The 229,481-nt window shown below is 62.3% G+C and carries 200 protein-coding genes, 22 pseudogenes and 3 riboswitches (1 of these 225 running past the window's edge); of the genes and pseudogenes, 105 read left to right on the top strand and 117 right to left on the bottom strand.

Annotation, left to right across the window (positions count from 1 at the left end; genetic code table 11):
• Positions 1-2,223 carry the 3' portion of a 2-oxoglutarate dehydrogenase E1 component gene (locus B0G77_RS22930; RefSeq protein ID WP_133666824.1) on the top strand. The gene continues 603 nt to the left of window position 1, outside the view, so only the last 2,223 of its 2,826 coding nucleotides appear in the window; its start codon lies beyond the left edge, outside the window; it ends in the stop codon at positions 2,221-2,223.
• Positions 2,224-2,529: 306 nt separating this feature from the next.
• On the opposite strand, the gene B0G77_RS22925 is transcribed toward B0G77_RS22930, so the two are convergent.
• From B0G77_RS22925 to pdhA, 4 genes are all read right to left on the bottom strand, one after another.
• Positions 2,530-2,985, bottom strand: a complete 456-nt coding sequence (locus tag B0G77_RS22925; protein ID WP_133664409.1) for a thioesterase family protein — start codon at positions 2,983-2,985, stop codon at positions 2,530-2,532.
• Positions 2,986-3,191: 206 nt separating this feature from the next.
• Positions 3,192-4,307, bottom strand: coding sequence for a dihydrolipoamide acetyltransferase family protein (locus B0G77_RS22920; protein WP_133664408.1), 1,116 nt, complete (start codon positions 4,305-4,307; stop codon positions 3,192-3,194).
• A 4-nt stretch (positions 4,308-4,311) separates the two neighbouring features.
• The gene (locus B0G77_RS22915) at positions 4,312-5,292 is read right to left on the bottom strand and encodes an alpha-ketoacid dehydrogenase subunit beta (protein WP_133664407.1); all 981 of its coding nucleotides are present in this window, start codon (positions 5,290-5,292) and stop codon (positions 4,312-4,314) included.
• A complete protein-coding gene (pdhA, locus tag B0G77_RS22910; protein ID WP_133664406.1) occupies positions 5,285-6,373 on the bottom strand; it encodes a pyruvate dehydrogenase (acetyl-transferring) E1 component subunit alpha in 1,089 nt (362 codons plus the stop codon). Before pdhA ends, B0G77_RS22915 begins: the two co-directional genes overlap by 8 nt.
• A gap of 609 nt (positions 6,374-6,982) precedes the next feature.
• Here pdhA and B0G77_RS22905 point away from each other — a divergent pair.
• Positions 6,983-7,456, top strand: a complete 474-nt coding sequence (locus B0G77_RS22905) for a YbhB/YbcL family Raf kinase inhibitor-like protein (RefSeq protein ID WP_133666823.1) — start codon at positions 6,983-6,985, stop codon at positions 7,454-7,456.
• Between the two features lie 21 nt (positions 7,457-7,477).
• Here the strand turns inward: B0G77_RS22905 and B0G77_RS22900 are convergent, their stop codons facing one another.
• The gene (locus tag B0G77_RS22900; RefSeq protein WP_133664405.1) at positions 7,478-8,662 is read right to left on the bottom strand and encodes an FIST N-terminal domain-containing protein; all 1,185 of its coding nucleotides are present in this window, start codon (positions 8,660-8,662) and stop codon (positions 7,478-7,480) included.
• A 303-nt stretch (positions 8,663-8,965) separates the two neighbouring features.
• On the opposite strand from B0G77_RS22900, the gene B0G77_RS22895 reads away from it, so the two are divergent.
• Entirely contained in the window at positions 8,966-9,658 is a 693-nt protein-coding gene (locus tag B0G77_RS22895) for a cytochrome b/b6 domain-containing protein (protein WP_133664404.1), read from the top strand.
• A gap of 44 nt (positions 9,659-9,702) precedes the next feature.
• Here the strand turns inward: B0G77_RS22895 and B0G77_RS22890 are convergent, their stop codons facing one another.
• On the bottom strand, positions 9,703-10,164 hold the full coding sequence (locus B0G77_RS22890) for a CHRD domain-containing protein (protein WP_133666822.1): 462 nt from the start codon (positions 10,162-10,164) through the stop codon (positions 9,703-9,705).
• 337 nt (positions 10,165-10,501) lie between these two features.
• On the bottom strand, positions 10,502-11,029 hold the full coding sequence (locus tag B0G77_RS22885; RefSeq protein ID WP_133664403.1) for a hypothetical protein: 528 nt from the start codon (positions 11,027-11,029) through the stop codon (positions 10,502-10,504).
• A 339-nt stretch (positions 11,030-11,368) separates the two neighbouring features.
• On the opposite strand from B0G77_RS22885, the gene B0G77_RS22880 reads away from it, so the two are divergent.
• Complete coding sequence (locus tag B0G77_RS22880) at positions 11,369-11,620, top strand: hypothetical protein (protein ID WP_133664402.1); 252 nt, start codon at positions 11,369-11,371, stop codon at positions 11,618-11,620.
• 125 nt (positions 11,621-11,745) lie between these two features.
• Here B0G77_RS22880 and B0G77_RS22875 read toward each other — a convergent pair whose 3' ends face one another.
• Complete coding sequence (locus B0G77_RS22875; protein WP_166656254.1) at positions 11,746-14,883, bottom strand: adenylate/guanylate cyclase domain-containing protein; 3,138 nt, start codon at positions 14,881-14,883, stop codon at positions 11,746-11,748.
• Between the two features lie 599 nt (positions 14,884-15,482).
• Here B0G77_RS22875 and B0G77_RS22870 point away from each other — a divergent pair.
• From B0G77_RS22870 to B0G77_RS22840, 7 genes are all read left to right on the top strand, one after another.
• Positions 15,483-16,508 carry a glycogen-binding domain-containing protein gene (locus B0G77_RS22870; RefSeq protein ID WP_133664400.1) on the top strand — a complete coding sequence of 342 codons (1,026 nt, stop codon included), beginning with the start codon at positions 15,483-15,485 and terminating at the stop codon, positions 16,506-16,508.
• Positions 16,509-16,526: 18 nt separating this feature from the next.
• Entirely contained in the window at positions 16,527-18,350 is a 1,824-nt protein-coding gene (locus B0G77_RS22865) for a GMC family oxidoreductase (protein ID WP_133664399.1), read from the top strand.
• 4 nt (positions 18,351-18,354) lie between these two features.
• The gene (locus B0G77_RS22860) at positions 18,355-19,548 is read left to right on the top strand and encodes a cupin domain-containing protein (RefSeq protein WP_133664398.1); all 1,194 of its coding nucleotides are present in this window, start codon (positions 18,355-18,357) and stop codon (positions 19,546-19,548) included.
• A 15-nt stretch (positions 19,549-19,563) separates the two neighbouring features.
• On the top strand, positions 19,564-20,823 hold the full coding sequence (locus B0G77_RS22855) for a cupin domain-containing protein (protein ID WP_133664397.1): 1,260 nt from the start codon (positions 19,564-19,566) through the stop codon (positions 20,821-20,823).
• Between the two features lie 12 nt (positions 20,824-20,835).
• Positions 20,836-22,785 carry an alpha amylase C-terminal domain-containing protein gene (locus B0G77_RS22850; RefSeq protein ID WP_208116482.1) on the top strand — a complete coding sequence of 650 codons (1,950 nt, stop codon included), beginning with the start codon at positions 20,836-20,838 and terminating at the stop codon, positions 22,783-22,785.
• A 557-nt stretch (positions 22,786-23,342) separates the two neighbouring features.
• Positions 23,343-23,828 (top strand): hypothetical protein, encoded by a 486-nt coding sequence (locus B0G77_RS22845; protein WP_133664396.1) that lies wholly within the window; start codon positions 23,343-23,345, stop codon positions 23,826-23,828.
• Positions 23,829-23,854: 26 nt separating this feature from the next.
• Positions 23,855-24,262 (top strand): hypothetical protein, encoded by a 408-nt coding sequence (locus B0G77_RS22840; RefSeq protein ID WP_133664395.1) that lies wholly within the window; start codon positions 23,855-23,857, stop codon positions 24,260-24,262.
• A 100-nt stretch (positions 24,263-24,362) separates the two neighbouring features.
• Here B0G77_RS22840 and B0G77_RS22835 read toward each other — a convergent pair whose 3' ends face one another.
• Positions 24,363-25,301 (bottom strand): LysR family transcriptional regulator, encoded by a 939-nt coding sequence (locus B0G77_RS22835; RefSeq protein ID WP_133664394.1) that lies wholly within the window; start codon positions 25,299-25,301, stop codon positions 24,363-24,365.
• A gap of 131 nt (positions 25,302-25,432) precedes the next feature.
• On the opposite strand from B0G77_RS22835, the gene B0G77_RS22830 reads away from it, so the two are divergent.
• The 3 genes from B0G77_RS22830 to B0G77_RS22820 are packed head-to-tail and all read left to right on the top strand — an operon-like array spanning position 25,433 to position 27,673.
• The gene (locus tag B0G77_RS22830) at positions 25,433-26,287 is read left to right on the top strand and encodes a class I SAM-dependent methyltransferase (protein WP_133664393.1); all 855 of its coding nucleotides are present in this window, start codon (positions 25,433-25,435) and stop codon (positions 26,285-26,287) included.
• Positions 26,284-27,120: an MFS transporter gene (locus B0G77_RS22825; protein ID WP_133664392.1), complete on the top strand. Its 837-nt coding sequence runs from the start codon at positions 26,284-26,286 to the stop codon at positions 27,118-27,120. The genes B0G77_RS22830 and B0G77_RS22825 overlap by 4 nt, the downstream gene beginning before the upstream one ends.
• A 49-nt stretch (positions 27,121-27,169) precedes the next feature.
• Complete coding sequence (locus B0G77_RS22820; protein WP_133664391.1) at positions 27,170-27,673, top strand: hypothetical protein; 504 nt, start codon at positions 27,170-27,172, stop codon at positions 27,671-27,673.
• Between the two features lie 205 nt (positions 27,674-27,878).
• On the opposite strand, the gene B0G77_RS22815 is transcribed toward B0G77_RS22820, so the two are convergent.
• The 4 genes from B0G77_RS22815 to B0G77_RS44455 all read right to left on the bottom strand — a co-directional run bounded on the left by B0G77_RS22815 (position 27,879) and on the right by B0G77_RS44455 (position 31,105).
• On the bottom strand, positions 27,879-28,388 hold the full coding sequence (locus tag B0G77_RS22815; protein ID WP_133664390.1) for an OmpA family protein: 510 nt from the start codon (positions 28,386-28,388) through the stop codon (positions 27,879-27,881).
• A gap of 87 nt (positions 28,389-28,475) precedes the next feature.
• The gene (locus tag B0G77_RS22810; protein WP_133664389.1) at positions 28,476-29,735 is read right to left on the bottom strand and encodes a diguanylate cyclase; all 1,260 of its coding nucleotides are present in this window, start codon (positions 29,733-29,735) and stop codon (positions 28,476-28,478) included.
• Entirely contained in the window at positions 29,732-30,427 is a 696-nt protein-coding gene (locus B0G77_RS22805; RefSeq protein ID WP_133664388.1) for a YfiR family protein, read from the bottom strand. Before B0G77_RS22805 ends, B0G77_RS22810 begins: the two co-directional genes overlap by 4 nt.
• 354 nt (positions 30,428-30,781) lie before the next feature.
• A complete protein-coding gene (locus tag B0G77_RS44455) occupies positions 30,782-31,105 on the bottom strand; it encodes a four-helix bundle copper-binding protein (RefSeq protein ID WP_133664387.1) in 324 nt (107 codons plus the stop codon).
• An 837-nt stretch (positions 31,106-31,942) separates the two neighbouring features.
• Here B0G77_RS44455 and B0G77_RS22795 point away from each other — a divergent pair.
• Both B0G77_RS22795 and B0G77_RS22790 read left to right on the top strand, forming a co-directional pair.
• On the top strand, positions 31,943-33,589 hold the full coding sequence (locus B0G77_RS22795; protein ID WP_133664386.1) for a S53 family peptidase: 1,647 nt from the start codon (positions 31,943-31,945) through the stop codon (positions 33,587-33,589).
• 197 nt (positions 33,590-33,786) lie between these two features.
• Positions 33,787-35,361 (top strand): annotated as a pseudogene (locus B0G77_RS22790) (peptidase S1); the annotation flags it as partial.
• 178 nt (positions 35,362-35,539) lie between these two features.
• Here the strand turns inward: B0G77_RS22790 and B0G77_RS22785 are convergent.
• Positions 35,540-36,436, bottom strand: a complete 897-nt coding sequence (locus B0G77_RS22785) for an NAD(P)H-binding protein (RefSeq protein WP_133664384.1) — start codon at positions 36,434-36,436, stop codon at positions 35,540-35,542.
• Positions 36,437-36,630: 194 nt separating this feature from the next.
• Between B0G77_RS22785 and B0G77_RS22780 the strand changes: the two genes are divergently transcribed.
• Positions 36,631-37,551, top strand: a complete 921-nt coding sequence (locus tag B0G77_RS22780; RefSeq protein WP_133664383.1) for an AraC family transcriptional regulator — start codon at positions 36,631-36,633, stop codon at positions 37,549-37,551.
• 58 nt (positions 37,552-37,609) lie between these two features.
• Here B0G77_RS22780 and B0G77_RS22775 read toward each other — a convergent pair whose 3' ends face one another.
• On the bottom strand, positions 37,610-40,105 hold the full coding sequence (locus B0G77_RS22775; protein ID WP_133664382.1) for an FAD-dependent oxidoreductase: 2,496 nt from the start codon (positions 40,103-40,105) through the stop codon (positions 37,610-37,612).
• Between the two features lie 352 nt (positions 40,106-40,457).
• On the opposite strand from B0G77_RS22775, the gene B0G77_RS22770 reads away from it, so the two are divergent.
• The 5 genes from B0G77_RS22770 (at position 40,458) to B0G77_RS22750 (ending at position 47,514) form a co-directional block, all read left to right on the top strand.
• Positions 40,458-41,261: a DeoR/GlpR family DNA-binding transcription regulator gene (locus tag B0G77_RS22770; protein ID WP_133664381.1), complete on the top strand. Its 804-nt coding sequence runs from the start codon at positions 40,458-40,460 to the stop codon at positions 41,259-41,261.
• Positions 41,262-42,270: 1,009 nt separating this feature from the next.
• Entirely contained in the window at positions 42,271-42,987 is a 717-nt protein-coding gene (locus B0G77_RS22765) for a response regulator transcription factor (RefSeq protein ID WP_133664380.1), read from the top strand.
• A 44-nt stretch (positions 42,988-43,031) separates the two neighbouring features.
• A complete protein-coding gene (locus tag B0G77_RS22760) occupies positions 43,032-44,420 on the top strand; it encodes a FecR domain-containing protein (RefSeq protein WP_133664379.1) in 1,389 nt (462 codons plus the stop codon).
• Positions 44,421-44,443: 23 nt separating this feature from the next.
• Complete coding sequence (locus B0G77_RS22755) at positions 44,444-46,864, top strand: CHASE2 domain-containing protein (RefSeq protein WP_133664378.1); 2,421 nt, start codon at positions 44,444-44,446, stop codon at positions 46,862-46,864.
• A 47-nt stretch (positions 46,865-46,911) separates the two neighbouring features.
• On the top strand, positions 46,912-47,514 hold the full coding sequence (locus tag B0G77_RS22750) for a DUF4136 domain-containing protein (RefSeq protein WP_133664377.1): 603 nt from the start codon (positions 46,912-46,914) through the stop codon (positions 47,512-47,514).
• 30 nt (positions 47,515-47,544) lie between these two features.
• Here B0G77_RS22750 and bluB read toward each other — a convergent pair whose 3' ends face one another.
• The 5 genes from bluB to cobA are packed head-to-tail and all read right to left on the bottom strand — an operon-like array spanning position 47,545 to position 51,239.
• Entirely contained in the window at positions 47,545-48,207 is a 663-nt protein-coding gene (bluB, locus tag B0G77_RS22745) for a 5,6-dimethylbenzimidazole synthase (protein ID WP_133664376.1), read from the bottom strand.
• Positions 48,191-49,489, bottom strand: coding sequence for a cobyrinate a,c-diamide synthase (locus B0G77_RS22740; RefSeq protein WP_133664375.1), 1,299 nt, complete (start codon positions 49,487-49,489; stop codon positions 48,191-48,193). Before B0G77_RS22740 ends, bluB begins: the two co-directional genes overlap by 17 nt.
• Positions 49,490-49,492: 3 nt before the next feature.
• Entirely contained in the window at positions 49,493-50,095 is a 603-nt protein-coding gene (cobO, locus tag B0G77_RS22735; protein ID WP_133664374.1) for a cob(I)yrinic acid a,c-diamide adenosyltransferase, read from the bottom strand.
• A complete protein-coding gene (locus B0G77_RS22730; RefSeq protein WP_133664373.1) occupies positions 50,092-50,508 on the bottom strand; it encodes a cobalamin biosynthesis protein in 417 nt (138 codons plus the stop codon). The genes cobO and B0G77_RS22730 overlap by 4 nt, the downstream gene beginning before the upstream one ends.
• On the bottom strand, positions 50,505-51,239 hold the full coding sequence (gene cobA / locus B0G77_RS22725; protein ID WP_133664372.1) for a uroporphyrinogen-III C-methyltransferase: 735 nt from the start codon (positions 51,237-51,239) through the stop codon (positions 50,505-50,507). The genes B0G77_RS22730 and cobA overlap by 4 nt, the downstream gene beginning before the upstream one ends.
• A gap of 197 nt (positions 51,240-51,436) precedes the next feature.
• Positions 51,437-51,663: riboswitch (cobalamin riboswitch) on the bottom strand.
• A 113-nt stretch (positions 51,664-51,776) separates the two neighbouring features.
• Positions 51,777-52,049, top strand: a riboswitch (cobalamin riboswitch).
• A gap of 216 nt (positions 52,050-52,265) precedes the next feature.
• On the opposite strand from cobA, the gene cobW reads away from it, so the two are divergent.
• From cobW to B0G77_RS22705, 4 genes are all read left to right on the top strand, one after another.
• Complete coding sequence (gene cobW, locus B0G77_RS22720; RefSeq protein WP_133664371.1) at positions 52,266-53,339, top strand: cobalamin biosynthesis protein CobW; 1,074 nt, start codon at positions 52,266-52,268, stop codon at positions 53,337-53,339.
• A gap of 6 nt (positions 53,340-53,345) precedes the next feature.
• The gene (cobN, locus tag B0G77_RS22715; protein WP_133664370.1) at positions 53,346-57,146 is read left to right on the top strand and encodes a cobaltochelatase subunit CobN; all 3,801 of its coding nucleotides are present in this window, start codon (positions 53,346-53,348) and stop codon (positions 57,144-57,146) included.
• A complete protein-coding gene (locus B0G77_RS22710) occupies positions 57,143-58,234 on the top strand; it encodes an ATP-binding protein (protein WP_133664369.1) in 1,092 nt (363 codons plus the stop codon). Before cobN ends, B0G77_RS22710 begins: the two co-directional genes overlap by 4 nt.
• A gap of 80 nt (positions 58,235-58,314) precedes the next feature.
• Positions 58,315-58,905, top strand: a complete 591-nt coding sequence (locus B0G77_RS22705; RefSeq protein WP_133664368.1) for a VWA domain-containing protein — start codon at positions 58,315-58,317, stop codon at positions 58,903-58,905.
• A 50-nt stretch (positions 58,906-58,955) separates the two neighbouring features.
• On the opposite strand, the gene B0G77_RS22700 is transcribed toward B0G77_RS22705, so the two are convergent.
• From B0G77_RS22700 to cobG, 5 genes are all read right to left on the bottom strand, one after another.
• On the bottom strand, positions 58,956-59,855 hold the full coding sequence (locus B0G77_RS22700) for a flagellar brake protein (protein ID WP_243751169.1): 900 nt from the start codon (positions 59,853-59,855) through the stop codon (positions 58,956-58,958).
• A gap of 207 nt (positions 59,856-60,062) precedes the next feature.
• Positions 60,063-61,769: a precorrin-3B C(17)-methyltransferase gene (cobJ, locus tag B0G77_RS22695; protein ID WP_133664366.1), complete on the bottom strand. Its 1,707-nt coding sequence runs from the start codon at positions 61,767-61,769 to the stop codon at positions 60,063-60,065.
• The gene (locus B0G77_RS22690; RefSeq protein ID WP_133664365.1) at positions 61,757-62,488 is read right to left on the bottom strand and encodes a precorrin-2 C(20)-methyltransferase; all 732 of its coding nucleotides are present in this window, start codon (positions 62,486-62,488) and stop codon (positions 61,757-61,759) included. The genes cobJ and B0G77_RS22690 overlap by 13 nt, the downstream gene beginning before the upstream one ends.
• On the bottom strand, positions 62,489-63,115 hold the full coding sequence (locus B0G77_RS22685; protein ID WP_133664364.1) for a precorrin-8X methylmutase: 627 nt from the start codon (positions 63,113-63,115) through the stop codon (positions 62,489-62,491). It abuts the gene before it with no gap.
• The gene (gene cobG / locus B0G77_RS22680; protein WP_243751168.1) at positions 63,108-64,502 is read right to left on the bottom strand and encodes a precorrin-3B synthase; all 1,395 of its coding nucleotides are present in this window, start codon (positions 64,500-64,502) and stop codon (positions 63,108-63,110) included. Before cobG ends, B0G77_RS22685 begins: the two co-directional genes overlap by 8 nt.
• A gap of 90 nt (positions 64,503-64,592) precedes the next feature.
• A riboswitch (cobalamin riboswitch) is annotated at positions 64,593-64,772 on the bottom strand.
• Positions 64,773-64,857: 85 nt separating this feature from the next.
• Between cobG and cbiE the strand changes: the two genes are divergently transcribed.
• The 4 genes from cbiE (at position 64,858) to cobM (ending at position 68,687) form a co-directional block, all read left to right on the top strand.
• Positions 64,858-66,066: a precorrin-6y C5,15-methyltransferase (decarboxylating) subunit CbiE gene (cbiE, locus tag B0G77_RS22675; protein ID WP_133664363.1), complete on the top strand. Its 1,209-nt coding sequence runs from the start codon at positions 64,858-64,860 to the stop codon at positions 66,064-66,066.
• On the top strand, positions 66,066-67,154 hold the full coding sequence (locus B0G77_RS22670) for a cobalt-precorrin-5B (C(1))-methyltransferase (protein WP_133664362.1): 1,089 nt from the start codon (positions 66,066-66,068) through the stop codon (positions 67,152-67,154). Before cbiE ends, B0G77_RS22670 begins: the two co-directional genes overlap by 1 nt.
• The gene (locus B0G77_RS22665; RefSeq protein ID WP_133664361.1) at positions 67,151-67,876 is read left to right on the top strand and encodes a cobalt-precorrin-6A reductase; all 726 of its coding nucleotides are present in this window, start codon (positions 67,151-67,153) and stop codon (positions 67,874-67,876) included. The genes B0G77_RS22670 and B0G77_RS22665 overlap by 4 nt, the downstream gene beginning before the upstream one ends.
• Positions 67,877-67,946: 70 nt before the next feature.
• Positions 67,947-68,687 carry a precorrin-4 C(11)-methyltransferase gene (gene cobM / locus B0G77_RS22660; protein WP_133664360.1) on the top strand — a complete coding sequence of 247 codons (741 nt, stop codon included), beginning with the start codon at positions 67,947-67,949 and terminating at the stop codon, positions 68,685-68,687.
• A 108-nt stretch (positions 68,688-68,795) separates the two neighbouring features.
• Here cobM and B0G77_RS22655 read toward each other — a convergent pair whose 3' ends face one another.
• The 3 genes from B0G77_RS22655 to B0G77_RS22645 all read right to left on the bottom strand — a co-directional run bounded on the left by B0G77_RS22655 (position 68,796) and on the right by B0G77_RS22645 (position 70,904).
• Positions 68,796-70,274, bottom strand: a complete 1,479-nt coding sequence (locus B0G77_RS22655; RefSeq protein ID WP_133664359.1) for a sodium:solute symporter — start codon at positions 70,272-70,274, stop codon at positions 68,796-68,798.
• Positions 70,271-70,483, bottom strand: a complete 213-nt coding sequence (locus B0G77_RS22650; protein WP_133664358.1) for a DUF3311 domain-containing protein — start codon at positions 70,481-70,483, stop codon at positions 70,271-70,273. Before B0G77_RS22650 ends, B0G77_RS22655 begins: the two co-directional genes overlap by 4 nt.
• Positions 70,484-70,601: 118 nt before the next feature.
• Positions 70,602-70,904 (bottom strand): hypothetical protein, encoded by a 303-nt coding sequence (locus B0G77_RS22645; protein ID WP_133664357.1) that lies wholly within the window; start codon positions 70,902-70,904, stop codon positions 70,602-70,604.
• 38 nt (positions 70,905-70,942) lie between these two features.
• Here B0G77_RS22645 and B0G77_RS22640 point away from each other — a divergent pair, with 38 nt between their 5' ends.
• Together B0G77_RS22640 and B0G77_RS22635 are read left to right on the top strand one after the other, a co-directional pair.
• Positions 70,943-71,605 (top strand): MarC family protein, encoded by a 663-nt coding sequence (locus B0G77_RS22640; protein ID WP_133664356.1) that lies wholly within the window; start codon positions 70,943-70,945, stop codon positions 71,603-71,605.
• A 41-nt stretch (positions 71,606-71,646) separates the two neighbouring features.
• The gene (locus tag B0G77_RS22635; RefSeq protein ID WP_133664355.1) at positions 71,647-72,480 is read left to right on the top strand and encodes a class II glutamine amidotransferase; all 834 of its coding nucleotides are present in this window, start codon (positions 71,647-71,649) and stop codon (positions 72,478-72,480) included.
• Between the two features lie 55 nt (positions 72,481-72,535).
• Here B0G77_RS22635 and B0G77_RS22630 read toward each other — a convergent pair whose 3' ends face one another.
• Both B0G77_RS22630 and B0G77_RS22625 read right to left on the bottom strand, forming a co-directional pair.
• Complete coding sequence (locus B0G77_RS22630; RefSeq protein ID WP_133664354.1) at positions 72,536-73,156, bottom strand: LysE family transporter; 621 nt, start codon at positions 73,154-73,156, stop codon at positions 72,536-72,538.
• Between the two features lie 151 nt (positions 73,157-73,307).
• Positions 73,308-73,679 carry a VOC family protein gene (locus tag B0G77_RS22625; protein WP_133664353.1) on the bottom strand — a complete coding sequence of 124 codons (372 nt, stop codon included), beginning with the start codon at positions 73,677-73,679 and terminating at the stop codon, positions 73,308-73,310.
• A 115-nt stretch (positions 73,680-73,794) separates the two neighbouring features.
• Between B0G77_RS22625 and B0G77_RS22620 the strand changes: the two genes are divergently transcribed.
• Both B0G77_RS22620 and pip read left to right on the top strand, forming a co-directional pair.
• The gene (locus tag B0G77_RS22620) at positions 73,795-74,424 is read left to right on the top strand and encodes an ABATE domain-containing protein (RefSeq protein WP_133664352.1); all 630 of its coding nucleotides are present in this window, start codon (positions 73,795-73,797) and stop codon (positions 74,422-74,424) included.
• Positions 74,425-74,480: 56 nt separating this feature from the next.
• Entirely contained in the window at positions 74,481-75,452 is a 972-nt protein-coding gene (gene pip / locus B0G77_RS22615) for a prolyl aminopeptidase (RefSeq protein ID WP_133664351.1), read from the top strand.
• Between the two features lie 20 nt (positions 75,453-75,472).
• Here pip and B0G77_RS22610 read toward each other — a convergent pair whose 3' ends face one another.
• Both B0G77_RS22610 and B0G77_RS22605 read right to left on the bottom strand, forming a co-directional pair.
• Positions 75,473-76,495, bottom strand: coding sequence for a class I fructose-bisphosphate aldolase (locus B0G77_RS22610; RefSeq protein ID WP_133664350.1), 1,023 nt, complete (start codon positions 76,493-76,495; stop codon positions 75,473-75,475).
• 149 nt (positions 76,496-76,644) lie between these two features.
• On the bottom strand, positions 76,645-77,064 hold the full coding sequence (locus B0G77_RS22605) for a secondary thiamine-phosphate synthase enzyme YjbQ (protein ID WP_133664349.1): 420 nt from the start codon (positions 77,062-77,064) through the stop codon (positions 76,645-76,647).
• Between the two features lie 368 nt (positions 77,065-77,432).
• Here B0G77_RS22605 and B0G77_RS22600 point away from each other — a divergent pair, with 368 nt between their 5' ends.
• Positions 77,433-78,605 carry a 4-hydroxybenzoate 3-monooxygenase gene (locus B0G77_RS22600; protein ID WP_133664348.1) on the top strand — a complete coding sequence of 391 codons (1,173 nt, stop codon included), beginning with the start codon at positions 77,433-77,435 and terminating at the stop codon, positions 78,603-78,605.
• Between the two features lie 36 nt (positions 78,606-78,641).
• On the opposite strand, the gene B0G77_RS22595 is transcribed toward B0G77_RS22600, so the two are convergent.
• The gene (locus tag B0G77_RS22595) at positions 78,642-80,018 is read right to left on the bottom strand and encodes a TAXI family TRAP transporter solute-binding subunit (protein WP_133664347.1); all 1,377 of its coding nucleotides are present in this window, start codon (positions 80,016-80,018) and stop codon (positions 78,642-78,644) included.
• Positions 80,019-80,436: 418 nt separating this feature from the next.
• Between B0G77_RS22595 and B0G77_RS22590 the strand changes: the two genes are divergently transcribed.
• From B0G77_RS22590 to B0G77_RS43380, 3 genes are all read left to right on the top strand, one after another.
• Positions 80,437-80,661, top strand: a complete 225-nt coding sequence (locus B0G77_RS22590) for a hypothetical protein (RefSeq protein WP_133664346.1) — start codon at positions 80,437-80,439, stop codon at positions 80,659-80,661.
• Positions 80,662-81,307: 646 nt separating this feature from the next.
• On the top strand, positions 81,308-83,071 hold the full coding sequence (locus tag B0G77_RS22585; RefSeq protein ID WP_243751167.1) for a GGDEF domain-containing protein: 1,764 nt from the start codon (positions 81,308-81,310) through the stop codon (positions 83,069-83,071).
• A gap of 15 nt (positions 83,072-83,086) precedes the next feature.
• On the top strand, positions 83,087-83,245 hold the full coding sequence (locus tag B0G77_RS43380; RefSeq protein ID WP_166656252.1) for a hypothetical protein: 159 nt from the start codon (positions 83,087-83,089) through the stop codon (positions 83,243-83,245).
• Positions 83,246-83,256: 11 nt separating this feature from the next.
• On the opposite strand, the gene B0G77_RS22580 is transcribed toward B0G77_RS43380, so the two are convergent.
• The gene (locus B0G77_RS22580) at positions 83,257-84,321 is read right to left on the bottom strand and encodes a GGDEF domain-containing protein (RefSeq protein WP_133666818.1); all 1,065 of its coding nucleotides are present in this window, start codon (positions 84,319-84,321) and stop codon (positions 83,257-83,259) included.
• A 1,205-nt stretch (positions 84,322-85,526) separates the two neighbouring features.
• On the bottom strand, positions 85,527-85,799 hold the full coding sequence (locus B0G77_RS22575; RefSeq protein ID WP_133664345.1) for a hypothetical protein: 273 nt from the start codon (positions 85,797-85,799) through the stop codon (positions 85,527-85,529).
• Between the two features lie 582 nt (positions 85,800-86,381).
• Between B0G77_RS22575 and B0G77_RS22570 the strand changes: the two genes are divergently transcribed.
• The 4 genes and pseudogenes from B0G77_RS22570 to B0G77_RS22560 form a co-directional block, all read left to right on the top strand.
• Positions 86,382-86,777, top strand: a complete 396-nt coding sequence (locus B0G77_RS22570) for a DUF3597 domain-containing protein (protein ID WP_133664344.1) — start codon at positions 86,382-86,384, stop codon at positions 86,775-86,777.
• 394 nt (positions 86,778-87,171) lie between these two features.
• Positions 87,172-87,471, top strand: a complete 300-nt coding sequence (locus tag B0G77_RS22565) for a DUF4148 domain-containing protein (protein WP_133664343.1) — start codon at positions 87,172-87,174, stop codon at positions 87,469-87,471.
• 302 nt (positions 87,472-87,773) lie between these two features.
• A pseudogene (locus tag B0G77_RS44450) lies at positions 87,774-87,955 on the top strand (MFS transporter); the annotation flags it as partial.
• A gap of 304 nt (positions 87,956-88,259) precedes the next feature.
• Positions 88,260-88,679, top strand: a pseudogene (locus tag B0G77_RS22560) (LysR family transcriptional regulator); the annotation flags it as partial.
• A 43-nt stretch (positions 88,680-88,722) separates the two neighbouring features.
• Here the strand turns inward: B0G77_RS22560 and B0G77_RS22555 are convergent.
• Positions 88,723-90,237 carry a winged helix-turn-helix domain-containing protein gene (locus tag B0G77_RS22555; protein ID WP_133664341.1) on the bottom strand — a complete coding sequence of 505 codons (1,515 nt, stop codon included), beginning with the start codon at positions 90,235-90,237 and terminating at the stop codon, positions 88,723-88,725.
• Here B0G77_RS22555 and B0G77_RS22550 point away from each other — a divergent pair.
• The 9 genes and pseudogenes from B0G77_RS22550 to B0G77_RS22510 form a co-directional block, all read left to right on the top strand.
• Positions 90,236-90,817, top strand: a complete 582-nt coding sequence (locus B0G77_RS22550) for a LysR substrate-binding domain-containing protein (RefSeq protein WP_133664340.1) — start codon at positions 90,236-90,238, stop codon at positions 90,815-90,817. The two genes, B0G77_RS22555 and B0G77_RS22550, sit on opposite strands and share 2 nt — an antisense overlap.
• 140 nt (positions 90,818-90,957) lie before the next feature.
• Positions 90,958-91,420 (top strand): annotated as a pseudogene (locus B0G77_RS22545) (MarR family transcriptional regulator).
• Positions 91,421-91,492: 72 nt separating this feature from the next.
• Entirely contained in the window at positions 91,493-92,605 is a 1,113-nt protein-coding gene (locus B0G77_RS22540) for an HlyD family secretion protein (RefSeq protein ID WP_133664339.1), read from the top strand.
• A 20-nt stretch (positions 92,606-92,625) separates the two neighbouring features.
• Positions 92,626-94,200, top strand: a pseudogene (locus tag B0G77_RS22535) (DHA2 family efflux MFS transporter permease subunit).
• Positions 94,201-94,208: 8 nt separating this feature from the next.
• On the top strand, positions 94,209-95,642 hold the full coding sequence (locus B0G77_RS22530) for an efflux transporter outer membrane subunit (RefSeq protein WP_133664338.1): 1,434 nt from the start codon (positions 94,209-94,211) through the stop codon (positions 95,640-95,642).
• Between the two features lie 481 nt (positions 95,643-96,123).
• Positions 96,124-97,479, top strand: a complete 1,356-nt coding sequence (locus B0G77_RS22525; RefSeq protein WP_133664337.1) for an epoxide hydrolase family protein — start codon at positions 96,124-96,126, stop codon at positions 97,477-97,479.
• 435 nt (positions 97,480-97,914) lie between these two features.
• On the top strand, positions 97,915-98,625 hold the full coding sequence (locus tag B0G77_RS22520; RefSeq protein ID WP_133664336.1) for an SDR family oxidoreductase: 711 nt from the start codon (positions 97,915-97,917) through the stop codon (positions 98,623-98,625).
• A 59-nt stretch (positions 98,626-98,684) separates the two neighbouring features.
• Complete coding sequence (locus B0G77_RS22515) at positions 98,685-98,915, top strand: 4-oxalocrotonate tautomerase family protein (protein ID WP_133664335.1); 231 nt, start codon at positions 98,685-98,687, stop codon at positions 98,913-98,915.
• A 179-nt stretch (positions 98,916-99,094) separates the two neighbouring features.
• Positions 99,095-99,190 (top strand): annotated as a pseudogene (locus B0G77_RS22510) (organic hydroperoxide resistance protein); the annotation flags it as partial.
• On the opposite strand, the pseudogene B0G77_RS22505 reads toward B0G77_RS22510, so the two are convergent.
• From B0G77_RS22505 to B0G77_RS22490, 4 genes and pseudogenes are all read right to left on the bottom strand, one after another.
• Positions 99,189-99,526, bottom strand: a pseudogene (locus tag B0G77_RS22505) (transposase); the annotation flags it as partial. The pseudogenes B0G77_RS22510 and B0G77_RS22505 sit on opposite strands and share 2 nt — an antisense overlap.
• A 320-nt stretch (positions 99,527-99,846) precedes the next feature.
• A complete protein-coding gene (locus B0G77_RS22500) occupies positions 99,847-100,479 on the bottom strand; it encodes a type VI secretion system amidase effector protein Tae4 (protein ID WP_133664334.1) in 633 nt (210 codons plus the stop codon).
• Positions 100,479-101,039, bottom strand: coding sequence for a PAAR domain-containing protein (locus B0G77_RS22495; RefSeq protein WP_133664333.1), 561 nt, complete (start codon positions 101,037-101,039; stop codon positions 100,479-100,481). Before B0G77_RS22495 ends, B0G77_RS22500 begins: the two co-directional genes overlap by 1 nt.
• Entirely contained in the window at positions 101,032-101,412 is a 381-nt protein-coding gene (locus B0G77_RS22490) for a PAAR domain-containing protein (protein WP_133664332.1), read from the bottom strand. Before B0G77_RS22490 ends, B0G77_RS22495 begins: the two co-directional genes overlap by 8 nt.
• Before the next feature lie 356 nt (positions 101,413-101,768).
• Here B0G77_RS22490 and B0G77_RS22485 point away from each other — a divergent pair, with 356 nt between their 5' ends.
• From B0G77_RS22485 to B0G77_RS22475, 3 genes and pseudogenes are all read left to right on the top strand, one after another.
• Complete coding sequence (locus B0G77_RS22485; protein ID WP_133664331.1) at positions 101,769-102,383, top strand: hypothetical protein; 615 nt, start codon at positions 101,769-101,771, stop codon at positions 102,381-102,383.
• Positions 102,347-102,482 (top strand): annotated as a pseudogene (locus B0G77_RS44445) (phosphohydrolase); the annotation flags it as partial. The gene B0G77_RS22485 and the pseudogene B0G77_RS44445, both read left to right, overlap by 37 nt.
• Before the next feature lie 189 nt (positions 102,483-102,671).
• Positions 102,672-102,971 (top strand): annotated as a pseudogene (locus B0G77_RS22475) (Ohr family peroxiredoxin); the annotation flags it as partial.
• Between the two features lie 113 nt (positions 102,972-103,084).
• Here the strand turns inward: B0G77_RS22475 and B0G77_RS22470 are convergent.
• The 3 genes from B0G77_RS22470 to B0G77_RS22460 are packed head-to-tail and all read right to left on the bottom strand — an operon-like array spanning position 103,085 to position 107,402.
• A complete protein-coding gene (locus B0G77_RS22470; RefSeq protein WP_133664329.1) occupies positions 103,085-104,092 on the bottom strand; it encodes a hypothetical protein in 1,008 nt (335 codons plus the stop codon).
• A 2-nt stretch (positions 104,093-104,094) separates the two neighbouring features.
• Positions 104,095-104,616, bottom strand: coding sequence for a (2Fe-2S)-binding protein (locus B0G77_RS22465; protein ID WP_243751166.1), 522 nt, complete (start codon positions 104,614-104,616; stop codon positions 104,095-104,097).
• The gene (locus B0G77_RS22460) at positions 104,613-107,402 is read right to left on the bottom strand and encodes a molybdopterin cofactor-binding domain-containing protein (protein WP_133664328.1); all 2,790 of its coding nucleotides are present in this window, start codon (positions 107,400-107,402) and stop codon (positions 104,613-104,615) included. Before B0G77_RS22460 ends, B0G77_RS22465 begins: the two co-directional genes overlap by 4 nt.
• 1,326 nt (positions 107,403-108,728) lie before the next feature.
• Here B0G77_RS22460 and B0G77_RS22455 point away from each other — a divergent pair.
• The gene (locus tag B0G77_RS22455; protein WP_133666816.1) at positions 108,729-110,240 is read left to right on the top strand and encodes a transglycosylase SLT domain-containing protein; all 1,512 of its coding nucleotides are present in this window, start codon (positions 108,729-108,731) and stop codon (positions 110,238-110,240) included.
• Positions 110,241-110,663: 423 nt separating this feature from the next.
• Here B0G77_RS22455 and B0G77_RS22450 read toward each other — a convergent pair whose 3' ends face one another.
• Positions 110,664-110,987, bottom strand: a complete 324-nt coding sequence (locus B0G77_RS22450; protein ID WP_133664327.1) for a hypothetical protein — start codon at positions 110,985-110,987, stop codon at positions 110,664-110,666.
• Positions 110,988-111,742: 755 nt separating this feature from the next.
• Positions 111,743-111,931, bottom strand: a pseudogene (locus B0G77_RS22445) (transposase domain-containing protein); the annotation flags it as partial.
• 40 nt (positions 111,932-111,971) lie between these two features.
• Between B0G77_RS22445 and B0G77_RS22440 the strand changes: the two are divergent.
• A complete protein-coding gene (locus tag B0G77_RS22440) occupies positions 111,972-112,460 on the top strand; it encodes a hypothetical protein (protein ID WP_166656234.1) in 489 nt (162 codons plus the stop codon).
• Between the two features lie 185 nt (positions 112,461-112,645).
• On the opposite strand, the gene B0G77_RS44440 is transcribed toward B0G77_RS22440, so the two are convergent.
• Positions 112,646-113,203 carry a hypothetical protein gene (locus B0G77_RS44440; RefSeq protein ID WP_243751439.1) on the bottom strand — a complete coding sequence of 186 codons (558 nt, stop codon included), beginning with the start codon at positions 113,201-113,203 and terminating at the stop codon, positions 112,646-112,648.
• Between B0G77_RS44440 and B0G77_RS43370 the strand changes: the two genes are divergently transcribed.
• Positions 113,094-113,462 (top strand): N-acetylmuramidase domain-containing protein, encoded by a 369-nt coding sequence (locus tag B0G77_RS43370; protein ID WP_243751380.1) that lies wholly within the window; start codon positions 113,094-113,096, stop codon positions 113,460-113,462. The two genes, B0G77_RS44440 and B0G77_RS43370, sit on opposite strands and share 110 nt — an antisense overlap.
• Before the next feature lie 60 nt (positions 113,463-113,522).
• Here B0G77_RS43370 and B0G77_RS22430 read toward each other — a convergent pair whose 3' ends face one another.
• Positions 113,523-114,917 (bottom strand): amidohydrolase family protein, encoded by a 1,395-nt coding sequence (locus tag B0G77_RS22430; RefSeq protein WP_243751165.1) that lies wholly within the window; start codon positions 114,915-114,917, stop codon positions 113,523-113,525.
• 442 nt (positions 114,918-115,359) lie between these two features.
• Here B0G77_RS22430 and B0G77_RS44435 point away from each other — a divergent pair.
• Positions 115,360-115,725 (top strand): annotated as a pseudogene (locus B0G77_RS44435) (transposase); the annotation flags it as partial.
• A gap of 296 nt (positions 115,726-116,021) precedes the next feature.
• Here B0G77_RS44435 and blaOXA read toward each other — a convergent pair.
• The 5 genes and pseudogenes from blaOXA to B0G77_RS22400 form a co-directional block, all read right to left on the bottom strand.
• Positions 116,022-116,825: a class D beta-lactamase gene (gene blaOXA, locus B0G77_RS22420; protein ID WP_133664324.1), complete on the bottom strand. Its 804-nt coding sequence runs from the start codon at positions 116,823-116,825 to the stop codon at positions 116,022-116,024.
• A gap of 218 nt (positions 116,826-117,043) precedes the next feature.
• Positions 117,044-118,066, bottom strand: coding sequence for a hypothetical protein (locus B0G77_RS22415; RefSeq protein ID WP_133664323.1), 1,023 nt, complete (start codon positions 118,064-118,066; stop codon positions 117,044-117,046).
• 2 nt (positions 118,067-118,068) lie between these two features.
• Positions 118,069-118,344 carry an RNA-binding protein gene (locus B0G77_RS22410; protein ID WP_133664322.1) on the bottom strand — a complete coding sequence of 92 codons (276 nt, stop codon included), beginning with the start codon at positions 118,342-118,344 and terminating at the stop codon, positions 118,069-118,071.
• Positions 118,345-118,377: 33 nt separating this feature from the next.
• A pseudogene (locus tag B0G77_RS22405) lies at positions 118,378-118,808 on the bottom strand (SDR family oxidoreductase); the annotation flags it as partial.
• Between the two features lie 23 nt (positions 118,809-118,831).
• Positions 118,832-119,656: a Sir2 family NAD-dependent protein deacetylase gene (locus tag B0G77_RS22400; protein ID WP_133664321.1), complete on the bottom strand. Its 825-nt coding sequence runs from the start codon at positions 119,654-119,656 to the stop codon at positions 118,832-118,834.
• A 262-nt stretch (positions 119,657-119,918) separates the two neighbouring features.
• On the opposite strand from B0G77_RS22400, the gene B0G77_RS22395 reads away from it, so the two are divergent.
• Positions 119,919-120,203 (top strand): cupin domain-containing protein, encoded by a 285-nt coding sequence (locus B0G77_RS22395; RefSeq protein WP_133664320.1) that lies wholly within the window; start codon positions 119,919-119,921, stop codon positions 120,201-120,203.
• 20 nt (positions 120,204-120,223) lie between these two features.
• Here the strand turns inward: B0G77_RS22395 and B0G77_RS22390 are convergent.
• Positions 120,224-120,397, bottom strand: a pseudogene (locus B0G77_RS22390) (substrate-binding domain-containing protein); the annotation flags it as partial.
• A gap of 19 nt (positions 120,398-120,416) precedes the next feature.
• Here B0G77_RS22390 and B0G77_RS22385 point away from each other — a divergent pair.
• Genes B0G77_RS22385 through B0G77_RS22375 form a run of 3 tightly spaced genes read left to right on the top strand, consistent with a single transcriptional unit; the run spans position 120,417 to position 122,604 of the window.
• Entirely contained in the window at positions 120,417-120,947 is a 531-nt protein-coding gene (locus B0G77_RS22385) for an SDR family NAD(P)-dependent oxidoreductase (RefSeq protein ID WP_347814204.1), read from the top strand.
• Between the two features lie 11 nt (positions 120,948-120,958).
• Complete coding sequence (locus B0G77_RS22380) at positions 120,959-121,894, top strand: SDR family oxidoreductase (RefSeq protein WP_133664317.1); 936 nt, start codon at positions 120,959-120,961, stop codon at positions 121,892-121,894.
• On the top strand, positions 121,891-122,604 hold the full coding sequence (locus B0G77_RS22375; RefSeq protein WP_133664316.1) for an NAD-dependent epimerase/dehydratase family protein: 714 nt from the start codon (positions 121,891-121,893) through the stop codon (positions 122,602-122,604). Before B0G77_RS22380 ends, B0G77_RS22375 begins: the two co-directional genes overlap by 4 nt.
• Positions 122,605-122,810: 206 nt before the next feature.
• Here the strand turns inward: B0G77_RS22375 and B0G77_RS44430 are convergent, their stop codons facing one another.
• Positions 122,811-123,203 (bottom strand): hypothetical protein, encoded by a 393-nt coding sequence (locus tag B0G77_RS44430; RefSeq protein ID WP_243751164.1) that lies wholly within the window; start codon positions 123,201-123,203, stop codon positions 122,811-122,813.
• 106 nt (positions 123,204-123,309) lie between these two features.
• Here B0G77_RS44430 and phaP point away from each other — a divergent pair, with 106 nt between their 5' ends.
• Positions 123,310-123,804, top strand: a complete 495-nt coding sequence (gene phaP, locus B0G77_RS22365; protein WP_166656250.1) for a TIGR01841 family phasin — start codon at positions 123,310-123,312, stop codon at positions 123,802-123,804.
• 103 nt (positions 123,805-123,907) lie between these two features.
• On the opposite strand, the gene B0G77_RS22360 is transcribed toward phaP, so the two are convergent.
• From B0G77_RS22360 to B0G77_RS22340, 5 genes and pseudogenes are all read right to left on the bottom strand, one after another.
• Positions 123,908-124,249 (bottom strand): hypothetical protein, encoded by a 342-nt coding sequence (locus B0G77_RS22360; protein ID WP_133664314.1) that lies wholly within the window; start codon positions 124,247-124,249, stop codon positions 123,908-123,910.
• Between the two features lie 51 nt (positions 124,250-124,300).
• Positions 124,301-124,882 carry a hypothetical protein gene (locus B0G77_RS22355; RefSeq protein ID WP_133664313.1) on the bottom strand — a complete coding sequence of 194 codons (582 nt, stop codon included), beginning with the start codon at positions 124,880-124,882 and terminating at the stop codon, positions 124,301-124,303.
• Positions 124,883-125,097: 215 nt separating this feature from the next.
• A pseudogene (locus tag B0G77_RS44425) lies at positions 125,098-125,244 on the bottom strand (alcohol dehydrogenase); the annotation flags it as partial.
• A gap of 50 nt (positions 125,245-125,294) precedes the next feature.
• Positions 125,295-126,038 (bottom strand): beta-ketoacyl-ACP reductase, encoded by a 744-nt coding sequence (locus B0G77_RS22345; protein WP_133664312.1) that lies wholly within the window; start codon positions 126,036-126,038, stop codon positions 125,295-125,297.
• Positions 126,028-126,555 (bottom strand): hypothetical protein, encoded by a 528-nt coding sequence (locus B0G77_RS22340; protein WP_133664311.1) that lies wholly within the window; start codon positions 126,553-126,555, stop codon positions 126,028-126,030. Before B0G77_RS22340 ends, B0G77_RS22345 begins: the two co-directional genes overlap by 11 nt.
• Positions 126,556-126,767: 212 nt before the next feature.
• On the opposite strand from B0G77_RS22340, the pseudogene B0G77_RS22335 reads away from it, so the two are divergent.
• A pseudogene (locus tag B0G77_RS22335) lies at positions 126,768-127,607 on the top strand (universal stress protein).
• Between the two features lie 155 nt (positions 127,608-127,762).
• On the opposite strand, the gene B0G77_RS22330 reads toward B0G77_RS22335, so the two are convergent.
• From B0G77_RS22330 to B0G77_RS22320, 3 genes and pseudogenes are all read right to left on the bottom strand, one after another.
• Positions 127,763-128,236 (bottom strand): universal stress protein, encoded by a 474-nt coding sequence (locus B0G77_RS22330; RefSeq protein WP_133664310.1) that lies wholly within the window; start codon positions 128,234-128,236, stop codon positions 127,763-127,765.
• A gap of 267 nt (positions 128,237-128,503) precedes the next feature.
• Positions 128,504-128,686: pseudogene (locus tag B0G77_RS22325) on the bottom strand (alcohol dehydrogenase); the annotation flags it as partial.
• A 112-nt stretch (positions 128,687-128,798) separates the two neighbouring features.
• The gene (locus tag B0G77_RS22320; RefSeq protein WP_133664309.1) at positions 128,799-129,074 is read right to left on the bottom strand and encodes a DUF1488 domain-containing protein; all 276 of its coding nucleotides are present in this window, start codon (positions 129,072-129,074) and stop codon (positions 128,799-128,801) included.
• A gap of 390 nt (positions 129,075-129,464) precedes the next feature.
• Here B0G77_RS22320 and B0G77_RS22315 point away from each other — a divergent pair, with 390 nt between their 5' ends.
• Both B0G77_RS22315 and B0G77_RS22310 read left to right on the top strand, forming a co-directional pair.
• Positions 129,465-129,770 (top strand): cytochrome C, encoded by a 306-nt coding sequence (locus B0G77_RS22315; protein ID WP_133666814.1) that lies wholly within the window; start codon positions 129,465-129,467, stop codon positions 129,768-129,770.
• Between the two features lie 94 nt (positions 129,771-129,864).
• Complete coding sequence (locus tag B0G77_RS22310) at positions 129,865-130,167, top strand: DUF3564 family protein (protein ID WP_347814183.1); 303 nt, start codon at positions 129,865-129,867, stop codon at positions 130,165-130,167.
• A gap of 95 nt (positions 130,168-130,262) precedes the next feature.
• Here B0G77_RS22310 and B0G77_RS45570 read toward each other — a convergent pair whose 3' ends face one another.
• The 3 genes from B0G77_RS45570 to B0G77_RS22295 all read right to left on the bottom strand — a co-directional run bounded on the left by B0G77_RS45570 (position 130,263) and on the right by B0G77_RS22295 (position 132,683).
• On the bottom strand, positions 130,263-131,108 hold the full coding sequence (locus tag B0G77_RS45570; protein WP_347814182.1) for a universal stress protein: 846 nt from the start codon (positions 131,106-131,108) through the stop codon (positions 130,263-130,265).
• Positions 131,109-131,464: 356 nt separating this feature from the next.
• Positions 131,465-132,373 (bottom strand): LysR family transcriptional regulator, encoded by a 909-nt coding sequence (locus B0G77_RS22300; RefSeq protein ID WP_133664307.1) that lies wholly within the window; start codon positions 132,371-132,373, stop codon positions 131,465-131,467.
• A gap of 64 nt (positions 132,374-132,437) precedes the next feature.
• Positions 132,438-132,683: a hypothetical protein gene (locus B0G77_RS22295; RefSeq protein ID WP_133664306.1), complete on the bottom strand. Its 246-nt coding sequence runs from the start codon at positions 132,681-132,683 to the stop codon at positions 132,438-132,440.
• 378 nt (positions 132,684-133,061) lie between these two features.
• Between B0G77_RS22295 and B0G77_RS22290 the strand changes: the two genes are divergently transcribed.
• Both B0G77_RS22290 and B0G77_RS22285 read left to right on the top strand, forming a co-directional pair.
• The gene (locus B0G77_RS22290; protein ID WP_133664305.1) at positions 133,062-135,926 is read left to right on the top strand and encodes an EAL domain-containing protein; all 2,865 of its coding nucleotides are present in this window, start codon (positions 133,062-133,064) and stop codon (positions 135,924-135,926) included.
• An 80-nt stretch (positions 135,927-136,006) separates the two neighbouring features.
• Positions 136,007-136,954, top strand: coding sequence for a zinc-binding alcohol dehydrogenase family protein (locus tag B0G77_RS22285; RefSeq protein WP_133664304.1), 948 nt, complete (start codon positions 136,007-136,009; stop codon positions 136,952-136,954).
• A 183-nt stretch (positions 136,955-137,137) separates the two neighbouring features.
• On the opposite strand, the gene B0G77_RS22280 is transcribed toward B0G77_RS22285, so the two are convergent.
• Together B0G77_RS22280 and B0G77_RS22275 are read right to left on the bottom strand one after the other, a co-directional pair.
• Positions 137,138-137,575, bottom strand: coding sequence for a MarR family transcriptional regulator (locus B0G77_RS22280; RefSeq protein WP_133664303.1), 438 nt, complete (start codon positions 137,573-137,575; stop codon positions 137,138-137,140).
• Between the two features lie 195 nt (positions 137,576-137,770).
• Positions 137,771-138,829 carry an NAD(P)/FAD-dependent oxidoreductase gene (locus tag B0G77_RS22275; RefSeq protein ID WP_133664302.1) on the bottom strand — a complete coding sequence of 353 codons (1,059 nt, stop codon included), beginning with the start codon at positions 138,827-138,829 and terminating at the stop codon, positions 137,771-137,773.
• Between the two features lie 315 nt (positions 138,830-139,144).
• On the opposite strand from B0G77_RS22275, the gene B0G77_RS22270 reads away from it, so the two are divergent.
• The 3 genes from B0G77_RS22270 to B0G77_RS22265 all read left to right on the top strand — a co-directional run bounded on the left by B0G77_RS22270 (position 139,145) and on the right by B0G77_RS22265 (position 140,464).
• The gene (locus tag B0G77_RS22270) at positions 139,145-139,591 is read left to right on the top strand and encodes an NnrS family protein (RefSeq protein ID WP_243751163.1); all 447 of its coding nucleotides are present in this window, start codon (positions 139,145-139,147) and stop codon (positions 139,589-139,591) included.
• A gap of 243 nt (positions 139,592-139,834) precedes the next feature.
• Positions 139,835-139,966 carry a hypothetical protein gene (locus B0G77_RS45300; protein ID WP_279571350.1) on the top strand — a complete coding sequence of 44 codons (132 nt, stop codon included), beginning with the start codon at positions 139,835-139,837 and terminating at the stop codon, positions 139,964-139,966.
• 78 nt (positions 139,967-140,044) lie between these two features.
• A complete protein-coding gene (locus tag B0G77_RS22265) occupies positions 140,045-140,464 on the top strand; it encodes a rubredoxin (RefSeq protein ID WP_133664301.1) in 420 nt (139 codons plus the stop codon).
• 32 nt (positions 140,465-140,496) lie between these two features.
• On the opposite strand, the gene B0G77_RS22260 is transcribed toward B0G77_RS22265, so the two are convergent.
• On the bottom strand, positions 140,497-141,237 hold the full coding sequence (locus B0G77_RS22260; protein WP_133664300.1) for a TerC family protein: 741 nt from the start codon (positions 141,235-141,237) through the stop codon (positions 140,497-140,499).
• A 35-nt stretch (positions 141,238-141,272) separates the two neighbouring features.
• Positions 141,273-142,028, bottom strand: a complete 756-nt coding sequence (locus tag B0G77_RS22255) for a DUF4410 domain-containing protein (RefSeq protein WP_133664299.1) — start codon at positions 142,026-142,028, stop codon at positions 141,273-141,275.
• Between the two features lie 441 nt (positions 142,029-142,469).
• Between B0G77_RS22255 and B0G77_RS44420 the strand changes: the two genes are divergently transcribed.
• Both B0G77_RS44420 and B0G77_RS22250 read left to right on the top strand, forming a co-directional pair.
• On the top strand, positions 142,470-142,691 hold the full coding sequence (locus B0G77_RS44420; RefSeq protein WP_243751162.1) for a hypothetical protein: 222 nt from the start codon (positions 142,470-142,472) through the stop codon (positions 142,689-142,691).
• 25 nt (positions 142,692-142,716) lie between these two features.
• Positions 142,717-143,322, top strand: a pseudogene (locus B0G77_RS22250) (LysR family substrate-binding domain-containing protein); the annotation flags it as partial.
• On the opposite strand, the gene B0G77_RS22245 reads toward B0G77_RS22250, so the two are convergent.
• From B0G77_RS22245 to B0G77_RS22230, 4 genes are all read right to left on the bottom strand, one after another.
• Complete coding sequence (locus B0G77_RS22245; protein ID WP_133664298.1) at positions 143,264-144,259, bottom strand: aldo/keto reductase; 996 nt, start codon at positions 144,257-144,259, stop codon at positions 143,264-143,266. The pseudogene B0G77_RS22250 and the gene B0G77_RS22245 overlap by 59 nt on opposite strands.
• A 396-nt stretch (positions 144,260-144,655) precedes the next feature.
• Positions 144,656-145,123 (bottom strand): DUF4440 domain-containing protein, encoded by a 468-nt coding sequence (locus B0G77_RS22240; protein WP_133664297.1) that lies wholly within the window; start codon positions 145,121-145,123, stop codon positions 144,656-144,658.
• Between the two features lie 47 nt (positions 145,124-145,170).
• Complete coding sequence (locus B0G77_RS22235; RefSeq protein ID WP_133664296.1) at positions 145,171-146,100, bottom strand: DUF2950 domain-containing protein; 930 nt, start codon at positions 146,098-146,100, stop codon at positions 145,171-145,173.
• A 10-nt stretch (positions 146,101-146,110) separates the two neighbouring features.
• The gene (locus B0G77_RS22230) at positions 146,111-147,415 is read right to left on the bottom strand and encodes a DUF3300 domain-containing protein (RefSeq protein WP_133664295.1); all 1,305 of its coding nucleotides are present in this window, start codon (positions 147,413-147,415) and stop codon (positions 146,111-146,113) included.
• Positions 147,416-147,872: 457 nt separating this feature from the next.
• Between B0G77_RS22230 and B0G77_RS22225 the strand changes: the two genes are divergently transcribed.
• Positions 147,873-152,396: a PQQ-binding-like beta-propeller repeat protein gene (locus tag B0G77_RS22225; RefSeq protein WP_133664294.1), complete on the top strand. Its 4,524-nt coding sequence runs from the start codon at positions 147,873-147,875 to the stop codon at positions 152,394-152,396.
• A 442-nt stretch (positions 152,397-152,838) separates the two neighbouring features.
• Here B0G77_RS22225 and acs read toward each other — a convergent pair whose 3' ends face one another.
• Positions 152,839-154,899 (bottom strand): acetate--CoA ligase, encoded by a 2,061-nt coding sequence (gene acs / locus B0G77_RS22215; protein ID WP_133664293.1) that lies wholly within the window; start codon positions 154,897-154,899, stop codon positions 152,839-152,841.
• Positions 154,900-155,186: 287 nt separating this feature from the next.
• Here acs and B0G77_RS22210 point away from each other — a divergent pair, with 287 nt between their 5' ends.
• Positions 155,187-155,609 (top strand): ACT domain-containing protein, encoded by a 423-nt coding sequence (locus B0G77_RS22210; RefSeq protein ID WP_133664292.1) that lies wholly within the window; start codon positions 155,187-155,189, stop codon positions 155,607-155,609.
• 93 nt (positions 155,610-155,702) lie between these two features.
• Here the strand turns inward: B0G77_RS22210 and B0G77_RS45565 are convergent.
• Positions 155,703-155,867 (bottom strand): annotated as a pseudogene (locus B0G77_RS45565) (universal stress protein); the annotation flags it as partial.
• Between the two features lie 249 nt (positions 155,868-156,116).
• On the opposite strand from B0G77_RS45565, the gene B0G77_RS22200 reads away from it, so the two are divergent.
• The gene (locus B0G77_RS22200; protein ID WP_243751161.1) at positions 156,117-156,692 is read left to right on the top strand and encodes a YbhB/YbcL family Raf kinase inhibitor-like protein; all 576 of its coding nucleotides are present in this window, start codon (positions 156,117-156,119) and stop codon (positions 156,690-156,692) included.
• 166 nt (positions 156,693-156,858) lie between these two features.
• Entirely contained in the window at positions 156,859-157,614 is a 756-nt protein-coding gene (locus tag B0G77_RS22195; RefSeq protein ID WP_133664291.1) for a Pr6Pr family membrane protein, read from the top strand.
• Positions 157,615-157,664: 50 nt separating this feature from the next.
• On the opposite strand, the gene B0G77_RS22190 is transcribed toward B0G77_RS22195, so the two are convergent.
• From B0G77_RS22190 to B0G77_RS22180, 3 genes are all read right to left on the bottom strand, one after another.
• Positions 157,665-160,688 carry an FAD-binding and (Fe-S)-binding domain-containing protein gene (locus tag B0G77_RS22190; RefSeq protein WP_133664290.1) on the bottom strand — a complete coding sequence of 1,008 codons (3,024 nt, stop codon included), beginning with the start codon at positions 160,686-160,688 and terminating at the stop codon, positions 157,665-157,667.
• Between the two features lie 10 nt (positions 160,689-160,698).
• Positions 160,699-161,991 (bottom strand): MFS transporter, encoded by a 1,293-nt coding sequence (locus tag B0G77_RS22185; protein WP_133664289.1) that lies wholly within the window; start codon positions 161,989-161,991, stop codon positions 160,699-160,701.
• A 208-nt stretch (positions 161,992-162,199) separates the two neighbouring features.
• On the bottom strand, positions 162,200-163,420 hold the full coding sequence (locus B0G77_RS22180) for an aminotransferase class V-fold PLP-dependent enzyme (protein ID WP_133664288.1): 1,221 nt from the start codon (positions 163,418-163,420) through the stop codon (positions 162,200-162,202).
• 158 nt (positions 163,421-163,578) lie between these two features.
• Here B0G77_RS22180 and B0G77_RS22175 point away from each other — a divergent pair, with 158 nt between their 5' ends.
• Both B0G77_RS22175 and B0G77_RS22170 read left to right on the top strand, forming a co-directional pair.
• Positions 163,579-164,304, top strand: coding sequence for a GntR family transcriptional regulator (locus B0G77_RS22175; protein ID WP_133664287.1), 726 nt, complete (start codon positions 163,579-163,581; stop codon positions 164,302-164,304).
• A 30-nt stretch (positions 164,305-164,334) separates the two neighbouring features.
• On the top strand, positions 164,335-164,538 hold the full coding sequence (locus B0G77_RS22170) for a hypothetical protein (RefSeq protein WP_133664286.1): 204 nt from the start codon (positions 164,335-164,337) through the stop codon (positions 164,536-164,538).
• 54 nt (positions 164,539-164,592) lie between these two features.
• Here B0G77_RS22170 and B0G77_RS22165 read toward each other — a convergent pair whose 3' ends face one another.
• From B0G77_RS22165 to B0G77_RS22125, 9 genes are all read right to left on the bottom strand, one after another.
• Entirely contained in the window at positions 164,593-165,717 is a 1,125-nt protein-coding gene (locus B0G77_RS22165; protein ID WP_133664285.1) for an asparaginase, read from the bottom strand.
• 92 nt (positions 165,718-165,809) lie between these two features.
• Positions 165,810-168,257, bottom strand: a complete 2,448-nt coding sequence (locus B0G77_RS22160; protein WP_243751378.1) for a transglycosylase domain-containing protein — start codon at positions 168,255-168,257, stop codon at positions 165,810-165,812.
• A gap of 202 nt (positions 168,258-168,459) precedes the next feature.
• A complete protein-coding gene (gene otsA / locus B0G77_RS22155; RefSeq protein ID WP_133664284.1) occupies positions 168,460-169,857 on the bottom strand; it encodes an alpha,alpha-trehalose-phosphate synthase (UDP-forming) in 1,398 nt (465 codons plus the stop codon).
• A 111-nt stretch (positions 169,858-169,968) separates the two neighbouring features.
• On the bottom strand, positions 169,969-170,112 hold the full coding sequence (locus B0G77_RS22150; protein ID WP_208116480.1) for a hypothetical protein: 144 nt from the start codon (positions 170,110-170,112) through the stop codon (positions 169,969-169,971).
• 707 nt (positions 170,113-170,819) lie between these two features.
• Complete coding sequence (locus tag B0G77_RS22145; protein ID WP_133664283.1) at positions 170,820-172,967, bottom strand: molybdopterin-dependent oxidoreductase; 2,148 nt, start codon at positions 172,965-172,967, stop codon at positions 170,820-170,822.
• 709 nt (positions 172,968-173,676) lie between these two features.
• The gene (locus B0G77_RS22140; RefSeq protein ID WP_133664282.1) at positions 173,677-173,901 is read right to left on the bottom strand and encodes a hypothetical protein; all 225 of its coding nucleotides are present in this window, start codon (positions 173,899-173,901) and stop codon (positions 173,677-173,679) included.
• Between the two features lie 279 nt (positions 173,902-174,180).
• Positions 174,181-174,384 (bottom strand): cold-shock protein, encoded by a 204-nt coding sequence (locus tag B0G77_RS22135; RefSeq protein ID WP_008919208.1) that lies wholly within the window; start codon positions 174,382-174,384, stop codon positions 174,181-174,183.
• A gap of 468 nt (positions 174,385-174,852) precedes the next feature.
• Positions 174,853-175,167, bottom strand: a complete 315-nt coding sequence (locus tag B0G77_RS22130; protein ID WP_133664281.1) for a YdhR family protein — start codon at positions 175,165-175,167, stop codon at positions 174,853-174,855.
• A 702-nt stretch (positions 175,168-175,869) separates the two neighbouring features.
• Positions 175,870-176,331 carry an Lrp/AsnC family transcriptional regulator gene (locus tag B0G77_RS22125; RefSeq protein WP_133664280.1) on the bottom strand — a complete coding sequence of 154 codons (462 nt, stop codon included), beginning with the start codon at positions 176,329-176,331 and terminating at the stop codon, positions 175,870-175,872.
• A 126-nt stretch (positions 176,332-176,457) separates the two neighbouring features.
• Between B0G77_RS22125 and B0G77_RS22120 the strand changes: the two genes are divergently transcribed.
• Both B0G77_RS22120 and B0G77_RS22115 read left to right on the top strand, forming a co-directional pair.
• Complete coding sequence (locus tag B0G77_RS22120; protein ID WP_133664279.1) at positions 176,458-177,087, top strand: LysE family translocator; 630 nt, start codon at positions 176,458-176,460, stop codon at positions 177,085-177,087.
• 358 nt (positions 177,088-177,445) lie between these two features.
• Positions 177,446-178,424, top strand: a pseudogene (locus B0G77_RS22115) (IS110 family transposase).
• A gap of 116 nt (positions 178,425-178,540) precedes the next feature.
• On the opposite strand, the gene B0G77_RS22110 reads toward B0G77_RS22115, so the two are convergent.
• From B0G77_RS22110 to B0G77_RS22100, 3 genes are all read right to left on the bottom strand, one after another.
• Positions 178,541-178,894 (bottom strand): cupin domain-containing protein, encoded by a 354-nt coding sequence (locus B0G77_RS22110; protein ID WP_243751377.1) that lies wholly within the window; start codon positions 178,892-178,894, stop codon positions 178,541-178,543.
• A 607-nt stretch (positions 178,895-179,501) separates the two neighbouring features.
• Positions 179,502-180,509 (bottom strand): hypothetical protein, encoded by a 1,008-nt coding sequence (locus B0G77_RS22105; protein WP_133664277.1) that lies wholly within the window; start codon positions 180,507-180,509, stop codon positions 179,502-179,504.
• Entirely contained in the window at positions 180,479-180,916 is a 438-nt protein-coding gene (locus tag B0G77_RS22100; RefSeq protein WP_133664276.1) for a hypothetical protein, read from the bottom strand. Before B0G77_RS22100 ends, B0G77_RS22105 begins: the two co-directional genes overlap by 31 nt.
• Positions 180,917-181,421: 505 nt before the next feature.
• Here B0G77_RS22100 and B0G77_RS22095 point away from each other — a divergent pair.
• Both B0G77_RS22095 and B0G77_RS22090 read left to right on the top strand, forming a co-directional pair.
• Entirely contained in the window at positions 181,422-181,739 is a 318-nt protein-coding gene (locus B0G77_RS22095) for a hypothetical protein (protein ID WP_133666809.1), read from the top strand.
• Between the two features lie 167 nt (positions 181,740-181,906).
• Positions 181,907-182,167 carry a transcriptional regulator gene (locus B0G77_RS22090; protein ID WP_133664275.1) on the top strand — a complete coding sequence of 87 codons (261 nt, stop codon included), beginning with the start codon at positions 181,907-181,909 and terminating at the stop codon, positions 182,165-182,167.
• Positions 182,168-182,603: 436 nt separating this feature from the next.
• On the opposite strand, the gene B0G77_RS22085 is transcribed toward B0G77_RS22090, so the two are convergent.
• Both B0G77_RS22085 and B0G77_RS22080 read right to left on the bottom strand, forming a co-directional pair.
• A complete protein-coding gene (locus B0G77_RS22085) occupies positions 182,604-183,851 on the bottom strand; it encodes a pyridoxal phosphate-dependent aminotransferase family protein (RefSeq protein ID WP_243751160.1) in 1,248 nt (415 codons plus the stop codon).
• A gap of 788 nt (positions 183,852-184,639) precedes the next feature.
• Positions 184,640-185,107 carry a VOC family protein gene (locus B0G77_RS22080; protein WP_133664274.1) on the bottom strand — a complete coding sequence of 156 codons (468 nt, stop codon included), beginning with the start codon at positions 185,105-185,107 and terminating at the stop codon, positions 184,640-184,642.
• A gap of 240 nt (positions 185,108-185,347) precedes the next feature.
• Between B0G77_RS22080 and B0G77_RS22075 the strand changes: the two genes are divergently transcribed.
• The 4 genes from B0G77_RS22075 to B0G77_RS22060 all read left to right on the top strand — a co-directional run bounded on the left by B0G77_RS22075 (position 185,348) and on the right by B0G77_RS22060 (position 188,926).
• Positions 185,348-186,097: an SDR family oxidoreductase gene (locus B0G77_RS22075; RefSeq protein ID WP_133664273.1), complete on the top strand. Its 750-nt coding sequence runs from the start codon at positions 185,348-185,350 to the stop codon at positions 186,095-186,097.
• Positions 186,098-186,404: 307 nt separating this feature from the next.
• Positions 186,405-186,776, top strand: coding sequence for a BrnT family toxin (locus tag B0G77_RS22070; RefSeq protein ID WP_347814203.1), 372 nt, complete (start codon positions 186,405-186,407; stop codon positions 186,774-186,776).
• Complete coding sequence (locus B0G77_RS22065) at positions 186,673-187,008, top strand: BrnA antitoxin family protein (protein WP_133664272.1); 336 nt, start codon at positions 186,673-186,675, stop codon at positions 187,006-187,008. The genes B0G77_RS22070 and B0G77_RS22065 overlap by 104 nt, the downstream gene beginning before the upstream one ends.
• Before the next feature lie 280 nt (positions 187,009-187,288).
• Entirely contained in the window at positions 187,289-188,926 is a 1,638-nt protein-coding gene (locus tag B0G77_RS22060) for a methyl-accepting chemotaxis protein (protein WP_133664271.1), read from the top strand.
• A gap of 123 nt (positions 188,927-189,049) precedes the next feature.
• Here B0G77_RS22060 and B0G77_RS22055 read toward each other — a convergent pair.
• From B0G77_RS22055 to B0G77_RS22040, 4 genes and pseudogenes are all read right to left on the bottom strand, one after another.
• A pseudogene (locus B0G77_RS22055) lies at positions 189,050-190,120 on the bottom strand (MFS transporter); the annotation flags it as partial.
• Positions 190,116-190,778: pseudogene (locus B0G77_RS22050) on the bottom strand (hydroxymethylglutaryl-CoA lyase); the annotation flags it as partial. The pseudogenes B0G77_RS22055 and B0G77_RS22050, both read right to left, overlap by 5 nt.
• A complete protein-coding gene (locus tag B0G77_RS22045; RefSeq protein WP_133664270.1) occupies positions 190,775-191,968 on the bottom strand; it encodes a CaiB/BaiF CoA-transferase family protein in 1,194 nt (397 codons plus the stop codon). The gene B0G77_RS22045 and the pseudogene B0G77_RS22050, both read right to left, overlap by 4 nt.
• A 108-nt stretch (positions 191,969-192,076) precedes the next feature.
• Entirely contained in the window at positions 192,077-193,012 is a 936-nt protein-coding gene (locus tag B0G77_RS22040) for a LysR family transcriptional regulator (RefSeq protein WP_133664269.1), read from the bottom strand.
• Positions 193,013-193,229: 217 nt separating this feature from the next.
• Here B0G77_RS22040 and B0G77_RS22035 point away from each other — a divergent pair, with 217 nt between their 5' ends.
• From B0G77_RS22035 to B0G77_RS22015, 5 genes are all read left to right on the top strand, one after another.
• Positions 193,230-194,849: an MFS transporter gene (locus B0G77_RS22035; protein ID WP_133664268.1), complete on the top strand. Its 1,620-nt coding sequence runs from the start codon at positions 193,230-193,232 to the stop codon at positions 194,847-194,849.
• Between the two features lie 229 nt (positions 194,850-195,078).
• Positions 195,079-195,786, top strand: coding sequence for a TetR/AcrR family transcriptional regulator (locus B0G77_RS22030; RefSeq protein WP_133664267.1), 708 nt, complete (start codon positions 195,079-195,081; stop codon positions 195,784-195,786).
• 120 nt (positions 195,787-195,906) lie between these two features.
• A complete protein-coding gene (locus B0G77_RS22025; RefSeq protein ID WP_133664266.1) occupies positions 195,907-196,248 on the top strand; it encodes an NIPSNAP family protein in 342 nt (113 codons plus the stop codon).
• A gap of 120 nt (positions 196,249-196,368) precedes the next feature.
• Entirely contained in the window at positions 196,369-197,727 is a 1,359-nt protein-coding gene (locus B0G77_RS22020; protein WP_243751158.1) for an MFS transporter, read from the top strand.
• Between the two features lie 315 nt (positions 197,728-198,042).
• Positions 198,043-198,258: a hypothetical protein gene (locus B0G77_RS22015; RefSeq protein WP_133664265.1), complete on the top strand. Its 216-nt coding sequence runs from the start codon at positions 198,043-198,045 to the stop codon at positions 198,256-198,258.
• A gap of 21 nt (positions 198,259-198,279) precedes the next feature.
• Here the strand turns inward: B0G77_RS22015 and B0G77_RS43355 are convergent, their stop codons facing one another.
• The 5 genes from B0G77_RS43355 to B0G77_RS21995 form a co-directional block, all read right to left on the bottom strand.
• Complete coding sequence (locus B0G77_RS43355; RefSeq protein ID WP_166656248.1) at positions 198,280-198,417, bottom strand: hypothetical protein; 138 nt, start codon at positions 198,415-198,417, stop codon at positions 198,280-198,282.
• A gap of 5 nt (positions 198,418-198,422) precedes the next feature.
• On the bottom strand, positions 198,423-198,704 hold the full coding sequence (locus tag B0G77_RS22010) for a hypothetical protein (RefSeq protein WP_133664264.1): 282 nt from the start codon (positions 198,702-198,704) through the stop codon (positions 198,423-198,425).
• Complete coding sequence (locus B0G77_RS22005) at positions 198,685-199,203, bottom strand: DUF2778 domain-containing protein (RefSeq protein ID WP_133664263.1); 519 nt, start codon at positions 199,201-199,203, stop codon at positions 198,685-198,687. Before B0G77_RS22005 ends, B0G77_RS22010 begins: the two co-directional genes overlap by 20 nt.
• A 12-nt stretch (positions 199,204-199,215) precedes the next feature.
• Entirely contained in the window at positions 199,216-199,701 is a 486-nt protein-coding gene (gene tssD, locus B0G77_RS22000) for a type VI secretion system tube protein TssD (protein ID WP_133664262.1), read from the bottom strand.
• Positions 199,702-200,127: 426 nt separating this feature from the next.
• Positions 200,128-200,730: a LysE family translocator gene (locus B0G77_RS21995; RefSeq protein WP_133664261.1), complete on the bottom strand. Its 603-nt coding sequence runs from the start codon at positions 200,728-200,730 to the stop codon at positions 200,128-200,130.
• 104 nt (positions 200,731-200,834) lie between these two features.
• Between B0G77_RS21995 and B0G77_RS21990 the strand changes: the two genes are divergently transcribed.
• Positions 200,835-201,704 (top strand): LysR substrate-binding domain-containing protein, encoded by an 870-nt coding sequence (locus B0G77_RS21990; RefSeq protein WP_133664260.1) that lies wholly within the window; start codon positions 200,835-200,837, stop codon positions 201,702-201,704.
• 175 nt (positions 201,705-201,879) lie between these two features.
• Positions 201,880-204,375, top strand: coding sequence for a mechanosensitive ion channel domain-containing protein (locus tag B0G77_RS21985; protein ID WP_133664259.1), 2,496 nt, complete (start codon positions 201,880-201,882; stop codon positions 204,373-204,375).
• Between the two features lie 143 nt (positions 204,376-204,518).
• On the opposite strand, the gene B0G77_RS21980 is transcribed toward B0G77_RS21985, so the two are convergent.
• From B0G77_RS21980 to B0G77_RS21960, 6 genes are all read right to left on the bottom strand, one after another.
• Positions 204,519-205,322 (bottom strand): c-type cytochrome, encoded by an 804-nt coding sequence (locus B0G77_RS21980; protein WP_133664258.1) that lies wholly within the window; start codon positions 205,320-205,322, stop codon positions 204,519-204,521.
• Positions 205,319-206,944, bottom strand: coding sequence for a b(o/a)3-type cytochrome-c oxidase subunit 1 (locus tag B0G77_RS21975; protein ID WP_133664257.1), 1,626 nt, complete (start codon positions 206,942-206,944; stop codon positions 205,319-205,321). The genes B0G77_RS21980 and B0G77_RS21975 overlap by 4 nt, the downstream gene beginning before the upstream one ends.
• Complete coding sequence (locus B0G77_RS21970) at positions 206,934-207,503, bottom strand: cytochrome C oxidase subunit II (RefSeq protein ID WP_133664256.1); 570 nt, start codon at positions 207,501-207,503, stop codon at positions 206,934-206,936. The genes B0G77_RS21975 and B0G77_RS21970 overlap by 11 nt, the downstream gene beginning before the upstream one ends.
• A 10-nt stretch (positions 207,504-207,513) precedes the next feature.
• Positions 207,514-207,690: a hypothetical protein gene (locus tag B0G77_RS43350; protein ID WP_166656247.1), complete on the bottom strand. Its 177-nt coding sequence runs from the start codon at positions 207,688-207,690 to the stop codon at positions 207,514-207,516.
• A 29-nt stretch (positions 207,691-207,719) separates the two neighbouring features.
• On the bottom strand, positions 207,720-208,964 hold the full coding sequence (locus tag B0G77_RS21965) for a cytochrome c (RefSeq protein WP_133666805.1): 1,245 nt from the start codon (positions 208,962-208,964) through the stop codon (positions 207,720-207,722).
• 67 nt (positions 208,965-209,031) lie between these two features.
• A complete protein-coding gene (locus tag B0G77_RS21960) occupies positions 209,032-209,643 on the bottom strand; it encodes a c-type cytochrome (RefSeq protein WP_243751376.1) in 612 nt (203 codons plus the stop codon).
• Positions 209,644-210,182: 539 nt separating this feature from the next.
• Here B0G77_RS21960 and B0G77_RS21955 point away from each other — a divergent pair.
• Positions 210,183-210,620 (top strand): carboxymuconolactone decarboxylase family protein, encoded by a 438-nt coding sequence (locus B0G77_RS21955; protein ID WP_133664254.1) that lies wholly within the window; start codon positions 210,183-210,185, stop codon positions 210,618-210,620.
• Between the two features lie 145 nt (positions 210,621-210,765).
• Here the strand turns inward: B0G77_RS21955 and norR are convergent, their stop codons facing one another.
• Entirely contained in the window at positions 210,766-212,355 is a 1,590-nt protein-coding gene (gene norR, locus B0G77_RS21950) for a nitric oxide reductase transcriptional regulator NorR (RefSeq protein ID WP_133664253.1), read from the bottom strand.
• 139 nt (positions 212,356-212,494) lie between these two features.
• Here norR and hmpA point away from each other — a divergent pair, with 139 nt between their 5' ends.
• Positions 212,495-213,676, top strand: a complete 1,182-nt coding sequence (hmpA, locus tag B0G77_RS21945; RefSeq protein ID WP_133664252.1) for an NO-inducible flavohemoprotein — start codon at positions 212,495-212,497, stop codon at positions 213,674-213,676.
• Between the two features lie 120 nt (positions 213,677-213,796).
• The gene (locus B0G77_RS21940; RefSeq protein WP_133664251.1) at positions 213,797-214,750 is read left to right on the top strand and encodes a LysR family transcriptional regulator; all 954 of its coding nucleotides are present in this window, start codon (positions 213,797-213,799) and stop codon (positions 214,748-214,750) included.
• Between the two features lie 151 nt (positions 214,751-214,901).
• On the opposite strand, the gene B0G77_RS21935 is transcribed toward B0G77_RS21940, so the two are convergent.
• The 5 genes from B0G77_RS21935 to B0G77_RS21915 form a co-directional block, all read right to left on the bottom strand.
• On the bottom strand, positions 214,902-216,383 hold the full coding sequence (locus B0G77_RS21935; protein WP_133664250.1) for an MFS transporter: 1,482 nt from the start codon (positions 216,381-216,383) through the stop codon (positions 214,902-214,904).
• 149 nt (positions 216,384-216,532) lie between these two features.
• The gene (locus B0G77_RS21930; RefSeq protein ID WP_133664249.1) at positions 216,533-217,765 is read right to left on the bottom strand and encodes a CaiB/BaiF CoA-transferase family protein; all 1,233 of its coding nucleotides are present in this window, start codon (positions 217,763-217,765) and stop codon (positions 216,533-216,535) included.
• On the bottom strand, positions 217,762-218,724 hold the full coding sequence (locus B0G77_RS21925) for a hydroxymethylglutaryl-CoA lyase (protein ID WP_133664248.1): 963 nt from the start codon (positions 218,722-218,724) through the stop codon (positions 217,762-217,764). Before B0G77_RS21925 ends, B0G77_RS21930 begins: the two co-directional genes overlap by 4 nt.
• Positions 218,725-218,881: 157 nt before the next feature.
• Positions 218,882-219,814: a LysR family transcriptional regulator gene (locus tag B0G77_RS21920; RefSeq protein ID WP_133664247.1), complete on the bottom strand. Its 933-nt coding sequence runs from the start codon at positions 219,812-219,814 to the stop codon at positions 218,882-218,884.
• Positions 219,815-219,953: 139 nt separating this feature from the next.
• Positions 219,954-220,310, bottom strand: a complete 357-nt coding sequence (locus tag B0G77_RS21915; protein ID WP_243751157.1) for a hypothetical protein — start codon at positions 220,308-220,310, stop codon at positions 219,954-219,956.
• A gap of 263 nt (positions 220,311-220,573) precedes the next feature.
• Here B0G77_RS21915 and B0G77_RS21910 point away from each other — a divergent pair, with 263 nt between their 5' ends.
• Together B0G77_RS21910 and B0G77_RS21905 are read left to right on the top strand one after the other, a co-directional pair.
• On the top strand, positions 220,574-221,365 hold the full coding sequence (locus B0G77_RS21910) for an SDR family oxidoreductase (protein ID WP_133664246.1): 792 nt from the start codon (positions 220,574-220,576) through the stop codon (positions 221,363-221,365).
• Between the two features lie 62 nt (positions 221,366-221,427).
• Complete coding sequence (locus B0G77_RS21905) at positions 221,428-221,727, top strand: hypothetical protein (RefSeq protein ID WP_133664245.1); 300 nt, start codon at positions 221,428-221,430, stop codon at positions 221,725-221,727.
• 24 nt (positions 221,728-221,751) lie between these two features.
• Here B0G77_RS21905 and B0G77_RS21900 read toward each other — a convergent pair whose 3' ends face one another.
• The 3 genes from B0G77_RS21900 to B0G77_RS21890 all read right to left on the bottom strand — a co-directional run bounded on the left by B0G77_RS21900 (position 221,752) and on the right by B0G77_RS21890 (position 224,222).
• A complete protein-coding gene (locus B0G77_RS21900; protein WP_133664244.1) occupies positions 221,752-222,711 on the bottom strand; it encodes a GlxA family transcriptional regulator in 960 nt (319 codons plus the stop codon).
• Positions 222,712-222,988: 277 nt separating this feature from the next.
• Entirely contained in the window at positions 222,989-223,729 is a 741-nt protein-coding gene (locus B0G77_RS21895) for a hypothetical protein (RefSeq protein WP_208116479.1), read from the bottom strand.
• A gap of 127 nt (positions 223,730-223,856) precedes the next feature.
• Positions 223,857-224,222: a hypothetical protein gene (locus B0G77_RS21890; protein WP_133664243.1), complete on the bottom strand. Its 366-nt coding sequence runs from the start codon at positions 224,220-224,222 to the stop codon at positions 223,857-223,859.
• 127 nt (positions 224,223-224,349) lie between these two features.
• Here B0G77_RS21890 and B0G77_RS21885 point away from each other — a divergent pair, with 127 nt between their 5' ends.
• Together B0G77_RS21885 and B0G77_RS21880 are read left to right on the top strand one after the other, a co-directional pair.
• Positions 224,350-225,024 carry an HAD family hydrolase gene (locus B0G77_RS21885; RefSeq protein WP_133664242.1) on the top strand — a complete coding sequence of 225 codons (675 nt, stop codon included), beginning with the start codon at positions 224,350-224,352 and terminating at the stop codon, positions 225,022-225,024.
• A gap of 267 nt (positions 225,025-225,291) precedes the next feature.
• Positions 225,292-225,669, top strand: a complete 378-nt coding sequence (locus tag B0G77_RS21880) for a DUF2917 domain-containing protein (protein ID WP_166656246.1) — start codon at positions 225,292-225,294, stop codon at positions 225,667-225,669.
• A gap of 30 nt (positions 225,670-225,699) precedes the next feature.
• On the opposite strand, the gene B0G77_RS21875 is transcribed toward B0G77_RS21880, so the two are convergent.
• Positions 225,700-226,434 carry an amino acid racemase gene (locus B0G77_RS21875; RefSeq protein ID WP_133664240.1) on the bottom strand — a complete coding sequence of 245 codons (735 nt, stop codon included), beginning with the start codon at positions 226,432-226,434 and terminating at the stop codon, positions 225,700-225,702.
• A gap of 195 nt (positions 226,435-226,629) precedes the next feature.
• Here B0G77_RS21875 and B0G77_RS21870 point away from each other — a divergent pair, with 195 nt between their 5' ends.
• From B0G77_RS21870 to B0G77_RS21855, 4 genes and pseudogenes are all read left to right on the top strand, one after another.
• Positions 226,630-227,301 carry a TetR/AcrR family transcriptional regulator gene (locus tag B0G77_RS21870; RefSeq protein WP_133666803.1) on the top strand — a complete coding sequence of 224 codons (672 nt, stop codon included), beginning with the start codon at positions 226,630-226,632 and terminating at the stop codon, positions 227,299-227,301.
• Complete coding sequence (locus B0G77_RS21865) at positions 227,298-228,263, top strand: HlyD family efflux transporter periplasmic adaptor subunit (RefSeq protein WP_133664239.1); 966 nt, start codon at positions 227,298-227,300, stop codon at positions 228,261-228,263. Before B0G77_RS21870 ends, B0G77_RS21865 begins: the two co-directional genes overlap by 4 nt.
• On the top strand, positions 228,260-229,249 hold the full coding sequence (locus B0G77_RS21860; protein WP_133664238.1) for an ABC transporter ATP-binding protein: 990 nt from the start codon (positions 228,260-228,262) through the stop codon (positions 229,247-229,249). The genes B0G77_RS21865 and B0G77_RS21860 overlap by 4 nt, the downstream gene beginning before the upstream one ends.
• Positions 229,246-229,481: pseudogene (locus tag B0G77_RS21855) on the top strand (ABC transporter permease); the annotation flags it as partial. The gene B0G77_RS21860 and the pseudogene B0G77_RS21855, both read left to right, overlap by 4 nt.

Raw genomic sequence — 229,481 nt, 5'->3', positions numbered from 1 at the left:
GGTGACAAGTTGCACATCCTCGAACGGCTGACAGCTGCCGAGGGTCTTGAAAAATACCTGCATGCCCGCTACGTCGGTCAGAAGCGCTTTTCGCTCGAGGGTGGTGAGTCGCTCATCGTCCTGCTGGATGAGCTGGTTGCATATGGCGCCACGAGGGGAGTCAAGAGTTCAATCCTTGGCATGGCACACCGTGGACGTCTGAACGTTCTCGTCAATATTGTCGGGAAGCCGCCGGCAACGTTGTTCGACGAGTTCGATGGGAAGACCGCGAATCTTCTTCCCGCGGGCGACGTCAAATATCACAAGGGCTTTACCGGCTTGCTTCCGACGGCAACCGGGCCGGCAGAAGTGACGCTTGCGTTTAACCCGTCGCACCTGGAAATCGTCAACCCTGTTGTTCAAGGTATCGCTCGCGCGCGTGCCGAAGTATTGGGGCAAGGTGCGAGCGCAGTCCTGCCAGTGGAGATCCACGGGGACGCCGCGATTTCGGGGCAAGGTATCGTCATGGAGACGATGAACCTTTCGAATACAAGGGGCTTCGGCACAGGCGGCACGATCCATGTGGTGGTGAACAATCAGGTCGGTTTCACCACTTCCCACCCGGAAGATGTCCGGTCGTCGTTCTATTGCACCGACATTGCCAAGATGATCGAGGCGCCGATCCTGCACGTGAACGGCGACGACCCTGAGGCGGTGATTGCCGCAACGCGCCTGGCAATCGATTTCCGTGCGACCTTCAAGAAGAGCGTTGTTATCGAGCTGGTTTGCTTCCGCCGCCATGGTCACCAGGAACAGGACACGCCGAACATCACGCAACCGTTGATGTATCGTTCCATTGCGAGCCACCCTGGTGTCCGTACCCTCTATGCAAAGAAGCTCGTGGACGAACGGGTCGTGACGGCGGAAGACGTGGAGAACTATGTCCATCACTACCGTGAACGTCTTGACGCTGCGCAAACCGCCGAAGAGAAGAAGCCGGTCGATAAAAAAAACGAAGAGGTGAGCTGGCCGCAGTTGCTCGATGGAAACGTTGGCCGTATCTACTACGCGGCACCCTTGCCAGACCTCGTTCAGAAACTCGCACGCAAGATCACAAGCATTCCCGAGCAGTACTCGCTGCATCCGCTCGTTGGAAAAGTCACTACGGCCCGTCGCGAGATGGCGGAAGGCAAGCGTCCGCTGGATTGGGGTATGGGCGAGCATCTGGCCTTCGCCTCTCTTCTCTCCGCGGGTATCGACGTGCGCTTGAGCGGGCAAGACAGTGAACGCGGTACATTCAGCCATCGTCACGCGGTGCTCCACGATCAGAAGCGGTCGGTTCGTGGAGAGGGCACGTACGTCCCGCTGGACCATGTGTCGGACAACCAGGGAAAATTTTCGGTTACCAACTCGATTCTGTCGGAGGCAGCGGTTCTAGGCTTCGAGTACGGGTACTCGATTGTTCGGCAAAACTCATTCGTATTGTGGGAAGCGCAGTTCGGCGACTTCGCGAACGGGGCGCAGGTTGTTATCGACAACTTTCTGTCTGCAGGCGCCGCAAAGTGGGGGCAGCATAGTGGTTTAACGATGCTGCTTCCGCACGGTCAGGAAGGGCAAGGTCCGGAGCATGCGTCCGCCCGCCTTGAACGCTACCTGCAACTTTGTGCGGAGGAAAATATGCGGGTTTGTCAGCCCACGACACCGGCGCAGATTTTCCACCTGTTGCGGATGCAGGCAGTGCTCCCCGATCGCGTTCCGCTGATTGTGATGACGCCAAAGTCACTTCTGCGCCACCCGGAGGCTGTCAGCAGCCTCGAGGATCTCGCCAAGGGCCGATTCAGCGAGATTCTTGCCGAATCGTCTACGGAGGAAGCAGCGTCCAGGGTCGACCGGGTCATCCTGTGTTCGGGTAAGGTCTACTTCGAACTGCTTGAGCGTCGGCGTAAGGCCAGGAAGGACAATATCGCGTTGATTCGCGTTGAACAGTTGTATCCATTCCCTGCGAAGCAGATCAGTTCGGAGTTCGAGCGCTATCCGAATCTGAAGAGTGTCGTCTGGTGTCAGGAAGAGTCGAAAAACCAGGGTTCGTGGAATTTCGTAATGGAACAGCTGCTGGAAATTGTGAAGGCACCCGCAGTGCTTCGCTATATCGGACCTGAGGCAACTGCGTCGACTGCACCGGGTTACCCGTCGATGCACGTCGCGCGTCAGGAAAAGTACCTGCACGCAGCTATCGACGAGTAGGGAGGCAGCAAGGGCGAGTCGGAGACGATGTCACTGATTCGCCTTCGTTGGCAGGTTCAAAGGGGCACGGGTTCAAGTTTGCGTGTCCCTGACTTTGGATCGTTGTGTTTCTTTGCCGAGATCGTAAGATAGCTGACGAGGCGGGCGGTGTTTGAACGGCTCCTCAGACCGGACGTTTGCGCGCCGACATTGTGGCTGTGTCATTTCGAGGCTGGTTAGACGCCTGCCTGTGAATTCGGCTCGCCACAGCACACGGAGACGCTCGTGCCAGCACGACTTCACTCCGACGGAATCGCAGCCGGGGGCTCAATCCGATTGGGCTCGGCTTACACTGCTCGGCAATTCGACAAAATCCTCGGTCTTGCCCAATGCATTCATCGCATCGATCAGGGCAGGGGGCGGGCAGATCAGCTTGCGTTTTTCCAGATCGAGCCAACCGCCCGCTGATGTTACGCGGGCCACCAGCTTGCCGTCGCGCAGAAATTCATTGCGCAACAGCATACGGCTTCCATCGACTGACAGGCCAGCGAGCGCAAAGCCCACCATTACCCGATCAAGCAGATGGATCTCGCGAAAATATTCGATCTCGTCCTTCATCACGACCGGTCCGATGCGCAGCTTCATGAACTCCGACATCGAAAAACCCTGTTTCGCGAAGTACAACATTCGCGCATCGACTGATTTGTCGAGATAGGCGGTGTTGCGCATATGGGAATTGAAATCCATATCGCCCCAACCGGCGAAGAGTTCGGTCTCAAACATGGTGTGGCCTTACGATAGGTGTTGCGTGATACCTTCCTGCCGGTTTTGCCGGCCCGGTTCAACGCAGAATATCAGGGATGGGCCGCAAGGAGGGACGCTCGTGTGGCCGATCCTGTAGATTGGCAGGAGCGTGGACGGCACTGAGGCAGGGGATCGTCAGCCATCTGATGCCGCCGATGCGGGAGCGTCCGAACACGCGAGCACGGCTAATGCGCCTTCTGCAGATCCGCAATCGTCGCGGCGAGAAAACGCGCCGCCTCACCGCCCGTGACGACCCGATGGTCGAATGTCAGACTCAGTGGCAAGATCCGATGCACGGCGGGAACGCCGGCTGCCGCCACGACCTGCTCGTGAATTCGCCCGGCGCCGAGAATCGCGACAGTGGGCGGCACAACCACGGGAGCCGCATATTTGCCGGCGATCATCCCGAAATTCGACAGCGTGATCGTATTGCCACGCAGTTCTTCCGGCGGAATCCTGCGTGCCCGGATATCGGCACGCATCCGGTCGAGCCCGCCGCGCAGATCAGCTGGGTCGCGGAGCGCGACGTTGCGTAATACCGGCACGAAGAGACCATCCGGCAGATCGACTGCGATGCCAAGATCGATCTTCTCCAGCACGTGGCGCCGCCCCGCATGTCCGTCGAACCATGTGTTGAGCCCCGGTTCGGCACGGCATCCTGCCACCAGCGCGCGGATCAGCCGGATCGTGACATCGGTATGCGGCGGCCACGCATCAATGTCGGCGTCGTCGATGACGGTCGCCGCTGCCACTTCGCTCTGCGCGCGCGCCATGTTCTGCGCCATCGCGCGCCGCACGCCGCGCAGCACTTCGGGCGGCCCGAGCTCGGCGAGGACCTTCGCTACGCGCTGCACGTCAGCTGCCGTGATGACACCCTCCGGCCCCGATGGCGTCACCATCGCCAGATCGACATCCAGCTTGCGCGCGAGCGCCCGCGCCGCCGGGATCGCCTTGATCACGCCGACACCCGCACCCATGCCGCCGCCAGGCGCCGCCGGCGCTTCCTGCACCACATGCTGGCCGACCTCCATGTGGCCGACCACGGTACCGGCATCGGCTTCGTCTCCCTCTCCTTCGAAGGCGGCGAGCGGCGCGCCCAGATGCACGACGTCGCCCGGCTGGCCGAACAGCTTCGCGATACGGCCGGATTGAGGCGACGGAATCTCGACGATCGCTTTCGCCGTTTCGACCGACAACAGCGGTTGATCCGCGCGAACCTCTTCGCCGCTCCTGACGTGCCACTCGACGATCTCCGCTTCTTGCAAGCCTTCTCCGAGATCGGGCAGTTTGAAGACTTTCATGGCTTTACGACGCCTCCAGGGTCTGCCTGGCCGCGGCAACGATGCGCTCCGTGCCTGGCATATATTGATTCTCAAGCCTGTACAGCGGCACCACCACGTCATATCCGGTGACGCGTTGCACCGGCGCGAGCAGCGAGTACAGTCCGCGCTCGGCGATATTGGCCGCAATCTCCGCGCCAACCCCTCCGGTGCGCGAGCCTTCGTGCACGATCACACAGCGTCCGGTTTTCGCCACCGAAGCGAGAATGGTGTTCATGTCGAGTGGTTTGAGCGTCACCACGTCGATCACCTCGGCCATCACGCCTTCCTGTGCGAGCAGATCGGCTGCGGCCTGCACGTCCTGCAGTGCTCCCCCCCAACTCACCAGGGTGACGTCCGTCCCATCGCGCAACGTCAAGCAGCTGTCGAGCGGCAGCGCTTCGCCGTTATCCTCTACCGGCTGCCTGAAGAGCCGGTAGAGTCGCGTCGGCTCGAAGAAGATCACCGGGTCCGGGTCGCGGATTGACGCGAGCAGCAAACCGTATGCGCGTGCAGGAGACGACGGTGTCACGACACGCAATCCGGGGATGTGGGTGAACAATGCTTCAGGGCTTTCGGAATGATGCTCCGGCGCGTGAATCCCTGCGCCGCACGGCGCACGGATCACTAGCGGGCACGTCAGCCGTCCGCGTGTTCGATGCCGCAGACGCGACGCGTGATTCAGAACGTGATCGATGGCCGGATAGATGAACCCGCTGAACTGGATCTCCACGACCGGCTTCAGGCCCATCGCCGCCATGCCGATCGCGGTGCCGGCGATCGCGGTTTCAGCCAAAGGCGTATCGATCACCCGCTGCGCGCCGAATCGTGCCTGTAACCCGACCGTCGTGCGGAACACGCCACCGTTCACGCCGATATCCTCGCCGAGCAGCACGACGGCTGGGTCGTGCGCCAGTTCGTAGGCGAGCGCCTGATTGAGCGCTTCGACCATATTGAGGTCAGCCATGGCGGTTCTCCGCAGGAGGCGCGAATCCCTGCGCCATCGCCAGTTGCTCACGCATCGCCAACGGCAAGGTCTCGTACAGATGATCGAACATGGCGGACGTGTGCGACGGCGGCACCGCAAGATACGCTTCGACGGCCTGCTCGACCTGCGCAAGACACGTGCGGCCGAGTTGCTCGTCCTGCGCCTTGTCCCAGACGTTCATGCGCATGAGGTAAGTGCGCAGGCGCAGCAACGGTTCGTATGCCCATTGCCTGCTGAGGACCTCGGCGTCGCGATAGCGCGTCGCGTCATCGGCTGTGGTGTGATCGCCAAGGCGATAGCTGAGCGCTTCGATCAGCGTCGGGCCATCGCCGCGGCGAGCTTTGGCGAGCGCCGCGTGGACCACCTGGTGCACTGCGATCACATCGTTACCGTCGACCTGCAACCCATCGATTCCCGCAGCGACCGCTTTTTGCGCGAGCGTTTGTGCAGCGCTCTGGCGGCCGCGTGGCACCGAGATCGCCCACTGGTTGTTATTGATCACGAGGACAAGCGGCGCCTGCCAGACGCCGGCCATGTTCATTGCCTCGTAGAAATCGCCTTTGGACGTGCCGCCGTCGCCGAATATCGCCACCGCGACGCGCGGCTCGTGACGCAGCAGGAACGCATAGGCCGCGCCGGCGGCATGACACACCTGTGTGCCGATCGGCACACAGTTCGGAAAGTCGTGGCGGGGCACACTGAAGTCGCTGCCGCGTTCGTCGCCGCCCCAATACAGCAGACTTTCCGTCATCGTGACGCCGCGCAGCAATTGCGCGGCGTGATCGCGATACGAAGGAAACAGTACGTCGTCGGGCTCCATCGCGCTGGCGACGCCGACGCCAATCGCCTCCTGGCCGACCGACGACGCGAAGGTGCCAAGCTTGCCAGTACGCTGCAGCGCGACCGCCTTCGTGTCGAACGCCCGCGTCAGCACCATCGCGCGATAGAGCGGAATCAGCGCCATCGGGTCCTGCGCAAAGGCAGGTAACGGCTGGGCAGGCTCGCCTTCGGAGCCAAGATATTGCGTGTAGCCGATATGAAAACTGGCAGCCGTGCTCATGACCGCTCTCCATGTTTATTCAGATATCGTATCCGCGCCGGAGTTCACGTGCACGAGCGCTACCGCACGAACGTTGCTGAGCTTGCGCACTCAAACCGCTGCGCGTCCAGACCCGATTCCGGACGATGCAGGCGCGCAAAAGAGGCCTGCGCCTCGCCTCGTTGATCACACGCAGCAAACTAGCCGGGAATACGAGCCGAACGCTCGATTGTCGCGATGCACCATCGGATGGGCGGCCACGCGGCATCGGCCGGGTTTCCCGGACGCGTGCTTTCCGGCTCCGCGTATCCCTGCTGCGATCGATGCCGGGACCCGTGCGCGACGATCATCAACCACAGCCACTTTTGCTCGGGAGGAACTTATGTCACGATAAGTGCCTCGCTTCAATTTCCATCGCGACTCGCGCGGAGCGCGCACTAACTAGCGGCTGCGGTCACGGACAGGGTACGAAGCGTGGCGATGAGCGACTTCAACGTGCCGGACACCACCTCAAGAGCGTTGAAAAAGGCGGCTTGGGCATCGACCCCGCGTCGCCTGTTGGCACTCTTGCTCATCGCATTGATCTTCCCACTGGGACCGGCATCCACCGTTGCCGCCGAGGAGCGCGCCATGACTCTCACGCTAACGTCGCAAGCCTTCCGACAGAACGGGGAGATTCCCTCACAACATACTTGCGAGGGCGCCGATGTTTCCCCGCCGCTCGCGTGGTCCGGCGTGCCCTCGAACGCAAAAAGCCTGGCGCTGATCGTCGACGACCCTGACGCGCCAGACCCTGCCGCGCCGAAGATGACCTGGGTACATTGGGTGCTGTACAACATCCCGCCGACGGCAATCGGGCTGCCCGAGGGCGCTGCTGCGGGGGGATTGCCGAGCGGCACGCTCGAAGGCACCAATGACTTCAGACGTGCCGCTTACGGCGGCCCGTGCCCGCCCGTGGGACGCCACCGCTATTTCCATAAGCTGTATGCACTCGACACCGTACTGCCCGATTTGAAACGCCCCAGCAAGGCGGCGCTCGAAAAGGCCATGCAGGGGCACGTGCTGGCGCACGCCGAACTGATCGGCACTTATCGCAAGCGGTGAGCGAAAGCGTTGTTCGTGACCTCAGTCCCGGTTCGTAAAGACCGTCAATACGCCGGTGTAGCCGTAAAGGTGACTCCTTGCAATCTCGCCGCCGGCGAAGAATCCCACCAACGGTACCTCACCTAGCGCATTTCGCACCGTCTGCAACTCCGCATGCCGCGCTCCGAAGTGCGGACCGCCCCGTCCCGAGCAACTGACGTACAGCGCGCCCGACATGTGCCTCGCCGTGTCGCATTCCAGTTCCGCGCGGATTTCCGTTGCAATGCGCACCAGGTCGGCCCGGGCCGCCTCGCGATTGCGCGTGCAAAAGGCCAGATGCATGCCGGGCTCGACCCGATCCGCAATCGCCAGGACCCGGTGCTCGGGATCCACGCCCACCACGTGCCGCACGAGTGTATCCGCGCCGAACTTTCCAGGCCATGTCGGCACGTCCTCGACGCCGGTGCTCAAGCCCGCCAGGGTGGTAGACAGCGCCTGCGACAACGCATCGACTGGCAGATCCCGGTCGAGTCCAAGATCTTGTAGCACGCAATCGAGTGCGGGCTTGCCGTCCAGCGTGAACACCAGATTGCGTTCGGCCTGGGTGATGGTGCGCACCGGCCCGACAGGCTGGCAGCCTTGCGTCACGCGCGAAATCAGACCAACCTCGGGGCCGAAGAGCACGCCGGACAACCCCCCGGTGAACACGCCTTCCGCCATATGTAGCGGACGGTTTCGCGCCGAGGATAGCCCGCCGAAGAGATAACCAGTGGTCGTGCGGGCGCTCAGTTCGTGCAGCAATTCCTGCACATCCGGCGTGCTGCCTTCGGCATGGACCAAAGCGGTATAGGCCACGAACCCGGAGGATGTCGCAGGCAGTGGTTGCTGGCCGGAGAATAGCCGGAACGATTCCCGTGGCAGCGGAGCGACCATCAGCACGAGGGCCGGTTCGTCGATGTATTCGATGCCGCTAGCCGCTACCCCAACACCGGCCGTCCCGACCCAGGCGATGCCGGGCAGGCTCCGGTGCAGTTCATCGAGGATTGCCTCGGACGCGGGTGCGTAATAGTCGCTGAGGTAACACCAACCGAGCGTGAAGGGTGCGGATTCATCTCGCTGTGCCGCACGGGCTTCAATCTGAGCTTGAACTTGCCCCTGGCACTCGGCGAGAGCCGCTCGCCAGTCAGCGTGGGCAGCGTGAGCGTGGACAAACGAAGCGGGAAACATGGCGGAGACCTGTCGAAGACACCAATAGATTGGACCTCCGCTGGCATGGCGTGTTCAGCGGGACGAAAGCCGGAGCAGTCATTGAGGTAATAAAATGTATTAGCCTGGACCGGACCCGACAGGTAGTCGGGGAAGCAACGTAAGGAAGTGGATTCTGTAGGGAATCAGTTTCTCCCTGGCAAGCTCGAGTGAATCGAGTATGGGACATCATGGGCTACTGCGTCACCGCGTTGCAATGCTCCGGCGTGGTGTTCATCCCGGGACTGTACCTCTCCCAGCCGCTTGCGAACGGAGGCGCAACACATGGATGCTCACGAACCTGTCACGCGGCCGACACAGCCTGTCCGCCGCCCGGTGCTGGTCTGGGACGCGCCGGTGCGACTGTTTCACTGGCTGGTGGTCGTGCTGGTCACGGCGGCCTATGTCACCTTGAAACTGAACTGGATTGACTGGCACGTCCGGGTCGGCGAGACGCTGCTCGCGCTGGTTATTTCCCGGCTGCTGTGGGGCTGCTTTGGCAGTGAAACCGCGCGCTTTCGCAGTTTCGTGGCGTCGCCCGCCGCTGCACTTCGTCATTTGCGTCACCTGTTTCGCCGCGAGCCGGATGTGCAGGTGGGCCACAATGCGGCCGGCGGCTGGATGGTCCTGCTGCTGCTCGCGTTGCTGCTGGCCGAGACGCTGAGCGGGCTCTACGTCAACAATGACATCGCCGACGAAGGGCCGTTGAGCGAAGTGGTGCCCGTGTGGCTCGCCAACGCTATCTCGACGTTGCACGGGCTTGTTTGGGACGTGCTGCTCGCCGCGGTGGCGCTGCACGTGCTCGTGATCGCTCTCTACGCAGTAGCGAAGGGGCACAACCTGCTGCGTCCGATGCTAACCGGCTACAAGCTGTTGCCCTCGTCCATCGACGCGCCGCGGCAGACGCCAGCGCTGCTGGCGCTGCTGCCGCTCGGCGTCGGCGCTGCCGTGGTGATGCTGCTCGCGGCCTGGCTCTGAGTTTGCCGCGAACCTGATCTCAGGGTGCCGCTTCAGTGGTTGCGTCAGTTGCTCTTCGGCGGCACCACCTGGCCGCGGATCTCGCCATCCGGATTGTTCTTGCTGTGAACGTTGATGTACATGTCACCGGCTTCGAACATCCTGGCGTCGTCCGGGGATAGCGTGGCCTGACCGCTGATCGGGCTCGTCACCTCCATTTTGCCTTTCTGGGAGAGCCAGACCTTCACGCCGGCGTTTTTGCCGGCCGGAGCGGGCCCGTGGAAATGCGCCATCGTGGTCTGACTCGACAATCCGCTGAAGCTGATGTTCCAGGTTACGACCCGCGTGCTGGGGTCGTACGTGAGCTTGGCGCTGCCGCTGCCTGAAGTCTGCACCGGCGGGACCTGTTGGGCGCCCGTCAACGGCACTTCAAAAGAGACCGGCGCCGCTTGCGCCAAGGTCAGCGTACCCGCTAAGGCCAGACCACCGAACACCATGAAAGCGCGCTGCGAGATGGATCGTGACATTTGGTTTTCTCCTTCTGGGTTTGCCCTTGCTGGGCGGTAGCCATTGTCGAAAGGTGCGGAAGGCCCCGTCGGCGCGGCCGGCAGCCAAAGAGGTGAGACAAGGATAGACGCAAGCCGCCGGTAACTCCAGGTGGGGTCCCGGAAGCCTTTGGCCTCGAAGTGCTTGATCCTGGCCATTTTTGTCCACCCCTCCGAAAACTGGAAATACGCCTTCGGAAAGCACAAGGAGCCGGCACATTCCTCCACCCAGGTCAAGAAATGGGATTTTTCAGCAACGTTCTTGCGTGATGGACTTGTGGGGTTTCGAGTGGGGTTTGCCACAAAGAGGGGAGACGGTCTAACGCCGTCGCATTCCGCCGGACTCTCCACCGGACCCGCGCATGCCACCGATGTTGCGCTGCATCCCACCGACTCCGTGCATGCCTCCGGGCTGGAAGCCTCCGGGTTGGAACGGTGCGCGGCGGAAGCCCGTCACGATGTGAACACTGAAATGGTTGTGATCCAGCTGACGGAATTTATTAAAGCGGTGAAAACGGTGGGAATTGTCGACAAAAATGAAGCTCACGCCCCAACTGATAAACAGGGGTGGTCCCCACCACCACGGATCGGAGTACGGGTAAGTCGCTACCGGATACCACATCACGTTGCCGTCGGGACTTTGCACGAACTGCCATGTCCCGTCAGGCTGCAGGCACGCACGTCCGACGACCTGCTGTCCCGTGCCGTCGATTTCCGCCTGCCCCACCACCGCGCGGCAATTGCCATAGTTGCCCGACACATCTGAATCGTCATATGTTTGCGAGAAGGCAGGCGCAGAAACGCCTAGACAGAAGAGCAACGTCCCGAGCCGAAGTAACCTGTTCATGATGGGGTTCCGCGTGGATCCCCGACGTTTCGACGCGCGGCGTCACCGGCGTCACCCAGCACATCGGTGTGCTTGCGCAACTTCGCGCCGCGGCGCGATAAGGCTTCCCGCCGGGGACATGGTTGCCTGCTCGTTAAACGACCGGATGCACCGGTTTATTCCAGGGCCACATGGGGTGAAAACCGCGTCAGCGGAGCGTTAGCAAGCCCCGTCGTCGCGCGAACCGACCAGCGGTCAATCGCCGAAACGGCACTGTGCATCATCAGCCTGTCATTTTGCCGACCTATGATGTTTTACTTTTGCCCCTGGTCGCGGCCTCATTGTTACTGGGAGACGAACATGCTAAGCCCACACGAATTTGCCACCCTCATGCTGGTCCGCAGTGCACCGGACCAGATCGACATGAATCGCAGCGAAGTCGACACGCTGCTGGAACGCCAGCTCCTTCTGCTGGAGCAGATCGCTGGAGGACATCAACGGCCTTTGCTGACACCAGGCGGCCACTCGTTACTGGAAGCTGCCAGCCGTCTCCCACGGGCGCATTCGCAATCGCTCGCGGATTGTGAGTGGGGCGGCGACGAACCGATCTAATTGCAGGACGTACGCCACGGGGCGGGTCCGCGTCTGCCTGCCAATGGCGACAGAGAAGCATTTAAATGCGTCGCCCAGTTGGGAAGCGCTGGCGCACCCCGTGAACACCTCAATCGTGTGAGAGATTAACGGGACTGATCCCGTACGTTCGAAATTGAACACCCGGGACCCGTCTGGCGTCGCTCGTGCGCGTTCAGCGCTTCTCCGGGCCGTGCGTCCGGATGCCCGGAAGCGGCCAGCGCGGCATCGATCGCGGTGAGCGCCGACCCCAGTCCGGCTTTAAGAATGTCTTTCCGGACGCATTCCAGCTGATGCGTCGCCGCACTTCTGTCTGCGCTGGTCGCGAGTCGGCTCAGCGCGCGCGCTCGTTCGATGACAAGCATCGCCCACGGCAACGGCTCCGCTCGCATGAATGTTTCCAGCGAGCTGGCGTATCGCAGTGCGTCGTCCCACTCCGCGGCTTCGATGCAGGCTTCGATCGCATTGACATGAAAGCGCAGGACGGAGTGGGCGAGGCAGGGCTGCGCCAGAAGTGCTTCACCCTCGCGCAACGCCTGGGCACGCTTCTCTGAGCTCGACGCGGCGCGAGCTATCATCCCGAAGGTGGCGGCGCCGGCGAAACCCAGGCCGGTGTCGTATGCGAGTGCGAGCGCAGTTTCGATCTCCTGCATCGCTTCATCGCGTCTGCCTTGCCGCAGCCGAATGTCGGCCAGCGACAGCAGCAGCGACGATTCGAAGCGCCGCGCTCCGGCACGCCGCGCGAGCGGGATGCCCTTCAGGCATACGGCTTCGGTTTCGGCCACCCGTCCAGCGTCGACGAGCACCGTCGCAAGCGTCATGAGCGCAAAGACCTGCGCGGGAACCAGCCCGAGCCTTTGGGCATCGGCGGTCGCACGTTCGACTTCTGCTATGGCCTCGTCCAGTAAGGCTGCATATCGCAGGCAATGTCCCAGCATGCAGCGGTTAGGGATTTCTATCGCGATCCATCCTTGTCTCGCGCACAGCGCGACGCACTGTCTAAACGACCGGAGGGCCTGTTGCATGCGCCCTTGATCCAGCTGAGCATCGCCGAGGCCGCTCAATGCCCGCACCTCATACTCGGAGTTCATGCTCCGTTGCGCATGGCGCAAGGCCTGAACGTGCTCGGCCTCACACGCCACCGCATCGCCGCGGGCGTAATAGAGATTGCCGCGCATGTTGTGGATCTGCGAGCGTTCGCCATCGAGCTGCAAGCGGTTGGCCAGGTCCTGCGCGTGAGACAGCGCGTCAATAGCCTGCGCGAAGTCCCCGGTAACCCGACAGCCCGCGGCAACGCCCATCCACGCCTTGCATCGGTGCACATCATCTGCCGCGAGATCGAGCGCGGCCCGATTCGCGTCGATCGAATCTGCCGAGCTTCCCAACTCGCGCAGCAGCTCGCCGGACAACAGCGACAGCTCGCACTTCAGCACCGGCTCCCCGGCGAGGGCGATGCCGCGCTGCGCCAGCGAGAGTGCCGAGTCGTAGCGAAACCGCTTCGTCTCATCCCGGGCTGCCAGAAGATAGGCGTGCGCGGCCTCGGGATCGTCCGCCCTGTCCAGATGCTGCGCGCGCAACACCGGTTCCCGTTCTCCAGCCAGGTGCGCCAGCTGACGATGTAGAAGGCGCTTGCGGCTCTGGAGAATCGACACGTAGACCGCTTCCTGGATGAGCGCATGAGTGAACTGGTAGTCCTCTCCATCGCAACGAATCATATCCGCCGCCACCAGCGCCTCGCAGTGATCTATCGCGTCGCCGGAGATGGCTTTCAGGCCGTGCGCCGAAAACCGCTTGCCGATCACCGAAGCGGCCTGTAACGCTATGCGCACGGCAGGGGACAGTCGGTCCACGCGCTCCAGCACCAGGCTCTGAATGGTGGGAGGGACGCCCGCAGGATCGCTCTCTTGCGGCGCGCGTAGTAGTTGCTCGAGAAACAGCGGGTTTCCTTCAGCGCGATCGATACATCGTTGCGCAAAGCCACTCGAGACGTCGACCCACTCGCTGGCGAGCCTGCTCGCTTCGTGCGGAAGCATCGGCGCAAGATCGAGGGTCAACAGCGGACTCCCATGCAGGGTGGCGCGCCATGTCTGGTCCAGCGGATCGCCTTCAATGCGCGATGTCATGACGAGGATCAGCGGAGCGTGCACAGCGGCCTGCGCTATCGAGAGCAGATGCCGCAGTGTTTCCCCGGACGCCCAATGAATGTCCTCTACCGTCACCAGCAGCGGCCGGTTGCGGGCGACCCGCTGCAGAATCATGGTCAGGTCTTCTTCGGTCCGCTTCGCCCGGGTATCGTTATCGACTGCGTGATAGGCCGCCTCTTCTGCGGCGGACAGGTCCAGTTCGAGCAAGGCCGTGATCAATAGCGCTTCATCCTCGAGTACGAGGCCTGTGTCGATTGCCTGCTGGAGCACTGCGCGCAGGTCGGGCCCGCTGCCGGGCACCGCCGCTGCCAGAATGGCTTTGAGCAATGCGGGGACGGCAGCCTTGCCTTTGGCGACTCCGAAATCCAGGACCTGCTCCAGAGGGACGTCGAAACCTTGCAGACTGGCGCGCGCCCGAACTTCGTTGACGAGCCGCGACTTGCCGATACCGGCATTGCCGCGGATGAAGATGGTCATCCCCTTGCCCGTCACACACGCGCCGTCGAGCGCCGCGGCTAGCTGCATCATTTCGGACTCGCGCCCGACGAAGGCGGACAACGGCGTAGATGCGGCACACAGGCTCTGCACTCCCCACACCGTCACAGGGAGTGCGAACCCTTTCAAGGTGTGTGCGCCAAGACTTTCAGCAGCGATGAGCGTTGGAACGGCCCGGTACACGGCTTCGGAGATCAATGTGTCACCCGGCGCGGCCAGCGCCACCAGGCGGGCGGCGAGATTGACCGTGGCGCCCGTGATCGAGTAGGTGACAGCGGACCCGCTGCGATTCACGGCTGTTACCACCTCCCCGCGTGCCGCGCCGATGTGCAGCACCATAGGCAGTCCGTCGCAATCGACGAGATCCGCTGCCGCGGCATGCATATCCAGCGCGGCGCGCAGCGCGCGCTCGGGGTCGTTGCCGTGAGCCACAGGAGCGCCGAAAGCGGCCATCACGGCGTCGCCTATGCGATCGAGTATCTGTCCGCCATATCGCGCGACCACCTCTTCCATTGCAGCATAGAAACGCACGAGCATTGCCCGGACCTGCTCCGGATCGCTGCGCGCGCATTGTGCCGTGTACCCTGAGATATCGGCGAACAGCACGACCGCCTGGCGGCGATCCTCAATTGCGTGGCTATGAGTGGAGGCCGGCGTACCGTGCCCGCCGTCATACTCCGTTGCCGCAGCGAAAATGCTGGAGACGGCGCCGCTAGCAGCAAGAGGCGCTCCGCATTCCTGGCAAAATTTCGCCGATGCCGGACAATCACACTGACAGCGAACACATTTCATGTTCCAGGCCAGAACGACGATCATTGAAAACGGCGTGCCGCCCGGAAGGTGCTCGCGATCAAAAAGCACCGGCTTTCGATCCTGCAGGCAGAACGCGCGCGGTTGGTGCATGCGATCTATTTATTGTAGGACAGAACCCTGGCCAGGATTTCGAGCGTGACAGACACGATGCAGTGCCAACCCTTCGCCAGGTCGCGAGAGATCCTCACGTCTGGTCGGAGCGGCGCCGCAGGCGCGATACAGGCGGCCTCTTAAGAAGCGCGTCGGCATGCGCACTAACCCGGGGCGTGGCGCGATCTGCGATGGCGCTGCCCGGATGAGCCGGTTCTCCCTGATCTTCCAATGCCCTTTGACTATTTGTCGGCATCGCCTACATTTGTTAGGCGCATAAATCGCTGCGTGGAGGCGCCAGTATGCGAGCCGAGCAGCTTGACCACACGTACGTACTTAACTTCGTAGCGAAATACCTGTCGCGTGGCGCGTCATCCGACGCCTACGCCGAGCCGTGGCGCTTCCCGCTGATAGACAGTTGCAAGCCAGCCGATGATGCGGCTTCGACCCAGGCATTCAATCTCGTGACCTTCGTATGGCGGGCTGCTCAAGCGGAAGATCATCGCCCGGTTTCGGTAGTCGGCAGCTTCGACAAGCTGTGGGACTCGACGCCCCTCGAACGTGTGCAATTTGGCGGACAGGCGACGGTCTATCTGGCCGTGACGGTGCGTGTACCCATAGGTGAAGTCCATACGTACAAGTTCATTGTCGGCGGTGAGGCGGTACTCGACCCGATCAATCCACAACGTCAGCGCCTTGGTAACGGCTTTGAATGGTCGCGCTTTTTTACGCAGTACTGCACGGCGCCGATCAGTCTGGAGGAGTGGGAAATAGCGATCCTCGCGCGTTTGACCAACGAGATCCTGCCATTTACGACGGGCGACGCGAAGCAGTTTATGGATCGCTATTACTTCAACTCCGACCGGGCCGCACAGGACACGACCTTCCGGCAGGCCTTCAGGCTGGAACAACCTGTCGGCGCAGTCAACTTTATCGACAACCTGCTTTCACGCGATGAAGGCCACCGGCTGATTGACTACAGGATCTGTCTGAAGCAGATTGATGCCGTTTTGCGCAACCGCTTCCCGAACGTTGAGCCGGCGCAGCTACCCACTGGGGCATATGGCGACCTGTACAAGGAGATGGCTAACGGTCGTGTAGAAGGTTGGGATACGGACAAATATCGGAGCCCGTGGTTCTTTCTCACACTTTTACGCCGGCATACCTGGCTTGGCGCATTCTCGCACCCGAAGTACGGCGGGAATGCGGGTGGGGCTGGCTGGGCATACCTGCAGGACCAGTTCGAAGACCAGAACGGACAGCCCTGTTTCGACTGGCAAAGGGCGATCGAGCGACCGCTCGGCAAGAGCGTCGATTACTTCGGCTAGCGCGCCACGGACGGACCCATGAGAGACGCATATGACATCGTCATCATCGGCAGCGGTGCTGGCGGCGCACCGATCGCTCATCAGTTTGCACTGGGCGGCAAGACTGTTCTCATGCTGGAAAAGGGTCCTCTGATCCTGCCGCAGTACCAGGCGCCCGGCGGCGCGAGCGGGTTCAAGCGCGACGAGTTGTTCTCCGACGGTGCGGAGAAGATCGTGCGTCTCGAGGTCGTCAACCAGGGCGCATCGTACTACTCCAGTCATGTGGAACCGGATCTGAATGATGAGCCGCACGTCTACCGCCGGCAGGACGGCAACAACAATGATATTGACTGCGCCACGATTGAGGGCTACACAGCTCAGGTCGTAGGCGGTGGCACCCAGCTCTATGGCGGCGTATCGCTGCGCTACACGCCCCGGGATCTGACGCTTGGGCAGTGGAACAACCGTGCGGGAGCGTCGCTCGTCGACGATCCGGCCGGCGACGTGGCCCGCGAGGCGCGCGACTGGCCGATCACCTACGAAACACTGGAGCCGTACTACGCAAAGGCCGAAGAACTCGTGGGCATCAACGGCGAAACGAATAACCAGTTGAAGCCGTTCACGAGCGGCAACAGGTACCAGCAACCGCTGGATATCAACCCGATCAGCGAGCATGTGAAGACGGGCATGAGCGCACTCGGCATGGCGTACTACCGGACACCGCTTGCCGTTATCACGTCGGACCATCCGCCGAGCGGGCGCAAGGGACCCCAGCCGGGCGACATCGCCAAAACGGCGTACGTGAACCGTTACGGCGACCCGATGGGGTTCAAGTCGAGCACATGGGTTTCGCTGCTCGCGCCGATCCGCTATCTGGAGAACTTCACGCTGCTGCCGAACTGCACGGTGACGCATCTGTCATCGAGCGACGCGCAGGTCCGCTATGTGAATTTTCTTGGCCCGGATGGCCTGGAGCATCGGGTTTCAGGACGGGTTGTCATCGTGGCCTGTTCAGCCATCGAAAGTGTCCGCCTGCTTAAATTATCCGCGCAACTCGACAGCCAGGGCTTCGGCGCCCGAATCAATCAGGATGGCAACGGCATGCTCGGGTCTTACTTCCTGACCCATTGCTTCGGCGGAGCGTCGGCGCTCGTCACGCCTCCCGAACGCTACGACAAGTCGGAGTCGCTGGACAGCGACTTCGCGACAGACTTCTGCCACAAGGACGAATTTCTCGAATCCGAGCGTCTGTGGGCGGGTGCCGTGATCTATAACAACACCTCGGACCGTGCCTTGCCGCTTGCCCTTGCGCGCAACTACGGCAGCCGGGATCTCGACACGCTCTGGGACGGCTTTAACGGCGCGACAGACATGGTGGGCGCCGCAATGACGCAGTTTCTCGATAACAGTTTCGGCTGTGGCCTGTCGATCACGTTCATGGCCAACCAGGTGCCGGTCAAGTCCAATCGCATCGAATTGCACCCGACGGTCCGGGACAAATGGGGGCGGCCGGTCGCCTATATCATCAAGAACTGGCATCCGCATGACCAGGCCGTGATGGCCCGGCTTGCCGACCTGTGCAACCAGGTGCTTGTGAAGGGCGGCGTGAACAGGGATGGTTCGTCGGGTTATGTGTTCGGCAGGGACGAGACGGCTCGCTGCGCCAATCACATTCTCGGAGGCGCGCGCTTCGGCCTTGACCATGCCGATTCCGTGCTGGATCCCGATTGCAGGGCGTGGGGTTTCGACAATCTCTATGTCACCGACGGTTCCTTCATGCCGACCTCGGGCGGCGCCAACCCGACACTGACGATCGAAGCCAATGCCTTTCGCGTTGCCGATATCCTGTTGAAAAGGATCTAGCGCCATGGACCCCAGGCTCGGCTTGCTGTCTACAGATCCGTCGAACGAGATTTTTTCGGTCGTCTTCTTCCCGGACCGCATCTACCACTCGGCGTATCTGAATGCGACGCGCAGTCCGCGCTACCGGTACGACGTCGAGGAGGTACGCGGCTATCTCGAGGTGCTGTGTCTCAAGGGAAGTGTGTTTCTTGACGGCGCGCTCTACGCGAATTTCCTGCGCATCGAATACCGCGGATCGCGTCTGACCGAAGCGATCCGGACGCGAAACCGGCTGTTGTGCAATAGCTGCGTGGCCTGGGTGCGCCTCACCAATGACCACGGCGACCAGGTTGAAACGACGGGGAGCCGGCCGCTGACGTTGCACTACGACGACTGGGTCAATGCCTACCAGGCGGAGGTCTGGGACACCCTCGAGCAACCGCGCACGACCCGGCACGATGCGTCGGTATTGACGATGATGGGGCGGGATAACGAGATCACGCTGATTCCGCAGTTCTCGGCGATGCTTGCGGATGTCAGCTCGATTGCGAAGGTCGAACTGGCGTTCCGCGAGCCGGCCAGACAATACCCATCAGGAAGCCTGGCTGTTCCGGTCAACGACCTGGCGTGGGACAACAACTACACGCGCACCCACCAGGCGCCGCTCGTCAACACCCCCAGTGCGCCGCAAAACACGGTGCAGGATCTGAACTACCTGCTCGACTTCCAGCGCGGCTGGTTCAAGCATGCGAGCGATGTCATACCCGTGCTCTACCGCAATGCGATGATGCTGGCGAAGCCCGACGGCACGTACACGAATCCGGATGCTTCTCCGGACAACATCATCCAGATGCGCTGGCTCTTCCAGCGCGAACTGGGCGGTTCGATGATCTTCTTTCACGAGGTCACGATCCCGCCGGGGAAAGTCGAGGGCAATCATCAACACGTCGGCTCCGAAGAGCTTTACTACATTATCCAGGGCGAGGGCATCGCCTATTTGCGCGTCGGGGACGACCCCAGTCTCGGAGACGAGTCGGATCCGCGCTACAGGAACGCGAGGCGCGAAGTCTTTGGACTGGGAGAGCAGGTGTTCAAGGAATTGCCTGTCAAGCCTGGCAGCATGATCTTCACCAAGAGCGGCGGCATGCACGGCATCCGCAATCCCGACACCAGCACCGAACCGCTCAAGTTCGTCGCATTTCTCTATCACAGCGCCTGATCCGGGAGATCGCGGATGCAGCTCCTGCACGATGAAGTAGTGCCCGTTCGTCCGGGTGTGACACCCGATTACCAGGAAGCGAACCCGATCGTCAGGTTGCTGGCCCTGATCGAGGGCGCCGTGCTGGCTGAAGGAAGGGAGTGCTATACCTTCGACAAGCTGCAATACCTTTTTCCGATCCGGACACTGCAACTGTACGGCCCGAGCGCGCCCAACAGCAGCAACATGCTGGATCCTTGCTCGCAGGACGACAAACAGGACTTTCAGAAGCAGAACGTCAGGTCGTTCACGACGGGCGACACCGAGCTCATACGAGGCCTTGTTTCGGTGGGGGACTGGACCGGCCCGTTCATCCGGATCTCCTATCGGGCCGGACCTGATTCGGTTCTGGCCTTGCGCACGCAAGGCGGCCTGGGGCCGGCTATCAGGCTGTGGATCAAGGTCGGCGCGGTTGCTTCGACGGTATTAAGGCGCGTGCCATACGACGACGAGTCCGGTCGCTATGCGATCGAGTTATGGGGATGGACGGGAACGCCAGCCGACCTGCGTGCCGCACTCGGCCCGCGTGGCCAGGTAGCGTTCGACCTCGGCGCGCTGGTTGCGGATCCTGTGCTTGTTCCTGGGGGCGACGACTTTACCCGCGAGGCACTGGATGGCAAAAAAGTCAACGACGTAGCGCCCGATCACGCCCTGCATCCAACCTTGCCGCTGCATATCGAGCTGGCCTGGGCCGACGAGGCGGGGCAGGTATGGGATTCGCTCGACGGCGCTAATTACCAGTTCGAATTCAACATGATTCTTCGCGGCTGGGAGCATTTTCTGAAGGTCGGAACCAGTCAGTTTCCGCACGGGGGACTGGGCTTTCTCGAATATCGCAACCTGCTGTCGAACTATTGGGGCTATGCCGGTTTGCAGGAGCTTGGCCGCACGATTCCACCATGGAGCTTTGATGCGTTCGGACACAAGGCGCCGGCACCCGATCGCCATGAATCGTTCATGACCGTCGACTACATGGACCTGCACATCATTCGTGCAAATGCTGCGATCGGCCTGCATCGACACCGTGACAATCAGGAAGTGTTCATGGCGATCGGCGATCGTGCCGGCTTGATGGTGATGGGCGACTGGGCGAAACTGCCGAACCGCGAACGCTGTTTCGAGGTACGCACACTGAACCCTGGCCATCTCACGTTGCTCAAGGGTGGCAATCTGCACGCACTGATCAATCCCACGGATCAGGACATGTTCGTGTTCATGTTTGGCGGTTACGACTAGCGAGGCGAGGGGATGTCAACCACCCGGACTCAAGGCGACGTCAAGATGGGCGCGAACCTGGTACCCGGAGGCGTGACGTTCCGGCTCTGGGCACCTTCAGCCCAGAACGTCTACGTGTTGACCGGCGCGCAATTGCAGGCCGCTGAACAGAGTGGATTTCAGCCCGGCCCGGATAGCGCGATGTTCAGTCTTGGCGACGGATCGTGGAGCGCCTACGTCGCGGGTCTGGGAGAGGGAACGCCATACAGGTTCTGGGTGAAGGGTACAGGCAGCACCGGGCTCAAGCGTGACCCGCGCGCCCGCGAGTTGGGCACCGCACCGGCTTACCCCGTGTGCGACTGCATTATCCGCGACGTGGCGCGTTTCCCATGGCATGACGAAGACTTTCGTGCGCCCGCGTTCAACGACCTCATCCTGTACCAGCTGCATATCGGAACGTACTACGCGGTAGACCCTCAAGGGCAGGACAAGCGGCGCACCATCGGCAAGTTTCTCGATCTGCTCGATCGCATTGAATACCTGAGCGATCTCGGGATCAACGGCGTGCAGTTCATGCCGGTACAGGAATATCCGAGCGAAACCAGCCGCGGATACAACGGCCTCGACCTTTACTCGCCGGAAATCGACTACCAGGTCGAGGATCGGCAGGAACTTCTCCGCTATCTGAACAAGGCGAATGGGTTGCTGGCGGCGTGCGGCAAGCCTCCTTTGACGCCCGATCAGTTGAGCGCCGGACAGGATCAACTGAAATGCGTCGTCGACCTGTTCCATCTCAAAGGTATTGCGGTGTTGTTCGACCTGGTATTCAACCACGCCGGCCCGGGTTTCAATGACCAGTGCTTCAAGTTTCTCGATCGCCAGCAATATGGCGACGACAATCGCAGCCTGTACTTCACCGATCAAACCTGGGTGGGCGGAAACATATTCGCTTATTGGAACCAGGATGTCCGCCAGTTCCTGATCGACAACGTCAAGCAGTGCGTCGAGGAGTATCACATCGATGGTGTGCGCTATGACGAGGTCACGGTGATCGACGCAAATGGCGGCGGCCGTTTTTGCCAGGATGTCAGCAGCACGGCCCGTGCGGAAAAACCGCAGGCCATCCAGATTGCGGAATATTGGGGCGGTGACCGTGCCGCTGCGATCCGGTCCGCACCCGGCGGACTCGGATTCGATGCGGCATGGTCCGACAAGGTGCGGCTCGGCATTCGCACCGCCGTGCAGCAGGCTGGCGGTGGATACGACGCGTCTGTCGACATGCGGGCGCTGCTCGGGTGTCTCTATCGACCAGACGGCTTTGACGCGGCGTGGCGCGCAGTCAATATGCTGGAAGATCACGACGTCGTGTTCGCTGGAAGGGATTTGCGCATGGCAAGGCTGGCCGACACGACCGACGCGCGTTCATGGTTTGCGCGAAGCAGGGCAAGACTGGCAATGGGCTTGTTGATGGCGGCGCCCGGCATACCGCAGATCTTCATGGGGCAGGAGATTCTTGAAGACAAACAATGGAGCGACGACATCAATTTCCACGCGGATCTGCTCATCTGGTGGGACGGACTTGGCGTTGATGCCGTAATGAAGGACTACCACTCCTTTTGTCGGGATGTCATTCATCTGCGCGCCACGCTGCGCGGATTGCGGGGCGATTCGATGAATGCGTGGGTGACAAACGAACAGGACCGCGTGATCGCCATTCACCGCTGGATCAATCTGGTCGGAGAGGATGTCCTGTTCGTTGCCAATCTCCAGGAAACGAATCGATATGGCTACCGCGTTGGCTTTCCCTCCGGTGGGCGTTGGCGCGAGATTTTCAACAGCGACTTCTACGACGGTTTTCCGAATCCCCAGGTCGTCGGAAACGATGGGAGCATCGTCGTCGAGGGTGGCGAAGGCTGGAATGGAATGCCCGCGTCCGCTGCCATTACGCTACCGGCCAATGGTTTCGTCGTGTTTTGTCGTTGACCCAGTCGCGTCTGCGGTTCGTGGCGGCACGAGCGGTCGCGAGTCGAACGTGAGCAACCGGTGGGGTGGTGATACCCGGCGCTCGAAAACAGGATCGGTTGGCCAGACTCGTCACAAGCCTCCTGCAAGCGACGCAGAAACTCGATAGGTGGTCTCTATTGGGATCTTGTGGCTTAGGCGTTTCCAACATAAGGAAGCCTGCACAGTGGGTAAGAAGCCGCTGCTGCGGCCAATCCCGGACCAAACGAGCCATCGATTCATGTGTGCCGTGGTGGCACGCATAACGCCGAAAATGAATGGCAAAGGTTTCAAAGTGGACGGGGTTCGTTCGTTCCCTATAGATGGGGGCACCACGCGGTTTTCTGATGGTGGCGGCTGGCATTGCATACGACCCTTTGCAGGGCCAACGTGCTTGAGGGGCCGGGATAGCGTTCGACGCATGCCAGGCGCCGTTCACGTACGTTGGCCCGGCGTGGGCCAGGCAAGCAGTGGCCGGGCTCGATTGACCTGGCGGTCCGGTCGAACAGTGCGGCCTGCACGTTCATAAGGAACCCGATATGTTGATCCACATCCATATCCGCTTCGCTGTGAACCAGAAGGACGACAACGCTGCGATCCTCGCGGAGTTGAAGTCAGCCCTGGAGCTGGTCAAGAACGGCCCCGTCTTCATCATCGGAAGCTGGCAGACCGGCGACTTTGGCCACGTCTATGCCGCCGCGGTGCGCCATTTCTCCGACAATGCGGTGACGCCGTTCTCCATTCTGGTCCTGCAAGCGGAAGGTTTCGGTGTCAGCGGGCTGCTCAAAGACATCGAGTTCAGCGTCCGCTCCGTCAGCGAGCGGCAGAACGGCGCTTTCACAGTGCTGCACACTGACGCAATCAGCAAAATCCGCGCGATCGCCGCGATGACAGAGCTGATGAAGACGGTCAAAAACGCGCACGAACCTCAAGTACAAGATTCCATCAATCAAGGCCATTCTTATCGTTGGCGACGGATTCAATCACGACACCATGCAATTGAAACATGTGTTCAATCTCGGTGAATTCTGGGAGCGTCAGAAAAAGTATCATGGGGCGATTCCAGGAGAACGGCTTTTTCGACTATATGACGGCATTCTATGACTGTGATGTCGTCCACCTCGGCATGAAGAGCGGAGGTATGGATGTATTGGGGATCTGGGGCCAGAAAGTCGTTTTCATCGATTCCCTTAGATCGCGGAAGGTCACCAAGGCACGTGTCGGAGCCTGGACGACCAAGAGCCCGCTGCCCGTTCCAATTAGCGAGATGCCGACATCAATGGGCAAGGCCATTGAAATAGCCCGAGCCAAAAATCCAAAATCATTCAAGACCACGTTTTCAAGAGAAAAAGACGTTCAAGCCATGGAAACATTAGCCCGCGAGCAGAATCTGGATGATTTGTTCAACAATGAGGATCTAGGCAGAATCGCATCAGCGGTAAGTCAAATGTTCGGTTGACTCGTGCAGGTTTTTTCCCGGACAGGAGGGGCCTTGGCCGCAATGACGTCCATCCAGAGGAAAACATCACCCTCGTTTCCGCAACCCGGCACGCCCATAGTCATCGTGTACGCGGGACTTTGCCCTGGCCTGCCGGGCGGCTCTTCACGTGATCGATGAACGCACGCAGCTTCGGCATGATCTGCCGACGGCTTGGATAGCAAAGAAACACACCCGGCATCACCGGCGCGAACGGCTCCAGCACGTGCACCAATTTTCCCGCTCTCAGACCTTCAGCGGCCATCGGCTCAGGTAGCTGGGCAAGGCCTATACCTTCGACTGCCGCACCCAGCATGGTGGGAAAATCATGGGCGATCAGAGGGCCCGATACGGCGATCTCGATCGCGCGGCCGTCGTCGTTGAATGACCACGGCGCGAGCGCACCGTCGGATCGCCGCCATCGCAAGCATGCATGCTGGCGCAGATCGTCCATGCGTTTGGGAGGGGGGCGGCCTGCGAAGTAGGCCGGGCTGCCGACGATGACGAGACGAAACGGGGGCGTCATCGGCACCGCGACCATGTCGGCGGCGACGAACTGACCCAGCCGGATGCCGGCGTCGAACCCTTCCGCTGCAAGATCGACCAACTCCTTGCTTGCGACGATCTCCACTTCGATCTCGGGATAAGCCTGGCAGAAGGATGCAATCAGGGGTTCCAGCAGCAATGGCACCACCGCGCGCGGCACGGAAAGTCGCAACAATCCGGCGGGCCGCTGGCCGAGTCCGCGCGCAACCTGACTGGCGGCGACCAGCTCCTCGAAGGCAGGCTTTGCGCGCGAAAGAAACCGTTCGCCCGCTTCGGTCAGGCCGACGCTGCGCGTGGTACGGATGAAGAGCGCCGATCCAATGCGCGCTTCAAGTACACGCACCGTCTGGCTGACGGCCGACGGCGTCACCCCGAGTTCTGCGGCTGCCCGGCGAAAACTGCGATGCTGGGCAACGCTCAGGAACACCTCCACGCCATCGAGCGCGCCCTGCCTGACTGTGAAGTTCTGCTTCATGGCACGTCAACATTGTGATGAATAGTCGCTCGCGAGAGGCCATGGTACACCTACGCCTGCAGATGAGGAGTCGCGACAATGTCGACTCGCAAGCCCTGAACAATCCGCCAGGACCGTGGAGGAACCTTGCAATGACCGATGCATTTGATGGCGTGCGCGATCACTATCGCGCGACCGGCCTGACCGGGCGGCTGAAGATCGCGCTCACGGTCCTTGGGCCGGAGGATCAGCGGCTCACGCCGCAGCAACTGGGCGCCCTCGACCAGTTTCACACCCGTGGACTTGCTGCCACCGCCGAGCTTGCCAGACTGGCCGGGATCACCGCCGACATGTCGGTGCTGGACGTCGGTTCGGGCGTTGGCGGGCCGGCCCGGTTTCTGGCTGCAACCTATGGTTGCCGGATGACGGGTATTGACCTCAGCGAACCGTTCGTGGATGCCGCACGCTATCTCACCCAGCGCACGGGGCAGAGCGAACAGGTGTCGTTTCATGCCGCCAGCGCGCTCGAACTACCCTTCGACGATAGCTGTTTCGACGTCGTATTGCTGCAGCACGTGGCGATGAACATCGCCGATCGCGCACGACTTTACCGGGAGATCGAACGCGTGCTGAAGCCAGGCGGCAGGTTTGCGACGTTCGACGTCGTCGCAAACGGCAGCGAACCGTACTACCCCGTTCCCTGGGCGCGAACGCCGGCAACAAGTTTTCTCCTGACGGCCGATGCAACGCTCGAGGCGATCGAACAAGCAGGTTTCCGCACGCTGGCATGGCAAGACGACACCGAGGCCGCCAAGGCCTGGATCACCCAACTGCGTGCGTCGGGGCCGCCACCTTCACTAAATCTTGGCGTGGTGATGGGGCCGGACTTCGCACAGCTTTCCACCAACCTGGGGCGAAATCTCATGGAAGGCCGACTCGGTATTTTCACTGCGGTGTTCGAGGCCGCGCCCACGAAGATGCGGATTAACACGGAGAACGGCTCATGACCGCCGCCCCGATTCCCGCTGTTATCGTCCCGCCGCGTCCCGCGTGGCGCAGCCTGCTTTGGCTCATCCCGCTGACGGTCCTGTGGATTGCGTTGATCTACTGGCAGCCGGTTATCCCGGCTAGCGGCGTTCCGACCACGGCCCACCAGCTTACGGCCCACGCGTTTATCGCGCTCGGTTTGTGGCTCGGCCTCGAAAGCGCGGACCTGACGCCGGGCCAATGCCGCACAACCTGGCTGGCGGTCATGATCCCCTACACGCTTTGGTTCGCGCTCGCCTGGAGCGCGGCGATCAATGGCGTCTTTCGCATCGACGCTTCACCCCCACCTGTGCCGTTGCTGCCGTTGGCAATCTTCCTGCCGGTGATCATCGGCGCGCCGCTGCTACTGTTGTCGAAGCGGGTGGGGCAGGTGCTCGATGCGATGCCGGCGACGTGGCTCGTCGCTCTTCAGCTTTACCGCGTATTCGGCAGCTGGGCTCTCGCTGCCTGGCTGAATGGGGTGCTGCCCGGCGTGTTCGCGTTACCGGCTGGAATTGGCGATGTGCTGACCGGCCTGTTCGCCGTGCCGGCGGCAATCGCCGTGGCGAGCGGTACGGCTCAAGGGCGGAAGGCGGCGATCGCCTGGAACATTCTCGGCCTCGCCGACTTCGCCGTCGCGATTACCTTGGGGATAGTTACCACGCCCGGGCGGTTCCAGTTGATCGTTCCTGGCGTGCAGAGCATCGGCGCCGGCGCTTATCCGTATGTGCTGACCCCTGTTTTTGTAGTGCCAAGCTCGATCCTGCTGCACGCGCTGTCGCTGCGCCAGTTGATCCGGCGACGCGCCGGCTGATCTCCTTCCTATCCTTCATTGCGCCAGACGACACCTGACAGGAGGCAACATGTCACCGCAACTTCTCTTCCAATTGCATCTCGTTCTGGGGTATGTCGCCTGGCTGCTTTGCTTCCGCGTATACGTCTGGCCCAGGCTCAAATCGATGGACCCGTTTGAAGCGCAACGCGCCATCGCTACCTTGCACAGCTTCCGTTTCTTCGGGCTGGTCTTCATTCTGCCGGGCGTCGTCAGCCCCGATCTTCCTGGCAGCTTTGCCGTGTTCGCCGCATACGGTGACTTCGCAACGGGAGTTCTGGCGATGCTGGCGCTACTCACAGCACGTATACGCCCACTGTTCTGGTTGTTCGTCGTAGCCTTCAATGTTGTGGGAGCAACCGACCTCATTCTCGACTACTACCACGCCACCCTGTCCGATCTTCCGGCGCGCGCGGGAGAGCTGGGCGCTACGTACGCGATTCCGATCCTCTACGTGCCTGTGCTGATGATTACGCATGTTGCCGCCTTCTATCTGCTGCTGCGTCCTCAGCCCAAGGCGGCTCGGATCTACTGATCTTTCCGTATGTCATGACATTGGCAAAGCGTAGCCTGCTTCCGCCAGCCGGCGATGACCGAAGGATTCGACGAACATCGGTGTACCTTGGGTTGATGCTGTGCGAACTGCTCTGTCCGTCGCACGTCATTGCGGCGCTGATCGAAAAAGCGGTGTGCCCGAAGGCCGTCTCCGGGGGGCGAAGACAACTTGCCGCCGCGCCGGCTCAACGCGGCGAGATGACGATCGCCGCGCGGCGGTTCTGGGCCCGGCCGGCGGCCGTGCGATTGTCGCCCACCGGGTCGAGCTTGCCTCTCCCGATGGTGTCCACGCTGCCGGCAGGAAGTCCGGTGTCGATCAGTTCGTTCGCCACGGTCTCGGCACGGCGCTTCGATAACCGGACGTTGTAGGCATCCGTGCCCACCCGGTCGGTGTACCCATAGACGCGCACGCTGGTCAGCCCCACCGACACGAGCGTGTGGCCGATATGCTCGACGGTCCGGCGGACGTCAGGCTTGAGATCGTAGCGGTCGAAGTCGAACAGGATCGGTTCGCTGGAGCCGAACTCGAAGCCCTGCTCGGTCTCGTCGAATCCTTCCGACTTGAGCGCCTGGACCTGCGTCTGGGTCAGGCCGCGGTAGAGCGGCGGCGTCTTGCAGCCCCCGAGCAGCATACAGAAGAGCAGTGCGCTCCCAATGCCCACCCGCGAAATGCCTGCTGGAAACAACTGTCTCATCATCGCATCCCCCTTGAGCGCGCCCGCCCTGCGCGCGCGCTGTTTCGCACCCTTGCGACGGCCCGGATGCTACGTCAGATCATGGCGTCAAGCCTGTCCGGCGACGCTTTCGGCAAACTGCCACGAGCCCGGCCGCGCGCGCTTGGCCCGGTACATCGCGGCATCGGCGGCGCGCATCAAGCCGATTGCGTCGGTCGCATGATCGGGATACACCGCAACGCCGATGCTCATCGTGATGGCCACCGTGCGACCATCGGGCAAGACGATCGTTGGCGCCATGGTGGCCAGTACGCCCTCGGCGATACGGCCGGCGCTGGCCACCTCGCGCATTGGCGCCAGCATCGCGGCGAACTCGTCGCCGCCCAGGCGCGCGACCAGATCGGCCTCGGGCATCTGCGCGCGCACCCGCGCCGCGATGCCGATCAGTACTGCGTCGCCGGCTTCATGGCCGAGACAGTCGTTGACCTCCTTGAAACGGTCACAGTCGAGATATAACAGGGCAACCCGCTGGCCCGTCTCTGCGGCCCGGCTGAGGGCGCGCTCGAGGCGCGACTCGAACTGCACACGGTTGGGCAGGCCCGTCAGGGCGTCGTGGTTGGCCTGGTATTCGAGCGAAGCGTTTTCTTCGCGCAGGGTGTTTTGCCATTCTTCGAGTTCATCGAGCAAGGCGTTGAAGTCGTCGCCGAGCTGGTTCAGTTCCGCGATCGCTACGGGCTCGACCCGCTGCTCGAACGCGCGCTCGCGCCGCACCGCGTGGGCGACCCCGGCCAGCGCGCGTAGTGGCGCGATGATGTTGCGCAGCAGGCGCTGCGAGCTCACATAGGCGCCGAGCACGCTGATGGCGAGGCCGGCCAGGATCCCGCCGATGCCGCCAAGCAGGAAGCCGAAGAACTGGCTCCCCTGGCCGCGCACTTCGACCTGACCGACGACGATGCCGTCATGCAGCACCATCGTGGTGACGGGTCCCGGCAGCGCAATGCCGGCGACCTCCCGCTCGAATCTGGCGATCGCGCTGTGGACGGGCAACTGCCACGCCGCGAACGGCAGGCCCTTGCCATCAGTGACGATGACCTCGGCCACATCCTCTTTGTTGGCGATCAGCCCGATCGCCTCGGCCGCAGCGATGCGGTCGCCGAACACCAGCGCCGCCTCGACCGTATAGCCGAGCGAGCGGGCCAGCAGGTTCAGATTATTGCCGGCATAGGCACGTAGCGCGATCACCGCGACCACGATCAGTGACACGGCGGCCATCGCGACAGCGACGAACGCCAGGCGCAAGTGCGCGCGGCGCAACACGCTTTGCAGCGTCGGGCGCGGAGGGGAGCCGGGAGGCGCAGGCTGTCTCATGGCGTCAGTGGTCGCCGGGCGAGCTTGAGCACACTCGGCTGAACCCGTACGCCGCTGCGCGCCACGGCGTCGAGATTGATGTCGAACGTGATGGGTTCGTCATCGACATTGAGGCAGAACATGCTGCCGGTCGTGCAGGACGGGTTGTGTTCCGCGATGGTCAGGACTGGATGGCCGGCCAGGGCGGCTCTGGCTTGCTGCCTTTCATCGTCGCTCAGGTCGCCGAAATAGACGACGTCGCAGGCTGCGCCGATGGCAGGATCATCAAAGCCGATGAACTGCGCGTCGACCGGCGTCGAGCCAGCCTGCAGCGTGTCGACGAGGCCGTGCGCGTAGTCAGGCCGGCCCGTCACGCACAGGCGCAGGCGGGTGGCCGGCGTCGGCCAGTGCGTGAAACTGATGATCCCTAGCACGACCTGACGCACGGCAGCGTCGCGCGGCGAAATGGTGGGATCGGCGCGGCTCGTGGTGCTGGCGGGCGTGTCGCTGGCTGGACCGGCTGCAATGGCGGGTGTCCCGAGGTGCGCGGCCGCTGCCGCGGCCAGCGCACAAGCCACTGCGAGCAAGGCGTGACGAAGCGGCGCGGCCCAGCCATGCCGACCGGACGCCGTCTGCGCCGCGAACGCCGCCGCGCCGCCTGGTGTCAATGCGACCGCACGACGGGCAGCCGCCCAGCACACTCTCGCATGCATGATGAAAACACTCGTTGGCGCCGATCGCGGCGCTGCCTCCTGCCTGCCGCCATTCGCGGGCCTGCACCATATCGGCGCACGGAACGGTTATCTTACGCACAAAGTCGTGCGATCAACCAGTGGGAAACACCCGCCAGCACTTTGGGGAGAAGGTTGACAGCCTTCCCGATCACACAGGAATCACGCCGCAACGAATCGAGGTCCACGCCAGGTGATCAGCCGAAGTTCGGCATATCGGTCAACCTGGCATGGCGACAACAGTGGCGACGGTTTGAGGTCCGGCACGCTGCCTGTCGCTACCCAGCTTGAGAGCAAGCTGTCGGGTCGGGTCAGCGATGGCAGCGTGCGGGGTCATCAGATTGTTCGGCACGCCTCTGCGCACATCCGGCACGCGTCGCTACATGTACCGCAGTGCTCGGGTGCATGACCTGCGCATTCGTCTGCACACTCGTCGCAGATCCGCGCGCAAAGCGCACAGAACTCAGGGGCGAAACGGCTCTGTCGCGCCAGCGCGGCCGACGTAAGCCGGCATAGCGACGCGCAATCGATGTCGAGCCGAATGCACTTTGCCAGGACCGCAATGCCGGGTTCTTCAAGGCATGCGGATGCGCAGCGCGCGCAAGCGGCGGCACATGCATCGCATGCATCGATACAGGGTTGATAGGCTTCGGGGTTCATCGTATCGAGCTCCAAATACGAGAAAGGTGGGCAGGCTTCGCACGAGCAGGCGCCCGCTTTTCGCCGGCGTACACGATCGCCCCACACGGCGGCGGCAGGTCATTACGCGCATACGTGTAGACGAGTGTAGTCCACCGCAAGTAACGTCGGCGACGTCATCATGTTTGCTTGCCCACCCCCCGCGTTGTCCCGCCTTCAGCCAGTTTGTCGAGCCAATCTGTGCGCGCGCATCCGATCTGCGTCCCGCGGGTAGTCGTACTTTTCATGCGAAAACTGACGATGACCGTCAGTCAGCGTCCGCTTCGCAAGCGACGACTAAAGCCATTCCAGCAAGGATTTCCAGGGCAAACCCTGGATAACAAAGTCCGCAGTTACGCCCGGTGTTTCTGACGGAGTTCCTGGAGCGTCGAGCGCATGGACGAATCGCCCGGGCGAGCCGCTTGCGCTCAAACTTCGCGCGTTCTTTTTTCTCCTCGCCGACAGGCCGGCGCGATTTCCCAGCCGTTAACCCCGGTGCTGAAAACGCGCATATCCACCACGTTATTAAAACGGGCAGAGCGTCTCCGCGGCGCGGCAGACGGGTTGAAAACACATCGGCTCGGGATCGTCTTAGGTAAGAAGCGCACTCGCAATTCAGCGCGGAGTTTGAAGAACTGCGTGGCTTGTTGACAGACTACGCACACCGAGAAGGATCCTGATTCCCTTAATAGCACAATTAACTCAGTATAACGAATTATATGAGTTGACCTTTCATTGGTTCACTTTCCGTGGATCAGGACGATACTTATATGTGCGGGGGTAATCCAGGCGCGGTGCATTGGAACTGGAGGTGCCGAAATGACTGAAACCCATGTCGAGTTACCCGGCAGTCGTCGCCCGTCGAAGAGCGACGCGCGGCGATTGCGCGATGTCGATCCGCACGCGCATATCGAAGTCACGATCACTTTGAAGGCTCCCGCATTGCCGGATGTTACGGCGGCATCGGAACCGGCATTGACTCCGGAGGAATTCGCACAACGTTATGGTGCAGCATCCGGGGATGTTCACACGGTTGAGGCCGTGCTGCGAGGATACGGCCTGACGACCGAGGAACTGGCCCCGGACCGGCGCAGCCTCAGGATGAGCGGAACAGCCGCCGCAATGGAGTCAGCATTCCATCCGGGTCTCGGGATTTATCACAACGCCGAGCAGGGCGAATTTCGCGGCCGCGAGGGGACGCTGAAGGTACCCGCGGAGCTAGCCGGGATCGTGACCGGTGTGTTTGGCCTGGACCAGCGCCGGGTGGCGCATCGTCGATCTGCGCAACCGGCGGAATCCATGGGAAGGCCACTCACGCCGGCGCAGCTGGAGGTCCTCTACAACTTTCCGTCGGGCGATTGCGCTGGCCAGAGCGTTGCCATCGCGGAATTCGGTGCTCCGCTTCAGTCGGGCTCCTTTCTCGCACCGGCCTATCTTGCTGACGACGTCAGGGCATTCTGCGCTGCGCAGGGCAGGGCGCTACCGAACATCGAGATCGTATCCGTCGACCTTTCGCCGCTTACTGCCGCGCAACTTCACAGCCTGCCAGCGAACGTGGGCAACGTAGTGTTGGACGAGACGGGCGAAGTGATGATGGACGTGGAAATTGTCGCGGCATTGTGTGCAAATGCAACCGTCTACGTCTACTTTGCCAGCTTCGATCAGAAGGGCTGGGTTGATCTGCTAACCCAGGTGGCGTCGGGTCAGCCTGCCACCCCGGTGTGCCTCTCGATCAGCTATGGCCTGGCCGAAGACTCGCCGGACTGGTCCGCAGCGGCCCTGCAGGCAATCAACAATGGACTGCAGGCGGCCGCTCTGCAGGGCATTACGGTGTGCGTCTCGGCCGGAGACGATGGCTCGGGAGCAAACATGAGCGGGGCTCAGGCCCACGTGGAATTCCCGGCATCGAGTCCCAATGTGCTCGCTATTGGGGGAACGATGCTGACAGGCAGCGCCGCTTCAGAAGTTGTGTGGTGGGAGTCACCGGGAAGGCGAACCACGAAAGGGGGAGGCGCGACTGGTGGCGGCGTCAGCACCTTGTTTGCGCGGCCTGGATGGCAGAGCGTGAGCGTTCCTTCGCTCAACCGGGGCGGTATCGACGGCCGGGTCGTGCCAGATGTCGCAGCACTCGCCGGCCCTCCGCTCTACAATCTGATCCTCGACGGACAACCGTCGCCAAATGGCGGGACGAGCGCCTCGGCGCCCCTGTGGGCTTCGTTGATTGCCCGGATCAATGCAGCATTGCCCGCTGACAAACGACAGCGTTTCATCGCCCCTCTGCTGTACGCGCAAGACGCCGATGGCAAGCCACAGGGGCAGTCGGCGTGCCGGGACATTACCAGCGGCCAGAACGCGTCTCATCCAAAACCTGGCAAGGGATATTCAGCCGGCCCAGGCTATGACGCAGTGACGGGTTGGGGCGTACCGGACGGCAAAGCCTTGCTCGCTGCATTGACAAGGGCTTAGATGCAGGGTGGTTTTCGCGCACGCTCTAACGGTTTTTCACGCGGCGGCGTGATCTTGTGCGCCTCGGTCCTGCCGTCTCCACGTCGGACCAAATGAGGACGATGTGAACCCATGACGCGATCTGGTTCGACGCTTCATCGGTTCAGAATTCTGCGAGGTAACGACAAATGTCAACAGCTGCAACTGCCATTCAACCCGACCAGCCCTATGCCGATCCCATTGCCTACGGCAACGGCCCCAACGATTCGATCACCGATTCCACGGAGCAGGCGGCGATCACACACCATCAGATCGTCCTGAGCGGGAAGGCGATCGACTATACAGCGACGGCCGGCCATCTTGTCACGCGCGATCCGAGTAGTGCGCAACCCGCGGCCAAGATCTTCTACGTGGCGTTCACGGCCGACGGCGCGGACCATAGCACCCGGCCGGTCACGTTCTTCTATAACGGCGGACCCGGTTCGTCATCGGTTTTTCTCCTGCTGGGCTCGTTCGCGCCGCAACGCATCAAGACAGAGATGCCGAAATTCACGCCGGCTGCGCCCTACACGATGGAGCCTAACCCGGACAGTCTGCTGGACAGAAGCGACCTCGTGTTCATTAACCCGGTCGGCACCGGTTATTCCGCCGCGATCGCGCCGAACAGGAACAAGGATTTCTGGGGCGTTGACGAAGACGCAGGCTCGTTGCGGCAATTCATCGAGCGTTTCCTGACCGTCTACGATCGCTGGAATTCGCCCAAATTCCTGTTCGGGGAATCCTACGGCACCGCCCGCTCGTGCGTGCTCATGTGGTTGCTGCATGAAGCCGGCATCGACCTGAATGGCGTCACGCTGCAGTCGTCGATTCTCGACTATTCACAGGCCGGCAACCCGATTGGGCTGTTGCCAACCTGTGCCGCCGACGCGTGGTATCACCAGAAGATCAACGTCACGCCGGCCCCTGCCAACCTGCCGGCGTATACGCAGACCGTGATTCCGTTTGCGCTGACACCGTACGCGGCCGCCCTGGCGGCGTTTCCGAATCCCGATGCTGCGACCGTGCAGAAACTCAGCGATTTCATCGGTATCCCTCCGGTGGTGCTCGATAGCTGGAGCCTGAATGTGGCGGCACCCAATGCGATCGGCAATACGGCGTTCCTGACGACCCTGTTGCAGGCGCAAGGTCTCGAGCTTGGAGCTTACGACGGCCGGGTCACCGGAGTAGGGACGGGCATCGCTGCCGTGATCAATCCGAATTCGGGCGGCAACGACCCAACGATGACCGCGGTCAGTGGCGTGTACACCGCGATGTGGAACACCTATCTTAACGACACGCTCAAGTTCACGTCGGTGTCGCCCTTCACGGACCTGAACGATCAGGCGTTTGCAAACTGGGACTTTGGTCACATCGACCCGACGGGTGCCCAGAAGGGGAAGGACGTGAACGGCAACATCGTGCTGTACACGGCTGGCGACCTGGCGGCGACGATGGCGCTGAACGTCGATCTGAAGGTTCTGTCGGCGAATGGTTATTACGATGCCGTCACGCCTTTCTATCAGACCACGATGGACTTGCAGAACATGCCGTTGCAGGACGCAACGGTGCGCAAGAATCTGACGGTCAAATACTACCCGTCGGGTCATATGATCTACCTCGACGGCAATTCACGCACCGCACTGAAATCCGACCTTGCGTCGCTTTACGACAGCACGACATCCGACCAGGCAGCCATGGCTCGGGTGCGCGTCCTGCAGGCGAAGAAAAGGCCGGCCACGGGGTCCAGGACGTAGCGGATACTGCTTGTGGCGAAGCCGGAGGGACGCGCCGGCTTCGCCACGGGCGGCACCGCCTGGCAGAACACAGATCGCAGCGGACGTTCTGCGGCAAACGGGGCCAACCAGATAGCGAAAGCCCGATCTACCTGTCCGAGCCACGAGCCACGCGAAGCGCACCCGTCCGGCGACAGTGTTATCGCGCCGCTGCAGGTGCGTTTTGCGCGAGGATGGTGGCGAATACTTCCGCCAGTGACGTCGATCCGAAACGTCGTTTGGTGGCGTTCGTTTCGACGTCGATATAACCCGCGTTGTGTGAGTCGTAGAGGTCGGTAATCAGTCGCGCATGATGCTCGCTCAGGCCTGCGCGTAGCAGCGTCGATGTCCACTGATCGCGCGGCAGTTCATGCGCGACGATCTCCCGGCCTGCCGCTTCGCCAAGCGAGCGTGCCACATCGAGGGCGCAAGGCCGCGCGGGTCCTTCAATGCTCACGACGCGCACTTGCGGATCCGGCGCGCCTTCGAGCAGCAGCGCCGCGCCCGCCTCGCCGACGTCATGCGCCGACACCGTCGGGAATCGTTTGGTCAGCGGGTGGTGAAAACTCGGCAGCACGCCTGTCGAGAGCGCAACCGGGGACACGCGTGCCCAGTTCTGCATATGCTCGGCCGAGCGGAGCAGCGTCAGATGCGGCACGGCGCGTTTCAGCCGTTCCTCGAGGTAATGGAAGAGCAGCGTGATGCCGCTACCGGCGTCGAGTTCAGCCCCGTAATCCGATATCGCAAGCACGTGTCGGGGCGGATTTGCACTCAATGCGTCGGCAGCAACGTCGATCATGTCACGCATCGCGCGTTCGGGATCCGGATGAGCCGACGGTACGGGGCACAGCATCTGCACCGAGTGCGCGCCCTGGATGGCGCTCGCGACGGAGTCGCGATTCAGCAGGTCCGCAACCACCACTTCACATCCCAACGCAGCGAACATTCGGCCCTGATCCACAGTCCGCACGACCGCGCGCACGGACTGGCCCGCATCGCGAAGACGTTTTACGGCGACTTGTCCTGCCTTGCCGGATGCTCCGAATATGACGTACATCAAGCGCTCCTTGTCTGTTTGCTTGAGGGCATCATAGGAGCGTGTTGCAGGCGGGACGCGCGCGTGCGGATCAATTTGAGCAGATTCGGATGATTTTCGGGTCGGCGATGTAACGTGACATCGGGGACAAGCGGACCGGGCTGAAACGCATCACAATGCACGCACAAACCGTGGACTTCCGGAAAGGAGATGTCATGCAACTCGCGACGCCGCATCTCACGTCGAATCTCACACCGCAAGTCGGTCGCAGAGTCAGCCTGCGTTCCAGCGCGGCACTCGGCTGGCAGGGGTTCGGCGTCGAAATGCTGGGCATCCCGGCTGGCGAGCACCGGATTCCTGCGACCACGCATCACAGGATAGGCGTACACGTCGGTACGCCCGTCAAGGCACGATGCCTGTGCGACGGTCGCCGCGTCGCCCGCATTCAGGCGCATGGCGACGCCGACGTCATCCCCGCTGGCCTCGACGGCGTGTGGACCGACGAGTCGGACTGCACGATTCTGCGCATCTGGATCAGCGATGAATTCGCACGCACGACGGCCGGGCAACTGCACCTGAATCCGGCGCGTGCGCACATCAGGCCACAGTTCCAGCTACGTGACAGGCGTCTGCACTATCTCGTCTGGGCGTTGCGCGCCGAACTCGAAGCTGAGGAAGCATCGGATGCGCTCTATGCGGAGAGTCTGTGCACGGCGGTGGTCGTGAGGCTGCTGGAAGGGGCGCCCGAACCCGACAACCGCCGGCGCTCGCTCGCCCCCAACGCGGCGGCGCGTGTCATCGACTTCATCGAAAGCAATATCGACAAACATCTGACGCTCGCCGAACTGGCTGCGCTGGTCGACTTCAGCGTGCCGCACTTCAAGGTGTTGTTTCGCGAGACGCTCGGCATGCCGGTCCATCAGTACGTGATCCATCGAAGGGTCGAGCGCGCGAAAACCCTGTTATTGCAGGGCCGTTTGAGCGTGACGCAGATCGCGCTTGAAGCGGGCTTTGCGCATCAGAGTCACATGGCGCACTGGGTCCAGCGGCTGCTCGGCGCGACCCCGCGCGAGATAGTGAAGAGCGGACGCGATGGTCTCGATGACCATCGGATCCTCCCGGCAGGCAAGGCTTAGTCAACGGGGCAGGCAGGCGTTTGCCTTAAAGCGCTATGCGCGCACGCTTCCTCTCCGGTCAGCCTTTGACGCGCCCGGAGCGAGGATCATAGGGCGCCTTCAGATGAACCGTCGCCGGCAGCAGCTCACCGGCGACGTCGATTGCGTATCTGCCGCCTGTCAGATAGTCCACATCGGCGGCGCCGTCCGGATTGTTGATGTAGCCCATCGCAACAGGACGGCCCAACGTATGGCCGAACGCCGCCGAACTGACGAAGCCCACGGGCACGCCATTGCGCAGGATCGCTTCGCCGCCCCAGAGCATCCGGTCGCTGGCGCCGTCAGCCGTCAGGATCGCCAATCGGCGGCGAACCGGCTGGTCGCGCAGCGTCAGCAACGCGTCCCGGCCGCGGAACGGCACGTCCGTCTTCAGCTTGCAGGCGAATTCGAGCCCTGCTTCGAAGGGGTTGACGTCCGGCGTGAGCTCGCGGCCCCACGCGCGATAACCCTTTTCGATGCGCAGGGAGTCGATCGCGTAGTAGCCGGCGTTGACAAGGCCGAAGGGTTCGCCGGCAGCGTGCAGCGTTTCATACACACCGACCGCGAATTCGACGGGCACGTACAGTTCCCAGCCGAGCTCGCCAACGTATGTCAAACGCGTCGCGCGTACCGTCGCATAGCCGATGTCGACTTCGCGGCTTTGACCGAAGGCGAACGCCTCGTTGCTCCAGTCGGCTTTCGACACACTCTGCAGCAAGGCCCTTGAACGCGGACCCATGACAGCCAGCACCGCATGCCGACCGGTGATGTCGACGAGCGTGCAGTGCCTGTTGGCGGGGATCAGCTTTTCGATGGCGTCGAAATCGCGCGTGGTTTGTGCCGAGCCGGTGACGATCAGATATTGATCGTCGGAGAGTCGGCATAGCGTGAAGTCGGATTCATAGCCGCCCCGCTCGTTGAGCAAGCCGGTGTAGACAGTCGTACCCGGTGGCACCGCCACGTCGTTGGCGACGATGCCTTGCAGGACCGCCTCCGCGTCGCGTCCTTTCACGAGGAATACGGAGAACGACGTCATGTCGAAGAGCGCCACGCCTTCGCGACACGCGCGATGCTCGGCACCGCTCCAGGGCAGCCAGTTCTGCTGGCCGAATGCGTAGTCGACGCGCGCCTCGGCAGGCGAGGGCGCGAAGAAATTTGCGCGCTCCCAGCCCATCTTGCTGCCGAAGCATGCCCCGTCGTCCTTCAGTTGCGAATAGAGGGGCGAGCGCCGGAACGGCCGGGCAGTGTCCAGCTCGCGATTAGGCCATGGCATGGCGTAGTGCAAGCCGAGCGTTTCCTTGACGCGATCGTGCAGCCACGTGTCGTTGCCATTGAAGCGCGCGAAGCGGCGGATATCGACCGGCCACAGGTCCATCGTCGGCTCACCGGCGACGATCCATTCGGCAAGCGCCATCCCTGCGCCGCCGGCCGACGCGATACCCATCGAATTGAACCCGGCGCCGACAAAGAAGTGACGCAGTTCGGGGGCTTCGCCGAGCATGAAGTTGTTGTCGGGCGTGAACGACTCCGGCCCATTGTAGAACTGCCTGACCTGCGCGGTCTCGAGCGCGGGCACCCGATGCAGCGCGTTTTCCATCAGGATCTGGAATTGATCCCAGTCGTCGGGTAGCAGCTGGAATTCAAAGTTTTCCGGAATGCCGGCCATTCCCCACGGCTTCGCATTCGGCTCGAAACCGCCCATCACGAGCCCGCCCACCTCTTCCTTGAAGTAAATGTATCCATCCGGGTCGCGCATCACCGGCAGGTCGGGATGTACACCTGCAAGCGGCTCAGTCACGATGTAGTAGTGCTCGGCAGAATGCAGCGGCACCGTGACGCCGCACAGGCGGCCGATCGCTTTCGCCCACTGGCCCGCGCAGTTGACGACGATTTCCGCATCTATCGTGCCCTCGTCGCCGTCCTTGTTGCGCCATGCGAGGCCGCTCACTTCGCGGCCACCGGTGGCAGCCTGCCTGGTATGGACAGCGGTCACGCGCGTGTTCTCGACGATGCGTGCACCGCGCGTTCTTGCTCCGCGTGCTAGCGACTGAGTCAGGTCGGTCGGGTTGGCCTTGCCGTCGCCGGGGAGCCATACGGCGCCGAGCAGGTCGTCCGTGCGCATGACCGGCCACAGCTCGCCAGCTGCGTTCGGGCCGATCACGTCGCACGCGACGCCGTATGCGCGCGCAACTGCCGCGGTGCGTTTCAATTGCGTCATGCGCTCGGCCGTGCGCGCAACCGACAGTGATCCGCACTGTTTCCAGCCGGTGGCGAGGCCGGTGTCGGCTTCGAGTTCGGCATAGAGCGCGGTCGAGTAGCGGATCAGCTTTGTCATGCTCTCCTGCGCGCGCAGCTGGCCGACGAGACCGGCGGCGTGCCAGGTCGTGCCGCACGACAGTTGCCCTTGCTCGAGCAGCACGACATCGGTCCAGCCCATACGGGTCAGGTGATACGCCACCGAACAGCCGACGATGCCGCCACCGACGATCACCACGCGCGCATGTCGAGGAATGTTCGTGGATTTATGTTGATCCATGTTTGATGTATGTTGCAATATGTGGAAACGTGTGTAGATTGCAACCAACCGACACAAAATGCAACATCGGCGCGAGAAATAGAAGGCGCTGTGGCCACGATTGCGCCAGCCGCGAGCAGGCGCAGCAAGGGGGAACAAGCTGTTCCTATCGCGATGGAAGGCCAGCCATATGCCGGTAGAAATCTGGAGAGTCGCGCCCGAGAGCACGGCAGAATCATCTCAATCGCCTGTCGATCAACACGGTGGCAGACTATGAACGTTGATTTGGTTGGATTTACGTTGAATTGTGTTTCCAGAGGCCTTTCACCTTTGCTAGACTGCCCCAAACCCCATAAATCCGGTCTTTGCCACCATGTTCTCCACGCAACGGCAGGCTGAAATCATGCGCATCGTGCGTGCAAAACAGACCTGCACGATCAATGAGCTCGCCGACACCTTCGCGGTATCCGATGAAACCATTCGTCGCACCATCAAGCCGCTAATCGGCGACGGTCTGCTGGTGAAGGTCCACGGCGGCATCATGCTGCCGGATCATCTCGACGAGCCGCCATTTCGGCGCCGGATGAAGGAAAGCAGGGAGGGCAAGCAGGTGATCGCGGCGCGCGTCGGCGCGATGGTGCAGGACGGAGACTCCCTGATCCTCGACGGCGGCACGACTTGCGTTCATATCGCGCAGGCGCTGTGTGCGCGCTCCCGCCTGACGGTCGTGACGAACTCCGCCGAGATCGCCCGCACGCTCGCGCCGCGCAACGAGAACCGCGTGTTCATGACAGGCGGCGAACTGCGTCCCGACGACTCGTCGGCCTTTGGGGAAAACGTGCTGACGTTCATCCGGCAGTTTCACGTTCGCTACGCGATCGTCTCCGTAACTGCGGTCGACAACCAGGGGCATTTCATGGATTCGCTGCCGTGGGACGCTGCTTTTGCGCAGGCTGCTTTCGCACAGGCCGAAGAGCGCGTGATAGCCGCCGATCACAGCAAGTTCGGCCACAGCGCGCTAATCCGCGCCTTCAATGTCGACGAGATCGACCAGTTGATCACGGACGAGCCGCCGCCCCCGGTGCCTGCTCAGGTGTTTGCGGCGGCAGGCCTGAAAGTGAGCGTCGGTGCGCTGGCGCAAGCCGGATCGCGTGAGCCGGAGGGCGTGACAGCCTGAAACCCGTCCAACACCGCCGCCCGAGCCGCACTGTACATTCCCGGGTGCGCAAATCACCATTGCACGCTGTGCGAGGCCTTCCGCCTGGATTGGTTTTCACATTGATTAACGATTTTGACGTTCTCGCTTTACGATTTCTGACGGGACTTTCTGATAGATCACCAGAAAATAACCACTGAGGCTTTGATAACCAGCGCGGTCCTCCCGGCCTGAGCCAGCGGCGTAATCGCCCGTCTGGCGGGGCCGGAGAACTGAGCAAAAACCCGTCACCCGGTTAGCTTGTGCAAATCGCGATTTGACAATTCTTAAACGATTTAATCTCGCGCCCTCCCTATACTCTGGCGCACGATTGTCAAATTTCGTGGGAAAGTCGGACATCGATGGCGTCGAAACCGGCGGGCGCTGGAGCAGCGCGTATCGACTACCCGCACCGCCACGGTTGGCGCGTTTGGGAAACTGAATGCTTTTCAGACCTGGACTCGCGCGTATTCCGTTTCGCGAGAAAGGCGAGCCGCGCAAGGCTCGGCGTCGTCTGCATCGGATCGAACTGGTGACGTAGCCCGACTACGCTCCGGCGGCGTGGGACCACGCGCAAATCCATCTGGACGCGGCACTCTTTTGTCGACAAGCCGCGCAGGATAGCGAAGAAGGACAGGAAGGGCGTGGCGATCATGCCGCAGGAACGGGCGGCGATCGCTTTGATGGCCAGCCGGGAAATGGACGGGGTCAAAAGGCGGCGGAAAACAGCGGCCGTGTGATCGAATCCAGGCTATCGGCCATGACTGAGGGGAACCGATGACCGATTGACGTCATTTCCGGTCGGGCAGCGCTTTTCGATTATGATCAAAAGCCCGTCGGGAAGTGTGCGTATCCGCCCTTAGAGCGGACTGTTCGCTGCGATATATCCATGGGAACTGCGTGCTGTATGCCGTTGCCAATCGGGTACTGGATGATCGAATAGATAACGTGGCCAGCCAGTTACGAGAATGAATTTGCGTTGCGGGGTTTTATGAGAATTGCTGTGCTGGACGACGATCAGGCCCAAACCGATTTTATCTGCCAGACATTATCGGCGGCAGGGCATATCTGTCACGCGTTTTCCTCAGGCCGCGAACTGGTGCGGCAGTTGAGGCGGCAGACATTCGATCTGCTCGTGCTCGACTGGAACGTGCCGGACATATCGGGCGAGGAAGTCTTGCGCTGGGTCCGGCAGAGCCTTTCCGAGCGACTTCCGATCCTGTTCATGACGAGCCGCAGCCGCGAAACGGATATCACGTCGATACTCAACCTCGGCGCCGACGACTACGTCGTCAAGCCGGTTGCCGGCAGCGTCCTGCTCGCGCGCATCGGTTCGCTGCTGCGCCGCGCCTATCAGTTCAGTGCTTCGTCCACGCGCGAAGTCTATGGAGACTACGACTTCGATCTGAGTGCGAAGCAGGTGATCCTGAAGGGCAACGCCGTTGCGCTGACACAAAAGGAATTCGAACTTGCGCTGCTGCTGTTCCAGCATCTGAGCCGGCCGCTGTCGCGCGCTCACATTCTCGAAGTGATCTGGAAGCAGGTCACCGAAATCCCGTCGCGTACCATGGACACGCACGTGTCGATGCTACGCGCCAAGCTCAATCTGCGTCCGGAACATGGCTATCGGCTGACACCGATATACGGCTATGGCTATCGCCTTGAACGGGTGGAAAGCGCCGGGACGCCAGAGCGGGGTGACGCATGACGGGTGCCGGTGTGCGGATAACGCGCACGCCGGCGCCAGCGTCCATGCGAAGAGCATGCCGCACGGTGTCGTTGCTGGCGCCGTATCTTGCCGCGGCGTTCGGCGCTTTGTGGACCTCAGCGTCGTTCGCGCAGACGCACCCGGCGCCTGGCTCCAACGCCATGGCGCCGTACATCGCAAAGCGCGGCGACACGCTCTACGACATCGCAGGGCGCTATCTGCGCGATCCCTCGGACTGGGTGACGGTGAGCCGGCTGAACCATGTGCCCACGCCGCGCCGTTTGCAGCCTGGTGTGAAATTGCTGCTGCCGGTTGAACTGCTGAGGCGGGATCATCTGACGGCGCGCGTCGTCGCGACCAGCGGTCCCGTCGAACACGCGTTCCGCAGTGGCCCATTCACGCCAGTCAGCGTCGACATGATGCTGACAGAAGGCGACCGCGTACGCACTGGGCATAACGGATTTGTCACGCTGGAACTGGCAGACGGCTCGCACATCGGCGTGCCACAGGACAGCACGCTCGGCATTGACACGCTGCGCCAGACCGCACTCACCGGCGCAACCGACCGGGTGTTCGATCTGCAGGAGGGCGAACTCCGCACCGAAGTGACACACGCCACGAAGAAGGACGACCGCTTTCAGATCCGTTCGCCGTCAGTAGTGGCGGGCGTGCGTGGTACGAGCTTTCGCGTGCGGTACGATCGCGACGGGGCGTCGACGACAACCGTCGAAGTGCTCGACGGTGCGGTCGGCGTCGACGCTGCAAGCCGGGCTCCACGCGCGCCAGGGGTGCCGCTTCAGGCTTCGGCGCAACTCGTGACGGCACACTATGGCAACCTGACCCGGGACTCGGGCGCAATCGGTGCTCCCGTCCCGCTGCTGCCCACGCCGGCGCTCCTCGATCCGGCGAAGCTTCAGGCCGCCAAAGAAGTCGCATTCGACATCGTCCCGCAGCCGGAGGCGCAAGCCTGGCGCGTGCAGATTGCGCGCGATGCGGGCCTGCTTGCGTTGATTCGCGAAACACGCGTGACGGAGCCGCAGGCGTCGTTTGGCGATCTGCCCGACGGCAGCTATTTTGTCAGCCTGTCTGCAATCGACAGTCAGGGGCTCGAAGGCCTGCCGCAGGTGTACGCTTTCGAGCGGCGCCAGTTCGGACTGGCCGCTTCGGCCGCGCCGCGTACTGGCACCCGCGACTACGAATTCCGCTGGTTCGTGAGCCGGCAGGCCGACTCGACGCGCTTTCGCTTCGTGCTGGCGGACACCGCCGATCTGAGCCATCCGCTCATCGACCGGACCGATCTCGAGGGCGGCGAACTGCTCGTGAAGGATCTGCCGCGCGGCGTCTATTACTGGACCGTGATCGCCGAGCAGTTCGACAATGGCACGTTCTACGAGACGGGCAGCGCGGTCCGGTCGTTTACGCTGGCCTACTGATCCATACAGGCAACGGCCAGCGCATGACTTTCGACCCACGCGCGCGACTCGGACGGCCAGTTGGCCGCCGCTTTTTTTTCGAGTGGCTGGCGGTTGGCTGCCTGGGTGTCGTGGTCATTCTGCTCGCGGCGATCTGGCGGCTGACGTCCGGCGTCGATCATCTCGTCTACGACCGCTTTCTCAGTTCCAGGCCGGTGCCGGTGTCACCGGGTATCGTCGTCATCGAAATTGACAACGCGAGCATCGCCCAGCTTGGACGCTGGCCGTGGCCGCGCAGCGTGCACGCGGACCTGCTCGACCAGCTCGCGAAGGCGCAACCCGCCGCCGTGGTCTACGACGTGCTGTTCACCGAACCCGCAGAGGACGACGCTCGACTCGCGCTGTCGATCGGTGCGCATCCCACGTACCTGCCTCTCCTGCTCAGTCCGGAAGGCGCCAACGGCGAGCGCGTCGCGGTGACGCCGGTCACCGCGCTCGCGCAGGCCGCAGCGGCGCTTGGCCACATCAATCTGGAAGTCGACGGCGACGCCATCGTACGCAGTGTCGCGCTCTTTGAGGGCGACGCACACTCGCGCTGGCCGCAACTGATGGTGCCCGTTTACCGGGCGGTGCGCGACGGCAAGCTCAGGCTTGCGGGCGGAAACGAGCGCTTGCGCGGCTTGCCCGATCATGCCGCGGGCGACCACGATAGTGGTGAAGCGCGCTTCCTGATCCCGTTCAGTCCGCGAGCAGAAACCTACGCGAAGGTCTCATTTGCCAGCGTGCTCGCCGGCGACGTGCCCACGGAGATGCTGCGCGACCGGATCGTCCTGATCGGCGTGACCGCGTCGGGTCTCTATGACCGCTTCTCGACCCCGGTCTCAGGGGAGCTCGGACCGATGCCGGGCGTCTACATCCACGCGAACGTGCTCGATACGTTGCTGAACGGGCGCGCTATTCTGCCGGCCCACGCGTGGCTGCTATTCGCCGTGTCGCTGCTTCCGCTTGGCGTGCTGCTTGGCGGATTCCTGGTGCTGTCGCCGCGTCGCTCGCTGCTGCTCACAATGGGGCTCTGTGCCGCGATGGCGGGCGGCAGCCTGGCGCTGTTGTACGGCGCGCGACTGTGGATGTCGCCAGTGCCCGCCATCTTCGGCCTCGTCGCCGTGTATCCGATCTGGAACTGGCGTCGCCTCGAGATGACGATGGCCTATCTGCGCAAGGAGTTGCAGAGTCTCGCCGACGAACCCCATCTGCTGCCTGAAGCGCCACAAGAGCGCAATGAATTCGCCGGCGATGTACTCGAGCAGCATATGGCGCTGATGGCGCAGGCGGCTCAGCGCGTGCAGGACATGAAGCGCTTTGTCTGGGACAGCCTCGATAGCGTGCCGGAACCGATTCTCGTCAGCGATCTGCGCGGCGTCATACTGATCGCGAATCACGCGGCGAAGTCCCATTTTGCACGGCTCGCCGCGCCCGCACCGGAGGGGCGCGCGATGCGGGATGCGCTCGGCGATCACGCGTTCGTGAAAACCATCGATTCGCACGCGGATACCGACGCGTTCGCCCGCGGCCACTGGCCTGCGCCACTCGATCCGACGCGACGCGACTATGCGGACATGATGGAGCAGGGCATCGAGGTGCGCGACGGCGACGAGCGCGACCATCTGTTGCGCTATGCGAGGTGCACCAACGCACAGGGCGAGGTGACGGGCTGGATTGCCGGCCTGGTCGACGTGACGGCGTTGCACGCGGCCGAACGTCAGCGCGAAGACGCGTTGCGTCTGCTTTCGCACGACATGCGTTCGCCACAGGCCTCGATTCTTGCGCTCGTCGAGATCGAGCGGGCGCGTATCGAGTCGGAGCATACGCGCGAGTTGCTGGATCGCGTCGAACGTTACGCGCAGCGCGCGTTGACGCTCGCCGACGACTTCGTGCAACTCGCGCGTGCGGAATCGCAGACCTATGTGCTTGAACCGCAAAGCCTCGTCGAACTGCTGATCGATGCAAGCGATGAAGTCTGGCCGCAGGCGCACGCGCGCCGCATCCGTCTGGAGACGCAACTGGAACAGGACGGTGACGATGCCGACGGTTATTGGATCTGTGCCGACCGTTCGCTGATGACGCGCGCGCTTGTCAACATTCTGAACAATGCAGTGAAGTACAGTCCTTCGGATACCCGGATCGCCTGCACGATCTCCCGTGAGGCTGGCTTACCGGCTCGCGTGCAGTGCACGATTCGAGACGAGGGCTACGGCATTCCTGCTGAAGAGCAGGCGCAGCTCTTTGAGCGTTTCCGGCGTTTTCATGAGTCGGAGCGGCCGGAGGTGGGCGGCGCCGGGCTCGGGATGGCATTCGTCAAAACCGTGGTGACGCGCCACGGCGGCGATGTGCACGTCGAAAGCGAAGTGGGCCGTGGGACGGCGTTCACGGTGTCGTTGCCGGCATTCGATGAAGTCGCTGATTGATCACCGCAAACACCACGAGTGCGAATAACTTTCGAAGCGGGACAAACTTGAAACCCCTGTTGATCCTCAGCGCCGCGCTCGTCGCGGCGATGCTTGCCGGATGCGCCGGCGTCAAGACGGATGTGCGCGTATCGCCCTTGTCCGCCACGCTGGCTGACGAGCGCACCTATGACTTTGCGCGTACGTCGCCACAGGAGGCGACTGCCGAACATGCGCAATACGAAGCCCTTGTGCGCGAAGAACTCGCGCGCTACGGGTTCGCCGTGGCATCGAAGGAACGTGCGCGATATGTCGTGTCGCTGGCCTACGATACGCGGGCGGCGGCGGTCGTTGTCGACGTCGCGGGCTGTGAGAGCACAACCGAAGCGTGTGAGGCACCAGCGACGACGAGTGTTTTTCCTGGGCGACGGCTCTATCGTCACTCGCTGACCATGCGCTTTTTCGATCGGACGAGCGGTCAGGAAGTCTACAAGGTCACCGTGACGAAGAGTGATCGCGACGCGGACCCGCTCCACGCTGTGCCTTACCTAGTCAAAAGCGCGCTGGCCAGAATGCCCTATGCAGGGAACCGGGACTGGCGCGTGACGTTCGGGAGCGTGGAGACGGGCAGGGCACCGGGGATCGAGTCCGTCAGCCCGGTCACGCCTTAGCTGTTCTGTCGGCTACGGCTACGGCTGCCGCTACGCGGAGTCAGTGCCGTCGCTTTCAGGCCAGCGGTTCTCGAACACGCACTGGTCGAGCGGCATCCGTGACGCCCAGCGTTCGGTTTCAAGCATGGGTTGCGCGTAAAACTCGTCGACATGCCCGAGACACAGGATCGCAACAGGCCTCGCGCCAGCGGGGATGTGCAGCAGCGTGCTGACCGCGTCGACGTCGAAGATCGACACCCAGCCCATCCCCAATCCTTCCGCGCGTGCGGCGAGCCACATGTTCTGGATCGCGCATGCAACGGAGGCCAGATCCATCTCCGGCAGCGTGCGGCGGCCGAACACGTGTTTCTCCCGTCCATCCATCAACGCCACCACCAGCAGTTCGCCGCACTCGAGCATGCCTTCGACCTTCAGCTTCATGAATTCATCATGCCGCTTGCCGAGGGCATCGGCGGTCTTGAGCCGTTCGCTTTCGACGGCGTCATGCAGGGCACGGCGCAGCGCAGCATCGGTGATGCGAGCGATGCGCCATGGCTGCATGAAGCCGACGCTCGGCGCATGGTGCGCCGCATCGAGGAGCCGCTGCAGCACGGCGGGATCGACCGGGTCGGGCACGAAATGGCGCATGTCGCGCCGCTCGTGGATGACCCGATAGACCGCCGCGAGATCGGAATCGCTAAAACGCTTCGCCATGAAAGAGTGCGGCCGCGAAGGCCGGATTGGAGGGCCAGTAGCTGTGCATGTAGGTTGCGACGATCTTACCAGCCCGGTACACCGCTTCGCCTCGCGCATCAGAGTGCGGGCGCACGGACGTGAGGTACGGCGCCATGGTCGTCGTCATATGCGAGTAGTGAAACGTGTGGCCGGTCATCGTGCCGTGCATGCCGTCGAGTTGCTGCATCCCGAGCGACGCGAGCCGCGTCTGCATCGTTGCGTGGCCTGGCAGCACGCCTAGCATCAACGTGCGTTTGCCGCCGGTGTCGGTCAATGTCTCCAGCAGATACAGCATGCCGCCGCACTCGGCCACGAGCGGTTTGCCGGACGCTGCATGAGCGCGAATGGTAACGGCGCTGCACGTGTTGCGCGCGAGCCGCTCCGCGTGCAGCTCGGGATAGCCGCCGGGCAGATAGAGCGCATCGGCGGATTGCGGCACGGGTTCGTCAGCGAGCGGGGAAAAATACGTGACGCGCGCGCCCAGTGTCTCCAGCAGTTGAACATTGGCGGGATAGATGAATGCGAACGCTGCATCGCGTGCTACCGCGACCTGCTTGCCGTCGAGAAGACGGGGGACCGCCGTGCGCGCCACCGGTCCGAAGTCGACCGCCTGCGGCAGTTCGACAAGCCGCGTCTGCGCAAGCGCGTCGGCGGCGCGATCGAGCCGTGCGTCGAGGTCCGCTATTTCGTCTGCCTGGTGCAGACCCAGATGGCGATCTGGCAGTTCGATATCGTCCTTGCTAGCGATATATCCGCTCCATTGCATGCCGGCTGGCAACGCTTCTTCCAGCATCTGCGCATGACGCGGCGACCCGACGCGATTGGCGAACACGCCATGAAACGGCACGTTCGGCCGGTAGTTCGCAAGCCCAAAAGCAACCGCACCGAACGTCTGCGCCATCGCTTTCGCTGAAATCACGGCGACGACCGGTACGCCAAACGTCGTCGCCAGATCGGCGCTGCTCGGCGTGCCGTCATAGAGGCCCATGACGCCTTCGATCAGGATCAGATCGGCTTCGGCGGCCGCCTCGGCGAGCATCGTGCGACAGGCCGCTTCGCCGACCATCCACAGATCGAGCGACTGCACGGGTGCACCGCTTGCGCGCGCGAGAATCATCGGGTCCAGAAAATCCGGCCCTGTCTTGAAGACCCGCACGCGACGCCCCATCCGCTGGTGATAGCGGGCGAGTCCGGCCGTAATCGTGGTCTTGCCCTGACCCGACGCGGGCGCGCTGACGAACAGGGCGGGGCACGCGGGCATCGCTCAGAACTCCACGCCGCGCTGCGCTTTCACGCCCTGCTCGCGATACGGGTGCTTGACGATGCGCATTTCCGTGACGAGGTCGGCGGCTTCGATCAGCGCGTCCGGCGCGTGACGTCCGGTCACGACCACGTGCAACATGTGGGGGCGCGCGGTCAGCACGCCGAGCACTTCATCGAGCGGGAGGTATTCGTACTTCAATACCGTGTTCAGTTCATCGAGAATCACCATTTGATAGTCGCCGCTTTCGATCATCCGGCGCGCTTCGTCCCAGCCCTTGCGGGCGGTGGCGATGTCGGCTTCACGATTCTGCGTATTCCAGGTGTAGCCGTCGCCCATCGTGACGAAATCGCAATGCGCCTGGGCGCCCAGGAAATCGCGTTCAGACGTATGGAGCGCGCCCTTGATGAACTGCACGACGCCGAGCCTCATCCCGTGTCCGAGCACGCGCACGGCCATGCCGAAGGCGGCCGTGGTCTTGCCCTTGCCAGTGCCGGTGTTGACGATCAGCAGGCCTTTCTCGACGGTTGCTGCGGCCTGCTTCTTTTCGTGGCCTTCGCGGCGGCGCTGCGTCATGCGTTGATGCGATTCGAGATCTGTTTTCATGGCGTTTCCTGTTGCCGGGATCCTGTCGTGCTGCGTGACGATGTGATGATGGAGGCGATCGCGACGGTTACGCCGCCGACCACCGTTTTGCCGACGATCAATATCGAGTCGGGAGAAGCGAGAAGCGCGCAGGGCTCACAGACGCCGTCGACGCCTGCGAGCCCGCGAACTGTGTGAGAGGGCGTCGGCACCGCGCCAAACCCGGCGATCTGCTCGCGTGTAAACCTTCGCAACGGGAGGGCATGACGCACACAGAATTCGATCAACCCAGGTTCCTCGGCTTTCGATTCGACCGTCGCAACCTCGCGAACGTTGTCGAACGGTCTGCCCGCGAGCGCTACCGTTACCGCCGCCTCGATCTGTTCCGCCGAAGCCAGCCGTCTGCAACCGATGCCCACGGTGAGCGTCTTCATCGATCGTGGCTCGCCGATGGGATGCCGTGCGCCGACACGCCGCCGATCACGACAATCGCGGGCGAACCGAGTCCGGCGCTGGCCACGTGGTCCGCCAGCGTATCGAGTTGGGCGAGCACATGGCGCTGCTCGGGGCGCGTCGCCGATTCGATCGCGGCGCAGGGTGTTTGCGGATCCATCCCGGCCTGTAACAGCGCCGTGACGATCTCGTTCAGGCGACGCATGCCCATGTAGATCACGAGGGTCATGCGTGTGGCGGCGAGCGCGTTCCAGTCCGGCTCGCTGCTGCCCGCGCCATGACCTGTGACGAACACGACGCCCTGCGCGTAATCGCGGTGCGTCACAGGAATGCCGATCGCTGCCGGCGCCGCGATGCCCGCCGTGATGCCGTTGATGATTTCGACTCGAATGCCTTCGGCTTGCAGCGCCTGTAGCTCTTCGCCGCCACGGCCGAAGACGAACGGGTCACCGCCTTTCAGCCGTGCGACGCTGCGCCCGGCGCGTAGATGAGCAAGCATCGAGGCGACAATGTCGGCCTGCGAGGCCGACGGCTGGCCGCCGCGCTTGCCCACGTACACGACCTCGGCGTCGGTCCGCGCGAACTGCAGGACATCGGGATTCACGAGATCGTCGACGAGTACGACGTCGGCCTCGCCGAGCGCGCGTGTCGCCTTGAGCGTCATCAGTTCGACGTCGCCGGGGCCGGCGCCGATCAGCCAGGCGCGGCTCATCGCGGGCAGCACGGCGCGGGCCTCGCCATGTTGGCGGGAGACGGAAGCGGAAGGGCCGTCGCGAGGACGGGCCCGGAGAATGAATGGGTCATGCGATGCCACACGTCATGCGCAACGACCGCGCGTCTCGCGCACGCGGCCGGTCGCGCTCAGGCACCAGGTTCCGTCCCCCGCGGATCCGGCGTTCGGCGATCGCGACGGTCGCCCCTTGCGTTGGCCGGTATCCGGGCTGACGACCTCATGTCATTCGCCTTCCCAGCTGCCAGTTGCAGACAGTGGCGTTGAATGACATGCGCGGACCGAAGTCCGCAGGCCGCTTACCGTTGCGGGGACAGCACAGGCCGGGCGCGTTGCCGCGCTTCCTGTTTCCCGTTTAACTGCACATGCGAACGCACGTGCGGGCACCAAACGCGCGCATACGATAGCACGGGTTTGCCCGGCGCAGGCTGCAGGGGGTTTCACTTGCCCGCTGTTGCCCTGAGTTGCCCTGAGTCCCTTCAGGCAGGGCGTTTTCTTGACGCCGGGTTTGACGGAGCCTACACTCCCACGCACTCTGGTGCTCGCGTGCACGCTCTGTGCACGCAGTTAAACGGGAAACAGGGAGCCTGTCCTGCACGGATCGGGCCAACCTGTGCTGCCCCCGCAACGGTAAGCGAAGGCATCGTGAAAGCGATGCAAAGCCGGCTTCAATGCGTGCGCGTCATGACCTGACAGGCAAGCATCTGTCCACTGCGCGTGATGTCGAATGCGCGGGAAGGCGAAGCGGCGTTTTCGCGAGCCCGGATACCGGCCAGAAAATACGGATTGGCGCCGCGGGGATGCGGCGCATGGTCCGCGTAGTCCACGAATTCACTGAGCTTCCGGTTGTTTCCGTAAGGCCGTATTTCGTCCCCGCGTGTTGCCCGACGATCGTCTGACGTTTCGACTGTCGCATCGCGGCGTGAGCATGCCGCAGGGCGTTGCGGGCGGGCATCCGGTGAAGTTCGGGGCTTCATCCTTCAAACAGTCCACCACCCTGGAGTCAGGATGCAGACGCGCAAAATTCCCGTAACGATCGTGACGGGCTTCCTCGGCAGCGGCAAAACCACCTTGCTTCGGCACATTCTTCAACATGCGGGCGGACGCCGGATCGCGGTGATCGTCAACGAATTCGGCGAACTGGGTATCGACGGTGAGATCCTCAAGGGTTGCGGCATCGGTTGCGACGAGGAAGGCCGCGAGGTGGAAGGGCAGTTGTACGAACTGGCGAACGGCTGCCTGTGCTGCACAGTGCAGGAGGAATTCTTCCCGGTCATGGAGCAACTGGTTGAGCGTCGTGACCAGATCGACCACGTGCTGATCGAAACGTCCGGCCTTGCGCTGCCCAAGCCGCTCGTGCAGGCATTCAACTGGCCGCAGATCAAGAACAGCTTCACCGTCGACGCAGTGGTCACGGTAGTCGACGGGCCTGCCGCAGTGAGCGGCCAGTTCGCGGAGAATCCGCAGGCAGTCGACGCGCAGCGCAAGGCCGACCCGAATCTCGACCACGAATCGCCGCTGCACGAACTGTTCGAAGACCAGTTGTCCTCCGCCGATCTGGTGATTCTCAACAAGACCGATCTGCTTGCCGATGCGCAACTGGCTGCCGCGGAGGCACTGATCCGCGACGAAATTCCGCCCCAGGTCAAGGTGGTACGTGCGCATCTGGGGCAGCTCGATCTGCACGCATTGCTCGGGCTTGAGTCGGCATCGGAGGACACGATTCATCTGCGTCACGACCATCACGGGTCCGCAGACGATCCCGATCACCATCACGACGATTTCGATTCCGTTGTCGTTCAGGCGCAGGTGTCGTCGCGTGAAGCGCTTGTCGCAGCATTGCAGGGGCTGGTCGAGAACCACACGATCTACCGTGTGAAGGGTTTTGCGGCCTTGCCCGGCGCGGCGATGCGGCTCGTGATTCAGGGCGTGGGACGTCGTTTCGACAGTTACTTCGATCGTCGCTGGCAGGCAGGTGAGCCGGTAGCGAGCCGCTTTGTGCTGATCGGCGAAGATCTCGATCAGGCGACGCTGCAGCAGGCGCTGACGGTCGCGCTGAGCGCCGAGCCGCAACAGGTGTAACGCGGTATGCATCTGCTGCGCACCACGCCAGGTGGCTTCGTCGACGATACCGCCGGCGTCATACGGATCGACCAGCAGCCGGCGGACATCGTCGTGCTCAGTTCGGCCGATACCACGTTGTCCCTGCTCGCAAGCGTTTTTCCGCGGCTGGGCGCGGATTTTCCGAGCCTGCGGCTCGCGAACGTGACGTTCCTGCGGCAGCCGGCGTCGGTGGATTTCTACGTCGAAGACGTGTTGCAGCATGCGAAGGTCGTGATCGTTGATCATCTGGGCGGCGAGACGTACTGGCCTTATGGCATCGAGCAGGTGGTCGCGCTCGCGGGGCGCAGGCAGCAACTGCTCGCAATGTTCTCCGGCGATCTGCAGGAAGATCCGAATCTGCTCGCGCGCAGCACGGCGGACGCTACGCTATGCCACCAACTGTGGCGCTATCTGCGCGAAGGCGGCGCGCAAAACGCGGAAGCGTTCCTGCGTTTCATCGCTTTCCGCGCGTTCGGCTGGGGGCGTGAGCCCGCACTGCCTCAGCCTTTGCCGGCGGCAGCGCTCTATCATCCTGCACGCGACGTGCCCACGGTGGCAGACTGGCAGGAGCGCTGGCGCCCCGGCGCGCCGGTTGCCGCGATCCTCTTTTACCGCGCGCATTTGCAGGCGGCGAACACAGCTGTGTTCGATGCGCTGATCGATGCGCTCGATGCACGGGGCCTGAATCCACTGCCGCTTGCGATCACGTCTCTGAAAGATGCGGTCAGTCGCGACGTGCTGCAGCAGCTGTGCACACAGCACGACGTGGCGTTAGTGCTGAACACGACGGCGTTCGCCGCGTCGGCGATTGACGATCCCGAGCCGTTGGCGCTCGCCGGCGATGCGCCCGTCATGCAGGTGATCCTGAGCGGCGGCAACCGCGACGACTGGGTCAAGGACAATCAGGGCCTCAATTCCCGCGATATCGCGATGCACATCGCGTTGCCCGAAGTAGACGGCCGCATCATTACACGCGCCATCAGCTTCAAGGGGCTTGCCTATCGTTGTCCGCACACCGAAGTCGACGTCGTGCGCTATCGGCCGGACCTCGAGCGGGTGGCGTTTCTCGCCGAACTGAGCCGGCGCTGGTGCCGCCTGCGGGGCATCACGAACTCGGACAAGAAACTCGCGCTGATCCTCGCGAACTATCCGGTAAGCGAAGGCCGGATCGGTAACGGCGTCGGGCTGGATACGCCAGCGTCAGTGGTCGGCATACTCGCTATGCTGCAAGAGCAGGGCTATCGCGTCGACAATTTGCCTGCCGATGGCGATGCATTGATGTGCACGCTGACCCAGGGCGTGACGAACGATCCCGTCGTGCGTGATCTGCGTCCTGCATTGCAAAGTCTTTCGCTGGATGACTATCTGACGTATTTCCAGCAACTGCCCGCCGAGGCGCGCGACGCGCTCAATGCACGCTGGGGCCCTCCAGAACAGGACTCGACGATCCGGCGTGGGCGCTTCATGATCGCGGGCTGGCGCTGCGGCCATGTGTTCGTCGGCATCCAGCCGGCCCGTTCACGCGACGGCGGCGATTACGCGAGCTATCACGACGCCGATCTCGTGCCGCCGCACGCTTACCTCGCATTCTATTTCTGGTTGCGGCACCGCTTCGATATCGATGCCGTCGTCCATGTCGGCAAGCACGGCAATCTGGAATGGCTGCCGGGCAAGAGCGTCGCGCTCAGCAATACGTGCTGGCCGGATCTGATTCTCGGGCCGATGCCGCATCTTTATCCGTTTATCGTCAACGATCCGGGCGAAGGCAGCCAGGCTAAGCGGCGTGCACAGGCCGTCATCATCGATCACCTGATGCCGCCGCTCACCCGCGCGGAGAACTATGGGCCGCTACAGGATCTCGAACGGCAGGTGGACGAATACTATGAAGCGTTGATGGTCGATCCGCGTCGTTCGAAGCTGCTGCGGCGAACGATTCTGGAAACCATCATCAAGCATCGCCTGCATGAGGAACTGAGTCTGAGTGTGCCGGACGGGCAGGACGCTGAAGACCTGCTGTTGACGCGTGCCGACGCGTACCTCTGCGAGTTGAAGGAAGCGCAGATCCGCGACGGCCTGCATACGTTCGGGCAATCGCCGCAGGGGGTGCAGCGCCGCGATACGTTGCTGGCGCTCGGGCGCTTTCCGGTTGGCGACGGGCAGGGTGCGAAAGCCGGTCTGATCGACGCGTTAGCGCGCGACCTCGCGGTCGATCACGTTTTCGATCCCTTGTCGGCTGACTGGTCTGCAGCGTGGGACGGCCCACGCCCCGAAATCCTGCAGCGTGTCAGTGATGCGCCGTGGCGACATAACGGCGACACGCGCGAACGTCTCGAACTGCTGGCAGCGGAACTGTTGCGGCGCGTGTGCGATGAAGATGCGCCTGATGCTTCACATGAGCCCTGTACGCTGCCCCAGGCGGAATGTGTTCTGGAACGGCTGCGCAACGACATACTGCCGCGCCTCGACGCATGCGGCCCGCAGGAAATGCTCCAACTGAAGCGGGGACTCGAAGGACGTTTCGTGCCAGCAGGGCCGAGCGGATCGCCTTCGCGCGGGCGCCCGGATGTGCTGCCCACCGGCCGCAACTTCTATTCGGTCGACACGCGCGCGGTTCCGACGCAGTCCGCATGGGCGCTCGGTCTCAAGTCCGCGCAGCAGCTTGTCGAGCGGCACGTCCAGGAGCATGGCGACTACCCGCGTGCGATCGGCCTCTCTGTGTGGGGCACGGCGACAATGCGTACCGGCGGCGACGATATCGCTCAGGCGCTCGCGCTGCTCGGTGTGCGACCGAAGTGGGCGCCGGGCAGCCACCGCGTTACCGACTTCGAGATCATGCCGATCGAGATTTTCGATCGCCCGCGCATCGACGTTACGCTAAGGGTGTCGGGCTTCTTCCGCGACGCGTTCGCGAACGTGATGCATCTGTTCGACGCTGCCGTGCAGGCGGTAGCCGAACTCGACGAACCCGAGGACCTGAATCCGATACGCGCGCGTGTCATGCGCGAGCGGGATGAATTGATCGCAGGTGGCATGGACGCAACCGAGGCGCGCAGGCGGGCAGGCTGGCGCGTATTCAGCGCGAAGCCGGGGTCGTATGGCGCGGGCCTGCAGGAAATGATCGACACGCGGCAATGGCAAACGGATAGCGATCTTGCGGGCGCGTATCAAGCCTGGGGCGGCTATGCCTACGCGCAGAAAAGTGCGGGCGAAGAAGCGCGGCAGGCGTTCGGCACGCGCCTCGCATCACTGGACGTCGTGCTGCAGAACCAGGACAACCGCGAACACGACGTGCTCGACTCGAACGACTACTACCAGTTCCAGGGCGGCATGGTCGCAGCGGTGCGACATCTGGCGGGCAACCAGCCGCATGTCTATCACGCCGACCACAGCAATCCGGCCGCGCCCCGTATTCGCACGCTGCATGAGGAGATCGCGCGGGTCATCCGTTCGCGCGTCGTCAATCCAAAATGGCTCGACGGCGTCAAACGGCATGGCTACAAAGGTGCGGCGGAAATCGCCGCAACCGTCGATTATCTCTATGGTTACGATGCGACTGCTCGCGTGGTTTCCGATCATCAATACGCGCTCGTTACGGACGCGTACCTGAATGACGCCGATACGCGTGCGTTCCTCGCCGGGCACAATCCACATGCGCTGCATGGCATCTGCGAACGCCTGCTCGAGGCGATGCAACGCGGCCTGTGGCAGAACCCCGGCGACTATCGCGAGCAGGTCGAAGAACATCTGCTGGCGAGCGAACAGCAACTCGAAGGAACACGACAATGAACGCATCGACGCAGCCCCGCGAAGCCACGGCGCCATCGCGTGCCAGCGCCGCGTTTCCGTTCGCCGCGCTGATCGCTCAGGAGCCGCTGCAGCAGGCGCTGCTGCTGGCGGCAATCGATCCCGGGCTGGGCGGTGTGCTGGTCAGCGGCCCTCGTGGCACGGCGAAATCCACGACCGCGCGCGCGCTCGCCGAACTGCTGCCCGAAGGGCAACTGGTGACCTTGCCGCTCGGCGCGAGTGAAGAGCGTCTGATTGGCACACTGGATCTCGAAACGGTGTTGCGTGACGGGTCGGTGAAGTTTTCACCGGGATTGCTGGCGAAAGCGCATCGTGGTGTGCTGTATGTCGATGAGATCAACCTGCTGCCGGATGCGCTCGTCGATGCGCTGCTCGACGCGGCGGCGAGCGGGGTCAACACCGTCGAACGCGATGGCATCTCGCACAGCCATGACGCGAGCTTCGTGCTGGTCGGCACGATGAATCCCGAAGAAGGCGAGTTGAGGCCGCAACTGATCGACCGCTTCGGCTTGATGGTGGAACTGCAAAACTGTTTCGATCCACAGATCCGTCAGCGGATCGTCAAGGCGCGGCTCGCGTTCGATTCCGATCCACTAGCGTTTCGCGCCGCGTATGCCGCGCAGCAGGCCGCGTACGTGCGGCGCATTCACGCGGCACGCGAACGCTTGCCGCGTCTCGTATTCGACGACGCGCTTCATGATCACGTCAGCAAGGTGTGTATCGAGGCCGCCGTGGACGGACTGCGCGCGGACCTGGTGATGCTGCGCGCGGCGCGCGCGCTTGCCGCGCTGGAGGACGACGCGGCAATCAGGACCGGTCATGTCGATCGCGTTGCTGACGCCGTGTTGCTGCATCGCCGCCATCCGCGCGACGCGCATACCGCGCCGCAAACGCCGGAGCGTCAGCGGACTCCGCCTGCGAATCCGGCGGCGTCGCAAGAGGCGCGTGTGCCGTCCGACCCCGAGAAAGGTCAAGGTCAGGGGCAGGGCGATTGGGGCTATCTGGAGCCGGAACCGACAGGAACCACGACGGTAAAAGGCGTCATTCCGCTACCAGCAAAAAAACGCTGAGCCATCGACAAAGCGCCGCCGCTGGGTTCCCCAGCGCTGTTCGATGGCCGCAGGCAGCAGGCGCAGGCAGGCGTGGCGCCATGCAACGCACGCAACGCACACGCATCGACTGGACGGCCACGCTCGCCGCCAAACGGCGCGAGCGGCTCGCGCCGGAACACCTGCGCTTCGTGCATGAAGCAGCCACGGGCAGCGTGCTGCACTGCTTCGTACTCGACTGTTCCGGATCGATGCTGAGCGGTCAGCAACTGGCGCTGGCCAAGGGCTTGCTCGTCGCGATGTTCGATCAGGCCGGCAAGGCTCGCGTGGAGGCGGCGCTCGTGTGTTTCGGCGGCGTTCGTGCCGATGTGCGCTTTGGGCCGGCTGTGCCGCGTTGGTGGAATGAGCGCTGGCTGCGTCCGGTGGGCGGCGGGGGCGGCACGCCGCTCGCACTCGGCGTACGCCGTGCGGCGCAGTTGCTCGAACGTGCGGCGCGCAAGAGACCGGCACAGCAGCGCTGGCTGTGGATGCTGACCGATGGGCGCAGCGGCAGCATGCCGGCGCGGCCCGCGATTGCCGATCAGATCGTTGTGGTCGATTTCGAGCGCGGGGCGCTCAGGCTCGGCCGGAGCGAACGGTTGGCGCGGGCGTGGGATGCAGCGTGGTGCACCCCTGAAGATCTGCTCGCGTAGCCGTTCGACTGACCGATTCAGACCATTGAGGGCCAATGAGGACCTCGGGTTCAGCGGGTCATGTTAGTCCAGATGTACGCGTCATCCTGACGATCGAACACGAACGCCTTGAGCGCGGTTTGCTGCACGGGTTCGAGCACATCGAATTCCAGACCGTGCGTCGTCAGCCCCTTTTCCATCTCGTCGGCTTGCAGGTTGCGGATAACCGCACGCGTTTCGATCAACGTTTCGACGTCCCCGGACTTGACCCAGAACGACAGGCGCAGGCGCTCGCCCACACGGCCCAGCGTTTTCGAAGCGGCAAGCGACAGGCCCAGCGCGCTGATGCCGTTGGCAATTCCGAGACCGTCGTAGAGGTCATTCGCTTCGCTGCCGTAGCGGACCGCGAGGTGGGCTCGCACGCGGATCGAGCGACGTTCGCGCAGCCGCCGGATGGCACCGGGCGGCGACAGGACCACGTAGTTGAATGGATAGTTGCACAGGGCCTCGACGGTGCACGTAAAGCGGTACACGGCCTGGCTGGCGATCGCAACGATATCGACGTTTTCGTTCACGGCGAGCGGTACCGGCCGGCCGTCCTGAAGTGGCGGCGTCACGAAGAGCGTCTGATTGGGCGCGAAGCCGATCACGCGGCTCGGATGCATCGGCCGGCCCATGCCGATCTGCGAGCGCATGCCGAGCAGCGCGCCGATGGTGAGATGCATGTCGGCGAGGCAGGTCGGCTGCGGCAACTCGGTTGTGGCAGCCAGCGACGCTCCGCTCCTCGCCGCCTCATCGATATCCCGGCGACGCGGCCTGAAATGCCGGAAGAGGAAATCGCGGTCCCCTTCGCTTGAGACAAGCGCGTCCTTTTCCAGCAGGACGGTGCCGTCATGATCGGTGACAGCCCATGCAAGCGGTGTACCTACGGGCAGATCTTCCCGGGCGAGAGCGGCGCTGGGCGTTGCCACGACAGGCTCTTCTACGATGCTGGAAGACATAGACGGACGACCTCATTTTGGTTCATACCGGTCGTATACGGCTGCCCCGGTATATAACTTTAGTGAGATTTCTAAAAGAACTGCACAAGGTCGATATTTATTCGATTTGGCATAAAATGCGCAACCGTTTGCGTCGACTTTACAAAGCCGATAACAACTTCAGTTAAGTCCTTGTGCTCACTTATACCAGCGCGGCGTATAAGTCCATTCACGATTGCCATTGAGCGAATAAGAACGCGTCAGAGACGAGCCGACAATAACCATGGTCCGCATATCGACGCTCTCCGCCCGCAGTTCGCCGAGCGTCGTGTGAGTGAGGGCCGCGCCAGGCCTGCCGATATCCCTTCCGAGCACGACCCTCGTCGATGGCGAGCGATATTCGCGGACGATATCCAGCGCCTTGTCGAGTTGCCACGGCCGCGCGCGCGAAACCGGGTTATAGAAAGCCATCGCGAGATCGGCTTCGGCGGCGTGTCTCAAGCGCTTCTCGATAATGGTCCACGGTTTGAGATTATCGGAGAGCGAGAGCATGCAAAAATCGTGGCCGAGCGGGGCACCTGCTTGAGCGGCAGTGGCCATGGCCGCAGACACGCCCGGCTGAATATCGAGTTCGACGGCCGCCCATTGGGCGTTATTCGAGGTTTCGAGCGCTTCAAGGACGGCGGCGGCCATCGCAAAGACGCCAGGATCGCCGGACGACACCATCACCACCGATCGTCCACTGCTGGCAAGCTCAAATGCGTGCCTTGCGCGCTGCATCTCCTCGCGGTTGTCCGTGCCGTGCACCTGCTGGTCGGCCCGGAACGGTCCGGCCATCTTCACGTAGGTTTCGTAGCCGAGAATGTCGGTCGCGGCGCTGAGCGCCGAGCGTACCGCCGGTGTCATCAAGCTGGCGTCGCCAGGCCCGAGGCCCACGACGGTCAGACGCCCGCGCGCCTGGCCGATGGCGGCCGGATCGACCGGTGCGAGCGTTATTGCCAGCGCCACGTCTGTTTCGCTGTGCAGCGCTTCGTAGGGCATGCGCATCGCTGTTTCGAGCATTCGCTCAGGTTGCGCATCGCTTGCCGCGACAGAGGCGAAGCGCAGCGGCACACCCAGAATATTGGCGGCTTCGGCCAGCACTGTGTTGCTCATGTGTTCAACCGGTGCGAGCAGCGCGGCAAGCGACAGCGGCGCGAGTCGACGTGCATCGAGCGCCTGCCGAATACGCTCGACGATGCTTCCGTCGACGACACCGGTCGCCGCCACAACGGTTTTCGGATGAATCAAAAGCTCGTCCGTGCGACCGTCCCACATGGCGGGGGTGATTCGTATCGCCAGACGAGCCGATTCCGCACGCGGCAACTGCGCATCGTCGAGCCACGGCGCGTCGCCTTCCACGCGCGTGCTTTCGCCGGCCAGCAGATCGGACACGAAGCGCTTGCCTTGCTCGAGACTCGATAGCGCGTAGCCATCGGGTGGATTGAGTACGCAGGTGCCGAAACGCAGTTCCCCGCTGGTCGTGATTGCTGGCGCAACATCCAGCGCTTCCGCGATTTCGCGTGCCATGACGTTGACGCCAGCAAGGCCGCCGAGCAGTGGCACAACCGCGCTGCCGTCTTCGGCAACGGCGAGCACAGGCGGCTCGGCGCCCTTGTTCGACAACCGCGATGCGACGCAGCGGATCACGATGCCCGCCGCACACAACACAACGAGGGGCGTGCCGCGCGCATACAGCTCGCGCAGATGTGCGCTGAGCTCCGCGTAAGCGATGTCGGCTTCGACACGCCCCTGCAAACCGTGCACCTGAGCGCCGGGATAGCGCGCCTGGATGTGACGCGCCGTGGCGAGCGCGCCTGTGCCGAGAATCACGATGGCCGGTGCGGGCACGTTCATCCTTGCCATTTTTCCCCCGGCACGACGAGCAGAGAAAAATACGGCGACGCCATCGGATCCACTTCGGCAAGTGGCACGATCCGCTGGTTTGTCATCGTGGCGCGCTCGACGTACAGCGCGCGCCCATCCAGCCCGAGTTCGCACAGCACGCGACGCACCTTGTCGAAGTTGCGGCCGAGCTTCATTACGACGGCGGCGTCCGAGTCGGCGAGCCGCCGCTTCAGTTCATCTTCCGGCAACACGCCGGACAGCACGGAAAGGCTCTGGTTGCGATACACGAGCGGCGACCCGAGCACGGCCGCCCCGCCCAGCATCGAACAGACGCCGGGCACCACTTCGGCTTCGAAACGGCCAGCGAGACGGTCGTGCAGATACATGTACGAGCCGTAAAAGAATGGGTCGCCTTCACAGATCACCGCGACGTCGCGGCCGGCGTCGAGATAGGCGGCGACGAATTCCGCGGCGGTGTCGTAGAAGTCGGCAATCACCGTTTCATAGGACAGCGGCGGTTCGAGTGCTTCGGTCGTGACGGGGTAGATGAGAGGCAGACGCGTTTGCGTATCGTCCAGATGCGCTTCGATGATGCCGAACGCGTTCCCCTTTTTTCCTTTCGCCGCGAAGTAGGCGACGACAGGCGCGGCCTTGAGCAGGCGCACCGCTTTCAGCGTAATCAGCTCGGGGTCGCCGGGGCCGACGCCGAGTCCGAAGAGACGTCCTCGTACCGTCATTTACTCCACCTCCGTCGCGAGTGCGTTGACCGCGGCAGCCGCCATCGCACTGCCGCCGCGCCGGCCCGCGACGATCACGAAAGGGACGCCGCGACTATCTTCGGCAAGCATCGCCTTCGATTCCTGCGCGCCGACAAAACCCACCGGAAAGCCAAGAATCAGCGCCGGACGCGGTGCGCCGGCATCGAGCATGTCGAGCAGATGGAAGAGCGCGGTGGGCGCATTGCCGATCACAACCACGCTGCCGGCAAGGTGCGGGCGCCACAGTTCGAGCGCGGCGGCGGAACGCGTGTTGCCGATTTCGCGCGCCTTCGCGGGCACCGACGCATCGCCCAGCGTACAGATAACCGGATTGTCGGCTGGCAGACGCGCGCGTGTGATCCCTTCAGCGACCATGCGCGCATCGCAGAGAATCGGTGCGCCGCGCGCGAGTGCCTCGCGGCCCGCTGTGCCGGCTCCGCGCGAAAACCGCAGATCGTCGACGACGTCGACCATGCCGCACGCGTGGATGACGCGCACCGCGAGCTTTTCAAGGTCGGCGGGAATGCGGCTCAGGTTGGCCTCCGCGCGGATCGTCGCGAAAGATTGGCGATAGATCTCCTGACCGTCGCGAATGTAATCAAGCATCGAGGGGGCTCCGGGCCAGCCGCTCCAGAGAGTCGGCGGCCTGTTCGATTGTCAGATGGTGCGCGATGCACTGCCCGAATCCGGGTGTGCCATCGCGACGATAAAGGTCGTAGCGAAGAGGCGCGACTGCGAGCAGCGTATAGGGTGCGCAATGGGCCGCCGCGCATGAACGGGGGCAGCCGCTCAGGTGCACTTCGACACGCTCTGGCAGCCGCGCAGCGAGGGCGCGTGCGTCGGCCTTTGTGTCGGTGTTGCCCTTCGCGCAGCCGGTCGAACCGGCACAGGCGATGACGCGTGTGAGCGGATCGGCGGGTTCGCAGGCGAGTCCTAATGACGCGAGTCGTTCAAGAGCGCCCGAGACGGCCTGCGGTTCGATGTCCGGTAGCAACACGCCTTGCCAGGGCGTCATGCGAACTGTTGCATTGCCGGATTCGGAGGCAAGCTCAGCAAGGCCGTGGAGCATCGGCGAGTCCATGCGCCCCAGCGGCGGTTGTCCGCCCACATGCCACAAACCGTCTGCATTTTGCGGATGTGCACCGAGTCGAAATGACGCGTCGGCAGGAACGCGGCGCCACGCCCGTACGGATTGCCTGCGCAACAGGGTGAAATTGACTCGTCGCTCCACGCGTTCCAGAATGGTGTCCGAAGAATGTGTCGCGAGCAGATTACGCATGCGGGTGTCGTCGGGGAAAGCCAGTTCCAGGAACGTGTCCAGCAGCGCGCAGACAAGCTCTGGCACCTCGGATGGCTCGACCGCGGCAAGCGCCGGAGTGAGTGCGGCGTCGCTTCCGGCGACAGGCGGGCAGCCCGCCAGACCGAATGCGAAGCGCACGCGAGCGCCATCGGGCATCGCGGCAAGCCAGATATCGTGCGGATGATCGAGCCTAGCGAGCCGCTCGCCGCCGTCGAGCAGCAGTGCAAATTTCGGAGACAGCCCGGCGAAACGCGGTGTGCCTTGCAGCAGCGCGAGAATCTGCGCCGCAAGCGGCGTCGTGTCGATCAACGCATGGGAGTCTCGTCCCGCGAGCGGGCTTGTCATCAGGTTGCGGACATCGTCGCGGGCGCTGGCGCTCATGCCATCCGTGGCCTCTGCGCCGCCGCGCGGCCCGAGCCCCGCTTCCAGCAGGCGTTCGACCAGCGCCGTTTCGTGGCCTGCCCGTACACCGCGTATCTGCAGGTTCGAGCGATTGGTCGCCTCGATCACGCCGGATCCGTGTTGCCGCGCGGCGTCCGCGATCGCGAGTGCCTCTGGCGCACGCAGTTCTCCGCACGGCAGTGTGATCCTGCAGATGCCGCCGTCGCGCGCCGGCACGATGCGCAGCAGGCCGGGACAGGCCGAGGGGCGCAGCGTGGCAGGCAATACGGCGGGAGTCGGAGTGTGATTCAAGGGGGCACCGGGTTAGCGTCGCGCGACGGCCCGAGCAACCCGCGAAAGGGGCAATGCTGCGGCATCGGTACACCCCGCCCGATGTTGGCTGGCACGAACAGTCTCGCCGGCAGGTCTCCTGGCTGGCAGGTCGTCGTCTGCACCGGCCTTCCCGGTCGAACCAGTGGCGCAGGTAAAGTGCGGACTCGCTGCATACAGTTGCGGGGGCAGCCACAGTGGCACTGTGTTCCCTCTTCGGCCCCGAAGGGCACCGGCGAACGCTGTATTATGCCTTTTTTCGAACAGCGCAAGTACGCTGCGGCCTTGGTTGGCGTGCCGCGGCAGTGATATCGGGATTCTGAATGGAGAGGGATGCATGCCGGCATGGCTGACCGTGGTGGGGATGGGCGATGACGGTTTTGCCGGTCTGGGACGGACGGCGCGACGCGCATTGCTCGATGCGTCCGTCGTCTACGGCGGCGAGCGCCATCTTGCGATGCTGCCGGCCCGCCTGCGCGCCCGGCGCGAGCCCTGGCCGCGGCCGTTCGACGTGGCGTCCGTGCTGGCGCATCGTGACGCGGCCGGCCCGATCTGTGTGCTGGCAAGCGGCGATCCGATGCTGTTCGGCGTCGGGGCGACGCTCGCGCGGCAGCTGCCCGCCGACGAGCTGCGGGTGCTGCCCGCGCCGTCGTCGCTGTCGCTTGCGGCCGCGCGTCTTGGCTGGCCGTTGCAGGACGTCGCGACGGTGTCGCTGGTCGGGCGGCCGCTGGCGACCGTGAATGCGCATCTGCACGACGGCACGCGTCTTTTCGTCCTGAGCAGCGACAGCGGCACGCCCGCTGCGATCGCAGCCCAGCTCACTGCGCACGGCTTCGGCCCCAGCCGGATGATCGTGCTGGAGCATCTGGGCGGCGCGGCGGAGCGGCGCATCGACGGTCGCGCCGAGGCGTGGAGCGCCGACAGTATCGCCGCGTTGAACCTGATCGCCATCGAATGCCGCGCGGCAGACGATGCCCGCGTGCTGCCGCTGACAAGCGGGCTTCCCGACCATGCCTGGTTGCACGACGGCCAACTGACCAGGCGCGACATCCGCGCGATCACGCTCGCGCGTCTTGCGCCGAGGCCAAACGAGTTGCTGTGGGACGTCGGCGCGGGTTGCGGCTCCATCGGCATCGAATGGATGCGCGCGCATCCATCCTGCCGGACGATTGCCATCGAGGCCCATCCCGAACGTCAGCGCTTTATCGAACACAATCGCGATGCGCTGGGGGTGCCGGCGTTGCAGATCGTCGCTGGCCGGGCGCCCGACGCGCTCGACGGCCTCGCTGCGCCCGATGCGATCTTTATCGGTGGCGGCGTGACCGTGCCGGGCGTGCTCGACACATGCTGGCAGCGGCTGAAAAGCGGCGGCCGGCTGGTCGCCAATGCCGTGACGCTGCAGGGCGAAGCGGCCCTGGTTGCGTGGCGCGACAGCCACGGCGGCACGTTGACGCGCATCGCGCTTGCGCAGGCGCAACCGCTCGGCGGCTTCGATACATGGCGCCAGGCGTTGCCGATTACCCTGCTCGAATCCCGCAAGCCGTGATGCGTGACGAAACCCCCGAACAGCCCGTACCACTGCGCAGCGGCTATACGACCGGCAGTTGCGCGACGGCGACGTCGCTCGCCGCTGCGCGGCTGCTGCTGACGGGAGTCGCAAGCGACGTGGCCGAAATCGTGCTGCCAAAGGGCCAGCACGTGCCGATGCCGCTCGTGTTTTGCCGCCTGACCGGCGACGGCGCGGAAGCGGGCACGATCAAGGATGCAGGCGACGATCCCGACGTGACGCACGGCGCCGTGGTGTTTGCCCGCGTGCGCTTGCGCGCGGAGCCGGGCGTGAGTTTTCATGCGGGCCCTGGCGTCGGCACGGTCACGCGTGCGGGGCTGACGCTGGCCGTCGGCGAACCCGCGATCAACCCCGTGCCGCGTCAGATGATGACGACGCACCTCATCGAGCTTGCCGCCGAACAGGGCTATGCGGGCGGCTTCGAGGTGACGATCGGCGTCGAAGGCGGCGAGGCGCTCGCGCTGAAGACGATGAACCCGCGGCTCGGCATCGTCGGCGGGCTGTCTATTCTTGGGACGACGGGCATCGTCCGGCCGTTTTCGTGCTCAGCGTATATCGCGTCGATTCATCAGGGCATCGATGTCGCGCGGGCCAACGGCTACATGCATATCGCCGCGTGCACAGGAAACGCAAGCGAAGACGCGATGCGCAGGCACTACCAGTTGCCCGATATCGCCCTGATCGAGATGGGCGATTTTGTTGGCGCTGTGTTCAAGCATGTGCGTCGCGCGCCCGTCGAGCGCCTGAGCGTGTGCGGAGGTTTCGGCAAGCTCAGCAAGCTCGCAGCGGGGCATCTCGATCTGCATAGCCGCACCTCGAGCATCGATCTCGCTCAACTCGCGACGTGGGCTGCGGAGCACGGCGCGGACGACACGCTGCAGGACGCCATCCGTATATCGAACACCAGCCAGCAGGCGATGGCGATCGCGCGCGCCGCGGGCATCCCGCTCGGCGATATCGTGTGCCGCCACGCGTTGCGGGTGGCACGCGATATCGTGCCGGCGAGCGTGAAGGTCGAGATGTTCACCATCGACCGGCAGGGCAACATCACGGGCGTCGCGCAATGACACGCATCCTGTTGCTCGGCGGCACCGGCGATGCGCTGCAGATCGCACGGCAACTCGGTCCCGAACACGTCTATAGTCTCGCGGGTCTCGGCAAGGTGCCGACTGATCTGGCTTGCGCGGTGCGTGTCGGCGGCTTTGGCGGCCCCAAGGGGCTGGCGGATTACCTGAGGGCGGAGGGCATCGGACTGCTGGTCGATGCAACCCATCCGTATGCCGCGCAGATCAGTGCGAATGCCGCGTCTGCGTGCGCGACGGCGGGCATTCCGTGCTGGCGCGTGCGGCGCTCGCCCTGGCAGCCGCAGGCGGACGACGACTGGCGCGTGGTCGACGACTGGGCTGGCATTGTCGCCGCACTTGCTTCGTTCCATCGACCGCTTTTCACGCTCGGGCGCGAAGCGCTTACTTACCTCGACGAGGTGCCCGCCCATCAGTTCTGGATCGTGCGCTGTCTCGACGCACATGCAGGAAGCGCACGCGCCCGCGTGATGGATGCGCGCGGGCCGTTTACCGTCGATGGCGAACACAGGCTCTTCGACGAGCATCGGATCGACGTGGTGGTCAGCAAGAACAGCGGCGGCAAGGCGACCGAAGCCAAACTGAAGGTGGCGCGCGCGCTCGGTTTGCCGGTCGTGATGCTGCGTCGTCCGACGCTGGCGGCAGTGGATCGCGAGTTCGACGGCCCGGCTGACCTGCTCGGCACGTTGCGAAGTGAGCTTCCCTAAAGCACTGAACACACCAGGAACGCGTGCAGATCATCATGCCATGCACGCGGATCGAATCACGGAGTCGTACATGACGGTATTTTTCATCGGCGCAGGACCGGGCGATCCTGAACTGATCACGGTCAAGGGGCAGCGTCTTGTGCGCAGTTGCCCGGTCATCCTGTATGCCGGGTCGCTGGTTCCTGAAGCCGTGCTCGAAGGCAATAGCGCGGAGCGCGTCGTGAATACGGCCGAACTGAATCTCGACCAGATCGTCGCACTGCTTGAAGAGGCGCATCAGAAAGGACAGGACGTCGCGCGCGTGCATTCCGGCGATCCCTCGCTGTACGGCGCAATCGGCGAGCAGATCCGCCGGCTGAACGCATTGAACATTCCGTATGAGATCGTGCCGGGCGTGACGGCGACGGCAGCGTGCGCGGCCTCGCTCGGATGCGAACTGACGTTGCCGGACGTCTCGCAGACACTGATCCTGACGCGCTACGCGAGCAAGACGACCATGCCGGCAGGCGAGGCGCTCGGCGACCTCGCGCGACATCGCGCCACGATGGCAATTCATCTGGGCGTGAGGCATCTGGCCAGAATCGTCGATGAACTGCTCCCGCACTACGGCGCGGATTGTCCCGTTGCGGTGGTCTATCGGGCGAGCTGGCCCGACGAGGAACGCGTGAGCGGGACCCTGGCGGACATCGGTGAAAAGGTGCAGGGCACGCAGATCGAGCGTACGGCGCTGATACTCGTCGGGAGAGTGCTGGCCGCCGATGCGTTCAGCGATTCCTCGCTGTATGCGAAGACGCATCGACAGGCTGTCTGATCGACTGGCGGCGTTGGGCCCGCGTGTGTCGATCCGTCGCGGCGCCCTGAGCCGCCGTGAGCGAAAGCAGGGAAGCCGCGACGAACGAGACGCGAGTTAGGGCAAGGCCTAGTGCAGATGGACGTGTGAAGCTTTGGCTGCCGCTCGCGGCTGGGTTACCGCGCTGACGGCAATCAACACGATCACGTTCACAGCAAGCGCCAGGAACCCGATGTTCACGTCCTTGAAACCATCGGACAGGAACGGGAACAGTTGCCCTACGCTCAGGTGCATCGTGCTCGTCAAGGCGACAACAGCCACACCGGCCAGAATCCCGCAGAACGCACCCTGTTTCGTCGCACGGTTGCGCTTGAAGAGACTGCACAGCAGAGCAGGGAACAGTTGCGTGACAAAGCTGTATCCCATCAGCAGCAGCGCGACGATCGTCTCCCCTCCGTTGAGCGTAAAGGTGACCGCAACCAGTGCGACCACCGGAACCAGCAGGCGCGCGAGCCGGCCCACCGTGGCGTCGGAGGCCTTCTTCTGCAACGCGCCGCGGTAGACGTCATTCGCCAGAAGCGTGGAAGCGCTCGTGAGAATCATCGAGCCCGGCACGAGCGCCGTGAGCACGCCCGCTGCGCCGATCACACCGACGAGCCACGGGTCAAACGTCAGGATGGACAGGCGGAACAGCGACAGGTCGATATCGCCGCCTTTCAGACCCGGCACCCTGAGCGTTGCCGCAAAACCGACGAAAAACACAAACAGCAGGATCAACTGGTAAAGCGGCAGGATCATCGCGTTACGCCGGAAGATCCGCTCGTCGCGTGCCGTGAAGATCGAGCCGAACGTGTGTGGCCACATGAAGAAGCCAAGCGCGGTCAGGAGCACCGTCGACTGGAACCACGAGACGCTCGAACCCTTCGCCGGGAAGGTCAGGAAGCCGGGACGGGCGGCGTCGATGGCGCGGAACATGTCGCTCAGGCCGCCGTAGTGATGAATCGGCAGATAGATGCCGAGGAACAGCACGATCGCAAGAATCAGCACATCCTTGACCACCGAGTTCCACGCCGATCCGCGCACGCCCGAAACCATCACGTACGCAGTGACGACAGCCGCCCCGATCCAGATCGCCGCGGTCGACGATATCACGCCATACGACGCAGTCGCGACGATGATGCCGAGCCCCTTCAGTTGCAGTACGAGATACGGAATCAGCGCGGCGACACCCACGAGCGAGACCAGCACGCCCAGCGCGGGACTGTCGTATTTGCGGGAGAAGAAGTGCGACTGGGAAACAAGCCGTTGCGCCTTGGCGTAGCGCCAGATCGGCGGCAGCATCCAGTACGACAGAATGTACGCGAGCGTCCCGTAGGCCAGAATGTAATAGACCGGCGCACCTTTGCCGTAGGCGAAACCGCTGCCGCCGAGAAACGTGAACGTCGTGTAGATTTCGCCCGCCATCAGCAGGAACACGAACGCAGTGCCGAAGCTGCGGCCGCCAACTGTCCACTGCTCGAGGTTCATGTCGTGCCCGCGCCGGGCACGCACGCCAAGGAACAGCGCGAACGCCGTTACGGCCGCAATGAGGATGAGTGCGCTGCTCATGACTGCACCTGGGCTTCGTCAACGGGTTCGCGGTTGGCTGGGTCGAAGGCATAAATGATCGCCATGATCGCTGCCCCGAGCACGACCCACATCACAATCCAGGCGAGTACGAGCGGCATGCCGAGCACGAGCGGCTCGACCCGGTTGACGAAAGGAACACCAAGCAGGATACCGATGAAGGGTAAGGCAGCCAGCAAACGCAAGGGCATGGACGACTCCTCGAATGCGGTTGGTACGTCTTGTGGTTTTTTTCCGGAGAGCGACGCTGTGATGAACGCGTGCTGTCGCGCCGACTTTATGCCTGATACATCCCGTCCGTAAAGGCGATCAAAAATACTGAAGGCGGGTTGAAAGGGTCCGGCGATCCGCGGTAATCTGGCCTTGCTGTCTGTCTTGCGCGTGCAGGTTGCCGGGGATGTCGCCAAAGACTTCGTTAAAGAGTGAGGGCATCGATGCGATCGTTCCTGCTACGGTCGCCCGATGATACATTTCAGGTCGCTGCCTGGCATTCTGCATTGCGTCAAACGAAGGCGGCGCGGCGCGGGTGAAAAGTAAGCGGGATGTCGTGTCGATTGGCGTATCGATGCCATCCCGTCGTACAACAACCGGCTGCTCGGTCCGCTTCCACAAGGGCGGTGCGAGCCAGTCGCCATACGCGGATCGCACACATGGTACAGAGCCTGATCTCCGACATCCTGTTCGGCTTCACGGGATTGCTCGCCATCATCAACCCGTTTGGGATCGCGTTCGTTTTCCTGGACCGGACCGACACGCTTACCTACGAAGAACGGGCCGCGCTGGCGAAGAAAGTCGCCGTCAACGCCTGCATCGTGTTGCTGGTCGCGTTTTTTCTGGGCACCCCGGTGCTCCATTTCTTCGGCATCTCGATTCAGGCGCTGCGCATCGGCGGCGGGCTTGCGGTCGCGGTCGCCGGCTGGCAGATGCTGAACGCGCCGGAGGTCCGGCCCAATGCATCCGCGGTGAGAAACGTCGATGCGGATAACGCGATGTCGAAGGCCTTTTTCCCGCTCACCGTGCCGCTGACGACAGGTCCAGGCTCCATCGCGACGGCGATCGCGTTGAATGCAAACCGCTCGCGCAAGCTCGCCGACTTCGTCGTGTCGGCCATTGGGTCGATCGCCATTTCAGTACTGATCGCAGTCGTGGTCTACCTTGTCTACAGCCGCGCATCGTACTTCGCGCGTTATCTTGGGGTCGATGGCACAAAGGTCGCCATGCGAGTATCGTCGTTCCTGCTGCTCTGCATCGGCGTGCAGATCATGCTGACGGGCCTTCAGGAGTTTCTGACGCCGATTGCCCAGATACGGTGAGGTAAAGGCCGTTGCGAGAGGTGTATCAGAGGAGACGGATCATGTGTCGCTGGCTGGCTTACACAGGAAACCCCATTCAACTCGAAGCAGTGCTGTTTCGCGCCGATCATTCGCTGATCGACCAGAGCCTGCATTCACGTATGGGCCACACGACGACCAACGGCGATGGCTTCGGCGTGGGCTGGTACGGCCATCCTACGGATATTCCGTTCCGCTACCGGTGCATCCAACCCGCGTGGAGCGACCGCAATCTGCGCGAAGCCGCGCGTGCGATCAAGGCGCCGCTCTTCGTCGCACACATTCGCGCCGCAACGGATACGCCCGCGCAGGAAACCAACTGCCATCCGTTTCGCTACGGGCGCTGGCTCTTCATGCATAACGGGTTGATCCGTCATTACCCGAGTGTCCGACGCGACCTGATGCTGGCGATCGATCCTGATCTGTTTCCGTCGATCGAAGGTTCGACCGATTCGGAAGTGATGTTCTTTCTGGCGTTGACCTTTGGCCTCGAAATCGCACCGGTGCTGGCGCTCGAACGAATGGCCGGCATGATCGAAGAGACGGCCCGGCGACGGGGCGTGGAACATCCGCTGAACATGACCGTGTGCGCGACGGACGGCGAGCAGATCGTGGCAGCGCGTTATTCGAGCGAGTCCCAGTCGCGCTCGCTGTTTCATAGCACGTCGATTCGACATCTACGTGAGTTGTATCCAGAAGACCCGCGCATGAAGGCCGTCGGCGACGATGCTTACCTTGTACTGTCGGAGCCGCTCGTTGACCTGCAGGGCGCCTGGGAGGAAATCCCGGAGCGTACGGCCGTTGTTACCAGAGGTCCCAATATCGAGCAGTTTTCGTTCAATCCGGCGCTGCCTTGAACTGAAGCTGGGACGGCCGCCAGGAAGGCGGCGCCCCGGCAGCGGCGTGCGCCGTTTAGATCGCGCGCCGGATTTCAGCCGCGCCGAATGCCGCCAGCGCGAGGCCCGCGACACGGTCGATCAGATGGCGAAGCTTCGCGCCGAGCGCATGGCGGGCACCCGATACCACCGTGACCAGAAAGCACCACCACGCGATCGAGCCGCTGAAGACGCCGGATACCGTGGTCAGCGCGATGCCCGTCGAAAAGGCCCCGCGCGGCGCAAGCGTTGCGAACAGCGCGGCGAACATGATGATGGTCTGCGGATTCGTCAGCGTGAGCAGCAGTGCGCTTGCGTAGGTCCGCACCGTGCCGGTTGCGGCGCCATTGGTGGCCGCCGCGTCGGTCGCCGGCTTCTGCATGAACGTGCGAACGCCGAGATACAGCAGGAAGAGGCCGGCTACGAGATGCAGCGGCCTGTCGTACGCGAGCATGAACTGCGACACGCTGACCATGCCCAACGCGGCGACGAGTCCATAGAGCGCGTCGCCGCAGGCAATGCCGAAGCCGATTGCAAGCCCGGCGCGCGGTCCCTCGGCCAGCGTGCGCCGGATGCACAGCATGCCCATCGGACCGACAGGGGCGGCAACCGCGAGACCAACGCCCGCAGCCGTGAGAAAAAGACCAACACCAGTCATGCGTGCTCCACGGTGAAATGAACGACGCCACTTGCGCACGCGAGTCCTGGCGAGCCTGTTCGGCCGCGCGGGCCCGGTCTGATCGGCGTCGGAAAGAGAAGCTGGCAAGTGTCCCGCAAGGACCGGAATATTACAAGGCCGGCCCGAGGTGTCACGCGTAGCAGACGGCTTCGATCCGGTATCCGTCCGGATCGGTCACGAATGCGGCGTAGTAAGTCGGCCCGTATGCCGGCCGCGGCCCGGGTGGCCCATTGTCGGCCCCGCCAGCGCCGAGAGCTGCGCGATGGAACGCGTCGACTGAGGCGCGATCGTTTGCCTTGAAGCACAGATGGAGGCCGGATTCCGGATCGGGCGCGACGGGATGGGGCGCCTTGACCAGCCAGAGGACGGGCGTATCGGGGCCGTACGCAATGGCGTCGTCTGCGTCACTGAGACGTTCGTAGCCGAGCGCGCCGAGCGTGGCATCGTAAAACGCACGTGTTTTCGGCAGATCGGCGACGCCGATGGAAAGATGGTCGATCACGATGACGTCTCCAGTCAAAGTTGTCGGGATCACACAAGCCTGACGATCGTGGTAGTCAGGTTAGGACGCACTACAGCGCTCTGTCAACCGTCATGACGGTTAGGTAGAATGAAGTATGGTTACTGCTCGAAAAACAGATAAAAGCTTTCTGGTTCCGGGGCCTTCGGAAACGCTCAGTCTTGATTTTGCAAACACGCGCTACTGGCGCGGCGAAGACGAGCCTACGGAAAGCCTCAGTACACTCGACGATGTGCTCGCGTGGTGCGAGCAATCTGGCGCAATCCCGCTGGAGCTGATAAGCGTGTTCCGGGAGGCATATGCCAGCGACGAAAGCGCGGCAGGCAACGCATTTTCGTCGGCATGCGCGCTTCGCGAGACGCTCTATCGCTTGCTACTGGTCAGCGCGAAAGGAGGCGGTGCGGCGGCGCGGGACGTGGCTGCGTTGAAAGCGTTTTTCGCACGCGCCGCGAGCCGCTCCGAACTGGTGATGGCGGACGGCAGATTCATGTGGGCGATCGGGCACGGGCGTGTCGACATCGAACGCCTGCTGAGTCCGGTGCTGTGGTCGGCGGCGGACCTGCTGGGCGGTCCGCGGCTCGCCAGACTGAAATGCTGCGCCAACGGCCGCTGCCGATGGCTCTTTATCGACGACAGCAAGAGCGCGAATCGAAGATGGTGCTCGATGTCGTCGTGCGGGAATCGTGCGAAGGCGCATCGGCACTATCACAGCAAGCGCGAAACGTGACATTGCACCAATCTGGCTGAGACAGCCTGCTTACCGCAACAGGAGGCGAAGTCCTGATGGATGCTCACGACGACTTTCGTGACGGCATGCTCGACGTCGGCGCCGGGCACTCGATCTACTGGCGAAGCCAGGGCAACCCGGACGCGCCGGCGATCGTCGTTCTGCACGGCGGCCCGGGCGGCGCGATGAACCTGCAGTGGGCAGACTTTCTGGATGCCCGGCAGTGGCACATCGTATTCTTCGATCAGCGCGGATGCGGCCGCTCGACCCCGTTTGGCGAACTACGCAACAACGGGCTGGCGGACCTCGTCGGTGACACCGAGAAGTTGCGCGAGCGGCTGGGTATCGAGCGCTGGGCGGTCTTCGGCGGATCGTGGGGCACGACGCTCGCGCTTGCTTACGGCGCAGCACATCCGTCGCGCTGTCTGGGTTTTTTGCTACGGGGCGTTTATCTCGCCCGCAGCGAAGACACCGACTGGTTCCTGTGGGACGTCCGGCGCGTTTATCCCGACGTGCACAACACGTTTCTCGACGCCATCGAACGCGCGGCGGGCCGGCGTCCATCGAACGCGCACGAACTGCTGGACATGACTGCGGCGCCGCTCGCCCGCTTCGACACGGCCAGCACGGCGCTGGCACGTGCATGGCGCGATTACGAAGCGACGCTATCGCGCGTCAGCCATGACGCGTCCGGGCCGGAGACCGAGGCGCACAGCGAGGAAGAGTCGTCGCGGGCCGCGATCGCAATGGCATTGCTCGAACGGCACTATATGGCCGACGAATTGCCTCCGCCACCGTTGCTGGCATGTGTGGAGCGTTTTGCGCAATTGCCCTGCCATATCGTGCACGGCCGCTTCGACATGGTGTGTCCTGCCGATCAGGCGAAAGCGCTGGCCGACGCGTGGCCGCGCGCCGAGTTGCAGATCGTCGACGCGGCCGGGCACTGGACGTTCGACCCGCACATTGCCGCGGCATTGGGGCCGGCGGCGCAAAGGCTGCGGGCGGATATCGGCGATGCCGCCGGATGAATCCGAAGGGCGGCGTTCTTTCAGGCGCCTTGCTCCAGAGCCGGATCGTACAGTCCGAAGCAGGCGGCGCTGTTCAGTTGCGCGCGTTTGAGCAATGCTTTCTGCGCGGCCTCCACATTGGCTGCGAGTCCTTTCCATGCTGCGAGCGGCGGCTCCTGCAAGGCCCGGCCGTAAGAGAAGCTGAGTCGCCAGGGCAGAGGGCCGATCCGGTTCATTGCGTCGAGATTGGCGGTTGCCTCTTCGGGCGTCTGTCCGCCGGACAGAAAGACAATGCCGGGAACCGCCGCCGGCACGGTGCGTTTGAGCGTGCGGACGGTTTGCAGGGCGATTTCATCGGCGGGCGCCTGCTGCGCGTGCCCTGCTCCAGCGAGCACCATGCTGGGTTTAAGCAGCATGTGTTCAAGGATCACAGCGTGTCGACGCAATGCGTGAAAAACTTCGTGCAGGACGGACTCGGTGACTTCCACGCAACGTTCAATCGTGTGGTCGCCATCCATCAGTACTTCGGGCTCGACGATCGGCACCACGCCCGCATCCTGGCAGATCGCGGCGTAGCGGGCGAGAGCGTCGGCATTGGCTTCGATCGCGAGCCGTCCCGGTAATTGGTCGGAGATGTGGTAGACCGCGCGCCACTTTGCAAAGCGGGCGCCTTGCCGGCGGTATCCATCGAGGCGTTTCGCCAGTCCGTCGAGACCCTCCGTGATTTCATCGCCAGGGGCGTGCGCGAGCGCGATCTTTCCCTGGTCCACCTTGATACCCGGGACAATATGCTGCCGGGTGGCCAGTGCGGGCAATGCCTCTGCGTCGTTCGAGCGTTGGCCCAGGGTTTCCTCGTAGAGAATCACGCCGCAGATGAATTCACCGAGTCGCGGCGTGGAGAGCAGCAGGCTGCGCCACGCGCGCCGGTTCTCCTCGCTGGATTCGATGCCGACCGACTCGAAACGTCTGGCTATTGTCGGACCGCTTTCGTCGGCGGCGAGAAGACCTTTGCCGGGTTGAGTCAAGGCCTCGACAGTGGCCTGAAGTTCGGCTGGGTTGCTCATCACGTCTACCCCCCTTTTTCAACGGTACAAAGCGGTATCGGTAAGCTTAGTTGAGCAGGAAACTCTCTGCCAGCTTCAGTGTGGATGACTACAAGGACATATCGCGAACCCGGGCACATCGATGCGCTGCAACTCGTGCGGACCTGGCTTCACTCTCCGATCAGGTGCAGGACAACATCGCGCCGTTGCGTTCCACGCCGATGCTCGAACAGATAGATGCCCTGCCAGGTGCCGAGCACCATTTGCCCGCGTTCGACCGGCACCGAGAGTTGCACCTGCGTGAGCGCAGTACGAAGGTGGGCGGGCATATCGTCGGCGCCTTCGGTGTCGTGCTCGTAACGCTCGGGATCTTCCGGCGCAAGCGTCGCAAAATACGCTTCCAGGTCGCGCCGTACGGACGGGTCGGCGTTCTCCTGAATCAGCAGCGACGCGGATGTGTGCCGGCAGAACAGTGTCAGGAGCCCGGTCTGCATCAACTGTTCGCTCACGAATCGGCGCACATTCGAGGTGATCTCCACGAGCCCGCGTCCGGGCGCTTCCACAGTCATGTGGCGGATCGCTTGTCGCATGAGGTTACTCTCCAGATGAGGTCAGCATTGACCCGGCCAATCGCCATGGGTCCGGGACGTGTAGCGCGATTTTAATGCTGCGACGGAATGTGGACGATGCCATTTCGAACGCGCGAACCCCCGACGAATGCGATGTCACGGGGCAAGGGCACTCGGTGCCGTTCAGCGCGATCTTCACCGAAAAAAAAGAGTCCGTTTGCGCGCGCCGATCAGCTTCATAAGCGTGAGCGTTCAAAACCTGGTCTCCGTCCGGTGAGTACCTTTATCTTGAATCCAGATAGTACTTATGCGCGATATCGGATTGCACGATACGCCAGAGGGTCGGCACACTGGCGCACAGATTAATCGCCGCATTCAGGAGACAACTCATGCGCACTCAGGTTGGCATCATCGGTGCCGGGCCGGCAGGCCTCCTTCTTTCCCATCTTCTTCATCTGCGCGGCATCGAGTCGGTCGTACTCGAATCCCGTAGCCGCGAGCAAATCGAATCCACCATTCGCGCCGGCGTGCTTGAACAGGGCACGATGGACCTCCTCACCGAATCTGGCGTGGGCGCCAGGATGCAGACGGAAGGTGCGCTGCACCATGGCTTCGAACTCGCGTTCGAAGGCAAGCGGCGCCGCATCGACCTGAGCGGGCTCACCGGCCACGCGATCACGGTCTATGCGCAGCATGAAGTGATCAAGGATCTGGTCGCCGCCCGCGTCGCTGCCGGCGGGGCGCTGGTGTTCGGCGTATCCGACACGTCGCTGCATGGCATCGATACCGATTCACCCTCGATCCGCTATCGGCATGAAGGCGAAGCGTGCGAACTGCAATGCGACTTCGTGATTGGTTGTGACGGATCGCAGGGCATGTCGCGTGCCGCGATTCCGCAGGCTTTGCGCGACGACTATGAACGCGTCTATCCGTTCGGCTGGTTCGGCATTCTTTGCGAAGGGCCGCCGTCGTCGGACGAATTGATCTACGCGCGGCACGAACGTGGTTTTGCGCTGGTCAGCACGCGCTCGCCGAACGTCCAGCGCATGTACTTTCAGTGCGACCCGAAGGATTCAGTCGATAACTGGTCGGATGACCGGATCTGGGCCGAGATGCATGCACGTGTCGATTCGGCGGACGGCCAGCAGGTCGTGGAAGGCAGGATCTTCCAGAAGAACATCGTTGGCATGCGCAGCTTCGTGTCGACGAAGATGCAGCATGGACGGTTGTTCCTCGCAGGTGACGCCGCACACATCGTGCCGCCGACTGGCGCCAAAGGCCTGAATCTGGCGGTCGCCGACGTGCGGGTGTTGACGGAGGCATTGCGCACGTTCTACGTCGAGAATCGCAGCGATCTGCTCGAGAGGTATAGCGAAACCGCGTTGAAGCGAATCTGGCGCGCCGAGCATTTCTCGTACTGGATGACGCGCATGATGCACCGGCTCGACGACGCTTCGCCTTTCGAGCAGAAGCTTCAGGTCGCCGAACTGGAGCACGTCACGACATCGCGCGCCGCGGCCACGGCGATGGCGGAAAACTACGTCGGCGTCGCCGCGGTGTGAGCCAGTGCCTTTCGCCACGATAGCGGCGGCCGTTGTCTAGACGGCGCGCGTCGTGGATTGTGGATGCGTGCCTGCCGCGTGCGTCCCTTCATCCAGATGCGCGCGCACGAAGCCAACGTGCTCGCGAAGCACATAGAAAGCGTCCGCGTAAGCGAGCGGCATGCGCAACGTGTTGAGCGACTCTTCGATCCTGTCGAGTTCCGCATGGAGCGCCTGCCGTTCTGCTTCGGCCGTGCCACGTAATGCGGCGCGCTCGATGGCGATCAGTTTCCCGTAGTATCGATAGATCCTCGAACGCACGCGCCAGCGATACAGCAAGGGGATCATTCGTAACGCGGGGAAAAGCAGCACCGCGATCGGCAGCAGAAGAACCAGCAGGCGGTCTGCGACGCTTGCCAGCCAGAAGGGCAGGCTGCGGTAAAGGAAGCTTTTCCCCGACTTGTAGTAGCGCTCGGCATCGTCGCTGAGGCGGTAATCCCGCGTGAGCGGATTGGGAAACTGTCCGGCGCGTTGCAGCAGCCCCGGCATGCCATGGACTTCCTGCGCCGCTTCGATGAGCAGGTCCGATATCGCCGGATGCAGGTTGGGCCGAGCCACGATCTCGACAACCGGGCTGATCAGGTGGACTGTCTCCGACGGTATCTTTCTTCGGAGATCGAGAACACCGCGCGGCAGTTCGATCACGTCGAGATAAGGAAAGAGGCGCGTATAAGCGTCCGCTTCCGTGAAAGTCATCACGGAGATGCCGGGAATGCCGAGCAGTCGCAGCATCAGCGCACGCGTGGCGGAATCGCCGCTCAGCATGGCGGCGTCGACGTTGCCGGCAACCAGTTCCGTCGCGGCCTGCAGGCCGTCGAGCGGCAACAGCGTGGTCCCGCCGCCAGGTTCGATGCCGTTAGCCGCGAGCAGGCTGAGCGACAGCATGCGCGTGCCGCTGCCCTCGCGGCCGACCGCAATTCGCTTGCCATCCAGTTGCGACAGTTGGGTAATGTCCCTGCCGCGAACAAAAACCACGAGAGGGACATAGAAAACGCTGCCGAGCGATACGAGCGAAGACGTATCCAACCCCTCCGACACGCCGCCTTGAACCAGTGCGAGATCGACGTGCGCCTTGGGATCGAGAAGCCGCTGCAGGTTCTGCACCGATCCATCGGATTCCAGCACCTTCAGCGTGACGCCGTTGCGTGCGAGAATCTTCCTGTACTCGTTGGCCGTCTGCATGAACGAACTGTCGTGCGGCCCTGCGCTCATCGTGATCGTTCGCGGCGGAGCAGGATCCACCAGCCAGACGACCAGCGCAATCACCACCGCGAATAGCATTGCAACGGGCATCGACGTGACGGCAACGTCCCGCCAGACCGGATGGGAATGGTCCCGGAGAAAACTCGGCGCTTGCGGGCGTTGTCGTTTCATGAAAACCCGTCGAAAAAGCCTTGAATTCGGAGAATGCCATCATTCCGTGTGCAGGCAGCGGCCGGCTGGATCGATCATCCGGTGGTGCTCGTGCCGCCATGCTGTCGGCTCAAATCGAACACCCGCCCCGTTCCGGATCAACCCCGGGGCCGCGGCCCGTTGGCCGACACGGTCAGTATCCGGGGTTAGATTGTGCCTCACGGTTTGAAAATTATCATATCGTGGCGTGAGATCAACGACCTTACAGCGAGGCTCTCCGCTGAATTCACTGGCAGCAGGTGTGCTCGGTGGCGTAAGCTTCGACAACAGACGGGGCGCAATGGCTTGACCCGTCCTGGCCGCTTTCATGATCGTGTTCCCACACAGCTGTTTCGCGAGCCTTGGGCCGGTGGTGCAGCACATCTGTCCTGACTAAAAAATGGAACTCTGGATTCAACCGTGCACGCCGTGCGCGGATCTTTATGGGCAGCCCGCTCATGCCGAGCCGCACGACACGCTGACGCTCAATGGCAGTGGTGGCGTCAAAGACGCGACAGTCGAGCAGCACTACACGTGTGTGCGTTGCGGTGCGGTATTCGCACGGCTGCTGGCCGGCCCGCCGGCGCGACGGATGTGGATGCTGCTGAACGCCGGGCAGCATTAAAGTCCGAAGTGACGCTCGCCGGCATCTCGATCGATGCGCGATGATCACACAACCGAACAGACCCGCCCGCTCTTGCGCGGGTCCCCGCCGGCCGCGAGACACCGGGCCACGAGCCTTGAGTCGACGCAGGCTGTCACTGCCGCTTGACCGGTCAGCCCGTCATCAATCGCTGATTGAAAATCGGCTCCCGGTACTAATGGCAGTTGACAGCCCATTAGACCCGCAAACGTCAGACCAAAGCCAGCGAATCGAGGTCATCGTTGTGCGCCCGCTAGTGAACAGTGCAAAAATCCTGGGCGGCCTCACCCTGTGTCCGATACCATAACGCCTCGCCCAGAGACGCCATGGGTGGCCCATGCCCGCCGCTGTCGATCCCAGGTTCCCGGGCGGATAATGGTCGTCTTCGTCGCCGTTTATCGCGAAGTGTGCACGGCGGCTCGCCGCTGGGGCACGGCCGTGGGCCTTGCTGGACGGCGCCCCTCGACAGACGGCTTCGCCTCATCAGGGGGCTGCTCCAGCGGAATGGGTATCGACCTGAGGGTGTCACGTTCAAGTTTGTTCCCGATGTACCGTTAAATGCGGATACGAAGTGGTCTGCCTGAATAACCCGTGCCTGGATTCGATGCTTAGAACTGTCTCATCAGCCATGTCGATCGATCGGCGCTTCGGCGTGATCGCAGCGGCGCTTTGCGTTCCGCTTCTCGCGGTGTCCGGCTGGCTCCTGACGTACCAGTGGCATGCCTATGCCGACGCCGATCAGGGCCTGCGGGCGTTCCAGACCTATCGCAGCGCGCTGCTTGTCGCGGAAAAGGTGTCCTTTGAGCGCGGCCCCACCAATGGGGTGCTCGGAGAAGACGTGCCGATTCCCGAAGCACGTATGGCTGCGCTACACAATGCGCGCCGTGATAGCGACATCCGTTTCCGGCAGTTGCTCGACCGTCTCGCGGCCAGCGACTGTTCACAATGCGTCGGGAAACTCGTTACGGTAAAGCAGGCTCAGGCCGACCTGGCCGCCGCCCGCGCGAACATCGACCGCCTCATCCAGAAGCCCCTTGCGCAGCGCACCGACCGCGAACTGGAAGAAGCGGTCGACCGCTTGGTCGACGTGATTCCGCAATTCTCCTCGGTCACGGACGCAAGTACCGCCGAAATCGTCAAGGGCGACCCGGATTCGCTGAACTGCCTGATGGTCGCACGGCTCGCCGCCACGCTGCGCGAGCAGGCCGGGTTGCTCGGCTCGCGCTTCACTCCCGCACTGGCTTCGCATCGCCCGTTGACTGAGCGCGAGCAACTGGCCATCGAACTGACGCGTGGCCGGATCGACCAGTTGCGCGCGCTGATGCTGCCGCGCGTGCAGGATCATCCGGCGCCGGCCCGCAAAGCCTTTGTCCAGGTCGAGCGGCAGTATTTTGGCGACGGGCTCGCCTACGTTGCGAAGGTGCGCGAACTCGCGCGCCGTCCTGAAGGGGCGGGCCTCTCGACGGGCTTCTTTGCAGAGCAGTACGTTCCACTGATGAGGCCGATCGTCGACCTGCGCGACGAAGTACTGGATCTTGCCGAAACCGAGGTGCGCTCGCACCGGGACACCGAACTGGCATTACTGGTCGGCACCGGAAGTCTCGCGCTCGTTCTGATGGGCGGCCTGCTGCTGATGGTATGGCTGTTCCGCGAGCAGGTGATCCGGCCGTTCGTGGAGGCGACGCGCATCGTCCGCGCGCTCGCGACTGGCGACCATGCCGTAGAAGTTCCGTTGGACGTGTATCGCGGCGAGATCGGGAAACTCTTCAACGCCGTGCAGATCCTGAAGACGAACAACATCGAGAGAACCCGGCTCGAGCAGGAACGTCATCGCCTGATCGCCGAACTCAGGACGATGGCGGAAACCGATTCGCTGACCCAGTTGCTGAATCGTCGCGCGTTTGAAGCGCGCGCGCGAGCGACGTGCCTGAAGCGCGACGCGCGTGAGCCGGAACTGGCGCTCATCATGTTCGACATCGATCATTTCAAACAGATCAACGACACCTACGGACACGCAGCAGGCGACTACGCATTGCAGGCCGTGGCCGATCTGTGTCGCAAGACGTGGCGCAAGGAAGACATCGTCGCGCGTATCGGCGGTGAGGAATTCGCCGTGCTGATGGAAGTGCTGGATCGCGCGCAGGCGGTCAGCACGGCGCACCGGCTGCAAGAAAAACTTTCGCGGACGAAGGTGACCGACGGGCAGGCCTGGGACTTTACGATAACCGCCAGCTTCGGCATTGCGTTTGCGGCGCGCGCGGACTCGCCTGACGTCTCGTCGTTGCTGAAGCGCGCCGATGGGCTGCTTTATCGGGCGAAGCTTGCCGGGCGAAATCGCATCGAGGTTGAGACGGGACAGGCCTCCGCGACGGAGCAGGAAAGTCGTCGCTGAGCGGACACCTTGCCTGTGAATCGCGTGGTCAAGGAAGGCAGAGGCAGGCACAGCGAATACCTGTATCCGGCCATGCCGTACACGGCTATCGTGAAGATCAGCGATCAGGATGTCCGCGACGTCAAGGCATGCCTGTATCGTGCCGGCCGTGCACTGTTTCGACGCTCCTGCTGACAGGACTGCTTCTACCAGCTCGCCCGTGTCGCGAACGCATAACCGTTCTTGCCGTTCCGTTTTACTCGATACATCGTTTCGTCGGCCGTGGCGACGAGGCGACGGTAGTCTGCGACGGGATCGGGAAAACTCGCGATGCCGATGCTGGCCCTGACAAGTCCAATCCCCAACTGTTCGTCTGTCTGCGTCACGCAGGCGATGAGACGTTGCGCAATTGCACCTAGTTCGGCGTCAGTCGAAAACTCACGGACCAACACGGCAAACTCGTCGCCACCGATCCGTGCCACGACGTCGACCAGGCGAACCGATTGACGAAAGCGACTGGCAACAGCGATCAGAAATTCATCGCCGACGCGATGACCGAACGAGTCATTGACTCGTTTGAACTCGTCCAGATCGATATAGAGCACGGCGATTCGCGAGGGCGTTTGACCGTCAAACGGCCGTGCCGCGCTTTCTTCGAGCGTGGCAAGCAATTTCCGCCGGTTCGGCAGACCGGTCATCGCATCGTGCAGCGCGGCGTGTTCGAATTCGTGCGACTCGCCTGCCAGTTGCCGGGTGCGCTTTGCATACATCACGAGCGCGGTGGTCAGCAGGCCGAACACGAGCGCAGACAGAACGATTAGCGTGTCCGCGATGCGACGGATACGTGTGCGCGTATCGGCGCTGTCGCGATCGCGCTGCCCACGCCAATACGCGGATGCCGTGTCGAGCAGCACCTTCGTATCATCAGGATTTGCGTCGGGCGAAAGCGCGGATCGAGGGATCTGCGGTGCAGGGGACGGGCTCGCATCCACCAGGGCAGCGAGCGTCGCAACGCGGGCAGCGAGGTCGATACGAGCGTGTCGATAGCCTTCCGACTGGGTGTCATTATCATCGGCCGTTCGCTGCAGGACGCCGAGCGAATTCCGCGCATTTTCCGCGCGTTCTATCGCGTCGAGAACGAGTCCAATATATTCCTGCTTTAGATGGTCAGAATAGATGGCCTTGACTTGCAACGCGAGCAATGCAAGCCCAATCAGGAGACAAGCCAACGACGCGCCGGCCATCGTCGCTGGCCCCGGCTTGATGCGCATGGGAAGGGCGCGCTTGTCGCCGCCATGCCGCGGGCGATGTCGATCATCAGTGGGCGTAGGTGTCCCGCTGGCTTCCGGTGCCATGCCGATAGCTTACGTGATAAAAGGCCGAGCTCGTGCGGCTCGATTCTCTGCTGTTCGGCCTGACCGGCGACGTCGAACGGCGTCGGGTTTGTGGGCTGGCACAGTTCACCAGACCAGGCCGTGCCGTCGTCATTTGCGCTGCAGCAGAATCTGTAGAAGGTGCAGAGCCTTGATCGGACAGAGCAGAAGAAGCGGGCAGGGTGGCCTGAGCGCTGACAACCGTGGTTTCGAGCGCAGGAAGCGGTGATGATTGCGTCACGGGGTCAGAAGAGGGCGCCTGGTGCGTTGCGGACGTTGCGACACTCATCCGGAGCGCCTGTCGCGCGCTCGCCAACGCCTCGATATAGATACGCTGGTCGTGGTTGAACCAGATGCCGTACGCGGCTGTCCCCATAACCCCGACCGCCAGTGCGCTTGCTGAGGCGACCCAAAGCGCGAGCCGTCCGAACTGCGCAGGCGATGTGTCCAACGCCGGATCGACTGCAAGATTGACGCCTGTATCCGGGTCAGCGGCACCCGATTTCGGTAGCTCGGCACGTTTGGACATTGCAGCATTCTCCGAATTCTTTCGCCTGACCATTCAACACGCTTTATTCAGACGATTACACGACAATTTGAGTGTGCAGCCGCGAAAACAATGTAACCCTCTCATCGAACGGCGACAACTTGTCATGCGCAGCTCAGGTGCCAGGGATCGTGGCGGCAACACGCCGACGAAAGCCCTCTGTCGGAGCGATCAATCTGTTGAGGTTTTCTGTCCACGATGATCCAGTCCGACCCGGTTGTTAACGAATCCCGCCGATTGAAATTCCATTGCTCGCCCTGTTTCGTTCTCTGCCGCTATTTCACGAACCGGCAGGTGCGATGCAGGGCAGGCGTCGAGCATCATACTGTTGCGGCCTGTGCCACCAGGTTCAGGTACGACGCGAACGAAGGACGCGGCAACAACGTCACGCTTGCCAACTCATTGAATCCGCCGCCCGACTCCTGGCGTGTACGGCCCTGATGTCCCGTTCGTCGGTGGCTTGCACATCGACAGCTCTATGCAGAACGGCGACGGCACCGCGACGCGGGTCGCGTCATCACGCGCAGAATGCGAGCAAGGTGAGGGGGCTATGAAGTCAGCCTTTCTCGACGTGCGATGCGACGGCGGCGACAAGCTTGTCAACTTGACGTCGCCCCTCTCGATACCCGGCGTCGCGGGCTTCGTCCTCGCTCTGAAATGTCGAAACGAGTTCGTAGAAGCGCGTGCTTTGGCCCAAAACGTGAGCGTCTGTACCATGACGGCATAAGTACCCAGAGTAGTGATAGAGCGCGTCAGGCGCAGACGGCCCATATGCGAGGATCGGCAGCACCCAGATTTCAAAGCCTTCGTGTTCGATCATCTCCCACATGCTGGCCTCCCTCTACATGGGCACGGAATCCGCCGCGCGCGGCTTCGAATGCGATGAATCCTCGATCATGGTCGGGGGAGTTCGATATGTGTTGACCAACCCGCTCCGACTCTCGAATAACGCTCCGCTGTAGCGGAGCGCGGATGTCTGCGATAGACGCCCGTTCACATGCCTTCAGCTGCTTCCTTCGCGTACCCAATTCGAAAAACATGACGCGACATAGGTGCCAAGGTACGCGTTCTGGAAAATCCTAGCATGAACGGTGACTTCCGAAGCCAACCGAAAACTCCGTCAGGTGTTTTAAGGACCAGCACGGAAGAACACGTGTCGAACAAGGTTTGAAACTGCTCCTGCGCGATTGCTCAACCGTCGCATTCGACGTTCAGATTGAAAATGATAAGGATGACAAAAAATTGTAACGAGTCATTTTCATGATGATGGGTGCGCAACGACATTCACTCCCATTTGACACTATTTGTCAAACATTCTTCGCGCTGCGCAGTTGACCTATCATACTTAAGGCACCGGCATAGGAGGTGCGTTGCGCTGGCTGTGCGGGTGCCCATCCCCAAGGAGGATCAAGTGAGCATTTTCGGAACTATCGTGAACAAGCTTTTCGGCAAGGCGAAGCCAGATGAGGCAGCGCCCGCTGTCGAGCCGACGCCGGACCCAGCCGTTGCACAAGCGGCTTCCCCCGCAGCGACTGCAGCACCGCTTGCAGACGTCGACGTTGCGGCCGTCATGGACCAGTTTGTGAGCGACAGCGGTCAGACGTTGAACTGGCGCACGTCGATCGTCGATACGATGAAGGCGTTGGGTGTCGACAGCAGCCTGGAGCATCGCAAACAACTCGCACAGGAACTGAATTACTCCGGCGACATGAACGACTCGGCCAGCATGAACATCTGGTTGCACAAGCAGGTGATGCAGGCGCTTGCCGCAAACGGCGGGAAACTACCGCCCGACCTGGCTTCCTGATACCCGGGAATGTTTTGACTCTGCCCGTTTCGCCCGGGTACGACACGTCCTGCTTCACTGGAGCGTCTGTATGCCGGCGGCGGGCAACGAAGCAGAGACGTTGGGCCGGAAGTGTTTTCGGCCCAACCTGAACGTTTCTCTCGCCGGCGCCGTGGTCGGGTGCAGGACGTAATACCGACATCAAAGAGCAATCGCGCCATTGTGAGCGGGAGGGTCGACGTGCCCAATCACCGGGGCGGCAACGGAATGTCGTCTCCATTGTCACGCTGGCGGCAATAGTGAATTGAGAAATGAGGTATTTACCCCGGATTTACCCCCTCCTAGACTCGCTCCAACGACTGCAGGCAAACGTGTTTGCAGACGCCTTACAAAACAATCTCTGGAGGTGGTAATCATGAAATCGCACGTCAAGGCTGTTGCCCTCGCTCTCGTTCTCGCCGCACCGGTCGCTTCGTTTGCACAGTCGAACGGCCCCGTGACACGTCAACAGGTGCAGGACGAGATCGTCCAGCTCGAAAAGGCTGGCTTCAATCCGGCGAACGCGAACACGGTTGATTTCCCGGCGAATGTCCCCACCGGGCAAGCGGCTGTTGCTGGGCAAGATAGCGGCTACGGCCCTGCGGTCGGTGGATCGTCGCAGACTGGCCGTCTCGCAAGCACCAGCGGTATCAAGCCGGTTTTCTTCGGTCAATAAGCCGACGTTGGCGAATGGCTGGCGACTCAACGCGTTGCCGGGCATTGCCATAGGAGCGCGTGGCACCCCTGCGCGCCCACATTTAAAAACAGGCTCGCCGTGGCGCTTCGGCCACGATGGCGGGCCTGTTGCCTATCAGGACACCTCGGCCTCGCTCGCGCGTCCCTAACCAGGCTAAGCCGGCATCGCGCTCTAAAGGATTCGAACACGCTCTGCCAGGCTCACGCGTTTGTCCTGTCAGAACGGTGGTGACATCCAGGCCCAGGCATGCTGTGCAGGCGCATGACCATCGTAGGAGATAGCGGCAGCAGGCCTACGGCGCGGTGAACCAGTCGATCACGCAGCAGGCGGCACAGTTCGGCGCAAACAACCTCTCCTATGTGCGGCCGGCATCTTTGTGTTGTTGATCGCACTCTTCCAGATCACGAAACCTGAACGTGCGGGCTCGGGTGGCGCGGACGCATCGGCGACCGCCGCGCACTGAACGCGGGCGAAGCGATGCGACCCGTTGTCGGATTTGTCGAGGCATGGCGATCGGCAGGCACAGTTGCAATATTCTGCTTCTCCGCGTCATACAACTGTCCATTTACAAAATAACCAGGTGCGTTATTCCACCGCACGAAAAGAACCGCGTACTCTGAGGCATGTTCAGATACGGTCACGCACCATTGCCGCAATCCAGGAGTAGTTGAGGAAACGGCGATCCGGAACAGGGAAAGCGCCAGGACCGAATGCATGGATCGGCGCGCGGGCGATCCGATCACTCATGAGCCTGTCGAAGGTGCTATATGGATTATCTCGAGAGTTTGCGCGTCTTTCGCTCGGTCGTCGAAGCGAAAAGCTTTACGCGCGCCGCGGACATGCTGGGCGTCGCCACCCCGGTCGTGTCGCGGGCTATTGCAGGGCTCGAGCGGCGTCTGGGCAGCCGTCTATTTAACCGGACCACACGGCAGGTCTCCTTGACGGAAGCGGCCGAACACTTCTATCAAGGCTGCGCCCGGATTCTCGACGATCTCGAGACGCTGGAAGCGGATGCTTCGATGCAGACGCGCGAGCCAAGCGGTGTACTTCGGCTTGTCGCCCACACGACTGCGACCGTGAACCGGCTCGTGCCGTTGATCTCGACCTTCAAGCGCAAGTATCCGAAAGTGAGTCTCGACGTGACACTGACCGAGCGACCAGTCGATCTGGTCGCGGACGGCTACGATTTAGTAACTAAAAAGTTAAGTCTTCGCGATTTGTGAGAAGACTTCAGTGTGCTGCGGCCAGAATTGGAACGATGTTGAAACGGGTGAGAGAACAGGCAGCAGCGATGGCGGCGCGGCCCAGACGCGTGAGGTAGTAGCGGTAGGTATGGGCCACCTTCTTGATCAAGCCGAGTGTGCGCAGTCGCGAGAGCTGTCGGGACAGCACCGGGGCGCTCATGTCCACATGCCTGGCCAGATCGGCACGGCGCAGGCCATGCACGTTGAACTCGCCGCGCTGCAAGGCACGCAGCAGTGCTTGCTCGCCGCCGTTGAAGAAGTTGAGTCCTTTGACCCTGCGCTCATTACTGCCCACGCGGGACTGGCTCAAACGTTGAAGGTCGCGCTCACCTGCGCTGGGGTCATCCAGACTCGACAAAAACGCGAGGTAGCGCTGGTTGCAGCCCAGCATGATCTCGCGCAGGTCGAACAGGCTGTAGATGGTTTTCCTCAACGCTGCGAGTTCGTAGGTGCTTTGGCCATTCCTGTGTTCCACCTTGCGGTGGTGTTTGAAGAAGCTCACGTCGTTGATGGTGGTTTCTATCCGCAACACATGGGAGAACTTGTCGTAAACCTTGACGCTGGCAACGCCCATATGGTGCTTGATGCAGCGTCCCTCGATGCGGGTGGACAGCCGCGAGCCGATCTCCTGCGCCAATTGCGGCGTGACCTTCTTGCCCAGGAAGCCGGCTACTTTCCCGGCGTGCGCGGCCAGCACCGCCTGACGCGACAGCACGTCGTACAGCGGCACCAGCGTCTGTTGGCTGCGGAACATCAGGTCAGTGGAATACTCGGCCTGCCGCAGGCTCCAGTGGTAGGTCTGGCCGAACACGTCGAGCACCGGGCACAGCCACTGCGCGTAGCGGTCCAGTCGCTCATGCAGCATATCGGGGCTCAGCGCGTCGGCGATGGCCTGTGCACGGTCCATATCGGCAATGCGCAAAAAGGCGTTGTCGGCCTGCACGAACCCGATGCCCTCGCGCTTGAGCGCACGGGCCACGGCGCCGTGGCCATTGCAGTAGAACTGCAAGCCGAACGGTGCCCAGGTCGGGACCCTGAGGTAGCACAGCCCGAGTTCGTCATCGATGAAGTAGAAGTAGTAGTGCAGACACTTGCCCGTCTCGGGGCGCAGGTAGGTCTTGCCGCTGCTCTTGTCGTGCCACGGCTTGTAGCTCGGGCAGGCCTCCATCGCCGAGATGACGTGCACCAGCCCGGGTGCATCGCCACGCCCCTGCAGCACGCGTGCCACCAGATCTTCCTTGCGGATGTGGCTCTTGTTGACGTGCTCAATCTCGATGCCGGCGGCAGCGCAGACCTCTTGCGCGCGCACACGGATGCGTTCGCGCAGCGGTTCGGCGAACCTGGCGTAGTCGAATAGGCGAATGCCGTTGGCGTTCAGAAAACTCGTCATGCCCGCTGCGTAGCACGCGCCAGGCAGCGTGCCCGTGATCAGGATTCGGTCAAAGCACGACAGCACGCCGTACAGATTCGCCGCGTAACGCTCAATCAGATCGGCCTTCATGGTTCACTTCGGCATCGGCTGGCTATATGGCTACGCATCGTACTACCTGTTTGGTTCCGGCTCGTCCGGCTTAGGGGTAGTGCTGCCCTTCATGTTGAGCAGCGACACGACGGTCACACGGCTTCTGGAACGCATGCCCCTCGCCATCGTCACTTCCCCGGCTTACCTGAAAGCTCGTTCGCAGCCCAGACATCCGTCAGAACTGGCGGAACATACGTTCGTGGCCATATCGCCGTCACTTCGCAAGCCCGTTTTGACCTTTGGTTTGGGAGAGGAAGAACTGGCCATTCCGCTGAAATTCGACATCGCTTCGAACAATGCCGTTTTCAACAAGGAAATGGTGCTGGAAGGATTTGGCATCGGCGTCGTGCCGGCCGCGCTGGCGCAGGCAGAGCTGTCCTCTGGGCGGCTCGTAACGATTCTCGATGAATTTGAAATCGTCGACGGCGCGATCGAAATCCGGCTCGCGTACAACACCCGAACTCTGCTGCCGGCGAAGGTGAGCGTGTTTGTCGAGCATGCCGCGGCGTTCTTTGAAGATGTGACAGACACGCCGAAGGCGCCCGCTCTTAAAGTCTGAGGATTCGCCCGATCTCGCAGGGTCCCGACGTCAACGAGGCCGGCGCGGCCCCGTCAGGCTCCCGATTCTTCTCGCCGCCGTTATAAATAGATGCGTTGGCGAGCATTGATTGCCGGTGTCGGCAACTCTATTCTGTGCGTATGCACATCAAATCACCCGAACACGACGATTGCTTCGCTCTCCGCCAGGCTGCGCGGTACATTTCGCCGCTTTACGAGCGGCATCTGTCGGAAGTCGACGTCACGCCCACGCAGTTCAGCATCATTGCTGCGCTGGGGCGAGAGCCCAGTTTGACGATGATTGAACTGGCGCACGCGATGGTGATGGACCGAACCACGCTGGTTCGCACACTCAGCCCACTGTTGCGCCGCGGCTTTGTCGCGGACGGGCAGAGCGGACCGGGCAGAGCGGACCGGGCAGAGCGGACCGGGCAAACGGCGGCTGCAACTGGTTCTGACCGGTAGCGGACGTATGAAATTCCACGAGGCCGTGGTGCATTGGCGCGCAGCCCAGGACGAGTTCGAACAGAAGTTTGGCCTCCAGCAGGCGGCAGACCTTAGACGCGAACTGTTCCGCATCACGCGCGACGTTTCAAAAACCTGAACAACCATTCGATGCTGGATCGTGCAGCAAATCCGTTCTTCCATTTTTTAGTGTATATGCACAGGTGAAACCATGACGACTTCTCCCTCCACGCCCGCTTCAGTCATTCCCGCGCCGCCGGCAGCAGCAAGCACCCAGACGCCGCGCGTCCCGTGGATGAAACTGGCTGTCGGCGCCGTCGCGGTGGTGCTGGCCGCCGCAGCGGGTTACTGGTATTTCGTGCTGCGCTTCGAGCAATCGACCGACGACGCCTATGTAAGTGGAAACGTCACGGTGATGGCCCCGAAAGTCGACGGCTTCATCACGGACATCCTCGTGCAGGACAACCAGCGCGTTCAGGCGGGCCAGGTATTGGTCCGGCTCGATTCGCGCGACTACGACGCAAAGCTCGCGCAGACCACGGCTGAAGTCGAAGGTGCGCGCGCGGCGGTGGCGGAACTCCAGGCGAAGTGGGTGCTCCAGACCGCGGTGATCAGTCAGCACGAGGCGGAAGAGCGTGCGTCCTCCGCAGAGTTGACGCGGTCCGCGCAGGACCAGAGCCGTTATCGCGAACTGGTGAAGGACGATGCTGTGTCGAATCAGCTCGTCGAGCGCGCAAACGCGGACTTTTCGAAGGCGCAGGCAGCCGTGCAGGGCAGCGATGCTCAGGTACTCGCCGCAAAGCGCGAACTGGAGGTGCTCGACGCGCAGATTATCGACGCGCAGGCTAGCGTGAACACGGCACTGGCAGCCCAGCGCGTAGCTGAACTCAACGTGGAATACACGACGATCCGCTCGCCGGTCGATGGCTACATCGGCAATCGCACCGGTCGGGTAGGCATGCTTGCCAACACCGGCGCCTCGCTCCTCACCGTGGTGCCTTCTACCGATTTGTGGGTGGACGCGAACTTCAAGGAAGACCAGTTGAAGAAGATGCGCGTGGGCAACAAGGTGGATGTCGAACTCGACGCATCGAGTGTACCGGTACATGGCTATGTCGAGAGTCTTGCCCCCGCAACCGGCGCGACTTTCAGCGTGCTGCCCCCGGAAAACGCGACGGGAAATTTCACCAAAATCGTGCAACGCGTTCCCGTACGGATCCGCCTGAATGTGCCGAGCGGCATGGAAGCGGTGCTGCGTCCCGGCCTGTCGGCAACCGTCAAGGTGCACCTCGACAAAACGGCGCAGACCGCGAGCGGTCAATGAGCGCACTCAAGGCGAACATCATGACGACCTCCCTCCCTCTCGACCCAGCTTCACAGCCCATGCGGCAGCGCGTGTTTGCATTCGCGCTCATGTGTCTGGGGTTCTTCATGGCGTCACTGGACATCCAGATCGTCGCGTCCTCACTGAAGGATATTGGCGGCGGACTTTCCGCCAGTCAGGACGAACTGTCGTGGGTCCAGACCGCCTACCTGATCGCGGAGATTCTCGTGATCCCGATGTCAGGCTGGCTCTCGAAAGTGTTCTCGACGCGCTGGCTGTTCGTGGCGTCAGCGGTCGGTTTCACGCTCACCAGCATGCTGTGCGGCATGGCGTGGGACATCAACTCGATCATCGTGTTTCGCGGCCTTCAGGGTGCGTTGGGCGCGGCCATGATTCCGACGGTGTTCACGACGGCATTCGTGCTCTTCCCGGGCAAGCAACGGCTGATCGCATCGACCACCATCGGGGCGCTCGCCTCGCTGGCGCCGACGCTGGGCCCCGTGATCGGCGGCTGGATCACCGATCAGTGGTCGTGGCACTGGCTGTTCTACCTGAACCTTGTGCCTGGCGTTGTCGTTGCGGCGCTGGTTCCGAAGTATGTCCATATCGACAAGCCGGACCTGTCGCTGCTCAGGAAGGGCGACTATCCCGGCATGCTTCTGATGTCGGGCTTTCTGGGGTGCCTGGAGTATGTGCTGGAAGAAGGGCCGCGCAAGAACTGGTTCGGTGACCACGTGATCGTTGCCTGTGCGTGGATATCCGCGATCTGCGGGTTTCTCTTCATCGTGCACGCGCTGACGGCGAGGGACCCCATCGTCGATCTGCGTGCATTGCTGGTCAGGAACTTTGGCATTGGCAGTCTGCTTTCCTTTATCACGGGCATTGGGATCTTTGTTGCAGTGTTCCTCACACCGGAGTTCCTGAGCGACGTGCGGGGACTCAGCTCGCTACAGATCGGCATGGCGTTGCTCTCGGTCGGCGTATTCCAGATGCTCGCGCTCGTCGTCTACGGAGTGGTATCCAAATATGTCGACATGCGCCTGATGCTGCTGTTCGGTCTCGTGTGCTTCGGGCTCGGCTGCTATCTGTATGTACCGTTGACCCACGACTGGGGCTGGCAGCAATAGCTGCTGCCGCAGGCGTTGCGCGGTATCGGCCAGCAGTTCTCCATCCCGCCGATCGTGACGATGGCGCTCGGCTCGCTGCCGCGATCGCGGCTGAAGTCGGCAAGCGGGCTGTTCAATCTGATGCGCAATCTCGGCGGCGCGATCGGCATCGCGGTTAGCGCAACGATGCTCAACGACCGGTTGAACTTTCACTATCTGCGGCTCAATGAAAGCGTCACTGTGGGGCGACCGGAAGTGGACTCAATGCTCTCGGGCCAGACCGTGCACCTGCAGTCCGTAGCCGGTGATGCGCTGAACGCGGCGCAATCGGGACTCGCCAGTCTGCACTCGCTCGTATTGCGCGAAGCGCTGGTACTGACGTATTCCGACACCTTCTACGTGCTGTCGCTGTGCTTCCTCGTAGCAATCGTCAGTGTCGCGTTCGCCAAGCATATCTCTAACGCTGCGCCTCCTCCGGATGCGCACTGAGGTCAATCATGAAAAAGCTCATTATCGAAATCATGGCCTGCCTTTCAATGGCAGCCTGTGCGGTCCAACCCGCAACGCACCAGAACCTGCCGGACACAGTCAAGACCGTCGCGCCGGTGGAGTGGAGCGTCGAAGCACCGAAGGATGCCGTCGATGCGACGACCTGGTGGTCGCAGTTCGGCGACCCGGTGCTGCGTGATCTGGTGGCGTCGGTGCTGACCGACAACCTGGATCTGCAGGCCGCGGTCGAACGTGTCAAGCAGGCACAGTCGATCACGACGCAAAAGCACGCAGCGCTTCTTCCGCAACTCGACGCGACCGCCACAGCGTCGAACAGCCAGATCAACACGCCGCCGCCACTGGGGTACGTCCGGCAGGCGGGAGTCGGCCTCGCACTGAGCTGGACGCCGGACGTATTTGGCGGAGAGCGGCTGGAACTGCTCGCATCCCAGGCACAACTGGTAGGGCAGCAGCATACGACGGATGAACTCAGGCTCGCACTTGCGGCCAATACGGCGTCGGCCTATGTCGATCTGCGCTGGGCGCAAACGGAGTTGAAGATCCTCCAGAACAACGTCGTGATCCGTCAGCGTGCCTTGCAACTCACGCAGGAGCGTCTCAAGTACGGTTTGTCGACTCAGCTGGACGTGGCTCGCGCGCAAAACCAGTTGAGCGAGTTGCAGGCCCGACTCGCACCCACCCAGTCGACGATTCAGCACCAGTTGAGCCTGATCGCGGTGTATTCGGGCCGCACGCCGGAATCGGTCGACAAGCTGTTGCTGGGGACGCCAGGCCCCATTCCCATCCCGACAGACACAGCGCCGCAGACCTTGCCATCGGAGGCGTTGCTGCGCCGCCCGGACGTCCTGGCTGCCTACGCCACGGTTGAACAGCGGGCGGCGGAAGTCGGCGTCTCGCGGGCGGATCGCTATCCGAAGTTCCGGTTGAATCTCACTGACGGCCTGCTCGCGGCGTCGTATCTTGGCATGCCGACGTTGACCGACAACCTCTTTAACGCGGCGCTCGGCGCCACCAGCCCGATCTTCAACGCCGGCCGGATTACCGCTGAGATCCAGCAAAGCGAGAGCAAGATGCTCGAATCGCAACTGAACCTGCAGCAGACCATGCTTCAGGCGCTCAAGGAAGTCGAGGACACACGCAGCGACCTGGTCAGCACGACGGAAGCAACGCAACGTTTGACCGATGCACTCGGGGCCTCTGACCAGTCGCTGAAGCTTGCGAACCAGCTGTACAAAGGCGGTGCAACCGATTTCCTCGATGTTCTGACGGCGCAGCAAGCCTATCTGCAGGATTCGGAGCAACTGAACCAGGCGAAGCGGGAGCATGCACTTGCCGCCGTGGCGTTGTATCGATCGTTGGGCGGCGGATGGAGCCAGACCGAGCCCGCTCTGGCTTCCGGTTCGGATGATCGTGGCGGCTAGATGCAGTTCATTGCCGAAGTATCACGCGCTGCACTCTCTATGCCGTCAGACCTGCCTATCCGCTCAAGTGCGATGTGGCACCCATACGAGGAGGGGCGATCCGCTGCATGCGCTAACACGGTTTTTCTTTGTATAGCAATGTATCTGCTGGGTGGTTTGATACACGCGCTTGCACAAATCGTCTTTCCTGGAAACAGGCGAGATACATTCGCGCGTTCCAATACGAGCATACCGGGCGTGCTCTGCATCGAGGATGTCTCCAATGGCTCGCGCGATTGGGTGGCGATTGATTGGATCGAGCGCGCCAGTGAGGTCAAGTATTGCCCACGATTGACGCTGCGCGCGGCTGCCGGAATCCTTCTTCGGCAAGCGTGCTGCCAGGGCGGCGGAGTCAGTTCTGCTCCACCGCACGCGGCGTTGCTATCTTTTCGGCAACCTGGCTGCTTTCGACAACCTGGCCTTATTGCCATCAGGAACTCGCATGCCAAACGATATCCCTCCCCAAACCCCGTCGCGCCGTCGCTTCATTGGCGTGGCAGCGGCGACCCTTGCCGCGGGCTCATTGAGTCAGCTCGCTTTTGCGGAAACGAATCAGGCGATCACTGAAGTTGCCCCGGCGACGGGCGGTGACACGACCGCTATTCGTCCACTGCGTGTGCATGTGCCTGAAGCGCAACTCATCGACTTGCGAAGACGCATCAAGGCGACGAGGTGGCCTGACCGCGAGACGGTCACGGATGACTCGCAAGGCGTGCCGCTCGCGATGATTCAGGAACTCGCGCGCCATTGGGCAACCGATTACGACTGGCGCAAGGTCGAGGCGAAACTCAACTCCCTGCCGAATTTTGTGACCGAAATCGATGGGCTGGACATTCATTTCATCCACGTTCGCTCGAAACATGACAACGCGATGCCGCTCATCGTCACGCACGGCTGGCCCGGTTCGGTCATCGAGCAGTTCAAGATCATCGATCCGCTGACCAATCCCACTGCATATGGCGCGAGCGCGTCGGATGCTTTTCATCTGGTCATTCCATCTTTGCCGGGCTACGGCTTTTCCGGCAAACCTACGGAGACCGGCTGGGGTCCGGAGCGCACTGCACGTGCCTGGGTTGTGCTGATGAAGCGCCTTGGATACGCGCAATTTGCGGCGCAAGGCGGCGATCTCGGTGGCGTGGTGGCAAACGTGATGGCGAGGCAGGCATCGCCGGAATTGCTGGGCATTCACGTCAACTTCCCCGCGACTGTTCCACCCGAGATTGCCAAGGCGCTTCAAGCCGGCGATCCGGTACCAGCCGGCCTTTCGGACGACGAGAAGCACGCTTACGAGCAGCTGAGCAGTGCGGCCAGGAAACGACGCGCCTACGCGTTGGAGATGGGGACACGCCCGCAAACGCTCTACGGACTGGCGGACTCGCCCGTTGGACTGGCAAGCTGGCTTCTCGATCATGGTGACGGGTATGTTCAGCCGGCGGCAGCACTGACTTCGGCCGTGTTCGGGCGCCCAGTCAATGGAGAATCCGCAGGCGAGCTGACACGGAACGACGTCCTCGACGACATCACCCTCTACTGGTTGACGAACACGGGGGTTTCCGCGGCGCGCTTTTATTGGGAGTCTCACTTCAACTTCATAGGTGCCGCCGATGTGTCGGTCCCGGCTGCCGTGAGCGTCTTTCCCCGCGAGAACTATCAGGCCCCGCGGAGCTGGACAGAGCGCGCGTATCACAACCTCATCTATTACAACAGGCTCGATAAGGGCGGACACTTTGCGGCATGGGAACAGCCGCAATTATTTGCCGAAGAGGTCCGCGCAGGTTTGAAACCCCTGCGCAAATAGCGGACGATAACAAGTTCTGCTGCCTTCCACCTGCGACCTGGACAAAACCACCGATTCGCGTTGATGCGCGACGTTCAGGAATCCCTCCGCGGGACGATCTCCCAGGGCAACTGGAGATGGGCACGTGGCGAAGTTGTATAGAGAATGCAACCGTCTGACAGATGAGAGGGCGCCGGGCCCGGAACGGTGACTGCAGAAGTGGCAGCGTTCGGAGTTCGGCGTGTGCGCTGACCCGCTGCCATGTGGCCGAAGACGCAATCACGGCCAACCGGACAGATTGTTCCTGGACCCAGCGCCCGATTTGTTCTCGTCACGCAAAACTGTTTGTCTACGCAGGGTATTCGAACTTGACGGTAATGCGCCTAAATTTGGCACCCATCGGAGCCGCGGGCACGATCAAGCAATCAGATCAATTTATTTCGAGGTTTACTTACCATGAGCACATCGCAAAAAGTCGCCGTCGTTACCGGTGCATCGCAGGGCATCGGCGCAGAACTGGTCAAGGCATTCCGTGAACGTGGCTACCTCGTCGTCGCCACGGCACGGAGCATCAAACCGTCGGACGATCCCAACATCCTGACGGTCGTGGGCGATATCGCCGATCCGGCTACCGCTCGCCGCGTGATCTCGGAAGGCGTGGCGCGCTTCGGCCGCATCGATACACTGGTCAACAACGCCGGCATCTTCATCGCGAAGCCGTATACCAAATACACGGCGGAAGACTACGCAGCGGCTACGGGCGTGAACCTTGCGGGCTTCTTCTACATCACGCAGCTCGCAATCGCTGAAATGGAAAAGCATTCGAGCGGCCACGTCGTCAGCATCACCACCAGCCTGACCGATCATGCCATCAACGGTGTGCCTTCGGTACTGGCATCGCTGACGAAGGGCGGGCTGAACGCGGCTACAAAGTCCCTCGCGATCGAATACGCGAAGACCGGCATTCGCGCGAACGCCGTGTCACCGGGCATCATCAAGTCGCCGATGCATGCTCCGGAGACCCACGCGGCACTCGGGGCACTCCACCCGGTGGGCCATATGGGTGAGATGAGCGATATCGTCCAGGCGGTCCTGTACCTGGATTCGGCGCCCTTCGTGACGGGCGAAATCCTGCACGTCGACGGCGGCCAGAGCGCCGGTCACTAAGCACTCAGGGGCGCCGCTGGTGGGCGCCCCGTCTGTCTATCAGGATAAAGGAGAGCGACATGCCTATTGTCACGATTCAGGTTACCCGCGAGGGTACCAAGCCGGGTTCCGACTCCGTCACAGCAGAAGAAAAAGCTCAGCTCATCAAGGGCGTGAGTGAACTGCTGCTCGACGTGCTGAAGAAGCCTCTCGAAGCCACCTTCGTTGTCATCCAGGAGGTTGAGGCGGAAAACTGGGGCTGGGGTGGACTGCCGACCGACGTCTATCGCAAGCTGCGAGGACTAAAATAGGCCTGACCACTGGGGCGTGCCTTGTGGTTCCGGTTGCACGGATTGACAAGCCGGGAACACGGCGCCCGACGGCGGGCTGAATGAGCGCAGAGAGTGGTTGAGTACCAGGTAGTCCCGCGTACTTGCACCTCTATGCATCCTATTCTGCGATGCATAACACCTCGCTACAGGAGTTCGTCATGTCGATCGAACAAGTTCTCTATCGCGCCAATGCCCACGTTACCGGAGGCCGTGACGGCCGCGCCGTGGTACCCGACAGCAGGCTGGACCTGAAGAGCTGATGAACTCCGGCGATACCTCGGTGCTGTACTGCTCGGCCAGAAACCCCTGGATCTCGCGCACCGTCATCCCGCGCGTACATTGCGATGATCTTGTCGTCGAAGCCCGTAAAACGGCGTTCGTGCTTAGGGATCAGGACCGGGGCAAAGCCGCCGTCACGGTCGCGAGGGAATATCCAGACGCAGCGGAGCATCGTCGGTCAGCACGGTCTTGCCGCTTTTACCGTTGCGCTGGTTGGTCGCGTCCCGGGTCCGCTCAGCCCCGGGCGGATAACCCAGATGGTGTCCCAGTTCGGCGCCCAGTGCCAGCTCGATCGGCGCCTTCTTGAACGCGGCAAAAACGGGCGCTATAAAGCCCGAGAGATAGAACAACACAACAAAGAGGCTTCCGAAACAAAAGGCAAACGCCCATTTTCGGGTAGACCATCGCTTAAACGCTACTATGTTTACGGTTGCAAGACCAACCGACGGCCACAGCAACGTGCCAAACAGCACCAACAACGTTTGAATTCTGGGGCTGCAATGTTCCATGTCAGAACAACCAGAACTGTGCCCTTGAACGACCAGCCAATGAACATGATTGACCACATAAAGCGAAACCCATGTCAAAGCCAGCCCCCAGACGAACCCTAACACCGCAACGAGTAATCGACTCACCTGATCTCCCAAAACAGAATCTGCTTGGATTTTCCCAGGTCAGAATAAACATTGTCGCTTCGCCCCCTTAGCCAAGACAAGGGATTGGGAATCTGGGAAATGCCAACGCGAAAGCGCAAGTATGACTCAGCCGATGGTGTCAAGGTGTCCCTATTCCACAGGTCGATATGCCCGCCGCTCAACTGGTCGGCAGAATCCCCTTCCTGTCGCCAATATCCAAAAAAATAGATGATGCCGGTGCGCCCATGTACCTTGCTCTGCCAGTCAGGCCCCGCGACGTTTTCTGGCGGCGGCAGCCCGGCGAAAGGGCGTAGCTTTAACCATTCAGCCAGTTCATAGGCGCGAGCCGCTGTCGGTTTTCCATCAAGTATGAGGCGTCCAAGGTCCTTCTTTCCCGGCATCGGCTTAATCACTTTCTGCGAGAAAGATTTCATCTCGCTACCGATCCGATGGAAAGTAACACTCATGCGGATTGCGCATTGATTCTCGTATTCCCCGGTTGGATCATTGTATGGATTGCCTGACGGGTAGTTATCCCACAGTTCCTGAAAGGTAATCGCCCTTAACTGGACTTCCTTGATCGAACCGGGCGTCGAGTTCGTTCCAACTACTGTCTTCTTGTTCGGCATTATTCGGTTCCTTGCTGTTTTGCCAAGGCTTCGTCGCCCCAATACACGTGGTAATCGTCGCTGTCTGTATCGGTGTCGATCCGAGGTAGCTTGCCGCTCGCGTCGATACGTCCATTGAGCGTCCGACCATCCGCCGTTTCAATGAAATACGGATAGCCTTCGAGCGTCGCGCCCGCAGCGGCGGCGCGCACCTGTTCGTCATACACGGTCGCTGCTCGCGATGAAGTGCTCGCCGTTGATGCTCCCCCGGCACTTCTGATATCTGACAAGCCGCCATCGCTCGTATGGACCCATACGCCGGGATTGCTCCCGACGATCACCCTGTTTCTCCCACACGGACACAACACGTGATCGTCGTCAAGTACGACGACACGGCCTTTCTCGGACATGCCCTTGCCTGTGCCGAGTATCTTGAAAGTACCCTTGCAGTTGCCGCAGGTGGCCTCTTCGCCATCCAGGGCAACCCGCTTGCGGCCCTTGTCGTAGATCGTCGAATCGTATGCGAGGACAAAACCGCCCGTAGTCGTCGGGTCGCCATGCCGCACTGCCGCCTTACGCATGCGTGTCTCCTTCGCCCATCGCGCCCGCCGGGGGCGGCGTCCAGTTCGCGTCGAACAGGCCGGGGATGGGTTCGCCGTCGCGAACCGTGATGCCCCACCCATCCCGCAAGGTTGCCGTGATCGTGTCGCCATTGCTCAGGCGCGAGCCAACCAGCGCGAGTGGCTTGTCTTCCCACATTGCAGCAGAACCAGCGCCGTCGAGAATGGTCGCCTTGCTGCCGTCGTCATAGGTAACGGTATCGCCGACGCGGGCCAGCGCCTTACCGTCATACTCGGCCTTGGTCGTTACCTGGCTGATGCGACCGCAGCGCCCGGTCAGTGATCCGATGGTTGCAAACAGATACGTCGTTTCGTTTTTCTGCTGTTCCGACATTTTCAAGCCCTCTGAGTGGAAAAGATCAATGCCTGCTAAGTCCTAAGTGTCCCGTATAAAAGAATTGCGCCGATGGGGTCACTTGGCCGCGCCGGGCGAATGACCTCAGCATTACCCTAAATGAATTAGGGGTCCGAATTCGATGGGATCGTTCTGAAAAATGTCAACGATTGTCAGTCGTTTGTTGCAAAGCGCTGTCGAAGCGCATGCGAGCCTGACCGGGTTGCTTGCGCAGACGTTTGCGGCAGCTTCTGGCGCGTTTCCCACGGAGAATGAGCCTGTTGCTGGGCCGACACGCGCGAGTTGACCGACGCCGGGAAGCGGGGATGGATGATCATCACCGGATGATCATTGGCTTGAACGAATCTCAAATCCGCTCCCTGGACCAGGTGCGCGCCATCCTCGACGGCACACATACACTCGATTTTTCTCCCGCCGCAAGCCCCCACGAACGTCATGAATGGGTCGCGTCTGTCCTGCGCCGCTTTCGCTACAACCAGCTCAAACGGTTTCATCGGGGACTCGTGCTCCGCTATCTGCGGCGCTTCAGTGGCTTCAGTCGAGCTCACATGACACGGTTGGTGCAACGCTGGATGCTCGGCCACAGACTCGTGCGGGTAAAGGGCGCACCCGCAAATGCTTTCGCCCGTCGCTACACGGATGAGGGCGTATTCACGCTCGCTGAGGCCGAGCGCGAATACGGCAGGCTTTCCGGCCCGGCCATGGTCGTGGTGCTACGCCGGATGTATCAGGTCTACAACGATGAACGCTTCGAGCGCCTGCAGCAACTTTCGTCATCGCATCTGTACAACCTGCGACGCTCGCACGCCTATCGCCTGCACAACACGACCTACACGAAGACCGGGCCAAACCCAAAGGCGCGGCAATCCCCGTGCGCCGGGCTCCAGCGCCAGAGAACCGCCCCGGTTTCATCCGCAAGCGCCAGCAGATCGAGCGCGCCCATCACATGAGCGACGGCGCGAAACTCGTGAAGCTGGCAGACAATATCTGCAATCTGCGCGATCGCAGAGCGGCCGCCGTTGAATTGGTCGGTCGAACGCAGGCAAGCCTAGCAGGCAAACTTGCGCGCACCAGACATGGCCGGATTCTAGCGGAGCATAGCGGAAGCGCGACAGATATCTAATGGCAAGGCAACCACCAAAAACCTGTCTTGCTTGTGCTCGATGATGGGCTATTTGATGGACCAGAAAAAAAACCGTAAGTTCGAAAACTTATGGGGTTGCGCCGCCATCGCTGGCGGAGGGGACGGCGCCAATCCGGAACAGCTGTTTGCAGCGGGTTACAGCGCGTGCTTTATCGGTGCAATGAAGTTTGTGGGTGCACGCGACAAGATCGCCATTCCCGCTGATGTCTCGGTCGACGGAAGTGTCGGCATTGGAGTCATTCCCAATGGCTTCGGCATTGAAGTCGAGTTGAAGATATCGCTGCCCGGCATGCAACGCGAAGCGGCCCATGACCTGATCAAGAGGGCCCACATCGTGTGCCCCTATTCGAACGCAACGCGCAACAATATCGACGTGACGCTCACACTCGTCTAACTCGAGATCCTGTTCGATCAACTGCTGGCCGCGGTCGTTATTGGCGGCCAGCAGAACCATTCCGCTTAGTGTGAGTTCCGCAGCATCGGCCCTGATTGTGGGTCAGCCTATTTCTACTGTGACGCGCCGCGTTCCCTTGTCTTGTCGCCGGTGGCGATCGGCGTAAATTTGCAATCTTTTCGGTTTTTGTCCAGACAGCACAACAGAAGGGCGTCGACCGACCTGAGATTGGCCACATCCCACTCTGCATGACTCATGTTGTTGTCCGTCGGCATCCAGTGACTCAGGGGGTAGCTGTTAGCCAACTGGTCATTACCCGGCGCACGTTCGCCCGTTGTAAGCGTGCGCCTGCCTGCCGAGAACGGTAGATAGACATCACAACTCTTGTCGCTTCCAATTCGGTGACAACCCATGCAGGTGTTACCCGGGGTGCTGATCACGAGGAGAGGAGGGTGTGCAAATGCGGGCCCGATACTTGAATACTTGCCCCACGGATCGGTAGGTACCTGGTCCCAGACCTGGCCGATATATGGACTGAAGATGTACGGTCCTGCATCATGGCAAGACATACAGTTCTGCTTTGCGGTTTGGGCTGGTGTCTTCCAGAATTCGACAGCCGACACACGACCGCGCGGAGGCGTCTTTTCGTTGGGCGGCGGCACACGCGAGGCATCGATACCATCCGCTCCGGGCCTCTTCGACTGGGACTGAAACCAGCAGGTCTTCCCATTGCCCGCGTGATGCAGCACGATATCCACTTCGTCAAAGTTGGGCGTTGGGTCTTTGCGTAGCTTCTCCTGGCGACAATAAGCCGATATCTGCGTATTGCCTCGCGACAGATTCCGTATCCTGGAGTACGGGATGCACTGCCCGGGCCAATCTTGATAGGGGTGAAGCAGAGACGGCCTGTCACACCGTTTTGGTGACTCATCCTGGCGAGGCGGTTTCCCGTCGATTGTGATGGGTATGTTCGTGCCGCTATTGCAGTCGAAAGGCGGTATTTCCCCGATCTCTCTGGCGCACTGCGCACCATATTCAAGCAACGTCTGTTCACGCCGGTCGGCGAAAACAGCGTTGCACATGATCAGGTATAGGGCGAACAGCCTGAGCAGGACCTTCATCTTCAGGATCCGCCTTTGATCTGCGCCCGTGCGACTTTGCGGATCGCTTCAAGATATTTGACATAGCCTGTGCAACGGCAAAGGTTTCCACCCATCCATGTCTGGATCGTCGCTTCGAGTTGCTCGGGGCCAATGCGATACTCCTTCAGATGATCGAGCATGGCCGTGGCCGCCATCAGGAAACCGGGTGTGCAGTAGCCACATTGAAAGGCAAACGATTCGAGAAAGCTTTGCTGTAGCGGCGAGAGCCTGCTCCCTTCCGCGAGGCCCTCAACGGTGTAGACGTACTGATTCGCGATGGCGCTGACTGTGGTTGTGCATGCGAGGGTTTTCTCCATCAACGCTTTCGGCCGGTTGCGCAGGCCTACCGTGCAGGCGCGGCAAACGCCGATGCCGCAGCACACCTTGGTGCCCGTCAGGTCCAGGCGCTCGTGAAGGAATTCGGCGAGGTTCATGTCGGCATCGACCGCAGGAACCGTCACCGATTTTCCATTGACGTGGATTATCAGGTCGGTGCCGCTCACTTTAGCGCCTCCCGGATGATGTCAGGCGTAACGGGCGTCTTGCGGAAACGTTGGCCGGTCGCCATCGCCAGAGCATTGATCAGTGCCGGCGCGATAGGGCACATGACCGCCTCTCCGATTCCGCGAGCGCACTCCCGGGAATTGTCGGCAGGCGGCGGCAAGGTGATCAACTCCTGCACGGGTATATCGCTCATTCGCGTTATCAGATACCGGTCGAAGTTCCACCTGCCATTTCCGGGGCCGTCAGGTCCGAGCGGACAGGACTCGCTGAGCACGTTGCCCATTGCCATCGCGACCGCACCCTGCGACTGGCCTTCGACAATCTCAGGGCATATCAGACGACCAGCGCTCAGGGCGGTAACAACACGCTCGACTTTGACGTGTCCGCTATCGGGCACAACCGATACGGCGACGAGCGCCGCAGCAGGCGCGTAGTTGGTCCGGCCATATCCGACGACGTCGACAGGGGGGATCAGTTTTCCATGCGGCAAGGCTTCCAGGCTGTTCACGCTCGCGCCCATCGCTATGAAGTCACAATCCATTTCGACGTCTTCGGAATTGAAGGGGTAGGTGCTTTTCCAGAACCCACCCGCATAAGTGACGTGGACCGCGGCCACGGTAGGCGACTGCATCCGGTTGATCTGGTCGAGCAGTACAGTCCAGCCGAGCGAGGAGTGTCCTGCGGTGGTCAGCATTCCATTGACCCATTTGACGTCCCGGCGCTGGATCCGCTGATCGCGCCAAAGCAGGCGTGCTGCCGGCAGCACGCTATGCATCATCAATGCCATTGCGGCACGGTCGACGGCCTGAAAATGATGAAATGCCCCGAGGCACGCACTCGATGAACCAAAGGGTCCAGATAGCCCCTTACCCCGATCATCCTTGGGGTTCCACGTGCCGAGCAGGCCAGCATCGAAATCCTTGATCGACACAAACGCGTTGACTTCGCTCATGTCGATCTGTTGCGCGTTCTGGCCGAGATGTTTGGCAGGCGCGAGGCCGAGTGCGGTTGCCGCACCATTGCCCATGTCGGTGTAGTGCGTCAGCACGCGCAGCCTCCCGTTTTGCTGGATCTCCACCATCGCGAAGACACCGTCTTTACCCGTACCGTAGGCCTGATTGGACATGGCGAGCCCGACACCATATCGCAGCCTGTGCGTCCATCTTTCGGCGCGCGTGCTCTCCCTGTCCAGCCATAAGGAATGAGACTCGAGCCGGTTCAGGAGTTCGTTCAGTTGCAGATCGAAGAGAATCTTCCCTCCTGTTATGGTCCTGCCATGGGACATGGCAAGCAGATTGGCGCGACGAATATCAAAGGGAGATTTTTTCAGAGCGTGCGCGGCCTCGTCCATCAAGGTCTCGATAGCCATGAAGGCTTGTGGTCCGCCGAAGCCGCGTTGCGAACCTCCGAATACCTCGGGCGTATAGGACGTGGCAGCTTCCGCGCACGCACGGGGGATGTCATAGCAACTCATCGCACTCATTGCGGCAAGGTCGCCGACAGCGGGCGTGAGATTCTGCTTGCCCCCGGCATTCAGAAGAAACTGGCTGTCGAGCGCCTGAATCTTCCCGTGGTGGTCGAACCAGATCGACTCCACGAATTCCGTTTCTGAGCGCTTTAAGCCGGCCTGGAACTGTTCATAGCGCGATAGTTGCCAACGCAATGGGCCTTTAGCAAAGGGGGCCGCCAACGCGAGGTACATCGGGAAATAGGACTTATCGCGACCGCCGAATCCACCGCCGGGGTAACACGCAATGACACGGACATGCTTCAAGTCGACGTCGCTATTTTTGAACAGGTTGATCGCTGTAGTCCCGTCATCGCGCGGTGACTGTGTTCCAAGCACGAGTTGTAGCAACGCTGTGTGCGGCTCGTACCAGGCAAGTCCTGCCTCCGGTTCCATGAAAGCCGGATCCATTGCCGGTGTCCGGAAGGTGGGTCCGTTTGCGGTGCCGAACTCGCGCCAATCCTTGTTCTTGACTTTTTGCGCTACAAGTTTGCGGATTCTCTCGCGTTCGGCAATACATTTCTGTCTGAACTCCTGGGTCGGATTGCCTCGCGCGTCCACTTCCATGTCGGTATTCCAGAATGATTTTTCATCGTTGCGAACGTAGATTTTCGAAATCTTGAAGGAGGCTGAGGCGGCCTCTTTTCCAGGAACTTTTTCGCCGTAGCGAATGGCCTCATCGCTAAAATCGAGCAACTTTCGCGCTTGACGATAAGTATCGAAATTCTCGAAGATAAGCAGCGCTACGGGTTGACCATAGCAACCTGCCGCATGTCCAGTTTGCGCAAACAGGTAGATATCCTTGTTAGCTTCTGGATCCGGTTGCTGGGCGGTCGGGATGTTATTGTGCGTCAGAGTATCGTTAGTGACTACAGCGATCGGCTGAAGTCGTCGAGGCAAAACGCTCAGGTCGAAGCCCTCGACTATTTGATCGACGCGATTGCAGCGGAGCGCGTATAGCCAGTTTTCGTGCTTTGGCCATCCATCGACATCGCTCGCCTTAAAGTCGCGCGCGTAGATCTTGGACCCGGTTACCTTGCGTACGCCGTCGATACGCCAGCGCGCTTTTCCCGGTTCTGGTGCCCAGTCGGGCGTCACATTCGGCCCTTCGGTTTCCGGCCCGGGGCCGGCGACGAGTTTTGGAATTGACTGGCCTTCCGGCGGGTGCGTTGCACATCCGCCCATTAAGGCTGGAATGGTGCTCACCGAGACGGTGACGACACCACCACCCACGACCTTCAGGAAAGTCCGGCGGGTAACGGGGAATTCGCTAGCCATGCTGCGCCTCCACGTGCCGTTTGGCGCCACCTTACGGGGGTGCGTACATGAATCGGACTTACCCTCGACAGGAGAATTCTTCTAGTTCAATACGACCGGGCTTTCGCTGCGCTAAAAAGGCGAGGGCAATCTGGCCCAGTCATTCAGGATTAGCTGAAAAGCTGCATTGATTCTATGAACTTGCTTTTGCCTTTTCAAGGATCGGCCTTTTTTCAGTCCCTGTTCGAATACACAAGAGGAGGGCGTTCAAACAGTGCTTTTGCGCGATCCAGGCACTAGACTTATTGCCTGTCCTCATGGTTTTGATCGGTGCTTCCGCCTGGCGCCGTGCTTCGACTTTGAAGGCGAAACAACCTTGGCAGCGAGCAGGCGTGCGAAGTTGAAGCACCTGTCGCGCGGGCGAACTTAATAAGCGTTGCGATCACATGACATGCGTTCAGAACCTGTCGGATATTGCGGATGTTTCAGGTGAGCCACCATGGAAGACACGGACGCGCGATACGAGATCGTCACCGTTAAGGCTGCCTGTCGCGCCTGACAGCACGAGTGCGGCGAACGCTGGAATCGCCCGAACCGCACCCGTTGCCAGTCGTTCTGTTTCTGTTGGATCGAGTGGCGACAGGTGGCACGGGTCCGCGGACTATCTATCTAACATGCTCGAAGCGAGCCAGCTGTATCGTGACGCCTCGAAGTGCGGTCCGATCGTGATCCGGGAATGCCCGCAGACAAATTGCAGCGAACCTTATATACGTAGGAGTTCATATTGCGAACGACTGCGACCGGTGTTTGATCGATTCTCGCACCTTGAAGAGCAATGTTGGTTACTCGCTACGCGTGTGGGAGCAAAATCGGCAACAAGTTGGCCGTACGGGTTTGCTTGAGTCGTCCACTGAGCGGGACGGCAGTTCAGTTCAGGCCCGCCACGTGCGGGTTTTTATTCACATTTTGTATTTGACATAATATAAATTAGCGAACTTTTTTGTTGTAGTAGCTTTATTGAAATGTCGCGTTCGGGGGTGCGGCAGAATCCCCCCTCGTCAGGGGACGACCGTGTATGTCGGATCATCTTGCCCCTAATTGTATATATGCTGCCTTCGGAGCATCATCCGTGGAGCAAATGCACCGCAGACTGCCGCAGCTTCATTGACACAGGTGCTGTCCGCTGCCGAACTCGCCGCGGTTGGGGACAGATGATTCTGAGAAGGCGAGCCGCTCCGAAATCGTCACGCGCAGTTGTTTGATTGATGCGGACGATCGATTCGCAGGTCGTCGCCTCGTTGTACCGTTGTCGCGGGGAGGCTCATCGTGAACGTGTCAGTCCGCGTTATGATCGGCTGGGCGCTTGCCCTGTGCATCTGGGCGCAGCATGTTGGTGCGCACGCCGCGCAGCCTGTAGCGGCCGTTGCCGCGTCCACGCCAGCGGCCACCGCGCCCGCGAAGGCCCCACCTGTTCCGGCTTCGGGCGTCCGCAAACTGAGCCTCGCGAACAAGCCGTGGACCGGCGACTTCGACGCAATGCTCAACCGTCACGCAATCCGGTTCCTTGTTCCCTACAGCCGGACGCTCTATTTTGTCGACAAGGGCCGCGAACGCGGGATTGCGGCCGAGCTGGCGCGCGACTTCGAACGCTATGTCAACAAAAAGTACGAGGCCCAGCTGAACAAGCGTCCGCTCACCGTCTTCCTGATCCCCACTACGCGTGACAAACTGCTGACGGGCCTCGTCGCCGGGGGCGGCGACATCTCCGCGGGCAATCTGACGGCGACCGACGAGCGGCTCAAGATCGTTGACTTCATTGCGCCGCGCGATCGCAAGCCCGTGCGCGAGCTGGTCGTCACCGGGCCAAAGTCGCCCTCGCTCTCGACACTCGATGATCTTTCGGGAAAGCAAGTTTATGTGCGGAAATCGTCGAGCTATTACGAGAGCCTGAGCGCACTGAATGAGCGCTTTCGCAAGAGCGGCAAGCCGCCTGTGAACATCACGCTGTTGCCCGACGCGCTGGAAGACGAAGATGCAATGGAGATGGTCAACGCCAGTCTGCTCGGCATCATCATCGTGGACGACTGGAAGGCGCGTCTCTGGGCACAGGTGCTGCCACGCCCGAAGGTGCGTGACGACCTCGCCGTGAGCGGCGAGGGCTATATAGGCTGGGCGATACGCAAGAACAGCCCACAGTTGCAGGCTGCCCTGAACGACTTCTATCTGAACTATTTGAAGAAACAGAGTGTGGCTGAATACCTCCTCGCGCAATACATGAAGAGGATCAAGCAGATCCGCAACAATGGCGGCGATGCAGAACAGAAGCGCTTCGATGAGACGCTTGCGCTCTTCCAGAAATATGGTACGCAGTACGGCTTCGATCCGCTTATGCTTGCCGCGCAAGGTTTCCAGGAGTCGCAACTCAACCAGTCCGCACGCAGCCACGTCGGGGCGATCGGCCTCATGCAACTGATGCCGGCCACGGGCAAGGAGATGGGCGTGGGCAGCATTTCCGTGGCCGAGTCCAATGTTCATGCAGGCGCCAAATACATGGACACGCTCATGACCAAATACTTCTCCGGCGCCCACTTTAGTGCAACCGACCGATCGCTCTTCGCATTCGCGAGCTACAACGCGGGCCCGGCCAATATCGCGAAGATGCGCAAGATCGCGGCAGAGCGAGGCCTTGATCCAGACAAGTGGTTCAACAATGTCGAGATTGTAGTAGCGGAGAAAATCGGAATCGAAACGACGACCTATGTGCGCAACATTTTCAAATACTACGCGGCGTACAAGCTGATCGTCGACGCCCAGGCGGCGCGCCAAAAGGCGGTGGAAAGCGTGCAGAAGCCTTCCTGAAGACGGGTTGCAGGAACAACCCACTATGCGCTTCCCTGGTTAAGCGACGCTTGTTTTCTATCGCGTTGACCCTCCACTGTGGCCTATGGCCGTTGTATCTCGCAAGTGGCTGTTGACGAAGGGGCGTTGGGCGCGGCCAACGACCTTTGTACCCCGGAACCCGGCTACGGCCGACTGCGTTGGGCGGCAGCCGGCCCAGGAAGCGCCGTTCGGTTGTCTGTCTGCGATGACGGCCGTATGTCCGATCCGGCGACAAACGGTCGTTTGATCGCCGATGATGCACGGCAAACGCGTCCGCCGACTGCAGCCGACGAGCCAGTGCAGCCTTCACCGGACTCAGTGCACAACTGCAGACAATGCCGCAAACGGAGGTGTCTGGCGCGTCAGCCACCTTTTCTCTTTCCTGCAAGCGGGGATTGAGCTCTACAGGCACGCATTGATGGAAGACGTCGCCTCACTTGCCCCTGGATTGGCCGACCGGAAGCCGACCGACGTGCCCGGTCGAACCATGGCCGCGTCGCCGGACGGCGGTGCCTGGCCGGGCACATAGACGTCCATCGCCAAATTGTTGGCCACGATAGTTTGTAAGATCACTTCCTTTTGCGACGCATCGGCCCATTTCTTCGCGATGCAAAAAGCGACGGGCTCGGCGGCCTGATGAGATTGCCCGACGATCTGGACCCCGCCCGGCGCCTGAGCACAGGCAGAGGCGGCAGCGAAGAGCGCGATAATAGGTAAGGCTTTCACGGTTTCTCCTTTCGAACACTCGCTCGTTGGACCGCAAATCAATTAGGACCAGACCGAGCCGTTGACGGAAATCCGTGATTGCGCGGGGCGAGGTTTCCACGACCATGACGAAAAGAGCGCCGTCAGGTCGTAAAGCGGCCGATCAGGCACATCCGGCGGCGACGTTCGGCGCGAGGTGAACGCGCGTCCGGGGATCCTTCAAGGGGATGGTTGTCGGATTTCTTCGGAGAGACAATCGGACTTTGGTCTTATAAGCGGAGGACTGTTCCATCGACGCTAATAGATTGGGATCCGCGAGCCGCAGCGCGCGACACAAGTGCCGCCGTGCCTGATGACGCGCGCGCCGGATCGGCGACCACGAACTCTTGGCTTCGGCTCTTCGGGGCGGATGTTTTGCGGGGCAGCGTGGAGGCACGGTTGCCCGTTGGACACCACAAAGCTGCCATCGAACCTGTGCGGGTTCCAAGGTCCGTTGAGGGTAGATCAGGGACTTCCAGCCGACGCCGCAAGGCGTTGATGATGTGATCTCGCATGAACGTTGCCGACAGTCTCTCCGATCCACCCCAACGATTAAGGACTTGCGCTAGAATACCTGTATATTTATACAGTGTTAGGGAGCGCTTTCGGTGACCCCCGCCTCCGCCACAGTTCGTGCCCCGCTACGCCCTACGGACGAGCGGACACGTTCGATCGATGCTCTACTGTACGCGGTCTTTTAACGACGTCCCTCAGAGTCGAGGTGTGATGCGGGAGATTCAGCACAGTTCGGCAGGCATGTTCCAGGGCAGGAGCGCGGCGCGATCTTCTGCGGTAGTAGCCAATGGAAGTTTTCTGAACAGCCAGAGCAGATAGCGATACGGGTCAATGTTATTGGCTTTTGCCGATTCGACGAGGCTATACAGATTTGCGCTTGCGTTCGCACCAGCAACAGTGTCTGAGAAGAGCCGTCGTGATGCGCTTGCGCCGCGATCTTCGTGAAGGTAGATGGCGAGCGCTTCCCCAACGTCGGACAGGAGCGCGGCGCCCGGCACGAGTACGCCAGCTGCTTCCACAGGTGACCAACAGCAGCACCAAGCGCAGGAGCAGGAAGGCAGCCTGAAGGACGTGACCATTGCCGGCCAGATGATCATCAATACGATAACGGACTACACCCAGAAAATGAAGCACGGTCGTCTGATCACGCAGGCCGAGGGCATGCGGCAACAGGTGAGTCTGTGCAACGCGATCTTTGCCTCCATCAATACGCTCGATGCGGATTTCAGGCCGGTACTCACCACGATTCTCGGCATCCTGCACCGGGAACGTTACGCCGCATTTCGTGAAACGCATCTGTTCCGTTACTGGGATCGCGTGGCATTGTCAAAGAACCAGCGGCGCGGCTTCGAGAAGATCATCACCCTGCTCAAGACGCTCGCCGATCCGAAAACGCGCCAGACGGCGCTACGGCAGGTCGACTTCGAACGTCTGCTGTAGTACGGGCTGACGGAAAAGGGCCGTACATGTCTCGCGGCCTACTTTGATAAATAGGTTGGCAAGTAGTCCGTTGTAATACTGGATCTCACTCATCCTGTGAACCCCCTCACCCATCCCGTTCTTCCGGCCAGCGGGCGAGGGTTCAATCCAGTGATGAGGAGAATCCGACCATGCCCGCCCTTCCCTCAGGTACGTCCTCCACGCAGGCCCAGCAGATCCAGCGCGCCCTGAACGAGAAAACGGGCGCGAGTCTGAAGATCGACGGCCTGTTCGGGCCACTCTCGATTTCCGCACTCCAGAAGTACCAGAACCAGATCGGCGTGCCACTCACGGGCATCTATGACTCGGCCACGCAGGCGATCCTCGAGCCCTTCATCGCCCTGAAGTATCTGGGCGCGACCTCCTTCCAGCAGGCTGCCCAGAAGCTGGGTGTGGATGTCGCCACGGTCCAGGCCGTGTGCCAGGTCGAAGCAAAAGGCGCCGGCTTTCTCGACAACGGCCAGTGCATCATCCTCTTCGAGCGCGCGCAACTGTACAAGCAACTGCTGCAGCTGCTCCCCTCCGCGAAACTCAGCCAGCTCGTGAACCAGTATCCAACGCTCATCAACACGACCCCAGGTGCGTATCTGGGCGGTGCGGCCGAAATGGACGCGCCTTTCACAGGCGCAGCAGATCATCAAGTGCAGCGGTGTCGATCCCAACGTGGCGTACAGGGCCTGTTCATGGGGGCTCTTCCAGATCATGGGCTACTACTTTGCCGAGCTCGGCTATGTGAGCGTGACCGATTACGTCAACGCGATGCAGATGAGCGAGGCTCACCAGCTCGACGCGTTCGTGCGGTTCGTCACCAACATGAACGGTGGCGCGATGTTGCGCTACCTGAAGGCGAAAGACTGGCTGCACTTCGCCCTCCAGTACAACGGTCAGGCCGCAGTGACCATGAACAGCTACCCGCAGAAGCTCAAGGACGCCTATGCAGCGCTCGTCAAGACCAGCCCCTGACGCTGGTTCCATGGGCGGCAGCATTGCCATCGAATGCGACAGGCATGCCTTCCTGCAGCTTTAGGCCTTGAGCGTGTTCTTGTAGAACTTCCCGTCTTTCATCACAATACGCAGGTTCTGGTCCGGATTGGCGATCAGATCGAGATTATTGAGCGGGTTGCCGTCGACGAGCAGCAGATCGGCGTAAGCACCTTCTTCGAGCGCACCGAGTTTTCGTGGATAGGGATTGCGGTGACCGGACAGCGCAAGCAGTTGCCCATTCGTGCCCGTAGCCATGGTTAAGGCCTCCGGCGCGGTGTACCAGCGTTTCATGTGCGTCAACATCGTGCCCTGGCGCGTGGCCAGCGGCTGCGAAAAGAGCAGGTCCGTGCCGAACGCCACCTTGATTCCATGCTTGCGGGCGAGCCGGAAAGTGGTGTCGGTGCCCCCAACGACTTCCAGGAATTTTTCGCGGCTCGGCCCGGTGAGCGGCGCAACGTCGTCTTCTCCAACAAAAGGCTGCGTGCTCAACCATGTTCCGTTTTTGGCCATCAACGCGGCTGTCCTGTCGTCCATCAGATGACCGTGTTCGATACAGGGGACGCCAGCCGCAACCGAGCGCTGGATCGATTCGGGCGTGTAGGCGTGTACAAGCACATAAGTGCCCCAATCCGCGGCCGTTTCGACGGCCGCGCGCAGCTGCTTTTCAGTGAACGTGAGCATATCCAGCGGACTGCGCGGCGTGGACACGCCTCCGCAGCCCACCAGCTTGATTTGCGATGCCCCCTGAATGAACTGCTCGCGCACACGCAGCCGCACTTCGTCGTCCGTATCGGCGATTGCGAAGCCGCCGTCCCGTTCCAGTTGGCTGACCTGGCTGCCAGTTCGCGGCAGATCGGAAAGAGCGCGGAAATCGCCGTGGCCGCCCGTGGTCGTGATCATCGCGCCGGACGGATAAATGCGCGGTCCTGAAATCATGCCGCTATCGATAGCCTGCTTCAGCGCGAACGACGGTCCCCCGGCATCGCGTATCGTGGTGAACCCGCGCAACAGCGTTCGCTCGGCTTCGGCGCTTGCCGCAAGGTGAACGAGCGCGATGTCGGATTGAAGGATGACCTGAACGGGAAGGGCCGCCAGCAGCGCATGCCAGTGCATGTCGATCATGCCGGGCATCATGACCTTGCCGCCACAATCAACCACCGTCCTGCCGTCGGTCGAAGCGGGCTGTCCCTGGCGCAGTTGGCTAATGCTGTTGCCCTCGACAACCATATACAGTCCGTCGCGCAACGCGGAGGATTTGCCGTCAAAGAGCCGGAAGTTGGTGAATAGCACTGGCTTCGCCGGCGCGCCCGGCGGCGGGGTGCTTTGAGCATTGCTGAGTCCCGGCAGCACGAGGCTCAGCATGGAGGCCGCAAGACCGGTGACGAAACCGCGCCGCGACAGGTCGGCACTGATCCGGCGGTTGGCGTACCGCACTTGCAACTTGTCACAAAGACATGAAAGCGACGGACTGGCTGTTTTGCTGCCAAGGTACTTTCCTGAAGGCATAGCTCACCCGTAAACGTAGATCACCGTGCATCGAAAGCCGCCTGCAACAATCCGCGGCGAAGAAAAGCCAAGCCCGGAAAGGGTATCGTTTGCGGAGAAGGATGGCAAATAGATCTGTCGCCCGTGCACGTGCCGACCGTCGAGGACGAGGCGTTCCGTGACCTGGTACGCGCGTGGGGGAGCGCCAAACAGGATCTGAAGCAGGCAAGGCAACGCCTGAAAGCCTTCCTGCTGGTTCACGACGTGCGCTACTCTGGCCGCGCGGACTGGGGGCCGGCGCACCGGCGCTGGATCAGCAGCTACTCGTTTGATTCACCATGGCAGCAGCTCGCGTTCGAGGAACATCGGAGGACGATCGAAGACCGTCTTGCTGACTGCCTGGCTTGGTCTTACGCCATCCGAACATTCCTCCGGCCAGAGGCGCAGGCTGAGTAGTATCACAAAGGCCGGCAACAGCCATGCGCGTCGCCTGCTGGTTGAAGCGGCCTGGTCGTACCGTCACCCCGCCAAGGTCAGCCCCGCCATCCAGCAACGCCATGATGGACTGCCGAAGGCGATCATCGACCGCGCGTGGGACGCACAGTTGCGGCTGTGCAAGCGGTATCGCAGACTGGTCGCCCGTGGCAAGCATCCCAACGTCGCCGTGATCGCGATTGCACGGGAGCTGGCCGCTTTCGTATGGGATATCGCGCGAATGACCTCAAATCCGCCCGAGCCGCAAACACACTCGCACTGATCACGGCACCATGGCACGATCAACGGAGGGAGGGAACAGTCTGCTGAGGACGGCGCAGCACGGTTCGTGAACAATCCGCGAAGATCCTACGAGACAGCCTCCGAGGCAGACTCTCGGCCATAGAGCGCGGCAGGTTCACAAGACGGAACCCTGTAATGTGGTACCCAACCCACGGATATCAGCCGGATCCAACGTCGACGTTACAGGCTGCGCCGCCCTCAGCAGATTCACCGAAATGCGAAAAGACGCTCACAACAAAACCTTGCGGTACTTGACCGCGAAAGTCATATCAGGATCTAGTAACTCGCGAGTGACGGTAGTTCACTCAAAAACGCGTCCCGTGCCCGCACTCCAGCCGTGCCAGATTCTTTCTTGTCGTCCTGAATGAGGCGGGCGAACACGAGAGTATCGTCCCCCTTCGTTGCCCAACCAACGAACCAACCGTGGGGATGGTCTTCGTCAAATGTTCCATCGGGTTCGCGCGGATAAGCCATGCCAGTTTTACCGTGAACCGTCCAGCCATCGGAGAGCGTGCTCGATTCAACGATCCGGTTCGTCATGTCGAACGCAGCCGGGGACGCGGGCAACTGACGGCTCACGAACTTCTGCAAGAAGGCGATTTGCTCCAAAGGAGAAATCTTCAATGACGACGCGATCCAGGAGCGATCGAGACCATTGTGCTTGCCGGGGTCGCCTGATACGTCGGCATTCCCATAGTTAAACTTTTTCGCGTATTGCGCGAAGCGCTCCGAACCCAGAGCATGCGTCACTTGCTGAGAAAACCAGACAACCGAATACTTGAGCCACCGCGTTGGATCTGTTGGTTGCTTCCAGGCTTCGCCACCCCAATCAACATAACCTTCGCGATACGGCAACGTCGGCGTGTGCTCGTCTTTCAGAAAGCCGGAGTCATAGCCCATCAGACTGATCGCGATCTTGAACGTCGAAGCGGGAGTCACCCGTTCGGTACAGTTCCCCTGTTGCAGCAAGATTTTTCCTGTCTTCGCATCGGCGATTGCCGTACAGATCGTCCTGGCCTCAGCTGCCGAAGCTGCCAACCCCGAAAAAAACAGGCACAGTATCGCGCGTCGCAAATACATCGAGTCTCCTGAGTCAACCATACGGGCCATCACTTTACCGTGTCTGTTCACGAGCGACAAAGCTCAGGCACAGCGAAATCGCACCGTACGCGATGCCCGATACCCTCACCGCGGCAAGCACGCCGAAATATGACGCCTGAAACAAGTGGCAACACGACCAGCAGCCGTCACGATCCCGCCAACCGGTCACCGCACGGAGCCATCGCGGGACAATCGCCTCAGATCAACAATCGTTTCGCCGCGTCGTCCATGCTTGGCGCCGACAGCAGGTCGGCGCGCGCAAAACGCACCAGCGAGAAAGCGCGCATGCCGGCCGGGCTGGCGGGAATGCGGGCGACCCGGAATTCGATCTCCGCGCCGTCCTCCGGCGCACCGTCCTCGACGACCACGTTCATTTTGTTGAGCCGCAATTTCTTCGTCGTGACATAGACGTGCGGTGCGGGCTGCGCAAGGACATCGCGGATCGTCTCGAGCTGGCGGTCGAGCGCATCGGTTTGCGAGCCGAGGTCGGCGAGGTTTCTGTCGTTTTCGTCGATTTGCGCTTGCAGGCGCGCCAGCTCCGTAATGTCGACCGAAGCCCCGCTGCCGAGCACTGCGCCTATGCCGGCCCCCTGCCGCTCCAGAAGCTGCAGGCGCGCCTTGAGCAGCGCGCGTTCACGCTTGAGCAGGTCGCGGCGCGATGCGTCGGCCTCGATCTTCGCGATGCCTTCAAGGGTGAGCTGATCCAGGACACGCCGCACGATTTCATACCGGAGTTCGGCCTCCGTGGCGCCGCACACGCGCACCTGATGATCGCTGAAGCTGACGGCGGTCTGCGCGACATCCGAAAGCACCGAGTCGCCCTTCTGAACTGTGCCGAGGACTCGGCGTTCCGTCATCGCCATGCCGAGCACCCCGAAGGCTTCGCGTGCCAGGGGGTTCTGCTCGAAATGTGCGCGCAGGCTGGCCGAGCGGCTCAGTGCGTGCGCCACATCGTCGGGCGTTGCGAAGAACGCGTGGATAGCCGGATCGTTCGACCATGCCGAGGCGCTGGCCTCGTGCGCTCCCGGCAAGGCATTCACCAGTTCGCTGACATACGAGAGCGAGATTCCGACGGCTTTCCCAAGGCGCTTCTGATACTGGGTCGCGAGCCGCAGCTGCGGACTGAGCTTGACCATGCGCTCCACTATCTCGCGGGTCTCCTGTTCATCGGCGTTGACGGCCGCGGTATCCCGGCCCAGCAGCCAGCGGAAAAAGCCCATCTTCAGTGCCTCCGCTCCGTCTGGCGCTCCTCGCGCCCGGGCATGACCTGCACGACGATTGTCCGGTCTTTCCGGAACATGTCGTGCACCCGCGGCTGCAGACTTCGTAACGCGTCCGAAGTCGTGTCGTTGAAGTTCAGCGCGACGGCGGGCCGCGCACTGGTTCCCGAATAGCGCTGGATCTCGTCAAACGACGGGAACCCGTACTTGATCAGGCATTCCCTGATCTCGTCGTCGGAAGCGTCGTCTTCCCTGCTTCCTACCCAGAGATCGGCCATGATGTCGCCCTCCAGTTTCCTTGAATTCTTCGCTCAGGCCATGATGTTGACGCCGCCATCGTTATACAACGTCTCGCCCGACAGTCGCCGGGCGTAGGGCGTTGCCAGAAACGCGCAGGCAAAGCCGACATCCATGATGTCGACCAGCTCACCCAGCGGCGCCCGCTGCGCGGCCTCGGTGGGCAGGAGATCGAAATCCTTCAGGCCCGAAGCGTCTCTTGTCTTGAGCGGGAGTGGCAGGAAATGTCCGTCGCACTCGCGAAGCCTTCCTTCGAAAAGTTGAGCAGGCCGCCTTGCAGATCGTCCTTCGACGCCTACGCGATCGAACGTACCAGAATATCGAGACTACCCCATCCCTTGTCGATGCGCTCAAACACGGCTTCGAGCTCGCTATGCCGGGAAGCGTCGAGCGGCATGAAGATCGGTGCGTCAAGTGCCGTTGCGAGCGGCTCACCTGCGAACGGGAGTGCCGCTATGGATGAGAAATTTACGAGGCGCCGAGCATCTCGTTCAGCCGCTGGAGGGTTTCCTGCGCTCTTCCGGCTATGCCAACTCCCCGGTGCAATGCAATGCCTGGCTCCCGGAGGTTGATACGGATCACGCGCGGTCCGGCGTACTCGCTGAACTGCCGAACCGTCGGTATCGCCTTGCCCGCTCCCAGCTCTACGATCACAACACGGTGGACCGCAGAGAGCCATGCGTTGAGCCGCGTCTCCTGCTGTTCTGTGCGCAGCGCAATCCAGTCGTAGTCGCCGAACATCAGGATGTTGGGGCGCGCAATGGCGCCGCAGTGCGGGCAGACCGGTACGTCATTGACCAGCTCGCAGGCCGCCGTGTCGACCACGGGCTGAAACGATTCCGCCGACCACATCGCATCGGAGCAGACCTCCGAGCATTGGAGAACGTGAATGGACCCATGGCACTCGGCGACCCGCTCATCCGGAAATCCGACCTTCTGAAATTGACCGTCGACGTTACTGGTGAACACCGCTGCTCCATGCCGCATACTCTCCGCCCAGCGGCGAAGTATCTGAAAGCCGGCGTGCGGCCTGGTGCCGCGGTAGAGCTGAAGGCGGTGCCCATAGAATCCCCAGCCAAGCCTGGGGTATCGGATTAGCGTCCGGGGATTGGCCATATCCTGGAACGTCAACCGATGGCTTTTCAATGCCGGATAAGCTTGCCAGAATCCCTCTGCACCGCGAAAGTCCGGCAGGCCCGAATCGACGCCCATCCCCGCACCCGCCGTCACGAGCAGACCGTCTGCCTCGCGCAGCCACGAAACGGCCCGCTCCAGTTTGTCAGTTTCTTCCATGCTGCATTGGCTCCCGCGGGATCCGCCCGTTGCCCGCATCAAGCGGCGCCGCATAGGCAAATGGCGCGCCGCGATCGCGACTATGATCGTTGGTACGCGACGGCCACGCAAGCGCAGATCGACGGCGTGTCGCTGTTCTTGTCATGGATCAGGCTGCCCGAAAGCGATAAAGGCATAGTTAATTGCGCTGGGCGCACCGGCTGATAAGCTAAGGCGGTTTCCGCAACTTCATACACTCACTCTTTCGTCACGAGACAGGAACATGGCACGTACCCCGGCAGTCGCGACTACACAGGTATCAAACGATCGAGTGATCGTCACGGAGTGGCGTTTTGCACCCGGCGCCGAAACCGGCTGGCACGTGCACGGCCACGACTGTGTCGTCGTCCCGCAGACAAATGGCCGCCTGCTGCTCGAAACAAAGGCTGGCAACCGCGAGTCGGAACTGCATGCGGGACAAAGCTATGCCGGCCTGAAGGGCGTCGAGCACAATGTCGTGAACGATAGTGAGCATGAGGTGGTGTTCGTTGAAGTCGAGATCCGGTAGCGCCTGTAAGTCGAAGCGGCTCACTTGCCGCTAACCGGATCAAGTCCGGTTTTCGCGACCTCCGGCGCTGCCTCCGGAGACGAAAGAAACTCGAGTAAGGCTTTCGCTTCCCGCGGGTGCTGCGTCCCTGCCGGGCTGCCAGCGGCATAACGTGTCACCGATTGCAGGGTTTGCGGAATCTTGTCAACGAACGACACCAACTTCTACGGAGTCGTGAACGTGACCCGCGCCGCGCTGCCCGTTTTGCGCCAGCAGCGCTCAGGGCACATCATCCAGATCTCGTCGGTCGGGGGACGCATTGGCATGGCGGGATTCAGCGCATATCAAGCGGCAAAATGGGCGGTCGGCGGCTTCACTGAGGTGATCAGCCAGGAGCTTGCACCGTTTGGCGTCAAGGTGACGGCGCTCGAACCTGGCAGCATGAAAACCGACTGGAGCACCGAGGCGGGCAGCGCCCTCCCCGACCTGCTTCCGGACTATCTGCCTTCGGTAGGCAAGATTGTCGAACTGCTCGGCCAGTACGTCGGAAACGAAACCGGCGATCCCGCCAGGGTGGCGGAAGTGGTGCTTCGGCTCGCGTATCACGACAACTTGCCGGCGCATTTTCTGCTTGGCAGCGACGCGCTTCACTTTTCCGGCAAAGGCGACCGGACCCGCGCTGCGAGCGCTGCGCAATGGCACGAAGTCAGCCTCTCCACTGACTTTGGAGCGCCCGGCCCCGTGCCGGCGTTTCCCAAGGTATAAGGACGCGCGATATGGCTAACTGGAGCACCGTCGATATTCCGCCCCAGGCCGGGCGCCTCGCGATCATTACTGGCGCGACCGCCGGCCTTGGACTTGAAACGGCGATGGGACTGGCTGGTGCCGGCGCCGACGTCGTTCTGACGGGACGCAACGAAGCAAAAGGGCGTGCGGCACTCGACCGGATCCGCGCACGTCATCCGGGCGCTTCGATCCGCTACGCGCAGCTCGACCTCACGAGCCTCGCGTCGGTCCGGCAGTTTGCCGAACATTTCGCGAGCGGGCGCGATGCCCTCGACCTGCTGGTCAACAACGCCGGCGTGATGGCACCGCCCACGCGGCAAACTACGCCCGACAACTTCGAGTTGCAGTTCGGCACGAATTATCTTGGCCACTTCGCATTGACGGCCCAACTGCTGCCTCTACTACGCCGAGGCCGGCAAGCGCGCGTCGTCAACCTCGCGAGCATCGCGCACAGGCTGCGCGCGGCGATCCATTTCGACGACCTGCAATGGGCCCACGGCTATGAACCATGGCCGGCCTACGCACAATCGAAGCTGGCCATGCTGATGTTTGCCTTCGAACTTCAGCGGCGCAGCGATGCGCACGGTTGGGAGTTGCTCTGCAACGCAGCGCATCCGGGCTACGCACGCACCGACCTGATCGCCAACGGCCCGGGCGACGGCGTGCTGCAAAAAATCAATCGCTGGACCCTCGAGCCGATGATGAGCCAGTCCGCTGCTGACGGCGCGCTGCCGACGCTGTTTGCCGCCACCTCTCCCGACGCAAAGGCGGCCGGCTACTATGGGCCGTCGGGTCTCTTCGAGCTGAAAGGCCCCGTCGGCGAGGCCGCCATCGCGAAGCGCGCTCTGGACACCGCAGTGGCCGCGCAACTATGGCAAATATCGGAGAACCTCACACACGTGAAGTGGCCAGGAGGCCCGCAATGAAGATCCTGATATTCGGCGCTACGGGCATGGTAGGACAAGGCGTGCTGCGCGAATGCCTGCGGTCGGCGGACGTCGACCTCGTGCAGGCGGTAGGCCGTACATCGACGGGTCAACTGGACCCGCGCATGCGCGAACTCATTCACCACGACATGTTCAGCTACGACTCGATCGAATCGTCACTGAAAGGATTCGATGCGTGCTTTTTCTGTCTGGGGGTGTCGTCGGCGGGAATGAGCGAGACGGACTACAGCCGGCTGACCTTCGACCTCACGCTCGCGGCCGCACGGACGCTCACTCGCCTCAATCCCGACATGACGTTTGTGTATGTGTCGGGAGCGGGCGCCGACAGCACTGAACGGGGCCGCAGCATGTGGGCGCGCGTCAAGGGACGCACGGAAAACGCGCTGCAGCGTCTGCCGTTCAAGGCGGTCTATCTCTTTCGTCCGGGCGCGATTCAGCCTCTAGACGGAATCCGCTCGAAGACGCGTTCATACCGGATCCTCTACGCTATCGCGAACCCGCTGCTGACGATCCTGCGCGGTCTGTTGCCCGATCACATCCTGACGACGGCGGACATCGGCCAAGCCATGCTCGCGGTTGCCAGCGGCGGAGCGGAAAAAGCGGTCCTGGAAGTGGCCGACATCCGGCAGATCTGCCGCACAACTGCCCATCGCGCGACGCCGTTGCCGGTAGAGCAGCCGCGGAGTTGATCTGCGGAAACCGCACCAGTGAGGTAGCGCGTTTGCGCGAGAGTCCGCACTTCACTCCGCCGTTTCGGGACGCCTGAGCGCAACGCCCGCAACGACCCGCTACTTCCATCGACCGCGAACAGTATCCGCTGCGGATCATGGGTAATTTTCATCGCGGGGTGGCCGGGCACACGGCTCAATCGAAGCCAGGTTACGCAAGCCGGGGCTTACAGCCGGATGGTTTTCGCAATCTTCAACTCGAGCCAGAGCATGCCTTCGCGCAAGCCGGAGAGCACCGCCTCGCGTTCCGTTGAAAACACCTCGCCATGGAGAAATTGATGTTCGAAAATCTCGTCGGCGTGCGTTGGGTGACATGAATGGTGCAGGCGAATCCGCCCGCGACCTCGTTGGTCTCGACGGAAACGTCCCAGCCGCTTTCGGTTACTCTCGCTGAAATAGTCATGAGAAATGTCTCCTTGACGCTTAACGATTCTCTCACCACCGCGTGCGCGGGATTGGCTTCCATCGCACTGTCCGTTGATGGTCCAGCCCTCGTCCCCGCACAGGCCCATGCGAAATGAAGACGAATTGCCGATCCTCGCGCAAACCGTTGGTTTCAACGCGGCAAGCGCATATATTCATTAGGTCCGGCCCGGATTCCGGCATCGATGTTCCAGCCCTCTATCCGGGAATCCCGCATTCGATGTTTCACCTGACGGAGCAATGATGAGTACGCCTACTCCCAACCCGCTGGCCACTGCGCAGGACCCACGCATCGACGTGCTGTTCGGTCTGGCGAACCGGTCGCTCGAAGCCTTCGCAAAGCTGACTGCCCTGAACCTTGAGGCGCTCAAGTTCGGCCTCGCCGAAAACCAGGAACTGCTCAACAAGGCACTCGCGGCAAACAACGTGCAAGAGTTGCTGGCCTTGCCGACGCTCATCGCGCCTGCCGTGGCCGGACAGATCCTCTCTTACAGCCACCAGCTTTCCGACATCGCTGTTGCCATGCAGCAGCAGTTTCCTGCATCCGCTCAAGAACAATGGAGGAAAGCGCAAGCCGTAACGCAGAGTTCGTCCGAAACGCTGGCGAAGCAATCGGCGGTGCCGGCCGAGACAGGTAGTGCCACGTCCGCATCGGAGATGACGCCTGGCGGCGCACCTGCTCCGGCAGGCCGCAAGAGTACCAAGCGGGCCATACCGGCTGGCACGACTGGCAAATAGCGTGTCGCCGCTCGCCGTATCCGGCGTAACGCGCGGGCCATGAGACACGCCCGTCTCGCCTGTCGGGCGAACGACTTGCATCCCTGCGCGCAGCAATGGCGGTCTACATGCCGAGAAAGCCCGCCTGATTGTCATCATCGGGGCGAAGCGGTACAGGCAGGACCGGGGAAGGCCCCCACATCTCGACCTTGAAATTCGTCACGAAGGTCCGGAATTCCTGCTCCAGTTCATGCCAGGGGCCGTCGGCGAACTTCGCCCAGTCGCTAGCGGATTGCCAGCAGGTGGTCGTGCGAATCTGCGGGGTGCCGAGCATATTGCGATTCGCGCGCAATTCGACCAGACCCGGCTGCCTGACGATCGCGGCAGCCGCCCGCTTCGCCCAGTCGCCGTAAGCCTGTAGATCGACGCCGGTCTGCAGGTCGTAAGTGTTCGTCACCTCGATCATCGCTCTCTCCTTACGATAACGGCCTGAATGAGTGATACGCGGGCGCCGCGGCTAGCTGTCCGCTTTCCAGGGCCAGGACGGATAAATGCGCTCGATGCTCTCCACGCCTTCGCGACGCCTTGGCACGTCAGTTTCGCTGTTGCGTTCGACATCGCCCGCATTCGACGGCTCCTGCTCTGAAACCGCTTCGACGTCGCTGTCCATCGCGACGGGCTCAGTCTCGTCGGCGACCGCGGCCGTTTCACCGGTCACGGCCGCTTCCGCCAGCGACATCCCGTCGCCGAACCAGGGAACCTCCGCGCTCAGCATCGCGACGTACTCGCTCCAGCCCTTCGGATTGTTTGCAAAAAGGGCCTGCTGTGCCGTCAGCGCCAGTTCCGCCCGGTTCAACTCCAGTTCCAGCAATTCCCGCGGCCAGGAGGCAAAGGCCCGGCTTGCACGCTGGACGAACTCGCGCGCCCGCATGCCGGGCGAGATCTGTGCAAGAAGCGTGAATCGGGCAAGGGATGCATTGGCGGAGATCAGTTCGTGCATGGTCCGAACGTCGTGGCCTTCATTCGCCACGCTCGCTATCGCTTCCAGCACGTCTCCCAGATGAAGCAAAAGGGCTCGCCTCTCATACGCGTCATTCATCTGCTCATCTCCGGCGTTTGTGCCAGCCACGTGCGTTCATGAATCAGGACATCAGGCTGCACTTTTGGCGAGGCGTGCCAGTGCAAGGTCGTCGGTCGACGTGATTCCATGACGCGTTTGCGGCAAGAGGTACTCTTTGACTGTCGTATCCCGTTTCGATCCTGAGGTTGACCGGGAAGGCCACACGCGTAACCGGCACGGCGCGGCGTCTCCGGCACCTGGATTACGACCTTCAACGCATGCGTATCCGCCGCGCGACCGAACGCATCGTAAGCGCTCCCCATTTCTTCCAGATGAAAGCGATGAGTGATCAGTTGCGTCGGATCAAGCCGGCCGGAACGGACCGTCTTCAGCATCGACGGCTCGCGCGCCACCTTGCCGGGGGACGCCACATCGACGATCTCATGCCTCATTACATATGCATGCCGCCGTTGATCGCAAAATCCGCGCCGGTGATGAATCCAGCGTCATCGGAACAAAGAAACGCGATCAGCGCGGCGATCTCGTCGGGCTGGCCGAGCCTGCCGACCGGAATCTGCGGCAGGATCTTCTTTTCCATGACGTCCTTCGGAACCGATTCAACCATCGACGTCGCCAGATAGCCGGGCGAGACCGTATTGACGGTCACACCATATTTCGCCACCTCGAGCGCCAGCGACTTCGTCATGCCATGGATGCCCGCCTTCGCGGCCGAATAGTTCGTCTGGCCGAACGCGCCGCGCGAACCATTCACCGACCCGATGTTGACGACCCGCCCGAAATGCCGCTCGATCATGCCGCCGATAAACGGCTTGGTCATGTTGAACAGCGCGTCCAGATCGGTGCGCAGAACGGCGTCCCAGTCGCTCTTCGTCATCTTGACGAAGGTCGAGTCGCGCGTGATGCCCGCGTTATTGATCAGCACATCGACGGCGCCGAAATCGTCCAGCACCTGCCGCGCGCCGCGCTCGCATGACCCGAAGTCCGTCACATCGATTTCGAAAGACCGGAAGTGGCGGCCGGCCTCGCGTTCGTGCGTGAGCCACGTCGCTATGTGGTCGTTGCGTGGTGAATGCGACATCGCGACAGTCATGCCGGCATCGTGCAGCCGGCGGCTGATGGCGGCGCCGAGTCCGCCCATGCCGCCCGTGACAAAAGCAACGCGTCTAGCCGACATGCTGCTCCCCCTTCTTCGCCCGCCCGCCCTCTGCGGCTGTCTGGGTCGGTTCGGCACCCTTGTTGCCTTCCGGCATCGCGCCCGGGGTCGTGCCCGTAATCGCCTGCTCGAAACGCTCCATCCACTCCCGTATCGGTGTGCCGGCCCCACTTACGTCGGCCGCCTTCTGGCACTGCGTGGTCCAGGCCGACTGCCAGCTTTGCAGCGCCTCACGCATCTCGTCGCCGAACGCGGTCTGGTTACGCACCGCGGAGCCCAGCGCCTCCTGCCAGATGCTGGTGCTGGCCGTCAGGTAATCCTGCCACATCGACTGGCACGCAGCGTTGTATTCGTTCAGGTCTTTGGATCGGCTCGAGGCTTCCTGCAGTTTCCTGATCGCAGCGAGGTCACGATTGATCCGCTGCGTCTGGAACGCGCACGCATCGCGGCGGCCCTCCAGCCCGAAGGTGACCATCCGTAGCGCCAGGTCGAGATTCGCGCGATAGATATCGAATGAAGTGTTGAGTTCAGTCGCCATGATGAGCTCCTTTCAACGGCGAGAAAGTCGCGGGGTTCCGACAACAGCAGTTCCTGACCAGTGTAGTCCAACCTTGGCCCGGCTCATTGACTTCCATCAAGCAGCGTTCCGCCAGCGGGCGGTTGATCTGTGTCAAGCCTTGCAACTGCGGTCCTCATAGACTCCAGATGACGTCGATTCCCATCATCCTGTTCATTACCGGAGTTGCCGCAATGAGCTACAAAAGCATCGCTGTTCATCTCGACACAAGTCGGTGTGCCCATCCGCGACTCGAATTCGCCCTGCAGATCGCAAAGCGCTTCGACGCGCATCTCACAGGGATATTCGCGGTCTTCACGCCCGATCCGCGCTCGTTCTATGTCATGGCGGGCACGGCTGCGTAGTACCCCGATCACGAAAGCCAGCGGCATGAGCGCCGCGCCGCGATCGAGCGCCTGTTTCGCGCCGAAACCGCGCGCGCAAAGATCGAGGCCGACTGGATCAGCACGGACGACTTCGCCAACGTCGCGGTTCCGCGCCTCGCGCGTTGCGCCGATCTCATCGTTGCCGGCCAGGACGACCCGGACGATCCCGACGCTTATGTCGGTGAGCATTTCCCCGAAGACCTGGTGATGTCGACCGGGCGTCCTGTGCTGGCCGTGCCATATACGGGCAGCTTTACGTCGACGGGCGCGCGCGTAACAGTGGCGTGGGACGGCAGCCGCGAAGCCACGCGTGCTGTCCACGACGCGCTACCGCTCATGAAGCACGCGAAACAGACGACGATCCTCACGGTCAACGGTGCGAAAGACGAGCGGCCCGGCAGCCGGATTCCTGGCACCGATATCGCGGCGGTCGTGGCGCGCCATGGGATCAAGGTCGAAGTCAGGGACATCACCGTGGCGCCGGACGCATCGATCGGCGAGGCCCTGCTGTCGCACGTGGCCGACGACGGAAGCGACCTGCTGGTGATGGGCGCGTACGGTCACGCCCGGTGGCAGGAACGGGTGATGGGCGGCGCGACCCGCAAAGTGCTGCAGTCGATGACCGTGCCGGTGCTGATGTCGCACTAGCTCCGCCGCAGGCACGCCGCCAAAGGGAGGCTTTGCGCGGAGCAAATCCCCGTGCAATTTCTGGCGCCCGGCTTCCGGGCGTTTCTTTTGCCAGCTTTTAATCCTGAGCCACCGGCAGGCAAGGCGAGCTTGACCGTCCTCTCTCGCCCAACCCCTTACAGGCCGGAAGGAATGTACTCGGCATCCGGATCGTGCCGCACCAGCAATACAGGCACCTCAGTCATCCGCACCAATGATTCCGCAACGCTCCCCAGCAGCATCCGGCGCCAGCCGCGCCGGCCATGCGTACCGATCACGATCAGGTCGGCCTCGCATTCGTCGGCCGCACGGCTCAGCACGCTGGCGACGTCTTCGCCCCAGGCGTCGACCGCGCGGGCGACGCCTTTCACGCGAGCCTGCCTGAAGCGTTCTTCCGCTTGTTCGAGCGCCGCCGTGGCTGCCTCGCTCGCCGCTGTGGTGGGCGGCTCGTCGACGAAACCGGCACCCACGTCCACGAGTTTCGCCGCATGCTGCACGACGCAAACAGCCGTCACCGTGGCGTCCGTCACCTGCGCCAGCTTCACGGCCTCGTCGAGCGCGCGCTGCGCGGATTCACTGCCGTCGATCGCGGTGAAGATTCGTTTGTACATGACCGCCTCCTGGGCTTACGCCCGCTCCTGTTGTTAGCGCGGATTCCAGCGCCGCATAAGGGAATTCTAGTCTGCGAGACGTCGAACGCCACAGGGTTGACCAGGATCAAGGCGGGCCACCCGTTCTGCACGGAAGCCGGCGAAATAGCGGGAAGCCAGACGAAAGGGCGACCCTCCCGCGCGCACGTTATATGCTTATACGCATTGGCAGGCCAGACCTAGCGAGGCAGAGTCAGACGAAAGCAGATCCGCGCCGAACCGCCACGGCGCACGGGTTATCGCTGCCGTGGGTACGACGTGCCGCTCGCCCCACAAAAATGCGTATGGAAACGACAGAATGTCGCTCATGTGAATTCCGCCGCACACGACGATGCCGCCCTTCGCCTCCGCCTTGAGCGCAACGGGCACCAGCGCGCCCACCGGGGCGAGGAGCAGCGCGGCGTCGAGTTGCCGTCGAATACCATCGCACGCATCGTTCACCTCCTGAACGGCCTGCCTTAACGGTTTGTCCGCACGCCAGAAAGGCGCTGCGCCAGCGTCCGCGGCCACCGACCTGGAAGATTCACTGGCAGAACCTGAAAAACCCGCTATGCAGAAGCACCGGCTTGCCTTCGACTTCCTTCAACATCCGCTCAGCCGAATGTTCGATTGCGGACCGGTGTGCTTCGAACGCGCTGAGCAGATCGTCCTCACGCAGCGACGCCGCGCCGAAATGATCTTCAAGCGCCTCTGCCGTCACGGCGCATTGAACCCGCTTGCCGTCCACCACAGCCGTAAAGGCAACCACCAGATCCCTCGCGCAATACTCTGGCATTTCCGGCGGAAAATGAATATGCATGACACTCGCCTCGCGCTATGCGTGGCCCTGTGACGCGGCAGCGGTTCGGCCCGGACACCGGCACGCTGCATGGCGAGGCCGCCGTCGCCACGCGCGACGTGCGCCTTCATACAGCATAGCCCGCCTGTGCTGCACTGCAAGACGTGGTACCGGGGCACGCTTGACCGGGATCAATCGCTCCTCGGCGCCAGATGATCTTGTGCCTGTCATGGGGTGCGCAGAGGGTCAGTTTCGGCCCGCAAGCGGCGCCCGCGCTGGCAGTAGGTGCATCCAGGTCGATCGCGTTGACATGGATCAACGACGCAATACACGCCGCCCGTACACTGAACGAAAACCTGTCCGGGAGTGTGTTTCGTGAGGGTCCTTCAAAGCACGTACGTCGCTTTCAGCATCGTCGGGTTGCTCGTCACCGCGAGCAACCCGGCGCCTGCTCAAACTGAACCAGCGGCGCTGATCGACAGTCATCGCTGCATGTTCTGCCACACGACCGACTCCCCGTTCCTCGCCCCGTCGTTCCAGCAGATCGCCGAGCGCTATCGCAAGGTGCCCAATGCGCGCCTCATGCTCGAAAACAAGCTGAGGCTCGGCGGCAAGGCGCATTGGGGCGACACGGCGATGCCGCTTCCCGCCGACCGCGGCGGCCCGATTACGCCTGAAGACACCCATACGCTGATCGTGTGGGTTCTGAGTCAGTGACATCACGGCCGCAGCCTGCCTGCGGGCACGGCAACTGGAGCAAGACCATGCGCATTACCGTTCATCTCGCGCGTACGCCATCCTCTGGGTGGATGTGGAGGCACATAAATGGTCCCGCGAGGGTCATGTCGGACTCGATCTGCCCGAATGGGGCGCGTGGATCGTGGACCACGGCAACACGTTCATCTGCGCGCCACACGACACGCGCCCCCTGTGCATACTCGACGGACTGGACATGAGCGGCCAGCATGGCCCATTCGAAGGTGAAACGGGGACGGCTGACTGGTGCGGCAACCAGGGGCCCGTGCACGAACAGGGACACTGGCACGTGCAATGCGTCGATCCGGACGCTGCCGTAGCGGAACACGGCGTGTTCGCGGACGACGACGTCGCATAACCGGCCCTGCCTGCAAAAAGGACGGCGTTTGACGCCAGGACTCAACGAGGTGTCTGCGCGTCAATGTCAACACGGTCCGGGGACTCTGTTTTGTCTCAAAGTGCCGGCTGCACTTCACGCACCAGCAGGACGGGGCACGTCGAGAACCTGACGAAACGCTCAGCGACGCTGCCAATCACCATGCGCCGCACGCCCCGCCTGCCATGCGTGCCGAGCACGACGAGATCGGCGCCGACACGTTGCGCCTCGCGCCGCAGGCAACTGGCGACGTCCTCGGAAAGACCGTCGGTCTCCACAACCTGCGCCGTACCCGCCACGCCCTGCCCGGCCATCAGCTTGCGAGCCTCCTCGAGCACCCGCTCGCCGTCGATCCGCAACGCCCTCGTCAAGGCAAGCGGGTCAAACTCGCCCGCATAGGCGAACGTCGTGGAGCTGTCCACGACGTAGACCGCCGTAACCTTGCCGTGCGCGAGCTGCGCCATGCGAATGGCTTCGCCCAGGGCGCGTTTCGAAGATTCGCTGCAGTCCAGTGCAACCAGGATATGTTCGTACATGTTGGTCTCCCCACGTTGGGTCAGACTAGCCAGCCGATCCGAAGATGCATCGCGGGACACGGGTCTGGCGGGCCTGTTCAGTGTGTCTGCCAGTCCGCCATCCGCGGACGGCTGTTCGAGCCATCGCACCGCTGCATCGAAGGCCGCGCGCAGCGCGACGCGCGGGTCCTCATCTGTGCAATGCTCGACCGGAATCAGATCATTCCCGCGCGTAATCAGGTCGAGCCTTGCATCGTAAAGACGGTTTCCCGAGCGGAAGCCACACGCTTCGATCGCGAGATGACAGCCCGAGATGAGCTTTCCGAAGCGCTCGAGGCGTACGAACTGCGCGCCGGCTTCGGCTTCGAGCTGGTTGGACCCGGCGAACCCGAGGTAGACAATCTGCATGCCGACGCCCATCGGTCACCTCGAACAAGTGTGCTGCTGCAAATCTCCCGACCGGCGTTGCCCGCGCGACGTAAAGGCCTGTGACGCCACACACCCTATGAATCGCCGGAAGCACCGACAGGCCCTGGCTGCGTTCGTTGGCTGCGATCGTTCGTCTGGGCGGTGGGCGCAATTGCGCTGCGCGCACGACGAAGGTGAAGCGCCTTCCCCGAAGAAAGCTTGCCGACGACGACGTCTCGCCAACCCGGGCCCGTAGCGTCATGATCGGTGCTTTCGCGCGCAACGACTTGACCTGCATCAAAGGCGGTTCGACTCGTGCCAACGCCGTGCGCAGGCTGGGAGATCGCGCCTGTCGCTCAGAGGCTCAGATCGGGATTGCGATGCGCCAGTTCGGTCACCCAATCGGTGAACGCGCGTACGCGCGAGCTCAGATGGCGGCGGTGCGGATAAACAATCGACAACGGAGTGGGCGGGGCGTGATAAGTCGTCAGGATTTCCGTCAATTCGCCGCGCGCGATCAGGTCGGCCACCATGAACCGCGACGGCTGGATGATGCCAAACCCATGCACGCCCGCTGAGATATAGACCGTCCCGTCGTTCACGGCGAGCGCGCCATCCAGCGATATCCTCACGATCTCGCCATTCACGTCGAATTCGAACGGAAACGTCTTGCCTGAGCGTGCGGACACGTAGTTGATCGCACGATGCTGCTTGAGGTCTTCGAGCGTGGCTGGCGTGCCGTGCTCTTCCAGATAGGCAGGCGACGCGCACGTGGTGATCCGCGCGCTGCCGATGCGACGCGCGACGAGGCTCGACTCTTCGAGCGCGCCCATCCGGATCACGCAGTCGACCCCGTCCTGAATCAGGTCGATGTTCCGGTCGGCCAGCCCCAGCCGCACGTCGATATGCGGATAGGTGCGGTAGAACTCGTCCAGCGCGGGCAGCAGCAGCGTTCTCGCGAGCGTGCCCGAGGTATCGACGCGAACCGTCCCGGTCGGGTTCTGCCGCTTGTTCGACAGCGACGACTCTGCATCCGCGAGTTCCGCGAGGACCCGGATGCAGCGTTCATAGTAAAGCGCGCCGTCTTCGGTGACGCTGACCTGCCGCGTAGTCCGGTTCAACAGGCGGACGCCCAGTTGTTGCTCAAGGCCCTGAATCAGCGTGCTCACCGATCCGCGAGGCAGGTCGAGCAGTTCCGCGGCTTTCGAAAAGCTGTTCGTCTCGACTACGCGTGTGAAAACTTCAATCGCCTGCAGGCGGTCCATACAGGTGTTCTCCCCAGGTGTTCCCCGTTAGTCATGTCTGAAGCTGAAGCGTGCGGACGTGACGCTATAACAGGTTGTAGCGACTGCGCAAATCGTTGATGACCTTCGAAGCGGCCGGCATGACGATCTCCCTGACGTTCGCACTCTTGCTGTCGCCATGCAGATAGTCGATGTCCCAGTTGCAGCCCCCTTCGTCTTCGATATGTTCCTGGATGGCGGTAGGACTCCAGCCGGTCGTATCCGGATTGTCCGCGAGTGCCCGTGAAACGATCTGCATCAACTCCTGCTCAGTTCTGAGTTCACGCGTCATGTCGACCTCCGTCGCAATGTGCGCAGGACCGCCGCGCCTTCGGGCGGGGCGCCGGTCGGGCGAGCCCCAGCAATTCCACGGGTTCACGGACCGAGCGGCGCAGTCATCCGGGCCCATCCCATCTTACGCCTGGTTTTTTTGCGGCCACGCCGGCGACGCGACGGCCGCTTTCAGCGCGTTGATCAGATCCAGCAGCCCATATCGCCGGGCCGCAGCGAATGCACCACACACAATATGCGCCCGGTCCAGGCCAATGGACTCGGGTCGATGTTCGCACAGCCCCGCGCCCCGGCGGGGCCGCCCCTTCAAGTTCCCGTGAGAACTGCCGATATAGCACGGTGACACTAAACTCATCCGGGAACGCACAAGGGTTGGCTGATGGGGAACTCATTGCGGTCATCCAGCAGGTCGGGCGAACTGTCCATTGACGGTTCGATCCGTGAGGCGCAGGGCGCCAGCAACGGTCGCCCATGGGCGTGGTATCGGGCCGGCGAGCAGCTCGATCTTGCCAGCACGAGTGACACGCCGCTCGACTGGCCCGACACTCTCGCGGAAGACGCACTCGCTGCGATGTGCGCCTCGCGTGGCTGGTGCGCATGGCCGACCGGCCGGGGCGAAACGGTGCTCGGCTGGCTGCTCGCGCCGGCCGGATACGCAGGTGACGAAACCCTGGCGGAACTCGCCCGCGTCATCGGCGAGCGAGTTCAGGCCCACGCGCTCGCCCGCGCGCAGAACGTGCAGCGCGTGCTGTACGACATCGCCTACCTCGCCAGTTCGATCCGGGAGCGGGCGGCCTTTCTGCATGCCATTCACGAACGTCTCGGCACGCTGATCGACGCCGAAAACTTCTATCTGGCGCTTTTCGATCGCGCGAAAGGAGTCGTCAACTTCCCCTATTACGTCGACGTGATCGACACGGAATCCGTGGACACCGATCACGCCCACCTGGTCGATCCCGCCAGGTTATCGCTCACCGGTTACGTGCTGACGACCGGTCAGCCGCTCCTGATCGATGCTGCAGGCATTGCACAAGCCGAAGAAAACGGGGTCTTTTTCTGCGTCGGCCCTCGCCCCGAGTTCTGGATGGGAGCGCCGCTGAAAAACGCGTCGGACGAAGTATTCGGCATGGTGACGATGCAGGTCTACGACGTCTCGCGAATTTACAGCGCCGAAGATCGGGCGCTCTTTCTGGTCGTGGCGCGCCACGTGGCGATGGCGCTCGACCGGATCCTGCATCGCGTCGATCTGGAAAAGCAGGTCGCGCTGCGCACGGCCGAGCTGTCGCAGCTCAACGACACCCTGCGCGAAGAGATCGCCGAGCGCAAACGCGCCGAGCATCTGCAGGCGACGCTCTTCAAGATCGCAGAACTGTCGAGCCAGCCAGTGGAAATCGGTGAATTTTTCCGCAGCCTGCACAAGATTGTCGCCGGTTTGCTGTATGCGCTTAACTTCTACGTCGCGTTCTTCGATCCGTTCACTGAAGAAGTTTCGTTTCCCTATTACATCGACGAATTGATCAGACACATACCGTCGGCGCGGCGCGGCAAGCGGGGCCTGACCGAATACGTGATCCGCCGGCGCGCTCCGTGCCTTTTCACGACGGACGATGCGCTCCGGCTCGTCGCCCGCGGGGAAATCGATCTGGAAAGCGAGAACATCCGCATGCGTTCGTGGCTGGGCGTGCCGCTCTTCGACGCCGACGTCATACGCGGCGTGCTGGTCGTGCAAAGCTATCAGGAGCACATCCGCTACGACGCGCGCGATCAGGACCTGCTGACCTTCGTCTCCCGGCATATCGACACCGCACTCGCGCGCCGCCGCGCAGCGGACGCGCAGCACGCGGCCAATCTCGAGCTCGAAGCGCGCGTCCAGGCGCGCACCCGCGAGCTCGATAACGCCAACGCGCGTCTTCTGCACGAGAACGCCCACGACGCGCTAACCGGGCTGCCAAACCGGGCGCACCTGCGTCAGCGGCTCGAAGCCGCGTGGGACGACCATTGCTGCCACGGCAAAAGCCTGTCTGTCCTCTTCATCGATCTCGACCGCTTCAAGGTGGTCAACGACAGTCTCGGCCACCATCTCGGCGACGTGCTGCTCGTGCAGGTCGCCGAACGGCTTCGCAGCTGCGTGCGCCACGACGACCTGCTCGCGCGGCTCGGCGGCGACGAATTCGCGGTGATGGTGCCCGACGCGCCGCTGCAGACCGTGCTTGCGATCGCCGAACGGATCCTCGCGGCATTCGACCAGCCGTTCAACATCGGCGAGCACGTGGTGTTCTCGTCGTGCAGCGTGGGAATTGTGGGCGCCGACAACAACTTCCATTCGAACCCGACCGATCTGCTGCGCGACGCCGACACGGCCATGTACCGGGTCAAGGGCCGTGGCCGCGACAGCTTCGCCGTGTTCAATCAGGAACTGCGCCGCGAACTGTCCGATCAGGTCGAGACAGAAGGCGCGCTGCGTCGCGCGCTGAAGCGCGACGATGAACTGGTGCCGTACTTTCAGCCGATCGTCGACGTAGGGAGCGGCGAACTGGTCGCGCTCGAAGCGCTGATCCGCTGGCGGCAGCCGAATGGCGACATCTGGGCGCCGGGGCGGTTTCTGCCGGCGGTCGAGGGCCTGAAGCTGATCGGACGTCTGGACATGTACGTGCTGAAGCTCGTGGCAGAGACGCTCGCACGGCCGGAGCATGCGGACTGGCCCCCCGTGCACGTGAACCTGTCGAGCTACAGCATCACGCGCCCCGACTTCGCCACCGAACTGCTCGTGCTGCTGGGCCAATATCAGGTGGAACCGTCTCGAATCTCACTGGAACTGACCGAAGGCGCGCTGGTGGCGGAGCCTGACCTCGCCCGCAAGACGATGCAGAACCTGGCGAACAACGGCATGTCGGTGATGCTCGACGACTTCGGCACGGGCTTCTCGTCGCTGAGCTACGTACATCAGTTCCATTTCAGCGGGCTGAAGATCGACAAGTCGTTCGTCCTCGAACTGACGACGAGTTCGCGCAGCCGTGCAATCGTCCGTGCGATCGTGCGGATGGCGGAGTCGCTGGGGCTAACCGTCGTCGCTGAAGGCGTCGAGGACGAGGCAACGCTCGCCGTGCTGCGCGACATGGGCGCCGCGCAGGTGCAGGGCTACCATCTGGCGCGGCCGATGTCGCTGGAGAACCTGGTGCACTCGAAGCTTGCGCCACGCGGATACGGGAGCGAACGCAAACTCACACGCATGCTCGCGCAGTGAGGGAAGGCCGAAGCGCCTGGGAGACTGTTCACCGGCCTCCTGTCACGCAACAATGCTTCATCCCATCCAGCGAGACCATCATGAAAGCCTTGCGATTCGAGCAACATGGCAACCCGGACGTCCTCTCGGTGCAGGATGTCGCAACACCAGCGGCCAGTCCGGACGAAGCCGTCGTCAAGATCATGGCGGCGTCGATCAATCCGAGCGACGTAAAGAACGTCGCTGGCCGGATGAGTCAGACGACGCTGCCGCGTACGCCCGGCCGCGACTATTCCGGGGTGGTGGTCGAGGGGCCGCCGGCATGGGCCGACGTGGAGGTATGGGGCTCGGGCGGCGACGTCGGCTTTACGCGCGACGGTACGCACGCGCAGTATCTTGTCGTGCCGGTGGCGGCGTTGCGGCGCAAGCCGGTCACGCTTTCGCATGAAGAAGCGGCCTCGATCGGCGTGAACTTCATCGCGGCCTGGTGCGGCGTGGTCGAAGCCGCGCAGGTGCAGGCAGACGAACCAATCGTCATCATCGGCCTCGGCGGTGTGGGTGGCGCCGCCGCCCAGATCGCAAAACGCATCGGCGCGCACGTAATCGGCGTGGGTCGCGGTGGCGCAGCCCATCCGTCCGTCGACGGGTGGGTCAATTCCTCTGCCGAAGATGCCGTCGCGCGCGTGCGCGAACTCACCAACGGTGGTGCGGCAGTGGTGTTTGATACGGTCGGAGGATCGATGTTCGAGACCGCGCTGCCTATGCTTGCGGTGCGCGGCCGACTGGTCGAAATCTCGGCGACGGACCGGCGCCAGGTGACCTTCGATCTTGCCGACTTCTATCACAACGAAAGCCGTCTGCTCGGCGTGGATACGCTGAAGCGCGATCTCGTTGCTTCGGCGGATCTTATGGAAGCGTTGCGGCCCGGCTTCGAAGACCGCAGCTACGTTCCACCCAGGATCGCCGGACGCTTTTCGCTCGACGACGCGCAGGCCGCCTATCGTGCCGTCGCAGCGGGCACGAGCGGCCGCGTGGTATTGATTCCATGAAAGCGCCCCGCCTCAAGCCGGAATCCATCCTGTTCGCGGTCTTCCTCGGTGCGCTTGCCACGTTCCCACCGATCTCGTGAACTGGCCAAAAACGAACGGGCGCACGCCCTTTCCCGAAGGCTTTCATTTAACTGTGATTTCATTTTTTGACCTATCAGATAAATAGACAAAAAAATATGCCGCTCAGTCGCCAAGGAACTTGAACAACAGGCGGTGCAGTTCCTTGAATTCCGCCCTGGAAAAATCCTTCAGGCGGTTGTTCAACACGACAGGCGCGATCTCGGGGAGCTGGCTCGCGACTTCCTCGCCCTTCTCCGTCAACTTCAGATTGACGACCCGGCGGTCTTCGAGGCTGCGCGAACGTTCGAGGAGGCCCTTCGTTTCCAGCTTGTCGAGCATGCGGGTCATGAGGCCCGTGTCGATACCGAGCAGCTTCGACAGTTCGAACGGCGTAGTGGCAATGCCGCTCGTCAACGACAACAGGATGCCCATCTGCTGGGTGGTGATGTCCAGATCCTTCAGGGCCGAGTCCATCTCGGTCACGAGAACATTGCGGGCCTTGTTGATCGCGAAGCCTACGCTTCGCGTCAACGAAAAGCTGTCTTTTGTGTAGTGCTCCATCGTCGGCTCCTGTTTATTGAAATCAATATATCTGCTAAATCAGATATTGTCAAAAAAATAATTTGTAACAACGCGACGTCGGGAAGAACTCCCCGACTTGACGCCGCGTTCCGGGCGGCGCACGCGTTCCCCTGATTAAAAAGAACCCTCGCGGAACTGGCCGCCAGAGGAGCCCGCTATTGGCGTGAACAGGTCCTAATGAGCCGTCGCGGCGACGCGCTCCGCCAGTTTCGTGTCGTAACTCGAATGCACGTGAACGCGCTTTTTTTCCGGATACGCGTAGCTGAACGCCTTGCGCAGCGCGAGCGACGCCTCGTGAAATCCCGACAGGATCAGTTTCTGCTTGTTCGGATAGTTGGCGATGTCGCCGACCGCAAAAATGCCCGGACGCGAGGTCTCATAGTTCGATGTGTCGACGTTGAGCCGGCCACCGACGCTTTCGATGCCCCACGTGGCAATCGGCCCAAGATCCGCGACGAGACCGTAAAGCACGACCAGATGCCCGGCGTCGATTCGTGTGGTCACGCCTGCCGCCTGTTTGACGTCGATCGATTCGAGCGTGCCGCCGGGCGCATTCAGCGCGCCGATTGCACCGACGATGAAGTCCATCTCGCCCGCTTCAACCGCCCTCTTCATCTGGTCGACACTCGACGCTGTCGCGCTGAAGCCGCTACGCCGGTGAACCAGCGTGACGCGCTGCGCGACCGCACGCAACGCGAGCGCCCAGTCGAGCGCGGAGTCGCCGCCGCCCGCCACCACGACCTTGCGACCAGCGAAATCCGCCAGGTTGGCGATGCTGTAATGAACGTGGCGCGTTTCCAGCGGCACCGCTTCGTCGAGCATGAGCCGCTGTGGCACGAATGCGCCGTTGCCGGCGGCCAGCATGATCGCGGCTGTGTCGAACACGAGGCCGCGGTCGGTAGTGACGCTCCAGCGTCCGTCATCGCGTCGCTCGACGGTTTCTACCCGTTGTTCAAGATGAACTGGAACGTCGAACGGCCGGCATTGCTCCATCAGGCGGTCGACCAGTTCGCGCGCCGTGCACGAGGGAATGGCGGGGATATCGTAGATCGGCTTGTCGGGATAAAGCTCAACGCACTGCCCGCCTACCCGCCCGAGCGCATCGACGATCTGGCAAGACAGGCCTATCACGCCTGCCTCGAATGCCGCAAACAAGCCGACCGGGCCGGCACCGACGATCAATACATCGGTGCGCAGCGGCGGTGTCGCCGATCCGTGTGCGTCTAAAGTCATTCTGCACTCCTGTTGCCTGGCCGACGCGCAGATCGCGCGTCGATGACCCAACATACAGAAGCAACCACGCACCGGCAACGAAGACACCACTGCAGGTAAGGACGTCAGCGCTTTCGATACGCCGTGCACCTTTGAGCACGACGTATCGCGCGAAGCGTGACGGGCGCCAGTCGTCACCGCAAATGCGATTCCCGGCTTCGTCGCGCGCACATGGCGGCCGGTCGAACTCGCGGTGCCTTCGGTCACAGTTATCGCGCTGTTCGCCAACGCAGCCAAACTCCCTCCCAGCGTCGTCGCAACGCTTGCGTTCGTTGCGTGCGCAACGCATGTCGCGCGGCTCGTGGGCTGGCTTCGTATGCGGTGCGGCGTCCGCCGATCGTCGTGATCCTCCATCTTGCGTACGCGTGGATTCCTGCCGGCTTCGTGCTGCTCGGATTCAGTGCGCTCGGACGCGTGCCCCACACGCTGGCGATGCATGCTTTCACCGCCGGGGTGATCGGCGGCGCGATCATCTCGATGATCACGCGCACGGCGCTCGGACACACGGGGCGGCCAATTGTCGCAGACCGTCGGGATATCGGATGCTACGGATTGGTGATGGCCGGGGCCGCGTTGCGCATATTCGGGCCGCTGGTCGCGCCGCAAGCGTTCATGGTGTGGATCGGCGCCGCGGGGGCGTGCTGGATCGCGGCATTCGCGCTTTACATCGCCGCGTACGCGTTGCCGCTGCTTCGCCCGCGCGCTGATGGCAAGCCGGGCTGAACTGTCCGACGCGCGCGGCGACGCCGTCTGACTACCCTCAGGAATTGCTGCATCTACAGCCAATAGTCAATCAAAGGCGCACAAGCGTCGATAATCGAGGTTTCGGCATCGACTTCACCTTGCCTCGCGCGCCGGCCCGTGCCGCGCCCATATTGACGAACCACCCCACCTTGGGGTAGAAGGCTAGCGGCCCGACAGGGCGCGCCCTGTACGATCTCTCCCGAACCGAAACAGAAACCTCACGTGACTTCATCCCGCTCCACCGCCTCGAATCATCCCGCCACCTCGCGCAAATCCCTCACCCTCATGCAAATCCTCGGAATCGTCGGAGCCTTCGGATTGATCGGCTCCCTGCTGCTGAATCTGTTCGTCTAACCGGGCGGCCAGAGCCCGCTTCACTGCTGCTCACAACGGCCGGCGCCGACCGCCGGCCACATCATCGGTCGATTTGCCATGTACAAGAAGGGCGTAGCCGTAGAAATCCAGTTCTCTCCCGAGCGACTCAACGACGCCGCCGGCGATCCGTACTGGATCGATCTGACGATGGACGAAGCACAACGCCTGCTTAAGTCGTTGCAGACCCGGCTTGCCGCAAGCGGCACGGGTACCGACGCGCCCCTCGTCGTGAGCCTCGATGACACCCAGCCGGCACATGCAGCCGTCGATGCTCCCGCAACCGGCCCGGCCGCTTCTTCAGCGAGTGACGATCTCAAGCAATGGGTCTGTGTGATCTGCGGCTGGATCTACGACGAGGGAGCCGGCCTGCCCGAAGAAGGCATCGCGCCCGGCACGCGCTGGGCGGACGTTCCGGCTGACTGGCGCTGCCCGCTGTGCGACGTCGGCAAGGAAGACTTCGCGCTGGTCGAGTTCTGACGCAGCGCGGGCGCACATCCAGGCGCCAGGCCCTAGCTCAGGCGTTTCTTCTTCGCTCGCCGCGCCAGCATGTTCAAGCCTTCAACGAATGCGGAAAACGCCATCGCAGCGTAGATATAGCCCTTCGGCACGTGCGAACCGAAGCCCTCGGCGACCAGCGTCATACCGATCACGAGCAGAAAGCCGAGCGCGAGCATCACCACCGTCGGATTGCGGTCGATGAAACGCGACAACGGACCGGCCGCAAACAACATCATCGCGACCGCCGCGATCACGGCGATAAACATGATCGGTATGTGCTCGGTCATACCGACCGCCGTCACAATGCTGTCAATCGAAAACACCAGATCGAGCATGAGGATCTGGCCGATCGCCGACCACGGCGTGAGCGTTGTGGGAGCACCGTCGAGCGGGTCGTCCCCGGTCTCGTGCGCCACGTGATGATGGATCTCCGTGGTCGCCTTCCAGACGAGGAACAGGCCGCCCGAGATCAGGATCAGATCGCGCCACGAAAACGCGTGATCGAACACGGAAAAGAGCGGATTCGTCAGGCGCACGATCAAGGCCACGGTGCCGAGCAGGCCAAGCCGCATCACAAGCGCGAGACCGATGCCGATTCTTTGCGTGCGGGCCCGCTGCGCTTCGGGCAGTTTGTTGCTCAGGATCGAAATGAAGATCAGATTGTCGATGCCGAGCACGACTTCCATGACGACAAGCGTGGCGAGCGCAGCCCAGGCTGCGGGCTCTTCAGCAAGGGCAATCAGTTCGTCCATGCGTGAGGTGTGAAATGATGGTTAGTGGCGAGAGATCAGTCCACGGGCCCAGCCGGCACCCACCCGTTAGCGGCACCCAACGCAGCCACCTGCTTTGCGATCGAATCGGCGAGGCGCTTCGCGTCTGCCGGAATGCTGTCATGCTTCGCCTCGGTCGCGGCATGCAAACCTGCGCCCATCGCCGCGGCTGTCGCGACGTGGCCGGCCGCAGCACCCACCCCTGCGGTTTCGACCACGCCTGGCGCCTTGCCGCTGTCCGCGGTTGCCGCGAAGCTTTGCAGGGGCACCGGCGAACCACCCGCCGGCTTGTACAGAAGCTGGACCGATGCGCCGACCTCACTCTTTCCGGCCCCAAGGCCGATCAACATGCGGCGTCTGCGGTTGCCCGCGTCGATCGTCTGAAAGCTGCCCTCGACGAGCAGCGCATTCTGGTTTGCAGGCGCCGGCACATCCGAACGTTCGGCATGCAGCCCCATCGATTGCAACTTGCGCACGATTTCATTGGCCACCTGCTCACGCGCTTCGACCGCTTCCTTGTCCTGCTCGTCGGCCTCCGACGCACCGGCGAAGCGGGCCTTCAGTTTCCGCGCCATTCCGCTGTCGAGCTTCACCTGATCAGGCGAGCTGTCGAAATACACGTAGATGGTGTCTGGCCGCACTTGATGAAGAGCGGCATGGCTGACGTCGGTGACGCCCCCGGCACACCCCGCAAGAAGTAGAGACCCCGCAACCAGTGCGGCGCTTGCCAGGCGAGTTAGCTTGCGAGCTACGAATTCCAACGAAGTAAACATGTCGATCCAGTCATCGGCACTGTCGTGCCGTCAATTGCCGGAAAAATGTCGCCGACAATCATTCGATCCACTGGATCATCAACTATCGGAGATCACACCGCACGCAATGCGGCTGGCCTGCTATCTATGCGAGCCGCAACACGCAGACGCGAGTATGGGAGAAGCCGGCTTCGAACGCTACGCGGGAATTATGTCGAGCCATGTCACCGAAGCGCTGCTGCGCGGGCATATCGCTCGCTTTTCACCGCCTGATGCTTCCCATGAGGAACACAGCAACGATCGCCGCAAAGACAATGCTTCGCAGTGTCACATATCTCGACATGAACAGGTCCGTCTTCAACCGTTGCCCGGAGCCGGCCACGTCGTCTGGCAGTCGGCGGAGCGACGCCTCGTGACGATCGCAAAGGCGAGCGCGATGCTTCGCTTCGACGCGATACCGATATGTCCGGCAGCTGGCTCGGGGATAGCTCGGGAAAAACCAGCAGCCGGATATGTTCATCGGCGGCCTGCGCTGCCAGCCGATCAATGGCCGCGATGCTGCCAGCAGTGTCCCCTGGTGGCGGACAAAACGGTATCGATGCGACGCGAAGAGCCTCATTGGACCGCACGCGCATCGATGCGCAAAATGAGAAATATGAGCAGTTCGATAGTCAAAAGGAATGAAATGGAAATCAGGCTGCTTCGCGCGCCTCAATTGATCGCGAAATTCCGCAAGCGCTATCCGAACGTCAGTGTGACGCTTTACGACTATTCGTCCTCGGAGCAGACGCGGCGCATCCTCTCCGGCAAACTCGATGTCGGCTTCATGCGTCTGCCGGCCGGTGTCGGGCTGGCCAGCCTGCCGGTGCTCGACGAGGCACTGGGCCTCGCGGTTCCCGACAGCGCGCACTGGAAGCGCCTCCCTGCCGATCTGAACAAACTGAACGACTCCGGCTTCATCGCGCTGGCACGCGGACTCAGCCCGGGGCTTGCGAAGCAGATCGAGCACTGGTGCGGCGAACACGGTTTCGTGCCGCGGGTAGTCCAGCAGGCGGGCGACATCCAGACGGTTCTTGTGGGCGTCGCCGCAGGTGTCGGCGTGGCCTTTCTGCCTTCCCACGCGCTATCCCTGCTGCGCAACGCCCGCATCCTGACCTTGCGCGACGACGCCGCACGATGGACCGTCGGTCTCGCGTGGCAGGCCACCCGCGACAATCCGGTGATCGACCGGTTCGTCGACCTCGCGCGCGAGGAACTCAGCGTGCTGCGTCGCCCATCCGGTATTCGACAGTCGCGTCGTCGAGTTGAGCCTTGAACTCCGCGTCGAGCGCGAGATCCGCCGCGGCAAGCGTATCGGTCAACTGATCCGGACGGCTTGCGCCAATGAGCGCTGACGTAATGAGCGGATTGGCCAACACCCAGGCGACGGCAGTCTTCGTCAGCGATCCGCTGGTTTGAGCGGCGATGTCACGCAGTTTGTCGATCGTTTCGAACTCGCGCCGGTGCCAGTAGCGCTCCTGATACATCGCACCGGCCTTGCCCACCGTGGCGGTAAAGCGGCCGGCCGCGGGCGGCGCGTCGTGACGGTGCTTGCCGGTCAGGAGGCCGCCCGCCAGCGGGTTGTACGGAATCACGGCGAGTTGCTCTTCGCCGGCGAGCGGCAGCAATTCGCGCTCGATCTGGCGGAACAGCAGGTTGTAGCGCGGCTGGACCGACACGAAACGCGCCACGCGTAACACGTCCGCGCGCCCCAGCGCCCGTGCAAGCCGGTACGCCAGAAAATTCGACACACCGATATAGCGCGCCTTGCCGGATTGAACGATGGTGTCGAGCGCTTCGAGCGTCTCGTCGAGCGGCGTGTCGGGATCGTCGGAGTGCAGCTGGTACAGATCGACATAGTCGGTGCCGAGGCGCTGCAACGACGCATCGATCGCGTCGAGCAGATGCTTGCGCGACGCGCCCTGGTCCCACGGGGACGGCCCGACCTTGCCCACCGCCTTGGTCGCGACGATGAACCGGTCGCGCCGGCCCTTCAGCCAGCGTCCGACGATTTCCTCGGTGCGGCCGGCCAGATTTTCGCTGCCGCCGAGCGGGTAGACGTCGGCGGTATCGATGAAATTCACACCTGCTTCGGCCGCCCTGTCGAGAATGCTGCGTGACGCTTCTTCTTCGGTCTGCAAACCGAAGGTCATCGTGCCGAGGCACAGACGCGAGACGGTCAGGCCGGTGCGGCCGAATTTACGATATTGCATGATGAACTCCTCGATACGGGGGTTACATGGCGCCGGGCGCGCAAAGCAAAAAGAATAACCGCTGCGCCGAAACTCTGGGGACCGCCCGTCGGTTTCGTTACGGTTGCCTTGCACGACGCGACCGGGCGCTATCGAAACGAAAAGTATGAGATGCCGCAGGCCATTGCGACGAGGCAGCCGGGAACGTAAAGACCGCTCCGGGCAACACGGCCGGTCAGGCTACGGGAGCATGGCTTCATCGACTCACGTTGCCGCTGAGGTGTCGAAATGAAAACTGGTTTGATTGGAGCCGGTGCGGTGGCGCAGTCTCTCGCGAAGAGCGCCACTCATGCAGGACACAACGTTGGTTGGCCCGCCGCGGAACGGGTTTTTCTTTTTTCAGGCCGCGAATCCTGTTCAATCCCCTTCCGGCATCTTCGACGAATGATGGGTGGTGATCAGCCATTTGTGTCCGTTCCACCCGTAGGTGAACGTATAGCGCGCCTTGACCACTGTGCCGTCCGCGTACCTGAACGAGTACAGTCCCGCGTCGATCGCCGTGTTGCATTCGATCATGACAAAGCGGAAGTCGATCGTACCGACTGGCTTGTTTTCAAGGAAATGCCTGAAATAGTCTTCCTTTTCCTCGACGGTCAAACGTGGCTTGTTCGATACGGTCGGCAGCAAGATTGAGCGTGGCGCATAGTTCGCCGCGACCTTCGCCGGGTCGCCAGTCTTCAGCGAATCGTTCCAGCGATCAAATAGTGAAGCAATCTGCTTTTCCGTTGTGGGATGGCAGGCTTCGGTCTTCGCGTGTGCGCCCCCATGGACGGCAACACCGAGCACGGCAGCAACCGCGAACGACCTCGACAGGCAGACTTTCATGATTCACCTCGATGAAAACCGAACGACCCGCCTCGCATGCGAACGGGTCACTCGCTATCGCGATCGCGCACCTTGCTCCAGCCCTGCCCCGGGTCGAACGATTTCGTGGCTTGCGCTTTCGCTGCACTATCTGGCCCGAGGTCGCGCTCATAGACCTGACCGGAATGGCTCACCATGAACGTCTTGATGCCCGTCTCGCCGTACTTCACTGGCCAGGCGATGACCGCGAACCCTCCAAAGAGCTTGCCGTGCACGACGTAGTCATAGGCGCCACCGGGCGCGTTGGGCCCCTGTGATTCCAGCAGCTTGAAGTGGTACCCGTAGTAGCCGGTGTTCTGTGCATTACGCGAACTCGCGTCGACGAAGGCCGCGCCGAGCGGACTAGGCGTGTCATCCGGCCCGCTTGGCCAATACAGTCCGTCACGTTTGCCGGGTGAACTGACCATCTTCGAGGCGTAGGCGAGCACCCCTTTGTCGTCGTGATTGTTCTGCGCGTATTCGCGCTGCGCATCAAAGATCGCCAGCATCGCCTGGATAACGGCCAATTCGTTGCGGCCGATGCGCCGCAAGCGCATCTCTTCTGCGCCGGCTCGCGTATCGAAGTGCCATCCTTGCTCGCTCTTGACGAGGGGAATCGGGAACGTCCAACCATTGTCGCCCACGACGATGTGCGCATGCCCGGGTTCCCCTGGCTCGATGGTGCGGGACTTTGCCCACTCGGCTATAAAGGTATCCCGCACTGGCGCGCCGAAGGGTGGGATCAGCTCACGAAAGTCGTTGCCGAAAATCGTGCGTAAAGCGTCCTCTCGATCCTTGACGACGGCGTTGCCAAAGGCATTCATCGCAGCCTCTGGCGAACTGAAGTTCTTCTGTGCGTGTGCCGAGGGCACCGTCGCGACCGACAGCGCAACTGCTGCCGCGAGGTTCGCGAACGTCAGCGACAGCAATTTTTGCATACCTCGTGGATGAACGTTCATGGTTCGCTCCTCAGCGCCTGCGTCCGCCGCCACCGCGCATGCCACCTCCGCCGCCCGCGGGCCGGTTAAAGCCTGAACCCTGCATGCTCCTGCTTCCCCTGTCGAAGTTGCGCTGCGAGGTACTGCCGCTCCCCCCGACGCCTGAAAACGCGCTGTCGCGCCCTCCGCCGTATCCGCCGGCTCGATCGCCGCTACTGACGCGGTTCACGTTGCTGGTGGCGCTTCTATTGGCCGCGCCTGCCCGGTTGGTCCCGGCGGATCGGTCTGCCACCGACGCACGATTGCCTGCGCCGCCCCTGTCTGCGGTCGTGGCCCGATTGCCCGCGCCCGGCCGGTCGGCCGTGGCCACACGGTTACCTGTACCGGAATCGCGCCCGCGATACTGGGACCGCCTGTCGGCCCCTGGCGAACCGGCGAACTTGTCGCGCGTGGCGTTATCCCGGTAGGCCACGCCCTGTCGATGGCCCGCATCATGCTGCCAGCGGCCGCCCCTCTCTCCGTTCTGGATCTTCGACCTGTCGAAGTTACGGTCGACGTTCCTGGCCTTGTCGTAGTTGATGTTGACGTCGCCTCCGCCCCAACACGAGTTGCAGTCGCTGAAGATCGCACCGGCAGCTGCAAGGCCAATGCCCCAGGCGAGTCCTGTCGCGAGGGCCGTGCCGGGATAGTAGCCGGGGTAGTAGGCCGGGTACGGTGGCCAGTAGTATGGCGGATAGGCCGGGTAACTCCACGCACCGTAGACAACCGCTGGGTCGTACGCTGGAACGTAGATGACCTCAGGATTGGCGGGCTCGATCCGCACGACGGACGTCTGGCCAGCGCCCGCCGGCTCGACGACCACCTGTTGCTGCTCGTTCGACTTCAGGTTGCCCGCTTCCTGCGCGCGCGCCCGCAACCGCTGCACCGCAGCGAACACGTCTTTTTGCTGGGCGAGGAACGCGTCACCGAGCTTCTGTGTCCAGTCCAGCTTGTCGTACATCGGCTCCAGAATCTGTGGGAATGCCACCATCGACTTCACACTGGCGTCCCAGGACTGATTCTGGACCGCCTGCACCGCAGCATCGCCCTTCACATTCGGGTTCTGTTTCAGCCAGCGCGCCGCATGGACGATTTCGAGCGGATACGTGGACGCCATCAAGACCTGAGCCAGAACCGAGTCCGGATAGAGCGCGATCGGCGCAACCAGCGCCTCAATCTCCTCCGGCTGGTATGGTGCAGGTCCGTCGGGAGCGCGATCCGCAAAGGCAGGAGCCGCCACCAGCAGGATCAGCCATAAAAGCACGGCCTTTGCCCATCGTTCGTACCAGTTGGTCATGTCCCCTCCGTACCGCGGATGTTGACGCGGACAACGATGCGTTCTTTGCAGTCATGTCACCGGACAACAACAAACTGGCTGACACCCCGGTCGGTTGTTGCGTCCTTTTGGGTCATGCGGCCGGGCGCAGGTCCGTGATCGACTTCGTCTGCGTGTTTAGCCGTTCATTGAATTCGGAGGCATTCGTCGAATAAGTGTTCTTCTGCCTTCTTATCGTAGTTCCGGTTGCGCACAAAACAAGCCTCGGGTGCGAATGTTTACGCCGTCGCTTCTATCCATCGACTCCAACAGCGAAAGCCATTGCCCGAGCGCTGGCGTGGCACGACACAACGCCATGCACTATCGACCTGTATGTAAAACGCATTCTGGTCCTTGCCGGTTGCCCGGACAGTTCACACGAAACCTCGACCCGCCTCCGAAACGGAGGTTGCCATTCGGAGACAAGTCACTTCCTATAATGCAGTTCGCTGGCGCCTGTTCGCGTGCCAACGACCGATCGCGCGCAAACATTGCAGAAAAAGCAAAAGGAGGCAGCGTGATGTCCAGGATCTTCATCAGCCACTCCAGCGCGAATAACGCTCTCGCGCTCGCGATCGGACGCTGGCTTGCCGATAACGGCTGGAATGACTACTTCCTGGACCTTGAGCCAGTCAAGGGGCTGGCCCCTGGTGAACACTGGCAGGAAGCGCTCAAGGCTGCGGCTGACCGCTGCGAGGCCGTGTTGTTTCTGATTTCACCCGCGTGGTGCGACTCTCGCTCGTGCCTGGCCGAGTTTAACCTTGCCAGATTTCTGGGCAAGACAATCTTCGGCGTGCTTGTCGAGGCGGCACCGCTCGACGCCTTGCCGAAAGAGATGACGGCGGAATGGCAACTCTGTGACCTCGTCGCCGGGGCTCAACGCCAGAGTTTCCGGGTCCTGCATGACCCGCTCGTCCCGGAGACTGAAGTCTCTTTCGCCGAAGCGGGGCTTTCCCGGCTCAAGCTTGGGCTACGACGAGCCGGGCTCGATCCTTCGAGCTTTCCCTGGCCGCCGGCTAACGATGTCAAGCGGCCCCCTTATCCGGGACTGAGAGCGTTGGAGGCCGATGATGCGGCTGTGTTCTTTGGTCGGGACGCCGCGATCGTGCGCGGGCTCGATACGCTGCGCAGTGTCCGCGAACAGGGGATCGAACGGATGCTGGTCATCCTCGGCGCATCCGGCGCGGGCAAGTCGTCCTTCCTGCGGGCAGGCCTGTGGCCGCGCTTGAAGCGCGATGACCGAAATTTTTTGCCGCTTCCAGTGATCCGGCCAGAGCGGGCTGTTCTTACCGGCGCCACGGGACTCGTCGTCAGTCTTGAGCTGGCCTTTCAGGAACACGGTGTGCCCAAGGCGCGCGCCGAGATCCGTCAGGCAGTGCAGACTCCGGGTGGATTTGAGCAACTGCTTGGCCAACTTCAAACGCTGCACTGCTCGCGACTCGAGTCAGATGCCGTTGCGCCGACCGTTCTGGTCTGCGTCGACCAGGGCGAGGAACTGTTCAGCGCAGAAGGCGAAGAGGAATCTTCGCGCTTCCTGTCCCTGCTTGCCCAGACGCTCGCCACGGCAAAAAACGGGGGGATCAAAACGATCGACAAACGGCAGCGTGCGCTTGCGGTTGTGGCGATCCGCACAGACGCTTACGAGCAGTTGCAAACCGCCCCGGCGCTGAGCGGCATATCACCGCGTGTCTTCAGCCTCCCTCCGATGGAGCGTGCCGGATTCAAGGCCGTGATCGAGGGGCCTGCCGCGCGGGCGACCGCCGCCGGGCACAAGCTGATGGTCCAGCCAGCGCTGACCGAGCGGCTTCTACAGGAAGCTGAAGGGGTGGACGCGCTGCCGTTGCTCGCCTTTACGCTCGAGCGGCTATTTGCCGACTATGGCGGCGCCGGAAATCTCCGCGTGGACGACTATGAGGCGCTCGGGGGCGTGCGAGGATCCATTGAGGCGGCGGTCGAATCGGCATTTGTTGATCCGGGCCGGGAGCCCGCCGTTCCAGCAGATAAGGCTGAGCGCGAGCGTCTGCTGCGCGAGGGCTTCATCCCATGGCTCGCGCGCGTCGATCCGCTGACGGAGGAGCGCAAGCGACGCGTGGCGCGTTGGGATGAGCTTCCCGAGGCGGCGCATGCGGTCCTGGAGCGTCTCATCCGGCATCGACTGCTGTTGCGAGACCGGCGCAAGGTCGAAGCTGGCAATGAGGAGGTCACAATCGTTGAAGTCGCGCACGAGGCGGTGTTACGGCAGTGGCCTACCCTTACCACCTGGCTGGACGTGAACGCAGATGCACTCAAGACAGTCGACGCCGTGCAGCGAACTGCGCAGGAGTGGCAAAAGAACGAGCGGGGGGCGGCCTGGCTCGCCCACTCCGGCGAGCGGCTGTCGGGCGCAGAAGCACTCCTGCAGCGTTCGGACTTCGAACGACTGCTGGGCGCGGATGGCCTTTCCTATTTACGGGCTTGTCGCGGGCGTGAGGAGGTCGCACGCGCCGGGCGCGAGTCGCAGTTGCGACAAATCGCTGAGGAGCAAGCCCAAGTCAAGGAAGAACAGGCACGGACAGGGCGCACGCAGCGACGCATCCAGGTATTGACGGGCGTAATCGCGTTCATTCTGCTTGTGACAGGTGGGTGGATCATTCAGCAGACTCGGGCGGTCGCACGCCAGACTTCCCTTGTGTTGGCGTCGGCCGCGACGACGGCGAACGACGCGGGAATTTATGACCGCGGAATGCGCTTCGCCATGCTGGCGATGGGGAAGAGTTGGCTCTCGCCGGAATCGGTAGAAGCAGAGTTGGAACTCATGCGTGGCGCGCAGGCATCAATGCAAACTGCGTTGCTCAGCGGGCATCAGGATGCGGTTGATTCCGCCGTCTTCAGCCCGGACGGCAAGCGGGTGGCGACCGCGTCCTGGGACAGGACCGCGCGTGTGTGGGACGCGGCTACGGGCAAGCAGATCGCGCTGCTCAGCGGGCATCAGGGGTGGGTTTATTCCGCGACCTTCAGCCCGGGCGGTCAGCATGTGGTGACCGCGTCCCGGGATCGGACCGCGCGTGTGTGGGACGCGGCTACGGGCAAACAGATTGTGCAGCTCAGCGGGCATCAGGATCTGGTTTATTCCGCCGCCTTCAGCCCGGACGGCCTGTGGGTGGTGACCGCGTCCGCGGACAGGACCGCGCGGGTGTGGGACGCGGCGAGCGGCAAGGTGATTGCGCAGCTCAGCGGGCATCAGGGACCGGTGTTCTCCGCCGCCTTCAGCCCGGACGGCCGGCGCGTGGTGACCGCGTCTTCGGACAGGACCGCGCGGGTGTGGGATGCAGCGAGCGGCCAGGTGATTGCGCAGCTCAGCGGGCATCAGGGACCGGTCTTATCCGCCGCCTTCAGCCCGGACGGCCAGCGGGTGGTGACCGCGTCCGATGACAAGACCGCGCGGCTGTGGGATGCGGCGACCGGCCGGGTGATCGCGGCGCTCACCAGGCACCAGGGACCGGTGTTCTCCGCCGCCTTCAGCCCGGACGGCCGGCGCGTCGTGACCGCATCCGATGACACGACCGCGCGGCTGTGGGATGCGGCAACCGGCCAGGTAATCGCGCAGCTCACCGGGCATCAGGGACCGGTGAGCTCCGCCGCCTTCAGCCCGGACGGCCGGCGCGTGGTGACCGCGTCCGATGACAAGACCGCGCGGCTGTGGGATGCGGCGACCGGCCAGGTGATCGCGCAGCTCACCGGACATCAGGGGCCGGTGAACTCCGCCGCCTTCAGCCCGGACGGTCAGCGGGTGGTGACCGTGTCCGTGGATCGGACCGCGCGCGCGTGGGACGCGGCGATGGGTATCTTGCTGCTCAGAGGGCATCAGGAGTCGGTTGTTTCCGCCGCCTTCAGCCCGGACGGCCAGCGGGTGGTGACTGCGTCCCGTGATAGGACCGCGCGGGTGTGGGACGTAGCCACGGGCAAACAGATTGCACAGCTCAGCGGACATCAGGGGGCAGTTTTTTCCGCCGCCTTCAGCCCGGACGGCCAGCGGGTGGTAACCACGTCCAGGGATCAGACCGCGCGGGTGTGGGACGCGGCCACGGGCAAGCAGATCGCGCAGCTCGGCGGGCATCAGGGGTGGGTTTACTCCGCCGCCTTCAGCCCGGACAGCCAGCGGGTGGTGACCGCGTCCGCCGACAGGACCGCGCGGGTATGGGACGCGGCCACGGGCAAACAGATCTTGCTGCTCAGCGGGCATCAGGAGCCGGTTGATTCCGTCGCCTACAGCCCGGACGGCCAGCGGGTGGTGACCGCGTCGTGGGATGGGACCGCGCGGGTGTGGGACGCGGCCACGGGCAAACAGATCTTGCTGCTCAGCGGGCATCAGGAGCCGGTTGATTCCGCCGCCTTCAGCCCGGACGGCCAGCGGGTGGTGACCACGTCCGGGGATCAGACCGCGCGGGTGTGGGACGCGGCCACGGGCAAACAGATCGCCCAGTTCAGCGGGCATCAGGGGTCAGTATTTTCCGCCGCCTTCAGCCCGGACAGCCAGCGGGTGGTGACCGCGTCCGCCGACAGGACCGCGCGGGTGTGGAACGCCGCCACGGGCAAACAGATCACCCAGCTCAGCGGGCATCGGGGGGCAGTTGGTTCCGCCGCCTTCAGCCCCGACGGCCAGCGGGTGGTGACCGCGTCCGCGGATCAGACCGCGCGGGTGTGGGACGCGGCGACTGGCCAGGTGATCGCGCAGCTCAGCGGGCATCAGGGGGCAGTTGGCTCCGCCGCCTTCAGCCCGGACGGCCAGCGGGTGGTGACCGCGTCCGCGGATCAGACCGCTCGGGTGTGGCCTATCCGATGGCTCACGCGGAATCGAGGTCGGAGCCTGGCTGAAGCTGTGTGTAATGAAAAGCTCGTGGGAGCAAACCTGCTCACAGCCGATGATGAAGCTGCCACTCCGCTCATCCGCGGGCGCCAGGGCGAAAATGTGTGCGGATCGTAACTTGCCGAACGGACCGAGCGACCTGCCACGATACGTTTGCCCCGTATGATGGCCTGCGTGACCGATTGCTTTTCCATTTTCCTGACTAGCCGACGAACAGGCAACTGGCACGATTGCGATGACAACTGGTTCGCCATCCTGATTGTCCGCTCTGTGGCAATGTGACGGACTGCCGAGCACATCGGGCAGCGGTCGGCCAGGAAGTGTCATTCGCGGGTACTGTCATTCGGACACTCAGGTGGCTGCTCCGCTCAGTAATCCGTCGTTGGCGTGTCAGGCTTTGCCTCTATGGGCACACGGGCGAAATACCCGGTTTCGATACATTCATGGGCTACGATCCGACAGCGAATACGACTATCGTCACATGGGTAACGACGGCTGCGGCGCCCGATGGCCGCCCGCCCGCCGCGCGCCGCGTGATGATCATGGACGTAGCCCCCCATTACTTCACGAGCTTCCGCAGACTGTCAACGACCTCGGGGTTAGCCAGCGTGGATACGTCTCCGGGGTCCTGATGGTTTGAAAGTGCCGCGAGCACGCGCCGCATGATCTTGCCCGACCGGGTCTTGGGCATGTCCGGAACAATGACCACCCGATGCGGCTTCGCGATGGCTCCGATCCGATCGACCACCGAGTTTGTGACCTGCTTTGCAACATCTTCCGAAGCCTCCACTCCGGGCTTTAACGAAACATACAGTTCGGGCACTCTGCCCTTGATCTCGTCGGCGACCGGCACGACAGCCGCTTCGACGACTTCGGGGACAAGCAGGGCGGCTGACTCGATTTCTTTGGTACCGAGGCGATGGCCGGCGACGTTGATCACGTCGTCAATGCGGCCGAGAATCCGGAAGTAGCCGTCCGCAGCATCGACAGCACCGTCTCCCGCCATGTAGGGCCAGTCGCGCCAGTCTTTGCTCCTGGGATCCCGGCAGTAGCGGGCATAGTACGTTTTCACGTAGCGCTCCGGGGCCTTCCAGATGGTCTGAAACGCGCCGGGCCACGGATTGAGAATACAGATGTTGCCCGCCTTGCCGGAACCGCGTGCAAGCTCATTACCGTCGTCGTCGTAAATCACCGGATGAATGCCAGGTATTCCCGGACCGGCACTGCCGGGCTTCATCTTGTGCAACGCCGGCACCGTGCTGCAAAGGAACCCGCCCGTTTCAGTTTGCCACCACGTGTCGACAATGACGGCCTCACCCTTCCCGACAGACCGGTGATACCACTTCCAGACTTCGGGCTCGATGGGTTCGCCCACGGTCGTCATGTGCTTGAAGTGATAGCTGTACTTCGCGGGTTCGTCCGGACCGCTGCGCCGCAGTGCGCGGATCGCAGTCGGCGACGTGTGGAAGATGTTGACGCCGAGGTTTTCGGCAATTCGCCAGGGGCGCCCGGCATCGGGGTAGACGGGCACCCCTTCGTACACGACCGACGAGGCTGCGAGCGCGAGCGGGCCGTAGACAATGTAGGAGTGGCCGGTAATCCAGCCGATGTCGGCCATACACCAATACACGTCCTCGGGGTGGATGTCCTGGATGTATTTCGATGTCCACGCGACGTAGGCGAGGTAGCCTCCGATGGAGTGTTGGCACCCCTTGGGGCGCCCCGTGGTGCCGCTCGAATACATGAGGAATAGCGGTGCCTCAGCGGGCATCTGCACGGGCTCGACGCGTATGCCGCGGAACGCCTTGAGGGCATCGTTGACGATGACATCGCGTTCTTCCACGAGCTTCGTCGGACTCGAATACTTGCCTGGATACCGCTGCCAGATCAGAACCTTCTCGGCCCGGTGCCCCTTCTCGACAGCTTCGGCGAACGCGGTGTCGGCTTTTTCCTTGTGATCGATCAGCTTGCCGCCACGCCAGTAAGCGTCCATCGTAATCAGCAGACGGCTCTCGGAATCCAGGATGCGGTCGGCGCAGGCCGCGCCGCTGAAGCCGCTAAATACCTGCGAGTGAATCACCCCGAGCCGGGCGCACGCGAGCATCGTGATGGGCAGCTCCGCCACCATAGGCATATGGAGAGTAACCCGGTCACCGGCTTTCAGGCCGCAGTAGTCTCGTAGCATGGCCGCGAACTCGTTTACGCGGACATAAAGTTCCTGGTAGGTGACGTGCTGGGCCGTTTCGTCCTCGGGCTCTGGCACGAAATGGATCGCGGCCTTGTTCCGGTAGGCGGCGAGGTGACGATCCACGCAGTTGTGGCAGGCATTGATCCGTCCACCGACGAACCAGCGCCAGAACGGAGGATTGCTCGCGTCAAACATCGTGTCCCAGTACTTGTACCAGTCGAGAAGGTCCGCGAACTCCTTGAAGCACTCGGGGAATTTGTCGAGAGAGAAACGTGCGAACACTCCCGCGTCTGTCAGATTGGCTTGGGCGATGAACGAGGCGGGCGGCGGGAAATAATCCTCTTCGGGCCAGTGCACGGCGATCTGCGCCTCGGAAACCTCGGCCGTTTGTTGCTCCGCGGAAGCGCGGCGCGATGACTTGTCTCGTGGCATGACAGTTCCTCCTTGCTTCCAGGTGCCCTGGGACACGAGGTGTCCAACGCCACCCGCGGCAGCGCGTCTTTTGACCTTGTCTCATGGGTCCAGGCACCAGGCGCGACAGTCCGTGCGCTGCATAACGAATTTAAGGCCAGGGCGGATGCAATGCCAAGCAACGTATTCCCTGTCAAAGAGCTGCGTCTCGAGGGCCAATGGCGTTAGCGCGACGACGCCCATTGACTTGCCGGTCGGTCAGCCATGAACTAGATTTTCATTGAGGTTCATCAAACGGGAGAGGCGCCATGGATCTGCTCGTTGAACGTGTCGATGTATGGGCGGCCACCATCGAGGACAGGCCCGGCGGTCTTGCCGAGGTGTTAAGTGTCCTGCGAGACGCCGGAGCGAACCTGCAATTCATCGTCTCCCGTCGAACTGCGGAAGCACCCGGGAAGGCAGTCGTGTTTCTCGCGCCGCTTCAGAACGACCGGGAAATCCGCGCCGCCTCGGAGGTAGGGTTCAACGTCACCCCGAGCCTTCACTCAGTGCGGGTGATGGGCACCGACCGGCCGGGCATCATTGCAGAGTTGACCCAAAAGTTGGCTGCCGGGGGAATCAACCTTCGCGGTGTTTCGGCTGCCGCTGTCGGCACACAGTTCGTGGCCTACCTGGCAATGGACACGCTGGGTGACACGATTCGTGCAATGGAGATTTTGCAGCAGGCATAGGACGTTGCGTGTGCTCGGCATGATCGGCTGATACGGATGGTCGCTCACGACCCAGGTCGTCGCGCACAGCACGTCGGCGTCCGTCGCGACCTGTATGACGAAAGCCAGATATTTTTCGGCGTGATTCCTCGCGTGCCGGGAGTGGTCAGTCGGCGTGTCGGCAAGCATTTCGGCGTCGTGCGTCAGCAGATGGAATTCCGGAATAACGTGAATGCCCGTGATCTGCACGTCGAGGGCTTTCGCCGCGCCAACCGCCATGCGAACAGTCTCACGGGAGAGTGCTGATCCATCAGTAGGCACACTTAAGTGCAGGATGCGTTGCGCCGCCTTACTTCTCTGAAGTGAGTGCGCGTGTGTCGCCAGGCTCCTGATTTTATGGGGCGCCATGTGTCAAACTCTATTGTTCCTCCACGGTCACGTTGCAGAGTCACGCAGCGTGGCGTCGCTTTCCGGACCCCGACCTGCGCTGCTTTCCGGCCATCCACCTGACGACAAGGACAACCACCTATGTTCCGCGACAAAACCACACGCACGGCCCGACGCCTGCTGCTTTGCGGCGGTGTGTCTGTTGCGATGACGCTCAGTGCGGCCAGCGCGATCGCGGCTGCGGCCGATGCCTTTCAGCTGTCGTCGCCGGGTTTGGCCGACGGCGCTACGCTCGATTCGAACCACGCCGCCGATACGCAGAACTGCGGCGGCAAGAATGTTTCGCCCGCACTGCAATGGCACAACGCGCCCGCCGGCACGAAGAGCTTTGCGATCACCATTTTCGATCCGGATGGCGCGAAGGGTTTCGGCGTCGTGCACTGGCTGCTGTATGGCATTCCGGCCTCGACCCCTGCGCTTGCGGAAGGCGCAGTGCCGGCAGGCAGCGTCACCGGGACCAATGTCACCGGACACATGGACTACCACGGGCCATGCCCGACGGTCGGCGAGATCGCGCATCACTACGTCGTGCAGGCCTACGCGCTCGATCTCGTGCCCGACGCATTACCCGCAGGCCTGACCCGCGACGCCCTGCTGGCTGCGATGAAAGGCCACGTACTCGCCTCGACCAGCATCGTGCTTCGCTACGGCCGGTAAGCGCCCTGCTGCGTCTCCGGTGTCGTTGCGCCGCCCGTGAAGGCTGTCGTGAGCGGCTGGAACCGCGCGCACTGTCAGACTTTCAACGAATATGACCTGGTCGTAACAGTTATTAGCAGATGCGTGCCGCGCCGCGGGAGCGGGTTGCGCCGTATAGAATCGCCATATGTCTTCCCATCCCTCACTTCAGCCGCCTCAACGCGAGCCGGACCTGCCGCTGCACACGCCCAGCATCGCGTCCGTTTCGATGGCCGCATTGATTGCGCTCATCGCGTGGCTCGCCTTTGCTGCGCAGACCGACGTCACGATCGACAGAATGCTGTCGCGGGGGTTGGGCGTGCTCGACGCGGTCGAGCGCATGAGCAGCTATCTGACGAACCTGACGGTGCTCGCCACCGCGATCTGTTTTTCCTGCGTGGCAATCCGGGCCAACTCGCTGCCTGGCCGGTTCTTTCGCAAGCCTCCGGTGGTCACGGCGATCGTCGTCTATATCGTCTTCGTGGGGCTCGCCTATAACGTGCTGCTGCGCCATCTCTGGACCCCATCAGGCTATCGGGCGCTTTTGAACGAATGCCTGCATACGGTCGTTCCGCTGCTGGCAGCGCTGTACTGGGTGCTGTTCGTCCCCCGCTTTCATCTGACGCTGCGCAAGTGCCTGCTCTCGCTCGTCTATCCGCTTTGCTACCTGTTCGTGACGCTATGGCGTGGCAGCACGACGGACTTCTACCCCTATCCGTTTATCAATGTCAGCGAACTCGGCTATCCGCACGTGCTGTTTAACTCTGCACTGCTGATTCTCGGTTTTCTCACGCTGATGGCCGTGTTTCTCGCGATCAATTACCGTCGGCGTCATCCGCTGGATTCGGCGTCCCGTAGACCGGACCCCAGTCTCCTCGACGACGCCAACGATTTTCGACGCTGACGGCCGGTTTCCCGGTCACGCCAGACGCAACCCATGCATCTGCCGGCCAGCTAAAGCGCCTGCGCCAGCACCCGCGCGACGTGCAGCGCTTCGACCTGCGTGCCGTCGTGAATCTGATGACGGCAGCTGGTGCCGTCAGCGACCACGATATCGCCGGCGTGCGCCTGCCTGACGGCGGGAAACAGCGACAGTTCCGCCATCGCCTTCGAGGCCGCGTAATGCTCGGCCTCGTAGCCGAAGCTGCCCGCCATGCCACAGCATGATGATTCGATCGTCTTCACCTCCAGCCCCGGAATCCAGCCGAGCACGGTCTGCACGGGCTGGAAGGCGTCAAACGCTTTCTGGTGGCAGTGTCCGTGAACCCAGGCGCGCGGCGCATCGAGTGGCTTGAGGTGCAGATCGAAACGCCCGGCTGTCTTCTCGCGAACAAGGAATTCCTCGAACAGGAACGCGAGCTTCGACAGTTTACGGGCCTCGTCGCCATAGCCGTATTGCAGGAATTCGTCGCGCAAGGACAGCAGGCACGACGGTTCGAGGCCGACAACCGGCACGCCTCGCTCCGCGTACGGCCTGAACGTATCGAGCATGCGCCGCGCTTCGCGCTTCGCTTCATCGACCAGCCCCACGGCGAGGAAGGTGCGCCCGCAACAGACCGGACGCTCCCCGGTGCGCGTGTTGAAATGCACCTTGTAGCCCGCCGCTTCGAGCACCTGCTGGGCCGCACGTGCGTTGTCGGGCTCGATGGTGTCGTTGAAGGTGTCGACGAACAGCATCACTTCCTTCACCGCCCCCGGCGAAGTCGCGGCGCCTGGACCCGAAACCGCGCCCGCCAGAAACGAGCGTTGAAACTGCGGCAGTGAGCGCTCGACCGCGAGGCCCAGCGTGCGCTTCACGAGGCTCGACAGCACCGGGAGGCGGTCGGCAAGCGACATCAATCCTGGCGCACGGCTCGCGTAGCGTGCATAACGCGGCATGAACGCGATCAGCTTCTCGCGCAGACCGACGCCGTGTTGCTTCGCCCACGCGGCACGCGCCTCGATCTTGAACTTCGCCATATCGACACCGGTTGGGCAGTCGCGTCTGCAGCCCTTGCACGACACGCACAGATCGAGTGCTTCCTTCACTTCGATGCTCGCGAGCCCGTCGGTGCCCAGTTGTCCGGACACCGCCAGCCGCAGCGTATTGGCCCGCCCCCGCGTGACATGCTGCTCGTCCCTGGTGACGCGATAGCTCGGGCACATCGTGCCCGCGTCGAACTTGCGACAATGACCGTTGTTGTTGCACATCTCGACGGCCTTCGCGAGCCCGCCGCTCAGGTCATTGCCGGTGCCCGGCGCGCTTTCACGCCCGCTCAGCGGATCGCGTTCGACATTCCATGCCGACCAGTCGAGCGTCGTCGCAAACGGCTTCTCACGATAGCCTGGCGCAAAGCGAAAATTGCTGGCGTCGTCCATCCTGGGCGGACGCACGATCCTGTCGGGATTGAAACGGTTGCCCGGATCGAAGAGCTGCTTGATCTCGCCGAAGGCCTCGTTGATGCGCGGACCGTATTGCCACGCCACCCACTCGCCGCGACACAGACCGTCGCCGTGCTCGCCCGAATATGCGCCCTTGTATTCGCGCACCAGCTCGGCGGCCTGCTCTGCGATGGCGCGCATCTTCGACGCGCCGTCGCGACGCATGTCGAGAATCGGTCGCACATGCAGCGTGCCGACGCTTGCATGCGCATACCACGTGCCTTCGGTGCCGTGCTGGTGAAAAACCTCCGTGAGCCGGCTCGTGTATTCGGCGAGATGCTCGAGCGGCACCGCGCAATCCTCGATGAACGACACGGGCTTGCCGTCGCCCTTCATGCTCATCATGATATTCAGGCCCGCCTTGCGGACGTCCCAGAGTGCTTTCTGCTCGCCCGCATCGGGCATCTGCACGACCGAACCCGGCAAGCCCAGATCGCCCATCAGTTCCACGAGGCGTGTGAGCCGCTGAAGTTGCTCTGCGCGGTCGTCGCCTGCGAACTCGACCAGCAGGATCGCTTGCGGCTGTCCGACGAGCGCCTTTGCAATCACTGCACGGAACGATGGATTGTCCATCGCAAGATCGATCATCGTGCGGTCGACCAGTTCCACGGCCGAAGGCGCCAGCCCAACGATATGCTGCGTCAGATCCATCGCCTGATAGAACGTCGGGAAGTTCACGACGCCGAGCATCTTGTGCTTCGGCAACGGCGCAAGCCGGAGCTTGAGCTGCCGGCTGAACGCGAGCGTGCCCTCCGAGCCAACCAGGATGTGGGCGAGATTCGCGATGCCGTCGTCGGTATAGGCGCGCGGATTCTGACAGTCGAACAGATCGATGTTGTAGCCCGCTACGCGCCGTAGCACCTTCGGCACGCGCGCGGCGATCTCGTCACGCTCGCGCGTGGCGATCCGGTGCAGACCGTCGAGAATTTCGTTGATGCGCGCGCCCTGCGGCTTCTCGCGCAGCGATGCAAAGCGTGCTTCGCTGCCATCGGCGAGCACGGCGTCGATCGCGTCGACGTTATGCACCATGTTGCCGTATTCGATCGAACGCGAACCGCATGAGTTGTTGCCTGCCATGCCGCCGATCGTGCACTGCGCGCCCGTCGACACATCGACGGGGAACCACAACCCGTGCGGCTTCAGCCACGCGTTCAGATGATCGAGCACGACGCCGGGTTCCACCGTGACGGTACGCGCCGCGGCATCGAAATCGACGATGTTGTTGAGCCACTTCGACGTATCGACGACGAGCGCTTCGCCCACCGTCTGGCCGCACTGGCTCGTGCCCGCTCCGCGGGCGAGGAGCGGCGCGTTTTCGCTGCGGGCGACGTCGAGCGCCACGCGAAGGTCGTCCTGATCGCGCGGCACGACGACGCCGATCGGCATGATCTGGTAGATCGATGCGTCGGTTGCATAGCGTCCGCGGCTGGCGGCGTCGAACAGGACCTCGCCGCGCAGCGCTTCGCGCAGGCGCCGGGCAAGCGGCGTCACGAGACGGCTCGCCGACGGCACGAGATGAACCGGCTTGACAGGCAGACCGGAGATAGCGTCGTTCATGGCGGCGGCCTCAGGGTTTCGCGCCCAGTCCGGCAGCCGCCGAAGCGGAGGCATCCGGCTTCAGATCAAAACGGCTCTCCGGCTGCATGCGCAGCGCGAGGACGACACCGACTGCCATCAACGCCATGCTACCGACGAATGGCAGTTCCCAACTGCCGAAGCGGTCGATCAGAAAGCCCGCCAGCACCGGCGAGATGATCGCCGCGAGCGCCGAACCGGTGTTCATCATGCCGCTCGCGGTGCCGGAATATGCCGGCGCGATATCCATCGGAATCGCCCACATCGGACCGATCGTCATTTCCGAGAAGAAGAAGCCTGCGGAAAGGCACATCATCGACAGATACACGTTGTGCGTGAACATCAGCGGCACAAGCGACAGCAGCGCCAGCAGCATGCACACCGACACCATCCAGCTGCGCGCACGTTTCAGGCTGCGGGTGCGCTCGAAGATCCTGTCGGTGACGAGGCCACCCAGCGTGTCGCCCAGCACGCCCGCAAAAAACACGGCGGACGCGAACACAGCGGATTTGGTGAGGTTGAGCTGATAGTTATGCAGAAAATATTGCGGAATCCAGCTTAGAAACAGCCACAGGGTCCAGCCATAGCAGAAGTAGACGATCGTGACCGGCAGCATGCGCCTGAAGAGCGGCGAAAACGGCACCTTCGGCGCTTTGGGCTTCGGCGCGGGAAGCACTTCGAGTTCCTCGGGTGTAATGCGAGGATGATCCTTCGGATGTTCAGTGAAGGTCAGATACCAGACGGCCACCCACACGAGGCTGATCGCGCCGCAGATATAGAACGATTCGCGCCACCCATAGCGTGCCATCACCAGCACGATTGCGGCGGGCGCCACGGCGTTGCCGATGCGCGCCGACGCGTGGGTGATGCCCTGGGCGAAACCCCGCCGTTCTTTCGCAACCCAGCGCGACATCGCGGCGGTCGCCGCCGGGAACGTGGCGCCCTCGCCGAGACCGAGCAGCAGGCGGGCGGCGACGAGCGAAACGAAGCCGCCCGCGAAGCCGGTCAGCAAAGTCGCGACCGCCCACAGCGCGCCGCAGACGATCAGCGTGCGCTTCGCGCCAAAGCGGTCGCTTACCCAGCCACCGATGACCTGAAAGACGAGATATGGCCAGGCAAAGGCCGAGAACACAAAGCCAATCTGCGTATGCGAAAGACTGAACTCCTTGCCGAACCCGGCTGCCGCGGTGCTGACGTTCACGCGATCCAGGTACGTGATGAAGTACATGATGCAGAGCATGACCAGAACGATACTGGCCGCACTGGTGACGCGAAATCGTTTCATCGTCTGTCTCCGTTACGTAGCGCTTGCGACGTCGCGCCCAGGATGGCGCACGCGGGTCGGCTCATGACCCACGCGCCCGGGCGGCCGCGTTCTTTGTGTGGCGCGTCGATGCCCGGGTGTGGGTTGATTCATGCAGGTTCGGTCGTGTCGGCACCCGGCGTGTGCGCGGACAAGCGCTTGCCGGGCGTGACCCGATCAACCGCGACGGTCACGCCGCGGCCTTCAGCGATGCGGTTTTCGCCTGCGCAGTCAGCCAGGCCATGGCCTCCGGCAACCCGCTTGCCGCAAGCGGCACGCCCGCCAGTTGCAGCCCCATCTCGCAGCCGGCGAGCGTCGCGAGCAACGTCAGGTCATTGCAGTCGCCGAGGTGACCGATGCGGAACATGCGCCCTTTCATCTTGCCGAGGCCCGTGCCAAGCGACATGTCGAAGCGCTCGTAGATCACCTTGCGCACCGCGTCGGCATCGATCCCCTCGGGCATCATCACGCCGGTCAGCACCGGGCTGTAGACGTCAGGATCGGCGCACTGGATCTCGAGCCCCCAGGCACGCACCGCGCGACGGCACGCTTCGGCCAGACGCTCGTGGCGCGCGAACACGTTATCGAGGCCCTCGTCGAGAATCATGTCCAGTGCTTCGGACAGGCCATACAGCAGGTTCGTGTTCGGCGTGTAAGGCCAGTAGCCGGTCTTGTTCATCTCGATGATTTCGCCCCATGCCCAGAAGCTGCGCGGCAACCTGGCATGCGCACTCGCGGCAAGCGCCTTCTGCGAAATCGCGTTGAAACTGATGCCCGGCGGCAGCATCAACCCCTTCTGGGAGCCCGACACGGTGACATCCACGCCCCACTCGTCGTGCCGGTAATCGGCGCACGCAAGGCCAGAGATCGTGTCGACGAGAAACAGCGCCGGGTGACCCGCCGCATCGATCGCGCGCCGCACCGCTGCGATATCCGATGTCACGCCCGTCGAGGTTTCGTTGTGCACGACGCACACCGCCTTGATCGTGTGCTGTGTGTCGGCACGCAGGCGCGCTTCGATCATCTGTGGCTGGACGCCGCGCCGCCATCCCTCGATGCCCGGCAGGCCGAGAAACTCCGGCTTCAGGCCGAGGCTCTCAGCCATCTTCTTCCAGAGCGTCGCAAAGTGACCCGTCTCGAACATCAGCACCGTATCGCCCGGGCTCAGCGTATTGGACAGCGCGGCTTCCCACGCGCCAGTGCCCGACGCCGGGTAGATCACCACCGGCTGCTGTGTCTTGAAGAACTTCTTGATGCCGTCGATCACCTTCAGTCCTAACGCGCCGAACTCTGGCCCGCGATGGTCGATCGTCGGATAACTCATCGCCCTCAGGATGCGGTCAGGCACCGGGCTCGGCCCGGGAATCTGCAGGAAGTGCCGGCCGGCGGGATGAAAGTCTAACTTGAGCATGCGAATTCTCCGTTTGAATTTTGCATGCAAAAAACTATATCAACCTGAACCGGCAAAATCCAAGGCAAATTAGTCGGTGTTTACCCTGTATTTTTCGATGTTCTTCGGTCAACTCACCTGCGGTAAAATGCGCTCGAACTCTTTTCGCGGATTTTTGTATGCAAAATTCGGACCTTGAATCCGGCAATAGCCTCGCGCCGCTCATGCCGAAGGTGGAGCGTCAGCGCCTTCACGACACGGTGGTCGACCACATCCGGCGGTTCATCGTCGAAGGCGTGCTCGAACCGGGCAAGAAGCTCAATGAACGCGAACTGTGCGAGACGCTCGGCATCTCGCGTACGCCGCTGCGCGAAGCGCTGAAGGTGCTCGCGGCTGAAGGCCTCATCGATATCTGGCCGAACCGCGGAGCGTCGGTATCGAAGATGTCCGAAGCGGAGTTGCGCGAGACCTTCGAACTGATGAGCGGGCTGGAGGCGTTTTCAGGCGAACTTGCGTGCGAGCGGATCACGCCTGCGGAGATCGCGGAGATCAAGGCGCTGCATTACGCGATGCTCGCCTGCCGCGCGCAGAACGACCTCGCGGGCTACTACAGCCGCAATCAGGCGATACACGACAAGATCAACGAGGCGGCACGCAATTCGGTACTGCGGCAGATGTATGTCGCGGTGAACCGGCGCCTGCAGGCGCTGCGCTTCCGTTCGAACTTCCAGATCCCGAAGTGGGACCGCGCGATTCATGATCACGACGAGATGCTGAAAGCGCTCGACGATCGTGACGGCAAGCGCCTCAGCGCCATCCTTCGGCAGCACCTGCTGGACAAGCGCGATGCGGTGCTTCAGGTGCAGTCGCGGGAAGAGGCCTCAGGTTCGACCCTGAAGGCCTGAATGGTGGGAGAAAGGTAAGGCGCGCCCGCGATGGTCGAATTCGGCATGGGCGTGGCGCTCGTGCCGTACACGCTGCGGCAGGCCGGCAACGAGCGGGTGTGCTACCGGCCGCTTGCGCACAATGCGCTCGAATCGCAGGTATTGCTGCTGCGTCGCGCCGGCGAAGTCGAGCCGATCGTCGGGCGCTTTGCCGACTATCTCGGAGAGGCAGCGCGCAGCTTCAGGTTCGAATAGATGCAGGCTGCGTCGTCCCGCCGGCCCGGGAAGGAACGGGTCGGCGCCCCGTCTTTATTGACGCTGCGGCTCGAGCGTGAGCGAACAGGACAGGTGTCCGGTTTCAATGCCCATCGTGTTGAGCATCCGTGGCGAGCGGTACGCTTCGAGCCGCGCGCGCTGCTCCGCTGTTCCGATGTCCAGTTGCGCGAGCAGTTCGGCGACGATCGCGTACAGGACCGTCGGGTTGCCGTCCTCGACCTTCACCGCTATGCCGAGTGCGCCGCGGGAGCCGAGCTTCGCAGTCTGATCCGAAGCGCGGACACCGATCGCGTAGCTCGCCTCAGCGCCGACTTTCCCGACAAGGCCACCATTGAAGGCCTGCATCAAGGCGGTACAGAAACGTCCTTCGCCCCCGACGAGTTCAGGCCAGCCCGTCATCGCGCGATAGATTCGCGCGAGCGCGGCCGTTCGCGGCGAGACAGCGACTGCGGAGCGAGCGGTGGCATCGGTGGCATCGGTGGCATCGGTGGCATCGGTGGCATCGGCGAGCTTCGCGAACAGACGCGCGAGGCGGTCGAGCGGGAACGCGGGCGTCGGCAGATTGCAACCGTCGATGGACCACTGCACGCCATCGTCGGGAAGATCGCAGACCTCGGCGACCGTGTGTTTCACCCTGACCTGCAGTGGGTGGTCGGGAAGCTGATAGTCCCTTATCGCCGCGCCGATCGCCTGTGCGCCGGCCAGCATGCCGACGTGCTTGCCGGAACAGTTGCTGCATACGGCATCGGGGACGAAATCGCGCTGGATCCACGACCGGTAGACCGCTTCCGACAGCGGCGGATGGCCGCCGCAGCGCATGTCGACCGCGCTTGCGTGAACTTTCGCCAGCATCTGCCGGGTGCGCTCGATGTGCCTTTCCTCGCTGTTGTGCGAGGCGCACATCAGCGCGAGGTCGGCTTCGTCCAACCCAAAACGCTCGAGCGCCCCGGTCTCGATGACGGCGAGCGCCTGGGCGGGCTTCGCCGCGGATCGGGCGAGCGTCACGCGTGAAGGATTGCCAAACGCGTACAGCAGCCGTCCATCGGCATCGACGACGGCGACATGCGCAACGTGGGTGTTTTCGACCGCATCGCCGCGATAGACGGTGGCGGCGACTCTCCTGTCAGGTTCAACAGACCCGGCTTCGAGTGACGTCATATCCATCCTCCTGAATCAGCCGCTGGAATGCCAGGCATTTTACGCACATCTGTTGTGCAGTGGATCAACGCTAGCCGACCGCCTTGCAAGGTTCAGTTGCCACCCGGCGGAGCCACACCCGAGGTAGCCGGCGCGGTGGCCTGAGGGCTCTGCGTCACCCCCGTATCCGCCGACGGCGCATCCGGCGTAGGTGTCGGCGCCGAAGCCGGTTCGCCTTCGGGGAACCCGCCGCCATTCTGCGGGGCGGCTGGCGCTTTCGGCGGCAACACCGGCAAAAGCGGCGGCTCAGCCAGTACCGGCGCACTGGCGGCCGGTGGCTGGACATCGGTTCGCGGCTGGATATCGGCAGGCGGTGTCGACGGACGACGCGGCACGCGGCGGGCTTCAGCCGATGGTTGAGGCTTCGGCGCCGGCGCGAACAGTTGCTGGAACCACGTGTGAACCTTTTCAGGCAGCAGGTCCAGCAGGCCCTTCTTCTCTTCCTTCACAAAGCGCACACGCGGATCGACGAGCCGCGATCTTAGTGATCGCTGGAAGAAATCTCCAACGATCGGCAATGCGCTGTGCGCGCCCTGCCCCCAGTAGTCGCTGCGCAGCGTGACCCGGCTGTCGTTGAAGCCCACCCACGCCCCCGCCACGAGTTGCGGATGCATCATGATGAACCAGCCGTCGGCGTTGTCCTGGGTCGTGCCGGTCTTGCCGGCCACATCGGCGCGGATGCCGAACCGGCTGCGAATGCTCGACCCCGTGCCACGGTTGATCACGTCGCGCATCACATCCTGCAGCGTGTGGGCCGCGTCGACCGACAGCGCCTGCTCGGGTGACTGCGGCGCGAACTCCGCCAGCACGTTGCGGTTGCGATCCTCGATGCGCGTCACCATCACCGGCTCGATATACGCGCCATTGTTGGCAATCGTGCCGTACGCCGACACCATTTCCTTCAGCGTGACAGGGCTCGTGCCCAATGCCAGCGAAGGCACGGGGTCCAGCTTGCTGTCCCTCACGCCCATGGCGCGGGCCACACGCGCCACCTTGGCGGGCCCGAGTGTCTGCATCAGCTGGGCCGTGATCCGGTTGCGCGAATACGCGAGCGCGTCGCGCAGGCTGATCGGGCGCCCGCTGGGTTCGTCTTCGTCAGTGGGCCGCCAGATCTCGCCACCGGCCAGCTGGATTTCCACCGGCTTGTCGTCGAAGGTATCCCCGGGCTTGTTACCCTGCTCGAACGCCGCGCCGTAGACGAAGGGCTTGAACGTCGAGCCCGGCTGGCGGCGCGCCTGCTGCACGTGATCGAACGGATCCACGCTGAAGTCGCGACTGCCTACCCAGGCCTTGATCTGGCCGCTGCGCGGGTCCAGCGCCATGAAATCGGCCTGGACCCGGGTTTTGTCCGCACAGAGCTGCTGGATGAAGTCCCGATCCGACGCGAGCCGCTTCAGCGCGTCTTCGTCTGTCAGGCCGGAATCTCTTGCCGCGCGATAGTCCGGCGTCTCGCGCATGAAAGTCCGGAACAGGTCCTTGTCGCCGGAACAGGCCGAACGCGTTCCCCATGCAGCGTTCGCAATCGACTGCAACTGGTTGCCCTGCAACACCACCGCCTGGGTCGCCATCGCCTGCAGGCGGGAATCGATCGTGGTGCTCACCACGAGACCGTCCGAATAGATGTTGTAGTCGTTGCGATCGGCCCATGCGATAAGCCACTTGCGCAGTTGCTGCGAGAAGTGGGGTGCAGGTCCCTGCGGCTCGGTCTGCCGCTCGAAATCGACGCGCAACGGGCGCCGCTTCAGCGATTCAAACGTCGCCTCATTCAGCTTGCCGTATTTGACCATCTGCTCGAGCACGGTATTGCGCCGCTGCAACGCCCGCTCGGGATTGATTACCGGGTTGTAGTAGCTGTTGCCTTTGAGCATGCCCGTGAGCGTCGCGCTCTCCAGCACGGTCAATTGATCGGCGGATTTGTCGAAATAGGTGCGCGCCGCCATCTCGATGCCGTATGCGTTGTACAGGAACGGTACGGTATTGAGGTAGGTTTCGAGAATCTCTTCCTTGCTATAGACAGCCTCGATCTTGAGCGCCGTGATGGCTTCCTTGATCTTTCGTGTGAGCGTCGGCGCGCGGCCGATTTCGTCGGGATACAGGTTGCGGGCAAGCTGCTGCGTGATCGTCGAGCCACCCTGGCGCTCACCTGAGAACGTATGCAGCGCGGCCGATGCCGTGCGCCGCCAGTCAAGGCCGTAGTGCTGATAAAAGCGGTGGTCTTCGGTGGAGATCAGGGCATCGACCACGTGCGGCGAGATGTCGGCAAGCTTGACCCACTCGCGGTTGCTGGGCTTGAACTCGGCGAGCAGCTTGCCGTCCGCCGACAGTACCTGCGCGGGCTGCTCCACCTTGGCCTTGCGGATATCGCCAATGCTCGGCGTGAACGGAATCAGGATCAGCACGTACAGCAGGACGATGGCCGGCACGGCGGCCAGCGCGATCGCCACGCCACGCCACGTGGGATGCCTCAGCCGGCGCAGCGCTTCGACGCCGAAGGGCCTCACGCGGGCGAGCAGTTCCTTGCAATAGTCACGGACAACGGACAGATCTGGGCGCTTCACACTGACACACCATCGGCGGGAAAAGGCTGCATCCTACCAAAATGGCCAAGGCATCAATATGTTGCGGGAGGCAAACCCGTGCCCAGCCCCGGCCAGACGCTGCCATCCGCGAGCCGCGCGCCGAGTCTGTCGTCGTACGAATCCCTCAAACCCGCTCGTCCTGCGGCGCCTCTGCCAGCGCATCCAGAAAGCTCCTGGACCACCAATGCACGTCCTGCTCGCGAATCCGCTTCATCAGCGCCGCGTGGCGATTGATCCGTTCCTCCTGCGGCATCGTCAGCGCACGCTGGATCGCGTGGGCCGTGCCCTGTGCATCGTAGGGGTTGACCAGCAGCGCCTCTTTCAACTGTTCCGCCGCGCCCGCGAAACGCGACAGCACCAGCATGCCGGGATCCGCCGGATCCTGTGCCGCGACAAATTCCTTGGCGACGAGATTCATCCCGTCGCGCAGGGGTGTCACGAGCGCCACGCGGCTCGCGCGGTACAGCCCCGGCAAGCGCTTCCGGGCGACGTTGCGATGAATGTAGCGGACCGGCATCCAGTCCAGTTCGCCGTAATCGCCGTTGATCGCACCGCACAGGCTGTCCATCTGGCGGCGCAGATCGTCATACGCCCCTACGCTTTCGCGGCTCGGCGAGGCAATCTGGATCCACGTCGCGCTATCGCGGTTCTCTGGGTAGTGAGCGAGCAGTTCCCGAAACGCGTGCACGCGCTGCGGCAGCCCCTTCGAGTAATCGAGGCGATCTACGCCTACCAGCAGACGCCGCCGCGAGTATTCTTCGCGCATCCGCGCGAACATGTCACGCCCTTCCTTTGTATTGGCGAGCCCGACGAACTCGTCGACGTCGATACCAATCGGATAGGCGTCGACCTGTAGCGTACGGTTGAATGCACGCAGCCGTCGCGGGCCAATCGGCATCGCATGCGCCTCGGATTCGACGTAATGCCTGAAGTGCCCGAGATCCACGTGACCCTGAAAGCCCACCAGATCGTAGGCAAACAACGAGCGCATCAGCCATTCATGCTCGGGAATGGCTGCCATGATCATCGGCGGAGGCATCGGGATATGCAGGAAGAAGCCGATCCGGTTGCCGCATCCCATCGCCCGCAACTCCGCTGCGAGCGGAATCAGATGGTAGTCGTGCACCCAGATCAGATCGTCGGGCTTGAGCAGAGGCAGGAGCTTGTGCGCGAACAACTGGTTCACGCGCCGGTATCCGGCCGCGAAGCGGGTATCGAAGTCCGCGAGATCGAGCCGGTAGTGAAATACCGGCCACAGTACGCCGTTCGCATAGCCCAGATAGTATGTGTCGTGGTCGTGCTGGGTCAGGTCAACCGTAGCGAGACTGACATTGCCGAACGTTTGTAAATGAACGCCGCTCTGCCCGTCCATGCCGTTCGGATCGCTCCGGATTTTTCCGCTCCAGCCGAACCACAGGCCACCTGTACGCTGCAGACTTTCCCGCACCGCCACCGCCAGTCCGCCGGCTGCAGTCTTGCGCGGATCCGCCGTACGATTTGAAACAACAACGAGACGACTCATGCGATCTCCATGTTCTTCTTCCCAGAACATGTCTTCCTGCGGTCAAAATGTCAATATCATCGTACATTTTGCAGCACTGCCGGATCGGGTTGTAAAAGTTCACGCGTACCGTCACTCCCGCCTGTAAGCCTCCTCCAGCACGTTGATGTCGAGCTTGATCATCTTCATCATCGCCTTCAGCACCCGCTTTGCCTTCGCGGCATCCTTGTCCTGCAGCATCCGGGCGAGCGCCTTGGAAACGATCTGCCACGTCACGCCGAAGCGGTCCTTGAACGTGGGGTCTGAGGTGCAGTGGAACGGAAAACCGGGTTAAGGCTTTTGGCAAGACAGCAATCCAGAGCCAGGACGGGTACACGTCAATTGGCTAGCCTGAAACCAGCTAGCCAATAACGCCGAGATCCGATGTTAATTGGCTACCGCCTATTTGGCTATGTCTCTTGGCTGTCGGGATCCGAGGCGAGACGCAAGTTGGGGCGCCGCAAAGCGGGGCGATAAACCACGACCGTAGCCACGCGCGGCGACTGAGGAGATCGCGACCTGCCGGTTCGAATGGCGCTCATCGGCCCGTTACGGCCACTCGCAGCAGCAGCGCGAGGGTCCGGACATGAGCTTAGTCCAGCCGATCGCGTGCGTTGTCCAACCACGCCGCGAGGTGCCCGTCAGCATTGACTCGTCGCTTTTCCAATCCTCATCATCGTTCGTGCCAGCCAATGTCGTGCAACACTGCTCATGAACTGCATATGCTGCCCGGCGGCTTCTATCGCATCCGCCACTCCGGTCTGCTTGCCAACCCGGTGCGGGGGGCGAATCTCGCGAAGGTGCGCGAGCCGCTGGACGTGGTGGTGGCGTCGTGTCTTTCGTTCGCTCGCCAGATTTCGGGCAAGGCAGGACGGCCGGTTAGCCCATCGTCGTGCTCGAAGACAAACCGTTCGATTCGTACGGTGAGTTCTCTCTCTTGCGATTCAGTCTACAGCTTCGATGCGTACAGGCACCGCACTCATTACCGGCATGGCGTTGATCGGATCAAGGCCGCCTGTAGTGCTGAGCAACTGGTTGGGATTGGCGCCGGCATAGGTTTCGGGCTCCTCGTCGGGCATCGGTCCCCAGCCGTGCGGAATGGACACGACGCCGCGGCGTAGTGCGGGGTCCGCTGCGACGATAGCCCGGATGCGCCCGTGCGGCGAAACGATGGTCACGCACTGGCTTTCGGTCAGTCCTTGAGCAGCCAGGTCGTCGGGATGCACGAATGCCGGATTGAACGACATGCGTCGGCGAACCGCGGGCAGGTGGTGGTACATGGTGTTCTGCACGTCGCGCACGCGCCGCACCGCCAGGCGATGCGTGAACCTCGGCGGCGCCCCCGGTTCGCTCGGTACGTACGCCAGTTCGCGCTCGACGTCGTCCGGCATCACGTCGAAGCGCGCGGTATTCGCCGGCTCGCCGGGCTGCACGATCATCGGTTCGACCTCGAAGATTTTCCCTTGTGGGTACAGCTTCAGTTCCTCAAATGAAACCGAACCGTGGCGAACCAGGATCGCAAGCAGCTCGTCGGTGGTCGGAGCTGCGTGCATATCGAGGGGAACGCCATCGAACACGATGGTCTTGCCCACGCGCCGCGCCAGATCCCAGAACACGAACCAGTCGTCCGCGACTTCGGAACCCTCCGGCGGCGTCGCCACGGCCGCCGAGTATTGCGCGTAAGGCTGGAACATGATGTAGGACTCGTAGTCGCGCGAATGCAGGTCGGCGCGCTCGAACATCAGCTTCGGCGGAATCACGTAGTGCGCGAGCCGCGCAGTGTTGGTCATGAATGGCTCGATGCATACCAGCAGTTGCAGCTGGCGCAGTGCGTCGGCGATGCGGCGCTGGTCGGGCACGGCATCGACTGGATTGCCGCCGTCGACCAGCAGCGCGCGGATCTGGCCGGCGCCGGGCGTAGTGATTTCCTGGGCCAGTATGCCGCTCATCTTCTGGCCGAACAGCATGCCATAGCCGCCGACACGGCTCTTCCAGCCGGATTCCCAGGAACGGTGCGGCGGAATCACTTCGGCGCGGCGCTGGTAGCGTGGGGCGACCACGCCGGGATTCGGTACCGGGTCGCCGGGCCGAGCAAAGCGGCCACACACGACGTTGAGGCATTCGAGCAGATGCTCGGCCAGATTGGAGTGCGGCGCCATGTTGGGCCCGGTTCCCGACGCGGCCGAGCCACGCTTGCGGCGCAGGCCGCCGGCCTCCCGGATGGGTTCCGCGAAGGCCGCGGCGGCGGCTTCGAGCCCTTCAACGCTCACGCCGGCGCGCTGCGCGACGTATTCCGGCGTGAACGGCTCGACCGCGCGCACCAGTCGTCGCAGGTCCTTGACGTAGCGCGCGCAGAATCCGGCGTCATGCCAGCCGCGATACAGAATGATGCGCAGCAGGCCGGCCAGGACGGTCGGATCCTCACCCGGCAGCGGCTGCAGGAAGACATCGGCGTGGCGGGCGGTCTCCGTCTCGCGTGGATCAATCACGACCAGCTTCAGGCCGCGTTCCTTCGCTTCGTGGAGCTGCCTGACCGGATTCTGCAACGCAAAGTTGAATGTGGATAGCGACACCAGCGGATTGGTGCCGACGAATAACAGCACGTCGGCGAGCGCGTACGGATCTTTGCCGGCAGCCCAGCCGCCCAGGCGCTCAAATGCCACCCATTTGGCCGACTGGTCGATCGTCATTGTGGAGAAAAACGAATTCGACCCCAGCGCCGCGAGGAAGGCGGGCAACATATGATTCGCGGCAAGGTTCGAATAGTTCATGGTGCCGCGAAAGGCTGCGACCGCATCTGCGCCGTGGCGCTCGATCAGCGCCTGGAGTTGCGCCGCGATCTCGGCCAGCATCACGTCAAGCGGCATCTGCACGAAACTGCCATCGGGCTGCCGCTTCAGCGGGTGCAGGAGGCGCTCGGCGCTGTTGTGCGCCTCATGCAGATGCGCGCCCTTGATGCAGGCGTAGCCGCGCGTGAGCGGATTGTCGCGGTCGCCGCGCGCAGCGACGACACGTCCGGCGTCGTCCATGGTCAAGCGCAGCGAACAGTTGCCGGCGCAGATGCGGCAGGCGGTGACGGCTTCCCGTGGCATGGCGAGCTCCTCCTATAGCGTGGCCCACACCCCGTAATCACCCACAACTTTCGGCGCAGAGGTTAAAGGCGAACCGGATACCTGTGAGATGACAGAGCACCCGCGTATGACTAGCGCGCTAGACAACTGCCAGACTGCGCCGCACATTCACAAAGATAAACGACGTGCATGATTTAAGCAACATAGCCGGCCTCGCGCATACTTGAATGCGACCTCGCGGCTGGCGCCTTGTTCGCGGTGGTCGCCCCGATAAGCCAACCGCCCCTCCTTGCTTTCGGTGACAGGCCTAGGGACTTACCGTAACGAGTCGTGGTTGCATCCAGTGTATGTAGCCTGCCTGAACAGGCGTTACTTCGGGAAGCACGTGTCTTACAGATTTTCGTGACCGCTTTTGAAGCCAAAGGCGACGGTCGATCCGAAGCAATGATTGGCGGGATTTGGCCGCACAGTGACCGATGGGTGATCGCCGTCCGGCCGCGCCTGCGTTCACACTTCGGTCTGCTCTGCCATCTCAAGTGTGTCGTCGACTTCGATGCCGAGTTAGCGTAGCTTGCCGAAGACGTCGATAGGGAAAATCCAGAAGTTCGAACTGAGCGCGCGGGTCAAATCAGAAGGTAACGAATCGATCGCGCGTGATGTCTGGGCGCGCTTTGTTGTGTGCGCCCTGGTGCCTCAGGTGCGTCGGGTGTCTCGAACTGGGGCGTCGCCTTTAACCGCGCGTGTCGACCCAGTTGCGTGCCCAGCGTGTCGAGTGCTGCAGCGCCTGCTCTTCACTCGTGAAGTAATCGAGCGAATAGAACTGATAGCGGCCTTCGGCGCGCGCGCTATCGGTGCGTTCGAGCAGCAGGTTGGATGAAAAACTACCGTCGGGCAAACGATGCGCCGAGGGTTGGACGGCATAGCCATTGTATTGTTGAGTTTGTTTGTTCTGCATTTTAATTTTAATGATGTTCGAGTGCGCGCGTGCCGTGCGAAATGTGCACGGGTGCGCCGATTCAAAGCCATTGCAAGCCGAATCTGAAGCAGTCGGAAAGCGAAAAAATGGCGGTGAAGCCAGAGGGGAGAATTAGGCGCAACGAGGCGTATGGCGCTTGGCAAGCTGCTGAATAAACAGATGCAGCTAAGAGCGATCGCGCCAACTTTGGGAGACAAAGCTCCGCGAGGGTGTCGCAGCAACCCGGTCTCCGTCGCGGGAGGCCGGGCCCTTCAAACTTTACAGCGGCTTGATGTTAGCCGCTTGCAGACCCTTCGGGCCTTGCTTCGTTTCGAAGCTCACTTTCTGATTTTCAGCCAGCGTCTTGAAGCCGTCGCCCCTGATTTCGGAGAAGTGAGCGAACAGGTCGTCGCCGCCCTTGTCCGGGGTGATGAAGCCAAAGCCTTTGCTGTCGTTGAACCACTTAACGGTACCGGTATCCATGAAGAATCCTTGAGGAAAAAATACGAAGATTTGCTCCGTTAAAGAGCGCGTGAAGCGTCAAGGAGGGAGAGGACAACGAATACCGCTGAGGAGCGAGCAATTGATGAACAGCAATCGAACTTCTTGAACTTCAAATGAAACGGTAACTGCCGGGTAGTACCAGCGTCAATACTTATCTTGTAACTGTTTCACTAGGCGGTCCGTTTTGCGGACGAAGCGATGCGGCCCTGCCTGGCTGCGCGCCCTACCTGGCATGGCGCGCAGGTCAGACAGAGCCTTATGCGGTCGGCTCTGGCCGACCCGTTTAGGCTGCTCGCAGCAACGGCGCGAACGTCTGGTCATGAGTTTCATCCAGTCGATCGCCTGCGTCGTCCATACACGTCGCTAGATGCGGGTCGTACGAGTTTGCAGCGCCTGGATGCAAATGGATATTCGATTGCGCTCCGCTTGGCCGGTCCCCGCGGCCGATCAGCCGAGCCCGCCTGCCTGGCCGCTCGCCTTGTCGGTCAGCGCGACGGTCTCGTAATAGCTGATTGTCGGCTCCGTGCCGTAGCGGGCGCGGATTCCGGCGAGCCATTCGCCGGAATAGAAGCGTTCGGCCGCCTCCTGGCTTTCCCACATATAGACGCCGCCCGCGACCTTGCCGTCGCGGGCACAGATGAACTGCTTGCGCAGGAAGCCGGGAATCTTGAGGAAATCCGGGGCGATCTTCGTGAAGTGAGTGCGGCACTCCTGAAGGCCGATGTCCGGCGGCAGGTCATAGAGGACGATGGCAGTGATCATGGGTGTTTCCGTGGGTCGACGGGCCGTTGACTTGCTGCACGCCCGGGCGTTCACGGGCGCGCGCCAGGATAGCCTCCCGGACGGTCAGGCTCCTGGAAGCAAGCCGGCGGGTCGGCAAGATGCGTCTGCGCTTCTCATTACCGTCTCCTGTTGTTGATCCTACGCCGAAGTTACGGCACGACACAATTGCCCGACCTGTAGACGACGCGGCACATGTCGGCGTCGGGAAAGACGGCGGTTTAGGATAAGTCCGCGACGGTCTTGAAATGCGCGGGCAGTCCGGATTATTAGTCCGAGTCCCGCCGAGACGGACAAGCGGTATGCACTATCTGCCGCAATTCGCTATCTCTGAAATGTGAATGGCCGGTATGGGCCGACGAGCGGAGATTTGGTGGCACTGGGCGAACGTCCCTTCCTGGCCGATCACTGCCTTATGCAATCGGCATATGCACCCCGACCCTCGCAATGCTGCGAGCGGCAGAACTCGACCCTCTTCTGCCGTTCACGCGAGATTCGCGACCGACCGCTTCCCGAAGAGATTGAGACGTCGAAAAATCGCCGCAACTGTAGGTCACGTAAACGCGGTACCGATCGTGCGAATCCGCCGGGCGCACCGCGACCATCTCGTAGCGAGGTGTCCGTTTTCGCGGGAAAAGCCTACCAGCCGCGAACTGGTCGCTCTCAGGCAGCGGGCCAAGACGCTCAAAGCAAAGGCAGACCAACATCTCGCTTGACCTCGCGCATCGAAAACGTGGACTCGACCGACGTAACGCCGGGTAACGTGCGCAGCACGTCGCGCATGAACACGCCATAGTCGTCCATGTCCCGCGCGACGACCTGCAACAGATAGTCGGCGCTACCCGACACGTTGTGGCACGACACGACGCGCGGAATCGCCTGGATTTCCCGTTCGAACCGGTCAGACAGTTCACGCGCGTGCACACCAAAACGCACGTACGCAAACGCCAGCACGCCCAACCCGAGCGCGGTCCGGGACAGCAGCGTCCGATAGCTGTCGATGTACCCTTCTGCCTCGAGCCGCCTGAGCCGGCGAGCGCACGGGGTTTCAGTGAGGCTGACAGCCTCAGCCAGGTTCGCAATACTGGCGCGCCCGTCTTTCTGCAGCGCCAGCAGGAGGGCGCGGTCGGTCTTGTCGAGGTCCATGGGCAGGCTCCGGAGGTTTACGAATGTTAGTGCATTCCTCCACGAAAAGTCCGAGGCGAGCCGAAAATTGCCGGAAACGCCTATTGCAGTGGCGGGAAGATGGAGTCTCCACACGAGGAGTTCGTCATGATTTCCGTACACGTTCTGCTTACCTTCACTGTCGCTCTCGCCATCGTCTACGCGATGCCCGGCCCCGACATGGCGCTCGTGCTTCAGACGAGCGCTGCTCGCGGTACCCGGCACGGCTTTGCGAATGCCGCGGGTCTTGCAATCGCGCGTGCGACGCACGTTACGCTCTCCGCATGCGGGGTTGCCACCCTGTTGAAGGCGTCGCCCGGACTGTACGAGATGGTGCGCATTGGAGGCGCAATGTACCTCGCCTACGTCGCAATACAGATTCTCCGCAGCCCAGGCTTTGGTTTGAAGTTCAACGCGGCGAATGCCGGCATTGAGCCCCCGCTGCGCTCCTCGGTTGCCAAAGGGATGCTCAGCAGCCTGTTGAACCCGAAGACGCTGCTGTTCTGTTCCGTGCTGTTACCCCAATTCGTCAACCCGCAGGGCGCGCCGGTCTGGTCGCAAATGGCTGAACTCGGCCTCGTCCTCGTTCTGACGGGAATTGCCTTCGACCTGGCCTGCGTGTTCGGGGCGTCGCGCCTGTCGTCCTTCCTGCAGCACAGCCCACGAGCGGAGCGGTTTCAACGCTGGTCCTTCGCGACGGCGCTGTTGGCTTTTGCAATCCGGATTCCGTTCGCCTAAGCAACTACGTCTGTTGGCGTGAAGTTGACCCGCGAAAACGGACACCTTGTATCTTGAAGTGCGGTTTTGAAGGTTCTCTTTTTTCGTAGTTGGAGGCTGTGGAGCTTGTGGGCGAAGGAGAGCGCGGTGGGCAACGCGCAGCGTTGTCCACGGTAAACTTTCCGGTGCGCCGCAGGCGCATCGTCCACAAATCCACAGCCTTGGTTTTGTGTCGGTTTGGCAAGGCTCGTGCAGCCTGATGACACCTTGGGTTTGCAGCCCGCAGGATAGCGAATGGCGCACGAGCTGAGCCGCTCATCAAAAGCCCGAACGGTTGTTCGAAAAAAATTCGCATGTACAAGGAGGGGTAGTGACGGGCTTGCCAGATCCGAAACCGATCACCGTTGGCATTGACGTTTCCAAAGCTACGTTGGATGTAGCGATTGGCGTCAAGGCAACGCCGCTGAGTGTCTCCAACAAGACGGATGGCTTCGACACTTTGCTTGAGGAGCTGGCGCGCCACCGGGTTGCGCTGATCGTCCTCGAAGCCACAGCTGGGCCGGAAATGGCAGTAGCTTGCGTATTGCAGGCCGCCGGATATGCCGTCGCAGTGATCAATCCACGGCAGGCGCGAGACTTTGCTCGTGCGATGGGGAAACTTGCGAAGACTGATCGCATCGATGCGCGCATTCTCGCCCAGCTCGGCGAAGTGATCGAACGTCACCCCGAGCGCGAGAAATTCGTCAAGACCTTGCCGACCATCGAACAGCAAGCGCTGGCGGCAATCGTTGCGCGGCGTCGGCAATTGATCACGATGCTCGTCTCCGAGCGCAACCGGCTGGCGCTGACGCATGCCCACACCCGGAAAAGCATCGAAACCATTATCGAGGCACTGAAGGATGAAATAGCCCGTATCGAAAACGATATGGGCGGCCATATCCATTCGCACTTTGCTGACCTGTCAGCGTTGCTTCGTACCGTTAAGGGGGGTGGGCGATGCAACGATCTCAGTTGTGATTGCCGAAGTTCCCGAGCTGGGCAAACTGACGCGGCGGGAAATCAGTTCGCTGATTGGCGTCGCGCCAGTCAATCGCGATTCAGGCACGATGCGCGGCAAACGCACGATCTTTGGGGGCCGAGGCAGCGTGCGACGTGTCCTGTACATGGCTGCCCTGGTGGCGGCCCGTCACAACCCGGCGATCAGGCTGTTTTATCGCCGCCTCGTCGAGGCCGGAAAGCCAAAAAAGGTCGCGCTCGTGGCCTGCATGCGCAAACTGCTGAGCATTCTGAACGCTATGGTCAAAGCCGGCAGCCCGTGGGACGCATCGTTTCATGCGGCGGACATCAAAAATGGTTGACCTCCAAGACGGTTGCTATCCTTTTTGAGAAGGAGGTGCCGAAATGGGCAAGACTCGTACACCGTACCCGGCGAAGCGGGCACTTCCCCTGAAGGCGATTGTTGGGTGACTGCGGTTCATCGTGGTGGCGCCGGTACCAGCCCGTACCTGGACATGACACCGATAAGCTTTTCGCGGTCAGGCGGCCCGCCGGCGTTTATGATTGCTCCGACATCACGGAAATACTGAGCACCAACGTCGGGGGTAAGGATAATCAGTGCGCGGGCCGTGCCAATGTGCGGGTTGCTAAAGTGATGGACTGATCCGGGCGGGGTATGCATCCACTCTCCTGGCTGCAGGTCTCGGACTACCCCATTGACCGAGTACCGGAGTATGCCATCCAGCACATAGACGCACTCCTCATTTCGTGTGTGGCTATGTGGCGGCGGAACCTGCGAACCAGGAGGCACAGTCAACTCAAAAACGCCCATGCCGCCTGTCGCTGCGCCATCAATCAGGTACTGAATACTCAATCGACCTACGTTGATTGCTTCGCCTGGAGCCGCGCTAAGTGTCATTTTCAAACTCCTTCGGACTAGGGATTCTTGTCACTTCGCCAATGTCGTAGCTAACGGGCGCACCGATTGCAGCGCCTGCGGTGACCGAAGGGAACGGAGTTCAAGCGAGATTATGCGCTTGTCAGGAATGTATTTTGTCCGAGAGCAGCGACAGGCCGGTATTGGCCGAGACCCGGTCCCACAGCAAACTTCGGAGCTGAAGGCCGCAGATCGCGACCGGCGGCACCCGACCCACAACTGCCGTTCGGACTGCTCACACCGCCATGACCGCTTCCGGAGTGCAACGGACGCTCGCCTCGCCGAGTTGGTCGGAAAGTTATCGGCCTATGCCGACGTTCGCCGATCGAAGTCGTGCGGCGGTTGCTGATCGCTTTGCTGACTTTCATAAACCGGCGTCGGCGAATGTCAGCTCCCTCTGTCCATGAATGAGTCTTACCGACCCATCGCAGACGCTCGAGACGGGGGCGAAAAGTCTGCTGCGAGCACGGCAGCAGCCGATCGCATCGTGTGACTCAAATGCCTAGAAATATGTGGTTTGAGCGTGCTTCAAATGGTCGTGGTCTAGGATATGAACAATAGTGCCGATAGTATCTCCCTCGACATTAGGGCGATTTTCAAATATCAGGCCAGCGTATTCCTTGAATTCGGGGACGGTTTTCAAGCCGTTCAATATTCCAGTCTGAACTGCACCTTGACAGCGTGAGAGGCCAACCGACATCAATCGACCGCATAGTCTCAAGTCATCGGGCGTACAATCGATACTTCGAAATCCGGAGTGCACAGAAGCGTTTCGAAAATCTCTAATTTTGTCGACAACGACCTTCATTTGTTTTTTCCATTTCGAATATGACGTGTCTTTGGAAAGTTGTTTTAGTAAATCTCGGGAAATATATTTAGAGTAGGCATTACCCGGAAACCCAAGAAACTGCATCAGCGGGCTGGTAACGTCGTCATTCTCGTTCAATTTGAATAAAGCCTCAACCGCAAACCAGCGGTACAAGAGACTTAAATGCATGCTTTTCTCCCATCTTGCATTTCTCGACCAGTGAATTGACCGCTTATATCTGTCGAGCAAATCCCCGCTGCGATACGCAAGAAGCTGGGTGGAATTGATTTGCGGCATCGAGTGCGGTGATCTGATGAATAGCATCGCCGGTGCGAACTGATGCTTCGTAATCACTTGATACTCACCGGTATCAAGATTCTTTACGTATCCACACTGTGCCACCGCAAGGTGGCTCATTGTATATTCAACGGTTAATAGATCGAGCACTTCTACAAAATACTGATCTGCGAGAATATCGGCGTCATCGGGAGTCTCGGCCTGCACAATAACTGCGATTCGACAGGCAATCTCAATTTCAAGTTCAGCCTCAAGCTTCGTGGACTCAATCGAGCTTTTCAACATGGCTAGTTCGTCCATATCCTGCTTTTGAACAGGTCGGATTTCCACGTTTCCATGTACAATTGTGGCCGCTACTGCTATCCCCGGCTTCTTCAATAATTTGCATACATAAAAACTAGCCATGGGCGTGCCTGCGCATAGATGAAAATATTTCTACCAATCTCGTTTGCAAAATATTCTTGAGCTCTCTCAGCCTGCGGTGAAATTTGAGAGTTCCCCTTCATATAAAGAGAAATAAATTTTATCGCGAGAAAAATGTCTTTTAGCCACAATAGGCTTTCAAGGACGACGCTGAGCGACTCTGAATCTGAAAGACCTTCATCCATAGCGGCACTCAAGCTGTCTTTCAGTCTTTCTCTGTTATGGAACGCAAAATAATATCGACAGTGAAGAATAAATCTTTCTTTATTCTCCATGCTGGAACTCGCCAGAGCCTCGTCATACTTTGCGACAGACGGATCCATTCTTCTTATGGCGAGAAGAAATGCCAATTTATTTGCATATTTATTTTTCGGTGCCTCCTGCAGCATTTTTTCGCAAAAAATGAAGCCTCTATAATCCGGCCAGAATCGAGCAGGGATGCGACATAGTGACGTATGGAAATATAGTTTTTTGGTTTCGCGAAATATTCTTTTTCTATTGCATCCATTTTTTTAACTCACCATTATCGACATTTTTGGCTTAAAACTTGGTAGCTCACCTAAGCCGCTCACGAACTGATGCAATTCGCAGTAGCCTAACGCATAAACTATCACCGCATTTTGACTGTGACATATCGCGAATGGATTAACAAGTGAGAGATGAATGCTCGTCCTTACTCGCGTCGATCCATCATCGATACAACGTGAACGGCCGCTGACGGTCGAGCAGCAGTCGTTTGAGTTTGCATCGCTTAGGACTGGTTCTGGCCGCCTGTTGCCTGTCGTTGCCACAGCACCCGATCCCTTTCAAGAGCGGGCACAAGCGCCCTGCTCTTACGGCTTTCGTGGCTGCAATTGGGCTACACTGAAAGAGCAATCGAAGCAGGAGAAAGCCATGACAAACTCTGACCCGACAAGCACCTTCCGAGGGCTGCCGCTTACCGCGGAACAGGACGCGGAAGTAAGACACTACATAAAGGTCCGAACGCAGCGTGGCCTGCCGTGGGACACGGCAGAACTGAGCGCGATGGTCAAGGACATGCTGCAGCCCCCGGGTGACGGCAACGACCAATTCGATGCCCCGGCAGACGAAACGAAAGCGGCCGCCGAGCGTGCGATGGCGTCGGTCGACGAAGCGATGGAACCCATCGAAGCGAGCGAGGAACGGAATGCTGCCATGGAGTCGGAAAGCATGAAAGGGTCCAGGCGATAGTACCGCGAGCATCTATGCCTGCTTCATGGTGGTGCCGCATCCGGAGGGCGATTCCGACACGGACCTCACGGGTGCGGTGCGCATGATTTCTACACTCGAGCGACTGTCGTCGGTCCCCGTCGCGATCGGGCCCCACGACGTCTCCGTTGAACACAAGGGGGCCGAACATGCGGCTGATCGAACCGGATGAACACAAAGACTTTCTAGCGACCTTGGAGCGCAGTGGTTTGGCAGAAGGCGATTTCGATCTTCTGGAAACGGATACGACAGACCCGAAAGGTGACGAGAACCTCGGTCTACAGGGCTATGTCACCATAACCAGGCTATCGACGCAGGTTATGAAGGAATACGCGATCGGAGACGAAAGCGACTGGTTACAGCATTTCAGGAAGGATCTCGAAGCGGGCGTCTTCAATAGACCGGGATGAAATCCCGAATGCTATCGGGGTGCAGGTGAAAGATGGCCGCCTGGCCATGCGGGTACTCTTACAAGAGGCGGCATATTCAACCGGCACCCGGCAGAACCGCTTCGTCTGCCGGCCCACCGGTTGCACCTGGGCGGACAGCGGCTGTCGGCACTGACGGCAAGCGACCCTCTCCTGCCTTTCAAGTCCGCGAGCACCGAACGTCAGCTTCCAAGATGCAACGGCCCTTCCAGCGATCGGCCACACCGGCATGAGTTCGGCCGCACGGTCCCTCCTTGACGATGGTGATCAGGCTGCTTGCGATCACTGATGCGAACAGGAATGGATCTCGAATGTCAGAGAAAAGCGTGCAGAGATAGCACAAGTAAATCGCGCACAAATCAAACGCTCGGACAAGGCCCGATCAGGGATTCGAAGCTGGCGCGATCGAAGGAGAAAGCTACGACACCGCCTTTGCACCGATGCTTTCCATTACCGCGATGGCATGATCGATTTGCGTCTTGGTATGGGCGGCATTCATTATGAAACGCAGTCGTGCTTGTCCGAGTGGCACGGCCGGAAACTGGACTGAGTCGACGTGGACACCTTCTTCACGCAGTACCTTGACGTAACGTACGCACAGTTCCGTGTCGCCAATCAGGACGGGAACGATTGCCGTCTCGGTCGACAGCAGCTGGTATCCGAGCGGCCGTATGCGCTCGATGAAATAGCGCTGGTTGTCCCACAGTTTTTGGCGCCGTTGCGGCTCTTCGGCCATCAAGTCGAGCGCAGCCAGTAGGGCGCTAGCCTGGTCCGGCGGCGGCGGGCAGGTAAAACCATATGCGGAACTGGTAAGCCGGATCACCTCAGCCATATCGCGATCGACTGCCACGAACCCGCCAATGGCGCCAAATGCCTTGCTCAACGTGCCCATCTGGATGATATGGGGGCTGTAGCAACTGAAATGTTCCGAGGTGCCGCCGCCATGCTCGCCTAGCACGCCGGTAGCATGCGCATCATCGATATACAGGATGGCGCCATAGCGCTCGGCCAGCGCCACCAAGTCCGGCAAGGGGGTAATCGTCCCTTCCATGCTGAACACGCCGTCGCTGACGATGATTGGTGTGGTGCCGCCCCCCGTCTGCAGGAGCGACTCCAGATGATTCATGTCGCAGTGTCGGTAGGTGTGGCGCAGTGCGCCGGACATTTGGATGCCTTCCCGAATGCTGATGTGATTGAACTCATCCGAGTAGTAAGCATATTTGCGGCGAGTCTTGGGGCGGTAGCCGTGTAAGCGCGCCAGCGTAGCGGCTTTGACCAGCGTCGAGAGCACGCCGAGATTGGTCATGTAGCCAGTCACGAACAGCACTGCGTCGCTTTTGTGCTTGAGTGCACCCAGGCGTGCCTCCAGTTCGCGATAGACCTCTAGATCGCCGCCCAGAAGGCGCGACTCGCAGTTACCGACGCCATAGCGGTCCAGCCCCTGCTTGGCGGCAGTCACCAACCGGGGATGATTCGCCAGCGCCAGATAATTGTTCGAACTGAACGAAACGAATTGACGCCCATTCGACATGAAGGTGGGATCCGGCAGTGTCGCGTGAACGTCTGATACGTGGTGAATAGTGTGGCTTTCCAGCCATTGGGCGATTTCGCTTAAGTCATGCATGATGTTTTCCGTTTTGGCGCTGCCACAGATCGTGCCGGCCAAGTGACTGGAAAAATCACATTCGGCGAAGCTGTTCAGGAGAGGTGGTCTGTCGCGAAGTCATTCAGAATCTGCCCAGATCGGTACCGGCGCATGCTTTGCCATCGCGAAACGGTGGAGCGTACCGTATCAACCGGGTTTTTGTAAATGCTTTGTGGTCTGGTTCCACGGGGTCCGGATCAGGTCGGATAATGACGCTGGATCCTCATGGCTCCATAGCCGGTTGTCGAAAACCGTTCGTGCCCGCCGATACAATTCGTCTGTTCTTGCAGGCACAGCGCTTTAGGCGCGTTGTAGTGGCTGGCAACGTCCGGCGATCCGTTTGCTGTCGATCAACGGAACGTCTGATCTGCCACAAGGTCCCGACGCCCGCCGCGCCCGCTAATTCGGGGTTCGATGGGCCATACCCCACGCGGTGCTCGGCTAAGAGTCAGCGATTCTACTGTAGCTAGTCGGCTTCGCAACTTCATGTCCCGCCCCGGTCAAAAAGCCCCAGCGATTGACGGGCGAAGGTCCGTTATCCGATTGGACCTGACGTTTGAGTGTCCGTGGGAGCGCGCACGCGAGCGACTGGATATGGCCGGCTTGCGACGATCGTGCCCGCCCGAGATCGCCCCTCGTCGGTGAGCTCTCTCGGGGGCGAATTTCCGCTGCACGCGGCGAGCACTCGCGCTTAACCCGGTTTTCCGTTCCGCTGCGCCTCAAACCCCAACGTCACGACCACGACGCCGCGCAAACGCGCGACAGCCGCGTCCCCGGGGTGCCAACGCCCGGGCACGCGGCCGTTCGCGCTACTGCGCCATCTTGCGCATCGCTTCCTGCATTTCCTCCGGCGTCACATCGCGTTTGTGCGTTCCGACAGACCAGCGGTGCCCGAACGGATCCTCCAGTTGCCCGTAACGGTCGCCCCAGAACATGTCGGCGACCGGCATCGTCACCTTTGCCCCAGCCGCGACAGCCTGTTCGACCGTGGCGTCGGCGTTCTCTACGTAAAGGTGAATCGTAACGGGCGAGCCTTTCAGCGCTTTGGGCCCGAGCGCGCCGCACTCGGGCATTTCATCGACCAGCATGAGCGTCGAATCGCCGATGCGCAGGCTGGCATGCATCAATCTGCCTTGCGGGCCCGGCAGGCGGACCAGTTCGACGGCGTTGAAGGCTTTCTTGTAGAACTCGATGGCGTCGGCGGCGCCGGCGCAGACCAGATGCGGGGTAAGCGCGTGCATCCCCTCTGGAATCGCCTTGACGGCAGGCGTAGACATGGTTGCAGCTCCTTTGGTGGGTTTCGTCAGTAGAGAGAGGCCGCCTGAAGCGCAGACCTCCATCCGTACGACGCGCCAGCGGCTAAAAATTCGACACGTTTCGAAAAAAATTTTGTGGAGGAAACGAAAGCGCTCCACATGTTCGATCATTTCGAACGTTTCGATCTGCACCATCGCACGTCAAATCGCGTCCGCCGGCCCACAATGCTTTCACACCACCAACGTTCACAGGAGAACGTCATGAATCGCTTTGAAGGCAAGACAGTGCTGGTCACAGGCGGCAACAGCGGCATAGGTCTCACGACCGCGCAGGCGTTCGCCGCAGAAGGCGCGCGCGTCGTCATCACGGGCCGCGACGAAGCCTCGCTCGCCGCCGCCCGGGCAACCCTCGGCGCCGATGCACTGGCCATTCGCAACGACGCAGGCTCCATCGCCGCCGCCCGCGACCTCGCAAGGCAGCTCGGCGCGCAAGACATCAAGCTCGATGCGCTCTTCATCAACGCGGGGATCGCCAGATTTGCGCCGCTGTCGGATATCGAAGAAACGCTGTGGGACCAGACGTTCAACACCAATGTCAAAGGCCCGTTCTTCCAGATCCAGACTCTGACGCCGCTGTTTAACCAGGGTGCGTCCATCGTGCTGAACGGTTCGATCAACGCGCACATCGGCATGCCCGCTTCGTCCGTCTACGCGGCCAGCAAGGCCGCGCTCATTTCGCTCGCGAAAACGCTGTCGGCCGAACTGCTGCCGCGCGGCGTGCGGGTGAACGTCGTCAGCCCGGGTCCGGTCAGCACGCCGATCTACGGCAAGCTCGGCCTGGATGACGAGACGCTCGCGAATACCGCGGCGCAGATCAAAAGCCAGATTCCGCTCGGCCGTTTCGGGACCCCGAACGAAATCGCCGCGACGGTGTTGCACCTCGCATCCAGCGAATCCGGCTTTATCGTCGGCACGGAGATCGTCATCGATGGCGGCATGAGCCAGCTGTAAGCGGCGGATTTCCGGGCTGGTACGCCCGCCCGGCGCAGTTGCGCGCCAGGCGGGCGTTTTTGTCAGCCGGCGTAACGGCGCTCTGTAGATCAATCGCGGCTGCCCTGGACGAGACAAACAGAAGCAAGCGGCCCGCCAGCATTTTTTACATTCGGTCGGAAGCCGGAAGGTATGGTTTTCATTGGTCAAACTGGCTGGCAGCGCCCTGCCTCCGACCAACATCGCTTAACCACCGTCCGGGAGAACGCAGCATGAAATATCCGACCACGACAACCAGTTTCGTCAACTTGCCCACTTGAATTATTGTATGTACAATAATTCACTGGAACTAGAGTTCGACCCGGACAAGGATCAGATCAATCGCGCGAAGCATGGTGTGGCCCTCGCCCTTGCGGACTATTTCGAATGGGACAGCGCAATCAGCGCGCTCGACAGCCGCTATTCATATGGCGAGCCGCGGTTTGTCGCCTATGGACTGATCGGCGATCGCGTCCATTGCATGGTGTACACGCCACGCGGCGAAACACTACGGTTAATCAGCCTTCGCAAGGCCCACAAACGGGAGGTGAATGATTATGTTGAGCAGACGCAGGATTGTGAGGCCGAGCGACGAAGAAAATGCCGCGATCAATCGTGGCATTGCAGCGGACCCCGACACGCGCGAACTGAGCACAACTGAAATCCGCCGCATGCGCCCCGCACGCGTGACGCTGCCGGAACAGGTCGGTCAGGAATCCGCAGCCAGACTGCTGAAGCGCCGTGGTCGGCCGCCAGCGGACAGCACCGAGGTCGCGACGAGCGTTCGCTACGATCGCGATGTGCTGGAAGCATTTCGCGCGACTGGCGATGGCTGGCAAACACGCATGAACGACGCGTTGCGAGACTACGCAAAGACTCACGGCATGATGTAACTCTAACCCGCTTCGGCGGGCTTTTTTATGCCTGTCGACGCCGCGATCAGTCCGGCGCATTCTGCTGCCCATCGCGCGCCTCTAAGCGAGCGACATCCGCCCAGACCCAACCAGGGTTTCCCTCCAGGGGTTTTTCTCCACGAATCCTCGCCCCGTTTTTGCCGACAACCCATAGAGACGGTCGCGTGAAGCGAGCCGTCCGTACGACCGCGCCACCCAGACGCGATCGCGATACACCTGTTTCTCCAGATGTTTTCGACAGGCACACGAGGTTGCCGCAATGCACAAACTCAGCTTCAGGAAGAAACTCTGGCTGCCCCTTGCGATCAGCCTGATCGCCCTGCTCATCGTAACGATATCGGCAGCGTGGATGTCGCGTGAAACGCGCATCGAAGAGCGCAAGAACGATCTCGTCAACGCCGCGCATATTGGCCTCAGCATCGTCGAAGAATATGCTGCACTCGCAAAAAGCGGCGCACTCACCGAAGCGGACGCGCGCAAACAGGCACTCGAGCGGCTGCGCGACGTGCGTTACGGCGAGGACGGTTATTTCCTCGTGATCGACTCGACCCCGCGGATGGTGATGCATCCGATCAAGCCGGCCATGAACGGCAAGGATCTGAGCAGCAACGCCGACGCCGATGGCCGCCACCATTACGTGACCTTCGCCAAAGTGGCCCAGGCGCCGCAAGGCGGTTTCGTCGACTATGTGTTTCCGCGTCCCAAGGCGGCTTCGACGGAAGCAGTCGGCAAGCTCGGCTATGTCGTGCGCTACGCCCCATGGGACTGGATCATTGCGACAGGCGCCTATGTCGACGACATCGACGCCGCGCTGGTGCGCTCGCTCTGGTTCGCCGGCGGCGTGTTCGTCGCGCTGGCGATGCTGCTCGCGACGCTGGTGGCCTTCACCAATCGCAGCATCCAGCGCACGATAGGCGGCGATCCAGACCATGCGGCGCAGGTTGCCGATACGATCGCCTCGGGCGACCTCGGCACCGCCATCGAAACGCACGCCGACGACACCGCGAGCCTGATGGTGGCGATGCGCCGCATGCGCGACGCGCTGGCCCGCACGATCGGCCAGATCCGCAACGCCGCCGATCACGTCGCCACCGCGTCCCGTGAAATCGCGACCGGCAACGCGGATCTGTCGGCACGTACCGAGAGCCAGGCGGCATCGCTTGAAGAAACGGCCTCGAGCATGGAGGAGATCACTTCGATGCTGCGCCAGACCGCCGATAACGCCAGCACGGCCAGTCATCTTGCGACTGGCGCTGTGCAGATCGCCGATCGCGGCGAAGCGATGGTCATGAACGTCGTGACCGCCATGCGCGCCATCTCGGACGAGTCGCGCAAGATGGAAGACATCGTCGGCGTCATCGAAGGCATTGCGTTCCAGACGAATATCCTCGCGCTCAACGCCGCCGTCGAAGCCGCCCGCGCCGGCGACCAGGGACGCGGATTTGCCGTGGTCGCCGGCGAGGTCCGCACGCTTGCACAACGCAGCGCGACTGCGGCGAAGGAGATTCGCGGCCTGATCCAGAACGCGGTCGGCAAGGTGGGAACAGGTGCTGAACTCGTCGAACGCACAGGTGAGACGATCCAGGAGACCCGCGCCGCCATTGCGCGCGTGACTGACGTCGTACAGGAGATCGCGGCGGCCGCGGCACAGCAGAGCAGCGGCGTCGAACAGGTCAACAGCGCGGTTGCACAGATGGACACGATGACGCAACAGAACGCCGCGCTGGTCGAGCAGGCCGCGGCGGCGGCGGCGTCGCTGGAGGAGCAGGCGCGGCATCTCCAGGCCGCGGTCGTCAGCTTCCGGATCGACCCGGCCGACGACGGAAGCGAACGGCGCATGGTTGCAAGCTCAGGAACGCCGTCAGGCGCTCCCGGCAGACACGCTATCCACGCATGACCTGTTGCCCGATCGGGCGGCGCCTTGAGTGATGTTTCGGGCGACGTTAGTACACGAAAGCAGTTGACCGGCAAGCCTCGCGCTCAACTGCCATCAAAACTGCCATCCACTGCCTTGAGCGGCTCAACGCCCCGCCGGATAGTCCTTGCTGCGCAGCGCAGCTGGCACGCCGTACAACAGGATCAGCGCACAGATCAGGCTCAATGCGCCGATCACGTAGAGCGCCGGCGTCGTGCTTCCGGTCACGTCTTTAATCCGTCCGACCATCACCGGGCTCACGATCCCGCCGAGTTGTCCCAGCGTGTTGATGAGCGCGATGCCGCCCGCCGCGGCCGCCCCGGTCAACAGCTTCGGCGGCAGCGCCCAGAAGGCCGGAATCGACGCCACCACCCCGGCGCCCATCACGCCAAGCGCAACGATCAGGAGGCCCGTCTGTCTATCGAAGAGGCCGGCCGCGAAGAAGCCAAGCGCAGCCATCACGAGCAGGCCGCAGACGAACTTCCGTCGCTCGCCCGATGCATCGGACATCCGGCCGACCACCACCATGCAGATCGCGCCGCACACGTAGGGAACCGCCGTCAGCAGACCGATCACCGTGGGATTCTGCGTGCCGGCGGCGCGGATCAGATGCGGCGCCCAGAAATTGAGGCCATACGAGGCGACCTGGATCAGGAAGTAAATGAGCCCGAGCGTCAGGAAGCCGGGCGTCCTGATCGCCCCGATGAGCGAATGACCGCCCGTGTGGCGCGGCTGCTGCTGCGCGATCCGTGCGGAGAGGTACATCTTCTCCGCACCCGACAGCCAGCCGGCATCCTCGATGCGGTCCTTCAACACCTTCAGCACCAGCACGCCGAGCAGAACGCACGGCAGCCCGCCGAGCAGGAACAGCCAGTGCCAGCCGGGCATACCCCACACGCCGCTCAGATGACTGAGGACGAGCCCGGAAAGCGGTGCCCCCACCAACCCGGAAAACGCCGAAGCGAGGAACAGCAGCGACGTGATGCGCCCGCGATAGCTGGCCGGAAACCACAGCGTCAGGTAGTACAGCACACCGGGCGCAAAGCCCGCTTCCATCGCGCCGATCAGAAAACGCAGGCCGTAGAACTGCCACTCGTTGCTGACGAACACCATCGCCGCCGTTGCAAGCCCCCACGAAATCATGATGCGCGCGATCCAGCGGCGCGCGCCGACCTTGCGTGTTGTGAAAATGCAGTGTCAGCGCATCGGCCCCGATGCGTTCGAGCACCCGCGCGACGAGCCGTGCAACCTGACGCGGATTCGCCATGCCGGTGGTGTCGGCGAGCGTGATGCCGTGCACGCCCAGTTCGAGATACGCATCGACGATGGCCAGCACACGGTTTTCGTCGATCGTTCCTTCGAACGGGCAGCCGAAGGCGGTCGCCACCGTGCCGTTCAGCGTGACGGGCGAGCCCTTGACGACCTTGACGAGCGTGACGATTTCGCCGAAGCCGGTCAGCGAGCGCTCGCAGCTCATCCGCATGTTCGCGCGGTTGTGCGTCTGGCTGGCGGACATCACCAGATTCAGTTCGTCGGCGCGGGCGGCGATCGCACGCCCGGCACCCTTCACGTTCGGAATCAACGCAACGTAGATCACGCCCGGAGCGCGCCTGATGCGCTGAAACACGTCCTCGCCGTCCCGCAGCGCCGGGATCGCTTTCGGCGAGACGAACGAGCCTGCCTCAATGCGCGTGAAACCGGCCGTCGAGAGGCTGTCGATCAAGGCGATCTTGTCGTCGGTCTCAACCCATGTGGATTCGATCTGAAGCCCGTCACGCGGCGCGACTTCCTGGACGATGAGCCGGTCCTGCAGGGTGTGATTGAAGGCGTTCATTGCACGGCTCCTTCGCGGCGAAGGCGCTCGATTTCGTGAGGATCGAAACCGAGTCCGGCGAGCACCGTGCCGGTGTGTTCGCCGAGCTTCGGTCCCGGCCACTGCACTTCGCCCGGCGTGTCCGACAGCTTCGGCACGATGCCCGGCATCTTCACAGACGTGCCATCCGGCAGGCTCGCCTGCAACAGCATCCCGCGCGCCTGATAGTGCGGGTCGGCGACGATGTCCTCGATCGAATAGATGCGGCCGGCGGGCACCTGGGCCTGTTCCAGCGCGGCGAGAATGTCATCCGTCGAGTGATGCGAGGTCCACGCGGAGATTGCCTGATCGAGCATCGTGCTTTGCGCCGCGCGGCCGTCGTTGTGCGCCAATGCCGGATCGTCGGCGAGGTCCGGGCGGCCGATCAGGTTCATCAGCCGACGGAAGATCGGATCGCTGTTGCCGGCGATCACGACATAACCGCCGTCTTCGCTCGGATAGGTATTCGACGGCGCGATGCCGGGCAGCGCACCACCGCTGCGTTCGCGCACATGGCCGAGCAGGTCATACTCGGGCACGAGGCTTTCCATCAGGTTGAACACGCTTTCGACGAGCGAGACATCGACGATCTGTCCGTCGCCCTGCCCCGTCTTCACGCGCAGGAGCGACATCAGCGCGCCGATGACGCCATGCAGCGACGCGAGCGAATCGCCGAGACTCACACCGACGCGCGACGGTGCACCATCCGGCTCGCCTGTCGTGTAGCGGATTCCCCCCATTGCTTCGCCGATCGCGCCGAAGCCTGGCCGGTCTCGATACGGGCCGGACTGGCCGTATCCGGAGATACGCACCATCGTCAGCTTCGGGTTGAGTGCGTGCAGCACGTCCCAGCCGAGACCGAGCCGTTCGAGTGCGCCGGGACGAAGATTTTCGATGACGACGTCGGCGTCCGCTGCGAGCCGCTTGACGACGTCGATGCCATCAGCCGATTTCAGATTGACGCAAACAGATTTCTTGTTGCGCGACTGCAGATACCACCACAGCGACGTGCCTTCATGGAGTTTGCGCCACTTGCGCAGCGGATCGCCGTCAAGCGGCGCTTCGATCTTGATGACCTCCGCGCCGAATTCCGCGAGCATCCTGGCGGCGAACGGTGCGGCGATGAGCGTGCCGATTTCGATGACACGGATACCCTTGAGGGGGCCACTCACGGTGCTGTCTCCTGACTCTATCTCGAATGGGAGACAGCTTAGGAGCGCGCCCGTCACCGCGTCCAACCGCATTTCGGCAACGAGTGTTCGCGAAACGCGAACGCTCGCTCAGCAAGGCGTGGTGCGGCCCGTGCGTGCTTCGACGGTACTCAGGTGATCGAACAGCAGGCGGCTCACAGGTGAGAGCGCGTCGACATCGCGCACGACGATGATGAGGCTGCGCGCAGCCCACTCTTCGTCGAGCGTCACGGCCGTCAGACCCAGCGAGCGCCCAATCGCGTTGTAGACATCGAGAGGCAGCACGCCGAGCCCCATCCCCGCCTGCACCATGCGGCACACGGCATCGAAGCCCGGCACATGGATGCGCAGCCTCAAGGGCCTGCCGGCCTGACGCGCGGCGAGATGAGTGCGCATGTTGATCGAACTGGCCGCGTGCAGGCCGACGTGGTCGCTGTCGAGCGTGTCTGCAAATGTCACGCTATCCCGGCCAGCAAGGGGATGGTCGTCGCGCATCACGATCACGAGGCGATCGTGCCGGTAGTGCGAGACGTGCATTCCGCGAGTATCCGCATCGCCGGAGCAGATGCCGAGGTCGACCAGGCTGTCGGCGACGGCAGCAATCACACCGCCGCTCGGCCGCTCTTCAAGTTCGACCCTCACCCGGTCGTTGATCGCGAGAAAGGCGCGCAGATCCTCAGGCAGAAATTCGACGATCGCCGACAGGTTCGCCATCATGCGCACGTAGCCGATCACGCCCGTCGCATGCTCGGCGAGTTCGAGGCCGATGTTCTCGATGTCGCGCAGCACGCGGCGCGCGTGGTGCAACAAGGTCTCGCCGGCAGGTGTGAGTTCCATGCCGCGCGCCTTGCGCACGAACAGTGCGGCGCCCAGCGCTTGTTCGAGCTCAAGCAGCCGCTTGCTCGCGGCGGACACCGCGATAGCCTCGCGCTCGGCCGCGCGCGTGAGCGTGCGCTCTTCGTAGACCGCCAGAAACAGTTGCAGCGTCGTGAGGTCGAGTTTTCGTAACAGGTTGTTCAGCGCCATGCTCTGACTGGGTCGGTCGAAACAGATCGGTAAAAGCCGCATTTTGACCCAGATCGCCGCGTGCCGCGCGAGACGCTCACAAGACCGGCTCACAAGACCCGCTCACGGCGCGTTGCGAAAATTTCGGCGATCGGCAAAAAAAAAGCGCCTCAGTACGCCTGTCGCTCGCTGACGTGGATTGTTATGCTGGTGGCTCACTTTCCGCGCAGGGGTGCCCGTGGACGGTCCGGATCTTCTCGCCAGGCGGCGCCGCGAAACGCACGCCGTCGCCGCGCAAGCCAGTCCCTGCGATGAACTCGTCATCCGCACGCAACCGACCACGGTGGATCGCCCGTGCCTGCGCAAGCGGCTGGCGCTCGCCTCGACCATCCTCGGCTCCAGCATGGCGTTCATCGACGGTTCGGTCGTCAACGTCGCGCTGCCGTCGATTCAAACCGAACTGGGCGCGAGCGTCGCGGCGATCCAGTGGGTTGTCAACGCTTACCTGCTCTTTCTCGGCTCGCTGGTGCTGGTGGGTGGTTCGATGGGCGACCTGCTCGGCCGGCGCACGGTGTTCGTCGCCGGCATCGGACTCTTCACGCTCGCCTCGGTGGCATGCGGCGCGGCGCCGGGGTCCGGCACGCTGATCGCCTCGCGCGCCGTGCAGGGCATCGGCGCCGCCATGCTGGTGCCGAGCAGTCTCGCGATCATCGGCGCCGTGTTCGACGAGCGTGAACGCGGGCAGGCGATCGGCACTTGGGCGGGCGTCGGCGCGATCACCTCGGCAATCGGGCCGGTCGCGGGCGGCTGGCTCGTCGACGCGTTTTCGTGGCGGGCAATTTTCTTTCTCAACCTCCCGCTCGCGTGCGTCACGATCCTGCTGGCTGTCATGTCGGTGCCCAACAGTCACAAGGCTGATGCGCCACGTCAACTCGACTGGCCCGGCGCGCTCACCGCCGCAGGCGGGCTTGCCGCGCTCACGTATGGGCTGACGATCGCTTCGTCGCGCGGTCTCGTTCATTCGCTGGTGCTCGCTTCGATCGGGATCGGCGTGCTCGTACTGATCGCGTTCATCGTGATCGAATGGCACAGCAGCAATCCGATGATGCCTCTCGATGTGTTTCGCTCGCGCGACTTCGTCGGTGCGAACGTCGTCACTCTGCTGCTTTATTTCGGCCTGAGCGGTGTGTTCTTTTTCCTGCCGTTCACGTTGATCCGCGCGCATGGCTTCAGCGCCACGCAGGCCGGCGCGGCGCTCTTGCCCGTGCCGGTCATCATCGGCCTGCTGTCGCGCTTCACGGGCGGGCTCACGGCGCACTTCGGCCCGCGCGCGCTGCTGAGCGCGGGACCCGTCGTTGCAGGTGCAGGCTTCGCGATGCTCGCGTTGCCGTTTGCCAGCGGCAACTACTGGAGCGGCTTCTTTCCCGCAATGGCCGTCATCGGGCTTGGCATGACGATCACCGTCGCACCGCTCACGACCACCGTGATGACCGCCGTCGCGAGCGAGCGCACCGGCGTCGCCTCCGGCATCAACAACGCGGTGGCGCGCGTCGCCGGGTTGCTGGCGATTGCGGTTCTGGGCATCGTGTTCGTGTGGTCGCATAACGCAGTGCTGTCGACGCGGCTTCATGACCTGAACGTCCCACTCGACACGCATCGAAGCGGGCATTTGCTGGAACCGCAAGGCGCCACGCTCTCTGCCGCGAGCAGCCTGCAGGCGCCCGCTCACACGCCGCTGGCGGTCGCGCAAGCCGATGCGATCAGCGCCGCGCTGCGGGCTGTGGCGCTGGTATCCGCGGCATGCGCATTCGCCGGTGCAGCCTGTGCGGCAACGATGCTGCGCTCACGTAAGCGGTAGCGCACATTCGAAGACTGAATATGCGTTTTGCATTGCTGTAAACCTTTGATTCGATGGGATACTTTTTCGATCGCGCGTTTGCGGCGTTCCAGATTGACTCCCAGCGAACAGCCGTTCACCCATCGCCCCGGGGATCCAGAAAAGGGCGGGCAAGACGGCCGTTGCACTGACGCGACACCAGCGCGGGACGACTTGCGCTTTCGTCAGCCAGCATCAACGAGGTTTCAAAATTACAGAGAACAACACTCCGCCCGCCCGCCGACGGCCGAAGCAGGCGCGCTCGACATTCGCGCGCGATGCCATCCTCGAAGCCGTTGCGCGGATACTGGAAAGCCACGGCAGCAGTAGCGTGACCACGCAGCGCGTCGCGGACGTCGCGGGCTTCAGCATCGGCGCGGTCTATCAGTACTTTCCGAACAAGGAAGGTCTCGTCGAAGCGCTCGCGCTGCGCGAACTCACACGCCTTACGTCGATGATGGAGAAAGTGCTCGAAAACCCGGCGCATTTCGGCACAGGCTTCAACACACGACGGATGATTCGCGTAATGACGGAGTTCATCGCCGAGCGTCCGCGCCTTTACGGCATTCTGCGCGCCGAGTGGGCGGATGCGCCCACGCACACTGAACTGGCGCAAGGCATGCGCAACTATTTCGCGTCGATCTCGAACGCCCTCAAGAACGAAAACCCGGAACTCTGCGAGCGGATCGCATCCGATGAAGCCCGGTTCGTGCTGTTTCGCGCGATTTCCGGGGTGGTACTTGCCACATCGCTCGAACGGCCGGAATTGCTCGGGACCGCCGCGTTCGAGGATCAGATGGTGCGGCTGATTCTTGGCTTTATCGCGTTTGACGTGCCACCGCGCGATGCGGATGCGGACCCCGACAGCGGCGTATCTGCGCAGGACGCTGGTTCGAACGGACCTGAATCTCCAGACTGACAACAGGCCGACGGATTCGACATCCATGCTTCAGCTTCGCGTGAAACGTTCCCGTTCTGCGGTGCGCATACTGCAAACATGCCCGGACACCTGCCGGGCCGGTTCCAGGAGAGCGCACACATGACCATCACCTGCTTCATCCGTTATCAGATCGACCCTTTCCAGCGCGATGTTTTCAAGGAATATGCCGAGCAGTGGGGCCGCATTATTCCGCGCTGCGGCGGACATCTGGTCGGCTACTTCCTGCCTCATGAAGGCACCAACGACATCGCGTGGGGCTTGATCGCCTTCGACAGTCTCGCGGCCTACGAAGCCTACCGCGCGCGGCTGAAGACCGATCCCGAGTCGCTCGCGAACTTCAGGCTGGCGCAGACGAAGCGGTTCATTCTTCGCGAGGAACGTACGTTCGCGGAGGTGGTCGACGGTACGTTCGGCATTCCCGCCCGATCGGTTGCAGGGTAAGATCGCCGCTCCAGAACGTCGCTTCCCGGCAAGTCAGCGTCGCATTGGTGCGATGCTGTCGCGTCAGCAGCCAGTAAAGTCGGAAGCACGATCCTCACTGTCCGGCACAAGGCGCTCACGATGAAACCGGCGAACGAATCATGGACCCGCGACCAGGCGGGCATGTCCTCATTGCCGGACGAACTGCCGCCACCCGCATCGGTCAAGCCGTTCGGCGCAAGCGACATGCCGTTCCCGGCCGGCGACCTGCCGCTCGACGCCGCGCCGCCGGCTGCACCCACTTCATCGGCCGCCACACCCGACAGCCTGCAATCCACTGTCAGCCTGCTTGCCGGCTACGCCATCCTGAGCACCGGCAACGGCCTGCTCGGCACGCTGATTTCGCTGCGTCTGATCCAGCAGCAGACGCCGTCGATCGTCGTCGGTATCGTGCAGTCGGCGTACTACGTGGGGTTTCTGATCGGCGCGCTGTGGGGCGGCGTCCTGATCGCACGGGTGGGCCATCATCGGGCGTTCGTGACCTTCGCCGCCGCGTCGGCGTGCTGCGCGCTCGGCTATCCGCTCTGGAGCGAAGCCGCCGTCTGGGTCGCACTGCGGCTCATTACCGGGTTCTGCCTTGTCGGCATCTTCACGGTCGTCGAAAGCTGGCTGCATGCGGTGGCAAGCAATGCGCAGCGTGGCCGCGTGTTTTCCGCGTATCTGATCACGAACTATCTGGGCGTCGGCACCGGACAGTTCCTGATCGGTCTTGCCGATACGTCCAGCTTTGTCCTGTTCAGCGTGGTGAGCGCGCTGTTTTCGGCGTCGCTGATTCCGGTCGCGCTGGCCAATACCGCGCCGGTCGCGCATGCGGATCACGACAGGCCCACCGGCACCGCGCGGCTCGCGCTCGGCTTCTCCGGCTTGCGCACGGCGTTCCGGCTCGCGCCGCTCGGCGCGTTCGGGTGTCTCGCGGCCGGCATGCTCAACAGCGGCTTTTACACGATGCAGCCGGTATTCATGCGACACGTCGGCTATCCGGTGGCCGGTGTGTCGCATTTCATGGGCTTCGCACTGCTCGCCGCGCTCCTTCCGCAATGGCCTGTCGCGCGGCTTGCAGACCGCTTCGACCGCCGGCTGATCATGCTTGGCATCGCGTTGCTGTCCGGGACGTGCAGCGTGCTGCTGTTTCTGTTCCATAGCGGCGCGTTCGCCGAAGCGATCGGCTACCTCTATGTCAGCGTCGTGTTTTCGCTCTATGGCGTCGTCACGTCATATGTCAACGACAGCATTCCTGCATCGCAGCGGATTGCAGTCAGCGCGGGGCTCCTGATGATCTTCGCGATCGGCGCAAGCTGCGGCCCGACCCTCGCATCGGCGATGATGGGACTCACCGGGCCCGCGGGCCTCTATCTGTTCACGGCGACCGTCATCGGCACGCTCGCCACGCTGACATTGCGCAGCCTGCGCGCCGGGCGGGTTGCATGGCGACTGGAGTAATCGGCTTCTCTCCCGGCAGATGGCGCAGATGAACCGCGATTACCTGGGAGCGCGAACCAGCGCCGCCAGATCGCTCGCGACTGCTTCGAGCACCGGGTCCCACTGCCGAGGCCGTCATGATTTCCTCCGCGCGAGTGGGACTTCCGGCATCCGCAAGCGGCGCCGAAACCCGATGCACACCGATGGCATTTGCAGTCGAGCTGCCCAGAACGGTGGACCCTATCGAATTCTTTTCGCAGATATATCCGATCATGCGTTGCGGTAGTCACCGCGTGCGCGCAAGCTTTCCCATGTGATGCACAGAGGGAGTGAGCGATGCCTGCCAGACAATCTCCGCCTCGCCCCTGCACCGGCCCGCACGCGCGCGACACGCAGCGTGACATGCATGCCAATGCGTCCGGTTCGTCCGATCCGCTCGACGAACGCGCCGCGCTCACGGCGCATCTGTTTGGCCTTGGTTTTGCGGCCGTCATCATCGTGAGTCTCTCGCTCACCTTGACAGTGCTGATTCGATGGTCCATCAGCGCATGACGAGGCGACCCGTCCGAACACTTACGCAAGCTGTTGCGCCAGCGTTTTCATAAACGGTGTATCGAGGTCGCCTGTGTGCGTCGTGATGACCGTCTCGATCAGGACGATCCAGCATTCGTCGCCGGCGATGGGTTGTGCACTCCCGAATTCTGAGGTCACGCCTGTCAGCCCCGGGCCGTGGTGCTCCGGCGCTTCGTCCAGTAGTACCGCCACAGCCTGATGATCGCCACATATGCGAAAGCCGCAACGATCAAGTCAATAGTCACCGTGACCACGAAGAACAGATCATCGGGATCGCGAATGCCGAGCCGGTTAGCGACGTATAACCAGACAAGTGCCTGGCTCTCCGGCATCGGTATGGGGTACGTGTGGACATAGGGCACGGCGAGACAGAACAGCCCGACAAACAGCGCGACCTTGAATAGCCTACGGGCAAGTGTTGCCATTCGTGACTACCTCTATCGTTCCATATGCGCGAAGCCCCGAACTTCGGGCAGGGATAGTAGCGGTATGCAGAAGTGCGCGCCGGATTGTCTCGAACTCGCTATAACTCGGCAGCGTAATACAGCCTAATGAAATACCTTGACCGCCTGCGGGATGCAACCGGAACTGCCCACGCTTAACGCCATTGATCCAGGTTACGTCATCAATGCTCCCGTCATCCCGGTACAGCGCGAACCATTCACTGTGACGGGACGGAGCGCCTACTGCTGCATTCAGTGCATCTTTAGCCCACGCATAGGCCTGAGAACCGATGCCGCCAGTAGGCCGGTCTACGATCCAGTATTTACCGGCGGGGATCGGGCCATTATCCCGAACAGCAGTGCATCCGCCCCTGTTGCGATATACGCCGTTACCCGAAAACGCGTTAAATGTTCCGATGCCGAAAATCGTCAGCGGAGACAACGGCGCGTTATTCACTAAGAATTTTCCTATATACGCCATCTGCGACGCTCCTTACCCGCGCTCGTTCCACGAGTCCGTGTATTTGATATTGCCGTCGAGATAGTGCCATGTAATGTTCTCGTACATCATCGAGACGGATTCAACGTGATTGAGTTTTGAATCGGGTGCGAGCTTGGTGTTAATCATGCCGGAATTAATGCCACAGACTTTTACCTGTTCCAGCAGCATCACGAAATACACTTCTTCCTTTCCGGCATCGTTGATGCGATACCATTTAATCTCGGCAGATTGCAGTGTCTGCCCTTTCGCGACCGCTTTGTAAAGGTAGGGTGTGGCTGCATCGAATTCCTTTTCGAACGACAGAGGTGAATGCGCACGTGCGCCTGTAATTTTGCCGTTTGCGCTATCGACGGGGAGATTAACGCCATGACTGAAGCTGATAATTTCAATGCTGCCTTGACGATCCTGTACGGTTGACGAGCCTTTAATGTCTGCACCGCCATCGTCTTTAAGCCACATATGGGCAGGAATCGGCATTTTAATAATTCTCCATTGATAGGTTTATGAGCGTCGAGTTACCACTGGACCATTCGATCGGCCACACAAGACTAGAACGGTGAATTACAGTTTGTACCCGAGGCAAATACCATTTGCAATGCTATTTTGGCAAGCAATCTGATATTTGACAGTTTTTGCCAAATGCCCGGCGATGGCGAGACGTTGCGTCAAACGGCGTGATCTCATAATTCGGGAAAATCGTATGCCAGTGTGCCGGAAAGCCCCCGTGATTCGCGACAGTTAGATAGCTGTCTGGATTTCCGAATTCTGAAGCTTCCCCAGCATAGGGACACCCGGCACGCTTGCGTCAAGCTCTGCGGTCTTGTGTCAGACTCTATTGTTCTTCACGACCGCCTCGAAGGCGGCCAACAGATCGACTGTTTCCGCAAAAAACGGACTTGCTCATCATTTGCTCCACATGGGGATAATCGACACGGCCAGCAGCAGGCCCAATGCGATATTGAGCATTCGCCATTGCCGCGGGGTTTTCAGAACACGGGCGAGCAGCACCCCGGCGACGCACCACAGGCACAACGACACGGCTGCCGCCAGACCCAACGCCGTGCCGAGCAGCGCCGCGAGATGCAGCGGCCCGTCGGCCAGCACCGAAAACGAAGCCGCCGCGCCGAACGCCATCGCCCAGCCTTTGGGATTCAACCAGAGCACGCAGGCGCCGCCGATGAAGGTGGGTGGCACCGCCACATCAGCATCGAATTCAGGTGCGCCGCTGCGGCCAATCTTCCAGGCGAGCCACAACAGATAGGCACTGCCGGCCAGCCTCATCGCCGTCTGCAGCGATGGCGCGGCGAGCAGCACGCCCGCGAGTCCGGCCGCGACTGCCGCCGCGAGCAACGCCAGGGCCCCCGCGGCGCCAGCCATCAACGGCAGCGAGCGACGGAAACCGAACCGCGCGCCCGAGGCCGTCGCGAGCGTGGTCGCGGCGCCGGGTGTCAGCGTGGAGACGACAGCAAACAGGATCAATGGAGCGACGGAATTGATGGGGAGCATGGCTGCGCGTGGATATTGGACAGGATGTCTGACTGTAGGCCGCCGCCTTGCATTAGGGAAACCATATTCTTGAATGTCATGCATTAGCAAATATAATGCTCAGCATGGCAAGGAACCTCGATATCACCCTCGTTCGCACGTTCGTCACGGCCGCCGACAGCGCGAGCATGACGGTCGCGGCCAACAGCCTGCACCTGACGCAGGGCGCAGTCAGCCAGCAGATCAGGCGGCTTGAAGAAGCGCTGGGCTGTACCCTGTTCGAGCGCGACCGGCGCGGCCTCAGGTTGACGCCGGTTGGCGAGCGGCTACTCGGCAAGGCGCGGCGCCTGCTCGGCATGAACGACGAAATCTGGGCAGAGATGAGCGCGAGCGCCATGCAGGGTCGCGTGCGGCTCGGCGTGCCGTACGACCTCGTTGGCACGACCCTTGCACCGGTGTTCAGGGCATACACGGAAGCGTGGCCGCAGATCGACATTTCGCTCGTCTGCGGGTCGTCGCCGGAACTCGCCGATGCGCTGGCCGCAGGGGACATCGACCTCGCGATCATCGAAGAACCCGTTGGCGCGACAACCGGCGAGTGTCTGCGCGTCGAACCGCTGGTCTGGGTCGGCGCACGCGGTGGCCGTGCGCGTCTGAAACACCCGCTTCCGGTCTCGATGGTCACCCACACCTGCGCGTTCCGCCCGGTGGTGCTTGCCGCCCTGCGCAACCAGGGCTTCGAATGGCGGACCGTGTTCGAGAATGGCAACATCGAGGCGACGACCGCGACCGTGCGGACCGATCTCGCCGTCACCGCATGGCTGGCCTCGACGGTTCCCGCCGACCTCGACATCCTCGGCGCGGACGCCGGCCTGCCAGCGCTGCCGAACTTTTCGATCAACCTGCATTTGCCCCGCCACGGTGGTGACACTGCCGCACAGGAATTCGCGCGATATCTGCGCGAAGGCCTCCTCCGACAGCGGGAAGCGGCCTGATTGCCGCCCGGCGGACCGCGCGCGATAGCCGCCGCCAGACCACGCCCGAGCGCCGGATCAGGTCAATCCGGCAGGAACTTGTGTGTGCGAGCCGTTGTCGGTTGAATGGGCAGGTGTACCGGGCCGCACTCCAGCGCGTACGTCGCGTATCCGACTCCCCCGTCTTCTCCACACCATGCGTAAATTACTGATTGCCTGTTTTCTGGTCACGTTCGCGCTGTCAGCGTCTGCCGCTTCGTCAACGTCGGCGACGACTGCCGCTGGCGGCGCTTCGGCCACGGCAGCCGTCGCACTGACACCCGATCAGGCCCGCCAGGCCCTCGATGTGCTGAACGACCCGCAACGGCGCACCCAGATTGAGGACACGCTGCGTGCGGTCGTCGCGGCTGGCGCGCTCAGCGCCGTCCCGGCATCGGCGCCGGTGGGGGCTTCCGCTGCCGAACCGGCGAGTAGCGCGGCCAGCGGCGTCGCAGAGGCACTTCAGCGCAACGGCCTCGCGTCGCAACTTGCGCGCCAGGGCGCGCACTGGCTTGCCAATGGCGGCTCGGCGCTGCGCCGCTCGGTGGCGGCGCTGCTCGACGTGGCGTCGGTACGCGCATGGTGGCATGACGAACTGGCCAGTCCGCAAGGACACTCCATGCTCGGCCGGGTCACATGGACTCTGCTTGCCGCGCTGCTGCCCGCCCTCGCGCTCGAATGGCTGACTGACCGTCTGCTTCGCCGGCTGTCTGAATCGACGGCAAAGCGCAGCGCGAGCAGCCTCCGTGAAGCGAGGGAAAGTGAACAGGAGGCGGACACGCACGCCTTAGCCGTCGCAACCGCCGAAGCAGTCAGCGGCGCGCCGCATCCCCCTGACGAACAAGCCGAAGGCGCGCGCGGCAAATGGCGCATCACACACCCCTTGTCGGTGTTGCGACGGTTGCCCGGCGCACTCCTGCATACGCTGTTCCAGCTGATACCGCTCGTCGTCTTCGTCATTGTCGCGAGCGTGCTGATGTCTGTGCTCTCCGACGACGGCACGCCCGCTGGCAGTGCGCTCGACGCGCTGATCGACATCTACGTCGTGTGCCGGGGGGCCGTGATCATCAGCCTCTTTTTCCTGCAGCCCGACGCACCTGCGCTGCGTCTGTGGCGAATGGGCGACAGATGGGCTGCCCTCACGCATCGCTGGGTCGTCTGGATTGCGGTCGTAGTCGGCGTCGGCACGGCTGCGGCGGAAGTCGCCGCGCGGCTGGGCATGAACGACGACGCCCATCTCGCGATCATGAAGGCCGTCGCGCTCGTCACGCACGTGATGGTGTCGATCCTGATCCTGCAATGCCGCCGCCCTGTTGCCGCACGCATCCGCGAGCACAGTGCGGCGCTTCCGTCGCTGGCGTTCATCGGTAACTGGCTGGCCGACGTGTGGGCCGGTCTTGCCGTGTTTGTCGTGATGGCGCTCTGGTTCGTATGGGCGCTCGACGTGCGCAATGGCTATCAGGCGTTGCTGCATTTCGGCGGGATCTCGATCGCGGTGCTGGTCGCTGCGCGAGTCGTTTCGATCGTCGTGTTCGGCGCGCTCGGCCGTGTGTTCAATGTCGAAGAGGAAGACGAACGGTCGATCGCCCAGCAGCATGCGTATCGCTACTATCCGCTGCTGCGCCGCGTGATTTCTACGCTGATTGTGATCGTCACCGTGCTCGTGCTGCTGCAGGTATGGGGTTTGAACCTGTGGCAACTGTTTCATCCCGGCACGGTTGGCCACCGGCTCGCGTCGGCGCTCGTGACGATCGCTATCGCCGCGGTGACCGCGCTCTTCGTGTGGGAAGCGGTCAACGCGTCCGTCGAACAACGGCTCGCGCTCTGGACATCGAGCGGCGATTTCGTGCGCGCCGCGCGCCTGCGCACATTGTTGCCCATGCTGCGCACCGCCCTCTTCGTCGTGATTGCGCTGGTGGTCGTGCTGACGGGTCTTTCCGAGCTTGGCGTCAACACCGCGCCGCTGCTCGCAGGTGCGAGCATCTTTGGCGTCGCGCTTGGCTTCGGCTCGCAAAAGCTCGTGCAGGATTTCATCACGGGCATCTTCCTGTTGATGGAAAACGCCATGCAGGTCGGCGACTGGGTCACGCTGGCGGGTGTGTCCGGCACGGTCGAATATCTGTCGATCCGTACGGTGCGTCTGCGCGGCAGCGACGGCTCGCTCTACACCGTGCCCTTCAGTTCGGTGTCGACGGTCAACAACACGAACCGGGGGCTCGGCAACGCGGCGGTAAAGGTCAGCATCGCGTATGGACAGGACGTCGATCTCGCGATCACCACGTTGAAGGAAATCGGCGCCTCGCTGCGCAACGACGACAAGTTCAAAAACGGCATCCTGTCCGACTTCGCCTTCTGGGGCGTCGATGCGGTGGACGGCGCGTCGGTCACACTCACCGGACAGATCCAGTGCCGCGACACCGCGCGTTGGGGGGTGCAGCGTGAATTCAACCGGCGCGTCCTCGATCTCTTCCAGCAACGCGGGATCGGGATCTCGAATCCACAGCGCAGCGTGCTTTTACGGGGCGAAGGGGCTTTGACTGCCGCGGCTGACGGGTCACAGGAGCCGACGCCTGCGAAGCAGCCAGGCGCCGAGGCAGTAGCGGAGCCGCCGCCCGTAGAAACACAAAAGACCAAGGGCGTACGCGCCCGTTGAAGTCGCTGCGGCGGGCGCTGCGTCACAACGTAACGGCAACCCTCAATGACGACTGGCAGGCGCGGAATCCCCGCAACGGGTGACGCCTGGCCTCATGCCGCACGCAGCGCGAACCACCGGGAAGCACCGGGAAGCACCGGGAATCACCGCGCCTCAGGGTGAGCGCCAGCATAATAGGCAGCCGCAGCCTCAACCTCCTGCGGCGTCATTTGCCGGGCGACATTGCGCATCTGTTCGCTGATGTCGTTATGGCGCGTTCCTGACGCAAATGCCTCCAACTGCCCCTTGATGTACGCCGCTGGCATCCCTTCGAGCCATGGGCTGCCTGCCTTGTTGTCGACGCCACCGTGACACGACGCACACGGCGCAATGTTACGCATCGGCGAACCGTGCGCGACGATGTCCGGCATCGGCGGGTTCTCGCCGGGAGGGAGCTTCGGGCGCGGCAGCGATGCGTAGTAAGCGGCGACGTCACGCATCTCTTCATCGCTCAGATTCTTGACCATCGGCGACATCACAGCATTGGCCCGTGCGCCCGACTGAAAATCGAGCAATTGCTTGTAGATCACTACCGCGTACTGCCCGGCGAGATTCGGCGAATTCGCGTCGCTCATGCCGCGTTCGCCGTGACACATCGTGCAGCGCATCGCCAGCGTGGCGCCTCGGCCGATCGACAACGCAGTCGGATGCGTCAACAGTTGCGGCGTGATTTCAGCGGTGCTGGTGTGGATGGTCGGTTCGATGGTCTCGACGCCCGCCATCCATTTCTGCGGCACCCCGGCCGCGCTGCAGATCGCGTTCCACAGCCCCTGAAACGGCGCATCCTGCTTGACCGAAGGCAGCCATATGAAGCCAATGACCAGCGAGAACACCACCACCGCGATCGTCGCGCCAACCGTCACCCTGAACCAGGGATTGCGCAGCGAGAACAGTTGTTCGTTGCTCATCGCGGTCCTCCAATCGGCACGGCCGGCACTGAGGTCTCGGGATGCGACAGCAGTTCTCCGATCGGGTAGCCGTAGTTCGCAACCGTGAGCCCGATCATCAGCGCAAGCCACAGGCCGAAGCTGTTCAAGGCGACAGGCAGCGTCTTCGGCTCATGCACGGCGGTCGCGAAACGGTATTCCGTCACCGCAATGCGCGGGCCGCGTTGCGTGCGGTACAGGATCACAAAGAACAGGATCGCCGAGATCACGAGGATCACCCCGCCCACCGCCGACATCACCACCCAGATCGCCTGAGCCGCGATCTGCGGATCGGTGTAGTCGTAAAACGCCATGCGGCGTGGCATGCCCAGAATGCCGACCCAGTGCCACGGGAACGTCAGCACGATCATGCCGATGAACCACAGCCACAGTTGCAGGCGCATCAGTTTCAGGCTCGTCACCGCGCGACCCGTCAGATGCGGCCACAGGTCGTACGCGATCACGAAGTACATGATGACGATCGCGCCCGCGAAGATCAGGTGAAAGTGCCCGGTGATCCACTGCGTGTTGTGGATCGTCGAATCCATCTGGTAGCTCATGTTGATGATGCCGCCCGCGCCGCCGAAGCCGAGCATCACGAACGAGAAGGCGACCGCCAGCATCATCGGGTTGTCCCAGGGCAGCGCCTTGAGCCAGCCGAACGCGCCCTTGCCGCCGCGCAGCCGCGCCGCGATCTCAACCGACGCGCTGATCGTGAACACCGTCAGGAGCGTCGGCACGGCGACGAGCGCGGTGAACACCGAGTGCATGAACTTGAAGCCGGAGCCGACCTGCGGATCGGCAAACAGATGGTGAATGCCGATCGGCATCGACACCACGAGGAACAGGATGAACGACACGCGCGCCATCGAGTCGCTGTACAGCCGCCCGCCGATCGCGCGCGGAATGATCGTGTAGTACGCGATATACGCCGGCATCAGCCAGAAGTAGACGATCGCGTGCAGCGTCCACGAGAAGAACACGCGGGCCAGACCGGAGTCGATCGTGGTTGTGAAGCCGAGCGCGACAGGCAGGATCTGAAACAGCAGTTCGAGCGCCGCGCCCACCGCCGTCCAGCCCCACAGGTAGGCGCCCGCCACGGTGGCGAACATCGCGAGCGGCACCGGTTTGCCGGGATTCTCCCGCTTCCAGACGGTCATGTTGATGCCCATCAGCGCGACCCAGATCCACGAGCCGACCACGACCAGCACGACGCCAATGTAGTAAAACGCGTTGCCGATCATCGGCGGATAGAACGTGTACAGCACCGACGCGAGGCCCATTGCGACCGGCACCATCGCCGCGACAGCGCCTATCAGCACCAGCCAGAAGCCAGCCCATGCCCACTTCAAACCGACGAGCGGGCGCTTCAACGCCAGTTCGGACACCGCGTAGCCGAAGCCCATCGCGATCAGCGTCGGAAACACATAGCCCATCGCCGTGCCGTGCGCGGTCACCGACCGGTAGTAAATCTCGGGGTTTTTCAGCCACGGATGCAGCGGGCTGCGAACGATCATCTGCCAGGCGCCGAGCAGCAGCGCAAGGCCGAACGCCGCGAAGGCGAGCCAGAAATGCGCGAGAACGACCCGTTTGCTATTGAACACAGCTGACCCTCCGCGAAGCGGCCGCCATCTGCGCGAACTTCGCCTTGTCGACGGCCTGCACGTGCGCCCACATGTCCTGGTGGCCGACGCCGCAATATTCGTGGCACGGCATCAGGTGTTCGCCGGGCGTATCGAAGGTCGTCCTGAAGGTCGAGATGTAGCCGGGTTCGAGCATCGAGTTGAGATTGGTGTTGGTGATCAGGAAGCCGTGCACGACATCGGCGCTGGTCGCACGAAACGTCACCGGCGTGTCGGTGGGCACGACGATGCATTGCGGCGTGAACGAATACTGCTGCGCAATCAGACGCACGGTCACCGAGCCATCGCTTTCGCGCGCCGTACCGAGGTTGCTTTCGATGAATTCGCCGGAGACGTGCAGCGACGTCGGGTTGACGGTCTCGACGCGCGACGGCGGCATCATCGCCCAGTGCAGGCCGGTGAAGATCACCATCGCGACCAGCACCGCGACGATGCTGACGACCAGAATGGCCCAGCGTCGCTCGATGCGCGCTGCGACATCTTCGGCGTCGGGGCTGTGGGGTGCGGGGTTCGTGGCCATGCAGGGCGCCTCACTGAATCACGCCGCGAGGCAGGAAGACGAGAAAGTAAAACGCAAACCACAGCCCGATGACGATCGCGGTCGCCGTGCCCGCCAGCGCGATGGCGCCGCTCGGGCCACGCCTCACGATGTCGTCGACCGCCTGATCTTCGGCGCTGTGCGTCCGGTCGGAGGGGGAATCGCTCATGGCTGCCTCGTTGTGCTCACTCGGTGATGTCAATACAGGGGGGCGCTACGCAACTGGTTCGCTTCCCTCGCCGTGATCGGCGTGCCGCGATTGCCCCACGCCGTGCGGATGAAGGTGACGACCGCCGCCACTTCCTCGTCGGACAGCGTGTGCGCGAACGGCGGCATGCCGTACGGCTCAGGATTCTTCTCGGTGCCCGGCGGGTAGCCGCCGTTCAGCACCATGCGGATAGGGTTGACCGCCGACGTCATCAGGATCGACTGGTTCTGCGCCAGCGGCGGGAAATGCGGCGGCTTGCCCTTGCCCTCTGCGCCGTGACAGACCGCGCACTGCGCGTCGTAGATCTTCTTGCCGAGCGGGAACAGGAGGTTCTTTTCCTCTGCCACCGCGGTGCTTGGGCTCGAGGCCGTCTGCCCGCTGCGTTCCGGCAGGCTCTTCAGATACACGGCCATCGCGCGGATGTCTTCATCGCTCAGGTATTGCAGGCTGTCATAGACGACTTCCGCCATCGGTCCATACACGGCGCCGCGCTTCGAGACACCGCTCTTCAGCAGAGCGGAAATATCCTCGATGCTCCAGTCGCCGAGGCCCGCCTCCCTGTTCGAGGTGAGCGAAGGCGCGTACCAGTTCTGCATCGGGATCAGGCCGCCTTCGAAGGCCTTCGATGCCGAACTGCCGCCCAGCGCATTGATCGCGGTGTGGCACATCGCGCAGTGGCCCGGGCCTTCGACGAGATACGCGCCGCGATTCCATTCGGCAGACTGCGTGGGATCGGGCTTGAATTCGCCCTGCTTGAAATACAGCGTGCGCCAGCCAAGCAGCAACTCGCGCTTGTTGAACGGAAAGCGCAGCGTATGTGGCCGGTTCGGCTGGTGCACGGGAGGCACCGACATCAGGTACGCAAACATCGCATCCGAATCGGCGCGCGTCATCCGCGTATAGGACGCAAACGGCATCGCCGGATACAGCAGTGAGCCATCCTTCGACTTGCCCTGATGCAGCATCCTGTAGAAGTCGTCGGCGGACCATGTGCCGATACCGGTTTCCTTGTCAGGCGTGATGTTCGGCGTATAGAGCGTGCCGAACGGCGTATCCATCGGACGTGTGCCCGCGAACAGCTTGCCCGCCGGCAGGGTGTGGCAGGCGATGCAGTCGCTTGCGCGGGCGAGATATTCACCACGGGCAATCAGCTCGGCGTTTTGCGCAGGCGTTGCGCCCTGCGCATGCGCGAGCGTGAAGGCCGCACAGAAGAGCGCCGCGCCGCGGCCGGCGATGCGTACGAGCGTCCTGAGCGTGCCGGAGGGTGTGACGGGTCGGAGAGCAGACAATTCGGTTCTCCGGTTAGTGAGGGACGCTGCCGCACGCAAGCGGCATCTTGAGCGACCCGGCTGCGGCCGGCGCGGGGTCGGCGGGCGCCGTCTGTGACGCGAGCCATGCGGCGACCGCTGTGATGTCGTGCTCGTTCAGGCGTGTCGCAACCGTTTTCATGCAGTCGGGCGCGGCCGCACTGCGGGTACCGTAGCGCCACGCGCCGAGCTGTGCGCTCAGATAGTCGGCGTGCAGGCCGAGCAGGCCCGGAATGGCCGGCTCCATGCCGGTCAGCGAGCCGCCGTGACAGCTTGCACAGGCAGGAATCTTGCGCGCCGGATCGCCGCGCGTCACCAGCGTCTGACCGAGTGCGAGTGTCGCCGCATCGACAGTGGGTGTCGCCGGCGGCGGGAACGGCCGCCGTTCAGCGGCGAAGTGATCGGCGATCGTTTTCAGGTATGCGTCGGGCAGGTACGCAAGCAGATAGTTCATCGGCGGGTACTTGCGCCGACCGTCGCGAAACGCCAGCAACTGGTTGTACAGATAGCCTGCGGGCTTGCCGGACAGACGCGGGAAGTAGTCGTTGTCGGTACCCTCGCCGTGCGCGCCATGACAAGCGGCACATGCAAGCACCCGAGCCTGCATCGTGTCGGGTGCCTGCTCCGCGGTGGGCTCCGCCGCACTCGCCGTGAGGCTCGCCGTCAAGCTCGACCACGCGAGAAGCGCGATCGCGATAGATGTCCGCCCTTGAGCCACCTCGACCCTCTCAGTCTGGTTGTGCATGCCTGATGCGCGAACGGGCAGCCAACAACGTGGCGAAGCTTGCTGGAACCGTCTATGCGCGACTGTTTTTCTTTGCCCGATGACCCGGCGCGCATTCGCGATCCAGAACATCCGGCGCATTCTAATGGTGCTGAACGGCACTACGAGCTGCGGAGATCAGAGAGGAAATTAACACAGGTGTCGAGCGCCAGGTTAATCAAATAGATAGGCGACAGGTGGCGAAACAATCCGGCGTATTTTTTTCAGCCTGACAAATATGGAAGCGCTGCCGACGTTCTTCAGGCCCGTCACTGGTTACCTGAAAAAAGTCAAAACCGGTCATTTTGCTGAACCAGTGAATCGCCTAATCTTCCTCATGTCGCGTCGCCGCACGCACAACAACCCAAACCGAGGAATCCGTCATGCAATCCCGTCTCGACTTCTACAAAGCCAATCCGAACGCCATCAAGGCCCTCCTCGCGCTCGAAGAACGCATTGGGAAGTCCAGCCTCGAAAAGTCGCTGACCGAACTGGTCCGCCTGCGTGCATCGCAGATCAACGGCTGCGCGTTCTGCGTCGATATGCATACCACCGATGCACGAAAAGGCGGTGAAACCGAGCGTCGGCTTGCAACGGTCGTGGCCTGGCGCGAAACGCCATTCTTCACGGATCGCGAACGCGCGGCGCTCGAATGGACCGAAGCCGTCACGCTCGTGTCAGACGGGCACGTGTCCGACGCTGTCTGGGAAGTGGTGAAGCCGCACTTCAGCGAAGAGGAACTCGTCGACCTGACGCTGCTGGTCAATGCGATCAACAGCTGGAACCGCTTCGCGATCGCGTTCCGCAAGATGCCGGCCTGAGCGGAATGCGATCGTCGGCGATCACGATCCAGTGAAGGAGCCGATTCCGCAGTAACCCCGTGACGCAGCGCAGCGAGTGGGTGCACTCGCTGCCAGCGAGGCGGACGCACGTTTCGCCGCCGCGCCCCTGTCGTGCCGCCCCGTGTCACTTCAAGCCCAGCCGTCTTGCGAGCCGGTTGAGATTCGCGCGGTCCATACCCAGCTCGCGTGCGGTGGAAGCCCAGTTGCGTTCGTTACGCGCGAGCGCTTCGCTGATGAGCGTCCGTTCGAACGAAGCGACAGCCGTGCGGAAATCTTCACCGGGCTGCGCATGGCCATCGGCATCGGCGGCGTCCGACGTCATGGCTGCCCGCCCCGCTTCGGAAAGCGCAAGATCGGCCGCCGTCAGCGTCAGAATGCGCGGCCGCTCGCGATGACGCGCGAGCGCCTTCAGCGCGCTGCGCCCGATCAGATGTTCCAGTTCGCGCACATTGCCCGGCCACGTATAGCCGAGCAGCGCGGTCTGCGCGTCGCTGGAGAGGCGCAGACTCAGGAGACCTAGGCGTGAACGGTTTTCTTCGAGGAAATTGCCGGCGAGCAGCAGCACGTCGCGCCCGCGCTCACGCAACGGCGGTGACCACAGCGGATAGACGCTCAACCGATGATAGAAGTCGGCACGAAAGCGGCCTTCACGCACCTCTGCCGCCAGGTCACGGTTGGTCGCCGCAATCAGCCGCACGTCGACCTTGTGCTCGTGGTCCGAGCCGATGCGTTGCAACTGCCCGTTTTGCAGCACGCGCAGCAACTTGGCCTGCACGCCGAGCGACAGCTCACCGACTTCGTCGAGAAAGAGCGTGCCACCGTCGGCCAGTTCGAATTTGCCGCCCCGGTCTGTCGACGCCCCCGAAAACGCACCCTTCACGTGCCCGAACAGCTCGCTTTCGACGAGCGTATCCGGCAGCGCCGCGCAGTTCAGGCTGACCATCGGCTTGCCGGCGCGCGGCGAGAGCGCGTGAATGGCGTTTGCGACGAGCTCCTTGCCGACGCCGGTCTCGCCGGTGATCAGCACGGTTAGATCGCTGTTCGCGACGACGCGGATCTCGTCCATCAGACGTTTGTACGGTGCACTGCTGCCGATCATCTCGCGACGGCTCTGACTGCTCGCGAGCCGATACGCTTCCGCGCGCCGGCGTTCCTCCTCGGAGCTGCGCGCGAGCGTGTCAATGCGCTCGACGACGCTCACCGTCGCTGCCGCGAGACTCAAATAGGCCTGCAGCGACGGCAGATCGATCGAATCGAATTGCGCAGGATCGAGGGCGTCGAGCGTGATGAGTCCCCACAGCCGGTCATCGATATACAGCGGGCAGCCGAGGCAGTCGTGCACTTCGAGATTGCCTTCGACTCCCTGCACGAGGCCGTCATAGGGATCGGGCAAACCGGAATCGGCGGCGAACCGCGTCGGCTCACGCTGGTCGAGCAGTTGCGCGAAGCGCGGATGATCGTTCACGCGAAAGCGCCGCCCGAGCGTATCGCTGCTCAAGCCGTTGATGGCAAGCGGCACCAGCGTGTCGCCCTCGAGCCGCAGCAACGCGGCAGCGTCCCCAGGAAAGAGCGTGCGCAGGGTTTCAAGCAGACGCCGGTAGCGCTCCGTGTGCGGCAACTCCCGCGACAGGTCTTCGACGAGTGGAATCAACGCGTCCAGCACCGCATGGACAGTCAATGTGACTACATCGGTAGACTTTTCGACTCGGGTCATATTCACCACGTAAATTCAGATGCTACTGATTTTAAACGACTTTTAAGCTGGCACGGAACCTGTATATGGCAGTGTGAATCAGCGGAACCGGTTCTGCCGGTTTCCCTCTTCCACTCACGCATCATAAGGAACCACCGATATGCTGACCGCCGAACATCGCACCATCGTCAAGGCTACCGTGCCGCTTCTGGAAGGTGGCGGCGAAGCGCTGATCACACACTTCTACAAAATGATGCTCGACGAGAATCCGTCGGTCCGGCCGCTCTTCAACCAGGCCCACCAGGCGAGCGGCGCGCAGCCGCGCGCGCTTGCCAACGGTGTGCTGATGTACGCCCGTCATATCGACGAACTCGAACAGCTTGGCGGCCTCGTCTCGCAGATCATCAACAAGCACGTCGCCCTGCAGATTCTTCCCGAGCATTATCCGATCGTAGGTGGTTGCCTGCTGCGCGCCATCCGCGAAGTGCTCGGACCTGAGATCGCCACCGATGCCGTCATCGAAGCGTGGGCCGCGGCTTATCAGCAGCTCGCCGACCTGCTGATCGGTCTTGAAGAAAATGTCTACGCCGAAAAGGAACAGGCTCCCGGAGGATGGCGCGGCGCGCGTACCTTCCGCCTCGTGCGTAAGGTGCCCGAAAGCGAGGAAATCACGTCGTTCCATTTTCGACCGGTCGACGGCGGCGAAGTGCTCGAATTCCATCCGGGTCAATACATCGGGATGCGCGTGATCGTCAACGGTGAAGAACTGCGCCGCAACTACTCGCTTTCCGCTGCTGCGAACAGGCATGAATACCGCATCAGCGTGAAGCGCGAACCGGGCGGCAAGGTGTCGAACCATCTGCACGACCGTGTCCACGAGAACGACACGCTGGAACTGTTCGCACCGTCCGGCGATTTCAAGCTCGAACACAACGCCAAACCGCTGGTGCTGATCAGCGGCGGCGTGGGCATTACGCCGACTCTCGCCATGCTGCAAGCCGCGCTCGCCACGCAGCGCCCGGTGCACTTCATTCACTCCGCGCGCCACGGTGGCGTGCACGCGTTCCGCGAGTGGATCGACGGGCTGGCGGCACGTCATCCGCAACTGAAGCACTTCTATTGCTATGAGCATCAGCGCACCGGCGACGAACGAGCCCATGCGTACGGTCTGCTGGACGAGCAAAAGCTGGACGAATGGCTGCCGGAAACGCGTGATGTCGATGTCTACTTCCTCGGGCCGTTGGGCTTCATGAAGGCCATCAAGAAGCATCTGAAAGCGCTGGGTGTACCCGCGAAACAGAGCCGCTACGAATTCTTCGGGCCGGCCGCCGCACTCGAATAACTCGAATAACGCGTTTTATCCGCCGCACGCCAATCAGGATATTGCGGGTAGCGGCCTCACAGGGGCGCGCGGTTGAAGCTGCGCGCTCCTTCATTGTCTCTTCGTTTTTCGGCCTGAGTGATGGACCTTTTTCGTAACATGCGCCTCTTCGTGCGCGTGGCGGAAGACATGAGTTTCACGTCGGCTGCGCGCTCACTGACGATCAGCATAGGCGTCGCTTCGCGGTTGATCACCGAACTCGAACAGCATCTGCAGACGCGGCTTCTGCATAGAACGACGCGCCAGATCGCACTGACGCAGGCCGGCAAACGCTACCTCTCGCGCTGCCGCGCGATTCTCGCATCCATTGAAGAAGCCGAGGCAGAAGCCCGTGCGGTTCATCTTCAACCAGCCGGCAGGCTCAAGGTGCATGCGTCGCCCACCATCGGGCGGCACTATCTGGTGCCGGCAGTGAGGCACTATCAGCGCACCTATCCGCGTGTCCAGGTGGCGCTGACGCTGTCGGACGCATCGTCGGCCCTGCTCGAAGACGGATTCGACACCGCGATCGTCGCGCTGCCCGCGCTGCGCGATTCGTCGTTTGTCGGCGTCAATCTGGGGGAAACCTATAGCGTGCTGTGCGCCGCGCCAGGTTACGCGAAGCGGGATGTCAGTGTGGATGAGCCGGCCGATCTGGCGTCGCACGCTTTTGTGGGCTTCGGGCCCGCGCTCGCCGATGCCGTCGACATTGCGCTGATCGACCAGCACGGCGTGACCGTTGACATTCCCGTGCAGCCCGCGTTCTGCGTCAACACGGTGGAAGCGGTGGCGTCGGCGCTCGAACTCGGCATGGGCATCGGCGCGTTGCCGCTCCATGTCGCCGTCGATGCGATCAGTTCTGGACGTCTTGTGCGGTTTTTGCCGGATTACCACCTTCAACCGCTCACCGTCTACGCACTCTTCCCATCCAGGCAGTATCTGGACGCCAAGGTTCGCACCTGGCTGGACCACCTGAAGGCACATTTCCTCGAAGCCGCGCGCAGAGAGGCCGCAGTGCTGTCCGGTACGCGTAGGCTCACGGCGCTCCGCAGCTGAATCTCAAGTTTGAATTTGCCCGGATCGACCCGGCTCGGTTCAGTTCGACGATCCGGGGGCAGTCAGACGGCGGTAGAGGGCGCGCACGCCTGACAACGCGCATTCTCCATATTCCGCCATGACGAGCCACATGCCGCGCTCGCCATCGGCCTCACTTCGAAATATCTTCGAGTGCGATGTCGCGCGTGCGCGGGCCCAGCGTCGCTATCGCAAGGATCACGATCAACATGGCGCCGGAGATGAACACGAACACGCCGTTCACGCCGAAGTGCTTCAGGCAGGCCGCAATCAGAAACGCGGAGAACACGGCGGAAATGCGGCTCCATGAATACACGAAGCCCACTGCGCGCGCCCGGATGCTGGTCGGAAACAGTTCTGCCTGGTACGCGTGATAGCTGTACGAAATGATGTTGCCCGCAAGCACGAGACATACGCCGAGACTCACCAGCAACACGGCTTCGCGTGCCTGACTGAACAGCAAACCGCACACGACATTGATGGCCGCCATGCAGATGATCACTGTCTTGCGCTCGAATCTGTCCGCGATCAGGAGGCCGAGCAGCGGCCCGAGGGGAGCTGCAATCGCGATGATCGACGCATACATGAGGCTCGTCGTCACCGTAATGCCCTGCTTGATCAGCAGTGTTGGGATCCAGTTTGCGAAACCGTAGTAGCCCATCGTCTGGAACACGTGGAAGATGATCAGCATCAGCGTGCGGCGGCGGTAAGGCGGGGCGAGCAGGTCGCGAAACTTCGCCTTCGAGCGGACCGGCTCGGGCATCGCAGGAGTCGGCAACGGGCGTCCATACTCCGCCTGCACGCGCGCTTCGAGCCGCTCCATGACCGCGTTGGCTTCGTCGATACGTCCTTTCTGCGCGAGCCAGCGCGGACTTTCCGGCAGACGCAGACGGATCCACCAGACGAACGCCGCGCCCACTACCCCCGTCATCACCACCCAGCGCCAGCCGTCGATGCCGAACGGCTTCTGCGGCACGAGCAGATACGACAGGAACGCGACGATCGGCACCGCCGTAAAGCCGACTGCCTGCGAGCACGCGGAAGCGCGGCCGCGGATGTGCTTCGGGACGAGTTCGGAAATGTATGTGCCGATCGTCACGATCTCGAGCCCCAGGCCGACCCCTGCGACGAAGCGCCAGAGGTTAAGGCCGAACGCGGTGTCCTGAAACGCCATGATCACGTTGGCGGCGGTGTACCAGAGCAGCGAATACGTGAACATCGCGCGCCGTCCGAAACGGTCGGCGAGAAACCCGCACGCTGCCGTGCCGACAAAGAGGCCCGCGAACAGCGCAGCGATGAAGCTCGCGATACCGCTCGTGCCGAACAGGCCGTGCGTCGTGGCGGTCAGAATGCCGCTGCGCACGAGCCCCGGCGCGATGTAGCCGGAGAACATAAGGTCGTACAGTTCGAAGAACAGCCCCAGGCTCAGCAGCATCACCAGCTTCCAGATCGCCGCCGTGGCCGGCAGCCGGTCAAGTCGCGCGGAGATGCCGGCAGCGCCCTGGGCGATACCGTATTCGCGCGCTGCATCGAGTGCGTCCTGATCGGCCGGGGCGGTGCCCGCATGTCCCGCCGCCGCACTCGACGTAACGATAATCTGGGGGGACGATCTCATCGTCTGTCTCCTTGATGTCCAGTCTGATGCCGGATAGGGTTGGGTGCTGCTGCGTCGCTGCGTTTCTGCCTTCTGCCGGTACGCTTGCTGGCGGGTTGCGGTCCCGATGGTTGAACAGTCACCGTGGTCCACACGCGTTCGCGAGCGGATCAGGCCGCTTTCTGAGGCGCGTCACCGCTGGCCAGCAGCGCGGCAATTTCCGCGTCGCCGTAGCCGATGCCGCGCAGCACGTCGCTTGTGTGCTCGCCGATCTTCGCAATCGGGCGACGCGGCTGCAGACGTTCGCCGTCCATCGAGATCGGCAGCAGCGGCATCGCGGTTTCGCTGCCGTCATCGAGCATCAGGGGCGCAAGACCGCCGCTTGCGATCAGATGTGGATCGGCAAAGAGATCCTCCGGGCGTGTGATCGAGGCGAACGGAATGTGATCGCGTTCGAACTGCGGCTCGAGCGCCGCGCCTTCCAGGCTGGCCAGCGTTTCGCCAAGCGTTTTCAGAAGCCACCCGCGCGCCAGCACCCGATCGTTATTGGTCGCAAGGCGCGCATCGGCGAGCAGGTCAGGACGGTCGAGGATCGCGCAAAGCGCGCGCCACTGCCCGTCGCCGGTGGCGGCGATGAACATCTGTTCGCCGCCCGCGAGCGTGAACACATCGTAGACCGCCCACGCGCTGATCCGCTCGGGCATCGGCGCAGCCGCCACGCCCGTCGCCGCAAACTGCTGCATATGCTGGGCGGACAGCAGCACGCAGTTTTCGAACAGCGCGCTCTGCACTGCCTTGCCCGTGCCGGTTGCATGGCGTTCATGCAACGCGGCCAGCACGCCGATCGCGCCGAACATGCCGCCCATGATGTCGTTGACCGAACTGCCCGCGCGCAATGGGCGGCCGACGGGCCCTGTCATATACGCAAGGCCCGCCATCATCTGCACGACCTCATCGAGGGCGAGCCGATGCTCGTAAGGCCCATTGAGAAAGCCCTTGTGCGAGACATAGATCAGCTTCGGATTGCGCTTGCGCAGCGTCTCGTAGTCGAGGCCAAGGCTCGCCATCCGGCCCGGCTTGAAATTCTCGACGAAGACATCGGCCGTATCAACGAGCTTATGCAGCGCATCGAGGCCAGCCTGCGAATCGAGGTCGAGCGCGATGCTCTTCTTGTTGCGATTGAAGGTGCGAAAAAAGCCTGCGCCGGTGCCGAGCAGCCGCCGTGTGCCATCGCCGCGCGGCGGCTCAACCTTGATGACTTCGGCGCCGAGGTCGCCGAGTATCATGCCGCACGTCGGCCCCATCACCATGTGCGAAAGCTCGATCACGCGAATGCCGTCGAGCGGCAGTCTCTGCGCGGCAACGCCAGTCGCGGCGGCTTGTGAAGGTACGGACGGGTTCATTGAGCCACCTCCTGTTCTGCGCGATGCGCCGCAGCGGAAAACTGTTTCGGAAGACCTGCACGGGCGATGTAGCCAAAGAGCGGCTCACCGGGTAAGGCGTCGGCCAGGACGCTGCGCGACGCGACGAGCTTTTCGATATCGATACCGGTGTCGTATCCCATGCTTTCGAGCATGAAGACCAGATCCTCGGTATTCACGTTGCCGGTCGCGCCGGGCGCATGCGGACAGCCGCCGAGGCCGGCGAGCGACGCATCGAATTCCCGGATGCCGTGCTGCAACGCGATCACCGTGTTGGCCAGCCCCAGGCCGCGCGTGTCGTGGAAATGCAGCGAACGGAGCTTGCTGCCAGCGATGCCCTGCACGAGCGCGATGATCTGTGCAACCTGACGCGGCGACGCTTCGCCGGTCGTGTCGCCGAGGGCGATCACGTCGGCGCCGGCTGCGAGCGAGGCCCGCGTGATGCTGGCGATGTCTGCGAGAGGCACCTCGCCTTGCAGCGTGCACCCGAATACCGTCGACAGCCCTGCCACCAGTTCCGGCTTGTTCGCACGCGGCGCAGCGTCGATCAGTGCACGCATTTCGGCAAAAGCATCGATCATTTCCGCGGGCGTCCTGCGCACGTTGGCGAGGCTGTGAGCGGTACTGACCGACACCGGCGCAATGATCCGACGCACACCGGCGTCGAGCGCGCGTTGTGCGCCCTTTACGTTCGGCACCAGCGCGGCCACGGTCAGGTCAGCGAAAGTCAGCGCATGCGCGATCACTTCGTCGGCATCGGCCATTTGCGGCAGCAGTTTCGGCGGCACGAACGACGCCACTTCCATATGACGCACGCCGGCTGCATAGGCGGCGTCGATCCAGCGCTTTTTCGCCGCGGTCGGCATGGTTTGCGCGATGCTTTGCAGGCCGTCGCGCATCCCGACTTCCGTCACGATCACGCGCTCATTGGGAGAATTCATCGTCTGGTCTCAGCTTGGGGGAGAACTGAGCGTGATGCTGCCGCGCCGTGAGCGCGCGGAAAAGACTAGTTTGACGATGCAGCCCATCGCCGGGCGCGATGGCTGGGGAGGCTGGCGGCGCGGGCCTGCAGCGCCGCACAGGGGAAACCCGTAAGGGCTATTGGGTAGGCGCTGTGGCGGGCGCACCGGCAGGCGTCTGCGCCGTTTTCAGCAGGTGATCGAGCAGACGGGCTGCTGGCACGGTCAGCGCGGCCCGGTCACGCACGCAGATCACGAAGCGCCGCTCGGCCCATGTTTCGCGCAATGGAATCACGGCAAGGCCGTACTGCTGCCGGATATGCGGAGCGACCGCCTCGCCAGGCAGGATCGACACCGCGAGGCCCGCCTGCACGAAGCGGCAGGCTGCATCGAAGGTGGACACGTAGCTGCGGTATTGCAGCTCACGTCCCTTTTCGGCCGCGATGCGCTGCATCAACGCGTTGACCGACGCATTCGACGCCAGACCGAGGTGATCGAAAGCAAGGGTCTGCTCGAAGCTGATCTCCGCTTCTGCAGCGAACGGATGATCGTTTGGCACGACGAGCGCCAGGTGATCGGAGCGGTAGGGCAAGACGTCAAGTTCGCCGGTCGGGACGACATCGCGGCAGATGCCGATATCCGCGACGCCCTCTTCCAGTCCGCGCACGATATCGACGCTGACGCGCTCTTCGACGTCGACGCGGATCTGCGGATTGGCGTTCAGAAACACGGACAATGCCTCCGGCAAAAACTCCACCATCGACGACACGTTCGCCAGCACGCGCACATGCCCGCTGGCACCTGCCGCGTATTCGCCGAGTTCGGCCTGCAGGCGCTCGTAGCTACGCAGAACGATCCGCGCATGCTTGAGAAACGCGATGCCCGCCGCCGTAGCGCGCACGCCGCGCTGACCGCGCGACAGGAGCGCAACGTCCACCAGCGCCTCGAGGTCGGCGAGCCGTTTGCTGACGGCTGAGGGCGCGATGAACTCGCGCTCGGCCGCGCGCGCGATCGTGCCTTCCTCGCACACGGCGATGAAGAGCCGCAATGTTGTCTGATCGATTTGCCACATCGGTGAAGCGTCTCCTGAAGGCTCGAATCTAGCACGAGCCGTCCGGCGCGCTACCCAGAGCGTCGCATCGTGCGAGGGGGAAGACGGAGAATTCTGGCGGAATACTGCAAGGCAACCTGCGCGGCAACGCGGAACAGGCTCAAACCAACTGGCTAACGGCGTGCCGCGACTGTCCATCACGCACCCGCAGGACGTGCCCATCTGGGGCGATCTTGCGTGGAATATCCGTGTTCGGATCGAGCGGGCGGACCTTCACAGGCGCCGACGCGGGAGGCGTCGCCCGCACGGTGTTGGCGGCGGCCGGATCGGTGACCTTCTTCGCGATGGTCTGTGGCGATTTTCTTGCGGCGACCTTGTGGCCGGTCTTCTTCTGCGCCCCAGGCCGTGCCGGCACCGTGCGCGCTTCAGGCGGGTTCCAGACCTCGACGTAGCGCTCCCCCGCGAACGCACTGGACGCCAGGCTCAACAACGCTATGGGAAGAATCAAAGGGTGCACGACATGTCTCCAGCGGGGCCGGCCGCGGCAGTCAGATGGCCGAACCGGATGCAGTCTCGCGATACTGTACATTCATACAGGATTTTGCGCAAACGTTGCAATAAAGAGGGTGTATCGGCTACGCCACGCCCGCTCACGTCCCATGCAGCCCGTTTTTTCATGGGCGCGGGCCGCCCCCATCGGCCGGAAAATCGGTGCAGAATCGGGTGTCACGTCGGGGACGGAACGCAAACCGACCCGCCAATCAATCAGGAGACAAACCGATGGACCTGAAACTGCGCGGCAAGGTCGCCGTCCTGACGGGCGCGAGTGTCGGCATCGGACTCGCGGTGGCGGAGGCGTTCGCGGCGGAAGGCGTGAACCTCGTGCTGGCCGCACGCCAGCACGACCGACTGGCCGCGGCCGCGAACCAGATCACGGCGAGCTACGGCGTGCAGGCGATCCCTGTTGCGTGCGATGTCGCGACAGTCACAGGGGTCGACGAACTGGTGCACGCGACAACCCAGGCCTTCGGCGGTGCGGACATCCTGTTCAACAATGCCGGCACCGGCAGCAACGAAACCATCATGGACGCGCCCGATGAAAAATGGCAGGCGTACTGGGACCTGCATGTGATGGCGGCGGTGCGGCTCGCGCGTGGCCTCGTGCCATCGATGAAGCAGCGCGGCGGCGGCGCGATCCTGCATAACGCGTCGATCTGCGCAGTGCAGCCGCTCGGTTACGAGCCGATCTACAACGTGACCAAAGCTGCGCTGATGATGTTCTCGAAGAACCTCGCGAACGAACTCATCAAGGACAACATCCGCGTCAACACGATCAATCCGGGTCTGGTGCTCACGCCCGACTGGATCAAGACCGCAAGGCAACTGACGCAGGATTCCGGGGGCGACTGGGAGGCCCACCTGCAGCAGGTCGCCGATCAGCACGCGCCCATCAAACGCTTTGCGAGCCCGGCAGAACTGGCCGATTTCATCGTTTTCCTGTGCTCTGAACGGGCCTCATACAGCGTCGGCGCGACCTATTTCGTCGACGGCGGGATGCTGAAGACGGTGTGAGGCGCAGTATTGCGCACGACGCAGAATCGTCGAACAGCGTAGCTCCCAAAAGGAGGTGAAGCATGCCGAGCCCAACCGGATCGGTCGTGGCGATCAGTTCGGCCGCATCGACTGTGTTTTCGATCGGTATTGTCTTTCTCGGTTACTGGGGCGTCCACGAGGGTACCCGCTGGTCCGCCGTTGACATCTTTATCGCCACGATCGCGCTGCTGGGTTTTGTGTGCCTCGGCCTCGTACCGTGGATGGCCACCAGTTCCGTGGAGCCCGACACCGGTGACGCAAGGATCAGGGTCGCCCGCCGCCTGTTTTTGGCGGGAGTCAGCGCAATCTGGCTGGCCGTCGCGACGTCGATCGTGCTTTGAGCCGGAGCGAAGGCGCGAAGCGGTTCAACCCGAGCGGAACCGCTCGCGATACTGCATTGGCGTTACGCCAAGACGGCGCGCGAACACGATCCGCATGCGATCGGCCGTGCCGAATCCACATTCCCAGGCGACTGTCTTGAGCGGCGCAGCGCTGCTTTCAAGCTGTTTGCGCGCGGCGTCCACCCTCGCCCGCTCGACGAATTCATGCGGTGCGATGCCGGCCTGCTGCACGAATACCCGCGCGAAGGTGCGCTCGCTCATGCCGGCAACGTCCGCCAGTTCCTTCACCGTGAAGCTGTCGCGTATGTGCTGCATCACGTGCGCCTGGACCCTTGCGATCGGCGACGTTTCGTCTGCCGGGGCAGTGAGGTATGGGCTGAACTGCGACTGGCCGCCCTGCCGCTGTGCGAACACGACCAGCCGCTTCGCTACCGCGAGCGCAATCTGCGGACCCTGATCTTCGGCGACGAGCGCGAGCGACAGGTCGATGCCCGCCGTCACGCCAGCCGATGTCACCAGCCGTTCGTCGCGCAGATAGATTCGGTCGAAATCGACGCGCGCCTGTGGAAACTGCTCCGCGAGTTGCTGCGCGTGCTGCCAGTGGGTCGTGACCTGGCGTCCGTCGAGCAGCCCGGCATGGCCAAGCGCGAACGCGCCCGTGCAGATCGAGCCGTAGCGCTCGCAACGTGACGCCACGTTGGCCAGCCAGTCGACGAGCCGCGCGTCGGGCGCACCGTCGGGCAACGACGGTCCGCCCGCCACGAGTGCAAGATCGAAACCGGCGTGAGCATGATCGAACGTGTCGTCGGCGGCAATCGACATGCCGTTCGATGCGCGTACCGCCCCCTCCTCTGCACCCACCAGCGTCACGCGATAGCGGCGCTCCGGTGCAACGAACTGATTGGCCTCGGCGAAGACATCGACGGGGCCTGCCACATCGAGCGCCTGCACGCCAGGAAAGATCGCAATCGCGACGGTATGCATCGACCAGCCTCTTTGAAAACGTATTCTGTTTGCGACATGGGCTGCCTGCCGGACAGGCACTCACCGCCCATGAACGGCCGCCTGCTCGCGCCGCGCGGCAAGAAAGATGAAAGTGAACACATTACACCCGCCCGACCTGCCCGCCCCTCACAATCGGCGCGCGCACGACAGCGCCGCGCGTGGCCCTATCAGCCACGCGCGGCTTCTTTACTACGGTGCCGATCCCGATGACCTCGTGCGTGTCACGAACGATCGTTGGCGGGCGCGAGGGACGTGTTCAGCGTGCGACGGGCCGGCGCAGACCGGTCGTTGTTGTGCGCTCCGTGTAAGTGGTCGTCGTGACGGGCACGGACTCCTGCCCGGCCACTTCCGCTTCCTCGACCCGCGGTTGATGCCGGAAGCCGAGCTGCCCCGCCGCGCTCGCGATGATGGCGCCGAGCACCAGTAACGCGAACGACCACCACGTTGCGCGCGCAACCTGTTTTGCAGCCGAATCCGCGGTTTCGCGCATCTGCGTGTCTGCCTGCGGCGACTGCGGCGCAGTGGCCGAAGGAAGGTTGATACCGTGCTGCTGCAGCGTCTGTTTCGCCGAATCGATCAGCGAGTTGGCTGCATTGCCGACGCTGCTATTGCTGGCTGCGGTCGTTGCAGATGCCGCGACATTGCTCACCATGCTGACCGTGTTGCCGACGACAGCGCTGGCCAGATAGCCGATGAAGAGCACCACCACTGCCCACGCAAGCACGCCGTGCAGCCAGCCGAGCACGGGCGCGCACCGGCCCGCGAAGTAGGAACCGGTGAGCACGGCCGCAACCGTCATGAATACCATCCAGATGCCGGTGCCGAACGCGAAGCCGTGCGTCGGGTCCTGATACTGAAGCGGCGCGAGCGCCGATGCGCCGATCGCCGCACCCAGCACGCCTAACACCAGAAACACAACCAGCGAAAGAATGATGCCGGCGAACACTGCGCCCCAGGAGATACGGGGAAGCCGGTCGTGTGTAACAAGAGTTGTCATGGTTGCCTCACTACAGTGAAAATCGTGATCCCGTCACGACATGAACGCGGGCGCTGTATCGGGCACCCGAGCGCGTTTGATCATTCGTAGAGCACTGGAACACGACCGGCGGTTTGCCAGGCAAGGGTTATCCGCCGGTCGCCATCGCGTGCATCAGTGGAAAATCAGATACAGCAACACCAGCACAATCAGAGGGACACCAAGGAACCATCCAAGGATGTACGGCATGATCACTCCTCCATCTTGGGTTTATTTCGATATGCTTGTCGGTCGTCGCGAACCAAGCCCATGACGAGGTTTGAGCAATATGCGTGCCGCGCGTGTAAAGCCCTTGTGGCGCATGGATCTCGCCGTTGTGAAGAAGAACGATGTGCTGCCGCGACCGCCGGGAATATCGCTGCGACACGTCGCTTTTACGTGTCATGGGCAAAACTTCCATTGCGGCGATGCCAAGGCACTTTGCCCATTCCGGCCCCGCGAGACCGTTTGTCAATTGAACCGCATCCTCAAGAACAGGCAGGGTTGCCGTGCCGCACGGTTCAATCGATACTCACCCCTGACAGCCGTCATCCCCTCGCCACGAGGCCTTGCCTCGACGTCCCCCTACGCCGGAGAACATCATGCGAATCGAAACAGCCTTCCTGTTCGACCTCGACGGTACGCTCGTAGACAGCGTGTATCAGCACGTGCTCGCGTGGAAGGAAGCGCTGGACGCGGAAGGCATTGAACTGTCGGTATGGCGCATCCATCGCAAGATCGGCATGAGTGGTGGCCTGTTCACAAACCAGTTGCTGCGTGAAACCGGCGGCGATATCAGCCAGGAGCGCGTCGAGCGGCTGCGTCGCATACACGCCGAAGCCTATAAGCGGCTGCGGGCGCAGGTCTGCCCACTCCCAGGTTCCCGCGAACTGCTCGCCGCACTGACGCAGGCGGGGACACGCTGGGCAATCGCCACGAGCGGCCGGATGGAAACAGCGGCAGTGAACCTCGAAGCGCTCGGCGTCGATCCCGCCACGGCAGTCGTCGTCACGCGCGACGACGTCAAGTATGCGAAGCCCGATCCCGATCTGTTCATTGCGGCAGCGGAGCGGCTCGGCGTGCCGATCGACCATTCGGTCGTGGTCGGCGACAGCATCTGGGACATGCTTGCCGCACGCCGTTGCCGGGCGCTCGGCGTCGGTCTGCTATCGGGCGGCTACGGTCTCGAGGAGCTCGAGCGCTCCGGCGCGTTGCGCGTGTACGAAGATCCGAAAGACCTGCTGGTCCATCTCGACGAAGTCGCTGCACGTCCCTGACAGACCACAGGCAGCGCAGTTACCACACATCGTTTCAACAAATTCTTGACAAGCGTTGCGCCTCCGATGACACTCATCGACATGCAAACGTTCCTGTGTATCGCCAACGCGATTAACCACCCAATGAACGCCATCTCAGGCGGGTCATGGGCAGGACGCGTGCGCTAGTTTCACCGATACACGCAGATTCCCAAGGCCCCGCCGGAAACGACGGGGCCTTTTTCTTTGCATGCGTCCCCGTTGTGCCGGCATCAGACGGAGACGATGATGGACGAGAGCAGTCAGCGCGAGCGCAGATGGTTGAGCGGTTCACTACGCGCGGAAGATCAGCAGGAACAGCAACGCCGCTATGTCGTGCAGTTTGCGATCGTCGCGGGCGAGACGGTGTCGTTGAAGATAAGCCGCGATATAGTCGTATCAGTGGCCAGCGCGCGCCTGTGGGTGACACGCGCCGGAGACGAATGGGACTACTGGCTAAAACCTGGCGAAACGCTGGCGCTTGCGCGCGGCGAGCGCGTGTGGGTGACCGGCGACACGGACCCTGACGCAGCAACCGTCGCGGACACCGAAGTGACGATCACGACGTACCTCACCCGGCGTCGCGCGCGATGGAAATGGATACGCCAGCCGGCGTTCGCGCTATAGATGCGCGCACAACGGAGGCCCGCCGCAGCGTCACGCGTGCGAGAGCCTGCTGCCGTCTGCTTCCTGTTGCGGCAGGTTCCACCCGCGCTCCACCGCGAACGCCACCGTTGCGCGCGCAAGTTCGAGTGAGCTGTCGATCAACGTGACCGACGGCGCGGATAGCTGCCGCGCCGCGAGCGGTATTTCCGTGCAGCCCATGACTGCCACGCGCACGCCCTGCGCGATCAGCACGGCGAGTGCGGCGGAAAGCTGCACGGCGCCCTCATCCAGATCGCCCGCTTTCGAGGCGCGAATGCACGCGTCGATGCGCACCTGCGCCATTTCGTCCGGCAATATGGGTTCGATGTCGCGGGCTGCAAGCGTCGTTTGATAGAGGCCGGATGCGAGCGTGCCGCGGGTGGCCAGGACGGCGACGCGCCGCACGGCGGTCGGGATGGCCGCTATGCTCGCCTCGGCGATGCTCAGCAGCGGAGCCGTGCTGTGCGCCCTCAGCTGCTCGTACCAGTGATGCGCCGAATTGCACGGAATCACGATCAACCCGACGTCGTTGCGGTTCAAAAGATCGATGCCGGCCAGCATGGCCGGCAGCGGATCGCTTGCGCCATCGAGAATGGCAAGCGAACGATCCGGGATATGCGGCAGGTTCGCGACCAGCATCGGCAGATGCTCCTGGTCGCGCGTGGCGGGTGTGAGGCGCACGACCTTGTCCATGAAATCGACTGTTGCGAGCGGCCCCATCCCGCCAAGGACTCCGATCAAAGCCATCTTTGGGCTCCTTTTTCTTCAACGTAGCGTGCCGGTTGCCGGCATGGCTGGCGCACCGCGCAGTCACGGGGACAACCTGCGCAGCATAGCTGCAGATCCGGGCATTTGCCAGGAAAAACCATGATGCAACAAGGACTTGAAACTAACTAACTCATCAATTAGCATCTGGACATGTCTGCCTCCGTCCGCTCCACGATGGGTCGCCGCCCTCGCCCGCCCGCCTTCGACGCCCGCGAACATCTGCTCGATGTTGCGATCGCGCTCTTTGCCGAACGCGGCATCGCCAACACCAGAGTGGCGCAGATCGCCGCGGCCAGTGGCGTGACGTCCGCGATGGTGCACTACTGGTTCCAGACGCGCGAAAAGCTGCTCGATGCCGTCGTCGAAGAAAGGCTGGCGGTTGTCTTTGGTGCGATCTGGGCCCCTGTCGACACGGAACACGGCGGGCCGCTCGCACTCACGCAAGGCATAGTGCAGCGCATGTTCGATGTCACTGAAAAGATGCCGTGGTTGCCGTCGCTATGGCTGCGCGAAATCATCAACGAAGGCGGCCTCTTGCGCGAGCGGGCATTCCGCCATATCCCCATGGAGAAAGTCGCGGCATTCGCGCAGAACATTGCGCGCGGCCGCGCGTCGGGCGAACTGAATTCACAGCTGGAACCGCTGCTGGTGTTCAACTCCATTCTTGCGCTGGTCATGCTGCCGCAGGCGACCGGCAAGATCTGGCAGCGCGTGAACCCGGGCACCTCGTTCGACCGCGCGACACTCGAGCGTCATGCCGTGGCGTTGCTGATGCATGGCATGAGCGGCGAGAGCGCCAAGGCCACGACCGGGCCGGCACGCCGAGCCAGGAGGAAGACATCATGATCGTGTCGCCGCAGATTCTCCGTGTCGCTATCGCGCTCGCGATCGGCATCGCGTGTGCAGGTTGCTCGAAAGAAGCACCCGGAACGTGGCAAGGCTATGTCGAAGGCGAGTTCGTGTATCTCGCATCGTCGCAGGCGGGACAGCTGACACTGCTTTCGGTATCGCGCGGACAGACGGTCGCCAACAATGCGCCGCTGTTCACGCTCGAAGCACAGAACGAAACCGAGGCTGTCGCTCAGGCACGCGAGCAGTTGCACGCGGCCCGCTCGCAGCTCGCCGACCTCAACACCGGCAAGCGGCCTCCGGAAGTCGACGTCACCGAGGCGCAGCTCGTGCAGGCACAGGCCGACGCGGCACGCGCCGCGACGCAGTATCAGCGCGACGAACTGCAGTTGCGCGCGGGAGGTATCGCGCAAAGCCAGCTCGACGATTCCCGCGCCACGGCCCTTTCCACCGCCGCGCACGTGCGCGAATTGAAGAGCCAGGTGTCCGTCGCGCACCTGCCGGGCCGTATCGAACAGATCCGCGCGCAGAGCGCCCAGGTCGAGGCCGCCCAGGCGGCACTCGCGCAGGCGCAATGGAAGCTCGACCAGAAGAGCCTGCGCGCCCCGCATGGCGGTCTCGTGTTCGACACCATGTATCGCAGCGGCGAATGGGTGCCGGCCGGCAGTCCGGTGGTGCGAATGCTGCCGCCGGCCAACGTCAAGGTCCGCTTCTTCGTGCCCCAGGCAGTGGTTGGGTCGCTTGCGCCGGGCAGGCACGTGCTCATCCATTGCGACGGCTGCGCGGCGGAAGTGCCGGCGGTACTCAGCTTCATCTCGGACCAGGCGGAGTACACGCCGCCCGTCATCTACAGCAACGAGAGTCGCGCCAAGCTGGTGTTCATGGTCGAGGCGCGGCCCCAGGTGGCCGATGCGCCGAAGCTTCGTCCGGGTCAGCCCGTTGTGGTGAGGCTGCAATGAGCGCCGCCGATAGCGTCACCGGTTCTGCCGGGCCCAACGGTTACAGCCATGCAATCGACGTCAAGGGGCTCAACAAGCACTTCGGCGCAAAGCATGTCGTCAACAATGTGTCATTACGCGTGCAGCGCGGAGAAATCTTCGGCTTCCTTGGACCGAACGGCAGCGGCAAGACCACCTGCATCCGCATGATGTGCGGCCTCCTGACGCCCGATTCCGGCAGCGGCACGTGTCTCGGCTATGACATCGTGCGCGAGAGCGCACAGATCAAGCGGCGTGTCGGCTACATGACGCAGCGCTTTTCCTACTGGGAGGACCTGACGATCCGCGAGAATCTCGATTTCGTCGCGCGTATGTACGAGATGAAAAATCGCCGCGAGGCGGTCGACCGCGCGCTCGAGCAGCTTGGTCTCGCGGGCCGCGCGCAGCAACTGGCCGGCGCGCTATCGGGCGGCTGGAAGCAGCGGCTCGCGCTCGCGGCGTGCATGCTGCACGAGCCGGAACTTCTGCTGCTCGACGAACCGACCGCCGGCGTCGACCCCAGCGCGCGGCGCGACTTCTGGGAAGAACTGCATCGCCTCGCGGCGCGCGGCATTTCAGTGCTCGTCAGCACCCACTACATGGACGAGGCGGAACGCTGCCACAAGCTCGCCTATATCGCTTACGGCAAGCTGCTCGCGCAAGGCACCTCGAAAGAAGTTATCGAATCGCAGGCACTTGCCACGTGGGCCGTGTACGGCGACAACCTCGTTGAACTCGGAGAGCGCCTGCGTCAATCGCCGGGCGTCGAGCAGACTGTCGCGTTCGGCTCGTCGCTGCACGTCAGCGGCCCGGACAGGCCTGAACTGCACACGACGCTCGAACAGCTCGCCGCATCCGATTCGAACTTGCGTATCGAAAGGCAGGAGACGGGCCTCGAAGACGTGTTCATCTATATGATGAGCCGTTCGACCGACAACTACACAGCGTCGGCGGGTAAAGAGACATGAAGACTCCTCGCCGCTTTTTGCGCTTTTCACTGACGCGCTGGTGGAGCATCGTACGCAAGGAGTTCCTGCAACTCAGGCGCGACCGCATCACGTTCGCGATGATAATCGCCTTGCCGATCATGCAGATGGCGTTGTTCGGCTTCGCGATCAACACCGATCCGAAGCATTTGCCGACCGCCGTGATTGCCGCCGATCACAGCGAATTCACGCGCAGCTTTGTGGCGGCGATGCG

It is taken from the genome of Paraburkholderia sp. BL10I2N1, from assembly GCF_004361815.1.
Taxonomy (GTDB): Bacteria; Pseudomonadota; Gammaproteobacteria; order Burkholderiales; family Burkholderiaceae; genus Paraburkholderia.
This window is presented reverse-complemented; position numbering and strand designations above follow the sequence as displayed.

Excerpts from the sequence above, each read along its gene's own strand:
- B0G77_RS22185 (WP_133664289.1), bottom strand. The coding sequence starts at position 161,991 with ATGAAACGATTTCGCGTCACCAGTGCGGCCAGTATCGTTCTGGTCATG.
- B0G77_RS22840 (WP_133664395.1), top strand. The coding sequence starts at position 23,855 with ATGGGGCGATTCCAGGAGAACGGCTTTTTCGACTATATGACGGCATTC.
- B0G77_RS22455 (WP_133666816.1), top strand. The coding sequence starts at position 108,729 with ATGATCGGCTGGGCGCTTGCCCTGTGCATCTGGGCGCAGCATGTTGGT.
- B0G77_RS22440 (WP_166656234.1), top strand. The coding sequence starts at position 111,972 with ATGGCGAGCGCTTCCCCAACGTCGGACAGGAGCGCGGCGCCCGGCACG.
- B0G77_RS22905 (WP_133666823.1), top strand. The coding sequence starts at position 6,983 with ATGACTCTCACGCTAACGTCGCAAGCCTTCCGACAGAACGGGGAGATT.
- otsA (WP_133664284.1), bottom strand. The coding sequence starts at position 169,857 with ATGAGTCGTCTCGTTGTTGTTTCAAATCGTACGGCGGATCCGCGCAAG.
- B0G77_RS22755 (WP_133664378.1), top strand. The coding sequence starts at position 44,444 with ATGACTTTCGACCCACGCGCGCGACTCGGACGGCCAGTTGGCCGCCGC.
- B0G77_RS22235 (WP_133664296.1), bottom strand. The coding sequence starts at position 146,100 with ATGAACGTTCATCCACGAGGTATGCAAAAATTGCTGTCGCTGACGTTC.
- cobA (WP_133664372.1), bottom strand. The coding sequence starts at position 51,239 with ATGAGCCGCGCCTGGCTGATCGGCGCCGGCCCCGGCGACGTCGAACTG.
- B0G77_RS22060 (WP_133664271.1), top strand. The coding sequence starts at position 187,289 with ATGCACAAACTCAGCTTCAGGAAGAAACTCTGGCTGCCCCTTGCGATC.
- B0G77_RS22360 (WP_133664314.1), bottom strand. The coding sequence starts at position 124,249 with ATGATCGAGGTGACGAACACTTACGACCTGCAGACCGGCGTCGATCTA.
- B0G77_RS22855 (WP_133664397.1), top strand. The coding sequence starts at position 19,564 with ATGCAGCTCCTGCACGATGAAGTAGTGCCCGTTCGTCCGGGTGTGACA.
- B0G77_RS22730 (WP_133664373.1), bottom strand. The coding sequence starts at position 50,508 with ATGAAGACGCTCACCGTGGGCATCGGTTGCAGACGGCTGGCTTCGGCG.
- tssD (WP_133664262.1), bottom strand. The coding sequence starts at position 199,701 with ATGCCGATTCCTGCCCATATGTGGCTTAAAGACGATGGCGGTGCAGAC.
- B0G77_RS22540 (WP_133664339.1), top strand. The coding sequence starts at position 91,493 with ATGACGACTTCTCCCTCCACGCCCGCTTCAGTCATTCCCGCGCCGCCG.
- B0G77_RS22610 (WP_133664350.1), bottom strand. The coding sequence starts at position 76,495 with ATGAGCAACCCAGCCGAACTTCAGGCCACTGTCGAGGCCTTGACTCAA.
- norR (WP_133664253.1), bottom strand. The coding sequence starts at position 212,355 with ATGACCCGAGTCGAAAAGTCTACCGATGTAGTCACATTGACTGTCCAT.
- B0G77_RS22775 (WP_133664382.1), bottom strand. The coding sequence starts at position 40,105 with ATGGATCAACATAAATCCACGAACATTCCTCGACATGCGCGCGTGGTG.
- B0G77_RS22245 (WP_133664298.1), bottom strand. The coding sequence starts at position 144,259 with ATGCAATATCGTAAATTCGGCCGCACCGGCCTGACCGTCTCGCGTCTG.
- B0G77_RS22655 (WP_133664359.1), bottom strand. The coding sequence starts at position 70,274 with ATGAGCAGCGCACTCATCCTCATTGCGGCCGTAACGGCGTTCGCGCTG.
- B0G77_RS22785 (WP_133664384.1), bottom strand. The coding sequence starts at position 36,436 with ATGTACGTCATATTCGGAGCATCCGGCAAGGCAGGACAAGTCGCCGTA.
- cbiE (WP_133664363.1), top strand. The coding sequence starts at position 64,858 with ATGCCGGCATGGCTGACCGTGGTGGGGATGGGCGATGACGGTTTTGCC.
- B0G77_RS22595 (WP_133664347.1), bottom strand. The coding sequence starts at position 80,018 with ATGAAACGACAACGCCCGCAAGCGCCGAGTTTTCTCCGGGACCATTCC.
- B0G77_RS22170 (WP_133664286.1), top strand. The coding sequence starts at position 164,335 with ATGGTCGAATTCGGCATGGGCGTGGCGCTCGTGCCGTACACGCTGCGG.
- B0G77_RS21880 (WP_166656246.1), top strand. The coding sequence starts at position 225,292 with ATGGACGAGAGCAGTCAGCGCGAGCGCAGATGGTTGAGCGGTTCACTA.
- B0G77_RS21920 (WP_133664247.1), bottom strand. The coding sequence starts at position 219,814 with ATGTGGCAAATCGATCAGACAACATTGCGGCTCTTCATCGCCGTGTGC.
- B0G77_RS22330 (WP_133664310.1), bottom strand. The coding sequence starts at position 128,236 with ATGTACAAACGAATCTTCACCGCGATCGACGGCAGTGAATCCGCGCAG.
- B0G77_RS21930 (WP_133664249.1), bottom strand. The coding sequence starts at position 217,765 with ATGAACCCGTCCGTACCTTCACAAGCCGCCGCGACTGGCGTTGCCGCG.
- B0G77_RS22665 (WP_133664361.1), top strand. The coding sequence starts at position 67,151 with ATGACACGCATCCTGTTGCTCGGCGGCACCGGCGATGCGCTGCAGATC.
- B0G77_RS22770 (WP_133664381.1), top strand. The coding sequence starts at position 40,458 with ATGTTCTCCACGCAACGGCAGGCTGAAATCATGCGCATCGTGCGTGCA.
- B0G77_RS22575 (WP_133664345.1), bottom strand. The coding sequence starts at position 85,799 with ATGTGGGAGATGATCGAACACGAAGGCTTTGAAATCTGGGTGCTGCCG.
- B0G77_RS22870 (WP_133664400.1), top strand. The coding sequence starts at position 15,483 with ATGCGAGCCGAGCAGCTTGACCACACGTACGTACTTAACTTCGTAGCG.
- B0G77_RS22805 (WP_133664388.1), bottom strand. The coding sequence starts at position 30,427 with ATGCATGCGAGAGTGTGCTGGGCGGCTGCCCGTCGTGCGGTCGCATTG.
- cobN (WP_133664370.1), top strand. The coding sequence starts at position 53,346 with ATGCATCTGCTGCGCACCACGCCAGGTGGCTTCGTCGACGATACCGCC.
- B0G77_RS22900 (WP_133664405.1), bottom strand. The coding sequence starts at position 8,662 with ATGTTTCCCGCTTCGTTTGTCCACGCTCACGCTGCCCACGCTGACTGG.
- B0G77_RS22400 (WP_133664321.1), bottom strand. The coding sequence starts at position 119,656 with ATGGAAGAAACTGACAAACTGGAGCGGGCCGTTTCGTGGCTGCGCGAG.
- pip (WP_133664351.1), top strand. The coding sequence starts at position 74,481 with ATGGATGCTCACGACGACTTTCGTGACGGCATGCTCGACGTCGGCGCC.
- B0G77_RS22240 (WP_133664297.1), bottom strand. The coding sequence starts at position 145,123 with ATGAAAGTCTGCCTGTCGAGGTCGTTCGCGGTTGCTGCCGTGCTCGGT.
- B0G77_RS22275 (WP_133664302.1), bottom strand. The coding sequence starts at position 138,829 with ATGACTTTAGACGCACACGGATCGGCGACACCGCCGCTGCGCACCGAT.
- B0G77_RS22100 (WP_133664276.1), bottom strand. The coding sequence starts at position 180,916 with ATGCTGCAGGAGGCACCGAAAAATAAATATGCAAATAAATTGGCATTT.
- bluB (WP_133664376.1), bottom strand. The coding sequence starts at position 48,207 with ATGGCGAAGCGTTTTAGCGATTCCGATCTCGCGGCGGTCTATCGGGTC.
- B0G77_RS22705 (WP_133664368.1), top strand. The coding sequence starts at position 58,315 with ATGCAACGCACGCAACGCACACGCATCGACTGGACGGCCACGCTCGCC.
- B0G77_RS22375 (WP_133664316.1), top strand. The coding sequence starts at position 121,891 with ATGAAGATCCTGATATTCGGCGCTACGGGCATGGTAGGACAAGGCGTG.
- B0G77_RS44440 (WP_243751439.1), bottom strand. The coding sequence starts at position 113,203 with ATGATCTGGAAGAGCCCCCATGAACAGGCCCTGTACGCCACGTTGGGA.
- B0G77_RS22885 (WP_133664403.1), bottom strand. The coding sequence starts at position 11,029 with ATGAACAGGTTACTTCGGCTCGGGACGTTGCTCTTCTGTCTAGGCGTT.
- B0G77_RS21860 (WP_133664238.1), top strand. The coding sequence starts at position 228,260 with ATGAGCGCCGCCGATAGCGTCACCGGTTCTGCCGGGCCCAACGGTTAC.
- B0G77_RS22355 (WP_133664313.1), bottom strand. The coding sequence starts at position 124,882 with ATGAATGACGCGTATGAGAGGCGAGCCCTTTTGCTTCATCTGGGAGAC.
- B0G77_RS22915 (WP_133664407.1), bottom strand. The coding sequence starts at position 5,292 with ATGGCTGACCTCAATATGGTCGAAGCGCTCAATCAGGCGCTCGCCTAC.
- B0G77_RS22210 (WP_133664292.1), top strand. The coding sequence starts at position 155,187 with ATGGATCTGCTCGTTGAACGTGTCGATGTATGGGCGGCCACCATCGAG.
- cobW (WP_133664371.1), top strand. The coding sequence starts at position 52,266 with ATGCAGACGCGCAAAATTCCCGTAACGATCGTGACGGGCTTCCTCGGC.
- B0G77_RS22105 (WP_133664277.1), bottom strand. The coding sequence starts at position 180,509 with ATGGCTAGTTTTTATGTATGCAAATTATTGAAGAAGCCGGGGATAGCA.
- B0G77_RS22195 (WP_133664291.1), top strand. The coding sequence starts at position 156,859 with ATGTCTTCCCATCCCTCACTTCAGCCGCCTCAACGCGAGCCGGACCTG.
- phaP (WP_166656250.1), top strand. The coding sequence starts at position 123,310 with ATGAGTACGCCTACTCCCAACCCGCTGGCCACTGCGCAGGACCCACGC.
- B0G77_RS22630 (WP_133664354.1), bottom strand. The coding sequence starts at position 73,156 with ATGACTGGTGTTGGTCTTTTTCTCACGGCTGCGGGCGTTGGTCTCGCG.
- B0G77_RS22555 (WP_133664341.1), bottom strand. The coding sequence starts at position 90,237 with ATGAAGGCCGATCTGATTGAGCGTTACGCGGCGAATCTGTACGGCGTG.
- B0G77_RS22640 (WP_133664356.1), top strand. The coding sequence starts at position 70,943 with ATGGTACAGAGCCTGATCTCCGACATCCTGTTCGGCTTCACGGGATTG.
- B0G77_RS22080 (WP_133664274.1), bottom strand. The coding sequence starts at position 185,107 with ATGTCTACGCCTGCCGTCAAGGCGATTCCAGAGGGGATGCACGCGCTT.
- B0G77_RS22165 (WP_133664285.1), bottom strand. The coding sequence starts at position 165,717 with ATGACGTCACTCGAAGCCGGGTCTGTTGAACCTGACAGGAGAGTCGCC.
- B0G77_RS22225 (WP_133664294.1), top strand. The coding sequence starts at position 147,873 with ATGCAGTTCGCTGGCGCCTGTTCGCGTGCCAACGACCGATCGCGCGCA.
- B0G77_RS22340 (WP_133664311.1), bottom strand. The coding sequence starts at position 126,555 with ATGGCGACTGAACTCAACACTTCATTCGATATCTATCGCGCGAATCTC.
- B0G77_RS22565 (WP_133664343.1), top strand. The coding sequence starts at position 87,172 with ATGAAATCGCACGTCAAGGCTGTTGCCCTCGCTCTCGTTCTCGCCGCA.
- cobM (WP_133664360.1), top strand. The coding sequence starts at position 67,947 with ATGACGGTATTTTTCATCGGCGCAGGACCGGGCGATCCTGAACTGATC.
- B0G77_RS22835 (WP_133664394.1), bottom strand. The coding sequence starts at position 25,301 with ATGAAGCAGAACTTCACAGTCAGGCAGGGCGCGCTCGATGGCGTGGAG.
- B0G77_RS22300 (WP_133664307.1), bottom strand. The coding sequence starts at position 132,373 with ATGGACCGCCTGCAGGCGATTGAAGTTTTCACACGCGTAGTCGAGACG.
- B0G77_RS22110 (WP_243751377.1), bottom strand. The coding sequence starts at position 178,894 with ATGGGCGTTTTTGAGTTGACTGTGCCTCCTGGTTCGCAGGTTCCGCCG.
- B0G77_RS21925 (WP_133664248.1), bottom strand. The coding sequence starts at position 218,724 with ATGAATTCTCCCAATGAGCGCGTGATCGTGACGGAAGTCGGGATGCGC.
- pdhA (WP_133664406.1), bottom strand. The coding sequence starts at position 6,373 with ATGAGCACGGCTGCCAGTTTTCATATCGGCTACACGCAATATCTTGGC.
- B0G77_RS21875 (WP_133664240.1), bottom strand. The coding sequence starts at position 226,434 with ATGGCTTTGATCGGAGTCCTTGGCGGGATGGGGCCGCTCGCAACAGTC.
- B0G77_RS22070 (WP_347814203.1), top strand. The coding sequence starts at position 186,405 with ATGTACAATAATTCACTGGAACTAGAGTTCGACCCGGACAAGGATCAG.
- B0G77_RS22410 (WP_133664322.1), bottom strand. The coding sequence starts at position 118,344 with ATGGCCGATCTCTGGGTAGGAAGCAGGGAAGACGACGCTTCCGACGAC.
- B0G77_RS22845 (WP_133664396.1), top strand. The coding sequence starts at position 23,343 with ATGTTGATCCACATCCATATCCGCTTCGCTGTGAACCAGAAGGACGAC.
- B0G77_RS22025 (WP_133664266.1), top strand. The coding sequence starts at position 195,907 with ATGACCATCACCTGCTTCATCCGTTATCAGATCGACCCTTTCCAGCGC.
- B0G77_RS22600 (WP_133664348.1), top strand. The coding sequence starts at position 77,433 with ATGCGCACTCAGGTTGGCATCATCGGTGCCGGGCCGGCAGGCCTCCTT.
- B0G77_RS21990 (WP_133664260.1), top strand. The coding sequence starts at position 200,835 with ATGGCAAGGAACCTCGATATCACCCTCGTTCGCACGTTCGTCACGGCC.
- B0G77_RS21895 (WP_208116479.1), bottom strand. The coding sequence starts at position 223,729 with ATGACAACTCTTGTTACACACGACCGGCTTCCCCGTATCTCCTGGGGC.
- B0G77_RS21885 (WP_133664242.1), top strand. The coding sequence starts at position 224,350 with ATGCGAATCGAAACAGCCTTCCTGTTCGACCTCGACGGTACGCTCGTA.
- B0G77_RS22065 (WP_133664272.1), top strand. The coding sequence starts at position 186,673 with ATGTTGAGCAGACGCAGGATTGTGAGGCCGAGCGACGAAGAAAATGCC.
- B0G77_RS22285 (WP_133664304.1), top strand. The coding sequence starts at position 136,007 with ATGAAAGCCTTGCGATTCGAGCAACATGGCAACCCGGACGTCCTCTCG.
- B0G77_RS22415 (WP_133664323.1), bottom strand. The coding sequence starts at position 118,066 with ATGGGCTTTTTCCGCTGGCTGCTGGGCCGGGATACCGCGGCCGTCAAC.
- B0G77_RS22130 (WP_133664281.1), bottom strand. The coding sequence starts at position 175,167 with ATGATCACTGCCATCGTCCTCTATGACCTGCCGCCGGACATCGGCCTT.
- B0G77_RS21870 (WP_133666803.1), top strand. The coding sequence starts at position 226,630 with ATGGGTCGCCGCCCTCGCCCGCCCGCCTTCGACGCCCGCGAACATCTG.
- B0G77_RS21980 (WP_133664258.1), bottom strand. The coding sequence starts at position 205,322 with ATGAGCAACGAACAACTGTTCTCGCTGCGCAATCCCTGGTTCAGGGTG.
- B0G77_RS22795 (WP_133664386.1), top strand. The coding sequence starts at position 31,943 with ATGACTGAAACCCATGTCGAGTTACCCGGCAGTCGTCGCCCGTCGAAG.
- B0G77_RS22015 (WP_133664265.1), top strand. The coding sequence starts at position 198,043 with ATGCCTGCCAGACAATCTCCGCCTCGCCCCTGCACCGGCCCGCACGCG.
- B0G77_RS22895 (WP_133664404.1), top strand. The coding sequence starts at position 8,966 with ATGGATGCTCACGAACCTGTCACGCGGCCGACACAGCCTGTCCGCCGC.
- B0G77_RS22290 (WP_133664305.1), top strand. The coding sequence starts at position 133,062 with ATGGGGAACTCATTGCGGTCATCCAGCAGGTCGGGCGAACTGTCCATT.
- B0G77_RS21955 (WP_133664254.1), top strand. The coding sequence starts at position 210,183 with ATGCAATCCCGTCTCGACTTCTACAAAGCCAATCCGAACGCCATCAAG.
- B0G77_RS22920 (WP_133664408.1), bottom strand. The coding sequence starts at position 4,307 with ATGAAAGTCTTCAAACTGCCCGATCTCGGAGAAGGCTTGCAAGAAGCG.
- B0G77_RS21910 (WP_133664246.1), top strand. The coding sequence starts at position 220,574 with ATGGACCTGAAACTGCGCGGCAAGGTCGCCGTCCTGACGGGCGCGAGT.
- B0G77_RS22345 (WP_133664312.1), bottom strand. The coding sequence starts at position 126,038 with ATGTCGGCTAGACGCGTTGCTTTTGTCACGGGCGGCATGGGCGGACTC.
- B0G77_RS21900 (WP_133664244.1), bottom strand. The coding sequence starts at position 222,711 with ATGCATACCGTCGCGATTGCGATCTTTCCTGGCGTGCAGGCGCTCGAT.
- B0G77_RS22005 (WP_133664263.1), bottom strand. The coding sequence starts at position 199,203 with ATGGCGTATATAGGAAAATTCTTAGTGAATAACGCGCCGTTGTCTCCG.
- B0G77_RS22320 (WP_133664309.1), bottom strand. The coding sequence starts at position 129,074 with ATGCATATTCATTTTCCGCCGGAAATGCCAGAGTATTGCGCGAGGGAT.
- B0G77_RS22295 (WP_133664306.1), bottom strand. The coding sequence starts at position 132,683 with ATGACGCGTGAACTCAGAACTGAGCAGGAGTTGATGCAGATCGTTTCA.
- B0G77_RS22690 (WP_133664365.1), bottom strand. The coding sequence starts at position 62,488 with ATGACGGTACGAGGACGTCTCTTCGGACTCGGCGTCGGCCCCGGCGAC.
- B0G77_RS22765 (WP_133664380.1), top strand. The coding sequence starts at position 42,271 with ATGAGAATTGCTGTGCTGGACGACGATCAGGCCCAAACCGATTTTATC.
- B0G77_RS22180 (WP_133664288.1), bottom strand. The coding sequence starts at position 163,420 with ATGCTCAAGTTAGACTTTCATCCCGCCGGCCGGCACTTCCTGCAGATT.
- B0G77_RS22830 (WP_133664393.1), top strand. The coding sequence starts at position 25,433 with ATGACCGATGCATTTGATGGCGTGCGCGATCACTATCGCGCGACCGGC.
- B0G77_RS22635 (WP_133664355.1), top strand. The coding sequence starts at position 71,647 with ATGTGTCGCTGGCTGGCTTACACAGGAAACCCCATTCAACTCGAAGCA.
- B0G77_RS22470 (WP_133664329.1), bottom strand. The coding sequence starts at position 104,092 with ATGAAGGTCCTGCTCAGGCTGTTCGCCCTATACCTGATCATGTGCAAC.
- B0G77_RS22825 (WP_133664392.1), top strand. The coding sequence starts at position 26,284 with ATGACCGCCGCCCCGATTCCCGCTGTTATCGTCCCGCCGCGTCCCGCG.
- B0G77_RS22525 (WP_133664337.1), top strand. The coding sequence starts at position 96,124 with ATGCCAAACGATATCCCTCCCCAAACCCCGTCGCGCCGTCGCTTCATT.
- B0G77_RS22815 (WP_133664390.1), bottom strand. The coding sequence starts at position 28,388 with ATGAGACAGTTGTTTCCAGCAGGCATTTCGCGGGTGGGCATTGGGAGC.
- B0G77_RS22860 (WP_133664398.1), top strand. The coding sequence starts at position 18,355 with ATGGACCCCAGGCTCGGCTTGCTGTCTACAGATCCGTCGAACGAGATT.
- cobO (WP_133664374.1), bottom strand. The coding sequence starts at position 50,095 with ATGAAAACAGATCTCGAATCGCATCAACGCATGACGCAGCGCCGCCGC.
- B0G77_RS22075 (WP_133664273.1), top strand. The coding sequence starts at position 185,348 with ATGAATCGCTTTGAAGGCAAGACAGTGCTGGTCACAGGCGGCAACAGC.
- B0G77_RS22280 (WP_133664303.1), bottom strand. The coding sequence starts at position 137,575 with ATGGAGCACTACACAAAAGACAGCTTTTCGTTGACGCGAAGCGTAGGC.
- B0G77_RS22190 (WP_133664290.1), bottom strand. The coding sequence starts at position 160,688 with ATGAACGACGCTATCTCCGGTCTGCCTGTCAAGCCGGTTCATCTCGTG.
- B0G77_RS44455 (WP_133664387.1), bottom strand. The coding sequence starts at position 31,105 with ATGAACCCCGAAGCCTATCAACCCTGTATCGATGCATGCGATGCATGT.
- B0G77_RS45570 (WP_347814182.1), bottom strand. The coding sequence starts at position 131,108 with ATGCAGATTGTCTACCTCGGGTTCGCCGGGTCCAACCAGCTCGAAGCC.
- B0G77_RS22550 (WP_133664340.1), top strand. The coding sequence starts at position 90,236 with ATGGTTCACTTCGGCATCGGCTGGCTATATGGCTACGCATCGTACTAC.
- B0G77_RS21905 (WP_133664245.1), top strand. The coding sequence starts at position 221,428 with ATGCCGAGCCCAACCGGATCGGTCGTGGCGATCAGTTCGGCCGCATCG.
- B0G77_RS22010 (WP_133664264.1), bottom strand. The coding sequence starts at position 198,704 with ATGGCAACACTTGCCCGTAGGCTATTCAAGGTCGCGCTGTTTGTCGGG.
- cobJ (WP_133664366.1), bottom strand. The coding sequence starts at position 61,769 with ATGGCAAGGATGAACGTGCCCGCACCGGCCATCGTGATTCTCGGCACA.
- B0G77_RS22620 (WP_133664352.1), top strand. The coding sequence starts at position 73,795 with ATGGTTACTGCTCGAAAAACAGATAAAAGCTTTCTGGTTCCGGGGCCT.
- B0G77_RS22380 (WP_133664317.1), top strand. The coding sequence starts at position 120,959 with ATGGCTAACTGGAGCACCGTCGATATTCCGCCCCAGGCCGGGCGCCTC.
- B0G77_RS21985 (WP_133664259.1), top strand. The coding sequence starts at position 201,880 with ATGCGTAAATTACTGATTGCCTGTTTTCTGGTCACGTTCGCGCTGTCA.
- B0G77_RS22925 (WP_133664409.1), bottom strand. The coding sequence starts at position 2,985 with ATGTTTGAGACCGAACTCTTCGCCGGTTGGGGCGATATGGATTTCAAT.
- B0G77_RS22880 (WP_133664402.1), top strand. The coding sequence starts at position 11,369 with ATGCTAAGCCCACACGAATTTGCCACCCTCATGCTGGTCCGCAGTGCA.
- B0G77_RS21940 (WP_133664251.1), top strand. The coding sequence starts at position 213,797 with ATGGACCTTTTTCGTAACATGCGCCTCTTCGTGCGCGTGGCGGAAGAC.
- B0G77_RS22265 (WP_133664301.1), top strand. The coding sequence starts at position 140,045 with ATGTACAAGAAGGGCGTAGCCGTAGAAATCCAGTTCTCTCCCGAGCGA.
- B0G77_RS22145 (WP_133664283.1), bottom strand. The coding sequence starts at position 172,967 with ATGCCACGGGAAGCCGTCACCGCCTGCCGCATCTGCGCCGGCAACTGT.
- B0G77_RS21960 (WP_243751376.1), bottom strand. The coding sequence starts at position 209,643 with ATGCAGGCTCGGGTGCTTGCATGTGCCGCTTGTCATGGCGCGCACGGC.
- B0G77_RS22590 (WP_133664346.1), top strand. The coding sequence starts at position 80,437 with ATGGAACTCTGGATTCAACCGTGCACGCCGTGCGCGGATCTTTATGGG.
- B0G77_RS22740 (WP_133664375.1), bottom strand. The coding sequence starts at position 49,489 with ATGCCCGCGTGCCCCGCCCTGTTCGTCAGCGCGCCCGCGTCGGGTCAG.
- B0G77_RS22135 (WP_008919208.1), bottom strand. The coding sequence starts at position 174,384 with ATGGATACCGGTACCGTTAAGTGGTTCAACGACAGCAAAGGCTTTGGC.
- B0G77_RS22865 (WP_133664399.1), top strand. The coding sequence starts at position 16,527 with ATGAGAGACGCATATGACATCGTCATCATCGGCAGCGGTGCTGGCGGC.
- B0G77_RS22460 (WP_133664328.1), bottom strand. The coding sequence starts at position 107,402 with ATGGCTAGCGAATTCCCCGTTACCCGCCGGACTTTCCTGAAGGTCGTG.
- B0G77_RS22670 (WP_133664362.1), top strand. The coding sequence starts at position 66,066 with ATGCGTGACGAAACCCCCGAACAGCCCGTACCACTGCGCAGCGGCTAT.
- B0G77_RS22255 (WP_133664299.1), bottom strand. The coding sequence starts at position 142,028 with ATGTTTACTTCGTTGGAATTCGTAGCTCGCAAGCTAACTCGCCTGGCA.
- B0G77_RS22710 (WP_133664369.1), top strand. The coding sequence starts at position 57,143 with ATGAACGCATCGACGCAGCCCCGCGAAGCCACGGCGCCATCGCGTGCC.
- B0G77_RS22230 (WP_133664295.1), bottom strand. The coding sequence starts at position 147,415 with ATGACCAACTGGTACGAACGATGGGCAAAGGCCGTGCTTTTATGGCTG.
- B0G77_RS43350 (WP_166656247.1), bottom strand. The coding sequence starts at position 207,690 with ATGAGCGATTCCCCCTCCGACCGGACGCACAGCGCCGAAGATCAGGCG.
- B0G77_RS22200 (WP_243751161.1), top strand. The coding sequence starts at position 156,117 with ATGTTCCGCGACAAAACCACACGCACGGCCCGACGCCTGCTGCTTTGC.
- B0G77_RS22530 (WP_133664338.1), top strand. The coding sequence starts at position 94,209 with ATGAAAAAGCTCATTATCGAAATCATGGCCTGCCTTTCAATGGCAGCC.
- B0G77_RS22095 (WP_133666809.1), top strand. The coding sequence starts at position 181,422 with ATGACAAACTCTGACCCGACAAGCACCTTCCGAGGGCTGCCGCTTACC.
- B0G77_RS22580 (WP_133666818.1), bottom strand. The coding sequence starts at position 84,321 with ATGCGCATCAAGCCGGGGCCAGCGACGATGGCCGGCGCGTCGTTGGCT.
- B0G77_RS21995 (WP_133664261.1), bottom strand. The coding sequence starts at position 200,730 with ATGCTCCCCATCAATTCCGTCGCTCCATTGATCCTGTTTGCTGTCGTC.
- B0G77_RS22650 (WP_133664358.1), bottom strand. The coding sequence starts at position 70,483 with ATGCCCTTGCGTTTGCTGGCTGCCTTACCCTTCATCGGTATCCTGCTT.
- B0G77_RS22850 (WP_208116482.1), top strand. The coding sequence starts at position 20,836 with ATGTCAACCACCCGGACTCAAGGCGACGTCAAGATGGGCGCGAACCTG.
- B0G77_RS22020 (WP_243751158.1), top strand. The coding sequence starts at position 196,369 with ATGAAACCGGCGAACGAATCATGGACCCGCGACCAGGCGGGCATGTCC.
- B0G77_RS22605 (WP_133664349.1), bottom strand. The coding sequence starts at position 77,064 with ATGCGACAAGCGATCCGCCACATGACTGTGGAAGCGCCCGGACGCGGG.
- B0G77_RS22820 (WP_133664391.1), top strand. The coding sequence starts at position 27,170 with ATGTCACCGCAACTTCTCTTCCAATTGCATCTCGTTCTGGGGTATGTC.
- B0G77_RS22760 (WP_133664379.1), top strand. The coding sequence starts at position 43,032 with ATGCGAAGAGCATGCCGCACGGTGTCGTTGCTGGCGCCGTATCTTGCC.
- B0G77_RS21970 (WP_133664256.1), bottom strand. The coding sequence starts at position 207,503 with ATGGCCACGAACCCCGCACCCCACAGCCCCGACGCCGAAGATGTCGCA.
- B0G77_RS22495 (WP_133664333.1), bottom strand. The coding sequence starts at position 101,039 with ATGCGTAAGGCGGCAGTGCGGCATGGCGACCCGACGACTACGGGCGGT.
- B0G77_RS22520 (WP_133664336.1), top strand. The coding sequence starts at position 97,915 with ATGAGCACATCGCAAAAAGTCGCCGTCGTTACCGGTGCATCGCAGGGC.
- B0G77_RS22810 (WP_133664389.1), bottom strand. The coding sequence starts at position 29,735 with ATGAGACAGCCTGCGCCTCCCGGCTCCCCTCCGCGCCCGACGCTGCAA.
- B0G77_RS22490 (WP_133664332.1), bottom strand. The coding sequence starts at position 101,412 with ATGTCGGAACAGCAGAAAAACGAAACGACGTATCTGTTTGCAACCATC.
- B0G77_RS22120 (WP_133664279.1), top strand. The coding sequence starts at position 176,458 with ATGATTTCCGTACACGTTCTGCTTACCTTCACTGTCGCTCTCGCCATC.
- B0G77_RS22585 (WP_243751167.1), top strand. The coding sequence starts at position 81,308 with ATGTCGATCGATCGGCGCTTCGGCGTGATCGCAGCGGCGCTTTGCGTT.
- B0G77_RS22395 (WP_133664320.1), top strand. The coding sequence starts at position 119,919 with ATGGCACGTACCCCGGCAGTCGCGACTACACAGGTATCAAACGATCGA.
- B0G77_RS22500 (WP_133664334.1), bottom strand. The coding sequence starts at position 100,479 with ATGCCGAACAAGAAGACAGTAGTTGGAACGAACTCGACGCCCGGTTCG.
- B0G77_RS22125 (WP_133664280.1), bottom strand. The coding sequence starts at position 176,331 with ATGGACCTCGACAAGACCGACCGCGCCCTCCTGCTGGCGCTGCAGAAA.
- B0G77_RS22685 (WP_133664364.1), bottom strand. The coding sequence starts at position 63,115 with ATGCTTGATTACATTCGCGACGGTCAGGAGATCTATCGCCAATCTTTC.
- acs (WP_133664293.1), bottom strand. The coding sequence starts at position 154,899 with ATGCCACGAGACAAGTCATCGCGCCGCGCTTCCGCGGAGCAACAAACG.
- B0G77_RS22890 (WP_133666822.1), bottom strand. The coding sequence starts at position 10,164 with ATGTCACGATCCATCTCGCAGCGCGCTTTCATGGTGTTCGGTGGTCTG.
- B0G77_RS22515 (WP_133664335.1), top strand. The coding sequence starts at position 98,685 with ATGCCTATTGTCACGATTCAGGTTACCCGCGAGGGTACCAAGCCGGGT.
- B0G77_RS22040 (WP_133664269.1), bottom strand. The coding sequence starts at position 193,012 with ATGGCGCTGAACAACCTGTTACGAAAACTCGACCTCACGACGCTGCAA.
- hmpA (WP_133664252.1), top strand. The coding sequence starts at position 212,495 with ATGCTGACCGCCGAACATCGCACCATCGTCAAGGCTACCGTGCCGCTT.
- B0G77_RS22140 (WP_133664282.1), bottom strand. The coding sequence starts at position 173,901 with ATGCAGAACAAACAAACTCAACAATACAATGGCTATGCCGTCCAACCC.
- B0G77_RS22260 (WP_133664300.1), bottom strand. The coding sequence starts at position 141,237 with ATGGACGAACTGATTGCCCTTGCTGAAGAGCCCGCAGCCTGGGCTGCG.
- B0G77_RS44420 (WP_243751162.1), top strand. The coding sequence starts at position 142,470 with ATGTCCGGCAGCTGGCTCGGGGATAGCTCGGGAAAAACCAGCAGCCGG.
- blaOXA (WP_133664324.1), bottom strand. The coding sequence starts at position 116,825 with ATGTATTTGCGACGCGCGATACTGTGCCTGTTTTTTTCGGGGTTGGCA.
- B0G77_RS22090 (WP_133664275.1), top strand. The coding sequence starts at position 181,907 with ATGCGGCTGATCGAACCGGATGAACACAAAGACTTTCTAGCGACCTTG.
- B0G77_RS21865 (WP_133664239.1), top strand. The coding sequence starts at position 227,298 with ATGATCGTGTCGCCGCAGATTCTCCGTGTCGCTATCGCGCTCGCGATC.
- B0G77_RS22175 (WP_133664287.1), top strand. The coding sequence starts at position 163,579 with ATGCAAAATTCGGACCTTGAATCCGGCAATAGCCTCGCGCCGCTCATG.
- B0G77_RS21935 (WP_133664250.1), bottom strand. The coding sequence starts at position 216,383 with ATGAGATCGTCCCCCCAGATTATCGTTACGTCGAGTGCGGCGGCGGGA.
- B0G77_RS22780 (WP_133664383.1), top strand. The coding sequence starts at position 36,631 with ATGCAACTCGCGACGCCGCATCTCACGTCGAATCTCACACCGCAAGTC.